This window comes from Trinickia camelliae (genome assembly GCF_053525655.1).
Genome location: NZ_JBCHAA010000009.1, coordinates 1 through 227,473, shown reverse-complemented (window position 1 = coordinate 227,473; position 227,473 = coordinate 1). Strand labels below are relative to the sequence as shown.

The window sequence follows — 227,473 nt, the reverse complement described above, 5'->3', positions numbered from 1 at the left end:
GCGCCGGTCTCGGCGGCGCGCTGAGTGCGCTCGAGCGTGCTGAGGTCTTCGAGCAGCACGTCGCGCAGCGCCACCTTCATGTATTCGAGGAAGAAGCGTCCGCCCGCGGTGGTCATCTCCGGGTAGTAGACGCGTGCTTCGAGCAGGGTCTTGTTGTGCGCGATGGGCCTGAAGTTGTAGGCCTGGCAGTAGTTGGGGCGCAGCGACAGGTAGAAATCCGGAAACACGACGTTGATGTCGAAGAGCCAATTCGGGCTCTTGGTCCAGTTGATGCCGGAGGGCAAGGCGTCGAGCGGAAAGTCGTGCTTTGCGCTGCCGATGCCGGCGCGCAGCGCGGCTGCCGAGATCGGGCGTGTCTTGGCGGCGGTGGCAAGCGCTTCCTCGGCTGCGGCGCCGCCCGAGGTGACCGCTTTCGGATTGCCGTAGACCGATTTCTGGTTGCCCGCGAGCGACAGGCGCCGGTGAAATTCACCGCACAGCGCGTCGAGCGGCGGCATGCTGCCGCCCGCGCTCTTGTCGATCGCGTCGGCGATCGAATGGCCGTGCACGTAGGCGACGTGGTACGCCTCCTGGAATGCGTCGAGCGCGAGCTTCCAGTTGCAATCGACCACGGTGCTCCATGCGAAGCCGGTGGTGAGCTTGTCGAACGGGTAGCCCTCGATGTCTCCGAACATCGGCCGCAGAAAGTCCGCGAGCGAGAGCCGCGGCTCGGTTTCCATGTTGACGAAGATGAAGCCCTGCCAGACGTCGCAGCTCACTTGCGTCAGCCCGTACTGCTCGCGGTCCAGGTCGAAGAAGCATTGCTCGTCCGGCACGCCCGTGAGCTTGCCGTCCAGATCATAGGCCCAGCCGTGGAACTTGCAGAAGAACTTGCGCGTGTGGCCGCACTTCTCGTGGGCGATCTGATTCAGCCTGTGCGCGCAGACGTTGTGCATCGCGCGGATCTGCCCTTGCTTGTTGCGCACAACGATGATCGACGTATCGCAGGCGGCGAGATCCTTGACGAAGTAGTCGCCGGCATTGGGGATTTCCTCGACGCGGCCTACGTGCAGCCAAGTCTTCTTGAAGATTTCCTGCTTCTCGCGCTCGTAGTACTCGCGGGAAATGTAGGGTTCGACCGGGATCGTGCCCGTCCCGAGTTCCGGGTAGCGCCCTGTGAGCGTCGTTGCCGGCATGTCTGTGCGATCCATGCTGTTCCTCTGACTAAAAGAGCGCGGGTGGCGCGCCGTCTAATAATGAATTGCATTCTGTTTTTGAAAAAAACGAATGTCAAGTGCTTTTGAGGCGGGCAAGTGAGGGTGCGGAACGGAGGCGGAAGGCTGGTGGAAACCCCTAAATTGAAATCTTTGACAATGGAAAAAGAGAGTGTGATTCTTTATTAACCGAGCGAATTCATTGGCCTTGAGGTTTGGCAGCCGGTTCGGCAACCACGCGGCAGCGCACGTTGCGCACCCGCCCTCGGCGTTGACTCAGATGCTGCTGCGCGAATCCTTTCATTGACCTATTGTTAGAAGCCTCTCCTGGAGAGTTGCATGCATATCGCTAGTGAAGACGCGCACGGGCGATCGCCTGTTCCCGCGCCGAGAACCACGTATCTCGTCTTGTTCCTCTGTTTCTGCGCGATCGTGGCGGAGGGGTACGACGTCGGCGTGATGGGCACGGTTGTGCCAGCCTTGATGACCGATCCGAACTGGCGCTTGACGCCTGTGCAGATCGGCGCAATGGGCAGCGCCGCGCTCTTCGGGACGCTCTTCGGGTCGTATTTCATCAGCGTCGTCAGCGATCTCACGGGCCGCAAGCGGCTCCTGATCGGCTGCGTAGCGCTGTTTTCTCTCTCGATGCTGGCGGCCGCTGCCGCGCCGACGCCCGTCATCTTTTCGGTGGCGAGATTCGTCGGCGGGCTGGGGCTGGGCGGCGTGATCTCGGTGGCGGCCGCATTGACGGTGGAGTACTCGCCCCCGCACCGGAAGAATCTCAACTTTGCGCTGATGTACTCGGGGTATTCGTTCGGGGCGCTGTTGTCGGCGCTCGTCGGTATCGCGTTCCTCAAGGGATTCGGCTGGCGGTTCGTGGTCGGCGTTGGCGCGGCGCCGTTGCTGGGGCTGCCGCTGCTCATGCGCTTACTGCCGGAATCGTTCGAATTCCTGGTGGCGAAAGGGCGGCTCGAGGACGCGAGCAAGCTGGCGCGCCGGCTTGGCATGGCGGGTGACATCGCGGCTGTCCGCGCGACGGAGACGCCCAAGGTGTCGGTCAAAGACGTGTTTGCCGAAGTGTTTTCGACACACAACCGATGGGCGACCCTGAGCCTGTGGCTGGCGCAGTTTGCCGCTGTGATGGTGATCTACGGACTCGGCACCTGGCTGCCGCAAATCATGCGCAAGCTCGGCTACGACCTCGGGTCGAGTCTGTCGTTCCTGGCGGTGTTCATGCTGTCATCGGCGATTGGCGGCATCCTGATCGGCCGGATCGCCGACCGTCGCGGCGCGCGTTTGACGATCGTCGCATGCTATGTGATTGGCGCAGCGTCGATCGCCGCGCTCGCTTTCAAGGGCTCCTTGTCGGTGAATTACGCGCTGGTGGCATGCGCGGGCTTCGGCAGCATCGGCGTCGCGATGGTGCAGCTCGGCTATATCGCGAACTACTACGCCGGGCATGCGCGTGCGAGCGCGACCGGCTGGGCGGTGGGAATCGGCCGTTTCGGCGCGATGAGCGGGCCATTGATCGGCGGCGTGCTTGCTGCGCAGCATGTCGACGTGGCGTGGAATTTCTATGTGTTCTCGGCTGCGGCGTTACTCGCTGCCTTTGCGATTTTCATCACGCCGGCGTCCGCGCGGCTCAGATTGCCCGGTAAGACGGAGAGCGAAGACGGCGTATGTCTTGCATCTAGCGCCGCGTCGCAAGGGCAATGATTTATTTCAGGCGATCTGTCCAACATGAGTTGTGGTTTCGGAACGCGCGCACGCATCGGGCAGCTCTACCCATCCGGTGGCCTGTGCGACTATGAGATGCAATTGATGGCGCCCGATGGGGTGCAGTTCCTCACGTCGCGATTGCCATTTCGACGCTCATCGCTAGTCGATGACGCCGCCTTGCTTGAAGACCTGGAGGTCCACGCATCGCTGCTTGCGGACGCGCGCGTCGACTTGATCGCGCTGAACTGCACCGCCGCCGGCGTGGTGGCGGGCGCAAAGCATATCAATCAGCGCATCGAGGCCGCGACGGGGATTCGCGCGGTGACGACCGTCGAGGCGGTGCTTGCTGCGCTCGATGCGGTGGGCGCAAAGCGGGTTGCGCTGCTGACGCCGTATCTGCCGGAAGTGGTGGACGCCGAAATGCGCTTCCTTGGGCTGCACGGCATTGAGGTCGTTACCGAATACGCGGAATCCCGGGCCACCCCCTTTGAGCAGGGCATGATTCCCCCTGAGCGTTGGCTGGAGTTATCCGAACGATTGCAGGTAGCCTCGGCGACAGCGGATGCGCTGTTGATCAGTTGCGCGGGCATTCAGTTGGCAACGCACATGGATGCCATCGAGAAACGCTTCGGGCGCCCCGTGGTGGCAAGCAATCAGGCATTGCTGTGGTATTGCCTGCGCGCGCTCGGCATCGCGGAGCAGCGCGCTGGTTATGGCGCACTGCTCGCTGGCGATTTCGACCGATAACCGTTAGGAAGGCATGTCGGAGCGCCGTTAGCGGGCCGCCACACTCTGCGAGCGCGGCCGTGCCGCCTTGGTGCCTTCCGTATCTGCGCCGCCAAGCAACATATCCGTCATGAGGTCGGCGATCTTCTCGATGTCCCTCAAGTCACCGATGCGCTGATTGATGACGAAACCGTCGAACGCCATCCAGACGACGTGCGAAAGCAATCCTTCACGGACCATCTCTGCCCGTTCCGGCGGCAGGATCTCGATCAGCAGCTCGTTGAGAAACTCCTCGACCTGGACCAGCAAATTGACGGGCTTGCCCATGCCCGATGGCGCACTTGAAAGCGCTTCGATCAAGGCATTCGCAAAGCAATGGTCGGCTGCCGGAATGTCAGACCAGATGCCGGTAAAGACACGATTCAGGCGCGTGCGGGGCGTACGCAGCTTGACCACCGATTCGCGCAGCGCCTGCAACTGATCGTTCAGCCAGGGCTGATAGATCTCATAGAGAATCAGCAGCTTCGAATCGAAATAGACGTACAGATTCGCGACGGTCATGCCCGCGGTGCGGGCGATCTCCGACATGGTCGTGGGCGTATAGCCTTTGCGGCAGAACAGGTCGAACGCGGCCGCGAGGATCGCTTCGCGCATTCCGGCTTTCTTGACTTGCGGCACCTTCGTTCTCTCTATGCGGGTACGGCGCAGCGGGCGGCTTTCAGCGCTGCGCCGTACCTGATTGATCAAGGAAACTTATTCTAACAAGCTCGCCGTCAATAAACGCATGACGCTCATTATTTTCGGCGGTGACGCGCGATACACGGCTGGCGTGCGGGCGAATGCGATCGCGCATTCCCTAGACGGCGCGAGCATCATCACGAACGCGGCCCTCAGAATTTCTTCCGGATCCCGACCAACGCCAGGAACTGGCTGTTGTTACTGGACATCGACGTTTCGTTGAGAATCCAGGCGTGGGCGCTGCCGGCGGCTCTTTGGTAGACGAGGTTGCTGTAAAGGTCGCAAGTTTTCGACAGGAAGTAATTGATGCCTACCGCGCCTTGGTTGTAGTGGGTGTTGCCATTGGCGGCAACGGTGCTCCTCTGGTTCGTGTAGAGATACTCAGCGGTCAATACCGTGGCCGGCGTGAGTTGATAGCGCACGCTGGTTTCGTAGTTGTTGAAGCGCAGGACTCCGCCGACCGTGGCGTCGAAGGCGGCATGGGTATAGACGAAATCCCAGAGCAGGGAGCCGAATGTGTACCCTGCGCCCACGCCCCATACCGTGTGCTTCGCGATGCCGCCGGCCGCAATCGTGGGCAGCGCGCCGTAGGTATTGTCGGAAGCTTCGGCGCCTACCGTATTGATGCCGGGTTGATTGACGGTGAAGAAACCCGCGTCGAGGTGCAGGTAAGCGTTCACGTAGTCGGCGCTGGCGCTCCACAAACGGTTTGTATTGATCTGGCCGGCGAGGTTCGAAAACGCGTACATGCCTTTTGCCGTGAGGCCGGCAATGGTCGGCGTCGTATATTTGATGGCATTGTTCGGACGGAACGTGGCGTTCATGTCGTCGCTGTCGTACGGATGGAACGTGTAGCCCGACATGTAGTAGGCAGCCATTTCGTTACCCACGTCTTCCTGGAACGGCATGTACTGGCGGCCGGCGGTCACCGTGCCCCAACTGTTGTTGCCGATACCCACATAGGCGCTGCGGCCGAACATCCGGCCACCTTGTCCGAGCGTGCCGTTTTGAATGTTGAAGCCGTTTTCCAACCGGAAGGTGACCTTCGTTCCGCCGCCGATGTCCTCGAAGCCGAGCAGCCCCCACCGGTTTGCCGACATCGCGCCGGGCAACGCCTGGACGCCGTGGTTGATGTGGCCATTGGTCGAGCCGAGGTTGGTGGTGTAGCCGATCGCCGAATCGACGAGGCCGTACAGCGTCACGCTGCTTTGCGCATGCGCGGCGCTTGCAACCGCGCCAAGCACAGTGGCGACGGCAAATGCTGTCTTTCGCATTTCAAGGATCCTTTCTAAGTGCCGCTTGAATCGCCCCAAAGAGGTACCGCTCGGAGTCCGGCGTATTGACGCGATTCGCTGACTGAATTGAGATTTCCAAACCACCTAATTAAATAATTAGGGATGCGTAATTATTGGTGTGTGATGTGGGACAGCGTGCGGAACGGGTTCAGATCATTTTTCTCCTTTTGGGTGGGTGGCCGCCCTATTTGAGCGGCCTGCAAGCTATATCGGGAAGGTGCTGGTGATCTGGCTTGGAGCGACTACCGTGGTCGACATCGGGTAGTGGCGGGCTCGTCCGGAAAACGCGGGAAACCGGGCATTGTCCTCGCGCATACGTGCGCGCACGGGTGAGGTCAGCGCTTCCGATAGCGATTGCGATGAAGGAAAAGTCAGCGTGTTCCGCTGCATGTAGTTCACGCGCGTCCACGGCATGGAGTCGCACCAGTCCACGCGCGTAAAAACGTTGACTTGGCGAACGTTCGGGTAGTCGAGCATGATTTGCGGGTGATGCGCGACGTAGTAGGCGAGCCATGCATTGAAGTCTTGGGCGGCGCCGGGGTAGTGCACGAGGTAGCTGCAGAACGAGGATTCGTCAGCGGCTTTCGTCAGCGGAAGGAAGGTCCGCGTGAGCATGGCTTGATGGGTGACGTCGGTCGCCTGGAGCGCCAGCCAGTCATCGGATTGCGCGAGCCGCCAGAGGTAACCGGCTTCGGCGACTTGGGCTTCGAGCGCCTCGATGCAAGCGAACTCGAGGCGCAGGGCCAGTAGTGGCGCAGGTCCGTCATCGTGATAGGTCGCGATGCCGGCGGGGGTGTACACCTCGGCTTTCAGCAATTCGGGCGTGGCTTGAAACATCTCCACAAGTCGCTCTTGATGCTCTGCGCTAACTCGCGCATCCGCATCGCGCTCGTTGAGCGCCGTGATGAAGTAGGAAAACGTCATGAGTGAAGTCCGATGATGTTCTTTAAGGGCGGCGAACTGCCGTCAAGTCAGATTTCTCTTTGACGCACGGTTGCGCAAAGGCGGTGCGAGCACCGCATCGGGAATCGGACATGTGTAGGGGCGTCCCCCTTTGCGCCGCGCATGTTCCGCTTTCGCTGCGTCGATCAACGAGGGTTCGGTCAAGAGGTCAACCGCCGTGGCGGCGAGCACCTTTGCCGCATGCAGCATCCCCTTGTGCGCGGCGGGCAGCTTGCCTTGCGATACGAGTTGCCAGGTGTGCATGTTGGTGCCCACGGCATAGCAAGCGCCCAGGTATTGGGTCGTCGGCACGATCTGGCTTACGTCCCCGACATCGCTGGACCCGGTCAGCGAGCCCTGTTCGTCGGCAAGCGGCAGTGGAATATCGGCAAGTCCGATGGTGTCGGCGGGGCCTCGGTAGGCATCGAGGCATTCATGCAGATCGCTCGGGCTGATGGACTCTGCGAGCCGGGCGGCGAATGCGCGATCGGGCCCGTCGAAGGGAGGAGGGCCAAGCCGTTCCAGGTTCGCCATCATCAAGGCTTCAATCGTCGCGTTGCGCAGGACCTCGGAGCATGCGCGATCGACTTCGACATCGACGGTCGTTTCGGTCATCAATGCGGCGCCGTCGCCAATGCGCCGTACGCGCTCGAATAGATCACGCGCTTGCTCGATGTCAGGCGCGCGAATCACATACAGGACTTCCGCCGCGGCCTGGACGACATTTGCCGCGGTGCCGCCGGCGTCCGTGATGGCGTAGTGGACGCGAGCCTCGGCGGGCATGTGCTCGCGCAGGAAATTCACGCCGACGTTCATCAACTCGACCGCATCGAGGGCGCTGCGCCCAAGATGGGGAGAGGCGGCAGCATGCGACGCGATGCCGGAAAAGCGAAAGTACGCCTGAATCACGGCAAGCGATTTGTATTTGAAGATTCCCGAAAACGGGCCGGGGTGCCAGGTCAAGGCAAAATCGACGTCGTCGAACACGCCTTCGCGGGCCATGTAGGTTTTGCCCGCGCCCCCTTCTTCCGCGGGACATCCGTAGTAGCGGACGATGCCGGGCAAGCCTTGCGAAGCGAGGTAGTCGCGCGTGGCGACGGCTGCGAGCATCGCGCCGACGCCGAGCAGATGGTGGCCGCATCCGTGGCCGCTGCCGCCGGCGCAAACCGGGCACGCTTGCGTCGCAGCGGCTTGCTGGCTCATGTTCGACAGCGCATCGTATTCGCCGAGGAAACCCGCGACAGGGCCTTCATCGCCCGCTTGCGCGACGAATGCCGTGGGCAGGCCGCCGAGGTTTCGCGTGATGCGAAACCCTTCGCGCTCGAGGACTTCGATTTGCGCATCGACTGAAAGGAATTCTTCCCACCGCGTTTCCGCGAGGTCCCAGATCCGATCCGAGAGACGGATGTATTCGTCGCGTTTGGCTTCGACCCGTTGATCGATGAGCGAGATTTGCTGAATGTTTTCGCGCTTCACGCATTGCTCCCCGCGTATTGAACCGGAAACGAACCTCGTACCGAGTTTGCCGGCGCCCGGTCTTGCTTCTTCGGGACCGGTGGCGGGACTTCGGCGGGAATAGGGCACACATAGGGCTCCACGGTTGACTGTTCGCGCAGTTCCGCCTTGGCGTCGTCGAGCAACGTGGGATTCATGTAGAGGGCCGCAGCCGTCGCGGCCATGACCTTGGCCGTTTGCTGCATGCCTTTGTGCGCGATCGTCGACTTGCCCTGGGCGACGAGCTGCCAGGAGTGGAACGGCGTGCCCAGCGCAAAGCACGCGCCGAGGCAGCGGGCGGTCGGGACAACCCAGCTGACGTCTCCTACATCGGTTGAAGCCGGCAAAAGCGATGGCATCCATTCCTCGGGCAACACGCTGTCGTGCAACGCTCCGGCGAGCCGTTGGGCGCCGAAAATCGACAAGCTGCCTCGTGCTTCCGCGGCTGAAATGGCGGCCTGCATGTTCGTTGCGAAACGGTGATCGTCGGCATCGAAGGGCGCCGGCCCAATCGCGAGCATGCGCTGGTACATCAGATCGGACAAAACCTTGTTGGGCCGCATGTTCGACATGGCCCTTTCCACCCGGCATTGCACGGTGGTGTCCGTCATCAATGCGGCGCCGTCCGCAATCTTGTTCAAGCGCTCCAGCAGCGAGTTGATCGTCGACAACTCGGGCGCCCGCAATTGATAGACGACTTCGGCGCGCGCCTGCACCACGTTCGGCGCGGAGCCCCCGGTGTCGTGGAGCGCGTAGTGAAGGCGAGCGTCGCTGGGCATGTGCTCGCGCAGATAGTTCGCTCCGACATTCATCAGCGTCACGGCGTCCAGCGCGCTGCGCCCCAGGTGAGGGGCGGCCGCGGCGTGAGCCGCGACGCCGGAAAACGTGAAGCGTGCGTGAAGCGTCGCGAGGGTCGTCATCGCGTCGATCGCCTGGATGCTTGCCGGATGCCAGGTCAACGCGGCGTCGAGATCTGCGAACACGCCGGCCCGCGTCATGAACGTCTTGCCGGCGCCGCCTTCCTCGGCGGGGCAGCCGTAGTACCGCACGCGTCCCGGAAGCCCGGAGGCCGCGAGCCAGTCCTTGATGGCGAACGCCGACAGTAACGTTGCGCCGCCCAGCAGGTTGTGGCCGCAACCATGTCCGCTACCCGCGTCAACCGCCGGTTGCCGCGTGGCGGTGTTGGCGACCTGGCTCAAGTGGGGGAGCGCGTCGTATTCGCCGAGAAACCCGATGACGGGGCCGCCGTCGCCGGCTTCGGCGACGAACGCCGTGGGGATGCCGGCCGCTTCGCGGGTCATGCGAAAACCGTGGCGCTCGAGTTCGCGTATTTGCAACTCCGCGGACTCGTGCTCCGCATAGGCAGTTTCGGCAAGGTCCCACAGCCGGTTGCTCAGGTGGACACACAGGTCGCGATAGGCTTCGATCCGAGCACCAATCTCTTGATCGATTTCACTGAGTTTCACGAGTTCTCCTGTTGCTTCAAGGCATGAGGGGGCCACCTGCCCTTGCAGGGGCAGTGATTCAATAGCGAATTGAAATAGCTTATGGAGGTGCTGGTCTGCGCTAGACCCCCGCTCGCGCGCGGAGCATGTCGTCGCGTCCCGCCGTCGAGCGATGCCGCGCAAAGAGCGCCAGGACGCCCAGCAGCGAAATCGCGTTCGCTGCCAGCAAATACCAAGCGGGCGACATCGGATCTTGCGTGACGGTAGCGAGCCAGGCGACGACGACTTGCGCGCTGCCGCCGAAGATCGTGGTCGGCACGCTGAAGCAGATGGAGACGCAGGTGCTGCGAATCGCGCTCGGAAAGATCTCGGGAATGAAGCACAGCTGAAACGGCGCCATCAGGACCCTCAGCAGCGTGAGGCCTCCGACCATCAGGAAGAAGACGCTCGAGGTCCCGTTTTGCGTCATCCAGGCGAAAGCGGGGATGATGGCCGCCACCGTCAGGACCTGCGGCAATACCATCCACTTCCGGTTGGGAAATCGGTCATAGATTAATCCGGCGGCCAACGATGCGACGATTCCCACGCCGCCGGTGATGAACCCCACGAGCATCGACGTCGAAGCCGGGAAATGCAGTACCCGCATACCGTAGGTCGTCATGTAGTAGCCGACGACATACACCGTGATCGTCGGCCCGATCAGCACGCTGCACGCGATCAGCAAATCGGAAAGATGATGCCGGACGATGGACGTCGCCAGTTCCGCCGTATCGTTGACGGCGGTTTCGGTATCGAGGGTCTCGTGCAGCCGGCGACGGATGTAGATCCCGATCGGCGCAATCAGAAGGCCGACCACGAACGGCACGCGCCACCCCCATGCGGCCAGCGCGGAAGCCGAGAGCGTCGACGAGACGACATAGCCGACCACGCCGCCGAAGAGCGAGGCGACGCCTTGCGTCGCAAGCTGCCAGCTCGTGTAGAAGCCGCGCCTGTTCGACGCTGCCATTTCGAGCATGTAGGTCGTCGCGGGTCCCATTTCTCCGCCGGCCGAGAAGCCTTGCAACAGGCGGCCGATGACGACCAGGACGGGCGCCGCCATCCCAATCGCCGCATAGGACGGTGTGAATGCCAGGATCGCGGTGCCGGCCGCCATCATCGCGATGGTGAGGGAGAGCGCTGCCTTGCGCCCCGCGCGGTCGGCGTAAGCGCCGATCACCACGCCGCCGATGGGACGGGCGACGAAGCCCACGCCGAATACGGCAACCGAAGCGATGACCTGGCTCGCCGCTGAAAAAGCCGGGAAGAAGGCCTTGCCGATGTACACCGCAAAGAACGCGTAGACGGTGAAGTCGAAGAACTCCAGTGCGTTGCCCAACACCACGGCGATGAAGTCTCCAATCGATGAAGCACCGCCATCGTTTGCTTGATTTGGCACACCCGTCTCCGAATTGGTTTTCCGCGGCACGATCGCCGCCGGTTGAAAAAATAATGACATTCGTTGTTTGTGAGGTCAACGTGTCAAAAATAAATTTTGGACTGCGTATGAATGAATTGATTAATACGCGGCGCATCAGGCCATGCCGCTGCATCACGCAGCAACGAAATGGCGCCCGTCGCGGCCGGCGTGGCGACCGCCTACAGCAAGCACTCGACAGAATGAAAGAGACGCCGCTTGCGTGGATCGTCGGAATTCATCGAGTCGCGAATCACGTTCTTCAGGCACTCGACGAAGCATTTCGCTGCCGCGCTGAGTGGCGCGGCGCGCCGGTATACCAGGCTGGTCTCGGATTCGGCGATGGAGTCGACGAGCGGAAGCACCGACAGTCCTTCCTTGCTGACGAGCTGTTCGGCGAGCGGCCAAGGCATCAGGGTCAACATATCGGTGCTGGCGACGAGTCCCAGCGCTATCGCGCTCGAATGCGAAATATGAATGCGCGGTTCGTGGGCGCGACAGTACTCACCGAAGGCATTGTCCCCGACGATTTCGTCGGCAAAGGAGTCGCGATTCAAGATCCACTCCGCATGCCCCAGTTCTTCCAATGACCGGCAGCCAGCCAGTCGATGTTCCGCTCGCGCGACGACCGCATAGCCGGTGCGAAATAGCGGAACATGAATGAACTCGTCGGATTGATTCATCGCGTTGACCCTGCCTATCGAAAGATCGAGCGTCCCGTCGCGCAACTTCGGCATCGATACGGTCGCCAATCCTTCGAAGAATTCAAGCTTGACCTCTGGCATCTGCGTTTGAAACGCGTTGATGACTTCTCCTAGCAGCGTCAGCCCGACCCACGACACGGCCGCTATCGAAAGCGTCCCGTGCCGGCTGCCCGAGAGCCGCTCCATCTCTTGCCGCGCGCGCGCCAGTTGCCCGACGGTCAGCCTTGCGTGGCCGAGCAGCGTCTGCCCGGCCTCGGTGAGGGTCACACCAGTCGCCTCGCGAACGATCAAGGTGACGTTCAGATCCTCCTCGAGCTCGCGTATCGCCTTCGTGATGGCGGCCGGCGAAAGCCCGCTTGCTCGCGCGGCGTTTCGAATGCTGCCCGTATCGGCAATCGCAACCAGTGCGCGCAATTGATGAAGTTTCATGTGCAATGTATGACATCAAATTTTTGCGGGAGGAGACAACCGGGAGTCAACGACAACACTTTCCTTCACCTGCAAGCGAACCGCTTGCCGACGTACTCTACGCCGACCGCCGTTTGGCAGGTGCGGGTCTGGTCGCAGCCCGCGCGTGTGCAAACGGACTGTCCATCTTGAACAATTGGAGGTGATGTGGAGCACGTCGCACGCGTGAAGGACCTCGTCGAGGCGAAGCAGGAGCGGTACATCGAACTCGCCAACGAAATTTGGGCGCTGGCCGAGATGCGTTATAGCGAGCACCGCTCGGCGGAGCTTCATGCGTCGATGATCGAAGACGCGGGCTTTCGCGTGACGCGGGGCGTAGCCGGGATGCCCACGGCGTTCGTCGCCGAAGCCGGCAGCGGCGGCCCGGTCATCGGGTTTCTTGGGGAATACGATGCTTTGGCGGGACTGAGCCAGGAAAGCGGCGCGCTGGTCTGCCGTCCGGCGGCCGGCGGAGCCACCTCGAACGGCCACGGCTGCGGCCATCATTTGCTCGGGACAGGCGCGCATCTCGCGGCGGTTGCGGCACGAGACTACTTTGCCGCGAACGGTATCGAGGCGACGGTCAGGTTTTACGGATGCCCCGCCGAGGAGGCCGCGGCGGGCAAGACGTTCATGGCGCGCGCCGGGTTGTTCGACGATCTCGATGTAGCGCTGAGCTGGCATCCGTCGGTTGCGAACTCCGTGTTCATGAACGCCACGCTCGCCAACGTGCAGGCTTACTTCCGCTTTCACGGGAAGGCCGCTCATGCGGCGCTGGCGCCGCACCTGGGGCGCAGCGCACTGGACGCGGCGGAGCTCATGAACGTCGGCGTCAACTATTTGCGCGAACACATGCCGGACCAGGCGCGCGTCCACTTTGCGTACATCAATTCCGGCGGCATTTCGACCAACGTCGTGCCTGTGTTCGCGGAGTTGTTGTACACGGTGCGTGCACCGCGCAGTGAAGACGCGCGCGAGCTATTCGAGCGAGTCAAGCAGATCGCCGCCGGCGCCGCATTGATGACCGGCACCCGGCTTGAAATCGTTTTCGACAAGGCCTGCTCGAACGTGTTGCACAACGACACGCTCGACGCGGTATTGGACAGGAATATGCGGGCGCTCGGCGGCTTTGACGTCAGCGACGACGATGTCGAACTCGCCAAGCGGATTCAGCAGACGATCGCGCCCGACGATTTCGAAAACAGCTCGCGTCACTTCGCGGCGGCGCTTCGGGACCCGCGGCCGATCGTCACCGAAATCCAGCCCTATCGGGCCGACATGGTGCGTCCGGTCACTGGCTCGACCGATGTCGGCGACGTCACCTGGGTGGTGCCGACGACACAATGCCTGACGGCATGCTTTGCTTGGGGAACGGGGTTTCATTCCTGGCAAATGGTTTCGCAAGGAAAGGCGACACTGGCGCATCGGGGCATGTTGATGGCCGCGCAGACGCTGGCCGCCACCGCAATCGACCTGGTCCGGCAGCCCGAGGTGCTGAGTGAAGCGAAAGCGGAACTGCACGAAAAGCGCGGGCGGCAACCTTATCGTTGTCCGATTCCGCCGGAGGTTTTGCCTCCGCCCGCACGCGCTCAGACGTTGAGCTAAACGAGGTAACGGGGGCCGTCCTTCAGAACGAAGATGTCTTGGACGCCCCGCTCGCTACTGCGCAGGTTCCGCCGATATCCCTTGCGCTGCACGTTTCGCAGCGAGACGCGTCTGTGCGGCGAGAACATCGTTCGGGTAGGTGTTGTACCGGGCCGAATTGGCTCGATATCCCGTCGCCACCCAATCGGCGAGTTCCTGCTTGACCTGTGCGCGACTGACTTGCTCGCCGGTCGATGCTTGGGCGAATGCGGCGCCAGGAAGCAACACGAGGGCTGCCGCGATCGTCGACATTGTTAGAGACATGTTCATGATCACACTCCCAGCGAGGCGTTGAAGGAGGACGGCTTGGCCTCGCCTCACGAAGTATAGGTGTCGATGTGTGGCATCGGAAAGGCCAAGCAAGCAACAGATTGAATCGCGCCAAACAATAGCGGTGGTGAGGTTGGGGCCCTCGAATCAAAGAATGCGCGTGAAAAATAAGTCCGATTCGTTCGATGCCTAAAAGAGGTGCTGGATCCCCACGGAGACGCCGGTCGTCGAGCGCCCGGATGCCACGCCCGCGCCCGTGAGTGAAGCGAGGGCGTTGGCGCCCGATGCGTGCTGGAAAGTCACCTGCTGGTAGACGGAAGTCTTCTTCGAAAAGAGGTAAGTGTTCGAGAGCGTGATGGTCTTCCAGTTTCCGCCGTCGAGGTTTTCCACCCATCCGCCGATCGCGATGACGTCGTCGGGCCTGACATTCCAGTTCGCGCCGGCGTCGATGGTGTTGGCGTTGCCCTGGCCCGTGGACAGCGTGATGCGCGACTGCGTGAAGGTGGCGTGGACCAGAACTTTCGTGAACTGATACGACGCGCCCAGCCCCCAATCGACGAGCTTGTTGGCCACTAAGCCTTCGGCCTGACGCAGCGGCGTGCCAAACAGGGCCGGCAGGCCAATGAAGCTCGAAAGCTCCAGAAAGCGGTTGTTCTCGTTCGCATAAGTTGCGGCCAGACTCAGGGGGCCGGACTTGTACTGAACGAAGAAGGAGTAATCCCTGCTCTGGGCGAAATTGCCGGCCACATTGCCGAACGCGAATTCCGCCCCCGTGGAGAACCCGCCGAAGGTCGGGCTCACATACTTCACTGCGTTGTTGAACTGGTAGAAGTTGGCGACTTCGTCGAGGTTGCCTTCGTGAAGCGAGAGAATATTGCCAAGCAGAAGCGGCGTTTGGTAATTGGCCAGAACGTCGTACATGAAGCTCGGCTGGTGACCGAGCGTCAATGTGCCGTAGCTGTCCGACTGCAATCCCACGTAGGATTTTCTGTTGAACAACGTGCCCGGGACCAGCGCCTGGCCGCTGTTCAGCAGGTACTCGTTCTGAAGATCGAAGATGGCATGCAGTCCGTTACCGAGATCCTCGGTTCCCCTCAGACCGAAGATATCGGGCGCGTGCGTATTCTCCTCTTGATAGAGGGCGTGTCCTCCGACGTTGCTGATGTACTGCACGGCGGTATCCGCAATGCCATACAAGGTCACGCTCGACTGCGCATTTGCAGCACTGCTTACGACAAGCGCGATACCTGCGCCTACCACTCTACGTCCAAGAATTGCCATTAGCTTGACTCCGATGCGGTCGCTATTCTTCTGGTTTAAACAAGTGGAAAAGATGAAAAGTAGTAGTACTGAAAAATCAACCGATAAAAAATCGAGATCGTCACAGGGTTGCTGGCATCGCCCGCGATTGTCTCCGTCTTGCCGGTCTTGCATTCAACAATAATGAATGACATAATTTCTGTTGAATACTATAGGGGCGCGCCGCTAGAGGTGTCAACGTGGCGGCCGTCCGTGAAAACCCGGTGCGGTGTTTATTGGTGACTTTCATAGGGCTAAAAAGATGACCAATGCGACTGCGAGGCGCGGCATTCAATCTGTCGAGATTGCATTCCGAATCCTTTCTTCGTTGCAGACGAGTGTGCGAGCGCTGCCTCTCAAGGAGATTGCTGCGTTGTCGGACCTGTCGCCGAGCGCGACAAGCAACTACATGATCAGCCTCGTGCGAACGGGGCTGGTTTCCGCGGACGAGAAACCCGGGTGCTACAAGCTCGGCCCCGCATCGCTCGCGCTGGGCATGAGCGCAATCAACCAGCTGGACGGATTCGATGTCGTCCGGCGCGAGGTGATCGCGCTGCGGGATGCAACGCTTAGCGGCGCGGCCGTGACCGCGTGGACCGAGGATGGGCCCGTTAGCCTCTTCAAGCAGGAAGGGACGACGCGCAGCATTCTCGAACTGAGAACAGGCCTGATCCCCCTCGTCACGACGGCAGCGGGCAAGCTGTTCATCGCGTGCCTGCAGGCTGCCCGCACAGACGATCTCATCGGCCGCGAGCTCTCCGAGGGACAGGGGGGAACGCCGGCTTCCTTGCGGGAAGAGGCGGTCGCTGAATTGCGCGAATGCGGCTTCACGACGGTTCATCGCGCGGACCTGGGTTACGTGTCGGTCGCCGCCCCTATCTGGGACAGGGACGGGGAGTTGCGTTTTGCCATCAGTCTCATCGGCACGCCCGCTACTCTGAACACGGATGTCGAGGGCAAGGAGGTCAAGGCGCTGCTGGAGAGCGCGGTTCGGGCCACGGTTGCGTTGGGCGGAAAGGCGCTGCGGCTGCCGTGAGCACAACGGAGTTGAATGTTCCGGGTGCTTCGATCTTCGGCATGTGGCCGATTGCGTCGAGCACGTGAAGCGCCGATTTGCGGGCTGCCTCGTGGATGGGCCGCGCGTGCTGCTCAAGCGGCGCGACGCGATCGAGGCTGCCCACCATGACGGAGACCGGCGCCTGCACTGAAGCCATCACCGAGGGCGTGTGCGTGGAGAAGAGCATGTCCACGGCCTGCTGCCAGCCTGTCGGTGTCACCGAGTCTCTGAGCCTCGCGACGAGCGCGCGAACGAGCGGGGCGGCATTCGGAGCGATGAGCGCATCGACCACGGCGGCGCGCGCCTCGGCCGACTGCGCCGCGCCGCTTCGCATCAGCGCTTCTCGTGCCGCGTCGCGTTCGCTGCCGGTGAGATGGCCTCGTGCAACATTGGGCGCGCTCAATACGAGGGCGTGCGTGGCTATCGGATACCGCGCTGCAAACGTCGTCGCGATGACGCTGCCCCACGAACTGCCTACGACGGTGGCGCGCGAGATGTCTAGCGCGGACATCAGCGCCATGAGTGCGTCGGCATAGTCCGACGCGGTTGGCGCGCCGATCGTGAACGGGCTGCTTTGACCGTAGCCGGGGGCATCCCAGGCAACGACCCGATGGTGTTGGCTCAGTGCGGCGAGTTGCGCGCGGTAGCCTGCGGAACTCGAGCCGATGCCGTGCAGCATCACGATTGCGCTTGCGTGCTTTTCGCCGGCAGTTCGGTAAGAGAGGACCCGGTTACCGCTCAGCGTGGGAAGGTCCACGTGCACCTGTTCGCGCTCGGGCAACGTCGATTCAAGAAGTTGGCTGTCTGCTTCAGTCATGATTGGAGTGTGGCCGGAGTGAAAAGCGCCTTGAGCGAATCCCGTTTCACGCTGCGCTCAAGGCAGCGGAGATTTCGTTCGCAGCGGCCTTGAGGGCTTCCGCACAAGGACCGTCTGGAGCGGCATCGAATTGCTCGGCGGGACCGATCGCCGTCAGCGCCAGCACGGCCATCCCGTTCGGCGAAAGAATCGGCACGCTGATGGCGTTGGCGAGCACGCGGTCGTCGTAGAACGGGCCGGGGCGCCGCGTCGCGACATGCGAGGTCTTGACGGTTTCCAATACGCTGGCGAGCGATTCCGCGGTGAGAGGCAGGTCGTCCGGTGCTCGGCGCTCGTTGTCGCGCAGCTCCGCCGTCACGAACCGGTCGATGGCTTCGGGCGGAAGAAAGGCCGCCAGCGCCAATCCCGAAGCCGACGACGTCACGGGCAGCACGAGCCCCAGCGGCAGATCGGCAGCCACGGGCGTCGCCGCGGCTTGCCAGGCGATGACCGTGGGACCGTGATTGCCCCAGGCGACGAGCGCAAGCGTCTTGTCGAGGGCTTGAGCCAGCCGCAGCATGGTGCGGCTCGCGAGCCGGACGGCATGGGGCTGCGATTTCATCGCTCCCGCAGTTCCGACCGGCGCGTGGCCGAGGTCGTGCGGGTCGGCGACCAGATACTGCCCGCCGCCGAAGACGAGGGGCCGCTTCGCGCTCTGGCGTATGCAATCCACCGATCCGACGAAGATCACATGATCGCCGCCCGGATAGCGCGAGACCACCTTGCACTCGAGCCAGGCGCTGCAGTGGCGCAATAGCGGCAGCCCGTCGACCCCCAAGTCGTAGTCGATGCCCGAGAACTTGTCAGGCGAGCGGGCTGCAAAGTGATTGGCGACGTCGTATTGATCTTCGGCCAGGATGTTGATGGTAAATCGCTCTGCATCCCTAAACGCCGGATGGCTTCCGGCGGAGGTTGCCTGGCTCCACAAGACGAGGGGCGGATCCAGCGAGACCGACGAGAACGAGTTGGCCGTGAGGCCGTGCATTTTCCCTTCGGCATCGCGCGTGGTGATCACGGTGACGCCGGTGACGAACGACCCCAGCACGTCCCTCAGTTGGCGTTTGTCGAACGTCGTAATGGCCGGGCGGTCGTGGTCCGACGGAGGTCTTGCGTTCATGCCAGGACCTTTTCCTTAAGCGACTCGCCGAAGGCCGGCATGACGTTCTCGTGGAAGAGGCCGATCGACGTCTTCGCTTCGGCAACGGACATGTCGCCGAACATGAACGATCCGATCAAGTAGTTGAACCCGCCGTTGTGCGCCTGCTCCAGAAGCTTTTCGCGCACGGTTTCGGGACGGCCCACGACCGCGAGGCCCGATTCGATGAGCGGCTCGAACGTCGACGGAAGTTTTTGATTGACCGGCTCCGTGCCGTGCTTCTTCCAGAGCTTGAAGAAGTTCGGATAGAAAACCGACCATGCGCGCTTGCCGATTTCCAAGGCTTCCTGATCCGTTTCCGCAACGACGATGTAGCGATTCACTCCCATCAGCGGCTCGGCGTCCGACGCATGCCGCTTGGCAAACTCCTCGCGATATCGATCGGTGATCGCCTTGACGCGCTGGATCGGGCCGCCGCACACGATGTTCATCTTTTCCTGCGCGGGCCACACCGTCGACTCCGGCGAAGCCAGTGCGTACCAGGTCGGAGGCGGAGTCTGCAGCGGCTTGAGTTCGATCGGCATGTCCTTGAATTGCCAGAACGCCCCTTGGTAGTCGAGGGTATCCGAGCTCAAGAACCGCTTGATGATTTCATAAGCCTCGATGTATCGGGCCTGAGCCGTAGCCGGATCGATGCCGAGCGCTTCGATCTCGTGGGGCGAGGCGCCCCGGCCGACGCCATATTCGAGGCGGCCGTTGCTGAGGTGATCGAGCATGCAGATCTCTTCGGCAAGGCGCACGGGGTGATGGATCGGAAGAATATAGACGAGCGGAGACAGGCGCAGTTTCTTGGTCCGCTGCGCGGCGGCGGCAAGAAACACGCTTTGCGACGGGCAGGCGCTCAGCGGTGTCGAATGGTGCTCCGACATGTGATAGCCGTGGAAACCGAGCTTGTCGTAAAGCTCGATGAGTTGCAGCCTGTCTTCGTACTGCTTATTGATAGGCAGGCCGTTGCGGTCGTTCTGATCAAAGATGCCGAACTTCATCGACGTTCCAATATAGAGAATTGAGCGGACTTCCGGCTTAGCGCGCGGAAGACTTGCTGAATACCTGAAAGACGTTTTCTTCAGGGTCCTTGTAAGTGGCGACGACGCCATGGCTTCCCATGTCCCGCTGTGCAAGCAGCTGGCCGCCGGCGGACAGGATCTTTTGCTGCAGTTCTTCCCGGGCTTCGCCCGCAACCTGGAAGACGGGCACGGCGCCGACGGCCCCCGTCGCCGCTTCCTCCGCGGAACTCAACGCGAACGCGCTGCGGTGCTGACGGAATTGAGTCCACTTGTTCTCGTCGCGAAACTGGACCGGCAAGCCGAGGGCCTGCGCGTAGAATGTTTCCAGCCGGCCGACATCCTTTGCGACCAAATACACGGTTTGCAGATCGACTTCTGCCATCGGAATACTCCGGAAAATAGGGGAATGGGATCAGTGCGGTTTCGCTATCGACGCGCGTCACGCAGTCTGTTGTTCCTTCAGATCGAGCGCCTCGCTCATGATTTGCCGGATCCGGAATTTCTGGATTTTTCCCGTCACCGTAGTCGGAAACGAGTCGACGAACCGGATGTACTTGGGGACCTTGTAATGCGCAATCCGTCCCTTGCAAAAGCCGCGCACAGTCGTTTCGTCCAGCGATGCCTCAGGCTTGGCGACGATCCATGCGCAGAGTTCCTCGCCAAAGTGCGGGTCCGGCACGCCGACCACTTGCACGTCGAGCACACCCGGGCAGGTGTAGAGAAACTCTTCGATTTCGCGGGGGTAGAGGTTCTCGCCGCCGCGAATGACCATGTCCTTGATTCTCCCGACGATGTTGACGTAGCCGTCCGCATCCATCGTGGCGAGATCGCCTGAGTGCATCCAGCCTTCGGCGTCGATGGCCTCGCGCGTCTTGTCCTCCTGGTTCCAGTAGCCGAGCATGACCGAGTAGCCGCGCGTGCAGAGTTCCCCGGGCTGGCCGCGCTCGACGGTCTCTCCGGTCGCCGGGTCGACGATCTTGATCTCCAGGTGAGGCAAGACCTGGCCGACCGTCGAGACGCGCTTGTCGATTGGTGTGTCCGTCATGCTTTGGCAACTGACGGGGCTCGTTTCCGTCATGCCATAAGCGATGGTGATCTCGGACAGATGCATGTCGTCGACCACCCGTTTCATGATCTCGATCGGGCAGGGCGAGCCGGCCATGATGCCGGTGCGCAGGCTGCTCATATCGAATTGCGCGAAGCGCGGGTGATTGAGCGCGGCGATGAACATGGTCGGAACCCCGTGCAGCGCCGTGCATCTTTCGGCCTGTACCGCTTCGAGAACGGCTTCGGCGTCGAACCGCTCCGACGGGTAGACGATCGTCGAGCCGTGGGTCAGGCAAGCCAGATTGCCCATGACCATGCCGAAGCAGTGGTACATCGGAACGGGCACGCAGACTTTGTCTACGTGTGTGAGCCGCATGCACTCGCCGACAAAGAAGCCGTTGTTCAGGATGTTGCGATGACTGAGCGCTGCGGCTTTTGGAAGCCCCGTCGTCCCACTCGTGAACTGAATGTTGACGGCGTCGCCCGGGCGCACGTTACGACGTACGTGCTCGAGCAAAGCGCGGTTCGCGCCGGGAAGCGCGAGCAGTTCCGAGAATCGTCGTGCGCCGGGTTCGTCGGCGCAGCCGTCTTCGTCGATCCACCAGATCGTTTCGAGGCTTGGCAGCCGGGCTTTGCCGAGTTCCCGCAGCATGTTCAGATACTCGCTCGACTTGTATCGAACCATCGTCACGATGGCCTTGCAGCCGACGAGGTTCAGGGCGTGCTCGAGTTCCGAAGTCTGGTAGGCGGGGTTGATGTTCACGAGGATCAAGCCGGCCTTCGCGGTGGCCAACTGCATCAGCAGCCAGGCGATATTCGTGTGCGACCAGATGCCGATCCGATCGCCCGGCTCGAGCCCAGACGCGAGAAGCGCAGCCGCGAGGCTGTCCGACTTGTCGCGCAGTTCGGCGTAGCTGAACTGGATCCCTTCATGCCGGCTGATGACCGCAACGTGGTCGCCCATCTTGATCGCGATGTCGTCGAACGCGTCGCCGATGGTCTTGTCGATTAGCTGCGGGGTGTGCGCTCCGCTCGCATAGGAAGGCGTCTTCATCAATCTCTCTGGCTGTTGACCCGAACCACGGCTTATTTGCCGAGAAAAACGACCGGGGCCGGTTCTACGCCGCGGGCAACGGCTTCCGCGCGGGCAGTGCGTCCTTTTCTGGCGTCTTCCGTCTTGTGCAGGCCCATGGTGAGGTCGAGGATCAGTGCATCGGCGGCCGGCACGCCACCGCCCGACCAGGCCTTGAGAAGCGAGCGAATAGCGCTGTACGAGCGCGTGGGGCCGTTGGAAAGCTTGTTGGCGAGATCCTCGGCGAAGCGCTCGACCTGATCCTCGCCGACGACGAAGGCGGCTACGCCGAGCTGGCCGGCGGTGACGCCCGACATCGGTTCGCTCAGCATCACGTAACGCGCGGCGTAAGCGCGTCCCGCGCGTTCGGCCAGACGCTGCACGCCACCGGCGACGGGCGCCGAGCCAACCGATGCCTCAATGTTCTGGAAGGTCGCGTTTTCGGCGGCGACGATGAAGTCGCAGGCGAGCGCCAGCTCGAACGCGCCGCCGAAGGCCGCGCCGCGCACGGCGGCGATGGTCGGAATCTGGAGTGCCTCGATCTGCCGGTAGGTGTGGTGCATCTGCGAGATGAACGTCCTCCAGTCATCGAATTCCTTGTCGATGAAGTCGAGAACGTCGCCGCCCTTACTGAAGTTGGGGCCCTCGGCGCGGATCAGGAGCGAGCGGATGTCGGTCTTGCTGGCTTCGCGGACGGCGCTTTCGAGGGCGTCGGCGAAATCTGCCGCGATCAGATTCAACGGAGGATTGGCCAATACGATGTGACCGACCTTTTCGCGACGCTCGAAGTAGATGCTGCTCATTGAAAGGAATCCTTAATAAATGATGGCGATCCGAAAAATCTTGACGTCTCATGCCTGCCGTACGTGAACTCCTAATTCAACAATATTGAATGCGTACAGCATGGTTGTATATTAGGATGCGGAGATGGGCATGTCAACCCGGTCATCCACGCCCCTTTTGTGTCGCAATGTATCCAGGGCCGGATGGGATACAAAACCATTCACAAGCACGGTTGGCTTGACACAAGCCAGATACGCCCGCACGGTCTAATGACTCCGACCCAACAAGGAGAACGACTCATGTCGAACGAGATCAACAACCGTCGCCGGCGCTTTTTTGGGGCGGCAGTCGTCAGCGTCGGTGCGATGGAATCCATCTTGAGCGGGCTCGTGCACGCGCAATCCGCGCAAGCGAGCGAGCCTTCCAGCAACGCGAATACATCAACATCGAACGCGGTGTTTACCGACATCAAGCAGATCAACGCCGGCGCTTTGAATATCGGCTATGCGGAAGTCGGGCCGAGTCATGGCCCGGTCGTCCTCCTGCTTCATGGCTGGCCGTACGACATTCAGAGCTACGCCGATGTCGCGCCTCGGCTTGCGGCGGCGGGGTATCGCGTGATCGTTCCGTACCTGCGCGGCTACGGGACGACGCGCTTTCTCTCCAGCGAAACGGTCCGCAACGGTCAGCAGTCGGTGGTCGCCGTCGACATCATCGCGTTCATGGATGCGCTGAAAATCCAGAAGGCCATCATCGGCGGTTACGACTGGGGCGCGCGCACGGCCAACATCATCGCGGCGTTGTGGCCGGAGCGTTGCAAGGCGATGGTGTCGGTGAGCGGTTATCTGATCGGCAGTCAGGCAGCCAATGCGGCGCCGCTGCCGCCGAAGGCGGAGCTGGCTTGGTGGTATCAGTTCTACTTCGCGACGGAGCGGGGCAAGCTCGGCTACGAAGCGAATCGGCACGACTTCGCAAAGCTGATCTGGCAACTGGCCTCGCCGAAATGGAACTTTAGCGACGCGACCTTCGACCGAAGCGCAAAGTCTTTCGACAATCCGGATCACGTCGCCGTCGTGATCCACAACTACCGCTGGCGGTTGGGTCTCGCGGAGGGCGAGCCGCAATACGACGAGCTGGAAAAGCGTCTCGCCACGGCGCCGGTGATTGCCGTGCCGACGATCACGCTCGAAGGCGACGCCAATGGCGCGCCTCATCCGCAGCCGGAGGCGTATGCGAAGAAGTTCTCGGGCAAATACACGCATCGGACCATCACGGGCGGCATCGGCCACAACTTGCCGCAGGAAGCGCCGAAGGCGTTTGCGGACGCCATCATCGAGGTCGCCAGTTATTGATTTCTTGCGCGAGGCGCGAGACAACCCATGAAAAAAGGCACGACGTCGTCGTGCCTTTTCGTCTTGGCGAGTCAACGCACTACAACGCGTTGACGAACCGCCGCTATCAGAACGCGACGTAAGGCCCAGTGCCGCCAGGCGTCGAATGGCCCTGAATCGCCGTGTACACCGTGCGGCCAAGGAAGAACGGCAGCCCCAGATCCATGAGCTGGCCGGTGCCGAACGTCGCAGTGAGCGGGGTCGCAGACGTCGAATCGGCGGCGAGCGAATTTTGCACCCAGTCTCCGGTCGCGTGCAGCGTCGCTTCGCTGACGATATCGAATTTCACCGCCGCGTTGGTGCCGTTCACCCCCTGCACCGTCCCCGACATCACCCACGTCGTCGCGGGACACAGCCAGTTCGTGCCGGTGCAAACCGGGAGCCCGGTGTTCGCCACGAAGTAGCCGTTCGAGCCGCTATCGACGATCGTAAACGGCGTCGACGTGCCGTTCAGAGTCGAGTTGAAGAAGTGCGTGTCGGTTTGTGTCGTGAAGACCTGCGCCGAACCCAACTGGTTATTCGACTGCGTGCCGATGCCGAAGGTCAGCGTGCCTGAGATGGATGGCGCGGTCGTCGCCACGGCCGGGAGCTGCAGCGCGACGCCGTTGTTGTCGGTCGCGAAGTGCGCCACGGGATTGACGACCAGCGAGCCGGCCGGCGTCAAGATGGGCGAGCAGGCTGTCGACGACGACGTGCACGAGTAGTACGACGGCGTGCCGGTCGTGCTCGTCGTGCAGCTCGGGCAGTCTGCGTCTTGCGTGCCGATGCCGAGAATGCCGTTGGCGCCCATGTTCGAGGGCGTGTCCATGGCCTGCACGCCGGTGCAGTTGCTGGCCGGCACGGGGCCGACCGAGTCGCCGGCGATCTGCACCGGGATGTTCGACGCCGTTTCGCTCGCGAGCTTCACGTCGAGCATGCGGACCGAACCCCACGTGTAGCCGCTGCCGAACTCGGCGCACTCGGCGAGCGAGCCGCCGCCGGTCGCCGTCGCGGGCGCGAGCGCCGCCATGGTCGAGTTCAGCACCGATGCTTGGAGGCGCAGTCCCGACGAGCCGGTATCGACGAGTACGTTGGGGATGATCTGGCAGTTCGTCGTGTTGGGAACGCAGATCGTCACGCTCGTCATCGGCACGTTGGGCGCGTTGGTGAACGGGTTCGCGCTGATGGTGATGGCTTGCTGGTTGCCCGCCAATACCGGCGTGGGCGTCGGAGCCGGCGTCGACGTGGTCGAGCTTGAATTGGCGGTCGTGCCGCCGCCGCCACCGCCGCCGCCGCATGCGGTCAGAGCGAGCGCCGCGATCAGCGCGGCAAAGGGCGCGAGAAGGCGAGTCATCTTCATGTCCGCGCCTCCTTATTGAATCGCGCCGGCAGCGACGCCAGCGGGCAGGGCGTTGGGCAGATAGGCGTGGCCGCTGAAGGCGCCGGGCCGGCCGCCGACCTGCGCGACCAACCCCGCTTGATTGACGATGACCACGCTCAAACCGCCGTTGGCTTTGCGGTAGTCGGCCGCGCCTTGTTGCAGCGGTCCGTAGTAGCTGCCGAACAGCTCGGTGAGGTTGGGCATCGACGGACCGCTCCAGCTCACCGCGAAAACGGCGCCGCTCGCGACGTACTCGCGCACGACGAGGCCATCGCTGAAGGTCGTGACATCGACCGTGTAGCCTGACGCGGCTTGTGTCGCGACGCTGGCCGAAGCGGTGGGGTGGAGGTTGGCGGGGGTGGAGGGGCTACCTCCAAGTGCGGCGTGCGCCGCGGACGAAAAGCAAAAGGAGGCCATCGCGGCGCAGGCCGCGAATTTTGTAATGCGCATGAAAACCCTCGTAAGCCATTTATTTTGTAAAGGTCCGCCCGGTGTCGAGCGGGGCCCAAGAGGGAATTACGGCGAAGATTTGGAAATATTTAGGGGTAGATGCCGAGGCGAGGTTCTATTGGCGGTCATCGATCGCAACTAACGGTCAGCCCCGCCAGCCCCCTCCGAATTGGGCGAAGGCTCGAGCGGATAACAACGTCGACGTCCTTATCCAGCGCGCTCAAGGCGAGCGCACAACTAGTTCACTCAACGGTTGCCGTCAAGCAGATCGCCGAGGATTTCGTCGAACGCCGCTTGCGCGTCTTCGAGCTCCTGCAAGGCGGCGTCGAACGTTTGCAGCGCGAATTGCGACGGGCTGCCTGCGCCTTGCGGCGGGAATTGCGATTGCAGCGACGCGAACGCCGTCTGGACTTGGCGCGTGGCGTTCAGGACGCGCTCCATCGCGCGGGTTTCTTCGGCTCGTGCCTGTTCGGGATTCATCGGTAAGACTCCATGGTTCATTAGCGTCGCCACTATGCCATGTGAAGCCCGGGTGGGTTAGGGGAAAGCTCCAAAATATCAAGATGACGCTCTGAAAATGGCCTGAAATCGCTCCGCCGTCGATTGCAAGATAGAGCCCTATTTAGAACCCTCTTCATCTGCGGTGCGCGTCATGGTTTCCAGTCATTTGCTGATCGTTTATATCGCTGCGTTGGTCGTCGTGTTTGCGGTGCCGGGGCCGGACATGGCCCTCGTGCTGCAAACCAGCATCGGACGCGGTGCGCGCTCGGGGCTCAAAGTGGCGGGCGGGCTGGCCGTTTCGCGGGCGACGCACGTGACGCTCTCGGCGTGCGGCGTGGCGGCGCTTCTGCAAAGCGCGCCGTGGCTCTATGAAGTGGTGCGCTATGGCGGCGCGGTGTATCTGGCCTACGTCGCGATTCAGATTTTCCGCTCGCCGGTGTTCGCGTTACCGGCCAGCGACGAAACCGATCGCTCGGCGAGCCCGTTGCGCGCCATGTTCTTCAAGGGCTTGCTGACGAACCTGCTCAATCCGAAGGCGCTGCTGTTCTGTTCCGTGCTGCTGCCGCAGTTCGTGCGCCCCGAGGCTGGCCCGGTCGCGCTGCAAGTGACCGAACTGGGCGTTCTGCTCGTGGTGACTGGCGCGTGTTTCGACATGATCTACGCGTTCGGCGCCGCGCGGATCTCGAGCTGGATGCGCTCGCATCCGCTGGCGCAGACCCTGCAACGCTGGACGTTCTCCGCCGCGCTGATCGGTTTTGCGTTGCGCTTGTCGTTGGACTGAACGCTGCTGGCCCCGCGGTTGGCCCCGCAGTTCGCCCCTAAGCCGCTCAGCGGATAATTCGGATCGATAGGGAATCCGAACTAACGGAGGTGTCTTGCGAAGCCGCGGACGTCTTCCCGCGCGGCTTGCGCGGCGCCCGCTTCGCTCGAGGGTTGCGGGCGCTCTCGGACGCCCGGCGCACGGCCGCCGCAAAACGTTCGAGCGCGGACACCGAGCCGCACACGCTTTGGTAGATCTCGCTGCCGATCCGGCCGTCGAGGATGACTTGCATGCCCGAAGCACGCGCCAAGTCGATGATGTCCATTTGCGCCCCCTCGTTTGAATTCCACAGTTCTTGATTGGATAACACGGCGTCGCGCGTGTTTATTCCGTTTTTTGCGAGGCTCGCCTTCGCGGTCCGGGCTTGCTTGCATCGCGGCCTTCATGCGGTCAAGACGAATGCGGCGGCCGGGCTTTTCAAGGGGGAGGGGGTGTGGATTACGCGGATAAGGTGCACGGATAAGCGGCGCCCCGCTGCCGGGGGCGCCGCTTTCGTGCTGGGTTCGGTGCTTAGTTCGACTTGCCCAGATAGTCGAGCTTGCCGATTTCGACGCCGTTGTGGCGCAGGATGTCGTACGCGGTCGTGGTGTGGAAGTAGAAGTTGGGCGTCACGAAGCCGAGCAGGTAGCTCGAACCGGTGAACTCGATCGGACCCGAGCGCATCTTGAGGACGATGGTGCGCTCCTCGCTGCCGTCGATCTGCGCGGGCGTGAATTCGTTCAGATACGCGATGGTCTTGTCGATGCGTTCACACAGCTCGTCGAACGTCACTTCGACGTCTTCGAATTTCGGCGCCTCGACGCCGGCGAGACGGGCCACGCAGCCCTTCGCCGTGTCGGTGGCGATGTGCACCTGACGGTTCAGCGGCAGCATGTCCGGGAAGAGGCGGGCGCTGACGAACGCCGCTTGGTCGATCTGCTTTTCGGCAGCGTGCGCCTGGGCCTTGCCGAGAATGGTTTTCAGGTTGGTCAGGCCGCGCACGAGCACGGGCACCGACGCTTGGTACATGGACAGGGTCATGGATTCTTCCTCGAGTTCTTCGATGGGCGCGCGCAACGCGCGCCTCAGGTACCGCATGTAACGGATGTAACGCGGCGGCGTCGGCCGACAAAAACCGCCGCCAGCATGATATGCCGAAAGCGGCACACCGCGCCGGCTTCCAAATCGGCTGCGGTGATTCGTCCAACGGATATCGAGGCCGCGCGACTCCGATCGTTCAGGCGGTGCGTTTTTCGCGCCGCGCAAGAACATGGGGCGCTGTGTCGTGTATCTAGGAACTGCGCACGAGCACTATTGTCGGAGCTTTGGCGTAGTCCTCGAATAGGAGCGTCAAACCATGGCAAAACATCCACTGGCCGGCAGTGAACGAGCGGTGGCGGAAGGTTCGAAGTGTTTGGGGCAGTGCGACCCAGGCGAAAAGATACGCGTGGTGGTAATGCTGCGCCGCCAATCGGAAGCAGCGTTAAACCAGTTACTGGGGGAAATCGGCAAAGGTTCAAACGTCGCGCCGCTCGCGCGCGACGCGTTCTCGCAACGCTTCGGCGCCGCAGCCGAAGACATCGCCAAGGTGCGCGGCTTTGCGGCGCAACATGGGCTCGCGGTCGTGCGCGCGAGTTCGGCGGAAAGCACGGTCGTGCTGTCGGGCACGATCGCCCAATTCGAAGCGGCGTTCGACGTCAAGCTCGAGCGCTACGAGCACCACACGATCGGCCAATATCGCGGCCGTAGCGGCACCATCAACCTGCCCGACGAGCTGCACGGCATCGTCACGGCCGTGCTCGGGCTCGACAACCGGCCGCAGGCGCGCACGCATTTCCGGATGCGTCCTCGCTTCCAGCCGGCGCAAGCGGCGGCGGAATCGTTTACACCGCTGCAAATCGCGTCGCTCTACAACTTCCCGGCCGGCGACGGCGGCGGCCAATGCATCGGCATCATCGAACTCGGCGGCGGCTATAACAGCAGCGACCTGCAATCGTATTTCTCGAGCCTTGGCGTGCCGCTGCCCAAGGTGGTGCCGGTGTCCGTCGACAGCGGCAGCAACGCGCCCAGCGGCGATCCGAACGGTCCTGACGGCGAAGTGACGCTCGACATCGAAATCGCCGGGGCGATCGCGCCGGCTGCGACGATCGCCGTCTATTTCTCGACCAACAGCGACGCCGGCTTTGTCGATGCGGTCAACCAGGCGGTGCACGATACGACGAACCGTCCGTCGGTCATCTCGATCAGCTGGGGCGGGCCGGAAGCGGGGTGGACGCAGCAGTCGGCGCAGGCCTTCAACAGCGTGCTGCAAGCAGCAGCGGCGCTCGGCGTGACGATCTGCGCCGCGTCGGGCGACAGCGGGTCGAGCGAAGGCGTCGGCGACGGCGCCGATCATGTGGATTTTCCCGCCTCGAGCCCGTACGTGCTCGCCTGCGGCGGCACGCGCATCAGCGCCTCGGGTAACACCATCAAGAGCGAAGTCGTGTGGAACGACGGCGCCTCCGGCGGCGCGTCGGGCGGCGGCGTGAGCACGCTGTTCGCGCTGCCGTCCTGGCAGGAAGGGCTCTCGGTGACGCGCACGAAGGGCGGCGCGTCGCAGCTTGCCAATCGCGGCGTGCCCGACGTCGCGGGCGACGCCTCGCCCGATTCCGGTTTCGTCGTGCTGGTCGACGGCAGCCAGTCGGTGGTCGGCGGCACGAGCGCGGTCGCGCCGCTCTGGGCGGCGCTCATTGCGCGCATCAACGCGGCGAAGGGCACGCCGGCCGGCTTCGTCAATCCGAAGCTCTATCAGGCGACAAGCGCGTTCAACGACATTACAAAGGGAAACAACGGCAGTTTCGTGGCATCGCCCGGCTGGGATGCCTGCACCGGCCTCGGGAGCCCCAACGGTCAGAAGGTGGCCGCGGCGCTGTAGTGAGAGACCGCAGTCAGCAATGACAGTCAGCAACGCAGTCCGCAGGAGCAGCAGTTCGTCAACGCAGTCCGCAAAACTAAACATTGAAACGACGCCAAACGTCGCTAACGAAATCGATGGAGCGGTCATGATGAATACCGATTCAGGTTCCGGCAGCACGCAATCGCATCACTCGCCTCATAACTCGCATGCCTCGCCCACGCCGGGGGTGGTTTCGATGGCGCAAGCACTCGGCAATGCCAACGGCGACCAGCCGTTCTTCGATCCGGTCGCCTACGGCAACGGCCCCAACGATTCGGTCACGGATACGAGCGAAGGCGCGGCCATCACGCATCACTCGGTCGTGATCGGCGGGCGCAAGATCGCCTACACGGCGACGGCGGGGCACCTCGTCACCGTCGACGAAAGCAGCTCGCAGCCGAACGCGAAGATGTTCTATGTCGCGTTCACCGAAGACAACCAGCAGGAAGAGACGCGGCCGGTCACGTTTTTCTATAACGGCGGGCCGGGCTCGTCGGCGGTGTTCGTGCTGCTCGGCTCGTTCGCGCCGCGCCGCATCAAGACCGCGATGCCGAGCTTCACGCCGCCCGCGCCGTACCAGATGGAGGACAACCCCGACAGCCTGCTCGACAAGAGCGATCTGGTGTTCATCAACCCGGTCGGCACGGGCTATTCGGCGGCGGTCGCGCCCAACAAGAACATCGACTTCTGGGGCACCGATCCGGACGCGGTCTCGATCAAGCAGTTCATCAAGCGGTTCCTGACGAAGAACAACCGCTGGAATTCGCCGAAGTTCCTGTTCGGCGAGTCATACGGCACGGCGCGCAGTTGCGTGCTCGCGTACATGCTGCATGAGGACGGTGTCGATTTGAACGGCGTCACGCTGCAATCGTCGATCCTCGACTACACGCAGGCGGGCAACCCGGTGGGCGCGCTGCCGACCGCCGCCGCCGATGCCTGGTATCACAAGAAGCTCGGCGTCTCGCCGACGCCGACCAACCTCGGCGATTTCGCCGAGGAAGTCGCGCAGTTCGCGCGCAGCGACTATCTGCAAGCGCTGCAGAAATTCCCGCAGACCGACGACGCCACCGTCGAAAAGCTCAGCGAATTCACGGGCATCGACAAGACGACGCTGATCGCGTGGAGCCTCGACATCGCCGGCTACGACAGCCGCGGCAACTCGCTGTTCCTGACGACGCTGCTCAAGTCGAAGGGCCAGGCGCTCGGCGAGTACGACGGCCGCGTGACCGGCATCGAGACGGGCATCGCGGGCAAGATCGATCCGAACTCGGGCGGCAACGACCCGACGATGACGGCGGTCACGGGCGTCTACACGGCGATGTGGAATTCGTACCTGAACGAGCAGTTGAAGTACACGTCGAACTCGGCGTTCACCGATCTGAACAACCAGGCGTTCGCGAACTGGAATTTCAGCCACATCGATCCGACCGGTGCGCAAAAGGGCGTCGACGCGCAGGGCAATGTGATTCTCTACACGGCAGGTGATTTGGCGGCGGTGATGGCGCTGAACGTCGACTTGAAGGTGCTGTCGGCGAACGGCTTCTACGATTTCGTCACGCCGTTCTATCAGACGGTGCTCGATCTGCAGCAGATGCCGCTGATCGAGCAGCAGGTGCGCGCGAACTTGTCGGCGCGGTTTTATCCGTCGGGGCATATGGTGTATCTCGACGGCAATTCGCGCACGGCGTTGAAGGGAGATCTCGCGAAGATGTACGAGGCGGCGACGGCCGATCAACCGGCGATGGGGCGGATTCGTGCGTTGCAGCAGCGGCATAAGGCCTGACGTCTAACGCTTCAAGGCCGCAGTGCAGTAAAAGGCGGGGCTGACCGAATCGATTTGGTCAGCCCCGTCGGCATTTGGAATTAGCAAGGCCGATCAAACTCGCGGCTCGCGTTGCGGATATAAAACAGTCATGCCCTCACCAGGAACCGTATGAACCCCGTCGGCCGCGCCCTGTGGTTTATCGAAAGTCACTTTTCCCGCGACATCTCGCTTGACGACATCGCCAGCGCCGGGTGCGTGTCGCGCTTTCATCTGTCGCGGGCCTTCGGCGTCGCGACGGGACATTCGATCATGCGCTACGTGCGCGCGCGCCGGCTGAGCGTCGCGGCGAAGTCGCTGTCGAGCGGCGCACCGGACATCCTCTCCGTCGCGCTCGAAGCGGGCTACGGTTCTCACGAGGCATTCACGCGCGCGTTTCGCGAGCAGTTCGGGCTCACGCCCGAGCAGGTTCGCGCACAGCGCCGCATCGATAACCTTGAACTCGTGGAGCCGATCAGAATGGACGACGACCTCATCACCCACCTGGAACCGCCGCGTTTCGAAGACGCGAAGGCATTGCTGATCGCGGGACTAGGCGAGCGCTACGCCTGCGAGACGACCGCCGGCATTCCTGCGCAGTGGCAGCGCTTTGGGCCGCATATCGGCACTTTGCCGGGCCAGGTCGGAAACATGGCTTACGGCGTGTGCTGCAACGGCGACGGCACCGGCAATTTCGATTACATCTGCGGCGTCGAAGTCTCGGACTTCGGGCGGCTGCCTGCCGAGTTTGCGCGGGTGCGGATTGCGGCGCAGCGCTATGCGGTGTTTTCTCATCGCGGACATATCACGACGATTCGGCGCACCTGGAACACGATTTTGAGCCAGTGGCTGCCGAATTCGGAATTCAAGGCCGCCGACGCGCCGGACTTCGAGCGCTACGACGAGCGGTTCGATCCGATGACGGGCAATGGGGTGGTGGAGATTTGGGTGCCGGTCAAAGGTTGATTTGAGGCAAGACCGCGCCGATTTGCCGAGCGGCGGTTTTCGGCGCCGAAGTGTGACGCGAATTGCGGTGGTGCCGATCAAAGTCAAAGAATCGAATTCATCATCTGGTTTACCCGCAGACGGCATCGTTCTCTTGGTAACATCGCGCCTGTCCGCCGGCCGAGGCGGACAACCCATGACAAAACAAAGGCGTGTTGCCGAATTACGTAATGAACGACAAGGATGCTTTCGGCCCGTCGGCAAGCCGTTGCCGGATTGGCGCGGCCGCTCGACAGCGGGGTAACGACGATGATGACCATCCAGCTGGACGTACCGGCTCCATGCACCGCATCAACGATGCGATCAGGACCGCTGGCGCTGCGTGTTGCGCGCTGATGTGCTGTGTGTCGCTCGCTTGGGGGGCGATTCAGCAGGCGCCGGTCTTTGCCGCGTCCGGCGTTGTTTCGGCTTCAGCCGACGAGAACGCGTCGCACGTCGTATATGGCGTGGTGACGCGAGTCGCGTCATCGGTCGCTGCGCCGGCTTCTATACCGGCTCCCGCATCGACACCGCCTTCGACACCCGCACCGGCATCCGCAGCCTCGCTGCCGGCGGCTTCCGCTGTTCCACCTGTCGCCGCGAGCGCCGCCGCTGGCCTCGACCCGCACGCCGCGCTTCTCCTGCGCGCCGACTTCGCCCGCGACGTCAAGCGGCGCCTGAACGTCTCTGCCGCCGACCAGCGCGCCTACGGCGAACGCCTGCAGGCCGCGCTCGAAGAAAAGGACCTTGGCAGCCTGTCGGGTGAATACATCGCGCTCGTTGACCGCAGCCAGAACGTCCAGGCGCTCTTCATCTACTTCCGAACCTCGCCGGAGGCAAGCTGGCAGATGATCGGCGCTTCGCCCGTCGCCACGGGCCGGCCCGGCCAGTTCGATCACTTCATCACGCCGCTCGGCGTGTTCGAGCACACGCCCGCCAACATGGATTTCCGCGCGGAAGGCACGGAGAACCAGAACGGCATTCGCGGCTATGGCAAGCGCGACATGCGGATCTTCGATCTCGGCTGGGCCCAGGGCGAACGCGGCTGGGGCAACGGCGGCGTCTCGCAGATGCGTTTCCAGATGCACGCCACCGATCCGGACAAGCTCGAACCCTTGCTTGGTATACGGCATTCAAAAGGCTGCATTCGAATTCCGGCGTCGCTCAACGTGTTTCTCGACCACTACGGTGTGTTGGATGCCGAATACGAAGCGCTCGTCAGGTCCGGCAGGTCGCTGTGGATTTTGCATTCGGACCGGCAGGTCACGCCGTGGGCGGGCCGCTATATCGTGGTCGTCGATTCCGAGGCGAAAGCGCGTCCGGCGTGGTCGCCGGCTCCCGGCAGCAAGGCTCGCGCTCGCGTGCCCGCGGCAACCGACACCGCCGATTGAGCATTCGCGCAAATCGATGAGCGGCGCGCGGGCCCGCCGCACGGCGCCGCCGACGCTTACGACCGCGCCAGCAACACACCCGCCAGCGCGACGCCAAACCCGGCGATCTGCACGATCGACAGCGTCTCGCCAAACCCTACATAGCCTTCGAGCGCCGCCAGCGGCGGCGCAAGAAAGAGCAGCGCGGTGGCGCGCGACGCGTCGCCGCGCCGCACCATCCACATCAACAGCGTCACGCTGACGCCCGACAACATCACGATCCCCCAGGCGACCGAGATCCAAAGTGTGGTCGACGGTATCCAATGTTTTTCATGCAATGCCAGGGCAAGCACGGCGGCAATGAGCGCCGCGCCGAAGTTCTGCACGGCGCTGGCGCTGCGGATATCGGCCTTCGCCAGCGACGTCTTTTGAAACAGCGTCCCCGCCGTGATCGCGACGACCGCCAGAATCGAAATCCCGACGACTAGCCACGCCGGCGCGTGACCTTGCTGCACGGGCGATGCGGCGGCGAGCTTCGGCGCCAGCACGAGCGCCACGCCCGCGAGCCCGAGCGCCATGCCGCTCCAGCCGCGCGCCGACAGGCGCTCGCCGAAAAGCGGCGCGGCCAGCGCGGCGGTCATGAGCGGCTGCAGCGCGCCGAGCAGCGCCATCACGCCGGCGCTCAAGCCTTGCGCGACGGCCCAATAGCCAGCCCCCAGATAGACGCCCTGCAGCAGCGCCCCGGCAAGCACATGCTTGCCGAGCGCGCGTCCGCGCGGCCACGCCACGCCTGCCGCCCAAGCGGCGAGCGCGAACAGCATCGCCGTTCCGCCGAAGCGGCACAGCAGAAACAGATTGGGATCGGCGTAAGGCTTGATCGCGCGGGCGACCACGAATCCGGTCGACCAGAGCACAACGAAAACAGCGGCTAGGAAGGTGGCGAGCATTGCGAATGGGCGACGGCATCAACGCAAAAAAGACGAGCCGCAGTATTGCGCGTGCGGCGCAACACGTCTTGTTCGAGACTGCAACGCAGTGACGACCGGGAAAACCCGCGTTTGTGCCGGGCACATTCGTGCGGCTTAATCACGAATGACGCACCGTGCCAAGGCGGTGCGCGCGGCGGCGCTCAGACACTTATCGAGCACTAAGTTGGTGCTTGATCCGTGCGTAAGCACCGGCGACAGTTAGAGCGGCAGGACGCCTCTTGGCGACTCGCAAGTGCATCGCACGCACGCGGCAGGTGCGCTCGGCGCGTTGTTGCGCTGCGCGATAGGCGAGGCGGGCGGAAGACCCTGTCTTCGGCATGGAAGTTGCGTCTGCCGCTATCGACGCCTGGTTGTCTCGGCGTCGCGACCTCAGCCGCACATGGCGATCTACGGCTTGATTGCGACGCAACGAGTGAGCGGTCCGGCAGCATCGGACTGCATGAGCGATGTTCCGATCGGGCGCGAACTACGCTGCGAGCCGCAGCGCATTTTCGCTGGATGTCCTCTTTGAGCCTGGCCACGCCGGCAGGCGCGAAGCGAAGACGCCGGCGGATCAGCGGTTCGATCGGAAGAACGCGAAGCGACGGATTGAGGTGCAACCGGGCGGCACATTGGGCACGCACAACAAACGGGTACCGCTTATGACGCAAGCATTCTTCAACGAGATGTTCGAGCGCTGCGAGATCGAGGCGCGCGGCGCGGCCGCCGCCGAGTTTCTGACGAGCGGCGAGCCTCGCGCGCATTACCGCCAACTGCTCAGCTGGATGCAAAGCCAGAGCGAGCAGCAGATCCGCGACAAGCGCGCCGAAGCCGACCTGATTTTCCGCCGCGTTGGCATTACGTTCGCGGTATACGGTGCACAAGATGAAAGCGGCGTCGGCACCGAGCGGACCATCCCGTTCGATGTGATCCCGCGCATCTTTCCCGCCGACGAGTGGGCCGGGCTCGAGCGCGGCTTGCGGCAGCGCGTCAATGCGCTGAACCAGTTCATCCACGACATCTATCACGAGCAGAACATCGTGCGCGCGGGCGTGGTGCCGGCGGACCAGATCGTCGGCAATGCGCAATATCGTCCGGAGATGCAGGGCGTGTCGGTCGCGCGCGATATCTATGCCCACATCGCCGGCATCGACATCGTGCGCGCGGGCGCCGGCGAGTTCTACGTGCTCGAAGACAACCTGCGCGTGCCGTCGGGTGTCTCCTACATGCTCGAAAACCGCAAGATGATGATGCGGCTCTTTCCGGACCTGTTCGCGCGCAACCGGGTGGCGCCCGTCGCGCACTACCCGGACCTGCTGCTCGACACGTTGCGCGCCGCGGCGCCGCAAGGCGTCGACAACCCGACCATCGTCGTGCTGACCCCCGGCATGTACAACTCCGCTTACTTCGAGCACGCGTTCCTCGCGCAGCAGATGGGCATCGAGCTGGTCGAAGGGCAGGACCTGTTCGTCGAAAACGATTACACCTACATGCGGACCACGCAGGGCCCGCAGCGCGTCGACGTGATTTACCGGCGCGTCGACGACGACTTTCTCGATCCCGACGTCTTCCGCCCCAATTCGACGCTCGGCGCAGCGGGCCTGATGTCCGCCTATCGCGCGGGCAACGTGACGTTGTGCAACGCGGTGGGCACGGGCGTCGCCGACGACAAGTCGATCTACCCGTACGTGCCCGACATGGTGCGCTTCTATCTCGGCGAGGAGCCGATCCTCAACAACGTGCCGACGTGGATGTGCCGCAAGCCCGACGACCTCAAGTACGTGCTCGACCATCTGCCGGAGCTGGTCGTGAAGGAGACGCACGGCGCGGGCGGCTACGGGATGCTCGTCGGCCCGGCGTCGACCCAGGCGCAGATCGAGGAGTTTCGCGCGGTGCTCGTCGCCCATCCCGAGAAGTACATCGCGCAGCCGACGCTCGCGCTCTCCACGTGCCCGACCTACGTCGAAGCGGGCATCGCGCCGCGCCACATCGATTTGCGTCCGTTCGTGCTGTCCGGGCACGACGTGAAGATGGTGCCGGGCGGTCTCACGCGCGTCGCGCTGCGCGAGGGCTCGCTCGTCGTGAATTCGTCGCAGGGCGGGGGCACGAAGGATACGTGGGTGCTGGAACGCTAATCGGAGCCAGTCAAACCTAATCAAATACGCCGAACAAGCCAAAGACGAAACACGCTTATTGGGAGCTGTCATGCTGAGCCGCACTGCCGACCACCTCTTCTGGATGGCGCGCTACATCGAGCGCGCCGAAAACACCGCGCGGATACTCGACGCGAACTACCAGCTCTCGCTCCTGCCGCAATCGGACGAGTTCGCGATGTCCGGCTGGCGCGCGATGCTCTCGATCTCCGAGTTGTCGGGCGCCTACGCCGCCGAGCACGCGAAGTTGACGAGCCGCGACGTGATCGCATTCATGGCGTGCGACAAAAACAATTTGTCGTCGATCGTGAGCTGCCTGCGCGCCGCTCGCGAAAACGCGCGCGCCGTGCGCGGCTCGATCACGACGGAGCTGTGGGAAAGCCTGAACACCACCTGGCTCGACTGCCAGAAGTTGCTCGCCGAAGGCATTCTCGAGCGCGATCCGGCCGAGTTCTTCGAATGGGTCAAGTTCCGTTCGCACTTGGCGCGCGGCGTGCAGACCGGCACGATGGTGCGCGACGAATCGTTCTATTTCATCCGCCTCGGCACGGTCATCGAGCGCGCCGACAACACGGCGCGCATCCTCGACGTGAAGTTCGAAATGCGTGAGCAGACGGGCACGCCCGGCGGCACGCAGTCGCTCGACTACTACCACTGGACGGCGTTGCTGCGCTCGGTGTCGGGCTTCGAGGTGTATCGCAAGGTCTATCGCGACGTGATCACGCCGGAGCGCGTGGCGGGTCTCTTGATCCTTTTCGCGGATTGGCCGCGCTCGCTCGCCGCGAGCCTCGACGAGGTGCGCGAGATCCTTGGCCGGGTGCGCAATGCGCGTTCCGCGCAGACCGAGCGGATGGCCGAGCAGCTGTTCGGCGACGTGCGGCGCGGGCGCATCGGCGAGATTCTCTCGAGCGGCCTGCACGCGTATCTCACCGAGTTTCTCGCGCGCGTCAACGACTTGGCGCTGTGCATCAGCCGCGATTTCCTGGTGCCGCTTGCGCCGGCGGAGCCCGAGAGCATCGCGGCGTGAGCGCGTGGTCCGGGCTGCAGTCAGGCCTTGCCTTGCTAACTCTTGGGAGCGGAAGTGAGGATCACGCGATGCACGAAGCGCAGCTTGTCGACGACGGGGGGCGGCAGCGTGAACGGGTAGCCGTCGGGCATGCCGAGGCTGCGGTTCAGGCTGTTCAGCACATAGGTGAGCGGAAACCAGCGCGCCATCAGGCTATCGAAGCCGGCGTCCTCGACGGGCGTCTGGTCGGTCAGCGTCGGTTCGTGCGGGCTGTCGGGCAAGAGTGCGAGTCCGCACGACACGGCGGTGTCGATCGTATCGACGATGTGCAGGTAGTGCGCCCACGTCTCCGCCCAGTCCTCCCACGGATGCATCGTCGCGTACGCGCTGATGTGCGACTGCGCCCAGTCCGCGGGCGGGCCGTTCTTGTAGTAGGCGTCGAGCGCCGCTGCGTAGTCGGCGGTTTCGTCGCCGAAGCGGCGGCGAAAGAGCGGCAGCCAGCGCGTTTGTCCCACCAGGCGGTCGAAGAAGTAGTGGCCGGTTTCGTGGCGGAAGTGGCCAAGGAGCGTGCGGTACGGCTCGCCGAGCGACGAGCGGGTGTGCTCGCGATAGGCGTCGTCGGCCTCCGCGACGTTCAGCGTGACGATGCCGCGATGGTGGCCCGTCATCACGGCGTCGTCGTCTCCGGTGCTTTGGAGGAAGTCGAATTGCAAACCGGTCTCGGGGTTTTCGGCACGCGATTCGAGCTTGAGACCGAGCGCCATCAGCGTGTAGAGCAGGCGCCGCTTCGCCGTTTCAAGCCGGTACCAATAGACGCGGTTGTCCGGAATGTCGAGGTTCGGAATCGTGCCGTTGAGCTGGCACGAGCGGCACAGCGTGTCGGGCGCCTCGGCGGGGATCATCCAGTTGCAGACGTTTTCGACCGCGTAGTTGTGGCACTGGCGGAACAGCGCAGCTTCGGCGCCGGGATGCAGGCTGCGCCAGAGGCCGTCGCCCGCGTCTTCGAACGCGCTGATCTCGCCGACTTCGGGGACGTAGCCGAGCAGCGCGTCGCAGCGCTCGCAGAGCACGTTCTCGAAGAACACTTGTTGTTGGCAGCGGTTGCAGTGGAAGGTTTTCATCGCGTTGGTTCTGGTTTCGTTGCATGCGCGTGAACGACATTGAAACGCGTCGCGCGGCGGCAACGCGTCCGCGCGTTGCATTGCGCCGTGCCGCAAACTTTATGCCGTGCGGTGCGGCCGTGTCACGCGTTTCACTTGGAGCGCGCGCAAGAATACCGCTTTGTTCGTCGGTTCATTCGGTTCTATCGATTCAACCCGTTCACGATCTAGTCAGGAGCCCTGTGTGTCTATTCGAGTCGCGCTGAATCACGTCACGCATTATCGCTATGACCGCCTGGCCGGGCTGTCGCCGCAAGTCGTCCGCCTGCGGCCCGCGCCGCACTGCCGCACGCCGATCGCCTCGTATTCGATGCGCGTGGAGCCCGCGGAGCACTTTATCAACTGGCAGCAAGACGCGTTCGCCAACTATCAGGCGCGGCTCGTGTTTCCCGAGAAGACGCGCGAGTTCAAGGTGACGGTCGACCTCGTCGCCGAGATGGCGGTCTACAACCCGTTCGATTTCTTCCTCGAACCGGACGCCGAGAAGTTTCCGTTCGTCTACTCGGACGATCTGGTTCACGAACTCGCGCCGTACCGCGTGAAGCGCGAGCCGACGCCGCGCTTCGCCAAGTTTCTCGCGAGCATCGACCTCACGCCGATGAAGACCATCGATTTCCTGGTCGAACTGAACCAGCGGCTGCAGCGCGAGATCAGCTATCTGATCCGGATGGAGCCCGGCGTGCAGACGCCGGAAAAGACGCTCGAACTGCGCTCGGGCTCGTGCCGCGACACCGGGTGGCTGCTGGTCGAGACGCTGCGCCATCTTGGGCTGGCGGCGCGCTTCGTGTCCGGCTATTTGCTGCAGCTCACGCCCGACACGAAGTCGATCGACGGCCCGAGCGGAACCGAAGTCGACTTCACCGATCTGCACGCGTGGTGCGAGGTCTATCTGCCGGGCGCGGGCTGGATCGGCTTCGATCCGACCTCCGGCCTGCTGGCGGGCGAGGGGCATATCCCCGTCGCGTGCACGCCGGAGCCGGGCAGCGCCGCGCCGATTTCGGGGGCGGTCGACGAATGCGAGGTGGAGTTCTCGCATGCGATGTCGATCGTGCGCGTGCTCGAAACGCCGCGCGTGACCAAGCCCTACACCGAGGAAGACTGGGCGGACGTCGTAAAGATGGGCGCGCACGTCGACTCGCAACTGGTCGAGCACGACGTGCGCCTGACGATGGGCGGCGAACCGACCTTCGTCTCGGTGCGCGACCGCGACGCGGCCGAGTGGAACACCGACGCGCTCGGCCCGACTAAGCGCGGCTACGCGGTCGCGCTGATGAGCAAGCTGCGCGAGCGTTACGGCACGAACGGGTTTTTGCATACCGGGCAGGGCAAGTGGTATCCCGGCGAGCAGTTGCCGCGCTGGGCGATGTCGCTCTATTGGCGAACCGATGGCGAGCCGTGCTGGCACGATCCCAAACTCTTTGCGGACGAGCGCGAGCCGGGCGTTTATACGTCGTCGGACGCCGAACGCTTCATCCGGCATGTCGCGGGCAAGTTGCAAGTCGACGCGAAGCATGTGCTGCCGGGCTATGAGGATGTCTGGTACTACCTGTGGCGCGAGCGCCGCCTGCCGGTGAACGTCGATCCGTTCGACTCGCGGCTCGACGACGAGATGGAGCGCGTGCGTCTGCGCCGCGTGTTCGGCGCGGGGCTCTCGGCGGTGACGGGCTACGTGCTGCCGCTCGACCGCGCGGACGATAGTCCTGCGTTGCAAGGCCCGCGCTGGGTCAGCGGGCAGTGGTTCTTCCGCGACGAGCGGATGTACCTGATTCCCGGCGATTCGCCGATGGGCTATCGGCTGCCGCTAGATGCTTTGCCGTGGGTGTCGGAGGCCGACTATCCGTATCGGCATGCGCAGGATCCGTTTGCGCCGCCGTCGCCGCTGCGCTCGGCGGCGGAATTGCGTATGCAATATGCGGTCGACGGTATACAAAATGCCGTACCTGGAGTGCGCGCAAACGGGCAGCCGTATGACGGCGAAAGCGGAGGCGGGCGTCCAGGCGACGGCGCTTCGGCAGGAGGCCGTGGTGAACCCGCGGACGCCGATGCGCAGCGCATCCCCGCGCGCGGCGAATCGGCCGCATGGGTCCGCCGCACGGCGCTATGCGTCGAAGCGCGCGACCCGGCGCGCGCCGCTGGGCCCAAAGTGGAAGCCGACGCCTTCGGTCGCGGCCGCCAATTGCTGCATGTCTTCATGCCGCCGCTCGCCGCGCTCGACGACTACCTCGACCTGCTCGCGGCCGTCGAAGCCACCGCGGCCGAGCTGAACGTGAAAGTCGTGATCGAGGGCTATCCGCCGCCGCGCGACCCGCGCCTCAAGGTGCTGCAGGTGACGCCCGATCCGGGCGTGATCGAAGTGAACATCCATCCGGCGTCGAACTGGGACGAACTCGTCGACCACACGGAATACCTGTACCAATCGGCCCACGAGTCGTATCTGTCGAGCGAGAAGTTCATGCTCGACGGCCGCCACTGTGGCACGGGCGGCGGCAATCACTTCGTGCTTGGCGGCGCGACGCCGGCCGACAGTCCGTTCCTGCGTCGGCCCGATTTGCTCGCGAGCCTGATTGCGTACTGGCACAACCATCCGTCGCTGTCGTATCTGTTCTCGGGGCTCTTCATCGGACCGACGAGCCAGGCGCCGCGCGTCGACGAGGCGCGCAACGACCAGGTCTACGAACTGGAAGTCGCGTTCCGCGAGCTGCAGCGCCAGATCGACCTGCTCGGCGGGATCGACGGAAGCGGCGAGAGGATTCCCCCGTGGCTCATCGACCGAGCGCTGCGCAACATCCTGATCGACGTGACCGGCAACACGCACCGCGCCGAGTTCTGTATCGACAAGCTCTATTCGCCCGACGGCCCCACAGGCCGTCTCGGTCTGCTCGAATTGCGCGGTTTCGAAATGCCGCCGCACGCGCGCATGAGCCTCGTGCAGCAACTGCTGTTGCGCGCGCTCGTCGCGCGTTTCTGGCGCGAGCCGTACACGACGCGACTCACGCGCTGGGGCACGGAACTGCACGACCGCTTCCTGCTGAGCACCTTCGTGCAGATGGATTTCGACGACGTGCTCGCCGACCTGAACAACGCCGGCTTCGCGTTCGAACGCAGTTGGTTCGCACCGCATTTCGAATTCCGCTTCCCGCTCGTCGGCGAGCTTCATACGGGCGGCATCTCGATGACCGTGCGCAACGCGCTGGAACCGTGGCACGTGATGGGCGAGGAGGGCGCGGCGGGCACCACGGTGCGCTTCGTCGATTCGTCGGTCGAGCGGCTCGAAGTTCGCGTGCTCGGCCTCAACGAGAATCGCCACGTCGTGACCGTCAACGGTGCGCCGTTGCCACTGCAGCCGACGGGGCGCGTCAGCGAATCGGTCGCCGGCGTGCGGTTCCGCGCGTGGTCGCAGCCGTCCGCGTTGCATCCGACGATCGGCGTGCACGCGCCGCTGACGTTCGACTTCGTCGATACCTGGACCGGCCGCTCGCTCGGCGGATGCCAGTATCATGTCGCACATCCTGGCGGCCGCAATTATCAGACCTTTCCCGTCAACGCTTACGAAGCCGAAAGCCGGCGGCGAGCGCGCTTCTTCACGACCGGCCATACGCCCGGCCCGCTCGACGTGAAAGTGCCCGATCGCACGCTGGAGTTCCCGTTCACGCTGGATTTGCGTCATCGTTGAGTGAAAGGCTGTGAAGCAGGCAGTGAAGCGGGCCGCCGTGCTTTTGAACGACTAGAACCGATACGACCTTGTCTTTTCAACCGACCTTGCCCTTCGACGCCACGACGCTCCATGCGGACGCCGTGGCGCGCCTTCGTGCTTTGCCGGTGCGCGAGGGTCATTGGGACGAACTGCGCGACGCGTCGGGCCTATTGCGCGAGCCGTGGCGGCATTTCTTCGAGCTGCTCGGCGAAGAAGGCGTGGCCGGGCTCGATCAGGCGTGCGCGTCGGTCGCGCAGCAAGTGCGCGACAACGACATCAGCTACAACGTTTATGCCGACAAGGGCGAGCCGCGTCCGTGGTCGCTCGATCTGCTGCCGTACCTGATCGATGACGCCGAGTGGGCGGTGATCGAGCGCGGTGTCGCGCAGCGCGCGCATCTGCTCAATGCGATCGTCGCCGACATCTACGGCCCGCAGACGCTGCTCTCGCATGGACTCTTGCCGCCCGCGCTGGTGTTCGGGCACGCGGGTTATCTGCGTGCGGTGAAGGGCTTCACGCCGCCGGGCGGCCGCTATTTGCAGATCGTCGCAGTCGACCTCGTGCGCGCGCCCGACGGCCAGTGGACGGTGATGTCCCATCGCACGGAGGCGCCGTCGGGCCTCGGCTACGCGCTCGAAAACCGGCTGATCGTGTCGAGCCTGTTTGCCGAGCCGTTTCGTGCGATGCGCGTGAGCCGGCTCGCGGCGACCTACTCGGAACTGATGGCGACCCTCGCGGACGCAGCCCGTACGACGATGCGCGGCGGCGATCCGGGCGATTCGCCCCACATCGTGCTGCTCACGCCGGGCCCGTTCAGCGAGACCTACTTCGAGCACGCGTTTCTCGCGCGTTATCTCGGCATCACGCTCGTCGAAGGCAAGGACCTGACGGTGCGCGACGACATGCTGTATCTCAAGACCTTCACCGGGCTCGAACGCGTGCACGCCGTGCTGCGGCGTCTCGACGATACGTTCTGCGATCCGGTTGAATTGCGTGCCGATTCGACGATCGGCGTGCCCGGTCTGCTGCAGGTGATGCGCGCCGGCAACGTGATGGTGTCGAACGTACCCGGCGCCGGCTTTGCCGAATCCGCGGCGCTGCACGGCTTCATGCCGGGCATCGCGCAAGTTTTCTTGAACGAGCCGCTCGCGCTGCCGAGCGTCGCGACCTGGTGGTGCGGCGAGGACGCCGCGCGCGAGGCCGCGTTCGACCAGCTCGACGAAGCGTTCCTGCTGCCGACCTGGCCGGCACCGCAACCGGGCGGCGCGCCCGGCATGGCGCAGGGGCCGCAGCGGCTCGAGGCCTGGCGCGAGCGCATCGAGCGCGCACCGGACGCCTACACGATCCAGGCGCCGTTGCCGTATTCATACACGCCGCGCTACGAGGAAAGCACGCTCGCGGGACGGCCCGCCGTGCTGCGCGTCTTTGCGATCGCCGATTCCATCGGCGGCTGGCACGTGATGCCCGGCGGCTTCACGCGCCTGGCCGCTGCGCGGCAGGCGAGCGCGTCGATGCAGTTCGGCGGCAGCAGCGTCGATACCTGGGTGCTGTCGAGCCAGCCCAGTTCGACATTCACGCTGTTGCCATCGCCGATCGCCCCTGGCGATCTCGCCCGCAAGCATCATCGGATCGTGTCGAGCCGCGCGGCAGAGAACCTCTTCTGGTCGGGCCGCTACGGCGAGCGCGCGGAAAACAGCGTGCGCCTGTGCCGCTTGATCCTCGGCTCGCTCGAAAGCACCGACGACGAATCGACGCTTGCCACGCTCACCGATCTCGCGACGCGCTTCGGCCTGCTGCCGAACGACGACGCGCCCGAAAAGCTCACGCCGAGCGCGTTCGAGCGCGCGCTCATCGCGGGCCTCAGCGAACACACGAGCGCGTCCGGCATCGGCTACAACCTCGCAAGCCAGGCGCGCGCGTGCGGCGAAGTGCGCGCAAGGCTGTCGACCGACCACTGGCGCACGACTCTCGCGTCGCGCAACGACTTTCGCGATGCGCTCGCGCGCTTCACGCATACGGGCAACGGTGCGCGCTACGATCGCGTTGCATTGACAGATGCGCTCGAACATCTCGCGACGCAGCTCTCGGCGATCAGCGGCGCGCAGGGCGACCGCATGACCCGCGACGAAGCGTGGCGCCTGCTCTTCGCCGGGCGGCACATCGAGCGCGTGTGGGCGATGTCAACGCTCCTGCGCGTCGTCGCCACGCACGGACGGCTCGCGCGCCCGGAAAGTTTCGATCTGCTGCTGCAGATGTTCGACAGCACGCTCACGTATCGATCGCTCTATCCCGGACGCTATGAGGTGCCCGCGCTGCTCGATCTATTGGTTGTGGACACAACCAATCCGCGCGGGCTCTATGGCGTCTACGCGCGGCTGTGCAAGAAGCTCGACGAGATCGCGGAAGCGGCGGGCAGTACATGGCGACTGCCGTTCGCCGAACTGATGCCGAGCGTCGACACCCTGCCGACGCTCGAACGCCTGTGCAAGTCCGATGACAACGGCGCCTACCCCGAGCTTTGCGACGTGTGCGATCAGCTTGGCATGTATGTCTCGGCGGCGTCCAACGAGATCAGCGCGCGCTACTTCAGCCACGCGAACACGTTTGTTGCGCAGGTGTCACCATGACGGCCGCCCGTACTGTGCTGTCGGTCTCGCACCGCACGACTTACCGCTACTCCACCTTCGTCGAGACGGCGCAGCATCTCGCGACGATCCGTCCGTTGTCGTGCGCGTGGCAGCACGTGATGTCGCACGAAGAGAAGATCGAACCGAAGCCGTCGTACCAGACGAGCCGCGTTGATGCATTCGGCAATGACGTCTTGTACTTTTCGCTCGATGCGCCGCACGACAGCCTGCATATGACGAGCGAAACGATGGTGCATCTGGTGCCGCGCTGGGCATCGCTCGACGCTCAGAAGACCCCGGCATGGGAGCAGGTCGCCGAAAGGCTGCGCTATCGCGCGGGCGCCGCGTTTCATCCGGAATCGGAGTTTTGCTTCGCGTCGCCGAACATTCTGCCGCGCGCCGAATGGCGGGCTTACGCGCTGCCGAGCTTTGCGCCGGGCACACCGGTGGTGGCCGGCGCCATCGACCTGATGCACCGCATCCACGCGGATTTTGAATACCAGCCCTCGGCGACCGCATTCGATACGCCGGCCTCGCGCGCGTTCGAGTTGCGTCGCGGCGTGTGCCAGGATTTTGCGCAGGTGATGATCGGATGCCTGCGTTCGCTTGGGCTTCCGGCGCGCTACGTGAGCGGCTATCTGCGCAACGATCCCGCGCCAGGGCAGCCGAAGCTGATCGGCGCGGATGCTTCGCATGCGTGGGTATCGGTGTTTTGCCCGGAGAGCGGCTGGGTCGATCTCGATCCGACCAACGACGTGCTCGCCGATCTCGATCACGTGACGCTTGCGACGGGGCGTGACTACAGCGACGTGTCGCTATTGCGCGGGATGATTCTGGGGGGCGGGCAGCATCAGGTGGAAGTGGCGGTGAGCGTGCTGGCGCTTTGAGCGTAAACCGGCGCTAGTGGGTAAGCCAAACCGCCCCGACCCCAAGCAATCCCCCGCACACCACACATGCCCACACGAGCACGCGAGTGCGCCGATACTCGCGCTGCAGTTCATGCGCCCACGCAACCGTATCGAATGACGACCGATGCCGATCGTGATGCTGCTGCAGCCGCCGCATCACGAGCTGCGGCAGCCGCGGCACGATATGCGCGAGGTGCGGCAGCTCTTGCGAGAGCCGCTTGATCCATCCGCGGTGATCGAGGTCCTTGCGTGCGATCTCGCCGAGCACCTCTTTAGCGATGTGCCACGTATCGATGCTCGGATGCAGCGTGCGCGCGAGCGCTTCGGCTTGCGCAAGCGAATATTGCGCGGCGACGAGCCGTGGCGACACTTCACCTTCGAATGCATGCGCCGCGCCCAACAAGTGCTGCAAGAGACCGCTTGCCGTGCGTTCGTGCGTATCCGCCGCGAAATGCGCCTCGCTGCGCCGGCGCAATTCCGCTTCGAGCTGTTCGGTGCGTGTCGTGTGTGGCACGTGGCCGGCTTCGCGATGCATATCGGCGATGCGTCCGTAGTCCTGCTCGAATAGCGCTGTCGCGCCATGCACGAAAAACTCGCGCTCGGGCGCCGACAGGCTCGACATGATCGAAAAATCCGACAGCACGAGGCGGCCGAGCGTGGCGGGCTCGATGCTCACGCGCACGCGCCGCGCGTCGAGCGCCGCGTGAAAGAAGCCGTGCTCGAACGCCTGCTGTGCGATGACCTCGACAATGTGCGCCGCGAGCCGCGCGACGTTCACATGGTGCGCATGCAGGCCGTCGATATCGGTGGCGGCTAGCGTATCGATGCGCTGCGTGACGAGCGTGCTCGGCGTGACGAGGTCCCAGATGATGTCCGGCACGACGAGCCGCGCATCGCCCTCGAAATGACGGCCCGATTGCGAGAGATTGGCGGCTTCGGCGCGCGTGTCGAAGCGGCGCAGGATGTCGGCCGCGAACGATTCGGCGAGCGCGTGCACGTTCAGTTTGCGCGCGGCCGGAGAAAACTTCTCGATCAAACGCGCGGCCCAGCGCAGCAGCGCGGCTTCGTCGGCGATTGTCTGAACTTGTTGCGTCCGCAACAGTTTGATCGCCACTTCCGTATGGCCGTTATCGGGCACCGCGAGCCGCGCGACGTGGATCTGTTCGGCAAAGCCGCTTTGCACGGGGACCAGGTTGATGTCGGCGAACAGGTCCGCAAGCGGCCGGCCGAAGGCGGCCTTCAATGCATGCTCGGATTGCTCGGGAGACAACGGCGCTTCGAGGCGGCTGACGGCGTCGATCGCGTCGTGCAGCGTGTGCGTGGCGAGTTCGGGATGCTCGCCGAGGCTTTCGGCGAACGCGCTTGCAAGCGGGCCCAATTGCGGCAGCGCGCGATGCAGGCTCGCGCGCGCGCCGCTGGCCTCGTGCATGTCTTTGATGAGGGTCGCGAACCAATGAAGCTTGTGGTCCTGCGGCGCCGCAAGCCAAATGAGGCGCGTGCCGTAACGCAGGATGCAAAAAAGCAGCGACAGCCGACGAAACAAAGTCCTCATGAACGGGGCGGGGTGAGGCAAGCGGGGCGGGCAGGTCGCTTAGGTTAGCAGGGATGCACGGCGATGGGGAGCGTCGCTTCGTTTTCGTGCCGGATGTAAGTTGCACCCACTTTGGCTGTAAGGATTGTCCTACAGGCTAAAACGTGCGTACGTAATACAATACGCGCGCTTACATTCGACTTTACGCGCCGTTTCAGGCGCTTTTAGGCCGCCATTCGCGATGCTTGCAGAACAACGACACCAATACATCCTGTCGCAATTGACGAAGACCGGCGCGCTGTCGGTGGCGGAACTTGTCCAGGCGCTCAACGTTTCGCGCGAAACGATCCGCAGAGATCTCAACGCGCTCGCCGAGCGCGGCCTCATCATGACGACCCATGGCGGCGCGCTCGCCGCGGACCGCCGCGAGCCGAGCCTCGAAGCACGCGAAGCGGCCAACGCCGCGGCCAAGCGCGCGATCGGCGTGCGCGCGGCCGAGCTGGTGCCGGACGGCGCGTCGCTGATCATCGATTCCGGCACGACGACGCACGCCGTGGCGCGCGCGCTCGCGGACCGCCATCAGCTCACCGTCTATACGAACGACTGGCGCATCGCGCAGGTGCTCGCGCGCCGCAACGGCAACCGCGTGAGCTTGCTCGGCGGCGAACTGTCGGAGGACGAAGACGCGACCTTCGGCCTCGACACCGTGCAGCAGCTTGCGCAGTATCACGTCGACTTCGCGTTCGTCGGCGCGGGCGGTATCTCGGCCGAGGCTTATCTAACGGATTACACGCGCATGGCCGCGGAAGTGCGCAGCCGCATGATCGCGTCGGCGAGCGTCGCGGTGGTCGTCGCCGATCATTCGAAGTTCGGCCGCGTGACGCCCGTGCGGATCAACGGTTTCGAAAACGCCCGCTATGTCGTGACGGAACTCGCGCCCGAGCGCGGGCTTCGCAAGGCGCTCGCCGCGCGCGGCCCGGAGCTGCTGGTCGCGTGAAGCGGCGTTAAACGCCGCATCGCGCGTGCGGCCATCGCATCATCAATGCGCGCCGCTCGCATCCCCGCCGCCGCCTTTGCCGGGCCGCGTAATCCAGATCAGCGGGATGATCACGAGGAAGATGATCGCGGAGATGTAGAAGATATCGTTGAGGCCCATCATCGCGGCTTGCGTGTTCACATTGAAATCGAACAATGCGCGGGCGGTCTGGTCGTTCACGTTCAAGAGCGATTGCGTCGAACTCATTTGCTGAGAGAACTGCGGATTGGTGGCCGTCGCCACCTCGGTCAGCCGCGCGTGATGCAGGATCGTGCGGTTGTTCCACTCGTTGCTGGCGATCGACGTCCCCACCGCCCCGCAGAACACCCGCACGAAGTTCGATAGGCCCGCCGCCGCGGGCACCTTGTGCGGAGGCTGTCCGGCGAGGATGATCGCCGTCAGCGGCACGAAGAAGAGCGCCATCGGAATGCCTTGCAACAGCGTGGGCAGCACCAGGTGCCAGGTGTCGATCTCGATCACGTAATTCGAGCGCATCCAGAACACGATGGCAAAGCCGATGAACGCGAGCGTCGCGATGATGCGGGCGTCCGAGCGCGGCAGCACGCGTCCCATCACCGGCGCGAGGATCACGGCGAACACGCCGAGCGGCGCGGTGACGAGCCCGGCGTCGACCGAGCGGTAGTTCAGATACTCCTGCATCCACTGCGGCAGCAGCACCAGATTGCCGAAGAACACGCCATAGGCCACCGAGATCGCAATCGTGCCGCCCATGAAATTGCGCTGCGAGAAGAGCCGCAGATCGACGATCGGATGCTCCTCGGTCAGCTCCCACACGAGAAAGAACGCAAAGCAGATGAGCGCCGTGATGCCGAGCCCGACGATGAATGGCGACGAGAACCAGTCGAGGTCCTTGCCCTTGTCGAGCATGATCTGCAGCGACGCGACCCACGCGATCAGAAGCCCGAGCCCGACGACGTCGATCGGCGGCTGCTTGGTCGGGGTTTCGCGCTTGCGGTAGATGGCCCAGGTCGTGAAGGCCGCGAACAGGCCGACCGGAATGTTGATATAGAAGATCCACGACCAGCTGTAGCTATCCGTGATCCAACCGCCGAGCGCGGGGCCCGCGATCGGGCCGACGGTGGCGGTCATCGCCCAAAGCGAGAGCGCGACCGACGATTTTTCCTTCGGATAAGAGCCGAGCAGGATCGCTTGCGAGAGCGGGATCAGCGGCCCGGCGACTACGCCTTGCAACACGCGCGACGCGAGCAGGAACGGCAGGTTCGGCGCGACGCCGCACATCCACGACGACAGCACGAACATCAGGATGGCGCCGACGAAGAGCTTCACCTGGCCGATGCGCTGCGTGAGCCAGCCGGTCAGCGGAATCGCGACGGCGTTGGCCGCGGCGAACACGGTGATGACCCAGGTGCCTTCGTCGACCGATACCCCCAAATCGCCCGAGATGGTCGGAATCGCGACGTTGGCGATTGACGTATCGAGCACGTTCATGAACGTCGCGAGCGCCACGGCGAAGGTGGCGAGCGCAAGCTGGGCGCCCTGCAGCGGCGGTGGCGGCGCCGGCGGCGCGGCAGGGGCATTGGGTGTGGCGGGTGTAGCGGAAGGAGAGTTATCCAATCGATGCTCCGCTTCGCAATGACGAGCCGGCGATGAGCTCCAAATGTGGCATTTGGTATGCAAGATACGGCATGCCAAATGCAGCGAAGCCACCGAGAATACGCGCTTTCCGCAACGCTTGCTGATGGCCGAAGGCGTGGCGGATGGGGACGGAAGCAGGAGCCGGCTGTGGCCGGTTCTACGCAGGACGGGTTCTGCCGGCGTTGCTAAGGGCGCTCGACTGGCAGCGCGCAAACGATTGCCCGTTAATGTCGGTGCGAAACGGCCCCTAAGAGCCTTCCGGCACACTCGCGCATGAGAAGCTGAAGGTCGAGAGGGCCGCGTCGCTCGTGGAGCCGATCGAGCGCAGATGCTTGCTGCGGATGCTCAGGTAGTCGCCCAGCGCATGCAGCGCCGAGGGCACGCGGCGCAGGTGCTCGTCCTCGAGCATGACCTGCGGGTCGGTCATGAGCGACGCGAGCAGTTCCAGCGTATCGGCAACGGCTTCGACGTCCTTCAAGCCGAGCGCGTACTCGGCGGTATCGACCAGCGTGTAGTCGCTGGGATAGGCGGCATTTCCCATGATCGCTTGCTCCGCTCAATGGATGGGCTGGACAAAAGGGGGCGGGCTTCCGGCACTCGGCGCGTGTGAAACGCGGGGTCACGCGTCGCTTCCGATGGCCCCCAGATTGTCGAGAGGTTCGTCCTGCGCGAGTTCGGGGTAGGGCTCGCCCGACATCCTCATCGCGACCGCCGTGGCGACGGTGCTTGCGTAGACGTTCAGCGCGGTGCGGCCCATGTCGAAGAAGGCGTCGATGCCGAGAATCAGCACGACGGCTTCGGCGGGCAAACCGATGGCCGACAGGATGACGGTGATCGCCACGATCGCGCCGGACGGCACGTTGGCGGCGCCGTCGATCGTGATGATCGTGAGGATGGCGATCGTGAAGAGGAGCGGCCAGCTCCAGGTCAGGTGATACGCGTCCGCGAGGTACCCGACCGCGAGCGCGGTATACAGCACCGCGCCGTCGCGGTTGAAGATGTACGAGAGCGGCAAGATCGTCGAAGCCACCGACTTCGGCACACCCATCTCCGTCAGCCGCTTCAGGTGAACCGGGAACGTGATTTCCGAGGACCGCGTCGTGAACGCGAGAATCAGCGGCTCGCTGACGCGCTTGATCACGGCGGACGGCGAGAGCCCGATCGACTTGACGATCAGCGTGAGCAGCAGCGCGAGGATCGCCATGCCGAGATACGCGACGCCGAGCAGCTTGAGCAACGGCAGGATCGCGGTCAGCCCCTTGGCGCCGAGCATCGATGCGAGCCCCGCGAAGATCGCGAGCGGCGAGAGCGCGATGATCCACTCGGTCATCTTGAAGAAGGCGCCGAGCAGCGACTCCACCACCGCGATGAACGGCGCCGCGCGCTCTTCGATCGTCGACAGCGCCGAGCCGAGCAGCACGCCGAACACGAGCACGGGCAGCGCATTGCCGGATGCCAGCGCGCCGACGATGTTGGTCGGCACCATGTCGACGAGGAAGTTGGTCCAGTCGAGGCTGCCCGCGAGGTTCTTCGGCATCGCGGCGGTTTGCGTCATGGCTGCGTTCAGACCCGGCCTAAAGAACAGGTTCAAGCCGAGGCCGAGCGCGCTGGCAATGAGCGTCATCAGCACGAAGAAGCCGATGCTGAGCAGCACGGTCTTGCCGAGACGGCCGCGCTGCACGCCGAGCCGGAACACGCCGACCGTCACCGACAGCAGGATCAGCGGCATGACGACCATCTTGATCGCGTGTCCGAACATCGTCGCGAGAAACGCGAGCTTGGTGCCGGCCGACGGCGCGAAGATGCCGAACAGAATGCCCAGCACCAGCCCGGCGAGCATTTGCACCGGCATGGAGATTCGCTTACGCGGTTGATTCATGTTCGCCTCGGATGATTTTGATTCGTGCGTCGGTGCCGTCGATGATGTGATTCCACATGTGGCGTCGCGCCGCTTCGGGGTCCTGGGCGCGGATCGCCGCGTAAATCTCGAGGTGCTCCAAGGTGCCCCGGCGCACCGTCGCCACATCGCTGCGCTGCAGCTCGTTGAGCGCGAGGCCGGTCTGTACGCGCAGCATTCTGTATGTGGTATACAACCGCTCGTTTTTTGAGGCTGCGAACATCTCTTGATGGAACACCCAGCCGACTCGCTGTTCGATCATCACGTCGGCCGCGTCGTCCTCGATCAGTTGCTGCAGTTGCTCGGCGGCCTGGGTCAGTCCCGGGGTCGCCCCGTTGACCGCGGCGAGGTAAGCGGCCGTGCTTTCCAGCGCTAGCCGGACTTCGAAGATTTCACGCAGGTCGTCGAACGTCGGGGCGGCGACATAGGTCCCTTTCCTCGGGACGACTTCGACCAATCCTTCGACCACCAGCCGCTGGATCGCGGAACGCACGGGCGTGTGGCCGAGCATCAGCTCGTCGGCCATGTTCCGCGGCGAAACCGGTCGGCCCGGCGCCAAACGGCCATCGAGGATGCGAGAGCGGATCTGGACATAGGCCGCCTGCGTATCGGACTGGTCATTCACGAGCATTTGAGATCTCAAGATTCTTAAATAACCAACTTGAAATTAAGACGAGTCCGAGAATACTCAGTCGTGTTGAGTTGCACACCTGTCAGGTTTATGAGGTATCAGGCCGAATAACGGCCACGCGATGCTCCGAGTGTTGCGTAGCGCACAAAGACTGGGTAGCGTGCACGCCTAGCGGTTCTAACGGTTCGACGTCGGCACGCGATGAGACCACAAGCAGTCGAATACAGAATCCGTCGATCCATTGCTACGGGAATAGCTCCGACTCATGTCCGACCATCACATGCTTTTCTCTGTCCGCTCCGTTTCCGCGGAGCAGGTGTTTCCGCTGCGAAGCGAAGTCTTGCTGGACGGCGACGCCGAATCGAGCCGCTTCCGCCACGACGAAAATGACTCGACCTTGCATCTGGCTGTCTATCGCGGTGAGAGGATCGTTGCGGTCGCAACCATCTGCCAGGAATCGTTGCCGGGCTCCGAGCGGCTCGATGAGTGGCGCTTGCGCGGGGTCGCCGTTGAAGCGCGATTGCGCGGCTACGGTTTGGGCCGGCTTTTGATCAAGCTGTGTCTCGACCACGTGCAGACAAAGGGCGGGCGGCTCGCTTGGTGCACGGCGAGAGAGTCCGCGCGCGGTTTCTACGAGACGCTGGGATTCGCCTGTTCCGCGCCGCCATTTCAGCTACCGTCGCGCGGGGACGTGCTGTTTCACGAGATGCACTACATCCTGCCCGTCGAGGCCGCATCGAAAACCGGCTGAGGCCCGCCTCATACCCTAGGGTCTGTTCACATTAGAAACAGGCTTGCGCTGGCCACCGGAAGAGCCGAGCGCGAGGAATGCGACGAAGCGAATACTCGACGTATTCGTGAGGAGCATGACGCGGCGATCGGCCCTTCCGGTGGCCAGCCCCGCTATGAAATTATTAACTTGGGGAACGTGCGTTTCCGGGCGCATTGCGGCGTCGTGCGTCGCTTGTTTGGCGCGGCCAAACGGCGCTCCTTACTCCTTGCACTGCGCCCGGAAACGCACGTTCGCAAGCCTGTTTCTAATGTGAACAGACCCTAGTCACGTACCGGTCACACACACGAATCGCCAACCCGGCGTATGCTCCCGGCTGTGCGCAACATCCCGCCGTCCGCGGGGTGACTTGTCTACCCCGAAAGGGCTGCCCGGGAGATTCCCATGGACTGGAACCGATTCGAACACGGCTGGCGCCGCGCTCCGCTCGAGGGCCCGGCGCAGTCGCTCGTTGTGCTGCTGCACGGTGTTGGCGGCAGCGCGCTCGATCTTCTGTCGCTCGCCGACTCCTGGCGCGAGGCCTTGCCCGACACGGCCTTCGCATCGCTCGACGGCAGCGAGGCGTTTGACGGCGGCGCGGGCGGCCGTCAATGGTTCAGCCGGCGCGAGATCGACGAGTTGCGCCGTCCGTTGCGCGTCGCCAATGCGTACCCGGCGCTGCATCGCATGCTGAGCGGCGAACTCGCGCGCTACGAGCTGGATTTCGATTGCCTTGCAATCGTCGGCTTTTCGCAAGGTTCGATCATGGCGCTGCATCACGCCGCGTCGAATTCCGCAGGCGCGGCGGCCGTGGTTGCCTATTCGGGCCGGCTCGCGTCGCCGATCGGGCAGCGGTGCCGCACGTCCATCACGCTCGTGCACGGTACCGACGACGACGTCGTCCCCGTGCTCGAACTCGAACGCGCCGCGCACGCGTTCAGCGACGCCGGCTGTGCGGTCGAGGCCTACGCGCTGCCGTCCGTCGGCCACACGATCTCCAGCGATGGCGCGCTGCTCGGACGCGATGCGCTGGTGCGCACGCTCGTCGAGCGCCCGCGCGTACTCGCTCACTTGCGCAGCAGAACCACCATCGGCGCCCATAAGACGCTTTGATGTGCGCGAGAAAATCGTTAGTCCTCGCAAATTGTTCTGAACATTGGGGTTTCCCTGACCTAAAGTAATGGCCAGGGATGCCGTAATTCGCTTATTAGCAGGGCAGATGTAGACCCTTCAGCCTGCGGCGGCGGGTAGCCTGCACGACTCAACAACAATCAGGCCGCTGGCGAGCGAGTTACTTCAGAGGCTACGATGTCGCACACACCATTCTTTGGACGATTGTTCCAACAAAGCGTCGCGGTCGACCTCGGCACCGCAAACACGCTGATTTACATGCGCGACAAGGGCATCGTGTTGAACGAGCCTTCCGTGGTGTGCTTCCAGAAGCACGGCATGCCGGGGCCCGGCTATGCGCGCGTCGCGGCCGTGGGCACTCAGGCCAAGCAATTGCTCGGGCGCTCGCCCGGCAACCTCGAAGCTGTGCGGCCGCTGCAGCACGGCGTGATCGCCAATTTCCCCGCAGCCGAGCAGATGTTCCGCGAATTCGTCGACATGGCGCGGCTGCGCTCGCTCTTCGGGCGGCGCGCCGAGTTCACGGTTTGCGTGCCGTCGAACGCGACTGACGTCGAGCGCCGCGCGATCCGCGAGGCGGCGATGGCGGCGGGCGCGTCGAAGGTCAACCTCATCAGCGAATCGCTCGCGGCCGCGGTCGGCGCAGGGCTGCCGGTCGGACAGGCGCGCGGTTCGATGGTCGTCGACATCGGCGGCGGCACGACCGAAGTCGGCGTGATCGCGCTCGGGGGCGTGGTCTACAAAGGCTCGGTTCGCGTCGGCGGCGACCAGTTCGACTCGGCCATCATCAGCCACGTGCGCAACCTGTATGGCGTCGTGCTCGGCGATCAGACTGCGGAGTACGTCAAGAAAACCATCGGCACGGCCAGCTACGATGTCCCACAGGAAACGATGCGCGCGACCGGGCGCAGTCTCGAAGACGGCCTGCCGCGCACGATCGAATTGTCCAATCACGACGTCGCCGATGCGCTCGCCGTGCCGCTCAAGCAAGTGATCGGCGCGGTGAAGGCGGCGCTCGAAAATGCGCCGCCCGAGCTCATCACCGATATCGCCGACACCGGCATCGTCCTGGCGGGCGGCGGGGCGCTGCTTGCGAATCTCGACCGGCGGCTCGTCGAGGAGACGGGGCTGGAGGTGCGCGTCGCGGACGAGCCGCTGACCTGCGCCGTGCGTGGGGCCGGCGCCGCGGCGGAGTGGGTCGACATGGGCGCGTTCGAGTAAGCGTCTGCGTTTTCTGGCGAAGCGGTGCTACCATCGCGGCTCTCGGCCGTTCCTTTGCGCATCCCCCGCGTCGCCCCATGCCTGCCATCAGCCAACTCATCGTCTATCCGATCAAGTCTTGCGCCGGAATCGCGTTCGATACCGTCCGTCTGCTGCCGTATGGCCTCGAATACGACCGCAACTGGATGCTCGTCGACGCGGCAGGCCAATTCATCACGCAGCGTACGTTTCCGCGGCTCGCGCTCGTCGCGGTCGAGATCGGCGCCTCCGAACTCGTCATCCGCGCGCCCGGCATGGACGCATTGCGTACGCCGCTCGCGGCTGACGATTTGCGTGGCGCTACGGTCGTCAAAGCAACGGTCTGGCGCGATAGGGTTGCCGCGCTCGATACGGGGTCCAATACGGCCCGCTGGTTTTCGGCGTTGCTCGGCACGCCGGTGCGGCTTGTGCGTTTCGATCCCCAAGCTCTGCGCCTTGCTAGCCGCACGTGGACCGGCGACATCGAGGTTCCGACCCGCTTCGCCGACGGCTACCCGCTGCTCGTGATCGGTCAGGCCTCGCTCGACGACTTGAACGAGCGGCTCACGCGCAAAGGCGCGAGCGCGATTCCGATGAACCGCTTTCGTCCGAACATCGTCGTGACGGGGCTGGAGGCGTACGAAGAGGACTACGTCGAGACGTTGCGCAGCATTGGCGGCGACGCCATCGAACTGCGCGTGGTGAAGCCATGCGCGCGCTGCCCGATGCCGACCATCGATCAAGCGACCGGCGCGCCCGATCCGCAATGGCCGAACGAGCCCACGGACACGATGAGCGCCTATCGCGCGAACAGCGTGCTCGACGGCGCGCTGACGTTCGGCCAGAACGCGATCGTCGTGACTGGCGCGGGGGCGCAGCTCGCGGTCGGGCAAAGTTTCGACGCCGAGCTGGGCTTCGGCGACTAGCGCGCTCCGTTCACCGCTTTAATCGAACCTCCACTTCCCCACGAAAATGGATTTACCCGACGAGCCCGATTCGAGTGCGGCGCCGCCGCAGGCGTCCCGCTTCACGGATGCCGTCGAGCCGTCGTTGCGCGAAATCGAATTGGCAAGCGGCTTGCGGATGCCGTATGTCGAACGCGGCGAGGGTCCGTTGCTGCTGTTCGTGCATGGCTCGCTGTGCGACTACCGCTACTGGCAGCCGCAGCTCGACGGACTGTCGCCGCGCTACCGCTGCGTGAGCGTGAGCCTCACGCACTATTGGCCGCACGCGCGCTTAGGCGAGGATGTGCCGTTCAGCTGGAGCCGCCACGCCGACGAACTGGCCGACTTTCTCGCACGATTGAATGAAGGACCGGCCCACGTGGTCGGACACTCGCGCGGCGGTTGCGTCGCGTATCACTTCGCGCGCCGTCACCCGCAGCACGTTCGCACGTTGACGCTCGCCGATCCGGGCGGTCCGCTGCAGATTCCCGGTCGGCCGCTCGCGCAAATGCCCGAAACCGTGAACGCGCTGCGCGCCCGCGCGGCGCAACTGATCGAGAGCGGCGAGATCGACGCGGGGCTGCAACTGTTCGTCGATTCCGTGAGCCGCCCCGGCTTCTGGGAAAAGAGCACGATAGCTTTCCGCACGATGGCGACCGACAACGCGGGCACGCTGCCGCGTCAGTTCCTGGACCCGCTGCCTGCCTACACCGCCGACGATGCCGCCGACGTGCGCTCTCCGGTGCTGCTGATCGACGGCGAAAAGAGCCCGCTGATGTTCAAGCGCACGGTCGCCGCGCTGCAGGAGTGGCTCGCGGATGCACGCCGGCAAACCGTGCGCGGCGCGTCGCACGGAATGAATCTCGCGCATCCGTCGGCATTCAATCGCTTTGTCGACGAATTCATTCGTAACTCGACGTGAAAGAAGCGGCGGATGCGAGTAACGTGTCCGCCGTGACGCGAGCGCAACGCATCGCCTCGTTGAACTTCCGGTTCGCGCATACCTCTCTACAATCGGAACGACCTCATTGTTTCTGCACGGAGGCAAGACGATGCTGGACCCAGAGTCACTCGGCGGTATTAGCCCAGGCGAACCCCCCGAGCACGAGCATGAACCGGACGGCGCATTCATCCCGACCGAAAACCCCAACATTGCAAGCGCAAGTCAGTACGTACTGAAATCGGGCGACACCTTCGTCGTCAACGATCCGCTCGGCGACATCATCGGCCACGACGATGGCCTGTTCGTCAACGACACGCGCGTGCTCTCCCAATTGCGCCTGACGTTCGGCGGCCGCGCGCCGTCGCTTCTGTCGGGCAACGTCAGCAGCGACAACACCGCATTCACCGCGCACCTGACCAATCGCCCGCTGCCGCCGCTCGGCGGCGCGGTGACGCCCGAAGGCGTGATCCACGTCGAGCGCTTGCGCGTGTTGAGCGGCACCATTCTTTACGAAGCGATTACGCTCACCAACTATGGCATGACCGATGCGGTCGTGCCGCTCTCCGTTTCGTTCGCGAGCGACTTCAAGGACATGTTCGAAGTCCGCGGCCTGAAGCGCGAGAAAAAGGGCGCTGTCGAGGCGCCGCGTGTCGAGAACGGCGAAGTGCTGCTCGGTTACGTGGGGCTCGATCGCGTCGAGCGCGACGTGCGCATCGCGTTCTCGCCCGAGCCCGACCAGCTCCTCTCAGGCCGCGCCGACTATTCGGTGCAATTGCCGGCGCAGGCATGCGTGTCGGTGTATTTGTCGGTGGCGGTGCAGGCGCGCGCGCAGCAAGGCGCCGCATCGAGCGCGGACGTGGCCAAGCCGCCGCATAGCGCAAGCCCCGCGCACCTGACGCAGATCGATGCCGCCCGGCCGCGTGTCGGCCGCGCCGCGGTGCGGGCCGCGCTCGTCGATGCGCACTTGGCGATGCGCGAGCGCCGCCGCGTAACGGCGCGCGTGAGGTCGAGCAATCCGCTGTTCAACGCCTGGCTCGACCGTTCGTTCGCGGACCTCGGTTTGCTGACGACCGATCTCGCGACCGGGCCATACCCGTACGCCGGCATTCCATGGTTCTCGACGCCGTTCGGACGCGACGCCATCATCACTTCGCTGCAGACGCTGTGGCTGCAGCCGCTGCTCGCGCGCGGCGTGCTGCGCTTTCTCGCCGAGCATCAGGCGCATGAGGACTCGGCGTTCCGCGATGCGTCCGTCGGCAAGATCATGCACGAGATGCGCAAGAGCGAAATGGCCGCCACGGGCGAGGTGCCGTTCGCGCTCTATTACGGCGGCGTCGATTCGACGCCGCTGTTCGTCGTGCTGGCGGGCGCCTACGCCGAACGCACCGGCGACATGGCGCTGATCGACGAACTGTGGCCCGCGCTCGAGCGCGCGGCGCAGTGGGTCGCGGGCGTGTGCGACAAGAACCCCCTCGGGCTGCTCGATTATCAGCGCGCCTCCGATGGCGGCCTCGCGAACCAGGGCTGGAAGGACAGCCACGATTCCGTCTTCCACGCGGACGGCCGCTTCCCCGAAGGGCCGATCGCGCTCGTCGAAGTGCAGGCTTACGCATGCGCCGCGTTCGACACGATGTCGCATTTCGCGTCGTTGCGCGGCCATCCCGCCGACGCGGTGCGCTACAAGGCGCGCGCGACGGCGTTGCGCGAGCGCGTCGAAGAAAAGTACTGGATGCCCGAGGAAGGGTTCTATGGCATCGCACTCGACGGCAAGGGGGATCTGTGCCGCGTGATGGCGTCGAACGCGGGGCATCTGCTCGCCTTCGGACTGCCGGCGCGCGAGCGCGGCGAATCGGTCGCGCGACATCTGGAGTCGACGATCTTCCATACCGGCTGGGGCGTGCGCACACTCGCGGCCAACCAATCGCGCTTCAACCCGATGGCGTATCACAACGGCTCGGTCTGGCCGCACGACAACGCGCTTTGCGCGCGCGGCCTCGCGCGCTATGGCGACAAAGGCGCGGCGGTGCGGCTGCTGCAAGCGCTCTTTCAAGCAGCGGTCAATTTCGACATGCGCTTGCCCGAACTGTTCTGCGGGTTCCCGCGCCGTCGCGGCGAGCCGCCGACGGCCTATCCGGTCGCGTGTCTGCCGCAAGCGTGGGCCGCGGGTTCGCCGTTCATGATGCTCGAAGCGTGTCTCGGCATGACGATCGACGCCGAGCGCCACGAAGTGCGGATCGAACAGCCGGCGCTGCCCGAGGGCATCGATTGGCTCGAGATCGGCGATTTGCGCGTCGGCGACAAGACGGTGTCGATCATGTTCAGCCGGGTCGGCGGCAAGGTCGTGGCGTCGGCGGAGCAGGGCGACGTGCGGGTGGTGGCGTTGCTGTAGGAGAGAGGCTGACGGTCGCTCCCCGACCGTCAGCCTGCGGCTACCGCGTCAGCCATTCATCAGGACTGCTCTTCGCACCGTCGACCTCGTGACCCGCTCAGCCTATCTTCTCCATGAACATGAAGCAGAATCTTGCATGGGCATTTGTCTATAACGCGCTGGGGGTGCCGCTGGCGGCCGGCGCGCTGTATCCGCTTACCGGCTGGTTGTTGTCGCCGATGATCGCGGCACTGGCGATGAGTCTGAGTTCGACCTCGGTGATTGCCAACGCACTGCGGTTAAGAAACGCGCGGATTTGAATAAAAAGCGCATGTACGGTGTTTACAGTGCCAATGTCCGATTGGCTGGTGGGATCGTGCAGTCTGTTCGGTCGCGCGGTCTACCGCAGGCTCGCGCGAAAGAAATCGCGAACGCTCTCTCGAAATTTGGGTAAACTGGCGGCGCCATATTTGCGGTCATGAAACTTCTCCGAACCTTCCTCCTCTTGCTGCTTTGTGCGGTGCTGCCCATCAGTGGGCTGGCAGCTAGCGGCTTGGTCGGTGAATGCCCGATGCAACAGTCGATGGGCACGGGCAACGGCGGTGAAATGTCCGCCACCATGCCCGACTGCGACTTGATGAAATCGTCGACTGCCGGCAAGGCCAAGGGCGTTTTCTGCAAGATGAGCGCCCAATGCCAAATCGGCTGCCAATATCTTCCGGTTGCCACCCTTGAGGTAACCCGTCCCGCTGGTCTCTCCACCTCTGTCGTCTTCAACTACGCGCAATCGCTCTCCGACCGCGAGCCGGCCGGGCTGTGGCGACCTCCGCGCGCCATCTAATCCCTTGCTGACAGGTTCACCGCGTTTGCGGTGAGGTCGTCCTGCGTCCAGGACGTGGATTCCCATTTTTCCGTTGGGATTCCGCCGTTGGGGTTAGAACATGCCTTTCACTTTCGGCACGCCACCACGCTGGCGTGCACCACTGCGCGCGCGTTCACTGCTCGCCGCGCTGGCCTTTCTAAGCGTTGCCGCGCACGCTCAGGAAGCCCCCGTCACACTTGATGCGGCGATACAGGCCGCTACCGATAACTCTGCCGCCATCGGCGCGGCGCAGGCGTCCGTGCGCGCCAGTTCGGAGGCTTCTGTCAAAGCAGGCCAACTGCCGGAGCCTGCGCTGTCGGCCGGCATCGACGATTTGCCGATCAACGGGCCACAAAGACTCACGATCGGCCAGAACATCTTGACGATGCGCCGCATTGGCATCGAGCAGGAATGGGTGTCCCGCGACAAGCGGCGACTGCGCTCCGCATTAGCAGACGAAACGGTGAGCCGCGAACGCGCTGGATACCTCGAACAGCTTGCGAACGTTCGCCAGCAAACGGCCGTCGCCTGGCTGAATGCGATTTACGCGAAAGAAGCCGTCTCGCTGCAGGAAGAACTGCTGGATCACATGAACCACGAACTCGCGGCGACGCAGGCCTCGTATAAAGGCGCCAAGGCGACGGCCGCCGACGTGGTGCAAGCGCAGTCGATGCTGGCCCAGACGCAAGACCAGCTGCTCAAAGCCCGACAGACCTTCCAAACCGCGCTGATCAGCCTGTCTCGCTGGACGACGGCGCCTGTTGCCGATGTGGCGGGCGAGCCTCCTGCACCCGAGTCCTATGTTTCCTCACTGCCGCCGGACACCCTGCGGCAAGTCCAGCCGACCCTCGTGGCAGCCGCCAAGGAGATCTCCGTGGCCGATGCCGATACGGCGGTTGCCGACAGCAACCGCACCCCGAACTGGACCTGGAACGTCTCTTACTTGCGGGGCGGCGACGCTTCGAATTTCGTCTCGGTCGGGGTACGCATTCCGCTTCCGCTCAACCGCAAAAACATCGAGGACCGTGACGTCGCCGAAAAAGGGGAGCTGGCCACCAAGGCCCGCTTGATGTACCAAGACGCGCTTCTGCAGGTGCAAGCGGATATCCGCGCGGAGTCGGCCACGCTCGCAAGCGGTCGCGAACGGATCTCGAATCTGACCCAGTCGTTGCTGCCGGCGGCGGACCAGCGCGTACATCTTGCGGCCGCCGCGTACAAGGCTGGCACCGGCTCGCTTGCCGACACGTTCGCGGCGCGTCGCGCGCAAATCGATGCAGAGCTGCAAGTGCTCGACCTCAAGCGCGAGGTATCGCAAACGTGGGCTCAACTTGAATACCAGGTCGTGCCGGCAACGATGACCGACACTCAGTGAAGGAAACACCAACACCATGACAAACAAACCACTGGTGCGCGCGGCTTCGACCGTATTTGCCGCAGCCGCGTTACTCGGCGCCGGCTATTTTGTCGGCACGCTTCACAGCCCCGGCAAATCGAATGTGAGTCCGACTGCGGCGCCAACGCTTTCGTCCGGCGACAAGATCGACCCGAAGACAGGTCGGAAGGTGCTGTTCTGGCACGATCCGATGGTGCCGAACCAGCACTTCGACAAGCCGGGCAAGTCGCCTTTCATGGACATGCAGCTTCAGCCGGTCTACGCGGATGAAGGCGGCGGCTCCGCCGGCGTCAAGATTGACCCGGGCCTCCAACAGAACCTCGGCATTCGCTACGCGACCGTGCGCCGGCAGGACTCGACGGAAGGATTCGACGCCGTCGGCACCACGCAATTCGACGAATCGCAGGCGTATGTCGTGCAATCGCGCGTCGCGGGGTACATCGACCGCCTGTACGCGAGCGCGCCGATGCAACACGTCGGCAAGGGCGCGCCGATTGCGTCCCTTTTCGTGCCCGATTGGCTCGCGCCTCAGGAAGAATATCTCGCGCTCAAGCGTGGCGGAATGGACGCCGATCTCCTCGCGGCGTCCCGCGCCCGCATGCGGGCACTGTCGATTCCTGACAGCGTCATCGCCAGTCTGGACCGGACTGGACAGGCGCAAACGCATGTGGTTCTGTCGTCGCCGGAGGCAGGGGTCGTGAGCGAGCTGAACGTCAGGGACGGCGCGCAGGTGTTGCCCGGACAGACGCTTGCCAAAGTCGCAGGTCTCTCGAAGCTATGGCTCATCGTCGAAATTCCCGAGGCACTGGCGCTAAGCGTCAAGCCCGGCATGAGTGTGGACGCAACGTTCTCGGGTGATTCAACCCGGCACTTCAAGGGGCAGATTCGCGAAATCCTGCCCGGTATCAGCACGACGAGCCGCACGCTGCAGGCACGTCTGGAAATCGACAACACGGCACAGCAACTGACGCCGGGCATGCTGATGCGCGTGCGCGTCGAAGGACAAAAGGCGGTCTCGCGTCTCTTGGTCCCCTCCGAAGCGGTCATCACGACCGGCAAGCGCTCCCTGGTCATCGTCAAGAACGCAAACGGCGGCCTGCAGCCCGTCGAGGTCACCGTCGGGAATGACGCCGGCAACGACACCGAGGTGCTGAGCGGCTTGAGCGACGGCGACACGGTGGTGGCATCCGGCCAGTTCCTGATCGACTCGGAAGCCAGCCTGAAAGCCGTCCTGCCGAGACTGGAAAGCGGCGGCGAAGCGGGAACGAGCACCCCCGCACCTGCCTCCTCATCTGCGGCAAGCCAAACGTATGAGACCACCGGCAAAGTCGAAAAGGTGACGGCTGGAGACATCACGTTTTCGCATCAACCGGTTCCCGCGCTCGGCTGGCCCGCGATGACGATGTCCTTCAATAAACCGGAACCCAACGCCTTCCCGGACGTGAAGCCCGGGCAGACCGCGCATTTCGTCTTCAAGCAATCCGATAGTGGCTATCAGCTGACCAAGGTCGAGCCGATGGGAGACGCAAAATGATCGCCCGCCTGATTCGCTGGTCCATCCACAACCGGTTTCTGGTGCTGCTCGCGACCGTGCTCGTCGCGGCGTGGGGCGTCTACTCGCTTCAGCAGACGCCGCTTGACGCGCTACCCGACCTGTCGGACACGCAGGTCATCATTAAGGCATCCTATCCAGGCAAGGCCGCGCAGGTCATCGAGGACCAGGTCACTTATCCGCTCACCACGACATTGCTTGGCGTGCCCGGCGCAAAAACCGTTCGTGGGTATTCGTCGTTTGGCGAAGCGTTCGTCTATGTCATCTTCGACGACAAGACCGACCAATACTGGGCTCGCTCCCGGGTGCTCGAATATCTGAACCAGGTGCAAAGCCGACTGCCACCCGGCGCGACCGTTTCGCTCGGACCGGACGCCACTGGCGTGGGCTGGGTGTACGAGTACGCGCTCGTCGACAAGACCGGCAAGCACGACCTCGGGCAATTGCGTGCGCTCAACGACTGGTTCCTGAAATTCGAGCTGAAGGCCGTGCCGGATGTATCGGAGGTTGCAAGCATCGGCGGCATGGTGCGGCAGTATCAAGTGGTGCTCGACCCGGACAAACTGCGCGCATACGGCATCACGGAGTCCATGGTGGCCGACGCGCTGAGTAAGTCCAATCAGGAGTCGGGCGGTTCGGTCGTCGAACTCGCCGAGTCCGAGTATGTGGTGCGCACATCGGGCTATCTCCACTCTCTCGATGACTTCCGTAATATCGTGCTGCGAACCAACGATGCCGGTACGCCGGTGCTGCTTGGCGATGTGGCGCGCATTCAGGTTGGTCCCGCGCCGCGTCGTGGCATTGCCGAGCTCAACGGCGAGGGGGAGGTTGCGGGCGGTGTTGTCGTCATGCGCTCCGGCAAGAATGCGCTGACGACCATCGAGGCGGTAAAGGCAAAGCTTGCCGATCTGAAACGTTCGCTGCCGCCGGGGGTGGAAATTGTCACGACGTACGACCGCTCGCAACTCATCGATAGCGCGGTGGATAACCTGAAGGACAAGCTCATCGAAGAGTTCATCGTCGTCGCGATCGTCTGCGCGGTGTTTCTCTTTCATCTGCGCAGCGCGCTCGTGGCGATCCTGTCGCTGCCTCTCGGTGTGTTGACGGCGTTCATCGTGATGCGCTACCAGGGGGTGAGCGCCAACATCATGTCGCTGGGCGGCATCGCGATTGCCATCGGCGCGATGATCGATGCGGCCATCGTGATGATTGAAAACGCGCACAAGCACCTGGAGGCGTTTGAGCAACAGCATCCCCGTGCGCCGATAACGGCTGCGCAACGCTGGGAGCTCATTGCCTCGTCAGCGGCGGAAGTCGGTCCGGCGCTCTTCTTCTCGCTGCTCATCATCACGCTGTCCTTTATCCCGGTCTTTTCGCTGGAAGGGCAGGAAGGCAAGCTCTTCTCGCCGCTCGCCTTCACGAAGACGTACACGATTGCCGCCGCGGCAGGGCTGTCGGTGACGCTGGTGCCGGTGCTGATGGGATATATGATTCGCGGGCGTATTCCGCATGAGGCATCGAATCCCATCAATCGTGTGCTCGTGCGCCTCTATCGCCCGCTGCTTGAAGCCACGCTGCGGCGTCCCTGGTTCGCCATCGGCCTCGCGGTCGTCGCGCTCGTTCTCACCGTGATTCCACTGACGCGATTGGGAGGAGAGTTCCTGCCGCCGCTCGATGAGGGCGACCTGCTCTATATGCCGACAGCACTGCCGAGCATTTCGACCGCGAAAGCGGCCGAGCTGCTGCAGCAAACCGATCGTCTCATCAAGACAGTACCCGAGGTCGCGACGGTGTTCGGCAAAGCGGGTCAGGCCGAAACGGCCACCGACCCGGCACCTGGGCTCGAGATGTTCGAAACCACGATTCAATTCAAACCGCGAAGCCAATGGCGCCCCTGCATGACGCCGGAGAAGCTCAAAGACGAGCTGGATCGGATCGTGAGGGTGCCAGGGTTGTCGAACCTTTGGGTTCCGCCCATTCGCAACCGGTTGGACATGCTGTCCACCGGTATCAAGTCGCCGGTTGGCGTGAAGGTTTCTGGTCCTGATCTGAACCAAATCGCCAAGGTCGCCGAGCAAGTCGAGGCGACGGTGAAGACCGTGCCCGGTGTGACGTCCGCATTGGCCGAGCGTGTGAACGGCGGGCGATATATCGATGTCGACATCAACCGGCAGGCGGCAGCGCGTTATGGCCTTTCGGTAGGCGACATTGAGTCGGTCGTGTCCTCGGCAGTGGGTGGTGACGACGTGGGCGAAGTGGTTGCGGGGCGTGAACGCTTCCCTATCAACATCCGCTATCCGCGTGAGATTCGCGACTCGCTCGAAAATCTTAGAAAGTTGCCGGTGCAGACTGATCGAGGCGCGCAAATCCAGCTGGGCGACGTGGCGGATCTCCGGATCGTCGATGGCCCTCCGTCCATTCGCAGCGAAGACGGCCGTCTTACCGGCTTCATCTATGTCGATATCCGGAACGTGGCCCTTCAGTCGGCAGTCGAGGCGATGCAGCGGGCCGTTGCACAGAAAGTGGTGTTGCCGCCCGGTTATTCGATCACGTGGTCAGGGCAGTTCGAGTACCTGGAACGCGCAGAGGCCAAACTGCGCACCGTCATCCCGGTGACGCTCGTGGTCATCTTCGTGTTGCTCTTCCTGACGTTCAATTCCGCAGCGGATGCGCTCTTGCTGATGTCGACCGTACCGTTCGCGCTGGTCGGCGGTTTTTGGCTGATCTGGATATTGGGGCATGCGGTATCGGTGGCGACGTCGGTCGGCTTCATTGCGCTGGCGGGCGTCGCGGCCGAATTCGGCGTGGTCATGCTGCTGTATCTGAAAGGTGCGCTGAACCGGCGGCTCGAACTTGGTGAGCCACTGACCGAAGAGACGCTGCTCGATGCGATACGCGAAGGCGCGGTACTGCGCGTGAGGCCGAAGGCGATGACGGTTGCCGTGGTGCTCGCGGGCCTGTTACCCATCATGTTCGGGCATGGCTCAGGTTCGGAAGTCACCCAGCGTATTGCGGCGCCGATGGTCGGCGGAATGATCACGGCGCCAGTTCTTTCGATGTTTGTGATTCCTGCCGCGTGGTTCTTGTTGCAGCGCCGTCGCGTGAGACGTGCGATGCGTGAGCGGTTTCCCCATGCAGTACTGTCCGGCGCAGAAGTGCCATCTACCCAAACTGGAGAAGTTCAATGAAGAAGTTGATGATTGCGTCTGTCGCTCTGATGGCCGTTGCGGCTGCGCCCGCGTTTGCGGGTGATGACATGGCCGGCATGAACATGTCCATGAAGACGTCGGCTGCAACGACGGCATCGAACGCCGCGCTCACCGATGCGGAAGTCAAGAAAGTGGACCCGGCCACGGGCATGGTCACGTTGAAGCACGGGGCGCTGGAGAACATCGGCATGGCGCCGATGACCATGGCGTACAAAGCGAAGGACGTCGCAATGGTCAAGCAGGTCAAGGAAGGCGACAAGGTCAAGGTTCGCGTCGAAAACCTCAACGGGACGCTGACCATCGTGAAGCTGGAAAAGCAGTCTTGATGCGGTATTGATGCTGTACTTGCAGGCTCACCGTGTACGGTGAGCCTGTAGTCCGGCTCCGCTTGCGGATTCACAACTTCTTCTTCGCGCAACACTCCAAAACATACCAGTCCCGGTGATAACATTTGTTGTCACAATCGTTTTGCGGTGCACCACATGCCCGATAGCTTCGATCAGCTAGCCTCCCTGATCCGCGCCCAGTTTTCCGAAATGAGCCCGCAGTTCCAGGCGGGCGCTGCCTTTTTGCTCGACCATCCCGACGAAATCGCCGTGTCGTCGATGCGCAAGATCGCCGAGCGCGCGCAGGTGCAACCGGCCGCGCTCGTGCGGCTGTCGCAGCAACTCGGGTTTCCCGGCTGGAACGAGTTGCGCGAGCTGTTCGTCGCGCGTGTTCGCACGCGGCCGGAGCCGTTGACCGACCGTGCGCGCTCACTCGTCAAATCCCCGGCGAAAGAAGCGCTCGCGCACGATCTGCTCGCCGCGCAGCACCAGAATCTCAACATCACCGGCGCGCACAACGCGAGCCTGATCGTCGATGCCGCGAAGCTCTTGCGCAAGGCGACGCACGTTCATGTCGCCGGATTCCGCTCGTGCTATCCAGTGGCGTTCGGGTTTGTCTACGGCTACCGGCTGTTTCGGTCGTCGGTATCGCTGCTGACGGGCGAAGGAGGCACCCTCGAAATGCAACTGCGCGGCATCGAGAAAAACAGTGCGACGATCGTCGTGGGCTTTGCGCCGTACTCAGTCGAATCGGCGCGCGTCGCGGCCGCTGCCGTCGAGCGCGGCAGCAAGCTCATCGCGATCACGGATAGCGCCGTCGCGCCGATCGCGCTCAATGCCGACAAAGTTCTGATCTTTTCGCACGAGAGTCCGTCGTTCTTTCCGTCGCTCGTGGCCGCGTCGGCGATCGCCGAATCGCTCGTCGCGCATTTGCTTGCGCTCGAAGGGGATGACGCTGTCGCCGCGCTGGAGAAGGCAGAAGCCGAGCTGCATGGCAAGGGCGCATACGTGGCTTGAAGGTTCACGGCTGCGCCACGCCAGGGGTTTATGTTTTGTTGTGTTTGATGTCGCGCATGACAACATTTGTTGTTGTAGAATGCCCACAAAGCTTCATTCGAAGCGAAGTGCGTGCATTGCTACTGCCGACTCGCGAAACAGCAAAGGAAACAGCATGACCACCGTCTTTCACCGCGCCCCCAAGCGGACGCTGCCGGTTGCCGTTGCGGGCGACGGCATCGAAATCATCGATTCCACCGGCAAGCGCTACATCGACGCCTCGGGCGGCGCGGCGGTTTCGTGTCTCGGTCACAGCAACCAGCGCGTGATCGATGCGATCAAACGGCAGGCGCAGCAGCTCGCGTACGCGCACACGTCGTTCTTCACGACGCAGCCGGCCGAGGAACTGGCCGACTGGCTCGTCGAGTGCGCGCCGCAGGGGCTCGAGCACGTGTATTTCGTATCGGGCGGGTCCGAGGCGGTCGAGGCGGCGCTCAAGCTCGCGCGCCAGTACTTCGTCGAAAAGGGCGAGCCGGAGCGGCGCCACTTCATCGCGCGGCGGCAGAGCTATCACGGCAATACGCTCGGCGCGCTCGCGATCGGCGGCAACGCGTGGCGCCGCGAGCCGTTCCTGCCGCTGCTGATCGAAGCGCATCACGTGAGCCCCTGCTACGCGTATCGCGAGCAGCGCGAGGGCGAATCCGACGACGCGTACACGCAGCGCCTGGCCGACGAGCTCGAAAGCAAGATTCTCGAACTCGGGCCGCACACGGTGGCGGCGTTCGTCGCGGAAACGGTGGTGGGCGCAACGGCCGGCGCGGTGCCGCCGGTGGGCGACTACTTCCGCAAGATCCGCGCGGTCTGCGACAAGTACGGCGTGCTCCTGATCCTCGATGAAATCATGTCGGGCATGGGACGCACCGGCTACCTGTACGCGTGCGAAGAAGAGGACATCGCTCCCGATCTGCTCACGATCGCCAAGGGCCTCGGCGCGGGCTATCAGCCGATCGGCGCGACGCTCGTCAGCGGCAAGATCTACGACACGATCGTCGGCGGCTCGGGGTTCTTTCAGCATGGGCACACGTATATCGGGCACGCCACCGCCTGCGCGGCGGCGCTCGAAGTGCAGCACGTGATCGCCGAAGAGCGCCTGCTGGACAACGTCAAGGCGCGCGGCGAGCAGTTGCGCGCGCGCTTGCGGGAACATTACGGACAGCACGAATTCATCGGCGATGTGCGCGGCCGGGGGCTCTTCGTCGGCGTCGAACTCGTGCAGGATCGCGCGAGCAAGGCGCCATTCGACAGCAAGCTCGCATTGAACGCAGCCATCAAGCGCGAAGCGATGCAGCGCGGGCTGATGGTGTATCCGATGGGCGGCACGGTCGACGGCGCGACGGGCGACCACGTGTTGCTCGCGCCGCCGTTCATCTGCACCGCGACCGACATCGACAACATCGTCAGCCGCTTGACCGATGCGATCGAAGGCGCGCTGCGCGGCGCCGGCGTGCGCTAAAGACGATAGCCACGGCGCCGTTTAGCGGCATTGATCGCAACACTTGCAACGAACTCCATTCACGACACCACCATGACCGATCGCTCATCCGCTGCGCGCCTGCCCGTGTTCGACAGAGCGCAAGCCACGCCGGAACAGGAAGCAGTGCTCGCCGACATCCTGTCGGGGCCGCGCGGTAATCTGAACGGCCCGTTCCTCGGCTGGATTCATAGTCCCGAACTCGCGCAGCACGCCCAGCGTCTCGGCGCGTTCTGCCGCTATCAGACCGGCTTGCCGCTGCGCTTGTCGGAGCTGGCGATTCTCGTCACGGCCGCGCGCTGGCAAGCGCAGGCCGAGTGGTACATCCACTATCCGATCGCGCTCCAAGCCGGCTTGCCGGCCGCGACGGCGGAGGCGATCCGCACGGGACAGCGTCCCGATTTCGAAGACGCCGACGACGCGCTGATCTTCGATTTCGCCACCGAGCTCTATGAGGCGAAGCGCGTGTCCGATGCGACGTTCCGCAAGACGGTCGAGCGCTTCGGGCATTCGGCGACGATCAACCTGGTCGGTCTGCTGGGTTATTACGCGCTGGTGGCGATGACGCTGAACGTGTTCGACATGCGCGCTGACGGGCAAACGGAGCTGCCGTTCCCCGAGTGACGCAGTGGCCTCGCGCGGTTCGAGCGCGACGCTTCGAGAAATGCACGACAATGACGGCCCGCCGGTTTCCTCAGAGAAATCGGCGGGCCGTTGCTGTTTGTATGGCCGGCATGGCGTGCATCGACATTTCAGCGCAAAGCGTAACGTCGATAGCGGAGCTTGGCTTATCGTGTAGTTGAAACGCGGCATGCGGCTGCCAGTTTTCGAACCCCCATCCTTGAAGGCGGAACAGGCTATGAACACGCAGAGCACTCAACAGCAGCAAATCGACAAAGCGCGCGCGTTTCGCGCGTATCACGAGGCGCCGGGCGCTTTCATCATTCCGAATCCGTGGGACATCGGCACGGCGCGGCTGCTCGCGCAAGCCGGCTTCAAGGCGCTAGCGACGAGCAGCGCCGCCTACGCGTTCTCGCTCGGCTTGCCCGACAGCGCGGTCGGACGCGAGCAGATGCTCGTGCACCTCGCGGAGATCGCCGGCGCGACCGATCTCCCGGTGAGCGCGGATCTCGAGAACGGCTTCGGCGATGCGCCCGAGGACTGCGCCGAAACGATCCGCCTCGCGGCGCGGGCGGGCGTGGTCGGCGGTTCGATCGAAGACGCGACGACGCGCGTCGACGATCCGATCTACGCGCACGACGCGGCCGTGGAGCGCTTGCGCGCCGCGGTGGAGGCGGCGCGTGCATTGCCGTTTCCGTTCACGCTGACGGCTCGCTGCGAGAACTACCTGTGGGGCCGTCCGGATCTCGACGATACGATTCGCCGCTTGCAGGCGTATCAAGAAGCGGGCGCCGATGTGCTCTATGCGCCGGGTCTCAAGACGCGCGAAGAGATCGCAACGCTCGTGCGTTCGGTCGACCGTCCGGTCAACGTCGTGATGGGTCTGCAGGGCGTGCGCATGAGTCTCGATGAACTGGCGGAGCTTGGCGTGAAGCGTGTGAGCGTCGGCGGTTCGCTTGCGCGCGCGGCGTTCGGCGCGTTCTTGCGCGCCGCGCGCGAAATGAGCGAGCACGGCACGTTCAGTTACGCGGACGAGGCGATTCCGAGCAAGGAGATCAACGAAATGTTTGCGCGCGCAGCGAGCGAGGCGCCGCTTCGCCGCTAACGAAAGTGAAAACGATCGCTCTCGAAGGGCTCGCCTTCGAGAGGCTTGCCTTTGCCATCGTGCAGCACGTTGTTGTCGTTCCACGTCGGATAGAACGCCGGCCCGTGGATGACGGGCCACATTTTCGTTCCCGGCATTTTCCCGTTGACGCGCAGCATGCCGCTATTGAGGCGTGTATGACTGGTTGCGACCGGAGGATCGAGCATCGCAAGCTTGGTGCCGCCTGCCTGCGCATGAACGGGAAAACTGACGAGTAGCGGCGCCGCGGCGGCGGCTGCGGCAATCAGTTTAGGCAACATGGTTTCCTCATCAACTTTGGCGTGAGTGAACCGCGGTGGATGTCACCGCGAGAACAATTTCACCAGGAGACCGAGCATGCCGATTGCGATGAACATCCCGGCAAACATGACAGGAAGCACCAGCACGATGACGGAATAGGGGCCGTGGCGCTTGGACGGTGCGCGCTCTCGCGCGGATGCCGATGGGGAATCGGCACGTGATCGCTCGTGAGGGACCTCTTCGCTGGATGGCATCAACCGATCTCCTTTCCATTCCTGGGCGTTCCGAGCATCACGCATTCGAAACTGTGGCGCCCGGCGCGCTCAGATCCGTGCGCTACGTCGCCCAGATGAACACTTCGTGCGCGCGCGTGGCGGACGCAATATTCACCGTACGGCGTTGCGTTTTACCGTCGTGACGCGCGGTGACCGTGTAGCGCCCGTCAGGCAGCGATAACAACATGAAGGGTCCGTGCGAGTCGGTCTTGAGGACCGTCGCGCCATGCGCGTTTTCGATTTGAATGGGGACGTCGGCCAGATATTCGTTGCCGCCGTTCGTCTTGCCCGCGAATTCCAAAGTCAGCGAATAGTTGTGCATCACGCTCTTGATCGCCGCGGATTGATCGCTGCCTATCCCGCCCGACAAATAGCTGATGCTGCCGCTGTGCAGAAGCGGCGGTAATGCCGGCGTTGCGGCCATGGCGATTTGAAACATACCGGCCGAGAGAATCGTGGCTGCACTAATGAACGAAAGCAGACGTAGCTTCATTTCTTTCTCCGTCGAACACGCTTGACGACACAAAAAGACCCCTGCGCTTCGCTTGGTGAAGCGATGTCGTTTTTGCCGAGCCTGAACGAGGACCGGTATGAGTTTTCCGGTCATCTTTGCTCGCCCTGTTCACGTCCGAGTCGAGGCGCAGACCTGAACGGGGATGCTTTTGAGCGTAAGAACGAAACCTTAAAAATGCCTTAATTCATAGGGGTTTTCGCGCTTCGACAATCGCCGGCCGTATGCGATCGGAAGCTGGGTGATCGCGCGCGGCTTTAGAGCTGCTTGAACGGCCGAAGCGACGCTAACGCGTCAGGCGTCCAGCGCAAGCAGCGCAAACGAAGCGAGCCAATGCTCGCCCATGTAGTCGCCTGCGACGTGTTCGAGCGCGGTGCGCAGGTGCAGCTCGGCCGCTTCGTTCAAAAGCGACACGCGGATATCGCCGGCAGGCAAGGCGCGCGCAATCGAGCGCTGACACCACGCGCGGCTGAGATTGAGACCGTCGAGGTGCGCGATCTTGCCGTCGGTGCGGTCGGTGACGGTAGCGGGGGCAAACAACGTTTCAGGCTTGCGTGCGGCCAAATCAGGGAGGAAACGATCGAACCAGGCGGCGAACGCGCCGGCTGGCAGCACGCGCCGCATCAATTCCGCTTCCATCAACGCGGGCGACAGGAACTCGTCGCCGCTCGGCTCCCACGCCTGGCAGCCCGCATCGTTCAGATACCAGCGCTCTGCCGTCAGGACGATCAGCGATTCGAGTGCGCCGTGCGAGGTGCGGCGCGCGAAGTCGAGCGCCAGCGACAGCGCGAACGCCGTGTTGAAATGCGTGCCGACGCGCAGCGGATACGTCGACTTTGGCAGGAACTCGGTGAAGCGTTCGACGAACGCTTCCGTGAGCGGCGCGAGCGTCTTGCTCCAGCGCCCGGCTTCGGGCAACGACGTCATCGAATAGAGCTGGTCCGCTAGGGCGAGGAGCCAGGCCCAGCCATAGGGCCGCTCGAAGCCGCGGTTGTGAGCCAGGTTCAAGTAAGCGAGTTCGCCCGCGACGTTTTCCTCCGTGAAATGCTCGTCGACGACGGCGGCAATGCGCGACGCTTCCGGCAGGTCGGGGTATCGGTCGATGAGGCGCAGCACCAGCCAATAGCCATGCACGCACGAATGCCAGTCGTAGCTGCCGTAGAAGATCGGATGCAGCGCGCGCGGGCTCTGCACGTCCTGCGGCCCGGCCAGCGAGTGGGTGAGCTTGTTCGGATATTCGCGAGTCAGGTGGGCGAGCGCCAGCGAGGCGAACTTCGACGCAATGGCGGGGGTGAGATGAGCGGTCATCGGCGTGTCGTCAGAAGTGGAGTGAGGCGGGCTGACGGGCGGTGCGCGGATGGTGCGCGCGTGATGCAATTCGCGGGTGGGACCGGGCGCTGTCCTGTCAGACGATTCGGCAACGCGAATCAATCTAACACGGGCTTTACGGCCGTGGGTGGCTGGTTCGCCCGCGTCGCCGCCTCGTAGCGGCGCTTCGCTTCGTCCAGATCGTTCTTCAACTGCACGAGCGCGGCCAGCTCCGTTTGCGGCGGCTGCAGCGCGGCCCACAGCACGTCGATCAGACGGTCGGCCGTCGCATCGATGTCGATGCGGCGGTTCGTGAGTGTCGCGTCCCACAGCACATGCTCCATCGGGCCGAACACCATCGAGCGCAGGAGGCGCAGCGGCACGTCGGTGCGGACTTGGCCGATTTCCTGGCCGTGCGCGAGCACGCGCATCAGCGGCGCGGTGTAGCGGCGCTGGAGTTCGGTCAGTTCGTCGCTGAGTTCGTGATGCTTCGTGCGTCCCTCGGACAGCACCAGCGCGCAAAGCCCCGTGCCGTTCAGCAGCATCAGACGCAAATGCGTGCGGACGATGAACGCGAATTGCTGGCGCGTGCCGCCGTCGCGCGGCAGGCCGGTTTCGAACGCGGCGATGATTTCGTCGTACCAATCCGCGATGACGCGCGCACACAGGTCGCGCTTGCCGCGGAAATAGCTGAACACGGTCGCTTCGGAAATACCCACGCGCTGCGCGATTTCGGCGGTGGTCGCGCTCTCGTACCCTTTCTCCGAGAACACGTCGCGCCCCGCCTGAAGGATGTCCTTCACGCGTTGCTGCGATTTGGGCCCTGCCGGCTGGCGGCGCGCGCCTGCGGGCTCGGCCTTGGTTTCCGCCGTCATATGAGTAGTGTTCAGGTTTTGTGGTTTATGCGGTGCGCTTGATGGTGATGTTAGCACGCATTTACAAGGCTTCAAGCCCGGTTACAGAAATCTGAGCGTTACTCATAAAAACCTATTGACGTTTACGTCAATGTAGCGTGAAATTCGCGGTGATCAAGCGCAAGATAGGCGGCGGGCCACGAGTCTGCCAATGCCGCAGTGCCACATCGCGCTTCCCAACTCTGATCGACAGGAGACATCAATGAGCAACTTGCCTGGACTGCAATTCCCGCTTGGCGAAGACATCGAAATGCTGCGCGACACGCTCGCGAACTTCGCCGCGAAGGAAATCGCGCCGCGCGCGGGCGAAATCGACCGCAACGACCAGTTCCCGATGGACCTGTGGCGCAAGTTCGGCGAGCTCGGCGTGCTCGGCATGACGGTCTCGGAGGAGTACGGCGGCGCGAACATGGGCTATACGGCTCACATGGTCGCGATGGAGGAGATCTCGCGCGCATCGGCGTCGGTCGGCCTTTCTTACGGCGCGCATTCGAACCTGTGCGTGAACCAGATCCACCGCAACGGCACCGAAGCGCAGAAGCGCAAGTACCTGCCGAAGCTCGTCTCCGGCGAGCACGTCGGCGCGCTCGCGATGAGCGAGCCGAACGCCGGTTCGGACGTCGTCAGCATGAAGCTGCGCGCCGAGAAGCGCGGCGACCGCTATGTGCTGAACGGCACCAAGATGTGGATCACGAACGGCCCGGATTGCGACACGCTCGTCGTCTACGCGAAGACCGATATCGAAGCCGGCCCCAAGGGCATCACGGCGTTCATCGTCGAAAAGGGCATGAAAGGTTTCTCCGTCGCGCAGAAGCTCGACAAGCTCGGCATGCGCGGCTCGCACACCGGCGAGCTCGTGTTCGAAAACGTCGAGGTGCCCGAAGAGAACATCCTCGGCCAGCTCAACGGCGGCGTGAAAGTGCTGATGAGCGGCCTCGACTACGAGCGCGCCGTGCTCGCGGGCGGCCCGACCGGCATCATGCTCGCGTGCATGGACTCGGTCGTGCCGTATATCCACGATCGCAAGCAGTTCGGCCAATCGATCGGCGAATTCCAGCTGATTCAAGGCAAGGTCGCCGATATGTACACGACGCTGCAAGCGTGCCGTGCGTATCTGTACGCAGTGGGCCGCCAGCTCGATACGCTCGGCAGCGATCACGTGCGCCAAGTCCGCAAGGATTGCGCAGGCGTGATTCTGTACACGGCCGAGAAGGCGACGTGGATGGCCGGCGAGGCGATTCAGATCCTCGGCGGCAATGGTTACATCAACGAGTACCCGGTGGGCCGTCTGTGGCGCGATGCGAAGCTCTATGAGATCGGCGCGGGCACGAGCGAAGTGCGCCGCATGCTGATCGGCCGCGAACTGTTTGCCGAAACGCTTTGATATTGCACGCCGCTGCCCGGAGCTGAATCCATGCCGATCATCGAAACCAAGCTGAACCCGCGCTCGGAAGACTTCCGGGCCAACGCCGCCGCGCTCGAAGCACTCGTCGCCGATCTGCGCGCGAAGATCGAGCACATCGCGCTTGGCGGCGGCGCAGCCGCGCGCGACAAGCACGTCTCGCGCGGCAAGCTGCTCCCGCGCGAGCGCATCGCGCAATTGCTCGACCCCGGCACGCCGTTCCTCGAGTTCTCGCAACTCGCCGCGTTCGGGATGTATCACGATGCCGCGCCGGGCGCGGGTGTGATCACGGGCATCGGGCGCATCGCGGGGCAGGAGTGCGTGATCGTCTGCAACGACGCGACGGTCAAGGGCGGCACCTACTATCCGGTCACGGTGAAGAAGCACGTGCGTGCGCAGGAGATTGCGCAGGAAAACCGGCTGCCGTGCGTGTATCTCGTCGATTCGGGCGGCGCGAATCTGCCGAACCAAGACGAAGTGTTTCCCGATCGCGACCACTTCGGGCGCATCTTCTACAACCAGGCGAATCTGTCTGCGCAAGGCATCGCGCAGATCGCCGTGGTGATGGGCTCGTGCACGGCAGGCGGCGCGTACGTGCCCGCGATGAGCGACGAGTCGATCATCGTCAAGAACCAAGGCACGATTTTCCTGGGCGGTCCGCCGCTCGTGAAGGCCGCAACGGGCGAGGAAGTGAGCGCCGAGGATCTCGGCGGCGGCGACGTGCATACGCGTTTGTCCGGTGTGGTCGACCACCTCGCGCAAAACGACGCTCACGCGCTCTCGATCGCGCGCAACATCGTCGGCAAGCTCAATCGCACGAAGCAGCCGCCCATCGCGCTGCAAGAGCCGAAGCCCCCGCGCTTTGACGCGCAAAGCCTCTACGGTGTGATTCCCGTCGATACGCGCAAGCCGTTCGACGTGCGCGAGGTGATCGCGCGCATCGTCGACGATTCCGCGTTCGACGAGTTCAAGGCGCGCTACGGCACGACGCTCGTCACGGGCTTCGCGCACATCTGGGGGCATCCGGTCGGCATCGTCGCGAACAACGGCATTCTGTTTTCCGAATCGGCATTGAAGGGCGCGCATTTCATCGAGCTGTGCTGCCAGCGCAAGATTCCGCTCGTGTTCCTGCAGAACATCACGGGCTTCATGGTCGGACGCAAGTACGAGAACGAAGGCATCGCGCGCAACGGCGCGAAGATGGTGACGGCAGTGGCCACGGCGAAGGTGCCGAAGTTCACGGTCATCATCGGCGGTTCGTTCGGCGCGGGCAACTACGGGATGTGCGGCCGTGCGTATTCACCGCGTTTTATGTGGATGTGGCCGAATGCGCGCATCTCGGTGATGGGCGGCGAGCAAGCTGCGTCGGTGCTCGCGACGGTCAAGCGCGACGGCATCGAAGCGAAGGGCGGCGCGTGGTCGGCCGAAGAGGAAGAAGCGTTCAAGAAGCCGATTCGCGATCAGTACGAGCACCAGGGGCATCCGTACTATGCGAGCGCTCGGTTGTGGGACGACGGCGTGATCGATCCGGCGCAGACGCGCGACGTGCTCGGGCTCGGCTTGTCGGCCGCGATGAACGCGCCGATCGAAGACACGCGCTTCGGCGTGTTCCGGATGTAACGAGCGGAGACACCACATGCCATACGAAATGCTGACCGTCGAATACGCCGGACGCGTCGCGACGGTGACGCTCAACCGTCCCGAAGTCCGCAATGCGTTCAACGAGGCGATGATCGCCGAGCTGACCGACGTGTTCACCTCGATCAACACGCGCGACGACATTCGCGCCGTGGTGCTAGCGGCGAACGGCGCCGCGTTCTGCGCGGGAGCGGATCTGAACTGGATGAAGAAGATGGCGACGTTCTCCGATGCGGAGAACCGCGCCGACGCGAAACGCCTTGCGAACATGCTGGCCGCGATCTACCGCTGCACGAAGCCGGTTATCGCGCGCGTCTCGGGCGATGTCTACGCGGGCGGCATGGGTCTGATCGCTGCAAGCGACATCGTCGTTTCTGTCGATACCGCGCGCTTCTGTCTTTCTGAGGCGAAGCTCGGCCTCATTCCCGCCACGATCGCGCCGTACGTGATTCGCGCACTCGGCGAACGCGCGTCGCGCCGCTACTTCACGACGGCCGAGCAGTTCGATTGCGCGACGGCGCTCCGTCTTGGCCTCGTCCATGAGGCCGTGAGCGCCGACGCACTCGATGCGACCGTGCAAAAGCTCGCGCAAACGCTGTGCTCGAACGGACCGAGCGCGGTGCGCGAATCGAAGCAGCTCGTGCAGGACGTCGCGGGCCGCGTGCTCGATGAAGCGTTGCTCGACGACACAGCGGAACGAATCGCACGCGTGCGTGCCGGTGTCGAAGGACGCGAAGGTGTCGCGTCGTTCCTCGAAAAGCGCTCCCCCGTGTGGCGCGATTGATCCCGGTATAGCCTTTCGCCCTTAGCCGAACTCCAGCCTCTTAGCGAGACCTTTCATGTTCAACAAGATTCTGATTGCGAACCGCGGTGAGATTGCCTGCCGCGTCGCCGCAACCTGCAAGCGGCTCGGCATCCTGAGCGTCGCCGTCTATTCGGATGCGGATGCGAACGCGAAGCACGTCGCCGCGTGCGATGAGGCCGTGCATATCGGTGGCTCGACGGCGGCGGAAAGCTATTTGCGGATCGAACGCATCATCGACGCGGCGAAGAAGACCGGCGCGCAAGCGGTGCATCCGGGCTACGGCTTCTTGTCGGAGAACGAGGATTTCGCGCACGCCTGCGAAGCCGCGGGCATCGTGTTCATCGGGCCGCCGGTCAGCGCGATTGCGGCGATGGGCTCGAAGGCGGCGGCGAAGGCGCTGATGCACGCGGCGGCGGTGCCGCTCGTGCCGGGCTACCACGGCGACGATCAAGATCCGCAACTGCTGCAGGGCGAGGCCGATACGATCGGCTACCCCGTGCTGCTGAAGGCGAGTGCGGGCGGCGGCGGCAAGGGCATGCGCGTCGTCGAGAAGAGCGCGGACTTCGCGGCCGCTCTCGCGTCGTGCAAGCGCGAGGCGGCGTCGAGCTTCGGCAACGACCGCGTGTTGATCGAGAAGTACCTGACGCGTCCGCGTCACGTCGAAGTGCAGGTGTTCGCCGACAAGCTCGGCGGTGCGGTCTATCTGTTCGACCGCGACTGCTCGGTGCAGCGCCGTCACCAGAAGGTGCTCGAGGAAGCGCCCGCGCCGGGGCTTTCGGCCGAACTGCGCCGCGAGATGGGCGAGGCGGCGGTGGCGGCGGCGCGCGCGGTCGAGTACGTCGGTGCGGGCACGGTCGAATTCATCATGACCGGCGACGCGTTCTACTTCATGGAGATGAACACGCGCCTGCAGGTCGAGCACCCGGTCACCGAGATGGTGACGGGACAGGATCTCGTCGAATGGCAATTGCGCGTTGCCGCTGGCGAACCGCTGCCGCTGACGCAGGATCAACTCAAGCTCGACGGCCACGCGATCGAAGCGCGCATCTACGCGGAAAACCCGGCGCGCGGTTTTCTGCCGTCGACGGGCGCTCTCAAGCATCTGCGCATGCCTGAGGGCGTCGAGTTCACGATTGGCGAGGGCACACGCGCGCCGGTCCGCATCGACAGCGGCGTACGCGAAGGCGACACGATCACGCCGTTCTACGACCCGATGATCGCCAAGCTGATCGTGCACGGTGCGGACCGGGACGAGGCGCTCGCGCGCATGAACCGCGCGCTACGCGCGTGCGAAGTTGTCGGGCCGCATACGAACGTCGAGTTCCTGCAGCGCATCGTCACGAGCGAGCCGTTCGCAACGGCGGATCTGGATACGGGCCTCATCGAGCGTCACCACGACGCGTTGTTCGCACCGGCGCAAAAGCCGGTCAAGGAAGCGCTCGCGCTCGCGTGCGGCGCGTTGATGACGCGCGAAGGCGGCGTCGCGCACGGTGCGTCGCCTTGGGATGGGCTGTCGCATTGGCGGCTGAACGGCAGCTATCGCCAGAAGATCGAATGGCGCGATGTGGAGACGGACACCGCAATCGCCGCGACGTACGTGCGCGACGGCGCATCGCGCACGCTCGAATACGCGGGTGCGAGCGAGCCATTCGAGTGGCAAGCGGGTGAGGGCGCGCACGAATTCAGAGCGACGATCGGCAACTCGCGCGTGAAAGGCCGCGTGTTCATCGACGGCGATGTTTTCCATGTGTTCTGCCAAGGCGCCGCGCTGGCGTTCGAATGGAAGAACCTGCTCGCGCATGCGGCCGACGCCGAGCACGGCGAAGGACGCTTGACCGCGCCGATGCCGGGCAAGGTGATCGCGGTGCTGGTCGAGCCGGGCGCGGTGGTCGAGAAGGGCGCGCCGCTGATCGTGATGGAAGCGATGAAGATGGAGCACACGATCGGCGCGCCGGCGGCGGGCAAGGTGGCCGAGGTGCTGTATGGGGTCGGCGATCAGGTCGCCGATGGTGCGCAGTTGCTCGTGATGGAAGTCGAGTGACGCCGGTTGTCGCTTGAAACAATAGCTTTGCAGGTTCGACGCACGCGTTCGCCGTGCGTCATCCGAGGCGCGGATAGCCAACGGCACGCGCCTCGTCTTCCAATTGCTCGATGCGTGCGTAATCGGCTAGTGAGAGCGTCGAAAAGCGTTTGAGGCGCAGGCGCTGCGCGAGCGGCGAATCCGCTTCGATAGCATCATTCAACGCCACGCGTATCCGCTCGATGAGCGAACTCGGAACCGAGCGCGATGCGATCAACGGCAAGCCGGGCGACGCCGCCGTGTAGCCGATTTCCCTGACAGACTGAGCCAATTCCGGCAGATGGTCGCGCACGAAGGCCATCGTGACGCAGTCGATCGATGCAATATCCGCATGCCCTTGCGCGAGCGCACGCAGCGACTCGATGTGTGAGCCTGTGCGCAAGACGTTGCCGAAGAACGCCCCATCGCGTGCAAATGGCGCCGCCGCGTGCCGCAGCACATTCATTCCGCTATTCGAATCGTCCTGGTTATACGCCGCGCGCAGACCGCGGCAGGCTTCGAGCGTCTGTGCGCTCGCATGGCGGCCTGCGATGAGCACGCTGCAGTAGTTGGCGCCGTTGCAGCCGGGCGCTTCGAAGTGCGGTGTCGCGATCAGTTGCACGTGTTCGCGCACGCCATGCATGAGCGGGTAGCCGCACGTCTGTGAAATGGCGACATCGGTGCGCCGCCAAAACGCATGCAGGTCGTCGCCGGGCTCGGTGATGCGAATGTCCGTTCCGTCTTCGCCCAGCGCCCGCAAGACGTGGCGCAGCAACATGCGCCAGTCCTCGGCGAGCGCAGGACTGACGTTGTACATGGGGAGGGCGGCGAGCCAGGTCATGGGCGTGATTGTCGCGTATTTCCATTTCCATGTCCGCTAACTAGACTCGAGGGGGGAGCGCGTCTCGAGCGCGTGCACTATCGTGGCGCGGGTGGCGTCGGCGGTGGGCGAAGGGGCGGCCGTGGTAGCGCAGATTCATCAGTCGCTGGCTCGTGGTGCGGCGACTGCGGTTGCCGGTGCGCGTCCAGCGAGTTCGTCCGGCTCTGTGTAATAAGTGTTTTGCTCGTCGATGAGTTCAACGTGGACATTGGCCTCAATACAATGACTTCACCTACTCAGAACAACAGTTCTCGGTAAATCCACACCATTGAGGTGAATCATGAACTCCGTTATCAAGGCTATTGGAATCGCTGCGGTTCTTGTCGCTCCTGTCGTCGCCTTCGCGCAATCGAACACGCCCGTTACGCGTGCGCAAGTCCGTAGTGAGCTCATTCAAGTCGAGAAGGCAGGCTATCACGTAGGCGATGGTGATCAAGCGCAGTACCCGACGCAGATCGAGGCGGCCGAGGCGCGTTTGGCTGCGCAAAACAAGGCAGAAAGCGGGTACGGTGGTGTCGCCGGAGGTTCGTCGGCTGCGGGCCGCCCGGCGGTCTCGGGTGCCGATTGGAATGCGATGTATGCTCGCCCGTAATCGCAGTGTCGAGAGGCCATAGTCGCAACCAAGCGCAGTGCGAACCGGCAGTCAGCGTAAGCGCGGGCTGCCGGTGAGCGCGTTAACGAAAGCTCAATGGGAGAGATGGAAATGAAATTCTCCGTGAAGCAAACCATTCGCTCAGACGATATATCGAGAATTGAGCATGCAATGAAATCCGTCGACGCTGACTCGAAGGTGTCTGTCGACATCGACGCCAATACGGTGAGTGTGGATTCGTGGTTGATGCCCGAAGAATTCTTCGTCGCCTTTGACGACGAAGAGTATCAAGTGAAGATTATCGAAGCATAGTTCGTGGGTGGGGCGGATTGGCTTTGCGCCGCCTTACTTGATCACAGGCATCGCGAACTCAGCACCTTTGTCGATGCTGTCGGGCCAACGCTGCATAACGCTCTTGTAGCGCGTGAAAAAGCGCACGGATTCCTGGCCGTACTGGTGATGATCGCCGAACAGCGATCGCTTCCAGCCGCCGAACGAATGCCATGCCGACGGCACGGGCGCCGCCACGTTGACGCCCACCATGCCAACGCGAATCTGCCGGGTGAACACGCGCGCCGAGCCGCCGTCCGTTGTGAACAGCGATACGCAATTCCCCAGTTCGTGCGCGTTGACGAGTGCAATCGCACTCGCGAGATCCGGCACGCGGACCACCGACAGGACCGGCCCGAAAATCTCTTCTCGATAGATGCTCATATCGGGCTTCACGTCGTCAAAGAGCGAGCCGCCGAGAAAGAAGCCCTTTTCGTGGCCGGACACGCTTTGGCCGCGGCCATCGACGACGAGCTTCGCGCCTGCCTCGACGCCCGCATCGATATAGCGCAACACCTTGGCGCGATGCGCGGCGGTGACGAGCGGCCCCATGTCCAGACCGGGCTCCAAGCTGCCGCCGAGCTTGAGCGCACGCACGCGCGGCACGAGGCGCCCGACGAGCTCATCGGCGATGCGTCCGACCGCCACCACCACCGACGTCGCCATGCAGCGCTCGCCAGCCGATCCATAGGCCGAGCCAATCAGCGCATCGATGGTTTGATCGAGATTGGCGTCGGGCATGACGATCGCGTGGTTCTTTGCGCTGCCCAACGCCTGCACGCGCTTGCCGTGTTTTGCGCCTTCGCCGTAGATGTATTCGGCGGTCGGCGTCGAGGCGACCACGGTGATCGCGGCCACATCAGGGTGCTGAATCAGCGCATCGACGGCGCTCTTGTCGCCATGCACGACGTTGAACACGCCTTTAGGAAAGCCTGCCTCGATGAACAGCTCGGCGAGCCGAATCGAAGGCGACGGCGTGCGCTCCGAAGGCTTGAGCACGAACGTGTTGCCGCACGCGGCCGCCATCACGAACATCCAGCACGGCACCATCATCGGGAAGTTGAACGGCGTGACACCCGCGGCCACGCCGAGCGGCTGACGCAGATTCCAGTTGTCGATGTCGCCGCCGATCTGATCGGTGAAATCGGTCTTCAGCAGATTCGGAATACCGCACGCGAATTCGACGACTTCGATTCCGCGCTCCACTTCGCCCTTCGCGTCCGCAAGCAGCTTGCCGTGATCGCGCGCGACGAGCGCGGCGAGTTCGTCCTGATGTTCGTCGAGCAGCTGCTTGAACTTGAACAGCAGCCGGGCGCGCTTGAGCGGTGCGGTTTCGCTCCAGGCCGGGAACGCGGCTTTCGCGGCGGCAACAGCCGTGGCGACATCAGTCGCGTTGGCGAACGGCACGCGAGCCGCGACTCGGCCTTGCACCGGATCGAATACATCGCCGAACTGTCCGCTCACGCCGGTGCTGTGTTCGCCGTTGATGAAATGCCTTAGCTCGCGCACCTGCGCGGCGCCTTGATTGGCTTCACTCATACTTAACTCCTAACAAAAATACCCTGAACGTTGGCGAGAAAAGTCTACGTTTCAGGAGTATTCGCAGGCGCTCTAGCTGTGACGGTTTGGGGACATTTACTGCTCATTTCTGGCCATCGCGTCAAAGCGCCGGATCGTGCCGAATGTCTGCCGACCATTAGGCAATGATCACGTCATAGTCGTTATCGAGGAGAGCGACAAGAAACGTTTCAAACGTTAGCTGAGAAGCAACGCTGGCGGATCCAGACGGGGGATTTAGACGGATTCGATCAAACGGCGTCAGACCGATCGACGCGCACCGGATGAGTCACCGGAGCGAACGCATACAACTTCGCCCATTCACTGTATCCCTTGACGAGAAAACCTCCGGAGCGCTCGATGTATTGCTGGCGCGACGTTTCATAGACTTTCCGAAGCGCAAACCAAGGGACGTAAGGCAAGTCGTGGTGAACCACGTGAAAGTTGTTGTTGAGAAACAGCAACCGCCAAGGCAGCGCAGCCTCGTTGATCACCGATCGGTGTTCGTATGCATCGGCCGCGCGGTGCTCATGAAACGAGCGGACTGATCCAAGCGCAAGCGCCCCATATCCAACGACACCGATAAAAAGCCAGGGCGTGATCCCGCAGCGGGTATCGAGCCAATACACGAGCGCAGCAAGCGTCACACCGTGGATGATCCAAACGGGAGCGTCGCTCAGATCGCCGCGCGTAACTTTATCGAAAGCGTCCGTTACCAGCGCGGCAATCGAAAACGCTGGCCCAATCACTATGCGCCCAACAAACGTATTGCGTACCGTCAAAAGCGCTCGCATCACGCGTCCGTTCTGCTGCCACGCATGCGGCGCCACGAAGAAGCTTTCCGGATCGAGGCCCGGATGCGTCAAGAGCGGATCGTCGTGATGCCGCAGGTGCGAATCGCGATAGATGCCATAGGGAAACCAGACCGCCAGCGGCGCGATACCGAACAGCGCGTTGAGCAGCGGCGAACGGGTAGGGTGGCCATGCAAAAGCTCATGCTGCAGCGACATGTACCACGCGCTTAGCACCGCCAGCACGCCAAGCGCGATCGGAAGTCCAAGTTGCCGGGCATGCAGCGCGACGCCAAACCATCCTCCATAAATCACGGCGATCAACAACCAGGTTGGCCATTCGCTGCGCCAGGTCCATGTGCGGCGCAGGCTCGCAAGCGCGTTGCGCTGATCGTCGTCGAGATAGTTCGCCATCGGCAGGTTCGGTCGGATTGAACTGAGCAATGCGGTCGATCGTAGAGCGGCGCCCGTGCCGACAGAACCAATTTGTTGCGAAATGCTTTTGCCTATTTGGACATTGCGGGCAAAGCGGACCATGGCGCGCAACCGCTCCTGTCCTGCGAGCCAATCGGCTAAGATGCTCGAATACGAACAACATATTCGAGTTCTGACTTTATGACGAAAGCCCCGCGAAAGCATGCCGTTGCGCCGGATGCCCCCGTGATCCCCGGTGTCGGCGAGGGAAAGCGCGGCGAGCAGGGCTACATCGGCTATCTGATGCGCCAGGCCGGCGCGGCGCTTCGGCTGCGGATGGAGCGCGCCCTGGCGGATTACGGCGTGACGCCTCCGCAATTCAACGTGCTGACGATGCTGGTCGCGTATCCGGGCATATCGAACGCGGATGTGGCGCGGCTCTCGATGCTGACGCCGCAGACGGTCAGCGTGATCGTCGCGAACCTGGAACGTTCGGGCGCCATCGAGCGCCGGCCGCACGCGATCCACGGCCGCATTCAGCACATCGATGTGACGCCCGCCGGCAAAGCGCTGCTCAAGTCATGTCGCGAGCGCGTGCGCGAAATCGAGCGGCAATTGCTGAGCGGCTTGAGCGCCGATGAGGAGCGCGTGATTCGACGTTGGCTCGTGAGTGTCGCGATGGAAGGCGGCGGGGCGGAAGCGATAGCGGAATAGCGCGCCGGCGGCCGCCTGTTTTCAGCGATGAGCGACCGCGCAAGCGTGGTCGAGCAGCGGCTCGGCCGAACCGGCGCCGCCCGTGACATCGGTGCCGCTGTTGAGGATCAGCCAGCCGTCGTTCGCGGCGGCGGGCCCGGCGCCGGTCACCAGTATCGTCTGCATGGCCATTTGGTCCGATCCTGTGCGGTCGCGTGCAACGATGTCGAACGGATCGACGTCGAATGCCGGGCCGGTGACGCGCATGATCCGATAGCGGTTGCCGCCGATCGTGTCCCATGTCCATTGGCCGGGCGGGTCGCTGCGATGACGTTCGAGCTCGGCGCTCGTGTCCGCATGCATGCAGTCGATGTGGATGTGCAGTTGCTCTTGCGAGCGCCGGTACTTCGAATTCACTTCGAGCCCGAGCAGATTGTCGGGCAGCGGTTTTTTCAGCGACGCTTCGACGAAACTGCGTGCGGTCCACGCGTCCGCCCAATAGTTCGGCGCGGCGGGGCCGAGCAGCAGCGGGCTTTCGATGCCGGTCACGCGCTCGGTCGGGATCAGCAGATGTTGCGCGACCCCGTTGCGGTCCTTCAGCAGCGCGTAGTGCTGCGTGAGATTGACGTTCGCGCACAGGCCCGTCTTGCCGGTGTTCTGCGCGGCAGGCACGCAGTCGAGATGGACGATGTCCCACAGCGCGTTGGGGTCGGCGGAGGCGATGGTTTCGCAGCCCGTGCTGGCCGCCGCGAAGACCACCGCGGCGAGCACGGTTTTGAGGAAAGGGTTCGAGCGCATCAGGGATGTGACCTTCTTCTTATTTCTTCAAGAAACGCAGCGCGAATTTCGCGAGGCGCGGAACCGTGGCCGGACGCAGCAGACGTTTATCGTAGCCGCTCATGCGAAGGTCGTTCTCGGCGAGGCAGAGCTCGATCAGCGCGCGCGGGCTGAGGGCCTCGCCGACGCTGGCCGCGCCCGTCGCCGCAAATTTCGCGTCGTGCATGACGCCATCGGAATCGATGCCTCTCGCAATGCCGACGCGCTCATAGATCAGGAACACCGACACCGCCCAGACCCGCAGCGTAAACCACGGGCGTTTCCACCACGGCAAGTTCTTGCGGTACCACGCGGCCCAGTTCACGAAGAACAAGATGTGGCGCGCTTCCTCTTGGATGACGGGCTCGAAGGTCTCGACGAGCTCTTCCGGAAAATAGCCCGACTTCTGCGCCGAGCGAAAGAGGCCGAACGCGAAGAAGCTGTCGATGCACTCGCTATAGCCCGTGACCAGCCACGCCCACTCGGGGTCTTTGGGAACGGGATAGTCGGGTTCCGGCGCGAGCTTGATGCCATACGCTTCGACGAGCTTCGACAACACGACTTTGTGGCGCGCTTCCTCGCCGCCGTCCATATCGAGCGCTCGGCGCAATAGCGGGTCGTGCACGGTGGAGGCGAAGGTCGCGACGCGGATCGACGCGCGGCCTTCCGTTTGTACGGCGATGTCCCAGATCGGCAGGGAGGTGATGCGATGCAGCTCGTCGGGCGCGAGCGGCGGCCAATCGATGACGGCGGGCTTGTACGGATTGTGCGTTTCTAGCAGCATCCGGCAGAACATTTGCTTGTGCTCGTCGGAACCGATCCGCACGGGCGTGCGGCCGGGGGCGTTCCAATGGCGCATTGCATGATCTGCCGCTGCTTGTTCTTGCAGCGTTTCGGACATAGCGTAGGCGTAGCTGATGTAGGGCAGGCGCAAAGTTCGGCCATTCTGGCACAGTTCGCGTGGCATTGCCGCGAACCATGCAGTGCCCGCGCAGTGCGCGCGCGGGTGCGGCTAGGCGGTCTACATCGGCACGGCGGGCGGGCGTTTCAGTTACGGCTGTCGATCCACATGCGGCCCCAACGGAACGCGTACGCGAGGGCGTGCTCTTCGTCGAAGAAATAGTCCAGTGCATCGAACGAATAGGCGCGACCTTGCGCGGTGCTGGCTTTCTCGATCGTGATGCCGGCCGCGAACAGCCCGTTCGGCAGGCGTTGCGCCATCGGCGCGACTTCGTAGCCTTTGTAGAGAATGTGTCGGGTCATGGCGTAGACGGCGAGTGCGTTAGAGCAGGACGCCCGCGGCGCGTGGTTCGCGCAAGACAGACTTGGCGGCGGGCACGATGGTCTCTAGCGTAGAAGGCATCGCGCCCCGAGTGAACCAATCATTCGTCGCAAGCTAATCACGGATGCGCGCTAGCTGCCGGCATGACATCGCCCGGCAAGCGCAGCCTGATAGGATGACGTGCCGCTTTAGCAGAAGCGCCCACGGGGCGAGGCCAACTTGCCTTGGTGAAGCGGCGGCGGAATACCAACGAGGGAAACAAGAATGCCGGAAATCAGAAAGGCAACGCGCGCCGACGCGCAGGCGGCGTGGGATATCCGAAAGCTGTCCGTGCTCGCGCAGTGCGAGGGGTTTTATCCCGGGCATCTGCTTGAAGCGTGGACATCCGGCGTGCCGTCGGAGAAATGGGCGGAGCTGGTCGAGCGCGGGTTCTACGTCGCGCACGACGATGCCACCGTGCTGGCTACCGGCATGGTCGCAATCGACACGGGAAGGATCGACGCCATCTTCGTCCATCCGGATCACATGGGCCGAGGCTTGGGCAAGCGCATGATGGATTTTCTGGAAGAACTCGCGCGCGCCCATGCTCTGCCCGAGTTGAGCCTCGATGCGACCTTGAACGCCGCGCCGTTTTATCGACGCTGCGGCTTCGTTGGGGAGACGCTGTCGTTCCATCACTCGCCGCGAGGTTTCTCGCTCGAATGCGTGCCGATGACGAAACGGCTGACCGCTTGCCATGCATGACCGGCGCGACACGGATATCAAAACATGCTGAACGATCTCGTCGAAACCATTTTGCTGATCGTCGCCGGGCTATTTCCGATCATCAATCCGCCGGCCGCGGGCTTCATCGTGCTGAGCATGGTGCCTCACGCGACTGATGCCGAGCGGGCCGAACTCGCTAGGCGCATTTCCCTCAACAGTCTCATCATCCTGCTCGTGTCGCTGTCGATCGGCGCTTACGTGCTGTCGTTCTTCGGGATTTCGATCCCGGTGTTGCGGGTGGCGGGCGGCCTGGTGATCGGCTTCGCCGGGTGGGATCTGCTGCACGCTTCGGCGGATGACGATCGCGAGGCCGAGCCGAACGTGGCGTCGAGCGCGGCTCGGATCGCGACGCTGCGCGCCAAGGCGTTTTATCCGCTCACGCTTCCCATCACCGTCGGCCCGGGCACGATCGCAGTGGCGATCGCACTCGGAACCGGCTCGCCGCGCCAGGGCCTCGAGCCGATTCACCTGGTGGGCGTGGCCATCGCGCTCGCGTTTCTGTGGGCCTGCATCTATGTCTGCGTGAGGTACGCGGCCTACGTCGAAAAGTGGCTCGGCCCGATCGGCACGCAGGTGGCCATGCGTTTGTTCGCGTTCGTGCTCTTTTGCATCGGCTTGCAGATCTTGTGGCTCGGGCTTGCCGAGCTGATCGGATCGGTGCATTTCAAGTAGGCGCTTGGCACCCGCTTAATACCCGCTTGACACCCGCAGCCTCAAGACGCGCGCTTCGAGCCTGACTTAGAAGCCGACTTCATCGCCTCCCTGACGAACGCGACGAAACGCGCGACCACCGCATCCTCGCGATCGGTCGGCCACGCGAGCCCGACGCGCCACTGCGCGGCCGCTTCCTTTAGCGGCAGCACCCACGCGTCGCGCAGCAGGTACTGCGCGCGCGAAGGCAGGAACGCCGCGCCCACGCCGGCCGCGACGGCGGCCAGCAGCGACTGGATGTCGTCGGTCTGCTGAATCACCCTGGGCACGAAGCCTTTCTCGCTGCACCAGCGGTCGATCTGGGCGGCGATCCCTGGGCCGCGGCTGCGCGCGAGCGCGATGAAGCCGAGTTCGTTCAAGTCGTTCAGATTCGACGGGATGCGTTTCCAGCGCGCGTGCTGCGGCAGGGCGAGCGCGAGGGCCTCGTCGATGACCGGAAACGCCGAGAGCGCGGCATCGGCCGGCAGGCGCATGAAGCCGACGTCGAGCTTGCCCGTGAGCATCAGCCGAGTTTGCTCCGATGAGGAAAGATCCTTGAGCGTGACGCTCACGTCCGGATAGAGCGTGCGGAATTCAGCGAGCAATTGCGGCGTCAGTGTCAGGGTCGATAGACATATGCCGACGCGCAGTGCGCCGCGCTTGCCGCTGCTTGCCTCGCGCGCTCGCGCGAGCACTTCATCCGCGTCTCGCACCAGCGCTTCGGCGTCGCCAAGAAAGCCCTCGCCGAACTTGGTCAGTTCGGCGCCGTGCCGGCCGCGCTCGAACAACTTCCCGCCGACGCTTGTTTCCAGCGCCGCGATCTGTTTGCTCAGCGCGGGCTGGCTCAGGTAGAGCGCATCGGCTGCGCGGCCGAAGTGGCGCAGTTCGGCAACCGTGACGAACGCGCGAAGCAGGCGAATTTCCATTCCAATTGGCGATCATATGCGTCAAAACATTCATTTTACTTATCGAATGTCGAGCGGTCCAATGGAGCCATGCAATCGATCAGGCCAATGAAATGTCTTCCTCGCTCACTCCGATGCTGCGCGTCGCTTCGATACCGCTCGTCTCGCGTTGCGGCGATACGGGGCACAACGTCTCACGGATCGTCGCATCGCTCGAGCGGGCCGCGCGCGACGGCGTCGGGCTCGCGGTGTTTCCGGAGACGTGCCTCACCGGATACAGCAGCGCACGCATTCGTTACGCCGAGCTCGAAGCGCTGGCCGAGCGGATTGACGGCGCGTCCGTCGACGCGGTGGCGGACGCCGCGGAAAGAACGCGCGTGGCCGCCGGCGTTGGTTTGATCGAGCGCGCGCCCGGCGGGCAGTTGTTCAATAGCTACGTGATCTGCTTGCCCGACGGTCAGCGTCACTGCCATCGCAAGCTGCATGCGTTCGAGCATCGGCGCCTCGCGAATGGCGAGCGGTTTACGGTCTTCGATACGCATTGGGGCGTACGCATCGGCATCCTGATCGGCAGCGACAACTATCTGGTCGAGAACGCGCGCATGACGGCGCTGATGGGCGCGACGCTGCTCGTCGCGCCTCATCGGCGCGATCGGGCCGATCGCGCGAACCGCGAAGTCGACTGCGCGTTGCATGCTGTCGCAACGACGCGCGGTGTCGCCTCGGACTGGATGCGCCGCTCGCTGCCGGCGCGTGCGTTCGACAACGGCATGTTCGTGGTGTGCAGCGAAGGAGCGGATGCCGGCGACGGCGAAGCGTCGCTCGGCGCCGCGCTGATCGTCGATCCCTGCGGCTGCATCGTTGCCGAGAGCGCCGGTGAGCGGCGCGATTTCATCGCCGCCGACATCGACCCCGGCCTGAGCGGCGCCAGCATCGGGCAGCATTGGCTCGCGACGCGCCGCCCGGAGTTGTACGGCCAATTGGCGCGAACCGAACGTCGTGCGCGTGTGGCGTTTGAACCGCAAAGTGCCTCGGCCAGAGGCTCGGTTCCGATCAGTTTCGCGGTGGTCCGGCGCACGCGATCGGACATGTAGCGCCAGGCGTGTTGCCTCACTGCGCCGTCTGCTGCCGCTGATACTCGTGATTCTTCATCTGCAGATAGTCCTGCCGATCCACTTCGTGAAGTTGCTCGGGATAGTGTTCGGTCGCGTCGAACCAAGTCGCGAGGCGCTGCGCAAGTTGCTTGTCAGGCGGGCTCGCCAGTGAGCCGAGATACGCGTCGATCGCGAGGTAGTAGCGCATCGTGTTGCGCTCGACGAGACCGCGCACGCCGCCGATATATTGCGGCTTTCCGCTCGACGGATCGCGCGTCGAAGTAAAGCCGACTTTGTCCGCGCCCAAGGTCGCGAGATAGGTTTTCATCGCGAGCCGCCCGGCAAGGCCGTAGCCGTACGAGTAGGTCAGATGCAGGAACGTGCGGTTGCCGCTGATCGAGACGGCTTCGAGCACGATCCGGTAGTCCTTGGTGCTGAGCGGGCCGCTATCGGCGCTAAGTTCCACCTTGAAGTAGTCCGCGCTGCTTTCGACCGGGTGGTAGTTGAATTGCACGCGGTAAGTGGACGAGAGCGCTTCTTCGACTTTCCTGCCGAGGTTCACGGTCAGCACGCTCGCGTTGCCGTTGCTCGACGCGTGGCAATACTTGATGTTCAAGTGCAGGATCAGCACATCGCACCAGTTGCCGGGGCCGTGAACGGGATCGTCGAGCGCGCCGTTGACGGTCGCGAACGGATAGTCCATCACCGCGTAGATGTCGCCCTTGAGCCTCGACGGCGATTCCTCGGAAACGAGGACCAGTTCGCGCTGAAACGGATTGTGCGCAAGCTGCTGTGTGAGGCTTTGGTAGGTGTCGCGCAGGCTCTGGGCGTCGTCGGCCGTGGCGGCAGTCGCGACGAGCACGTGCCCGCAAAGGCACCACACCAGCAGCGTGGTGAGCACCGCTGCCAGCTTTTTCCATTTGGCGCTTGTATTGCCTTCGCGAGCAAGCGCTCCCTCCGGGCCGGATCTCATCACGCCTCGCGATCGTCGGGCACGTCAGACTTGGCAAGCCGCCGCAGCGCCGCGTGCTGCAACAGCATGATCGTTTTGCCGTCGACGATATCGCCTTCACGGATCATCGCGAGCGCGTCGTCGAGCGGCAATTCGATGACCTCGATATCTTCGCCCTCCGATTCGACTCCTCCGCCCGGTCCGATTTTCGAGGTCGACTCGTAATCCGCGACGAAGAAGAACAGCTTTTCCGTGACCGAGCCCGGGCTCATGAACGCTTCGAAGACCTTCTCCACGTGCTGCACGTGATAGCCCGTTTCCTCCTCGACTTCGGCGCGGATGCGCTCTTCCGGCGACGCGTTGTCGAGCAGGCCGCCCGGCGCTTCGATCAGCATGCCGTCGTGGCCGTTGACGAAGGCGGGGAAGCGGAACTGCCGCGTCAACACGACGGTGTCGCGGCGGCGGTCGTGCAGGAGGACGGTCGCGCCGTTGCCGCGATCGTAGGTTTCGCGCGACAGCCGCTGCCAGACGTTGTCGCGGCGCAGGAAGTCGAACGTGGTTTTCTTGAGGAGGTACCAGTCGTCGGAGAGCACTTGGGTATCCAGGATGCGGACGCGGTCCGCGGTGGACTGCGCGGGTTCCTTCGCGTTTGCGTTCATGTGTCGGCTCCAGTTGCGGTGAGGCTGGCTCGATGATATCGTGCAATTTCGTGCAATAACAAGATTTTTCGTGCAAACACCTTCATGCTTACCAGTCAACGAAAAAGCGAAATCCTTGCCATCCTCAAGCGCGACGGGCAGGTGCTCGCCAAAGCGCTGAGCGAGTCGTTCGAGGTCTCGGAAGACACGATCCGCCGCGACCTGCGCGAACTCGCGAGCGAGGGGCTGTTGCAAAGAGTGCACGGCGGCGCGCTGCCCGCGTCGCCGGCGACGGCGGATTTCGCGCATCGCCAGCCCATCGAATCGGCGACCAAGCGCGCGGTCGCGAAGGCGGCCGCCGGCATGATCGGCGCTGGGCAGGTCGTGATCGTCGACGGCGGCACTACGGCGATCGAACTCGTGCGGCAGTTGCCGCGCGAGTTGTCGGCAACGGTGGTCACGCATAGTCCGAACGTCGCGGTGGAGCTGGTGGGGCATCCCGGGATCGAGGTGATCGTGATCGGCGGCAGGCTCTTCAAGCATTCGATCGTGACGGTCGGCGCGGCCGCGATCGAGGCGCTCTCGCACATTCGCGCCGATATGTTCTTCATGGGCGTGACGGGCGTGCATGCCACGGCGGGCTTGAGCACCGGCGATCTGGAGGAGGCGTACATGAAGCGCGCTTTGGCGGCGCATGCGGCGGAGACGGTCGTGCTGGCTTCGGCCGACAAGATCAACGCCGCGTCGCAGTACCGGATCGGCGAGCTGGCGATGGCGAGCGCGATCATTGTCGAGAAGTCGACGGACGCCGCGTTGACCGAGCCGCTGGAGGCGGCGGGGGTGACGGTGGTCAGGGCGTGAGCGTTAAAGAAGCGCGGGTAACGCTCCCGTGTTGGCACGCGGCATCGACGGGTTTAATCTCCAGCGAACCGCCCCCGATTCCGCCTTCGCCAACCGGAGCCGCCATGACCCCCGAACTGACGATCCTCGCCTGGACGCTCGTGCTCGCTCTCGTCCAAGTCCTGCTGCCCGCGCTGCTGCGCCTCGGCGAAACGGGCCTTCGCTATAACGCCAGCCCGCGCGACGACGCGGGCGCGCCCATCGGCAAAGTCACCGGGCGGATCATCCGCGCGCAGCGCAATCTGTTCGAGACGCTGCCCGTGTTCGCCGCCGCGATCCTGATCGCGCACGTGGCCGGACGCGAAGGCGCGCAGACGCTTTGGGGCGCGTGGCTCTACCTGATTGCGCGGATCGTCTACGTGCCGATCTATGCCTCTGGTATCCCGTTCGTTCGCACGGGCGTCTGGACCGTGTCGCTTGTCGGTATCCTGATGGTGTTGACCGCACTCATCTGAAGACACCTTTGACCCCCCAGGAGCCCTACGTCATGACCGATCAAACGTCGACCATCGAAATCGAAACCGCACCGAACCCCGAATACGCCGTGATCCTCATGCACGGTCTCGGCGCCGATGCCAACGACTTCGTCCCGCTCGTTCCCGAGCTTCGCATCGCGGGCGCGCCGGGCATGCGCTTCGTGTTTCCGAACGCGCCGGAGATTGCGGTCACCGCGAACGGCGGTTATGTGATGCGCGCGTGGTACGACATCTACGAATTCGGCGGCTCGAGCCGCAAAGTCGACGACGCCGGCATTGAGGCGTCCTGCGCGACGGTGCGCAAGCTGATCGACGAGCAGAACCAGCGCGGCATTCCGACTTCGAAGATCTTTCTCGCCGGTTTTTCGCAGGGCGGGGCGATGACCTATTCGGCGGGACTCACGCATCCGGAAGCGCTCGCCGGACTGATCGTCTTGTCGGGCTACGTGCCGTCGAGCGGTTTCATCGAAAGCCGCTTCGAGGCGGTGAATCGTGAAGTGCCGGTCTTCGCCGCTCATGGCACGCAAGACGACATCTTGTCGATCCAGCTGGGCGAAGCCGGTCGCGATTTCGCGCTCGCGCGCGGCTGCAAGGTCGAGTGGCACGCGTATCCGATGCCGCACTCGATGTGTCTCGAAGAGGTCGAAGCGCTGCGCGAGTGGCTCGCAGCGCGTCTCGCATGACGAATATGACGTGCGCGCCGTCAGCCAAACTGCTGCAGCACCAATGACGCATTCACGCCGCCAAAGCCGAAGCTATTGACCATCGCGAACTCCACGGCCATTTTGCGCGGCTCGCCGACGATGACATCGAGGCCGTCGGCGGCTTCGTCGATCGAATGCGTATTCAGCGTGTGCGGGAAAATGCCCGCGCCCATCGCCTGAACGGTGATCGTCGTGGCGACGGCGCCCGCGGAGCCTTGCGTGTGCCCCAACGCCCCTTTGACGGCCGATACCGGGAGCCGCCCGGACTTGCCGAATACGTCGGCGATCGCCAAGGCTTCCCGGCTGTCGCCAACCTTGGTGGACGTCGCATGGGCGCTCAGGAAGCCGATGTCCGCCGCGTCGAGTTCGGCGTGCCGCAGCGCCTGTTGCATCGCCCGGCGCACGCCGTTGCCGTCGGCCGGGCCCGACGTGATGTGGTAGGCGTCGGACGTCGTCGCGTAGCCGACCACCTCCATGAGCGGCGTCGCGCCCCTCGCGCGAGCATGCTCCAGCGTTTCCATGATCACCATCGCGGCGCCTTCGCTGAGCACGAATCCGTCGCGCTGCTTATCGAACGGCTTGGACGCGCATTCGGGCGGCTCGTCGCGGCCCTTGGTCAACGCGCCGGTGGCCGTAAAGCCACCGAACACGACCGGGTCCAGGCAAGCTTCGCTGCCGCCCGCGAGCACGACGTCGGCCTCGCCGCTTTGGAGCAGGCGAAATCCGTCGCCGACGCTTTGCAGACTCGCCGCGCATGCGGAGCCGGGTGTGCCGATGGGGCCTTTGAAGCCGTACTTGATCGCGATGAACCCGGCCGCGATGTTCATGAGGCTGAGCGGAATCGAGTAGGCGGAAATGGTCGCCATACCCTTGCCGGCATAGGCATAGCTGGCTTCGAGAAGCGATCCGCCACCGCCGATGCCGGAGCCGAGCACGATGGCGGTGCGTTCCAGCTGCGCGTCCTGCAGGTCGATCCAGCCTGCCTGGCGCAACGCTTCGTCGGCGGCGGCGAGGGCGAGAAGGGTATAGCGATTGGCCTTTTGCAGGTCGCGAGGCGACAGGTATTTCGACGCATCAAGACCGCCTTCTTTGTCGTTCTCGATAGAAGGGACGACACCCGCGATGGCGTCGTATTTATCCACGCCGGAAAGGCGATCGGGAAAGGGCAGTTTTACAACGCCGGATTGTCCGCGTAGCAAACGCTCCCAAGTCATCTTCGCATTTGCCGCAAGCGGCGTTACCGCGCCAATTCCGGTAATAACAACACGTGGCCAAGAACGGCGAGTCATATCGCTCTCCTTTAAGAAGACAACAGGCTGCTGATCAAGATGCTGACGTTTGCTGCGCTCAAAAGCGAAGTCGGATGTCGAATGGATCGAATCGTTGCCGAACGACAACGATTACAACCGCTAATCCGAATGGCGTGGAAATGGGAATCGGCCCCGCTATAAATAAATACAGTTCGTTCCGTTAAATACTTCGCTGGGCTGAGATTATGGTATCGCTATTCCGTCTTGTGCTAATGCTTATTTCATAACTTTAATTAAATACCAATACTTGATTTGCCAAGGAAATATGAAAATCAAATGAGTAGGTGGACTTAACGTTTCGCCTATTTTCCCTTTTCAATCATTAGAGTGACGGCTCGTGTTCATCTGCAGAGTCGGCAACTTGCAGGCGCTCCGAACTGCCGGTAGAATCGGCTTCCTTAACTGCCGTTTTTTCACTTTCCATTCACTCAACGTACAGGGAGGCGCAACATGATGTTCAACATGCGTTCGGCCATCCCTAACGTTCCTCCGCGACACCGTTAGGTCGTCGTCCGCGCAGGTTTCGCTCAGTTTCAGAAGCGCCTGCGTCGTTTTCCGAAAATCCGTTGTGTGTTCGCTGGCCATCGTGCCGGCGCATCGGCTATTTCTTTCGTTTCTCTTGCATGGAGCGTCTTGCGCGAATGACGTCGCAAGGCCGTCGACAAATGACTCGCAAAAAACTCGACTTCGGTGGAAGGGCGTTCCACGACGTCCTTGGCTTCACTTTCAGGCACTGGGGCAAGCAGCCCTGGCGCGTTTTCGTCGTCGCGGCGGCGGCGTTGCTCGCGGCGGTGGCCGATGTGCTGACCCCGCTGTACGCGGGGCAACTCGTCGACGCGCTCGCGGCCGGCATCAACAGCCGCGAACTGGCGTGGCACGCCGCCACCACGGCGTTCTGGCTGCTCGTCGCGCTCGGCTTGACGGGCACCTTGCTGCGGCAGGCCGTGTTCCACAGCATCATCGTGCTGACGCTCAAGATGATGAGCGAAGTGGCCGCGAGCGCCTTTCATCGCGTCCAGCGTTTTTCCACCGACTGGCACGCGAATAGCTTCGCTGGCTCGACGGTGCGCAAGATCACGCGCGGCATGTGGGCGATCGATCTGCTCAACGACACGCTGCTGATCGCGCTGATGCCGTCGCTCGTCATGCTGGTCGGCGCGACCGTTTTGCTCGGCGTGCATTGGCCGGTGATGGGGCTGGTGGTGGGCGTGGGCTCGGTGCTCTATACCGTCGTGACCGTCAGCATTTCGCTGGGTTTCGTGGCGCCCGCCGCGCGTCTCGGCAACCTGTGGGATACGCGCATGGGCGGCGCGCTCGCCGACGCGGTCAGCTGCAACCCCGTCGTCAAGGCGTTTGGCGCCGAGACGCGCGAGGAGGCGCGCATTGCGCGCGTCATCGGCAAATGGCGTCACCGCACGCGGCGCACGTGGGTGCGCGGCACGCTGAACGGCGGCGCGCAGGGCGTGATGCTGGTCGCGATGCAGGCGGCGATCGTCGGCGCTGCGCTGTTGCTGTGGATGCACGACCGCGCAAGCGTCGGCGACATCACGTTCGCGCTGACGATGTTCTTCATGTTGAAGGGCTATCTGCGTGACGTCGGCATGCACGTGCGCAACCTGCAGCGCTCGGTCAACGATATGGAAGAGCTCGTGGCGCTCGACAGCCAGCCGCTCGGCATCGACGACAAGCCCGGCGCCCGTCCGATCGTGATCGACAAGGGCGAGATCCGCTTCGAGAAGGTGACGTTCCGCTATGGCAAGCCGGCCGCGCCGCTGTACTCGGATCTGAGCGTGCGGATTGCGGCAGGCGAGCGCGTGGGGCTGGTCGGGCATTCCGGATCGGGCAAGACGTCGTTCATCAAGCTGATCCAGCGTCTCTACGACATCTCGGGCGGCCGCATCACGATCGACGGCCAGGATATCGCCGAGGTGCAGCAGGCGACGCTGCGCCAACAGATCGCGATCGTCCAGCAGGAACCGCTGCTGTTTCACCGTTCGCTCGCGGACAACATCGCCTACGCCCGCCCCGGCGCGACGCAGGCGGAGATCGAGCGGGCCGCGAAGCTCGCGAGCGCGCACGAGTTCATCATGTCGCTGCCCAAGGGCTACGACACGCTGGTGGGCGAGCGCGGCGTCAAGCTGTCGGGCGGCGAGCGGCAGCGCGTGGCGATCGCCCGCGCGTTCCTCGCGGATGCGCCGATCCTGATTCTCGACGAAGCGACGTCGAGCCTCGACAGCGAAAGCGAGGTGCTGATTCAGCAGGCGATGGAGCGGCTGATGGTCGGACGCACGACCTTGGTGGTGGCCCACCGGCTGTCGACGATCCGCAAGATGGACCGGCTGCTCGTGCTGGACCACGGCCGGATCATCGAGGAAGGCAGCCACGACGCGCTGATCCGGCTCGAGAACGGCTTGTACCGGAGGCTGTTCGAACGCCAGGCGCTGGAGTTGACGAAGGGGCTCGGCGATGTCGAGGTTGGTGGTGCGTCTCGCGTGCCGGGCAAGCAGAGGATCGATGATTCGACGCTGGTGGCGGGGAAGTGATGGGCGATGCTTGAGCGGCCGAAAATTGTGGTTCGCCGGACGAGTCACGCTGAAACGGCGTGATCCTCGTCCGGGCGCGTACGCTATGACGCGGACTTAGTTCGCGCTCTGTTGTGCAACCGCTTTTGCGTTCAGCGTGACGGTGATCGTCGCTGAGTACTGCGGCACGGTGATCAACGCGTCTTCCTCACCGTCACCACCTGCGTCGGTGCCGAACGCGAAACGCTTGGGTGTGATCTGCGTCGTGGATGCTTTGACCACACCCGTCGCCGTGTCGTATCCCGCCTTCGCGCACTCGATCTTCAGATCCGAATTGGAGCGGCGAACCGTCACCTTGTCGGGTGCGGTGACCGACCAGTCTCCCTTGTCATTGGACAGCGTGCACTTCGCATCGGCGACGGGGCCATTGGTGTCGACCACGGCGACCGACAACTCCTCGCGGTTCTTGTCTTGCGCGTTGTTTTGTCCGCTGTTCGCTTCCGTGACGGTCACGACGTTCTGAAGGTTGTTGAGCGAGCCACCAGAGCCTGCAAAGGCGCAAAGCGGGAGCATCGAAATAGCGACGGCAAATGCGGTTTTCATCTGGTTTTTTTCCTTTTTTGTTGTTGTGCAACTGACAAACCAACAGCGCTCAAGCGGTACGCCGCGCGAACGGCGTCTTCACTTTCCGCCGTCCCCACCACGCCCACATCAAAGCCACGACCACTAACAGCACGGGAATCACGAGCAAGCTACCCTCGGGTCCCGTGGCGCCACCGCTCCACAGGACGTTCCCAACCGGATGTGCCGTAAACAGCGAGCCTAGCGAAATCTCTCCGCTATCCGACGTCCCATAGAAGTACGATTCGCCCCAATCCCACGCCGCGTGAAAGCCGATCGCCCACCAGAGCGAGCCCGTGTACCAGAGCGACAGACAAAAAACGAGGCCGGCCAGCACCGCCGTCACGAGACCGACCGGTGTTTCCCCGGGATTCCAGCCATGCAGTCCGCCGAACAGCACCGACAGCAGGATCGCCGCCCACCAAAAGCCAACCTTGCGGGTGAGCGCGTATTGCAGATAGCCGCGCAGTACCGTCTCTTCGAAAAGGCCCGCCATCAGGAAGACACCCGCCCACATCGCGGCATATTTCCAGGCTTCGCCCGCCTGCAGCGTCGACGCATTCAACTGGAGCAGACCGGCCTTCATGAGGATCAGCACCAGCGCGGAAATCGCGACGAAGCCGCAAATCACGCCCGACACGAATCGCAGCCCCCGCGCCGTGCTTTGCAGGCCGAACGCGAAAAACGACTTGCGTTCTATCGCGGCAAGCACTCCGGTCGCGACGGCTGCGGCGAGGACTTGAACGCCCTCCATCAGCAATGCCGGACCTGCCGGAAGCGCATGGAAATCGACGGGCCCAAGCACGAAATGCCGCACGACGTACGAAAGGCCGAAGGCGACGCACCCGACGATCGCGATAAACAGCAACGCGAGCCAGCCAGTGCGAACGCCGTCGCGGCCGATAAAAATCCGGCGCAGCTTGCCGCCGCGCCGGATCGCGTTTGAGGTTGACGTGGGAGTTGATGCTGCGCCTGCGGATGCCGGCCGATGTTCGATGTCGTCCAAGTTGTCTCCTTACCTGGCTTGTTGTTCTTAAGCGTGGTCTCGGAGTGCATCGCGTTCGCGACACTCGGGTACCACGCGCGTGCGCAGTACCTTAGCGTTTTCAAAATCGTTCGTGCGCTGTTGCAGCGCGATTTAGTGCAATTCCTCTGATCAAAACGCGATGCTCGTTCTCACGCCGACGATCGCTTCGTTGCCGACGCGCTGCGTCGGGTTCTCCGGATTCGGAATGCCGCCTGCCGGACGGAACGCGTACTGGAAGTCGCCTTGCACTTGCCACCACGGCGTGATCTGAGCCAGATAGGTTGCTTCGAGAATCGTCTCGGCGCTGCGCGACGGGAAGCCCGGCGTGATCGTGCCTTGGGCGCTGGCGAGGTCCTGGGCGTGCGAGCCGATGTGCGCGTAGCCGATGGCGAGACCGGCGACGTCGTTGTCGCGCCCCTTGAACGGCGCCTTGAGGGTGACGCCCGCGTTCACGCCGAGGTCAATGAGATTGCGGTCGCCGGGCGCGCCCATGATGCGCGCGAATACGCCGACGGCTTGCGGGCTGTCAGCGCTCGGACGCCACACCATCTGATCGGCGACGGCGTAGATGCTGTAGTCGCCGCTGTGGCTCGCCGGGATGCCCGTGCTGTTCGGGTTCGCGAGCGACAGACCGGTATTGTCGTAGCCCGTATCCGCGAAGTGGTTGCTGTTGTACCAGAAGCCCAGCTTGTAGGTGCCCGGCAGGCCGCTCGGCTTCGGCGCGTTCGGGTCCGACGGCGGCTGGTTGATCGCGTACTGCACTTCGCCGATCACGAGCGCGCCGTTGTGCAAGTTGAAGTTCGTGCCGCTCGCGTTGAGCTTCTGCGAATCGCCGTTGCCGGGCGCCGGGTTGCCGTCGAAGATGCCGCCGAGCACGGTGATCGCGTCGGTCGGCTGGGCGCGCAGGCGAATGCCGAGCGACGACAGCGGATAGGCGGGGCCGCCTGCGGGCAGGTCGTTGGACGGCAGACCCGACCAGCCGAACGTCGCGTTCATGAACGTGCTCGCGTACTGGCTCACCATGAACTCCTGGTCGAGGCTCTGCAGACCCGCTTTGACGTCGACCTTGCCGCCCAGCAGCGCCTGCTGGTACCACAGCTCCCAGAGGCGCGTCGAAGCCTCGGCCTCGATGCCGGTCGTGGCCTGGAGCGTCTGCGTGTTGCGCAGCGTCAGGTCAGTGCCGTGAATCTGGAAGGCCGACACGTTGAAGGTGCCGCCCGGCAGGCCGAACGCCTTTTGCGTGTCGATGCCGATGCCCATCTGCGTCACGCCCTGATAGGCGCCGCCCGTATGGGTGCCGCCCGACAGGTTCGCCAGGTACTCGCTGGTTTCCTGCAGTCCGAACGTCACGCCGTAGTTGCCGAGCCACGGACGCAGGCCGCCCATGTCGCCGAGCAGGTTCGAGCGTTCCCAGAAGCCGGTGGGGGCGGGCGGCGTTTGACCTGCCGCCGCCGTTGCCGCGCTGCCGTTATCAGCGCCGGCGGCGGGCTGCGAGGTCGACGGCGCTTCCGTCGCAGCAGGCGCGGCGGGCGTCGACGATGGGTTCGCAGCGGGCGCGGCCTCGCCGCTCGTTTGAGCGTAGGCGTGCGGCACGAGACCGAGGGAGAGCAGCAGCGTGAGGCTGGCCGGTGCGCCGGACATCCGCAGAGCGGTTTTAAGGTTCTTTTTCATGGCAAGTGGGGCGGTTTTATTCTGGCGGGCGGGCCAGGGTGTTAATGGATTTGACACACGCACTATTGCGAAGCTGTGACCGTGGGGCGATATCAATGCCCCGCGAAGGGGCGGATACCGCTCAGGCGAAATACCCGTTCACGCGTAACGCACCCTCCAGTTCGCCGCCGGCGGACGACGTGACGAGCATCGCCACCATGGCGATGGCGCCGACCGTCAGCGCCAGCACCACATAGCCGGTTGGCGTGAGCGGGCTGCCAACGTAAGCAGCCCGAAGTGCTGCGCGAGCCGCAGACTTGGCGGCGCGGCGAAACTGGCCTGCGACCGAAGCGCGAATTTGCTGCGTGAAGCCGCGGTCCGAGCGGCCGGCGGCAAGTGCGGCGCGCGTGGCGTTGGCCGATGGCGTCACCAGGAAGTGCACGCGAGCGGGCACTTCGGCCAGCCGCAGCGCGACGGCTTGCGGACGCTGGGCGCGCGCTGCGCCCACGAAAGACATGACAAAGGTTTTGACGAACATGATTCCCCCCGTCCGGCCCGACGAAGTCGAGCGACGAATGAATACGCGACGGCGTCTCGCAAGCGTGATTGCGAGAGATGGTCGAATTTTTTTAAGGGAGCGTGCTGCTGTCGAACCGGCTGGCCCATTTTGGGCTGGCCCATATTGGGCTGGCCCGTATTGGGCATGGAGCCGATCGAAGATGAAGCGCGCTAACCCGACGAATGCGAGTTAGCGGCGAAAGGAGTGAACCTGCGGCGGCTATCTCGCGGTTGTGCCGGCTTGGGCCGGCAACGGACTTCCACTACTCGAAGATGCGTCCACCAGGGACTCCTTTTTATGAGACGGGCGGATTGTAGGCCGAGGTTGTGCAGTGCGGCAAGTAAAAAAGGTATAAAAACAACGGCTGTGTTTTCTTCCGACCAAACCGGTTGAAGCATCGCACTGCGTAGTATCGAACGCCGCTTATGAGTTTCGCCGATGACCTTTCGTTTTGGTTTCTATGAAAGGCCTATGTAGTGTTCCGGGTGCAATGAGTCATGGTGTAGTAAATGGGAATTACATTGGTTCTGCTTAGTGATCCGTGTTGACTTCGAGAGACGAGGCTGTCTAGAATTCGCCCGTTGTCACAAAGGGGCACATGCCTCGGACAGCCGCGGTAGCCGCCGTTTCGCTGCCTGATTGGATGAACGTCCCGCTTCGCGTTCTTGACCGCGCTCCCACCGCCGGGCAGGCGGCTTGCGCCTTCGCAGCATCCTCTGCGCTTTGACCAGCGCCCCATTAGCGCCGCAACAGCCTCTGTTTGCGTTACGTAATGTTCGGTCGATCTCTTGTCATATTTCGGTGCCATCCTCTACTGCTGCGGAGGTGTGCCCATTGAATTCGTCGTTAAAAAACCCGTGCCGGGGAGGCATTGAATGAATTTCAGCTTTGACCTGAATCGCACCGCCAACGCTTCGGCGTGGCGGCTGCTCCCCAATCGCTGGGACTTCGTTGCGTTCCCGCTGATCATCGGCCTGATCGCGATGGCGGCGATCGGCTTCCATCAGACGATGGCGCCGATCGCGACGCTCAAGACTCAGGTTATTTCGACCGATCCATCGAACCTGCCGGAATACGCGCTGCGCACGACGCTGCGCATGCTGGCGGCGATGATCGCGTCGCTGGTGTTCACGCTGATCTACGGCACGCTGGCAGCGAAAAGCCGCCGCGCCGAGAAGGTCTTGATCCCGATCCTCGACATCCTGCAATCGGTGCCGGTGCTCGGCTACATCTCGTTCACGGTCACGTTCTTCATCGCGCTGTTTCCGACGCGCGTGGCCGGCGCCGAATGCGCGGCGATCTTCGCGATTTTCACAAGCCAGGCTTGGAACATGACGTTCAGCTTCTATCAGTCGCTGACGACTGTGCCGAACGATCTTAACGAAGTCTCGCGCGGCTTCCATCTGACTGGCTGGCAGCGTTTCTGGAAGCTCGAAGTGCCGTTCTCGATGCCGGGGCTCATCTGGAACATGATGATGTCGATGTCGGGCGGGTGGTTCTTCGTGGTGGCGTCCGAGGCGATCACCGTCGGCAACAACACGATCACGTTGCCGGGCATCGGCGCGTATCTCGCGCAGGCGATTTCGGACAAGAATCTCACGGCGATCGGCTGGGTGATTCTGACGATGACGATCGTGATCCTCGCCTACGACCAATTGCTGTTCCGTCCGCTCGTCGCGTGGTCCGACAAGTTCCGCATGGAAACCACGAGTTCGGGCGTTGCGCCGGAATCGTGGTTGCTCGATCTGCTGCGCCGCACGCACCTGATTCACCGCGGGCTCGTACCGATGGGCGTACTGCTGGCAAAGGCGGCGCGCGTACCGATGCGTCTGCCGCTGCCTCGCACAGGGCGTTTCGGCCCGGTGGAGTTCACCGGCAAGCGCTCGAAGGTCGGCGACATCATCTGGGGGATTCTCGTTCTCCTTCTGACGGTGTACGTGGTTTATCGCGTGATCGCGTACGTGAGCACGGGCGTCACGATGAGCGAAGTCGAGCATGTGTTCGTGCTGGGCTTCATCACGCTGTTCCGAGTGGCGCTGCTGATCGCGATTTCGTCGGTGATCTGGGTGCCGCTCGGCGTGCTGATCGGGCTGCGTCCCGCGCTTGCCGAAAAGATTCAGCCGCTCGCGCAGTTCCTCGCGGCATTCCCGGCGAACCTGCTGTTTCCGGTGTTCGTGATCGTGATCGTGCGCTTTCACCTGAACCCGGATATCTGGCTGTCGCCGCTGATCGTGCTCGGCACGCAGTGGTACATCCTGTTCAACGTGATCGCGGGCGCGACTGCGTACCCGAACGATTACAAGGAAGCGGCGACCAATTTCCGCATTCGCGGCTGGCAATGGTGGCGTCAGGTCATGCTGCCCGGCATCTTCCCGTACTACGTGACCGGCGCGATCACCGCATCAGGCGGCGCATGGAACGCGAGCATCGTTTCCGAATTCGTGCAGTGGGGCGACACCAAGGTCCAGGCGCATGGGCTTGGCGCCTACATCGCGCAGACGACGGCGGCAGGCGACTTCCCGAAGATCATCCTGGGCATCGCGGTGATGTCGCTGTTTGTCACGCTGTTCAACCGCATGTTGTGGCGTCCGATGTTCCGACATGCCGAATCCAAGCTTCGGCTCGACTGAGAGAGAGATAGGCGATGCAAAATCCTAAAGCTGCAACTACCGAAGTGCTTCAGACGCCGTCGGGCGTGGCTACCCGGGACGCCGGCCGCGAGATCCTCAACGTCAAGGACGTGACCCGTGGCTTCAGCAAAGCCCAGGAAGATCTGCTGGTGCTCGACGGGGTGAATCTGACGCTGCGCGAAGGCGAGATCGTCGGGCTGCTGGGCCGCTCGGGCTCGGGCAAGTCGACGCTCCTGCGCATCATCGCGGGCTTGATTCAGCCGACCGACGGCCACGTCGACTACCTTGGCAAACCGCTCGACGGCCCGGCCGAAGGCGTCGCGATGGTGTTCCAGACGTTCGCGCTGTTTCCATGGCTGACCGTGCTGCAGAACGTGGAAGCGGGGCTCGAAGCGCTGGGCGTCGGCGCCAGCGATCGCCGCACACGGGCGCTCGCCGCAATTGACCTGATCGGTCTCGACGGCTTCGAAAACGCCTATCCGCGCGAGTTGTCGGGCGGCATGCGTCAGCGGGTGGGCTTTGCGCGCGCGCTCGTCGTCGATCCGACGCTGATGCTCATGGACGAGCCGTTCTCCGCGCTCGACGTGCTGACCGCCGAAACGCTGCGCACCGACTTGCTCGACTTGTGGACGCAAGGCCGTCTGCCGATCAAGTCCGTGCTGATCGTCACGCACAACATCGAGGAAGCTGTGTTCATGTGCGACCGCATCCTGGTGCTGTCGTCGAATCCGGGCAGGGTGATCGCCGAGATCAAAGTGCCGTTCAAGCATCCGCGCAACCGTCTGGACCCGGCGTTCCGCCGTCTCGTCGACGATATCTACGCGCGCATGACGGCGCGTCAGGTGAGCGAAGCGGCGACGGCGGGGCTCGAGCTTGGCAGCCGTCTGCCGGAAGTGTCGACCAACCTGATGGCAGGCCTGATTGAGACGCTGGCCGTGCCCCCGTATAACGGCCGCGCGGATATGCCGGAAATCGCGCGCTCGCTGCATCTGGAAGTGGACGATCTGTTCCCGATCGCCGAAGTGCTGCAGCACCTGGGTTTCGCGGAAATGCGCGAAGGCGACATTTTCCTTACGCCGCAAGCGCGCGCGTTCTACGAGTTCGGCACGCAGGAACGCAAGATGATGTTCGCCGAGCATCTGCTGCGCAACGTGCCGCTTGCCGCGCGGATCAAGAAGGTGCTCGACGAGCGGCCGGGACATCGCGCGCCGCGCGTGCGTTTCGAACAGGAGCTGGAAGATTCGCTGTCGGACCACGCGGCTCAGGAGACGCTCGACGCGGTCATCAACTGGGGCCGTTACGGCGAGGTCTTCTCGTACAACGACCAGTCGGAGATTTTCAGCCTGGCGGACGTCGAAGCCTGAGCGGCGGCAAGGCTCGCGGCGCGCTGCGAGCCGAACACCAGCGCGAATTCGGCCGCCTGCCGGCCGACCGTCGCGAGCTGCTCGGCGACCTTCGCGTCCGAGCACGTTTCCGGCGTCTCGAAGCGCGTCTCCAGCGTGTTGACGGCGGCGCCGAACGGCGTCGGCCAGCCGCGCAGCGCGTGCACGATCGAGCGCAGCGAAGTCAGCACCGTGCCCGTCGCCTGCCAGCCGTAGGCCGTCACGACGGTGCCGACGGCGCGTCCGTCCAGATACGGCCGCTCGTCGGCGCGCAGTTCTTCGAGCGTGTCGAGCGCGTTTTTCACCAGACCCGAGACGCCGCCGTGATAGCCGGGCGTCGCGATGATGATCGCGTCGGCGGCGCGCACGGCTTCGATCAGTTCGAGTTGCGCGTCGGTCCGCTCCGGGTCTTCCGGCGCGTAGTGAGGCAGGCTGTGCAGAAACCTGCCGCCGAAGAGGCGCGTGCGCGCGCCGGCGGCCTCGGCGCCGCGCAGCGCGAAGCCGAGTGCGCGTTCGGTCGACGACGCGTCGCGCGTGGTGCCGCCGATGCCCACGACGAGCGGCAAGGGAAGATGTTCGAAAGCAGTCAAGACAACACTCCGTCGGTCAGCGGCGCCGGAGCGCCGGGTCTACAACCTGGTCAAGCTGCCATGGTAGTGACTGCTTAACTGCGCCGGAAACGACTTTTTCTTCTATCGATATGCTGGAAAGCGCAGGTCAGAACACTTTCGTGAGCGTCGCTAACACTGTCGTCGCCAACGGATTCGACACGGCGATGTTGCCTGACGAATCGCGCGCGCCGGTCGTGTAGTTGTCGTAGACGTTAGTCGCGCCCCATCCCTTCGTGACCGCCCCGGTCAGCGTCCAGCCGCCGTCGAAGGTCTTCGACACCGCGACCTTGGCGTCCTGCCAGTTGTACGCCGAGAAGTTCTGCACGCGCTCCCAGCCGTAGTGCACGAGCAGCGAGAAGCCGTGCGTCAGGTCGATGTTCGTGTTCAGGTCGAGATAACCCGAGCCGCGGCTCCCTTGGCCGCTGCCGATGCCGAGCGATTGGCTGTCGTAGCCGAAGTAGTTCGGCGTGTACGTGAGCCAGTATTTCGCGGTGAACCACTTGTAGGTGAGCGCCGCGACGAACTCGCCGTAGTTGTAGCTCGTGTCGCTCGCGGCCATGCGCGCGCCCGGATATACGTAGTAGTACACAGTACCGGTGTACGACAGATCGCCGATCGATCCGCCGTAGCCGCCGTACAGATCCCATTCGACGGTGCCGTCTTCGACGAACTTGTTGCTCACGCTGGAGAGCCACGTGCCAACGAACAGGCCGCTCGGGTGCGCGTAGTCGATGCCGCCCTGGATCGCGGGCTTGCCCCAGCCTTGCCGGAAGCCGCGCGACACGTATTGCGAGGCGAGCGTCACGTTGGCCGTCAACGGCGAGGCGCCGGCCGGCGCCGGCGCTGCCGCTGCGGCGGGAGCGGGCGGATCGGCGGGATTCGAGGCGAGCGTGGGCGCCGCCGTGGCGTCCGATGCGGGAGCCGCGGCCTGAGCGAGCGTCGAGGTGTTGGCCGCGGCGGGCGCGGTCGCAGCGTCGGCGGCGCCGGTGCCGCTCGATGCCGCCGCTTGTGCCTCGGCTGCGGCTGCATGCAGCGTGCCGATCAGGAACGCGCCGCAAAGCGCGGCGGACGTGAGGCGTGACTTCGTCTTGCCGTCGTGCATGAAGAAGATCTCCGTCGTTGAAGGCGGGCCGCTTTACGTGCTTATGCGTGTGCTTGCGGCTTCACCGGGCAGTGCGATTGAGGGGGCGGGCGTCCCGCATCGATGCGTGCGGTGTCGAGAGGGCGTCCGGTCGAAATGACGGCCCGAGTATGTCCAGCCAAATCAGCCACTGCGCATAGCGTTTCGGACGCGAATTTGCACGGCGGCGACACGCCGGTTTGGCATGCAAAATTCTTCATGCGGTGCACCATCGGCCAAGCCGCGCGTGCGGCGGGCGTTTGCGCGCTTTCGGGACGTTCGTCCGTTTCTATGCGTGTCGCATTTGCGCAAGCGTCTGTCGGAATTCGTCGGCTGCTAGGTCTTTTTTCTGGCAACTATGTATTAACGCTGCGCAGGCTGGCGCCTGCGATCCTGCTCTTGGAGGAGATGGATTCGATGAATGCCAGAAAGGTGGTGGTCGAGGGGCTGTGCAAGGTGTTTGGCAACAACCCGAAGCAGGCTCTCGACATGCTCGCGGGCGGTGCGACGAAGGATGAAATCTTCGCGCGCACCGGTCAGGTAGTCGGCGTGCACAACGTGTCGTTCGACGTTCAGGAAGGCGAGATCTTCGTGCTGATGGGCCTCTCGGGCTCGGGCAAGTCGACGCTGATCCGCCTCATCAACCGGCTCGTGGAGCCGACCGCGGGCAAGGTGATCGTCGACGGCCGCGATATCGCGGCGGTCAAGCGCTCCGAGCTCACGGCGCTGCGCCGCACCGACATGAGCATGGTGTTCCAGTCGTTCGCGCTGATGCCGCAGCGCACGGTGCTCTCGAATGCGGCGTTCGGGCTCGAAGTGGCCGGCGTCGCGAAGAAGGAGCGCGAAAAGCGCGCGCTGGCGGTGCTCGAACAAGTCGGGCTCGCGGCCTTCGCGCAGAAGCTGCCATCGGAGCTGTCGGGCGGCATGCAGCAGCGCGTGGGGCTGGCGCGCGCGCTGACGGTGAACCCGTCGCTGATGATCATGGACGAGGCGTTCTCGGCGCTCGATCCTTTGAAGCGCAAGGAGATGCAGAACGTTCTGCTGCAACTGCAGAAGGACCAGCGGCGCACGATCATGTTCGTGTCGCACGATCTCGAAGAGGCGCTGCGCATCGGCAACCGCATCGCGATTATGGAAGGCGGCCGGCTCGTGCAGCTCGGCACGCCGCAGGAAATCATCAGCAAGCCCGCCGACGACTACGTGCGCGCGTTCTTCGAGGGCGTCGACACGAGCCGCTATCTGACCGCCGGCGACCTCATGCAGACCGACGCCGTGCCGCTCGTGCGCCACGCCGACACGGCCGCGGTCTCGGCCTCGCTCAACGGCAGTGCGGACTACGCGTTCGTGCTCGACGCCGAACACAAGATCCGCGGCTTCGTCACGCGCGAGGCGCTCGGCGCGGCAACGACCTCGGCGGCGCCGCGTATCGCTCACGTTGAAAGCATTTCGCGGGCGGCGACGCTCGAGCATGTCGTGTCGCGTGTCGTCGCGAGCGCGAGGGCGCTCCCGGTCGTGGACGACGACGGCTGTTATTGCGGCTCGGTCGATCGCGCCGCTGTTCTGAAAGTTCTCACGCGTTCGCGAGGCTCCCATGTCTGAACTCATTCCGCTCGGCAGTTGGGTCGATCAATCGGTCCACTTCCTGCTCGATCACGACAGCAACACGTTCGACGCGATCGGCAAGGTGATCGAGGGCATCGCGGCCTTCGTCGAACATAGTTTGCAGGCGGTGCCGATGTGGGCGCTGATGGCGTTCTTCATCGCCGTCGGGTTGTGGCGCGTCGGCTGGCGCTTTGCGATCTTCACGACGCTCGCGCTGCTGTTGATTTGGGCCACGGGCTTCTGGGATCAAACGGTCGTCACCTTGGGCCTCACGTTGTCGTCGACGATCATCAGCCTCGTCTTCGGCGTGCCGCTCGGCATCTGGACCGCGAAGAACAAGCATGTGGCCGCGATCGTCCGCCCGATACTCGACTTGATGCAGACGATGCCCGCGTTCGTCTACCTGATTCCGGCTGCGATGCTGTTCGGGCTTGGGCGCGTGCCGGGGATTCTGTCGACCGTGATCTTCGCGATGCCGCCCGCCGTGCGGCTGACGAGCCTCGGCATTCGCCACGTGAATCGCGAGATCGTCGAAGCGGGGCAGGCGTTCGGCTGCACGTCATGGCAGCTGCTCTACAAGGTGCAGTTCCCGAACGCGCTACCGTCGATCATGCAGGGCGTGAACCAGACCATCATGATGGCGCTGTCGATGGTGATCATCGCGTCGATGGTGGGGGCTGGCGGCCTCGGCAACGACGTGCTCGCGAGCATTCAGCGCCTCGATATCGGGCTCGGCTTCGAAAGCGGCCTTTCGGTGGTGCTGCTGGCGATCATTCTCGACCGCATTACCGAGAGCTTCGGCCGCACGCCGGGCACGGCGCCGGCGCCGCGTTTCGCAGGGCTGCGTAATGTGATGCGAGTGCGCCGCGAGCAACAACAGCCGCTGACGCAGAGCTGAGCCAACTCAACCCTGTGCCCTTGGAGAGCGACGTGACGCCTGCCATGACGGAATCGCCGTTGCCGTCCCCCGCGCATTTCGGTTTTCTGACGTTGCCCAACTTCTCGATGATCGCGTTCACGAGCGCCATCGAAGTGCTACGGATGACGAACTATGTGGCGCGGGAGACGCACTATCGCTGGTCGATCGTGTCGACCGACGGGGTGCCCGTGAGGGCGAGCAACGGCATCACCGTCAAGCCCACGCGCACGCTCGAAGAGGCCGGGGTGCCCGACGTGCTGATCGTCTGCGGCGGCACGCAGATTCGCAGCGCGGTCGATACGCCGGTCAAGACGCTGCTCGCGGACATGGCGGAGCGTCGCGTGCCGCTCGGCGGGATTTGCACCGGCGCCTATGCGCTGATGAGCACGGGCCTGCTCGACGACTACCGCTGCACCGTGCATTGGGAAGATATGTCGGTGCTGCACAAGGAATTTCCGCACGTGCGGTTTTCCGAGGAGCTGTTCGTCATCGATCGCGACCGGCTCACTTGCACGGGCGGCACCGCGCCGCTCGACCTGATGCTGCATCTGGTCGGCAGGCGTTTCGGCCAGAACCTCGCGGCTCAGGTTTCGGAACAGTTCATTCTCGAGCGCATTCGCAGCGCATCCGATCATCAACCGATTCCGGTGGACGCGCGCGTCGGCTTCTCGCGCGCCGAGCTGATCGAGGTGGTGCGCCTGATGGAAGCGAATATCGAAGAGCCGCTCTCGCTCGACGAGCTCGCACGGCTCGTGCAACTGTCGCAGCGCCATTTGCAGCGGATGTTCAAGGTGTATTTGAACGTCTCGCCGACGCACTACTACCTGTCGTTGCGCTTGCGCCGCGCGCGCGATCTGCTGCGCACAACGGATGCCTCGATTGCGCGCGTGACGACCGTCTGCGGTTTTCATTCGCCGTGCCATTTCAGCAAGGCGTATCGCGCGCAGTTCGGACATGCGCCGAGCCTGGAGCGGCGTCAGCCCGAATAACCGGCCGGCCCGGCGTAGGCCCACCCGAATCGAGCCAGTCCAATACGCGACCGCCCGAGCGAACGGATTTCCCTGTCGTTGATTTCACTGATCCACAAATCGAAACCCGAGGAGAACTGCAATGAAAAGAATCATGACGGCGGCGGTGTGTGCGCTTAGCATGGCAGCGGCCATCACGGCCACACCCGCGCAGGCGTCGGACCCCGGCGTGTGCCGCAACGTGCGCTTCGCCGACGTCGGCTGGACCGACATCGCGGCGACCACCGGCCTCGCGTCGACGATCTTCAGCGGCCTCGGCTACAACCCAACCAAGACGATCGCGTCGGTGCCGATCACGTTCGCCGGCATCAAGAGCAAGCAGATCGACGTATTCCTCGGCTACTGGGCGCCGACCATGGACCCGATCATCAACCCGTTCGTCAAGGCCGGCTCGATCAAAGTGCTGTCCACACCGAACTTGACCGGCGCGAAGTACACGCTGGCCGTGCCGGATTACGTCTATAACGGCGGCCTCAAATCGTTCGCCGATATTCAGAAGTACGCGGACAAACTCGACGGCAAGATCTACGGCATCGAGCCCGGCAACGACGGCAATGCGCTGATCAAGAAGATGATCGACGGCAATCAGTTCGGCCTCGGCAAGTTCAAGCTCGTCGAGTCGAGCGAGGCGGGGATGCTCGTCGAAGTGAACAAGGCGGTTCGCGAGAAGCAGTGGATCGTGTTTCTCGGCTGGGAACCGCATCCGATGAACGTGCAGATGAAGATCGATTACCTGACCGGCGGCGATGACGTGTTCGGTCCGAACTATGGCGAGGCGAAGGTGTTCACGGCCACGCCGCCCGACTACGCAGCGCGCTGCCCGAATGCGGCCAAGCTCGTGTCGAACCTGCAATTCACGACCGGCATCGAGAACCATGTGATGGTGCCGATCATGAACAAGCAAGATCCGAACAAGGCGGCGCTCGCCTGGCTGAAGGCGAATCCGCAGGTGTTGAACCAGTGGCTCGCGGGCGTGACGACGATCGATGGGAAGGATGGGCTGACGGCGGTGAAGGGGTATCTGGCGTCGCATTGAGCGGCTAGTAGTACAACAGCCGTGGTTTAGAGGAGGGGCTGCACGCCGATGGCGTGCAGCCCCTTCTTTCTTGGCAAGACCCGTCTCATCCACGATCAGCACCGCATCGCGGTTGCCAAACCGCTTCACCGGCGGATGGTTCAGGACAAACCCTGATTGTCCCGACAAATTTCCGGCTGCTATCTTGCGCGACAAGCGTGTGGAAGCGCTTCCACACATTCCGGCGCAGGCGGACTCCTGCGGCCCCTCCCCCTAGCGCAGGAGCTTCCGTGACTTCCGTCGCCACCGCTTCGCCGTCGTCCACCCCCAACGCCAGTCTGGAACAGGACCCCTTCACGCCGCCGCCCGCCTCGTCGTTGTGGCGCCGGGATTTCCTGCTTGGCGCGGCGACCGCGTCGTACCAGATCGAGGGCGCCATCGCTGAAGACGGCAGGCTTCCGTCGATCTGGGACACGTTCAGCGCGACGCCGGGCAAGGTGCTCGCGGGCGACACGGGCGCGGTGGCCTGCGACCATTACCACCGTTGGGAAAGCGATCTCGATCTGCTAACGAGCCTGGATTTCGAGGCTTATCGCTTTTCGATCGCGTGGCCGCGCGTGATGGACGTCGCGGGGCGCCCGAACCCCAAAGGCATCGCGTTCTACCGCAGGTTGCTGGAGCGCCTGAAAGAGAAGGGCGTTCGCACCTTCGCGACGCTCTACCACTGGGACCTGCCGCAGCATCTGGAAGACCGCGGCGGCTGGCTCAACCGCGACACCGCATACCGCTTCGCCGACTATGCCGATCTGATGAGCCGCGAACTGCGGGGACTCGTGGACGGCTGGATGACGCTCAACGAGCCGTGGTGCTCCGCGTATCTCGGCTACGGCAACGGCCATCACGCACCGGGGCTCGCCAACGGCCGCTACGCCACGCAGGCGATGCACCATCTGCTGCTTGCGCACGGCCTCGCGATTCCCGTGCTGCGGGCGAACGACCCCGGCTCGGCGAAGGGCATCGTCGCCAACGTGGGCCGCGGCACGCCCAATTCGCCCGCGACCGCCGATGTGCGCGCGGCTCACCTGTTCGAGGTGCAGCACAACGCGTGGATTCTCGATCCGCTCTTCAAGGGAACCTACCCGAAGGACTTGTTCGAATTGTGGCCGGGCACGGAGCCGCTCGTTCTCGAGGGCGATCTGCGTACGATCTCGGCGCCGCTCGATTTCCTCGGCATCAACTACTATTTCCGCACCAACGTGAAGAGCGACGGCGCGCAGGGTTTCGTGGAAGTGCCGCTGGAAGGCGTCGAGCGCACGCAGATGGGCTGGGAGGTGTATCCGGACGGCCTGCGCGACCTGCTCATCGGATTTCATCGCGACTACGGCAACCTGCCGCCCATCTACATCACCGAGAACGGCATGGCGTCGAACGACAGCGTGATCGACGGTCGCGTGGACGACGCGCAGCGCATCGCCTTTCTCAAACGGCACCTCGCCGCCGTCGATGCCGCCATCCAGGCCGGCGTGGACGTGCGCGGCTATTTCGTCTGGTCGCTGCTCGACAACTTCGAATGGGCGTTCGGCTATGAGCGGCGGTTCGGGGTCGTCCATGTCGATTACGCCACGCAAAAGCGCACGCCCAAGCGCAGCGCCGAACTGCTCGCCCGCTTCATCGCCGAACGGCGCGAGCGCAGCGGCGCGTAGAGGCGCTGCGCGCGACGCGCCTCACGGCGGTAACGTAGTGTCCGTTAGCTCATGCAAAACAACCCGGTACGACCGGAGGAGACGCAATGAAGCACAACGTACCCGTCCTGCGCGGCGTCGTGGCCGCGCTGGCGCTGGCCGGCGCCCTGGCGGCACATGCCGATGCACCGCTGAAGGCGAACGTGATTCACTGGTGGACCTCGGGCGGCGAATCGGCCGCGATCAAGCAGTTCGCGCTCGCTTATGACCAGGCCGGCGGGCAGTGGGTCGATAACGCCATCGCTGGCGCCGACCAGGCGCGCTCGACAGCGATCAACCGCATCGTCGGCGGCGATCCGCCGACCGCCGCGCAGTTCAACACGTCCAAGCAGTTCCACGATCTCATCGACCAGGGGCTCCTGAACAACGTCGATGCGGTCGCGGCGAAGGAGAACTGGAACGCGATCTTCCCCGAGTCGATTCTCGGCGCGATCAAGGCGAACGGGCATTTCTACGCGGCGCCCGTCGATATCCACATGCAGGACTGGTTCTTCTACTCGAAGCCGGCGTTCGCGAAGGCCGGCATCAAGGGCGAGCCGCAGAACTTCAACGAGCTGTTCGCCGACCTCGACAAGCTGAAGGCGGCCGGACTGATTCCGCTCGCGCTGGGCGGCCAGGCGTGGCAGGAGAAGATCACGTTCGACGCGATCTTCGCGGACATGGACCGCGACCTCTACATGAAGGTCTACCGCGACCGCGACGCGAATGCCGTCAACTCGCCGGCGTTCCGCAACGTGCTCGCGACGTTCAAGCGCCTGCACGACTACGTCGATCCCGGCTCGCCGAACCGCAATTGGAACGATGCGACGGCGCTCGTGATTTCGGGCAAGGCCGGCATGCAGATCATGGGCGACTGGGCGAAGGGCGAGTTCTCGGCGGCCAACCAGGTGGCCGGCAAGGACTTCGGCTGCTTCCCGGGGTTCGGGCCGAAGTCGCCCTACATGGTGGCAGGCGATGTGTTCGTGTTCCCGAAGACCGACAACGCGGAACAGATCAAGGCGCAGCAGCTGCTGGCGACGGTGATGACGTCGCCGCCCGCGCAGGCGTCCTTCAATCAGCGCAAGGGTTCGATTCCGATCCGCCCGGACGTCGATCCCTCGGGCTTCGACATCTGCGCGAAGGAGGGCATGGCGATCATGAAGGACAAGTCGCGGCAGTTGCCGAACCCGGAGATGCTGATTTCGCCTGACGTGCAGGGCGCGCTGCAGGACGTGATCACGAACTTCTGGAACAAGCCGCAATCCGTCGAGGACGTGCAGAAGGCCTTCGCGACGGCACTCAAGAGCTAGGGCTCACCGTGTACGCCCTGAAATTGCCCCACGCGCGACGGCAGGCGCGGGCGCTGCGGCCCGCGCGGCGGCGTCTGTCGCTCGCCGCGTGGATTGCGCTCGTGCCAATGGTGGCGACGGTTGTCTTCGCGTACCTGGGCACGATGCTGTGGACCTTGCGCGTCTCGATGAGCTATTCGCGCTCGCTGCCCACCAACACGTTCGCAGGCGCGACGCAGTACGTGCGGCTCTTCGAGAACGACCGCTGGATCGTTTCGCTGCAGCATCTCGCGATCTACGGCGTGTGCTTCATCGTCGCCTGCCTCGTGATCGGGCTGCTGCTCGCGATCTTCATCGATCAGCGCGTCGTGGCCGAGGGCGCGCTGCGCACGGTGTTCCTGTATCCGTATGCGATGTCGTTCGTCGCGACGGGGCTCGTCTGGCAGTGGATCCTCAATCCCGAACTCGGCGTGCAGTCCGTGCTCCATCATCTGGGCTTCACGCACGCGCGCTTCGACTGGATCGTCTCGCAGCGTTTCGCTATCTACACGCTCGTGATCGCGACGGTGTGGCAGGCCTCCGGCCTCGTGATGGCGCTGATGCTCGCGGGCCTGCGCGGCATCGACGACGAGATCTGGAAGGCCGCGCGTCTCGACGGCATTCCGCGCTGGCGCGTCTACGTGAGCATCGTCGTGCCGATGCTGCGGACGTCGGTCTCGACGGCATTCGTGCTGCTCTTCGTGATGGTCGTGAAGCTCTACGACGCCGTCGTCGCGATGACCCAGGGCGGTCCCGGCACCGCGAGCGAAGTGCCCGCGAAGTTCATCATGGACTACCTGTTCAATCGCGCCAACATCGGGCTCGCGTCGGCGGCATCGATCGTGCTGCTGGCCACGGTGCTCGCGATTCTCGCGCCGTTCTTCTACGCGCGCAGCCGCGCAGCCTTGAAGGAGGCCCGTCGATGAGCACGCTGTCTGGCGGTTCGCTCGAGCTCACGCCGCGCCCGAAGCGCGCGCCGAAGCGGCGCTCGCGCTTCACGCCGGCGCGTCTCGGCGTCTATGCGTTCCTCTTCACGGCCGCCTTGTTCTTCCTCTTGCCGCTCTATGTAATGCTCGTGACGTCGGTCAAGCCGATGGACGAGATCCGCCTCGGCAACCTGCTCGCGCTGCCGGCGCATGTCACGCTCGCGCCGTGGCGCGGCGCCTGGGCGTCGGCATGCACGGGGCTCGACTGCGGCGGCATTCGCGTGGGCTTCTGGAACTCGGTGCGCATCGTCGTGCCGAGCACGGTTTTCTCGATCGCCGTGGGCGCGGTGAACGGCTACGCGCTCTCGTTCTGGCGGCCGCGCGGCGCGGGCCTGCTGTTCGGCATCCTGCTGGCAGGCGCGTTTATCCCCGTGCAGGTGATGGTCTATCCGCTCGTGCGCATGCTGGCCTTCGCGCACCTGTTCAGCTCGCTGCCGGGCATCGTCCTGATTCATACGATCTTCGGCATGCCCGTGATGACGCTGCTGTTCCGCAACTACTATGCGTCGCTGCCCGAGGATCTGTTCAAGGCCGCGCGCATCGACGGCGGCGGCTTTTGGCGCATCTTCGCGCAACTGATGTTGCCGATGTCCGTGCCGATCATCGTCGTCGCGATCATCATGCAGGTGACGGGTATCTGGAACGACTTCATTCTCGGGCTCGTGTTCGCGGGCGCGAAGAATCTGCCGATGACGGTGCAGTTGAACAACATCATCAACACGACGACCGGCGAGCGCCTCTACAACGTGAACATGGCCGCGACCATCCTCACGTCGCTCGTGCCGCTCGCGATTTACTTCGTATCGGGACGCTGGTTCGTGCGCGGCATCGCGTCGGGCGCGGTAAAAGGCTAAGGGTTAGCAGGCTGCTAGGAGCAAGCGATGGCGAATCTGGCTAACGTGGCGGTGCGCAACCTGCGCATCGATTTGGGCGCGAACACGGTGATCGAGGATCTCGATCTCGATGTGCGCGGCGGGGAATTCGTGGTGCTGTTGGGCCCGTCGGGCTGCGGCAAGTCCACGCTGCTGCACAGCATCGCGGGGCTCATCGACGTGGCCGACGGCAGCATCGAGATCGGCGGCGAGGACATGACATGGGCCGATCCAAAGGATCGCGGCGTCGCGCTCGTGTTCCAGTCGTACGCGCTCTATCCGACCATGAGCGTGGAGCGCAACCTGTCGTTCGCCTTGCGCGTCAACGGCACGCCGAAGGCGGAGATCGAGCGCCGCGTGAAGCGCGCGGCCGACATGCTGCAACTCGGCCCGCTGCTCGCGCGCAAGCCTGCTCAGCTTTCGGGCGGCCAGCGCCAGCGCGTGGCGATCGGGCGCGCGCTCGTGCGCGAGGCCGACGTGTTTCTCTTCGACGAACCGCTTTCGAATCTCGATGCGAAACTGCGCACCGAACTACGCCGCGAGCTCAAGCAACTGCACCAGCGACTGGGCGCGACGATGATCTATGTGACGCACGACCAGGTGGAGGCGATGACGCTCGCCACGCGCATGGCCGTCATGAAGGGCGGGGTGATCCAGCAGTTCGGCACGCCGGCCGAGGTCTATGCGCATCCCGACAATTTGTTCGTGGCGACTTTCCTCGGCATGCCTTCGATGAACCTGCTGCGCGGCACGCTGCACGCTGACGAGGGCAAGCTGTGGTTCCGCACGCCGCATCTCGCCGTGGACGTCACGCACTATGCGTTCCGCGGCGCGCCGGACTTCAGCCGTCCGTGCGTGCTGGGCGCGCGCCCCGAGGACGTGCGTGTGGCGCTCGCCGTGCGAGCGGGTGAAACGGCATGGGAGGGACGCCTTGCGCTGATCGAGCCGATGGGCAATCACCGCGTCGTGTGGCTCGACTATCATGGCGCGCAGATCGCGTCGATCGATCAGGACAAGACGCCGCTCGCGAACGGCGCCGCGGTGCCGTTCAGCTTGGACGGCGCGCAGGTGTCCCTATTCGACGGCGAGACAGGCGCGCGGCTGTAAGCGCACGGGGCGATAGTGAAACAGGTGAGGAGCGGGACTTGGCAACCTTGAAGGACGTGGCGGCGCTTGCCGGCGTGGGCCTGTCGACAGCCTCGCGGGCGATCTCCGGAAAGGGACCGGTATCGGCCGAAGCGGCTGCGCGCGTGCAGGCGGCGATCGGGCAGCTCGGCTTTCGTCCGTCGTCGATCGGCCGCGCGATGGCCACGCAGTCGCTCGGCATCATCGGTATCTTTGTGCCGACGTTCTTCGGTTCGTACTACAGCACGATCCTCAGGGAGACCGATGCGCAACTGCGCGCCGTGCATCGCCACGTCGTGGTGGCGACCGGCTGCGAGCAGGCCTCGCCGCGCGAGCAGGCGATCGAGTCTGTGCGCTTCCTGATTGGCCGCGATTGCGACGGCGTCGTGGTGATCAGCCATGACCTGCATGACGAAGATCTCGTCATGCTGCACAGCCTTCATCCGCGCATGGCGTTCCTGAACCGCGTGTTCGACCGGATGCCGGAGGCATCGTTTTGCGCCGATCACGTCAAGGGCGGCGAGCTGGCGGCGCGCACGCTCGTCGAGCATGGGCATCGCGAGATCGCGGTGATTGGCGGGCCGGCTTCGTCGCCGGACAATGCAGCGCGCCTGAACGGGTTCTTTGCCGAGCTCGCGCGTCACGGCATTGCGCGCGAAACCGTGCTGCACATCGAGTCGGACTTTTCCCCCGAAGGCGGCTATGCCGCCGCGCAGACGCTGCTCGACACGAAGCGGCGCTTTACCGGCTTGTTCTGCGCGAACGACACGATGGCCATGAGTGCGCTCGCGCGGCTGCACCAGGCGGGTCTGTCCGTGCCGCGCGACGTGTCGGTGATCGGCTATGACGACGACTACTCGGCGGCGTACATGGCGCCCGCGCTGACGTCGGTGCACATTCCGACGGCCGAGCTCACTCGCAATGCGGTGCGCTGGCTCATCAACCAGTGCTACGGCACGAACTGGCCAATCGAGCGGACTTTTCCGGTGAGCGTCGTGATGCGCGAGTCGGTGGGACAGGCGAGGTCGCGAATCGACGCGTAATCGCGGCGCACGGCGAGCCAATCATTAACGACGTCGCTGCCGCCGTGCCGTTCAGTGAGGCATCAACCTTTTTCGTCTTCGATGTAAGCGCGGATCACGTCGGCAAAACTTTTGTCGCCCTTGAGTCCGAGCTTTTCAGCACGGGCCGTGTTCCAACTGCCCGGCCAACTGCCGACGATCTTCACGACGCGCTCGTCGGTCTCCCAGCGGATGCGCGCGACCGCTTCCTCGCCCGCGACTTCGCGCAGCGCTTCGACCATGTCATTCACGCTCACCGAAATGCCGGGGAGGTTCACGACGCGCCGGTTGCCGAGCGCCGTGCCGTCGAGCTCATAGCCTGCGATCAGCGCTTCGATCGCACCGCGCGGCGACAGCAGCCACAGCTTCGTCTCGCCCGGCACCGGACACACAGCAGCTTCGCCGTTCAGCGGCTCACGCACGATGCCGCTCGCAAACGACGATGCCGCCGCGTTCGGCTTGCCGGGACGCACGCTGATGGTCGGCAGGCGCAAGACGCGTCCGTCGACGAAGCCGCGCCGCGTGTAATCGGACAGCAGCAGCTCGGCGATGGCCTTTTGCGTGCCGTACGACGATTGCGGGTTCAGCGCGGTGTCGTCCTGAACGACGTCAGGCAGGTCGCCGCCATACACCGCGACTGAACTCGTGAATACGACGCGCGGACAATGGCCGCGAGCGCGGCACACGTCGAGCAGCAAGCGCGACGCATCGAGATTGATCCGCATGCCGAGATCGAAGTCGGCTTCGGCCTGACCGCTGACGATCGCGGCGAGATGGAAGATCGCGGCCGTATCGGTATCGATGGCGTTTTCAAGCACGCTGCGCTCAGCGATATCGCCGACGAGCGATGCGACGCGCGCGTCGCCGAGATCAGCGCCTTTTACGACATCGAGCAGCACGAGCTCGCTGATTGGCTCGCGCTTGCCATCGGCGCCGCCGATTTCGCCGCGCTTGAGCAATTCGCTCGCGAGGCGCTGGCCGAGAAACCCGGCGCCGCCGGTAATCAAGACTTTCATGTCGCATCCTTGGTTCTAAAGCGAATCACAGATACGGCTTGAGCCAGCCGAGGCCCGCCGACGTGCCCGCGCGCGGACGGTATTCGCAGCCGATCCAGCCGTCGTACCCGAGCGCATCGATCAACCCGAACAGGTACGGATAATTCAGCTCGCCGATATCCGGTTCGTGCCGCTCGGGCACGCCGGCAATCTGGATATGGCCGATGCCGTGCATATCGCGCTTGAGCTTCACGGCGAGGTCGCCCTCGACGATCTGGCAGTGGTAGCAATCGAATTGCACCTTCAGGTTCGCCTCGCCGACTTCCTGGCAGATCGCTTGCGCATCGTCTTGCCGGTTCAGGAAGAAGCCGGGAATGTCGCGCGTGTTGATCGGCTCGATCACGACCGTGATGCCGTGCGCACGCGCCGCCTGCGCGGCGTGCGCGAGATTGCGCAGATAGACGTCGCGATGCAGCTCGCGCGATTGCTCAGGGCGGATCAGGCCCGCCATCACGTGGATCTTGTCGTTGCCGAGCACGCTCGCGTAGTCGAGGGCGGTATCGATGCTGCGGCGGAACTCGTCTTCGCGGCCCGGCAGCGAGGCGATGCCGCGCTCGCCGTCCGCCCAGTCGCCGGGCGGTGCGTTGAAGAGCGCCTGCGTCAAGCCGTGCGCGTCGAGGCGGGCCTTCAGTTCGGCTGCGGGAAAGTCATAGGGGAACAGGTACTCGACGGCCTTGAAACCGTCCGCGGCTGCAGTGGCGAAGCGGTCGAGGAACGCGTGTTCGTTGTACATCATCGTCAGGTTGGAAGCGAAACGAGGCATGGTTGTCTCTCCAGGCGAGGTGAATCAGCGGTTCACGAGTTCACGAGCCGCGGCGTGCTGTTCGCGCGGCGCTGGCTACCAGCGCGCGTTAAACGCGCGCCGCAAGTCGTCGAGCGCGGCTTCGTCGAGCGGCGCGGGCTTCGGGTCGGACATCAGCCACAAGCGCGCCGTCTCCTCGAGTTCTTCGAGCGTGAACGACGCCTGCGAGACCGACGGCCCCCAGACCACCGGTCCGAGCCGCTCGAGCAGCACGCCGCGCACGTTCGGCGCGAGCGCCGCGACTTCCTCCGCGACCTGCGGATCGCCGGGACGCCGGTAGCGAATCAGCGGCACATGGCCGACTTTCATGACGTAGTAGGGCGTGATCGGCGGCAGCACGTCGGTGTCGCGCCAGACGCCGTGCAGCGTCAGTGCGACGAGATGCGTCGAATGCGTATGGACGATGCCGCGCGCCTCGGCGTTGTTCGCGTAGATGCCGCGATGCAGCGCGAGCGTTTTCGACGGCTTGCTGCCCGACACCGCGTTGCCCGCGAGATCGACTTTCGCGATCTCGGCGGGGTCGAGACGGCCGAGGCACGCGTCGGTTGGCGTGATCAGCCAGCCGTCGGCAAGCCGCGCGCTGATGTTGCCCGCGCTGCCGACTGCATGGCCGCGCGCATACAGGCTCGCCCCGACGGTGCAGATCTCTTCGCGCAGCTTGGCTTCGCTTCGGTCGACGGCTTGCATCATGCGGCTCCGCTAAGACGGCGTAGCGCCTTGTCGAAGAAATCGACGCCGCCGAAGTTGCCCGATTTGAGCGCGAAGGCGAGCGGCTCGTCGCCGATGGTGACCGTGGCCGGCACGCCCGGATCGATCTGCGCGCCGATCACGAGCGCCTTCACGCGCAGCGCCTGGACGACGGCGCCCGACGTCTCGCCGCCCGCGACGACGAACTTGCGCACCCCGAGTTCGTGCAGCCCGCGCGCGATCGAGGCGAGCGCGGCTTCCACGATTTCGCCTGCGTGCGAGATACCGAGCGCCTGTTGCACGCGCTTGACCTCTTCGGGTGTCGCGGTCGCGTAGACCAGCACCGGCTGCGGATTCGCGCCGTGCAAATACTCGCGTGCAAATGCGAGCGCGGCCTCGACTACCGGCTCGCCGCGCGCGACCGCGAGCGGATCGACGCGGAAGTGCGGCTTGCCCGAGCCTCGCCAGGCGGTGACCTGCGAGTTCGTGGCCGTCGACGCGCTGCCCGACAGCACGGCCGACAGCCCGTCGATCGCCTGCACCTTGGCCGCGTTGCCGTGTTTCGCCAAGAGGCCGGCGCGCCGGAAGTTGCCGGGCAGGCCAATCGCGATGCCCGAACCGCCGGTGATGAGCGGCAGGTCGGCGCATGCTTCGCCGAGCACGCGCAGATCGTCGTCGGTGAGCGCATCGGCGATCGCGATGCGCACGTCCTCGGCGCGCAGCGCGGCGATCCGCTCGCGCACGGCCGGGACGCCTTGCGCGACCGTGTCGAAGCGGATCAGCCCGACCTTCGAGTTCGTCTGCTTCTGCAGCACGCGCACGAGATTCGCGTCGGTCATCGGCGTGAGCGGGTGTTTCTCCATGCCCGATTCGTCGAGCAACGTATCGCCGACGAACAGGTGCCCGCGGTACAACGTGCGGCCGTTCTCCGGAAAGACCGGGCAGGCGATCGTGAAGCCGCGGTCGTCGCCGATCGCGAGCGCGTCGAGCAGCGCATCCGCGACGGGACCGACGTTGCCGGCATCCGTCGAGTCGAACGTCGAGCAGTACTTAAAGAAGAACTGACGGCAACCTTGCCTGCGCAGCCATGCCAGCGCCTGTTGCGACTGGGCGACCGCATCGGCGGCGGGGATCGTGCGCGATTTCAGCGCGACGACGAGCGCGTCGGCCTCGATGCGTTCGGACGACGCGGGCACGCCGATCGTCTGCACCGTGCGCATGCCGTTGCGTACGAGCATGTTGGCGAGATCGGTGGCGCCGGTGAAGTCGTCGGCGATGCAGCCGAGGAGCGGCCGTGGACTGCTGTAGGGAGTACTCATTGACAGAAAGCTCGCGAAATCAGTGACCGGCCGGCAGATCGATGCCGGGGAAAATTTTGATGACGGCGGAATCGTCCTCGCCGCCGTGGCCGGCGCTCGAGGCCATCATGAACATCTGATGCGCGGCGGCGGAAAGCGGCAAGGGGAATTTCGACGCGCGCGCCGTATCGAGCACCAGGCCGAGATCTTTCACGAAAATGTCGACGGCGGAAAGCGGCGTGTAGTCGCCGGACAGGATGTGCGGCACGCGGTTCTCGAACATCCACGAGTTGCCGGCGCTGTGCGTGATGACGTCATAGAGCGCATCCGCATCGACGCCTTCGCGCAGGCCGAGCGCCATCGCCTCGGCGGCCGCCGCGATGTGCACGCCGGCCAGCAGCTGGTTGATGATCTTCACCTTCGAGCCGACGCCGTGCGCGCCGCCGAGCCGGTACACCTTGCCCGCGATCGCGGCGAGCACGTCTTCGCAGGCGGCGTAGGCGGCGGCCGGGCCGGACGTCATCATCGTCATCTCGCCGGATGCGGCGCGCGCGGCGCCGCCCGAGACGGGCGCATCGAGCATCAGCAGGCCGGCCGCCTCCACGCGCTTGCCGAGCGCGACCGCGAAGTCGGGCGAGACGGTCGCGCTCGCGATTACCACGCCGCCTGGCTTCATGCGCGCGGCGGCGCCAAATTCGCCGAACAGCACGGCCTCGGTCTGAGCCGCATTGACGACGAGCGTGATGACGACTTCGCAGCGTGAGCCGAGCTCCGCGGGGCTGATGCACGGGATGCCGCCTTCGGCCGCGAACGACTCCACGACGTGGGCGCGCAGATCGCAGGCGTGGACGCGAAAGCCCGCGCGCAGCAGGGAACGCGCGACTCCGAGCCCCATGGCGCCCAGGCCGATGACTCCGATGTTTCTCGACATAGGGATGACCTCAGAAGTAGGGCGCTCCGGCTGGCTTTGCCTTGCCGCGAGCGCCACAGGTTGTCAGCAAATGCCGGCTTCCGCGAGACGGCGGGCGGCGTTGTACATATGGGTGCGGGCGGCGTTGCGGGCGGCCATCGGGTCGCCCGCGCGGATCGCCGCGACGATCGCTGCGTGTTCCTCGCGCACCTGGCGCGAGAAATCTTCGCGGCGCGCTTCGTTCGTGCGCGTGACGAGGACGCCCGCCTCCAGGTACTGATTGAGGAAGGCGAGCGTCTTCAGGAAATAGGGGTTGCCGGTGGCTTCGGCGATGGCGCGGTGGAACGCGACGTCTTCGGCGACACCGTCGCGGCCTTCGGCGACTGCGGTGTCGATTTGAGCGAGGGCGGCATCGATGACGGCCAGGTCGGCATCGGTGCGATGCGTTGCGGCCTCGGAGGCCACCTCCGCCTCGATCGCGCGGCGCAGCGCGAGGATCTGCAGCACGGCTTCGCCGTCGGCCGCCTCCGCGTAGTCGATGCGCAGCGGCCGCACGCCGCTCTTGCCGGCGATGAACACGCCGCTGCCTTGACGCGCCTCGACCACGCCTTCGTTCTTCAGGCGCGAGATGGCCTCGCGGATCACGGTGCGGCTGACGCCGAATTCCTGCGACAGCACCGCTTCGGACGGCAGCTTGCCAGTGTCGGCGAAGCTGCCTTTGTCGATCTGCGCGAGCAGTTGCTGCGCGACGGAGTCGCTCATCGCGCGGGCGGGGATTTTCTCGAACATGGGTCGGGCGTAACGGGTTGTGTGGTTATCATACAAGTTGAGAGTTCATGCTTAACCCAGGAGAAACCCGTAGGACGACGTCCGCCTGGATGAAAACGTTAAAGACATTCGCAATGTCCGCCATTCGATTAATCCACGTCTATTAAGTATCGATGACGCATTAAATAATCGCTCCGCAATTTATTTGGGTGCTGAGCGATTTGTTTGAAATTTGGTTTTGATACAGAACCGTCTTCTACGCTGCTATTCCGAAAGAGCCGGTAATAAATAAGATTCATTGCTGGGGCGCTTGATCTGCATGAAATGGGCTCCTAGATTTGTTAGACGATTTCTAGCGGAGCGTGATGTCGTAAATCCATTCCTGAAGCAGTAAATCTCAATTGCCGGAGGGTGCCCGTGATTACGTTATTGCGACAAATTTGCCGCGGGAATAGACGCGGCTTTATGAACTGGCTGACAGGATTGGTATTGGCATTGGGCGCGGCTCATGGCGCAAATGCCGCGGGTTTGGTTTATGTGCCGAATCTAAATTCCAATACGGTTCAGGTAATCAGCCAGGCTAATAACGCTGCCGGTCCCACTATCAATGTCGGCAGTGGCCCGCTTCGCCTTGCGGCTTCGTCGAACGGACAGTATGTCTACGTCGCAAATGCCTCGGACAATACCGTTTCCGTCATCAATACGGCGACGCAAACTGTCGCCAAGGTGATTAGCGTGCCGGGGGGAGCCAACGATATTACGGTGACCTCGGATGGCAAGCTTGTCTACGTTGGGGGCACTACCTTGACGACGTCTGGAGACGTTACCACGGTGAACTATACGATCTCCGTGATCAATGCCTCCACCTATGCCCTCACCAGCTATTCAACGAACAACGATGTTTCGAAGGGGCTTGTCATTACGCCGGACGGCAAGACGCTCTACGGCGGCGGCGGGTTCGTCGTAAGCGTGGTTGACACGGCCACGTTTACATCGCAGTTCCAGATATTTTCGACGGGTGAACCGGTTCAGGATATTCGTATCAGCCCGGACGGCACCAAGGTGTACGTCAGTACGGCCCAAAACTTGGTGACCATCGGCACGGCCACCAACGAGGTAACGTCCAATGTTTCGATCGGGCAATCGGTGTACGGGCTCGCGGTATCGAGTGACGGCTCCAAGGTGTACATCGCACAGGGAAATGGGGCGGTCAGCGTGTTCGATACCACAAGCAACACGGTGACTGCGACGATCAACACCGGCAGCGATTCGCTGCTCGGCATCGATTTGAGTCCGGACGGCACGGTGGGTTATGTCGGCGACGTCACCAAGAACCAGGTGTATGTCTTCAGCACGTCCACCAACGCGGTGACGGCCACCGTGGCTGTCGGCCAGTATCCCGGATTCCTGCGGACGGTGAACGTTCAAGGCACGCCGCATACGCTGCAGTTCTATCTCCACGGCAACGACGTTGCGCAGATCGACGGCAGCTATGCCGCCACGCAGACCGCGCCCGCCACCAGTTCGACGCTCTTCCTCGGCGTGCTGAGCAGCCTGAGCTGGCTGACCGATCCGGTCATGACGGGGTCTTCGCAAACGGGCGCCGCGTTCACGCTGACCATTCCCTGCACGGTGGGGATCGGGGTCGGCCTGAGCTACACGTTGCAGGAAACCGACTCGTCGGGCGGTTCGGCCACCACGCTCGCCACCGTCTCCGAGCCGCTCGCGGTTTGTGTCGGCGGCACGCATACGGTGACGTTCCCGGTCAGCACGTTGCCGGCCTTTAGCAGCCAACGGCTCAAGCTGACGATTTCCAACCTGCTGGCCTTGGGCTTCAATCTGCAAACGGGAGCGAGCACCTATCTGAAGACGACGCAGTTCAGCGGCACGCCTTGAGGCGAATTCGCCCTCAGGCGGAAGTGATGTGCCCCCGCGAGCAGAAGGATCGCGGGGGCGCTCGCTTTAGTAAAGCCCGCCGGTCAACGCGCAGCTTTCGTCTTGGGAACGCGCGTCGTCTTCGGTCTTGCCTTGTTGCTCCCGAAACATCACGGGCGGCACGCCGTACTGCTTGCGGAACTCGCGCCCCAGGTGCGACGCATCGGAGAACCCGCAACTCGATGCGATATCGGCGACGGTCCGATCGGAGCTAGTCAGAAGCCACGCCGCCGTGCGCAGCCGCACCTGCTTTGCAAACACCTGCGGGCTTTTCCCCGTCTCCGCCTTGAAGAGCCGCTCCAACTGACGCGCCGACAAATCGAGCTTGCACGCGAGTTCCTCGAGCGGCAGCGAGCGCCCCACATGCTGTTCCATCAGCAGAATCGCGCGTTTCACCTTCGGATGCGTCGCGGGCTCGAGCCCCGGCGGATGCGGCTGCGGCGCGTTGCCCTTCTGCATCTCGCCGACGAGCAGGATGCGCAGCGCCTTTTGCACCGTGGCGTGCTCGAAGTGGCGCAGCAGAATCGCCGCCGCGACGTCGATCGACGCGCGTCCTCCCGAGCACGTGATGCGCCGCCGGTCGATCACGAAGAGGCGGTCGGCGATCAGCGCATCGGTGCTGACCGCCGGAAATCGTTCGACGAAATCCCAGTAGTGAAACCAGCTCACGCAGATGCGGTGGCCATCGAGCACGCCCGCGCGCATCAGCGCGAACACGCCTGTGCAGATGCCGACCAGGTTCGTGTTGCCGCGCGCGGCGCGCTGGATGAAGCGCAGCGTCGCGTCGCTTGCCTGCGGGCCGGAGTGCAGCAGGCCGCCGACCACGACGACGTAGTCGAACGGCTCGGCGGCGCTATCGTACGTTTCGAACGTTTCCCAAGGCGTCACCTGAATCCCGCAGCTCGCGCGCACGGGCGCGAGCGTGTCGCCGATCACGCTCCATGAGCAGCGCACGGGCTTGCTGTAGTCGCCTTCGTCGGCGGACAGGCGCAGCATGTCGACGAAGCCCGAAAACGCCGTCAGCGTGAAGTTCGGCAACAGCACGATGCCGAAGCGGATGCGCGCTTTCGGCGCGGATTTGGCCGCGTCGGCGGTGGAGAGCGGTGGCGAGTCGGCGAGTTTCATGCGGATCGGTCGAGGGTGTCCTGTGGAGGCGCTGCGGGTGACTGCCACGCTTCGAGCGTCGCTGATCGCTTGCGTCCTGGCTTGTGCTTTTCCGCCTCAAACCATCGGCGAAACGCACTTCCGGGCCGTCTGCGAGCGGCTTTGGCGACGGCATCCCACGTCGATGCCGTTTTTGTTCTATCTGCGGATTTTACGGTTTGGTGTACTGGCGTCACGTTACGAACGATGAGGCAGCCAAGCATGAACGTCAGCGTCTTCGATCTGTTCAAGATCGGCATCGGACCGTCGAGCTCGCATACGGTCGGGCCGATGATCGCCGCCTGCCGGTTCGCGTCGCACGTCGAGGATACGAACCTGCTCGGCTTCGTGCGGCGCGTCAAAGTCGAGCTGTACGGCTCGCTCGGCGCGACCGGCAAGGGGCACGGCACCGACAAGGCGGTGCTGCTCGGGCTCGAAGGTCATCTGCCCGATGCGATCGACCCCGACCTGATCGAGCCGCGTCTTGCCGAGATTCGCCGCGGCAAGTCGCTGCGCCTCCTGAACCAGCACGCGATCCGCTTCGACGAGAAGGAAGACATCGCCTTCTATCGCAAGCTGATGACCGGCACGGCCGTCGTGCATCCGAACGGCATGCGCTTCCAGGCGTTCGACGAGCACGGCCAGTTGCTCGTCGAGAAAGAGTATTACTCGGTAGGCGGCGGCTTCGTCGTCAACCGCGAGGGCGATCGCGTGAATGGCGCGCGTCAGGGCGGCGAGGCGCCGTATCCGTTCCGTACCGGCGACGACCTGATGCGCCAATGCCAGGCGAGCGGCAAGTCGATTGCGCAGGTTGCGTTCGCGAACGAATGCGCGTCGCGCTCGCCCGAGGAAGTGCGCGAGGGGTTGCTTGCGATCTGGCGCACGATGGCCGCTTGCGTCGAGCGCGGCTGCAAGGCAGAGGGCAATCTGCCGGGCCCGATGGGCGTGAAGCGCCGCGCGGCCGAGCTGTCGAAGCACTTGCGCACGCGCTCCGAAGAATCGCTGCGCGATCCGCTGTCGATGCTCGACTGGGTCAATCTCTATGCGATGGCCGTCAACGAAGAAAACGCCGCGGGCGGGCGCGTCGTCACCGCGCCGACCAACGGCGCGGCCGGCGTGATTCCCGCCGTGCTGCACTACTACGTGAAGTTCGTGCCGGGCTCGAACGAGAACGGTATCGTCGACTTCCTGCTGACCGCCGCCGCGATCGGCATCATCTACAAGGAAACGGCGTCGATTTCGGGCGCGGAAGTGGGCTGCCAGGGCGAGGTGGGCGTCGCGTGCTCGATGGCCGCGGCCGCCTTGGCCGCCGTGATGGGCGGCACGGCGACCCAAGTCGAGAACGCCGCCGAGATCGGCATGGAGCACAACCTCGGCATGACCTGCGATCCGGTCGGCGGACTCGTGCAGATTCCCTGCATCGAGCGCAACGCGATGGGCGCGGTCAAGGCGCTCAACGCGTCGCGGATGGCGCTCAAGGGCGACGGCCACCACTACGTGTCGCTCGATTCCGTCATCAAGACGATGCGCGAGACCGGCGCCGACATGAAAACGAAATACAAGGAGACGTCGCGCGGCGGACTCGCCGTGAACGTCATCGAATGTTGATGAAGTTGAAGAACCACCACCACGCTTAACGCTTCAGGACTTACGCCATGAGCCGCTATTCGATATTCAGTTTGTTGCGCAACGGGTTGTCGTATCACGAGAACTGGGAGCGTCAATGGAGAAGCCCCGAGCCTAAGCGCGAGTACGACGTGGTGATCGTCGGCGGCGGCGGGCACGGCCTCGCCACCGCGTATTACCTCGCCAAGGAGCACGGCGTGCGCAACATCGCCGTGGTCGAGAAGGGCTGGATCGGCGGCGGCAATACCGCGCGCAACACGACGATCGTGCGCTCGAACTATCTGTGGGACGAATCGGCGGCGCTGTACGAGAAGGCGATGAAGCTCTGGGAAGGGCTCGCGCAGGATCTCAACTACAACGTGATGTTCAGCCAGCGCGGCGTGATGAATCTCGCCCACACGCTGCAGGACGTGCGCGACACCGAGCGGCGCGTGAACGCGAACCGCCTGAACGGCGTCGATGCGGAGTTCCTCACGCCCGAGCAGATCAAGGAAATCGAGCCGACCATCAATCTCAACAGCCGCTATCCGGTGCTGGGCGCATCGATCCAGCGCCGCGGCGGCGTCGCGCGGCACGATGCGGTGGCCTGGGGCTTCGCGCGCGGCGCGGATGCGCGCGGCGTCGACATCATCCAGAACTGCCAGGTCACCGGCATTCGTCGCGAAAACGGCGCGGTGACCGGCGTCGAAACCGTGAAGGGCTTCATCAAAGCGAAGAAAGTGGCCGTGGTCGCGGCAGGCAACACGTCGACGCTCGCCGACATGGCCGGCATCCGTCTGCCGCTCGAAAGCCATCCGCTGCAAGCGCTGGTGTCGGAGCCGATCAAGCCGGTCGTCAACACCGTCGTGATGTCGAACGCGGTGCACGCGTACATCAGCCAGTCCGACAAGGGCGACCTCGTGATCGGCGCGGGCATCGATCAATACACGGGCTTCGGCCAGCGCGGCAGCTTCAACATCATCGAAGGGACGCTGCAGGCGATCGTCGAAATGTTCCCGGTGTTCTCGCGCGTGCGGATGAACCGCCAGTGGGGCGGCATCGTCGACGTGTCGCCCGATGCGTGCCCGATCATCAGCAAGACCGACGTGAAGGGCCTGTACTTCAACTGCGGCTGGGGCACGGGCGGCTTCAAGGCGACGCCGGGCTCGGGCTGGGCGTTCGCGCACACGATCGCCAACGATGCGCCGCATCCGCTCAACGCGCCGTTCTCGCTGGACCGCTTCTACACCGGTCACCTGATCGACGAACACGGCGCGGCAGCCGTGGCCCATTAACGCTAAGCACACACGGAGAAACCTATGTTGCTGATCGAATGCCCGTGGTGCGGGCCGCGCGCCGAATCCGAATTCTCATGCGGAGGCGAGGCGGACATCGCGCGTCCGCTCGACACCGACAAGCTCACTGATCGCGAGTGGGGCGACTACCTCTTCATGCGCAAGAATCCGCGCGGCGTGCATCGCGAGCAATGGTTGCATACGCAAGGATGCCGCCGCTGGTTCATGGCCACGCGCGATACGGTGAGTTACGAAATCCAGGGATATCAACGATTCCCTACGCAAGCCGAGGCCGCCGCGAAGATCGCCGCCGGTTCTGCTGGCAACGCTGCACAAGAGGGCAAGCAAAAATGAGCCAAAAAGACCGCCTCGGTTCCGGTGGCCGGATCAATCGCGCGATCCCGCTGACCTTCACGTTCAACGGCAGGACCTATCAGGGCTATCAGGGAGATACGCTCGCGTCGGCGCTGCTCGCCAATGGCGTGCACTTCGTCGCGCGCAGCTTCAAGTACCACCGTCCGCGCGGCATCGTGACGGCGGGTGTCGAAGAGCCGAACGCCGTCGTGCAGTTGGAGCGCGGCGCGTACACGGTGCCGAATGCGCGCGCGACTGAAATCGAGCTGTATCAAGGGCTCGTCGCGACGAGCGTCAACGCCGAGCCGTCGCTCGAGCACGACCGCATGGCCGTCAACCAGAAGTTCGCGCGCTTCCTGCCCGCGGGCTTCTACTACAAGACGTTCATGTGGCCGCGCAAATGGTGGCCGAAGTATGAAGAGAAGATCCGCGAAGCGGCGGGCTTGGGCAAGGCGCCCGAGATGCTCGATGCCGATCGCTACGACAAGTGCTACGCGCATTGCGACGTGCTCGTCGTCGGCGGCGGGCCGACTGGGCTGGCCGCGGCGCATGCGGCCGGCGCTGCCGGTGCGCGCGTGATTCTCGTCAACGATCAGCGCGAACTGGGCGGCAGCCTGCTGTCGTGCAAAGCCGAGATCGACGGCAAGCCCGCGCTGCAATGGGTCGAGAAGATCGAAGCGGCGCTCTCGCAGATGCCCGACGTCAAGATCCTTTCGCGCAGCACGGCGTTCGGCTATCAGGACCACAACCTCGTCACCGTCGTGCAGCGCTTGACCGATCATCTGCCGGTGTCGATGCGCAAGGGCACGCGCGAGCTGATGTGGAAGGTGCGTGCGAAGCGCGTGATTCTCGCGACCGGCGCGCACGAACGTCCGCTCGTGTTCGGCAACAACGATTTGCCGGGCGTGATGCTGGCGTCGGCCGTGTCAACCTACGTGCATCGCTTCGGCGTGCTGCCGGGACGCGAAGCGGTCGTGTTCACGAACAACGACGACGGCTATCAATGCGCGCTCGATCTCAAGGCGTGCGGCGCGAAGGTGACCGTGGTCGATCCGCGTGCGCAAAGCAACGGCACTTTGCCGAACGCGGCGCGCAAACAAGGCGTGAAGGTGTTGAACGGCGCGGTGGTGACCGAAGCGCGCGGCAAGTTGCGCGTGGCGTCGGCGGAAGTGGCGTCGTTTGCGAACGGCAAGGTCGGCGCCAAGCAATCGAGCCTGCCGTGCGACCTGCTTGCGATGTCTGGCGGCTGGAGCCCCGTGCTGCACCTGTTTGCGCAATCGGGCGGCAAGGCCCACTGGAACGATCAGAAAGTGTGCTTCGTGCCGGGCAAGGCGATGCAGGCGGAAGCGAGCGTCGGTGCGGCGGCGGGCGAGTTCGGTCTCGCGCGCGGCTTGCGTTTCGCGGTCGATGCGGGCGCCGAGGCGGCGAAGGCGGTTGGCTGCAAGGTCGAGCGTCCGGTGGCGCCGCGCGTCGCCGAGATCAACGAGACGCCGTTGCTGCCGCTGTGGCTCGTCGGCAGCCGCGAGGCCGCGCCGCGCGGGCCGAAACAGTTCGTCGATTTCCAGAACGATGTCTCGGCGGCCGACATCCTGCTCGCCGCGCGTGAAGGCTTCGAATCGGTCGAGCACGTCAAGCGCTATACGGCGATGGGCTTCGGCACCGATCAAGGCAAGCTCGGCAACATCAACGGCATGGCGATTCTCGCGGAGGCGCTCGGCAAGACGATCCCCGAAACCGGCACGACGACGTTCCGACCGAACTACACGCCTGTGTCTTTCGGCGCGTTCGCGGGACGTGAAGTCGGCGACTTCCTCGATCCGATCCGCAAGACCTGCATCCACGAATGGCACGTCGAGAACGGCGCGATGTTCGAGGACGTCGGCAACTGGAAGCGGCCTTGGTATTACCCGAAAAAGGGCGAGGACCTGCACGCGGCGGTGGCGCGCGAATGTCTGGCGGTGCGCAACGGTGTCGGCATTCTCGATGCGTCGACGCTCGGCAAGATCGACATCCAGGGCCCCGATGCCGCGCAACTGCTGAACTGGGTCTACACGAACCCGTGGAGCAAGCTCGAAGTCGGCAAGTGCCGCTATGGGCTCATGCTCGACGAAAACGGCATGGTGTTCGACGACGGCGTGACGGTGCGCTTGGCCGACCACCACTACGTGATGACGACGACCACCGGCGGCGCGGCGCGTGTGCTCACGTGGCTCGAACGCTGGCTGCAGACCGAGTGGCCGAACCTGAAAGTGCGTCTCGGCTCGGTGACCGACCATTGGGCGACGTTCGCCGTGGTCGGCCCGAAGAGCCGCAAGGTGCTGCAGAAAGTGTGCGGCGATATCGACTTCGCGAACGAGGCGTTCCCGTTCATGACGTATCGCGAAGGGACCGTGGCGGGCGTCGCGGCGCGCGTGATGCGCATCAGCTTCTCGGGCGAACTGGCCTATGAGGTCAACGTGCCCGCGAACGTCGGACGCACCGTGTGGGAAGCGCTGATGGCCGCGGGCGGCGAGTTCGACATCACGCCCTACGGCACGGAAACGATGCACGTGCTGCGCGCGGAGAAGGGCTACATCATCGTCGGTCAGGACACCGACGGCTCGATCACGCCGTTCGATCTCGGTATGGGCGGGCTCGTTGCGAAGTCGAAGGACTTCCTCGGCAGGCGCTCGCTGACGCGCTCGGATACGACGAAGGAGGGCCGCAAGCAATTGGTCGGCCTGCTGACCGACGATGCTTCGTTCGTGCTGCCGGAAGGCGGTCAGATCGTCGCGAAGCCGCTCGTCAATCACCAGTTCGGCGATCTCGCGCCGATGATCGGCCACGTCACGTCGAGCTATTACAGCCCGATCCTCAAACGCTCGATCGCGCTTGCGGTGGTGAAGGGCGGTTTGGGCAAGATGGGCGAGACGGTCACGATTCCGCTCGCGAACGGCAAGCAGGTCGCCGCGAAGATTTCGAGCCCGGTTTTCTACGACACCGAAGGAGTGCGTCAACATGTGGAATGAAGGTAGGGGCCATGCTTCGGCCGTCGTGGAGCGCGGCGTGCGCCACGAATCGCCGCTCGTCGGTGTGCAGGATCTGATGCAGGCGCATCAAGCGGCGGCGTCGAAGCATTTCCGCTTGAGCGAGCGGCCGTTTCTCGAACTCGTCAATCTGCGCGGCGAGCTCACGGATGCCGCGTTCGTCGGCGCAGTGGAAAGCGTGCTCGGCTGCAAACCGCCCGCGAAGGCGAACACGGTCGTGCAGGGCAACGGCTGCGACGTGCTGTGGCTCGGCCCCGACGAGTGGCTCGTGCGCTCGCTCGAGGCGCGCGCCGCCACGCTCGAGACGAAGCTGCGCGTCGCTTTCGACGGCGCTTATGCGGCAGCCGTCGATGTCGGCAGCGGCTATACGGTGGTCGAAGTGAGCGGCGAGCGTGTGCGCGATGTGCTGGCGCGCGGGTGTCCGCTCGATTTGCATCCGCGTTTGTTTGCACGCGGGCAGTGCGCGCAAAGCCATTTCTTCAAGGCGTCGATCGTGCTGATCCCCACCGGAGACAACGCGTTCGATATCGTCGTGCGCCGCAGCTTCGCCGACTATTTCTGCCGCATCCTGCTCGACGCCGCCGCGCCGCTGATGTCGTGAAACCGCGCGAACCTTTTGTGCCGCTCGCCGAGCGGCCGCTCCTGGATCGGGTGTCGCCGCTCGCACGCTATGCACACGATGAACATGCGGCGCGCCGCGGACGCGGCTGGCGCGTGTTCATCGACGAACTGGTCGTGCCCACGCGCATCGGCATTCACTCGCATGAGCACGTGGCGCCGCAACCGATCGTGATCGATGCGAGCTTGACGTACCGTTGCGTTCCCTCGGAAACCGGCGGGTGGATCGACTACGAACGCTATTGCGAGCGCATCGCCGCGTTTCTCGCAACGAAGCCGCATACGCGCTTGCTGGAGATGCTGGCCGTAGAGATGGCGATGCTGTCGTTTCGCGAATGGCCGGCGCTCGATGCGCTGACGCTCGCGTTGCACAAGCCGAAGATTCGGCCGGGCACGAAGCGTATCGGTGTCGAGCTCGAATGGACGCGCGCCGACTATGATGCATGGTCCCGTGCCCAGGTGAGCGCCGACGCCATGGCGGCGACCTGACTTCGGCATGCATGTGTTGCGATGGCGCGCGCCCACATTTCTCACTTGCTGAAGCTCGCGTATGAATCACGCGATCCGGCGGCGGCGCTCGCGCTGCTTGATCGCAGCATCGAGCTTGGCCACCGGCGTATCGCGCTCATCCGCTATTTGCAGGCGCAGTTCGTCGAAGCGCCACTGGAAGCGCGGCATCACGCCTATGTTCGCGATGTCGCCGCAAGAATGAGCGCGGAAACGCTGGGCCGTGTGGCCGCCGAGGCGAGATCGCGATCGCTGTCGCGTCAGTCATCAGCTCACGCGGCGGGGCACAGCGGCGGTTCTGTCGCCGCCTTCCATCACGCGAGTGCGGAAGATCGGCCGGATCTTGACGACGCCGGTGGTCAGCGCCGTTCCGGCTAGCACGATCGCGCACGCGAGCACCATATCGCGGGTGATCGCTTCGCCGAGAAACAGCCCGCCCCACAGCATCCCGAACACGGGGATCATGAACAGCGCGGTCATCGCGCGCGAGGGGCCGATATTCTCGATCAATCGGAAGAACAGCACGTAGGCGAGCGCCGTACAGATCACCGCGAGCGCGCCCAGTGAACTCCAAGCGAGCGCGGTCGGCTGCGTGGCAGGCCACAGCACGGCCGTGGGAATGGCGAGCACCACGGCGGAGACGATCTGGCTGCCCGCCGCCACGGCGAGCGGCGGCACGCCGGCCAGCCGGGCCTTGCTGAAATTCGCCGAGAACCCATAGAGCAGCGTCGCGGCGAGGCACGCACCGACGGCGAGCGGCGTCGCCGTGGCATGAGCGCCCGCTTCGAAGCCCGTCTTGCTCGCCACGAGCCACATCACCCCCGCAAACCCAACCGCGAGACCGGCGACGCGCTGCGCGCCGAGCCGCTCTTTCAGCCACAGCCGCGCGATCAGCGCGGCGAAGAGCGGCGTCGCGGCCGTGAACATCGCCGACAAGCTCGCGGGAAGCGTCTTCGCCGCGAAGCTGAACAGCACGAAAGGCAGCGCGCAGTTCGTGATGCCGACGAGCGCAATCGGTCGCCAGTGCGCGCGCAGCTCGGCGAGGCCGCCGCGCCGTGCCAGGAGCGGAGCGAGAACTAGAGCCGCGAGCGCGGCGCGTACGCCCGCGAGCGGAATCGCACCGAACTGTCCGGCGCTCACTCGAATGAAGAGATAAGACGCGCCCCACAACGCGGCGAGCGATACGAGGCCCAGCGCGTCGGCTTGCTTGATCGTGCTTCCGGTCGGATTCATGGTTGGCTCCGGTGAGAGGTTGGGTGCAGAATAGGCGCTTCTCTGGCATGGAAAAAGCACCATAAATGGGAAAATTTAAGGAGCCAGATTTCGAGTTTTCGCTGGCGCTGCCGCCGCGCGGCTCGCGCAATCTGCTGCGCGCGCTGCACGGCCAGTTGCGCGCGGCGATCGTCGATGGCCGTCTCAAGCCGGGCCTGCGGCTGCCCGCCACGCGTGCGTTTGCCGACACGTACGGCATCTCGCGCAATACCGCGATGGCCGTGTACGACCTGCTGCTGAGCGAGGGTTATCTGGTGACGCGCCGCAAGGCGGGCACGTATGTCGCGGATGTGCGGCTCGACGCACGCGGTGTTGGGAATCAGCGGCTGGTGTCGCCAGCGGCCAAGACGGTTCCGCGCAAAGATCGCGGCCTCGTCGCGTATTGGCGTGATATCGCGGTTCCCGCGCCAGGCCCGATGCCGGTGGCGGCACGCGACTTTCAATTGGGCATCCCGGAAGTCAGTTTCTTTCGTGCCGATATCTGGCGCAGGCTCTATGGCCGCACGCTGCGCGCCGCATCGAAAGCGCCCGCCGGGTACGCGGACCCGCGCGGCAGCGACGCCTTGCGCGATGCCGCCGCGAAGCACGTCTCGTTCGCGCGCGCAGTCGCCTGCACGGCGGACGACCTTATCGTGACCGCCGGCGCGCAACAAGCGTTCGATTTGCTCGCGCGCATTCTCGTCACGCCGGGGCGGACGGTGGTGGCCGTCGAAGATCCGGGCTACCCGCCGCTGCGTTCGGCCTTCGCCGCCGCGGGCGCCACGCTCGCAGCCGTGCCGGTGGACAGCGAAGGGCTCGTCGTCGAGCGCCTGCCTGACGACGCGCGCGTGATCTGCGTGACCCCATCGCATCAGTTTCCGCTCGGCATGGCGATGTCGATGCGGCGTCGCGCCGAGCTGTTGGAGTTCGCGCGAACGCGCCATGCGGTGATTGTCGAAGACGATTACGACAGCGAGTTCCGCCTCGGCGACCGGCCGCTCGACGCGCTGCAAACGCTCGATCGCGCGGAGTCGGTGTTCTATGTCGGCACGTTCTCGAAGAGCCTTTTTCCCGCGATACGGCTCGGTTTCGTGGTGACGCCGCCCTGGGCGCGGAATGCGCTCGCGGCGGCCAAGCAAGCCGCCGACTGGCACTGCAACACGCTCGCGCAGGACACGCTCGCTGCATTTATCGGTGAAGGCCATCTCGCGCGTCATGTCCGTAAGATGCGCGACGTCTACGGCGCGCGGCGCAAGCTCGTACTCGATGTCCTTGAGCGCGATTTCGGCGATTGGCTCGAGCCCGTGTCGTCGGATGCGGGACTGCATCTCTCCGCACTGGCACGAAGGCCGGCTGACTACGATGCGATAACGAAGCGTGTCGCCGAGCAAGGCGTTCGGATCGAAACGCTCGGCGGTTACGCTTTAAGCCGCCGCTCGGACGCATCGGCACGCCGACGCATCGGCGCCTGGCACAAAGGGCTCGCTTTCGGCTACGGCGCACTCGACGAACGGGCGATCGTCGAAGGGCTCGACCTGTTGCGGCGCGCGTGGACCTGACCACTGAAAGCTACCGTGGCGACGTCCTGCGCAAGTCGCGCGCGAGCGCTATTCTGTGCCGTTGTCAGCAACGCCTCGCTTAGCCTCGCAACCCAGGAGCCTCCATGCAATACAGGAAATTCGGCCATACCGGCCTGACGGTGTCGAATTTGTGCCTCGGCACGATGACGTTCGGCTTACAGATCGACGAAGCCCTGTCGACGCAAATCCTCGACAAAGCCACCGAAGCCGGCGTGAACTTCATCGATACGGCCGACGTGTACCCGCTCGGCGGCGGCGAGCAGTTGGCGGGACGCACCGAGGAGATCGTCGGCCGCTGGCTGAAGGGCAAGCGTCAGAACTTCATCGTCGCGACGAAGGCGGTTGGCAAGGTCGGGCCGTCGCCATGGGACAAGGGCGCCTCGCGCAAGCATCTGCTCGATGCGATCGATGCGTCGCTCAAGCGACTCGGCACCGATTACGTCGATCTCTACCAACTGCACTCGGACGACCAGGACACCCCGCTCGACGAAACGCTCGACGCGCTCGATACAATCGTGCGCTCGGGGCGCGTGCGTTATATCGGCGTGTCGAACTTTCTGGCGTACCGGCTCGCGAAGGCGCTAGGCCGCGCCGACCTGCGCGGCCTCGCTCGCTTCGTTTCCGTGCAGCCGCGCTACAACCTGCTGTTCAGGCAAATCGAGCGCGAGCTGCTGCCGCTCGCGCGCGAAGAAGGGCTCGCTGTGATGCCGTACAACCCGCTCGCGGGCGGCCTTCTGAGCGGCAAGCACCGGCACGATGCACCGCCGCCCGAAGGGCGCTTCACGGTCGGCAACGCGGGCTCGATGTATCAGGAGCGCTATTGGCACGAACGCGAGTTCAATACGATCGAGGCTCTGAAGCAGACTGTCGAAGCGGCTGGCCTGTCGCTGCCCACGACTTCGGTGGCTTGGGTGCTGGCCAATCCCGCAGTGAGCTCGGCGATCATCGGCGCGAGCCGTCCGGAGCAATTGACCGCCACGCTTGCGGCCGCCGATATGACGCTCGACGCCGATTTGAAGGCGAAGCTCGACGAACTCACCCATGAATACCGTTGGGGCGACGCGGCGCGCTAGTCGGATGTCATGCTGACGACCGTGCACTGCAGCCCCTGCGCGGCGCCCGCGCTATCGATCGCAGCTTCGAGCCGCGCGAACGGATAGGTCGCGAGTTCGACGGCATCGAGCGACAACTGCCCCGACGCCACGAGCGAGACGAGCGCGAGGTAATCGGCGCGCGTGTACATGAAGTGACCGATCAGCTCCCAGTTGTTGAGCAGCATCTCGCGGTAGGTGATGGGCAGATCGACCTCCATGCTGCCCATCAGCACGAGCCGTCCGTTGCGGCGCAGGCTGCGCAGCGCCGCGAGCGTCGCGTTCGGTTCCTTGGCGTGGCCGACCATGTCGAACGCGAGATCGGCGCCGCCGCCCGCTGCTTCGCGGATCGCAGCGACGTCGCGTGCGCCGTCACCGGTCAACACGACCGGCACGACGCGGCCGCGGCCCAACTCGACGAGCTTCGCAAGCGGCTCGGCGCGACGGCCCAGCGCGACCACGCGGCGCGCCCCGAGCGCCAGCGCCGCGATGACGGCCGCCGAACCGAAATAGCCCGTCGCGCCATTCACGACCACGGTTTCGCCGGCCGCGAGCCTGCCGCGGCGCAAGCCGCCGAACGGCACCGAAAATTTGCCGAGGGCCGCGAGGCGCGCCGACGGCATGGCATCGAGGCCATCGAGCGCCAGCACGGCCGACGCCGGGAATTCCGCTAACTCGCGCAGCGTCCCATGCGGAAAATCGGCGAGCATCGCGGCACTGCCGGCGCTGATGCCGGTCAGGCCAATCAGAATCTGCTCAGGTTCAGCGACCGCTTCATCAGCCACCCAATACGGATGCACGACGACGCGCTGTCCGGGTCGCAAGCCGAACACGCCAACGCCCACGGCCTCGATCCTGCCGACCCCGTTCGTCCCCGGCGAAAACGGACCGGGCGGAAATGCGTACGGCAGCTTGCCTTCAATGTACGCACGCGTATAGCTGAGCAGCGGCACGGCCTCCATGCGCAGCAGCACGGCGCCGCGTCGCGGCTGCGGCGTCGGCTCATCGCGTAGGTTCAAGGGCTTGCCGGGTTCATCGAGCATCCAGGCTTTCATCGTTTTTCTCCAAAGGAAGGGACATCGGACGATTGAACTGTAGTCGTCGCCGACGTATTCTTGAAATCAATAGTCAAGATTGGACCTATCAACATGATTGATCTGCAGGGCGTCGATCTGAATCTGCTCGTGTCGCTCGATGCGTTGCTCGAGGAAGCCAACGTGACGCGCGCGGCCGAGCGGCTCCACCTGACCCAGCCGGCTGTCTCGACGCAGCTGGCGAGGCTGCGGCAGATCTTCGGCGATCCGCTCCTGATTCCGTCGCCGAGCGGCCGCGGCATGGCGAGAAGTGCGCGCGCCATCGAGCTGATGATGCCGCTGCACGATGTGCTCAAGCAGCTCGAAGCCGTCGTTCGCCAGCAGCCGGCGTTCGATCCGTTTGCCGACACGCGCCGTTTCACGATCGCGGCCAGCGATCAGGCGATCGCCGTGCTCGGTTTTGAGCTGATGCAGTCGTGGCCCGAACGGGCGGGGCCGGGCGTGCAGCTCGGGTTCGTCGTCGCTGAGCAATCGACGAGCGTCGAGCGCTTTGAGCGCGGCGAAATCGATCTGCTGATCGGTTCGGAGCGGATGGTCCCGGCGTGGACGAAGGCGCGCAAGCTTTACGACGAGCACTTCGTCTTCGTGCAGCGCAAAGGGCACCCGCGCGGGCTCGCGCCGCTGGATCTCGACAGCTACTGCGCGCTTGGCCATGTGCTGGTTTCGACGAGTGGCGGCAGCTTCTTCGGTTTCATGGACGAGCACTTGCAGACGCTCGGGCGCGCACGCCGCGTGGTGCTATCGGTTCAGCATTTCACGCTCGTGCCCGAGCTGCTCGCGCGAACGGATTATGTTTCGACGCTGCCGTCGCGACTCGTGGCGCGCTATCGTGATGTGCTAGACGTGTTCGAGCTGCCGTTCGAGGCGCGCGGATTTTCGCTGTCCGCCGCATGGCATCCGCGCAATCAGGCCGATCCGGGCAGCGTCTGGCTGCGGGAGATGCTGGTGCAGATCGCTGAGGATTGGACCGCTTGAGAATCTCTGAGCCGCCGGCACGACGAGTCAGCGCTCAGGGATACGCCTAAGGTGCACAATTTGAACGAGGTGGTTAAAATTGACGCCGCCGAAACCGCACCCGTACCCGCAAGACTTGCCTTTCCCTGGAGACTGAATGCCCGGCAATCCCACCCTTTCCAGCGAATCGACATCCGGCACGAATCCGCTCGGCATGGCCGGCCTGGAGTTCGTCGAATTCGCGGCGCCTGCGCCGGAAGCGGTCGCCAAGCGCTTTGAGCAGCTCGGCTTCAAAGCGATCGCGCGACACGTCAGCAAGGACGTCACGCTCTTCCGGCAAGGGCAGATGAACTTCCTCATCAACGCGGAGCGGGACTCGTTCGCGGGGCGTTACGCGGAAGAATATGGCATGGGGGTGTGCGCCATCGGCATCCGCGTGGACAACGCGCGGCGCGCATTCGAGCGCGCGCTCAAGCTGGGCGCATGGGCATTCGAAGGCGAGCGGGTCGGGGTTGGCGAGCTGCGGATTCCGGCTATCCAGGGAATCGGCGCTTCGCACCTGTACTTCGTCGATCGCTGGCGCGGACGCGGCGGTCAGCGCGGCGGCGTGGGCGACATCTCGATCTTCGACATCGATTTCCGGCCGCTCGACATCGCCACGGCCCATGCCGACCTCGAATACGCAGGCACGGGGCTGCAGCAGGTCGATCACTTCACGCAGACGGTCGGCCAGGGCCGCACCCAGGAATGGCTCGACTTTTACCATGGCCTGCTGCATTTCCGCGAGATTCATGAAATCGACCCGAATTGCCATCTCGCCGATGACTCGCGCGTCATGGTTTCGCCGTGCGGCGCGCTGCGCATTCCCATCTACGAAGAGGGGGCGCCGCGCACGGAGCTGATGCATGCCTACCTGCCGGGCCATCCAGGCGAGGGCGTGCAGCACATCGCGCTCGCGACCGACGACATCCTCGCTAGCGTCGATGCGCTGCGGGCCAACGGCGTCGAGCTGATCGAGCCGCCCGCGCGCTATTACGACGAAGTCGATGCGCGTTTGCCAGGGCATGGCGTGGACCTCGATGCATTGCGCCGCCGCGCTGTGCTGATCGACGGCGAGATCGGCGGCGATGGCGTGCCGAAGCTGTTCTTCCAGACCTTCGTGAAGCCGCGTCCCGATGAGATCGTCATCGAGATCGTGCAGCGGCAAGGGGATCAAGGTTTCGGCGCGGGCAATCTCGCCGCGCTCGCTCGCGCGCGTCAACAAGCTGGTTGACGCGCGTCGCCGCAAGGGACCAGCGGGCCGCCAAACGACGCAAAGAACAGCGAGCCCTCAACGCAACCGGAACACCGACGCCGCCGATTGCAGCCGTCCCGCCTGTTCGTCGAGCGACGCAGCAGCGGCGGCGGCTTGCTCGACGAGCGCGGCGTTTTGCTGCGTCACCTCGTCCATTTGCGCCACGGCCCGGCTGATCTGATCGATGCCAGTGCTTTGCTCGTCGGAGGCCACGCTGATTTCCTCCATGATGGTCGCGACCTGGCGGATGACGGACTCCATGTTCGTCATGCGTTCGCCCGCCACCTCCACGAGCCGGCTGCCGTTATCCACTTTGGACACGGACGCCTGAATCAACTCCTTGATGTCCTTTGCCGCAGTAGCGCTGCGCTGCGCGAGCGAGCGGACTTCGGACGCCACGACGGAAAATCCGCGGCCTTCCTCGCCAGCCCGGGCCGCCTCAACGGCGGCGTTCAACGCAAGAATGTTGGTCTGGAACGCGATGCCGCTGATGATCGACGTGATATCGGAGATTTTTCCCGATGCGTCGGTAATCTCACGCATCGTCACGATCACCTCTTGCACGGCTTCGCGGCCGAGTTCGGTGGCCTCGGTCGCCGACACCGCAAGATCGTTGGCTTGCCGCGCGTGTTGCGCATTGCGCTTCACCGTCGCCGTGATCTGCTCCATGCTCGCGGCGGTTTCCTGCAGCGATGCCGCTTGCTCTTCGGTGCGCTGCGAGAGGTCGAGATTGCCCTGAGCAATCTCCCCCGAGCCGTTTGCGATCGAATGGCTGGCCGACTGGATCTCGGCGATCATCGCGGCAAGCCGCGCCTTCATCTCGTCGAGCGCGGCGAGCAGGCTGCCGGGCTTGACGTCCGCGGCGTCGAGCTTCACGTTGAGGTTGCCGTCGGCGATCTCGGTGGCGATCCGCACGGCGTACGCGGGCTCGCCGCCTAGCTGGCGCTTGACGCCGCGCAGCACCGCCCAAGCGATCGCGGCGACGGCCGAGGCGATCGCGGCGGTGATGGCGCCAAGCATGATGGCGAGCCTGTGGAACGCCTCGTCGATATCGTCATAGAAAAAGCCTGTGCCGATCCACCAATCCCAATCCGGAATCGCGACGACGCCTTGCAGCTTCGGCTCAGGCATCGCCTCGGGGCTGCGCTTGATCAGGACATCGACCAGCGCGAAGTGGGATTGCGCCATCCCGGCGCGGTAGGCTTCGCTGTCGGTCAGGCCGCTCGTCGTGCGGTTTCCTTTTGCCTTGGTGCCGATGAACTTCGCGTTGGGATGCACGAGGTTGATGCCGTCGGAAGTCGTGACCCAGAAGTAGCTTTTTGTATTCGCGTTCAGCTGCGATAGCGCTGCCCTGGCCTGCTGCTGCGCTTGCTCGCGAGTGAGCGTTCCGCTTTCCTGCAGGGCGCGGTAAGCATTGACGAGGTGCTCGGCCTTGGTCAGAAGCGTGACGATCTGCTCGCGCCGGCTGTCGATCAGCGTGTCACGCAGGGTGTACAAGGACGTGGCCGCGAGCAGCAGGACGCCGAGGAGCGCCGCAATCACGAGCGCCAACAATTGTCTGGAAAGCTTCATGATAAGTCCGCAAAGTTAACTACTTGGTGCATATATCGACCCGTAGCAGCGGACTCTTGAGCCCGTTTTGTTGCCGACAGTCCACATGGTTCGTCGGTGCAAACCCCAAAAACGTGCGCTAATCGCGCAAAGTGTTCGATCATCGTTCAAGCCGGTTTTTGACTACATTGCCGCACCCGCTACGCATCCCTATCCTTGACTCACCGTTCGGTACATTGAGCGGGTCTTCCTAAGCGGCCCGTCGAGCAAGCTCGCAGCGCTGCGGTGGTTCCACGGTACTTCGCACAGCCAACCTGTTCGGGGCGCGATCGCCCCCGCGCAGTGGACGAGTTGCGCCCATTAAAACGATGAAGGATTGGAGATGGTGAAAAGGTCTTACTCTGGGAAAGCGGCCATAGCCGGCGCGGCGGCGATTCTCACTACGGCGCCTGCGTTCGCGCAGTCGACCGTCACGTTGTACGGCGTCGTCGACAACGGGATCGGATACCAAAGCAATGCGTCGACGCTGGGGTCGACTTCGGGCGGCAAATCGGCGGTAAAAATGGTGAGCGGCGTTTGGCTCGGCGACCGTATCGGGTTCAAGGGGAGTGAAGACCTCGGCGGCGGCACCAAGGCGATCTTCCAATTGGAAGAGGGATTCAGCGGCGCCACGGGTGCGATGTCGGTGTCGAACCTGATGTTCAGCCGGCAGGCCTATGTCGGCGTGACCAATCCCACCTACGGTACGTTCACGGCGGGGCGGCAGTATGCGTCGTACTACCAGTTCCTCACGGCGTATAGCCCGACCACCTGGCTGACCGGGTTCTATGGTGCGCACCCGGGCGACGTCGACGGTCTGGACAGCATCTATCGCGCCAATAACACGCTCGAGTACACGTCGCCCAACTACTACGGCTTCTCGGCTTCGGGCTCGTATTCGCTTGGCGGTGTCGCTGGAAGCGTCAACGCCGGATCGACATGGTCCGTGGCGCTGCAGTATTCGAATGGTCCGCTCGGCGGCGCGGTGGCCTTCTCGCGCATCAACAACTCGACCTCCGGCGGCGGCGCATTCGGCGCGGCCTCGACGACCTCGAACAATGGCGCGCAGATTGGCGTGTCGGCCGTCACGAACGGCTATCAGACCGCTCAGGCTCAGCAGCGGCTGGGCGTGGGGGCGCTCTACAAGTTCAACAGCAGCTGGGATGTCTCGGCGACTTACACGAACGTCCAATACCTTCCGGGCACAGGATCGGCGTTCACCAACACGGCGATCTTCAATACCGGCGGCGTCGTATTGCACTGGAAACCGGCCGCCGCATGGGACTTCGCGACGGGGTACAGCTATACGCGAGGGACGAAAGCCAACGGCATCACCAGCAGCGCGCAATATCAGCAGTTCAACCTGTCCGAGTACTACTCGCTCTCGAAGCGCACGGGCATCTACGCGCTGCAAGCGTATCAGCGCGCAAACGGTCAGACCTTGGGCACGGCCGGCGCGGGTCACATCATCGACGCCACCGCGACCATCGGCGACGGTTTTCAGACCACGCCGTCATCGTCGCGCAGCATGTTTGCGGCAGGCGTGGGGATCGTGCATCGGTTCTGATGCGCTAGCGCGGCTCGTCGAGCTTCGCCGCGTATGCCGTTGTCATGGCGGCTTGGTGCGCCTCTGCCGATCCGTCGGCGGAGGCCAGTGCTTCGAGCGCGAGCCCCTTCGTCTCGATGCCCATGATCCAGACCGCCAACGCTGCGACCGCAAACGACAACGCGCCCAGCGTGAAGACGCCGCCTTGACCGAACGCGGGCAACACCACGCCAACTGCATACGGCCCGATCAACGACCCGACGCGCCCGATCGCCGACGCAAAGCCCGAACCGGTTGCGCGCGCGCCCGTGCCGTACAGCTCCGGCGTGTACGTATAGAGCGCGGCCCACATGCCGAACAGGAAGAACTGCATCGCGAGCCCGGCGCAGATGATGAGCGTGACGTCGCCCGCGTGCAGCGCCGTCTGGCCGTACACGTAGGCCATGACGCCACCGCCGGCCAGCGATGCGATGCAAGTCGGCTTGCGTCCCCAGCGTTCGACGAGCCAAGCAGCGCACAGAAAGCCGGGAATACCGCCGAGCGAAATCAGTACGGTGTACAGCACCGAAGTCGCGACGGCGAAACCCGCTTGCTGCATCAGCGCGCCGAGCCACGTTGTGAGCCCATAGAACCCGAGCAGCGCGAAGAACCACAGCGTCCAGACCATGATCGTGCGGCGGCGGTAGGTTTCGCTCCAGAGTTCGCGGAAGGCGCCGCGCGTGCGCGCGGCCGCCTGCGCCACGAGCTGCGACGGCGCGGGCAGCGTCGCCAGTCCCGTCGCCTTCAACACCTTCGCTTCGATGCGCGCCATCACTTTGTCCGCTTCGGCGAGACGCCCGCGATGTTCGAGCCAGCGCGGCGATTCGGGCACGATGCGCCGCACGATCAGCACGAAGACGGCGGGCACGGCGAGCAGCGCGAACACGGTGCGCCAGCCGAAATGCGGCAGTACGAAGTACGAGACCACGCCGGCCGTGATGAAGCCGAGCGGCCAGAATCCGTCCATCAATGCGATCAGCCGCCCGCGCTGGGCGGCTGGCACGAATTCCGACAGCAGCGTTTGCGCAACCGGAAACTCCATCCCCATGCCGATGCCGAGCAGCACGCGATAGACGATCAGCGCATCGACGCTTTGCGCCGTCGAGCACAGATACGACGCGACGCCCCACAGCACCATGCTCCACTGAAACACCGGACGGCGCCCGAAGCGGTCGGCAAGGAGACCGGCGGCTGCCGCGCCCAAGACCATGCCGAAGAAGCTTGCGCTCGCAACCAATCCGGTGGTCGCGGTGGATAGTCCGAACTCCTTTTTGATCGACCCAAGCACGAATGTCATCGTGCCGAGATCGACCGAATCGAAGAAGAACGCCACCGCGATGATGAGGAAGATCGTGCGGTGATAGCTGGAAAACGGCAGACGTTCGAGACGCGCGGCAGTGCTGGCGCGCGCGGCGGTCGTGGTGGACTTGCGGAAGGCGGGGGGCATGACACCTCCGAGTGAAAGAGAAGGGCCTCGTGATGGTTCGAGGCCGGCCTTCACTCAGTAGATGCCGCCATTAATCGTCGCTATAGAAGGAATCCGGCATTGGCATGGAATGGGCGCGTCATCGTAAGTCGTCGGCGCATTGAGGTTGCGGGTGACGATGCGCGGCATGAACGCGCAGACCGCAGTCCACTTGGTTGCTCATGCGATCTCCCCACGATATTCTGTCGTCGCTATTTTTGTGGGGATGATTGGCATGCCGAATGAATATCGATATGGAATACATGATGGACTCAGTCGCGAGGAATTGTTTTTACTGGTCGCGATCGATGAGACGTGCAAGCAACTTGGTGTGGATGACGTAGTGGCAGTGGGCGCTATTTTGGCCGGACAGCGATTTATTCCAACCCGCGGAAAATTCAACGGCGCGGTCGAAGGTACATCGGTCGCCTCCGTCGTTTCTCGGAGACTGCTTCCCTATGAGCTGGAACACAAGATTCTGCCTACCGTGACGTCCTTCGAGAGCCTGTTTCTGCTCCGAATCAAATTCACGCGCAGCCTTGGCGTGTTCGTTGGCCGAGCAATACCAGGCGTTGGTTGGGTAATTCTGGCGGCCGATGTTTCGACTATCATTTACCGTTCAGTGAACGCATACAATAGTCTCGCCAAGCCGGAGGATCGTTTGTGATGGCAGATACAGCTTGGAAGAATCTCGAAGAATTTATCGCAGCGGATGTGGGGAAACCGACTATCGGTCAATTGGATCTGACACGAGACACTGATCTGTACCATGATTTGGATCTGAATCCAGGCCACATCGAGCGATTGATGACGGAGTGGGCCGCAAAGTTCAACGTGGATATGGCGGCATTCGATATCTACTACTACTACCCGTCGGCGAAGCTAGGCATTGGCTCCTTCCTTACCGCGGTAGTCAAGTCGCCGTTTAACGCAGCGGCACGCGAAACGCTCGGTGGCCGATTGCTCACACTCGGCATGTTGGAAGATGCGATGCAAACGGGGCGGTGGAGTATCTGATGACCTGTTACGGGCTATATGACTAGCGAATGCATCTCGGCATAGAACGGGTAAGCCATTATGGGATCACCCGTTCTACGCGAGGGTCACGTGGTCAAACTATTGGGGGCGAAGCCGACGGGCGAACGGCTCAAATGAGCATCCGCATTGCCCCGCGCGGGCTTCCCGTTCGCGACAAAATACGGCACATCCGCGCGCGCGAGCGCGTCGCGCCCACGAATCCGATCGACGATCTTCTCGGCGAGCATGATCGTCGGCGCGTTGAGGTTGCCGGTGGTGATGCGCGGCATGATCGACGCATCGACGACACGCAAGCCCTCGATCCCATGCACACGCCCTTCGCCATCGACGACGGCCATGTCGTCGTAGCCCATCGCACACGAGCAGGACGGGTGATACGCCGTTTCCGCGCGGTTGCGCACGAACGCGTCGAGTTCGGCGTCGGTCTTGAGATCGGCGCCGGGGTTCAGCTCGCGGCCGCGATAACGATCGAGCGCAGGCTGACGGATGATCTCGCGCGTGATCCGGATCGCGTCGCGGAACTCGCGCCAGTCGAGCGGCTCGGCCATGTAGTTGAAGAGGATGCTCGGATGTTCGTGCGGATCGCGCGAGCGCAGCTTCACACGACCGCGGCTCGGCGAGCGCATCGAGCCGACGTGCGCCTGGAAGCCGTGCATTTCGATCGCGTTCGAGCCGTTGTAGTTGATCGCGACGGGCAGGAAGTGATACTGGATGTTCGGCCAGAGGTCGTCGTCGCGCGTGCGGATGAAGCCGCCTGCCTCGAAGTGATTGCTCGCGCCGATGCCGGTGCCCTTCAGCATCCATTCGATACCGATCGCGGGCTGGTTGCGCTTCAGAAGCGCGGGGTAGAGCGAGACGGGCTCCTTGCACTCGTACTGCATGTACATCTCGAGATGGTCCTGCAGGTTCTGTCCGACGCCGGGCAAATCGAGCACCACCGGGATATCGAGTTCGCGCAGCCACGCGCCGGGGCCGACGCCCGAACGCTGCAGGATCTGCGGCGATGCGATCGCGCCGCTGCACAGCAGCACTTCGCGCCGTGCGTGCGCGGTCATGCGATCGTTGCGATGCAGATACTCCGCGCCGATCGCGCGCTTGCCCGAGAACAGGATGCGATCGGTGGTGGCGTGCGTGACGATCGTCAGATTCGGGCGCTGGCGGGCCTGGTCCAAGTAGCCGCGCGCCGTGCTCGCGCGCCGGCCTTTCGGCGTCACGGTGCGGTCCATCGGGCCGAAGCCTTCTTGCTGATAGCCGTTCAAGTCGTCGGTGCGTGGATAGCCGGCTTGCACGCCGGCCTCGACCATCGCGGCAAAGAGCGGGTTGTTGCCGGGCTTGCTGGTCGTCACGCTGACCGGACCGTTGCCGCCGTGATAATCGTTCGGGCCGATGTCGCGCGTTTCCGCTTTCTTGAAGTACGGCAGGCAGTCGAGATAGCTCCAGTTTTCGAGGCCTTTGTTGTCGGCCCAGCCGTCGTAATCGAGCGCGTTGCCGCGGATGTAGCACATGCCGTTGATCAGCGACGAGCCGCCGAGCCCCTTGCCGCGCCCGCATTCCATGCGGCGATTGTTCATGTGCGGCTCGGGGTCGGTCTCGTAGGCCCAGTTGTAGCGCCGTCCCTGCAACGGATAGGCGAGTGCGGCGGGCATCTGCGTGCGGAAGTCGAAGCGATAGTCGGGGCCGCCCGCTTCGAGCAGCAGCACGGTCACGCCGGCGTCTTCGGTCAGCCGAGTGGCGAGCACGTTGCCGGCCGAGCCGGCGCCGATGATGATGTAGTCGAATTCACGGATGGTCATGGACGGTCCCCTCAAAACACCGGGTTATAGCGGCCGAGTTCGACCTGCACGGATTTGATGCGCGTGTAGTGCTCGAGCGTCGTAATGCCGTTTTCGCGGCCGACGCCCGACTGCTTGTAGCCGCCTACCGGCATTTCGGCGGGCGACTCGCCCCAGGTGTTGATCCAGCAGATCCCGGCTTCGAGGCGATGGATCACGCGATGGGCACGTGCGAGATTTTCGGTGACGACACCTGCCGCGAGGCCATACGACGTGGCGTTCGCACGCGCGATGACTTCGTCTTCGTCGTCGAAAGCGAGCAGACACATGACCGGCCCGAAGATTTCCTCGCGCACGATCCGCATGTCGTCGCGGCAGTCGCCGAAGACGGTCGGCGCGACATACTGGCCGCGCGAGAATTCGCCGTCGACGAGACGCGCGCCGCCCGCGAGCAGATGCGCGCCTTCGCGCTTGCCGCTCTCGATGTAGCCGAGCACCTTGTCGAGCTGCGCGGCGCTGGCGAGCGGGCCGAAGTTAGTCTGCGGATCGGACGGCTTGCCGACGCGGATGCGCTTCACGCGCTCGAGCACGCGCGCCTTGAAGCCTTCCTTGATCGAGCGATGCACGAACACGCGCGTGCCGTTCGTGCACACCTGCCCGGCGCTGAAGAAATTCGCGGTGACGGCGATGTCGGCGGCGCGATCGATATCGGCGTCGCCGAACACGATCAGCGGCGACTTGCCGCCGAGCTCCATCGTCACTTCCTTCAACGACGATGCGCCGGCGAGCGACATCACCTTCTTGCCCGTTTCGACGCCGCCCGTAAACGACACCTTGGCGATCTCCGGATGCGCGGCGAGCCATGCGCCGACGCGCCCGTCGCCCTGCACGACGTTGAACACGCCCGGCGGCACGCCGGCTTCGATGTAGATCTCGGCGAGCTTCGAGGCGGACAGCGGCGTGACTTCACTCGGCTTGAAGATCATCGCGTTGCCGGCCGCAAGCGCGGGCGCGGACTTCCAGCAAGCGATCTGAATCGGATAGTTCCATGCACCGATGCCTGCACACACGCCGAGCGGTTCGCGCCGCGTATACACGAACGATTCGGCGCGCAGCGGAATCTGCTGGCCTTCGATCGCGGTGGCGAGACCCGCGTAGTACTCGATCACGTCGGCGCCGGTCACGATGTCGACGGCGAGCGTTTCCGCAATCGGCTTACCGGTGTCGCGCATTTCGAGTTCGGCGAGCTCGTCGTTGCGCGCGCGCAGCAATTCGACCGCGCGGCGCAGAATGCGCGAGCGCTGCATCGCGGTCATCGCCGCCCATTCACGCTGGCCTTCGCGTGCGGATTGCACGGCGCGATCGATGTCGGCTTCGCTCGCCTGCTGAACCGACGCGAGCGTTTCGCCGGTGGCGGGATCGAATGTGTCGAACGTGACGCCGCTGGTGGCATCGACATAAGCGCCGCCGATGTAAAGACGTTGCAGGCCGTAGGCGGTGGAAGAGGGCATCGAATATCTCCTTGGATGCGCAAATCGCGACTTGAGAGGCGACCGAGAGCGAATGAAATGGGACGTAGATGTGATTTGCCGCTATGCGTGCTGACCCAGCAGCAAATCGATGTAGTCGTTGGCGAGACGGATCGCGGCCTTCGTGTCGAACGGCTCGCCGCTTAGCGCGCCGCGCAGCCAGAGCCCGTCGATCATCGCGGCGAGACCGCTCGCCGAGCGCCGGGCGGCGGCACGCGGCAGCGCCTTGCCGAACTCCGCGCACAGGTTCGAATAGAGGCGCCGCGTGTTCACGTGCTGCAGGCGCTTCAACGATGGCTCATGCATGCTTTGCGACCAGAACGCGAGCCAGGTCTTCATCACCGGGGCGCTGATCTGGCTCACGTCGAAATTCGCGGCGACGACGGCGCGCAAGCGCGAGCGCGGATCGGACTTCGCCGCGGTGCGCCGCCGCGCGGTGGCGGCCCACAAGTCGCGCAGCACGTGGCGCATCGTCGCTTCGATGAGGCCGTTCTTGTCGCCGAAATAGTGACTGACGATGCCCGTCGAGATGTTCGCGCGCTGCGCGACGAGCGCGAGCGTCGTGCCGGACAGGCCGGCTTCGTCGATGGTGTGCAGCGTGGCGTCGATCAATTGCGCGCGGCGCACTTCGCGCATTCCGACTTTTGGCATGGTCGTTTCCAGTTTCGTTGTGCGTCAAAAGGCCTCAAGGATAGTCTTTTTATGTTGAACGTTCAATCAATAAAAAACGGACGGAGTATCGAGATGTCGGCGTTGGGCAAGCACGTGTCGGGTTTTGAACGATTGCCGCAGGGCCTTGCGGACTACGCTCGAACGAGTCGCGGCGGCTAGTGATTGATGGCGGTCTCGCAGCGGACGCCGCGCTTAACGGACGTTGAAAGGACGTGTAAACGAGCGTCGAAACGTAAAGGAGACAGAACGATGAGCAGCAATCGAGGTGTCGTTTATCTGGGGCAGGGCAAGGTCGAAGTGCAATCGATCGATTACCCGAAGATGGTCGATCCGAGCGGCCGCGCGATCGGGCACGGCGTGATTCTGAAAGTGGTGAGCACGAATATCTGCGGCTCCGATCAGCACATGGTGCGCGGGCGGACGACGGCGGAAGTCGGGCTCGTGCTGGGGCATGAGATCACGGGCGAAGTGATCGAAGTGGGGCGCGATGTCGAGACGCTGAAGATCGGCGATCTGGTGTCGGTGCCGTTCAACGTCGCGTGTGGACGATGTCCGATGTGCAAGGATCAGCACACGGGTGTGTGTCTCAACGTGAACCCGTCGCGTGCGGGCGGCGCGTATGGCTACGTCGATATGGGCGGATGGATCGGCGGGCAGGCCGAATATGTGCTCGTGCCCTACGCGGATTTCAATTTGCTCAAGTTCCCCGATCGCGATCAGGCGATGGCGAAGATCCGCGATCTCACTTGTCTCTCCGATATTTTGCCGACCGGTTATCACGGGGCTGTGACGGCGGGCGTGAAACCTGGGTCGACCGTTTATGTCGCTGGCGCGGGGCCGGTCGGGATGGCGGCGGCTGCGTCGGCGCGTTTGCTGGGGGCGGCTTGCACGATCGTCGGCGATATGAACGCCGAGCGTCTCGCGCATGCGAAGGCGATGGGATTCGAAGTGGTCGATCTTTCACTCGATGCGACGCTTGCGGAACAGATCGAGCAGATTCTGGGTAAGCCGGAGGTGGATTGCGCGGTCGATTGCGTGGGCTTCGAAGCCCATGGGCACGGTAGCGGCCACGCGGAAGAAGCGCCGGCTACGGTGCTCAATTCGCTGATGGAGATTACGCGGGCGGCGGGGGCGATCGGGATTCCCGGGCTCTATGTGACGGATGACCCGGGTGCTGTCGATGCCGCTGCGCGTCGCGGCAGTTTGAGCATTCGCTTCGGCCTCGGCTGGGCGAAGTCGCATTCGTTCCATACCGGGCAGACGCCGGTGATGAAGTACAACCGCAATCTGATGCAGGCGATTCTGTGGGATCGGTTGCCGATTGCAAAGATCGTCAATGTGTCGGTGATTTCGCTCGATCAAGCGCCGGAAGGCTATCGCAAGTTCGATGGTGGGGCGCCGCGGAAGTTTGTGATCGATCCGCATGGCTTGTTGAACGCGGCTTGAGGCAGTAAGCCGCGGTTGTATCGCTGTGCTTTGAAGATGATGCCCGGGGCGGTGATCCTTTTAAATGGATGTCCGCCCCGGGTCGCGCTCAATTCTTCACCGGGTAATACCAGAGGTTGCGGTCGCTATAGCCGAACTGCTTGATGATCGACGCCAGCGTTCCGTCGGCGCGAAGTTCGTCGAGCGCTCGCGACACCGCGCTGTTCAAGTCGACGTCGCCCTTGCGCAACGCGTAGCGCGCATACCCGTACTCCTGCGGCAGCGGTCTGTAGTCGGTCACCATTTCCATTGCCGCAGTCGGATGCTGTTTCAGGAATTGTCCGATCTTGATGTCGTCTTCCATCGCGACGTCGATTCGCCCCGCGATCAGATCGGCGAACTCCGCCTCGCTGTTCGTGTAGAGCTTGAGCTCCTTCAGGTCCTTGCGGCCTTCGAGCAGCTGGTGATTGATGCTCCCGCGCATCGTGCCGACGGTATGGCCGGCGAAGTCGTCCCACGCATGAATCTTCGACGGGTTGCCATGCTGTACAGCGATGCCCGATCCGTACCAGTAGGCTGGGCTCGTGAACGCCACCACGCGCAGCCGCTTCTCGTTCTCGTGCAGGTTGTCGACGATGACGTCGGCCCGGCCGGCGAGCAGCGCCGGAATCATCGCGTCGAACGGCACGATGTCCCATGTGACCTTGGTGATGCCGAGCCGCTTCATGATTTCGCGGAAGATGCGCACGTCGGCGCCGTCGTAGGTGTGCGTTTTGTCGTCCTGGTAGGTCGACGGCGGATCGGCGGCGATGACGAGTGTGATGCCGTTCTGGATCGCGCGCTTGTAGGAGCCGTCGCCGCCCTCGAAGCTCGCGCCGCTGATTCCGGCGCTATCCGCCGCATGGGCAGTGGACAGCGTCACAAGACCCGTCAATATCGAAGCAAACACCAGCGTAGCTTTGCGCATGAAACGCCCTCAAATGGTTGGTATTAGAGACGCGACGGGCCACGGAGAACTCGCCAGGCACGCGGCGAGCGCGACGCGGCGTTCCCCGTGCGGGGCGTGCCCATCTTGCGTTCGAGCCAGTGCACGACGAGCGCGCTCGGCCACGAAAACGCCAAATAGATCGCGCCGACTATCGTGAAGATGGTGACGTACTGGAAGTTCGTCGACGAGACGACCTGGCCGGTAAACATCAGCTCCTTGACCGTCACGATCGACACGAGCGAGGTGTCCTTGAAGAGCGAAATCGCGTAGTTGCCGAGCGGCGGCACGACAATGCGGATGGCCTGGGGCAGCACGATCAGGCGCATCGTTTGGCGGCCCGACAAGCCGAGCGCCTTCGCCGCTTCGATCTGGCTCTTCGGCACCGCCTCGATGCCGGCGCGATACACCTCGGCGAGATACGCCGAATAGTTGATCGACAACCCGATCACGCCTGCGGTGAACGGGGCGAAGCGAATCCCGAACGCGGGCAGCACGAAGTAGATGTAGAACAACTGCAGCAGCGCGGGAGTGCCGCGGATCACCTCGATATAGATCGACGCGAGCGCGCGCGGAAGCCGCGCTCGGCCGATCCTGGCGAGCGCAAGCAGCAGGCCGAACGGCAGGGCGAGCGCGAGGATGCTGAAGGTCAGCTCGACGCTCGTGAGCGCCCCTCTGAGCAGGTCGGGCAGATAGTTGCTCGCGTCGTGCAGATCGAACAGATTGAGAAAGGTGTTCAGCATGAGGTTCTTGCCTGTTGCGGGGCGCGGGTGTTCCGCTGAGCACAAGCGAGTCAGCTCGGCGCGCCGGGCTGCGGGTCCGACCGCGCGCCGAGCTTCCGGCTGATGCGCTCGGCATGCGCGCGCAGGGTGCGCCCCAGTGCATGCAGGTCGTCCTCACTCATTCCGTTCTTGAGCGTGGTGACGCTGATCGCGGCCACGCCCTCGCCATCGCGGTTCGTAATCGCCGCGCCGACGCAGACCACGCCAATGTTGTCTTCCTCGTCGTCGAATGCGTAGCCTTGTTCGGCGACCTGGATCAGATCCTTCATCAGCTCCGCGGGCGTCACGCGCGTGTATTCGGTGCGGCGCGGCATGCCGGTAATAGCCAGCAGTTTCACGACCCGCGCCGGCGGCAACAGTGCCATTAGCGATTTGCCGAGAGCCGAGCAGTGCGGGAGCTCGCGTTGGCCGAGGGCGGAGGCGATCCGCACGATGCCCGGCGCCTCGACACGGTTGATCGCCACGGCATAGCCGTTGTCGTCGAGCACGGCGAGCCGGGAGGTGAGCCCGGTCGTCTCCGTCAGCTCCTGCAGCACCGGCATCGCGACTTGGGATACGCCGATGTCGGCTGCCGCCCGGTCGCCGAGGTGGACGAGCGCAAACCCAAGCCGATAGCGCCGCGAGCCGCCGAGGCGCACATCGGTGATGAAGTCGCGGGCGAGCAAGGTCTGCAATAACGCAAAAGCAGTGCTCTTCGAAACGCCGATGGCCGTCGCGATCTCCGCGACCGTGAGCCCCTCGGCGCCGCTGGTCCCCAATGTCTCCAAAACGTCGAGTGCCCGGCTAACACTGCGAAGTGCGTTGCGTTCTCCAGTGGTTTCAGCTGTTTGTGTCATGTGTATTTCGTGTTCTAACCAATAGCGTGGCGGCCGAGCGTATTAGCTAGCTTCGCATAGACGATATTGACAGTCATTAGGGGTGGAACGTACCATGAATACCTCACCGAACAGCGTTCGGCAGAGCGGAACAATATAAATAAATCGAGAGGCGGCACACCGGATTCACGGTGCGCTTTATCCAGACAAATAGCTACGGGGGCCACGGATCGGTGGCGCGCTTGCTTGCGCGCCACCGAATTCCGACGGCAAAAAAACGATGGAAATAATTTCTGAACGGCATTTGAACGACGGCGGGCAACCGAAAAAATCGGGCGCCTATTCGCTGAAAGTCGCGCATGGCGATATTCAACACATCAAGTCCGTGATTCAGCGATTGTCTATACAAGACTTGAATGAATCGCGATTGCCGCCGGCATATTGGCGAAAGCGCTTGCAGGAAATTATTGAAAGCCATCAATTGTCGAAAAGCCAGTTCGAAGAAATCTCCCAGCTTCTCGCCACGTTGAAGGACTAGCGGCGCACGCTTGCCCGAGGCTTTGCCGCGCATAGGCGGCTCCCGCTTGCGAGCGGGACGACGTGGGCGATCGCACGCCCCTTGCCGTAGCCCGCTTGCCGCGACACATAGGCGGTTTGAGCGGGACCAGTTATTTGCCGGGGAACATCAGATGGAATGCTTTTCCGAAATTCAACGGAATGCCGTACTGCCGCCCGTTCCGCCTGACGCGCGCAGCGCGAGGCGTATTGGCGTGGTGTTGTTCAATGGCTTTGCACTTCCGGGTGCAGTTGCAATCACCGAGGTGTTTCACTCGGCGAACGCATCTTCCAATGCCGAAGATTGTGATGGCGCGCGCTACGAAGTCTGCTTGTTGTCGGCAGCCGGCGGCAGAATCGCAAGTTCGTCATCCGTGTTCGTTTGGACTGAGAGTTTCGAAACGCAGCGCGATACAGACGATTTCCATGCGCTCTTCATCGTCGGCGGCATTGGGGCGGCCAGTGCTTCGCGGGATGATCGCCTCGTTACTTGGTTGCGCCGCGCGTATCCTCGCACCGAACTGATATTCCCGATCGCCGAAGGGAGCTTGCTCCTCGAAGCCGCTGGCTTCGGGCGAACCGCCAACGGGCGGGTCGAAGGGGCAGGTGTCGCCAGGTCATGGCGGAGCGGGGCCAATGCCGCCTCCGCAGCGGAGTCAGGAGATCCGTTGCAAGTCGCGATGTCGGTGGTTCAAGGGGATCTCGGTTCGGAAGCCGCGCGTCATATCTCGAGCCGCGTCGCTCCGCCCGCGGAAACGAAGTTCACTTCGATCGTGCGCAAGAACACTCCGGTTTGCGTCAACGAAAAGATTCAGGAATCCGCCCGGTGGCTCGAGGCAAACGGCGACCGGCCCATCGCCATCGACGACGCCGCGCAAATCGCCGCCATGAGCGAGCGAAACTTCCTGCGGCGCTTCAAGATGGAGATGGGCGTCACGCCCTCTGATTACCTCACGAACGTGCGGCTGGACATGAGCCGCCGCCTGCTCGTCGAAACGGATCTGCCGGTCGACAAGATCGCCAGACGATGCGGCATCGGCAGTGGCGGGCGGTTATCGAAGCTGTTTCGTAAGCATTTCGAAACGACTCCGACCCAATACCGCGCAAGCAAACAGGTGGTGGGTAAATCGCTGTAGGAAGCTCGCTGGCCTAATCGCCAGCGACGCTTGCCGGACGTCCGGTTTCGTGCAACCTAAGCGTGCATCAGCACGCCGCCGGTCATGCCAGCGGTTGGCAGCAAAGGTGCCGCCACCGCAGGCGCAAGCGGGGCCACCTGCCTGCGTCGCTCCCTCGTCGGCGCTGTACCGAACGCATCGCGATAGCTCTTGCTGAAATGACAAGCCGACTGGAAACCACAGGCCATCGTGATGTGCATGATCGACATATCGGTTTGCAGCAGCAACTCCCGCGCGCGCCGCAACCGCAACGTGAGGTAGTAATGCGTCGGCGTCATCCCGAGATGCTCGCGGAAAAGCCGCTGCAATTGCCGTTGCGACATATTCGCGAGCCGCGCGAGTTCTTCGCGCGACAACGGCTCCTCGATATTGTTTTCCATCAGCGCGATCACTTCGAACAGCGACTTGTTCGCTGACCCAAGCCGCGCCACGAGCGGCATGCGCTGCTGAGCGCTCGTATCGCGCACATGCTCGACGATGAACTGTTCGGCGATCTGCGTCACGCGCGCCGTCCCAACGCGCGCAGCAATCAAGTTGAGCATCATGTCGAGCGGCGCAACGCCGCCCGTGCAAGTCACGCGATCACGGTCGACCACGAACAGTTCTTTCAGAAAACGCGTGCCGGGGAATTCTTCCTTGAGCGCCGACATGTTTTCCCAATGGATCGCGCACGCGTAGCCGTCGAGCAATCCCGATTTCGCGAGCGCATACGTGCCCGTGCAAAGACTGCCGAGCGCGACACCCTCGCGCGCGAAGCGGCGCAGTGCCGACAAATGAGCCGGGGTCGTTTCGCGCTGCACGTCGATGCCGCCGCAGACGAACACGATATCCGGCTTGCCGACGCATTCGACGGGACCCGATTCGACGGATAGACCATTACTCGCCGTCACAGGTCCGCCTTCCGGGCTCACGACCGACCAACGATAAAGCGGTTCGCCGCTCAAGTAGTTCGCCATGCGCAGCACTTCGATCGCATTCGTGAACGCGATCATCGTGAAGTTCGGCAACGGCATGAAGGCGAAGTGAGACAGCGACGCAGTTCGGTCGGGCGACATGGAGAGGCGTTCCTTCGAATCCGGATTATTGCTGCCGATGCGGGGACATGGGCTCATTCATTGTGGAATCGATGGCAACAAGCGTGCCATACGGCTTAACCCTTAGCCCACGGCGGCGCGCCGCAGCAGCGTTGCATTGCGATGCACTGTGCGCGTGCGGCGGCGGCACGGTTTCGCGCGCGATCCGCACTTGCGCAGTGCGAAGGCGTTGCGATGCAGCAATTCTTTGCGAAGCGCGGAATCGACAAATCCGCACGACCGGTCACTTGTCCAAAATGGACTTCGATGGCGGGAAATACCAAGAAAGCGTCTGAAATCCCAAATCGGCTCCAAAAGCGAACGACAAGAATAGAGCCGTCAAGTACGAGAGCCCGCAAGCCTTGCTGCAAGCGGGTGTGCTCCCCCCACTCTCCAGGGACTCACTATGTCGAACACGTCTCCATTCTTTGCGCAGACTCTTGCCGAGCGCGACGCGCCGGTGCGCGGCGCGGTATTGCGGGAACTCGAGCGGCAGCAGTCGCAGGTCGAGCTGATCGCGTCGGAAAACATCGTGTCGCGCGCCGTGCTCGAGGCGCAAGGCTCCGTGCTGACCAACAAGTACGCAGAGGGTTATCCGGGCAAGCGTTACTACGGCGGTTGCGAATTCGTCGATGAAGTCGAGACGCTCGCGATCGATCGCGTGAAGCAGATCTTCGGCGCGGGCTACGCGAACGTGCAGCCGCATTCGGGCGCGCAAGCCAATGGCGCGGTGATGCTCGCGCTGACGAAGCCGGGTGACACGGTGCTCGGCATGTCGCTCGATGCGGGAGGCCATCTCACGCATGGCGCGAAGCCGGCGTTGTCGGGCAAGTGGTTCAACGCGGTGCAGTACGGCGTCGATCGAGAGTCGATGTTGATCGACTACGCGCAAGTCGAGGCGCTCGCTCAGCAGCACAAGCCGAGCCTCATCATCGCGGGCTTCTCCGCGTATCCACGCCAGCTCGATTTCGCGCGCTTCCGGGCGATCGCCGACAGCGTCGGCGCGAAGCTGATGGTGGATATGGCGCACATCGCGGGCGTGATCGCCGCGGGTCGCCATGCGAACCCGGTCGAGCATGCGCACGTCGTCACGTCGACCACGCACAAGACGCTGCGCGGCCCGCGCGGCGGCTTCGTTCTGACCAACGACGAAGACATCGCGAAGAAGATCAACTCGGCGGTGTTCCCGGGGCTGCAGGGCGGTCCGCTGATGCACGTGATTGCGGGCAAGGCGGTCGCGTTCGGCGAAGTCCTGCAGCCGAGCTTCAAGACCTATATCGACAACGCGCTCGCCAACGCCAAGGCGCTGGGCGTCGTGCTCAAGGAAGGCGGCGTCGATCTCGTGACGGGCGGCACCGACAACCATCTGCTGCTCGTCGATCTGCGTCCGAAGGGCCTCAAGGGCACCCAAGTCGAGCAGGCGCTCGAACGCGCGGGCATCACGTGCAACAAGAACGGCATTCCGTTCGACACCGAGAAGCCGACCGTCACGTCGGGCATCCGTCTCGGCACGCCGGCTGGCACGACGCGCGGCTTCGGCGTCGACGAGTTCCGTCAGATCGGCCGCCTCATCCTCGAAGTGTTCGACGCGCTGCGCAAGCACCCGGATGGCGACGCCGAAACCGAGCAGCGCGTGCGCCGGGAAATCTTCGCGCTGTGCGAGCGGTTCCCGATCTACTGAACCGCACGCCAATACGCAAGCCAACCCAATCGCACGCTTGAAGTTCATTCGCAAGAACGCCTGGAGAATTCGATGAGCACCCTGCACGAGAACAGCATCATCATCGACGGTCTGAACATTTCCAAGTTCGACCGCTCGGTATTCGAAGACATGAGGAAGGGCGGCATCACGGCCGCGAACTGCACGGTGTCGGTCTGGGAGAACTTCACGAAGACGGTCGACAACATTGCGCTCATGAAGAAGCAGATTCGCGAGCACAGCGAGCTCCTGACGCTCGTGCGCACGACCGACGACATCCGGCGCGCGAAGCAGGAGGGCAAGACCGGCGTCATCTTCGGCTTCCAGAACGCGCACGCGTTCGAGGACAACCTCGGCTACATCGAGGCGTTCGCCGACATGGGCGTGCGGGTCGTTCAGCTTTGCTACAACACGCAGAACCTCGTGGGCACCGGTTGCTACGAGCGTGACGGCGGCTTGTCGGATTTCGGGCGCGAGGTCATCACTGAGATGAATCGCGTCGGCATCATGGTCGATCTCTCGCATGTCGGGGGCAACACGTCGTCGGAAGCGATCGCGTTCTCGAAGAAGCCGGTCTGCTATTCGCACTGCCTGCCGTCGGGGCTCAAGGAGCATCCGCGCAACAAGAGCGACGAGCAATTGAAAGAGATCGCCGACGCCGGCGGTTTTGTCGGCGTGACGATGTTCGCGCCGTTCCTCAAGCGCGGCATCGACGCCACCATCGACGACTACATCGAAGCGATCGGCTACGTGGTCAATCTGATCGGCGAAGACGCGGTCGGCATCGGCACGGATTTCACGCAGGGCTACAGCACCGAGTTCTTCGACATGCTCACGCACGACAAGGGCCGTTATCGCCGTCTCACGAACTTCGGCAAGGTCGTGAATCCCGAAGGCATTCGCACGATCGGCGAGTTTCCGAACCTGACGGCGGCGATGGAGCGCGCCGGCTGGAGCGAGACCCGCATCCGCAAGATCATGGGCGCAAACTGGGTGAGGGTCTTCAAGGACGTATGGGGCGCTTGAGCCTCGCTCAAGTATCAAACGCTTAGCCAGTTCCATTCACGGAGTCATTCGATGCAACCGCAACTGCCGATCGATGTCGATCCCAACACAGGCGTCTGGACCACCGACGCGCTGCCGATGCTGTACGTCCCGCGTCATTTCTTCACGAACAACCACACGGCAGTCGAGGAAGCGCTCGGCCGCGAGGCCTATGCCGAGATTCTCTACAAGGCCGGCTACAAGTCCGCATATCACTGGTGCGATAAAGAAGCGAAGCAGCATGGCATCAGCGGCATGGCGGTTTTCGAGCACTACTTGAAACGTCTGTCGCAACGCGGCTGGGGGCTCTTCACGATCGTCGAGGCGGATCCGGCAAGCGCGCGTGCGCGCATCGAGTTGCGCCATTCGTCGTTCGTGCTCCAGCAGCCGGGCAAGGAAGGCAAGCTTTGCTACATGTTCGCCGGCTGGTTCGCCGGCGCGATGGACTGGGTCAACGACACGCGCGATGGCGGCAAGCATGCGCCGCGTTCGCAATCGAAAGAGGTGCAATGCGCGGCCGAAGGCCACGACCATTGCGTATTCGAAGTTTCGCCGCTTGCTCAATAAAACGCGGTATCAGCACTACGTTCGAGGTCGCCTGAGATGCGCTATCCCCATCTGTTCAAACCCCTGACGCTGAACAAGCTCACGGTGCGCAACCGGATCGTCAGCACGGCGCACGCCGAGGTCTATGCGGAGCCGGGCGGGCTCCCTGGCGACCGCTATATCCGTTACTACGAGGAGAAGGCCAAGGGCGGTGTCGGCCTAGCCGTGTGCGGCGGATCGAGCCCGGTGTCGATCGATAGCCCGCAGGGATGGTGGAAGTCGGTGAATCTCGCGACCGACAAGATCGTCGATCCGCTCTCGCGCCTTGCAGAAGCGATGCACCGGCACGGCGCGAAGATCATGATCCAGGCGACGCACATGGGACGCCGCTCGGCGTTCCATGGCGAGCACTGGCCGCATTTGATGTCACCCTCGGGGGTGCGCGAGCCCGTGCATCGCGGCAACGCGAAAATCATCGAGGTCGAGGAAATCCGCCGCATCATCGGCGATTTCGCGGCGGCCGCGAAGCGCGTGAAGGATGCCGGAATGGACGGCATCGAGATCTCCGCCGCGCACCAGCACCTGATCGATCAGTTCTGGAGCCCGCGCACGAACTTCCGCACCGACGAATGGGGCGGCAGCCTCACGAACCGGCTGCGCTTCGGCGTCGAAGTCCTGAAGGCGGTGCGCGAGGCCGTCGGCCCCGACTTCTGCGTCGGCCTGCGCATGTGCGGTGACGAATTCCACGAAGACGGTCTCGATCACGAACAATTGAAGGAGATCGCGCAAGCGATGTCCGAGACCGGCTTGATCGACTATCTCGGCGTGATCGGCTCGGGCGCGGATACGCACAACACGCTCGCCAACTGCATGCCGCCGATGGCGCTGCCGCCCGAGCCGTTCGTGCATCTCGCGGCGGGCATCAAGTCGGTCGTCAAGCTGCCGGTGATGCACGCGCAGAGCATTCGCGATGCGGGCCAGGCCGAGCGCCTGCTCGCTAGCGGGATGGTCGATCTAGTCGGCATGACGCGCGCGCAGATCGCCGACCCGCACATGGTCATCAAGATTCGTGACGGACGCGAAGACGAAATCAAGCAATGCGTCGGTGCGAACTATTGCATCGACCGCCAGTACAACGGCCTGGACGTGCTGTGCGTGCAGAACGCTGCGACGTCGCGTGAAGCGACGATGCCGCACGTGATCGAGAAGTCCCGCGGACCGAAGCGCAAGGTCGTCGTGGTCGGCGCTGGTCCCGCGGGTCTGGAAGCCGCTCGCGTCGCGCGTCTGCGCGGGCACGAAGTGGTGCTGTTCGAAAAGCAGAATGAAGTCGGCGGACAGATCATGCTGGCCGCGAAGGCGCCGCAGCGCGAGCAGATGGCGGGCATCGTCCGTTGGTTCGATATGGAGACGAAGCGCATCGGCGTCGACCGGCGCCTCGGCGTGGCGGCTGACGACAAGACGATTCTCGCGGAGAAGCCCGACATCATCGTGCTTGCCACCGGCGGTTCGAGCTTCACGAATCAGGTGCCGGCGTGGGGCGTCGAGGAAGGGCTCGCGGTCAGCTCGTGGGACATTCTCTCGGGACGCGTCGAGCCGAAGCAGAACGTGCTCGTCTACGACGGCGTGAGCACGCATGCGGGCGCGGGTGTGGCCGATTTCATCTCGAGCCGTGGCTCGAAGGTCGAAATCGTCACGCCGGATGTCAAGGTGGCCGATGACTGCGGCGGCACGACGTTCCCGATTTTCTATCGCCGGCTCTACGCGCAGGGCGTGATTCACACGCCGAACTACTGGCTCGATCGCGTCTATGAAGAGGACGGCAAGAAAATCGCCGTGCTGCGCAACGAGTACACGGAAGAGCAAGAGGAACGCGCTGTCGATCAGGTCGTGATCGAAAACGGCATCACGCCCAACGATGCCCTTTACTGGCAGCTCAAGCCGGAATCGGTCAATCGCGGACAGGTGGACGTGCACAAGCTCTTCGCATCCGAGCCGCAGCCGTCGCTCGCGGAGAAACTCGGCGACGGCCGCTTCCTGCTGTTCCGTGTCGGCGACTGCATTTCGATGCACAACATCCACGGCGCGATTTACGACGCGCTGCGCCTTTGCAAGGACTTTTGACCATGAACCCGGCGTTGGTCATTACCGCGTTGCTGTGGGTATCGGTCGCCGGTCTGGCGTTTGCGGTCGCGAAACGCTCGTCGTACTGGCGGCTCGGGCGGGCCACCGCTCCTGGCGCGTTCGGCGTCGCGAACCTGTTCGCGATCCCGAAGCGCTATTTCGTCGATCTGCACCACGTGGTCGCGCGCGATCCGTACATCGCGAAGACGCACGTCGCCACGGCAGGCGGCGCGATTGCCGCGCTCGCGCTGGTGTTCGTCAACTATGGGCTTGCGATCTATTCGCCGTGGCTCGACAAGCTGATCTTTCTCGCGGCGCTAGCGATGCTGATCGGCGCGGTGTTCGTGTGGCGCCGTCGTGCTGCGAAGAACGTGCCGGCGCGGCTGTCGCGCGGCCCGTGGAATACGCTGCCGTGGCTGCTCGGCTCGTTCGCGCTCGGCCTCACGCTCTACGTGGTCGTGCCGGCTGGCGCAATGTCCGGCGCGTTTGCGGTGCTCTGTGCGGTGCTGATCGGTGTCGGCGCGTTCGCGATGACGTTCGGCGCAGCCAAGGGCGGACCGATGAAGCACGCGATCGCGGGCCTGCTGCATCTCGCGTTCCATCCGCGCCAGGAGCGTTTCGCAGCGAACCGTGAGGCGTTCACCGGCAACGGCAGCGCGACGCCGCCGACAGCGCTGAAGCTGCCCGACATCGAGCATCAGGAATACGGCGTCGCGAAGCCGGTCGAGTTCCGCTGGAACCAGCTCTTGAGCTTCGACGCGTGCGTGCAGTGCGGCAAGTGCGAAGCGGCGTGTCCCGCGTTCGCGTCGGGCCAGCCGTTGAACCCCAAGAAGCTGATCCAGGATCTCGTCGTCGGGATGGCGGGCGGCAGTGATGCGGCGTACGCGGGCAGCCCGACGCCGGGCATCTCAGTCGGCAAGCACAGTGGCGAGCCGAACGGTCCGATCGTGTCGGGCCTGATCGAAGCCGATACGCTGTGGTCGTGCACGACGTGCCGAGCGTGCGTTCAAGAGTGCCCGATGCTGATCGAGCACGTCGATGCGATCGTGGACATGCGCCGTAACCAGACGCTCGTGCACGGCGAAGTGCCGGGCAAGGGCGCTGAAGTGCTCGCGAATCTGCGCGAGACCGGCTCGGCGGGCGGCTACGACATCGCGGCGCGCTATGACTGGGCGGTCGATCTGAACGCGCCCACCGCGCAACCGGGCAAGCCCGTCGACGTGCTGCTGATTGCCGGCGAAGGCGCGTTCGACATGCGCTATCAGCGCACGCTGCGTGCGCTCGTCAAAGTGTTGAACCGCGCCGGCGTGGACTACGCGGTGCTCGGCGGCATCGAGACCGATACGGGCGACGTCGCCCGGCGTCTCGGCGACGAAGCCACATTCCAGCGTCTCGCGAAACGTTTGATCGGCACGCTCGACGGGCTGAGCTTCAAGCAGATCGTCACGGCTGATCCGCACGTGATGCACAGCCTGCGCAACGAATACCGCGCACTGGGCGGACGCTATCCAGTCCAGCATCACACGAGCTTCATCGCGGAGCTGGTCGCGCAGGGCAAGCTCTTGCCGAAGGCCGCGGCCGCGCTGCGCGACAAGCGCGTGACCTATCACGACCCGTGCTACCTGGGCCGCTACAACGGCGAGACCGAAGCGCCGCGCAAGCTGCTGAAATCGATCGGCATCCAGGTGGTCGAAATGGAAAGGCATGGCATGCGCGGACGCTGCTGCGGCGGTGGCGGCGGCGCGCCGCTGACCGATATTCCCGGCAAGCAGCGCATTCCCGATATCCGGATCGCGGATGCCCGATCGATCGGTGCGGATGTGGTCGCGGTCGGCTGCCCTAACTGCACGGCGATGCTCGAGGGCGTGGTCGGGCCGCGTCCGGAAGTGCTGGACGTGGCGGAACTCGTCGCTGGCGCGCTGGAGTGAAGCGATGAATACCATCAAACGAATCGATCCGCGCCGGCCGTTCACGGTCACGGCGGCTGGGCTCAAGCGTATTACGCTCGGAGCGGAAACGGTTGCGGGCGCAACCACCGATTATGTGGTGACGGCGGGCCATGGTCCGAGCGTCAAGCCGCGCCGCGCGCTGACTACCGTCGAACGCGTCGTGCTGGCGGTCGCCTACAGCGACCGGGGCGCGCTCGACGAGCACGCGCGGCAAGCCGTTGCGGCAGCCGCCCTGATTGCGGATTCGCGCACCGAGGTCGCGCTACTCGTCTTCGGCGAATTGAAAGACGATCCGGCTGCGCTCGGCGCGGACAAAGTCATCGAACTGCCCGCGCTCGAGCGCCGTGCTTTCGCCCCGGAACAGGCGCTTCGAGCGCTCGAAGCGTGCGTCGCCGTCATGAAGCCCGTGCACGTCGTCATGCCTGACAGCGTGGCGGGCGATGGCGACATCGGGCGCCGATACGCGGCGCAAACGGGTGCGAGCATCGCGGCTAACGTCGTGGAAATCGACCTCTCGCATGTCGGCGTCTACGCCAATGCGAAGCAGTCGTTCGCGACGCGGCCGCTTCCCGAGGTGATCTTGCTCGCACCGAATGCGGTCGACCCGAAGCTGCCGTTCGTCGGCGCGGGCGAACGCGTGAACTTGCGCAGCGATGCCAATCTCGCAGCCGAAAGCCCGGCTTACCGCGATCTCGGCATCGAGGAGATCGACGCCGCGCAGGTGGCGCTCGAAGAGGCCGACTTCATCGTCTCCGCAGGCAACGGCGTGAGTAACGTCGCGGCGTTCGAAACGCTCGCGGGCGTGTTCGGTGCGGCGATCGGCGCGAGCCGGGTGGCCGTCGACAACGGCAGTTTTACGCGCGACAAGCAGGTTGGGGCGACGGGCAAGACCGTCGACGCGAGCGTGTACATCGCATTCGGCATCTCGGGTGCGGTACAGCACCTGCAGGGCATCAAGGATTGCCGGCATGTGATCGCCGTGAATCTCGACGGCAGTGCGCCGATCGTGAAGCGCGCGAACCTCACGGTGATCGGCGACGCGCAAAGCACCATCGCCGCGCTGACGGACGAAGTCAAACGCGCTCGCACGGCGCATGCGGCGAAGTCGAGTGGATCGTCTGAAGCCTTAGCCGTATCCGCTCACGAAGGGGTGACAGCATGAACGGCACAGGAACGCTGAAACGAATCGCAGTGTTGGTTTCGGTGGGAATCCACCCGGTGAGCGGAGCGCCGCGCTATAGCCGCAACGATGCTGCCGCACTGGAAATCGCACGCAAGCTCGCCAAGACGCATCAAGCCGCTCTCGAGGTGGTGCACGCAGGCGATCCCTCGAATCCCGCGCTGACCGACTACCTCGCACTCGGCGCGCAACGTATCGACGTGCTCCCGTGCAGCGCTTCCGACGATGCGGCACCCGCTTTGGCGAAGCGCCTGCAAGGCTGCGATCTCGTGCTGACCGGCACGCGCGCCGAGGGTGCGTACGACACCGGCATGCTGCCGTACCGTGTCGCCGCCGCGCTTAGGCTTCCGCTGATCGGCTCGGCCGTCGACGTTTCGATCGACTACGGTCGCGTTGCGGTTCGGCAATTCTTGCCGAAGGCGTTGCGCCGGCGCGTCGACGCGGCGTTGCCTGCGGTCGTGGCCGTGCATCCGCTCGCGAACGCTGCGCCGCGCTACGCGTACGCGCGTTCGCAAGCGGGCTCGATCGTACCGAACCCATCCGCCATGCAAGCCGACGCGGAAGCCGCCCAGTGGATCGTCGCACGCGCCGAACGCAAGCCCGTGAAGCTCGCCGCCGCCGAAAAGCGTTCGGGCCACGCCCGCATGCTGTCCGCGACGACGACGGAAAGCCGCGGCGGCAGCGTCGTAATTGACGGGAGTTCGGTCGAAAAAGCACAAGTGATCCTCGCGTATTTGCGCGAGCATCAACTCATCGATTATTGACGCGTTGGGTTGTCATCTGACGCGTCAGCACTGAGACGTAACGAATCCGGAGCCAACGATATGAAGGTATCGGCAGACATTCGCGCGCTGGTGGACCGGCGCAAAAAGGGTTACAGCCTCGAAGCGCCGTTTTATACGAGCGACGAGATTTTCTCGCTCGACATGGAAGCGATATTTCGCAAGCATTGGATTCAAGTCGCGGTCGAGCCGGATGTTCCCGAGCCGGGCGACTACGTGACCGTCGAGCTCGGGCACGATTCGATCCTGATCGTGCGCGACGACGACATGCAGATCCGCGCGTTTCACAACGTCTGCCGCCATCGCGGCGCGCGCCTGTGCAACGAAGACAAAGGCTCGGTCGGCAACATCGTGTGCCCGTACCACAGCTGGACTTACAACCTCACGGGCCAGTTGATGTTCGCCGAACATATGGGCGAGCAATTCGACCGCTGCAAGCACAGCTTGAAGTCGGTTCATGTGGAAAATCTCGCGGGACTGATCTTCGTTTGCCTCGCCGATGAACCGCCTGTCGATTTCGGCGTCATGCGCGCGGCCATGGAACCGTATCTGCTGCCCCACGACCTGCCGAACTGCAAGATCGCGGCGCAGATCGACATCATCGAGAAAGGCAATTGGAAGCTCACGATGGAGAACAATCGCGAGTGCTATCACTGCGTCGCGAACCATCCCGAGCTGACCATCTCGCTCTATGAATACGGCTTTGGCTATCAACCGTCGCCGGCCAACGCGGACGGAATGGCCGCGTTCGAGCGCACGTGCGTCGAGCGCGCCGCGCAGTGGGAGTCGATGGATTTGCCGTCGGTGGAAGTCGAGCGCTTGACCGACGTGACGGGCTTCCGCACCCAGCGCTTGCCGCTCGATCGTTGCGGCGAGTCGCAGACGCTCGACGCGAAAGTCGCGTCGAAGAAGCTGCTCGGCGAATTCGAGCGCGCCGATCTCGGCGGCTTGTCGTTCTGGACGCAGCCGAATTCGTGGCACCACTTCATGAGCGACCACATCGTGACGTTCGCGGTGATTCCGCTGTCGGCGGGTGAGACGCTGGTTCGCACGAAGTGGCTTGTGCACAAGGATGCCGTGGAAGGCGTCGACTATGACGTCAAGAACCTCACGGCGGTCTGGAACGCAACCAACGACCAGGACCGCGCGCTTGTCGAATTCTCGCAGCGGGGCGCCACGAGCAGCGCCTACGAGCCGGGACCGTACTCGCCGTACACCGAAGGTCTCGTCGAGAAGTTCTGTGAGTGGTACATCGGTCGCGTGGCTGCGCAGATCGACGCTTAAGCGGATGCCGGAGTTCACGATGAAGCGAGACGGGGAGACCTTCGAGCCCGCAGGTAGCCGGCTTACGCGGCCCGGATTCTGGAACGCATTGCCCGAGCGTTGGACGAGCGACGTCGAAGAGACGCTGGTCTGCGCTCAGGTGCGCCAGGAGACGCACGACGTGAAGAGCTTTTTCTTCGCGTCGCCGGAAGGCCGTGCGTTTGCGTTCGAGCCGGGGCAGTTCATCACGCTCGAGCTCGAGATCGACGGCGAAACGGTCAACCGCTGCTATACGATTTCGTCCGCGCCCACGCGGCCTCATACGATATCGATCACCGTCAAGCGAGTGCCGGGCGGAAAGGTGTCGAACTGGCTGCACGACAATCTGCAAGCGGGCACCTCGGTGCGCGTGCTCGGGCCAGCGGGCGAGTTCACGTGCGCGCGGCATCCGGCGAGCAAGTATCTGTTTCTCTCGGCGGGATCGGGCATGACGCCGTTGATGTCGATGAGCCGCGCGCATCACGAATTGAACGAGGATCGCGACATCGTGTTCGTTCACAGCGCACGAACGCCCGATGACATCATCTTCGCGCGCGAGCTCGATCTGATGGCGGCCAATCAGGCCAATTTCCGCACGTCGTTCGTTTGCGAACGGGTAGGGGCGCGCACGAATTGGCCTGGAATCACGGGGTTTCTGACCCTGCCGCTGCTCAAGCTGATTGCGCCCGACTTCATGGAGCGCGAGATCTTCACGTGCGGCCCGGCGCCGTATATGAAGGCGGTGCGCGATCTGCTCGATGAAGCGGGTTTTGACCGTAGCCGCTATCACGAAGAGAGTTTTTCATTCGAGACGCTGGCTGAATCCGCGGCGCAGGTCGTGAGAGAGGCGGCGCACGATACCGCTCAAACGACGCTTGACGCCACTCCGCAAACTACCGCCCGTTTCGCCGTGACGTTCGCCAAGAGCCGGCGCGACATCGAATGCGGCAGCGACCAGCACGTGCTCGAAGCGGCACGGCAGGCCGGCGTGCGTCTGCCGGCATCGTGCACGCAGGGCATGTGCGGCACGTGCAAGGTGAAGCTCATATCGGGCCAGGTCGACATGAAGCACAACGGCGGCATTCGTCAACGCGAGATCGATCAAGGCATGGTGCTGCTTTGCTGCAGCAAACCGCTCAGCGATCTGATCATCGACAAATAAGCAAGGGAACGATCGGGTCGCGGATGAACAAGACCTTGTCGTAATCCGAACTTACCGGCGATTTCTGGCTGTTCATCCTTAAGTCACCGGCACTCAACCGGCACCGTCTACGTCAAGGAGATCGACCATGAAATTGCTGAAGAAACTGCTGCTGTTCGGTGCGCTTAGTGCCGGGTTGGTCACGGTGCTGCCCGTGGCCGCCGATACCAAGCCGACGATCAAGATCGGCTATGTCGAAGGATGGGATGACAGCGTGGCGACCACCAACGTGGCCGCGCGCATCATCGAAAAACGCCTCGGCTACCCTGTGCAGGTCGTTCCCGTGGCGGCGGGCATGATGTGGGAGGGCGTCGCGCGCGGCGACCTCGACGCGACGCTTTCCGCCTGGTTGCCCGTGACACACGCCGCGTATTGGGACAAGTACAAGACCAAGGTCGTCGATCTCGGCGCCAATTTTACGGATGCTAGAATCGGTTTGATCGTGCCCGCCGACGTGAAGGCAAACAGCATCGCCGATCTCGAATCTCAGAAGTCCGAATTTGGTGGACGTATCGTGGGAATCGACGCAGGCGCGGGCGTGATGGCAAAAACATCGGATGCGATCAAGGCATACAACCTCGACTATCAACTGATGCCGAGCTCGGGAACCGCGATGACCGCGGAACTCGCGCGCTCGATGCATGCCAATAAACCCGTGATCGTCACGGGCTGGGCGCCGCACTGGATGTTCGCGAAGTGGAAGCTCAAGTTTCTTGACGATCCGAAGAAGGTCTACGGCGGAGCAGAGCATGTAGACAGTGTCATCAATCCGGATTTGGAGACGAAGGCCAAGCCGGTCGTGGCATTCTTGAAGCAGTTTCAATGGAAGCCGGGTGAAATCGACAGTGTGATGCTGTCGGCTCAAAACGGCACGAAGCCTGATGCCGCTGCGGATGCATGGATCGCAGCGCACCCCGACCGGGTCAATAGCTGGTTGGCGGGAACGCAGTGACGCTTGATGCGTAGCAAACGTCGGGCGCACGGAGCAGTCAGCCGTGCGCTTTGCGTTTGATACGGCGCATACAGTGCGGAAGCAGCGGTCCAGGCCTCATAGCGGAGGTGCAGGATGGATCAAAGCGGACTGCGTGCGCGCAGCGATAGCAACATCGATGACGGTGCGGCGCATGACGGAGGCCACACGCTGCAACGCGGCCTTACATGGAAGGACGCTTTCTGGGTGACGAGCGGCGTGCCCGCGGGCGTGCTGTTCACGATAGGCGGGGTGTGCGCGACGATCGGGCAGCCTGCCTGGGCCATCTGGATCGGTGCGATCACGATGGGCCTGATACAGAGCGCGACTTATGCGGAAATTTCGGGGCTGTTTCCCCATAAGTCGGGCGGCGCGTCGGTGTACGGCGCGATAGGGTGGGTGCGGTACAGCAAGATGATCGCCCCGGTCTCGGTGTGGTGCAACTGGCTCGCGTGGTCGCCGATGCTCGCGCTCGGAACCGGCCTCGCCGCCAACTACGCGCTCACCAGCCTCTTTCCCGCTGACGCGGCGATCAATACCTGGCATTGGACGCTCGCCGATCTCGGCTTCGTCAAACCCGGGCTCACGCTGCGCATCAACGCGACATTTCTGATCGCGGTCGTGTTTCTCCTCATCACGTTCAGGCTGCAGCACAGCGGCGCATCGAAGGCTGCGAAGACGCAGCGCATTCTCGGCATCGCCTCGCTCTCGCCGCTTTTGATCGTCGGTATCGTGCCGTTCGTGACCGGCGATGTGCCGATGTCCAATCTCATTCCTCTCTTGCCGCTTGGTCACGACGCACAGGGCAATCTCACGGCGGCGACATTCGGTTCATGGAACGGCGCCGGCATCACGATGGCGATGGGCGCGATGTTCATGGCGGGGTGGGCGTCGTACGGGTTCGAGACGTCGGTGTGTTACACGCGCGAGTTTCGCGATCCGCGCCGCGATACGGCCAAGGCGATCTTCTGGTCCGGCGCGCTGTGTCTCGTCGTGATGACGCTCGTGCCGCTCGCGTTTCAGGGCGTGCTCGGCACGAAGGGCATGCTCGATCCGAAGATCGTCGACGGCACTGGCGTGGGCGCGGCGATGGCGCATATGGTAGGCGGCGGCGCGTGGGTGGCGAACGCGATCGTCGTGATGCTGATGCTGTCGATCCTCTTGATCGTGATGACGTCGATGATGGGCTCGTCGCGCACGCTGTATCAAGCCTCGGTGGACGGCTGGCTGCCGCGCTATCTCTCGCACGTGAACGAGCACGGCTCGCCCACGCGCGCGATGTGGACCGACCTCGGTTTCAACCTCATCTTGCTGATGATGTCGGACTACATGACGGTGCTGTCGATCTCGAACGTGTGCTACATGATCTTCGTGTTCCTGAATCTGCAATCGGGCTGGATACACAGGCTCGATCGCGCGAAGTGGGATCGTCCGTTCCGTTGCCCGACCTGGCTCCTGGCGCTGGGCGCGCTGTGCGGCTACGTCAATCTCGCGTTCGTCGGGGCGGGGGCGGATCTGCAAGGCGCAGGCACGATGAGAAATGGCCTCATTGCGATGCTGCTGATCGTGCCGGTATTTCTGTATCGCCATTACTGGCAGGATCGCGGGCGTTTTCCGGCGCGCATGGCGCAGGACATGGAGCTCAATGATGCCGACCTAGCGCGCGGCTCGATTCGGAAGGTCTTGCCGTATGGCGCGCTGATGCTGGCCGCGCTCGTCATGTGGGGTGCGCACCACTTGGCTCACGGATAGTCCGAGTCAATATAGCCGAACCACGAGTCGCAATATCGGATCAGTCTTATGTTCGGCGTTAGGCAGCGCGCACCATAATGCGCGCTTCTCCTAATTTCAGCGCTGTCCGGCTTATCCATAGACATGATCCATCTGCGGCTTGTGGTGCCACGCGAGCAAATTGAGTCCGTCACGACGGCCTTGCTGGAACGAGGGGACGTGACCAACCTGATGCATCTGCGCGGCGCCGCGCTGCGGCCGGCCGGAGATGTGATCTTGTGCGACGTTGCGCGCGAATCGACCGACGAGTTGCTCGCGGAGCTGCATGCGCTCGGCGTCGACGTGAGCGGATCGATTGCCGTCGAAACCATGGACACGCTCGTGTCCCAGCATCCCGATTCCCCGACTGGCTTCGACTATGAAGAGTGCGCGGAATCGGTCGTTTGGGAAACGGTCGAGGCGTCCGCTGAACACGAAGTGCGCGGCGGCTGGACCTTCCATGTGTTCCTGACGCTCGCCGTTGCACTCGCAGCCATTGCGGTGAAGCTCGATTCGGCGATCGTCGTGATTGCGGCGATGGTCGTCAGCCCCGATTTCAGCCCCGTTGCCGCAGCGTGCGTGGGCGCCGTGCGCAAGAAGCGCCGTCATCTGATCGGCAAGGGCTTGAAGCTGCTGATATCGGGGTTTGCGATTTCCACCGTCGCAGTCACGGTGATCGCGTTCTTTGGCGTGTCGGCAGGGTGGATCGGTCTCGGCGATTTGCTCGCCCCGCGTCCGCAGACGGACTTCATCTGGACGCCCGACCGCTGGTCGTTCGTTGTTGCGCTGCTCGCGGGCGCGGCCGGCACCTTGTCGCTCACGTCGTCGCGCTCGAACGCGCTGGTGGGGGTGTTCATCGCGGTGACAACGGTGCCGGCGGCGGGCAATCTCGCCTTCGCGACGGCGGTCGGCCTGCACAGTTGGCTTTTTAGCAGCGACGCCGCGACGACGATCGCAACCGGCGACACCGTCACGCGCGAAATTCTCGGTTCGATCGCGCAATGGAACGTGAACGTCGCCGGCATGTTCCTGTCTGGCATCGCCGCGTTGCTGATCGCGCAACTGCTCGACCGGCGCGATGCGCGGCGGCGCAAACTCGAGCGCGCCGCGCCTCCGGGCGCGCAGCCTATTGCAGCACGACAGTCCGGTCGCCGTTGATAAACACGCGCCGCTCGATAAACGCCTTGACCGCGCGTGCGAGCGTAATGCATTCGACATCGCGGCCCGCCGCAAGCAGCTGCTCGGGACGATACGAATGATCGACGCGCTCGACGACCTGCTCGATGATCGGCCCTTCGTCGAGGTCATCGGTGACGAAGTGGGCCGTCGCGCCGATCAGCTTGACCCCGCGTGCATGCGCCTGATGATAGGGCTTCGCGCCCTTGAAGCCCGGCAGGAACGAGTGATGGATGTTGATCGCGCGGCCCGCCAGCTTGCGGCTGGTTTCTTCCGACAGAATTTGCATGTAGCGCGCGAGAATCATGAGTTCGGCGCCGCTCGATTCGAACAAGTCCAGAACCTTCCCTTCTTGCTGCGCCTTCGTTTCAGCCGAGATCGGCAGATGATGAAACGGCAATCCATGCTGGGCCGCCATCGGTTCGAAGTCCGCGTGATTCGAGGCGATGCCTACGATATCCATCTTCAACTCGCCCATGCGCCAGCGGAACAGCAGGTCCGCGAGGCAATGCTCGAGTTTCGACACCATGATGAGCACCTTGGGGCGCGCGTTCACGTCGTGAATCGCCCACGTCATATCGAAGCGTGATGCGATGGGCGCGAATTCGGTTCGAAGCGACTCGATGCGCAATGGCGCCTCGCTCTCGTTCGTCGCATGAAAGACGCAGCGTACGAAGAAGCGCGAGCTGAGTTCGTCGTCGAACACGGTGAGTTCGTCGATATAGCCGTGATGGCGGTCGAGAAAGCCGACTACGGCGGCGACTTGTCCGGCGGCGCTCGGGCAGGCGAGCGTCAGGACGAATTGGCGAAGGCGATCGGATGCGAGCATGCGGGTCCCCGGAGTGTCGATGGAGCGTGCCGCGCGGTTAGGGTGAAACGTGAAGCGACTTGCGCGGCGTCCCGCTAGTAAAACAACACAAAAGGCCCACGCATAGAATCGACGCGCCGTGATGATGGAACGCTCACGTCAGAACCGGACGTGGCGCCCGGTTATTCACATGCCGCAAAGAGCCACCGCCTGAACGCCGGGACAGCCGGCGCTTCAGGCCGCGCGAGCGGACACACCAGAAAGTAGCCGCGCGCCGTCCTGACCGGCTCGTCGATGAGCCGCACGAGTTGTCCGGTTTCGATCAATTCGTCGACGAGCGGTGTCCAGCCGAGCGCTACGCCTTGATCCATCAGCGCGGCATGGACGACGAGCGCATAGCTGTTGAAGGTCATGCCGCGAATGTCGGAGGGCGCGTCGAGCCCATACGCCGCGAACCAGCCGGTCCATGCGAGCCAGCGCTCGGGTTCGGTCGGCTGGACGTGCAGCAGCGGCAGGTCGAGCAGATCCGCGGCTTGCCGCACTGCGGGATGCGCCGCGCGAAACGCCGGCGAGCAGACAGGTGTGACTTCCTCGGGGAAAAGACGCGTCGACGTGCACGGCGACCAGTTCCCATCGCCGAACGCAATGGCGATATCCGCGTGGTCGCGCTGCGGATCGAAGCCCTCCTGCGATGTGACGATTCTGACGTTGACGTCCGGCATCACGCGCTTGAGCTCGGCAAGCCGCGGCATCAGCCAGTAAGTCGCGAATCCGAAATCGGTGAGGATCGTCAGGGCGCCGGTTGCGCTGCGCGTGCGGATGTCGGCGGTGGCGGTTCGTATGACGTCAAGGCTTTGCCGAACCACCTCGTAGAGTCGCACGCCGTCGGCGGTGAGCGTCACGCCGCGATGGCCGCGCTCGAACAGCGGCGTGCCCAGATCCATTTCCAATTGCACGATGCGCTGACTGACGGCGGGCTGCGTCGAGCCGAGTTCGCGCGCCGCCGCCGTAAAGCTCGCGAGACGGGCCGCCGACTCGAATACGGCCAGCGTCTGCATCGGCGGCAGGCGATCTTGTCTTGGCATAAAACTCCCTTATGGGCCCATAAGATTTCGACGCCTTCACGGCTTGTTATTGCAGGGCGATAGTGAATCCCGGCACGACACAGCGCAAAGCCGCGCAAAGCGATTGCCCATGTGCCGCCATCCCGACGATTCTATTCCGACAGTTCGCCATGCTTAGCACAAAGCCGAATATCCTAATCCTGATGGCCGATCAGATGACGCCGTTTGCACTAAGCGCATACGGGCACCGCATCACGCGGACACCGAACCTCGACGCCCTCGCGCGCGAAGGCGTGGTGTTCGAGTCGGCTTACTGCGCAAGCCCGCTCTGCGCGCCTTCGCGATTTTCGCTGCTGGCGGGCAAGTTGCCGTCCGCGATTGGCGCTTACGATAACGCCGCCGAATTTCCCGCGCAAACACTGACGTTTTCGCACTATCTGCGCGCTGCCGGCTATCGCACGATTCTCTCGGGCAAGATGCATTTCTGCGGGCCCGATCAATTGCATGGCTTCGAAGAGCGCCTGACCACCGACATCTACCCCGCCGATTTCGGCTGGGTGCCGGACTGGGACAAGCCGGCCGAGCGTCCGAGCTGGTACCACAACATGAGTTCGGTGATCGAAGCCGGGCCCTGCGTGCGCACGAATCAGCTCGATTTCGACGACGAAGTGACGTTTTCCACCCGTCAGAAGCTTTACGACATCGTGCGCGAGCGGCAAGCGGGGCGCGATGGCCGGCCGTTCTGCATGGTGGCCTCGCTCACGCATCCGCACGACCCCTACGCGATCCCCCGCGAATACTGGGACCTGTACCGCGACGAGGACATCGACATGCCCGCGGTGTCGCTGTCGTTGAGCGATAGCGACCCGCACTCGCAGCGCCTGCGTGCTGTCTGCGAGACGGATCGCACGCCGCCTTCGGCTCAGCAGGTGCGCAACGCGCGGCGCGCGTACTACGGCGCGATTTCCTACGTCGACGCGCAATTCGGCGCGATTCTCGCGGCGCTGAAGCAGACCGGGCTCGCCGAGGACACCATCGTGATCGTCACCTCGGACCACGGCGACATGCTCGGCGAGCGCGGGCTCTGGTACAAGATGACGTTCTTCGAAGGCGGCTGCCGCGTGCCGCTGATCGTGCATGCGCCATCGAAGTTCACCGCTGGCCGCGTGAGCGCAGCGGTATCGCACCTCGATCTGTTGCCGACGCTGGTCGAACTCGCGACCGGCGAGTGTCGCGCGGACTGGCCCGACCCGCTCGACGGCCGCAGCCTCGTGCCCCATCTGCGCGGTGACGGCGGGCATGACGAGGCGATCGGCGAGTATCTGGCCGAAGGGGCGATCGCGCCGATCGTGATGATCCGGCGCGGGGCGGTCAAATACATTCACACGCCGGCCGATCCCGACCAGCTATACGACCTCGACGCCGATCCGCGCGAACTCCACAACCTCGCGAATGATCCGCGTGCGGCCGAGCGGCTCGCGGCGTTGCGCGCCGAAGTGGCGAGCCGGTGGAATCTGCCGTTGCTGCAGGCACAAGTCGTCGCGAGCCAGCGCCGCCGGCGTTTTCACTTCGAGGCCACCACGCAGGGAAAGACTCAGCCGTGGGACTGGCAGCCCTTCGCGGATGCGAGCCAGCGCTACATGCGTAACCACATCGAACTCGACACGCTCGAGGCGATGGCGCGCTTTCCCCGCGTTCAATCGTAACGACATCGAGATCGATCACCGGAGACTGGAGATGAAGATGCTTTGGACTTTCGCAGGCTGGCGGGGAATGGGCTTGCGTATCGCCGCGACGCTTTGCCTGGCAGGGGCCGCCGCCGCCGTGCTCGTGCCCGCGCACGCCGCCGAACCGCAAACGTGCACGGAAGTGAGAATGGCCGACCCAGGCTGGACCGACATCGACGCGACCAATGCGATGGCCGGTGTCGTGCTGAAGGCGCTCGGCTATCGGCAGAGCGTGGCGAACCTGTCGGTGCCGATCACGTATCAGGGCCTCAAGAAAGGGCAGATCGACGTCTTCCTCGGCAACTGGATGCCCGCGCAGGCGCCGCTCGTGAAGCCGTTTGTCGACGAGCGATCGATCGACGTCGTTCACGCGAACCTGAACGACGCGAAATTCACGCTCGCGGTGCCCGACTACGTGGCGGCCGCCGGCGTCCATTCGTTCGCGGATCTCGCGAAGTACGCCGAGCGCTTCGACGACAAGATCTACGGCATCGAACCTGGCGCGCCCGCGAATCAGAACATCAAGAAGATGCTTGCCGACAAGGCGTTCGGACTCGGCAACTGGTCGCTGGTCGAATCGAGCGAGACCGGCATGCTCACGCAGGTGCAGCGCGCGGTGAGGGACAAGAAGTGGATCGTGTTTCTGGCTTGGGAGCCGCATCTGATGAACACGAAGTTTCACCTGACTTATTTGTCGGGCGGCGACGCTTATTTCGGCCCTAACTACGGCGGTGCGACGGTCAACACGGTCACGCGGGCCGGTTTCTCGGCGCAATGCGCGAATCTCGCCAAGCTGTTTCGTCAGATGACGTTCGACGTCGATATCGAGAATCGGATCATCGCGGACGTGCTGCAGGACAAGGTGAATATCGATACCGCCGCGCAGCGTGCACTGCAAGACCATCCGGCGCTGTTGACGAACTGGCTCGCGGGCGTGACCACTGCGACGGGCGGAGATGGGCTGCAGGCGGTGAAGGCATCGCTCGGCAGTCGTTGAACGTGGCGCCCCGCAACGGGGCGTCCGGAGCCAGCGGCCCTCCGCAGCCGGCTCTCAGCATTTTCCCCAGCCGTCGCAAGCGGGCTATTAAGCGTCGCTAACGGTCGATTTCTTCGAAATATGGATTTGTACCGTGCCTCATCGCTCCGCGCTTTGCGTGCGGGGCGAGCGGCACGCGGATAGTCGCGTCGCCTCACGTCGTTACAGCAGTCAGGCCGACTTCGCGCCATCACGCGGAGTCCTTCATTTATCGATCAGGCAAGAGAGACTTCAACCATGACAACAAAGAATTCGGCGGCGCTGGGCGCGGTGGCGCTCGCGTTTGCCGGCATGCCGGCCGCGAGTCACGCGCAAAGCAGCGTGACGCTGTACGGCATTCTGGATGCAGGCATTACCTACGTCAGCAATAGCGGCGGCGCGCATGTCGTCAAATTTGACGACGGCGTGTCGTATGGAAACCGCTTTGGACTCAAGGGCGTGGAAGATCTCGGCGGCGGCCTGGCTGCCGTGTTCACGCTCGAAAGCGGATTTCATTTAGGCAACGGGAAGCTGGCGTTCGGCGGCTCGGAGTTCGGTCGCCAGGCGTATGTCGGGTTGCAGAACCAGTGGGGCACACTGTCGTTCGGCAACCAACTCGATATGACCGAAGAGATGGTGTACCTGTACAACATCTCAGCTTGGGGCAGCGGCTACGCAATCCATCAGGGCGACTTCGACCGGCTCAACGGTGATCGTCTGCCGAACTCGGTGAAGTTCCTCTCGAACGAATTTTCGGGCTTCAAGTTCGGCGCCATGTATTCGTTCGGCAACGTGGCCGGCAATTTTCACGAGAACAGCGCGTACAGCTTGGGCGCGCACTACGCGAACGGGCCGTTCTCGATCGGTGCCGCCTACACGCAGTTGAACAATCCTTTCGGCATCTACGCGTTCGACCCGTACGCGATGATCGGCGTGAGCACGTTCCTCGGCAAGCCGACCATCAGCGTCGACCCGGCGACCGGCGCGATCACGGACCTCTATTCGAGCACGCCGTTCCCGGTCGACAAGCAAGGCACCTTCGGGATCGGTACGAGCTACAAGATCGGCGCGGTTACGCTGAACGGCAACTACACATACACGACGATCAAGGCGTTGGGTGCTTCATCGCATATGCAAGTCGGCGAGGGCGGCGCGATCTGGCAGGTCACGCCCGCGTTCAGCGCGATCGGCGGCTACCAGTACACGTCGTTCGAAGGGCATCACTGGAATCAGGGCACGCTGGGGTTCCACTATTTACTGTCGAAGCGCACGGATGTGTATATCTCGGGCGACTACTTGAAAGCCTCGAATGGCGTGAATGCGGTGATCGGCTACAGCTTCACGCCATCCACGACGAGCACGCAGGCCGACGTGCGGATCGGGATGCGGCATTCGTTCTAAGGGGATCGCAGGCAATCCCCTTGCCGGCCGATTGGCATGCGCGTTACTTCACCGGCGCCATCGGCCCTCGGTCGCTACGCGGGCTCGCGCCGAATCGCGCGCGATACGTGCGCGAGAAATGCGAAGGCGACTCGAACCCGCACGCGACGCAGATCGAGGTAATCGACATGTCGGTCTGCTGCAGCAGTTCGCGCGCGCGATTGAGCCGCAGGCGCAGATAGAAGTGCGTTGGCGTGTCTTTCAGCGCCGAGCAGAACAGACGCTCGAGCTGTCGGCGCGTCACGCCGATTTCGCGCGCGAGTTCGTCGGGCGCGAGCGGCTCCTCCATGTGCTGCTCCATCGCGCCGATCACCTGAATCAGCTTCGGGTTGTGCACGCCGTAGCGCGCGGCGATCTGCATGCGCTGATGGTCGGAGCGCTGCCGGATGCGGCTCAGCACGAACTGCTCGGAGATCGATGCGGCCAGCTCCGCGCCATGACGGCGGCCGATCAGGTCGAGCATCATGTCGATCGATGCCGTGCCTCCCGCGCACGTAATGCGCTTTTCGGCGATCTCGAACAACTCCTGGCTGACCTTCAACGCCGGATAGCGCTCATTGAACGCGGACAGCGCCTCCCAATGCAGCGTCAGCGTTTGCCGTGGCTCGAAAAGACCGGCCTCCGCGAGAATGAAGCTGCCCGTATCGATGCCACCGAGCGTCGTGCTTGCGCGCGAGAGGCGCTTGAGCCAGTCGCCGAGCGCCCGCTCATAGCGCGCAAGCGGCTCGAAGCCCGCGATGACGAACACGGTATCGGCGCTTTCGAGCGCATCGAAGCGCGCTTCCGCATTGATTGAGATGCCGTTGCTCGCGACGACAGGCGCGCCATCCAACGAAAGAATGTGCCAGCGATAAAGATCGTCGTGAAAGCGATTCGCGACGCGCAGCGGCTCGATGGCCGACATGAATCCGATTGCGGAATAACCCGGCAGCAGCAGGAAGTGGATGTGTTCAGGCATCGGTCGAGTGTGATGGTTTTCCCTTGTGGTCGCAAGCGGTCAAGAATGGGTCGCTGACAGTCGCTTTGGCGGAAATTCGGGCCGGTACTTTTATGCCAACGATGTCCGGGTGGCCGCGCCTGCGAGCGGGCCGATCAAAGCCGAAAATTCCGCAAGAGGTCGTCATGAAACTCCATCGCATTAAAGCCTTGTTGGCCTGTGCCGCGACAGCATCCGCGCTCGCGCATACGCCGCCCGCATCAGCGCAAGACCCGCAAACGTGTCGCACGGTGCGCTTTGCCGACATCGGCTGGACCGACATCACGTCGACCACCGCGCTCGCCTCGACCGTCTTCGAAGCGCTCGGTTATCAGCCGGTGACGAGCAACGTATCGGTGCCGATCTCGTTCGCGGGCCTGAAAACGAAGCAACTGGATGTGTCGCTCGGCTATTGGTGGCCAGTGCAGGAGAAGGCGATCACGCCATTCGTGGAAGCCAAGACGATCGACGTCCTGCAGCCGCCGAACTTGAGCGGCGCGAAAGCGACCTTCGCGGTGCCGGCCTACGCCTACGACGCGGGCCTCAAGACCTTCGCCGACATAGCGAAACACCGCGCGGAGCTGGACGGCAAGATCTACGGCATCGAGCCGGGCAGCAGCGCGAACGCGGCGATCCTGAAGATGATCGCGACGAACCAGTTTGGGCTCGGCGGCTTCAAGCTCGTCGAGTCGAGCGAGGCGGGGATGCTGGTGACGGTCAATCGTGCGGCGCGCGAGAAGAAGTGGGTGGTCTTCTTCGGCTGGGAACCGCATCCGATGAACATCCAGATCGACATGAAGTACTTGAGCGGCAGCGACGGCGTGTTCGGCCCGAACGACGGCGAAGCTCGCGTCTACACGCTGACGTCGCCCGATTACCTGACGCGCTGCCCCAACGCGGGCAAGCTCGTGAGCAACCTGCGCTTCACGACGCAGCTCGAAAACGTGGTGATGCAATCGGTGATGAACAAAGCGCGGCCCGCCGATGCGGCGAAGGACTACCTGAAGAAGAACCCGCAGGTGCTCGACGCGTGGCTCGCGGGCGTGAAGACCTTCGACGGCAAGGACGGGTTGCCCGCAGTGAAGGCGCATCTCGGGCTTTAAGCGCTTGTTTATCCGCGAACGGGCGGCGGCCAGTCGGCTTCGCCGCTGCATGACACGACAGTCAACCCCTGCAAGGACCATCGAGAATGAACCACGAAGTCATCGTGACCTGCGCGGTCACGGGCGCCGGCGACACCGTCGGCAAGCATCCGGCGATCCCCGTCACGCCGAAGCAAATCGCCGAGGCCGCGATCGAAGCGGCGAAGGCGGGCGCAACCGTCGCTCATTGCCATGTGCGCGATCCGAAAACGGGGCGCGGCAGCCGCGATCCGAATCTCTACCGTGAAGTGTTCGACCGCATTCGCTCGGCCGATGTCGACGTCATCATCAATTTGACCGCCGGCATGGGCGGCGATCTGGAGATCGGGCCCGGCGAAGATCCGATGCGCTTCGGCGCGAACACGGATCTGGTCGGCGGCTTGACGAGGCTCGCGCACGTCGAGGAACTGCTGCCGGAGATCTGCACGCTCGACTGCGGCACGCTCAATTTCGGCGACGGCGACTACATCTACGTATCGACACCGGCGCAATTGCGCGCGGGCGCGAAACGCATTCAAGAGCTTGGCGTCAAGCCGGAGCTGGAAATTTTCGATACCGGACATCTGTGGTTCGCGAAGCAGTTGCTCAAAGAAGGCCTGCTCGACGCGCCGCCGCTTTTTCAACTGTGTCTCGGCATTCCGTGGGGCGCGCCCGCGGATACGGCGACGATGAAGGCGATGGTGGACAACCTGCCGCCCGGCGCGCAGTGGGCGGGCTTCGGCATCGGCCGGATGCAGATGCCGATGGTCGCGCAGGCGATGCTGCTCGGCGGGCACGTGCGCGTGGGCCTCGAAGACAACCTCTGGCTCGATAAAGGTGTGCACGCAACCAATGGTTCGCTGGTGGCGCGCGCAATCGAAATCATCGAGCGGCTCGGCGGCCGCGCGCTGACGCCCGCCGAAGGGCGCCGCAAGCTCGGCTTGCCGGCGCGCGGCGAACGACCGCTCGAACGCCGTGCGCTCGCGGATATCGCTTAGGGATGTCGCTTAGCCGCCTCCATCACGATCAATCGAATCATCGAACCGAGGAGTTTCAACCAATGGCAGTCATCGTCGATATCAAGACCTTTGCGGCAATCGGCGCCGGCGTGATCGGCAGCGGCTGGGTTGCGCGCGCGCTCGCGAACGGGCTCGATGTGCTCGCGTGGGACCCGGCGCCCGGCGCTGAAAAGCAGTTGCGCGACAACGTCGCGAATGCGTGGCCGGCGCTCGAGCGCGTGGGGTTGAAGGCGGGCGCGTCGCCGGCGCGACTGCGCTTCGTGTCGACCATCGAAGCCTGCGTGGAAACCGCCGACTTCATTCAAGAGAGCGCGCCCGAGCGCGAAGAATTGAAGCTCACATTGCATGAGCGGATCAGCCTCGCCGCGAAGCCTGATGCGATCATCGGCTCGTCGACATCGGGGCTCCTGCCTACCGACTTCTACGCGCGTGCCGTGAACCCGGAGCGCTGCGTCGTCGGACACCCGTTCAATCCGGTGTATCTGCTGCCGCTCGTCGAAGTGCTTGGCGGCGAGCGTACCGCGAGCGAAACTGTCGATGCTGCGATGCATGTCTACGCCTCTCTCGGCATGCGTCCGCTGCGGGTGCGCAAGGAAGTGCCCGGCTTTATCGCGGATCGTCTGCTCGAAGCGCTGTGGCGCGAGGCATTGCATCTCGTCAATGAAGGCGTGGCGACGACCGGCGAGATCGACGACGCCATCCGCTTCGGCGCCGGCATCCGCTGGTCGTTCATGGGCACGTTCCTTACGTACACGCTGGCGGGCGGTGACGCCGGAATGCGCCATTTCATGCAGCAGTTCGGGCCTGCACTCGAATTGCCGTGGACGAAGCTCGTGGCACCGAAGCTGACTGACGAGCTGATCGATCGCGTGGTCGCGGGCACGGCCGAGCAGGTGGGGCCGCGCAGCATCAAGGCGCTCGAGCGTTATCGCGACGAGTGCATCACCAACGTGCTCGCCGCGATCGGCGAGACGAAAGCGCGGCATGGGATGCGCTTCGAGGATTGAGATGACGGAATTGACACGAACCACGCCTTTGCGGATCTACCGCGATTGCGTTCGCGGGGAATGGGTCGACTACAACGGCCATCTGCGCGACGCGTTCTATATGCTGATTTTCAGCTTCGCGACGGATGCGCTGCTCGACCACATCGGTCTCGACGACGCCACGCGTAAGGCGCGCAGACGCTCCGTGTACACGCTCGAAGCGCACATCAACTACCTTCACGAAATCAAGGAGGGGACGCAGGTTCGTGTCGATGCGCGTTTCATTGCGCACGATGCCAAGCGTCTGCATCTGTATCTGGAGATGTTTGCCGCGGATGCTGGCGTACCGGGGGGCGGCGCACCGGTGGCGGCGAGCGAGCAGATGCTGCTGCATGTCGATACGAACGGGCCTAAATCGATCGCGTTCGATCCTGACGTCAAAGCGCGTATCGAAGCGATTGCCGCCGCGCATGCCGCGCTTCCGGCGGCGCGTTACAGTGGCCGCGCGATCGGATTACCCGGTAAATCGAAACAATGAGTCAGTGGTCAGGGGTAAGGGCATTGCGTCGATTGATTGACGCAAACGCGCCGACGCAAATGAGTCGACGCAATGCCTCGCCATCATTCGTCGGCCGATTGGCCGAAGACTTCAACCGAAATCATGGCTTTTGCATTCGACGGCGCGGGCCGTTCAGCCGGCCTGAATACCGCGTCGCCGCGATGGATCGCGCGCCGCGACAGCACGCAGGTTCCCGAGGAGCTGGCCGAGCGGCGGCGCCACCGCTGCTCGCCGTAATGGCATCGGCCAGGTTCGACCCATCGGACGATCAAGGTGGTATCGGAGCGCTCGAGAATTTCAACTTGAACGCGGGTCACGTCTGGGGCCGGAGACTGTTTTGTCGTCATTTGCTTCTTCCTTTAAGCAAGCCCTGTAAATGTATTCGCGCGCCGGAAGAATAACCATTCATAAGCCGGTAGAAACACTATTCTGTAAACGGCAACAATCAAATCTTATTATTGAGAAACTCCGGCTGACGCGGCTGAGAGAGTGCCGTTCGAGATAATAGGGTGTTTTTGCAACAGAGCGTTGACTAAATACGAGTCAGACAGATCATTCTTCTGCGGAAATGATCAGCGTTAATATTGAGAAAACGCCAATAAAAAACGCGGCGCGCAAAGCGTGCCGCGTTGGGGTCGGAAACGGAATCGGTTGGGTCGACGCGCTGATGTATAGCGGCGTCGGCGGCGCTTAGCGCGAAAGCTGTTCGAGCTGCAGACCGCTCGTGCGCGGACCAAAGCCGCCGATCGTCGCGACGACGATCGCCATCGAGCCCGCGATCAGCACGAATACGCCGGGCACGCCGAAATCGCGCATGAAGAACGCGATCATGAAACCGGACAGCATCGCGCTCACCCGGCTCACCGAATACACCAAGCCGATTGCGCGCGCCCTCACGCGCGTGGGGAACAGCTCAGCCTGATACGTGCGATATGAAAACGTCATGCAGTTGCTGAGCAGCGTGAGCAATACGCCAAGACAAACCAATATCGTGGTTTCGCGCTGCTGAGAAAACAAAATGCCGACCACGGCAATCGATGCAGCGGAAGCGGACACGAGCCATTTGCGCTCGATGCGATCGGCAAACAACATCGAGATCAACGGGCCAATCGGATTGGCAATCGCGATGACGAACGAATACATGAGGCTGTGCGTGACCGTGATGCCTTTGGCGACGAGCAGCGTCGGCACCCAGCTCGCGAAGCCGTAATACCCGATCGACTGGAAGAAGTTGAACACCATGAGCATGATCGTGCGAGACCGGTACGGCGGCTTCCAGATTTCGCCGAAGCCGGCTTTGACGGCAGGCGCGGCGCTCGCGATGGGCGCAGGCGCGGGCAGTGCTGCGCCAAGCGAACGTTCCACTTTTTGCTCGAGCTTTGTCACGATCGCGTCCGCTTCGGCGAGCCGGCCTCGTTGCACGAGCCAGCGCGGGCTTTCCGGGAGGCCGAGCCGGATGAACCAGACCACGGCCGCGCCCATGCAGCCGGCCAAGACGACCCAGCGCCAGCCGTCGAGCCCTAGCGGCGCGACCGGCACGAGCTTCCAGGCGAGAAACGCCAGACATGGCACCGACGTGTACTGCACGGCCTGCATGAACGCATACGCGCGTCCGCGCACGCTGGCCGGCACGAGTTCGGAGACGTAGGAATCGATCGTCACGAGCTCGGCGCCCACGCCGATTCCCGCCATCACGCGCCAGAACACGACGGCATAGGCGTTCGTCTGAAACGCCATGACGGCCGCGGCGACCGTGTACCAGAGCAAGGCAAACACGAAGACCTTGCGACGGCCGTACGTGTCGGCGGCGAACGCGACGCCGAACGTGCCGATGAAGAGCCCGAGAAAGAGCGCGCCGACGAAAGCGCCCAAGCCCGTCAAGTCGAAGAACGACTCGGTGGTCTGCGTGAAGATGCCGGCTTTCACGAGCCCCGGGCTCACGTACGCGGTGAGGAACATGTCGTAGATCTCGAACCAGGCGCCGAGCGCGAGCAGCAGCACCATGGCCCATACGGGGCGGCTCGCAGGTATCCGGTCGAGACGCGCGCTGATACTTGCCGCGCTCAGCGCGTCTGCGCGCCGGCCGTCGACGACGGCCTCGATGGGAAGGGCGTGCGGCGGTTTCGAGTGTGCCGCGGAGGATCGCAGGGCTCCGAGGCCGACGGGCTCATTCATTGGGATGTCTCCTGAGGTAATTCTGTTGGACAGAACGATGGTGCGTTATATAGAATGGTAGAGTGACTCGTCGGGATGAGTAAACGTAGTGGATTTCCCGATGCGAAAGCGTCGCACATCGACTATTATTGGAACGTCGTTCTGTGGAATAGAACGAATGCGGCAAGCGAAGCTGCGTGAAAAGCGAACATCAAGGAGTGGGAAATGGGATTGCCCTTGCACGGGATACGCGTGCTGGATCTTTCGAACGTACTGGCCGGGCCGTTCTGCGGCTATCAGCTCGCGCTGATGGGGGCTGAAGTCATCAAGATCGAGGTGCCGGGGCAGGGCGATCTCGCGCGGCGTCTCGGCGCGGACCCGAAGGCGTCGGCGCGGCAGATGGGGGCGTCGTTCGTCGCGGTCAATGCAGGCAAGCAGTCGGTCACGCTCAATCTGAAGGATCCGCGCGGCCGCGAGATTCTGCTGCAGATGGTGCGCGAGTCCGACGTGCTGATCGAGAACTTCCGCCCCGGGGTGATGGATCGCCTCGGGCTCGGCTACGACGTGTTGCGCGACGCCAATCCGCGCATCGTCTACTGCGCGATTTCCGGTTTCGGCAAAGAGGGGCCGCTCGCCAACCGGCCGGCCTACGATCAGATCATCCAAGGCATGTCGGGCGTGATGAGCGTGACCGGCGACGCCGAATCGGCCCCGCTGCGCACGGGCTTTCCGATCAGCGACACGATCGGCGGCATCACGTCCGCGTTCGCGGTTGCGTCGGCGCTCGTCGATGCGGTGCGGACGGGCGCGGGCCGCATGATCGACGTCTCGATGCTCGAAGCCACGCTCGCGACCATGGGCTGGGTCGTATCGAACTACTTGAACGCAGGCGTGAAGCCCACGCCGATGGGCAACCAGAATTTCACCGCAGCGCCCTCGGGCACGTTCCGAACCGGCGACGGGCTCATCAATATCGCAGCCAACGAAGACAAGCAGTTCGCTTCGCTGTGCCGGATCGTCGGGCGTCCCGAGTGGCTCGACGATCCGCGCTTCAACGAGCGCAACGCGCGCAAGGCGAATCGCGCGGCGCTGACTCAGGCGCTCGAAGCGGCGTTGGCGAGTGCGCCGGCGGTGCTTTGGGAGAGCGAGTTCACCGCAGCCGGGGTGCCGGCCGGGCTCGTGCTCGACGTGCCCGGCATTCTCGCGCATCCGCAAATCGCGGAGCGCGGCTTCGTCGCGTCGTTCGACGAGGCTGGCCAGCACGTGACGCGCGCGGGCTTTCGCATGTCCGACGCCGACCCGGTGCCGCGCGCACCCGCACCGCAACTCTCGCAGCACACACAGGCGTGGCTCGCCAAGCTCGGTTACGACGAAGCCGCGATCGAAGCCCTGCGCGACGAAGGAGTGATCTGATGAGCGCGAACGGCAGCACCCACGACAGCGTCGACTACCGGCAACTCGGCGCCGACTACTGGCGCACCGACATCATCGATATCGAGCCCGGCAAGATTCATGTGCGCGGGTATCCGATCCAAGAACTGATCGGGCGCTTGAGCTTTCCCGACATGATTTGGCTGATGCTGCGCGGCGAGGTGCCGGGCAAGACGCAATCGCGCCTGCTCGAAGCGGCGCTCGTGGCGTCGGTCGATCACGGGCCGCATGCGCCGTCGATTGCGATTTCGCGCATGGCGGTGAGCTGCGGGCTGCCGTTGAACGGTGCGATGGCGTCGGCGCTCAACACGCTCGACGATGTGCACGGCGGCGCGGGGCAGCAGTCGGTCGAGCTTTACCAGCGGATTCGCGATCGTGTCGCGCAAGGCATGCCGCTCGCTGACGCGGCCAGGCTGTGCGTCGATGCGTTCGTGGCCGAGCATGGCAAGTATCTGCCGGGCTTCGGTCATCGGTTTCATCCGGTCGATCCGCGTGCGGGCAGATTGCTCGGCATGGTCGACGAGGCGGCGGCGCAAGGGGCGGTCACGGGCGAATACGCGCGCATTGCCCGCGCAATCGAAGCGCTGCTCGCGTCGGGGCGCAGCAAACCGGTGCCGATGAATATCGACGGCGCAACCGCTGTGATCTACGCGGAACTCGGCTTCGCGCCGGAGCTGGCGCGCGGCATTTTCTGCTTGTCGCGCGCGGTCGGCATCTTGTCGCATGCGTGGGAGCAGAGCGGACGCGGCGAGCGCAACAAGGGGCCCATGCCGCGGCAAATGCCGTATCGCTACACGGGTCCTTCAACACGGCATCTCGAGGATGACGCGCAATGAACTGGTATCCCGTGCCCCGCAGTGTGGCAACCGAAATCCATACCGAGATGCCAGGCGCCGTGCGCCGACGGGAAGTGTCGGAATGGTCGAAGGCGAACAAGGGCGGGGCGGTCGTCGATTCGTTTCTCGAAGGGCCGTGCTTCGATCCCGAAGGCAATCTGTATGTCGTCGATATTCCGCACGGCCGCATCTTCCGGATCACGCCCGGCCTCGAGTGGCAGCGCGTTGCCGAATACGACGGCGAGCCTAACGGCCTCGCGTGGCATCCCGGCGGACGCATCCTGATCGCCGACTACAAGAACGGCATCCTCGCGCTCGATCCGGCGAGCGGCGAGATCGCGCCCGTCATCACGCGGCGCAACAGCGAGCGCTTCAAAGGGCCGAACGACCTGATCGTCGCGACGAACGGCGACATCTATTTCACCGATCAAGGCCAGACCGGGCTACACGATCCGAGCGGGCGCGTCTATCGGCTACGCACGGACGGCCGGCTCGATTGCCTGCTCGCGAACGGGCCGAGTCCGAACGGCCTCGTGTTGAACGCGGAAGAAACCGTGCTGTTCGTCGCGATGACGCGCGACAACTCGGTCTGGCGTTTGCCGCTGCTGGCTGATGGCAGCACGAGCAAGGTGGGCCGCTTCGCGCAGTTCTACGGCGTGAGCGGACCGGATGGCATGACGATGGATCGCGACGGCAATCTGTTCGTCGCGCACGCGTCGCTTGGGTGCGTGTTCGTGCTGAATCCGCATGGCGAAGGGATAGCGAAAATCGAATCGTGCCGCGGGCGCACAATCACGAACGTGACGTTTGGCGGCGCGGACAACAGCACGTTGTTCATTACCGATTCGTCCGGCGGCAACGTGTTGCGTGCCGCTTGGCATGTGCCCGGCGCGACACAGCCGAAGCGCTCGGACCGCTGAGGCGTGCGCGAAAGCGGTGCGGGGTGCGCAAGACATCGCATAAAATGGCGTTCTGTTAGGCATAACGCCGCCGCTTTGACGTGATTCAAGCGATATGCAACGCGGCCGCGATTCTATCCACACTCACCGCCAAACCACCGCTTATGGTTGCCGCAAAACGTCTTGCCTCCGTTGCGCCGGCGCCGCCGGTTTCTTCGCCCGACGGCGTGGCCGCGCTCGACCGCGCGTTCTCGATTCTGTTCGCGTTCCGTCCTGACGACCGCGGCTTGTCGCTTGCCGAACTGGCCGCCCGCACGGGTCTCTACAAGAGCACGATCCTGCGGCTCGTGGCGTCGTTGATCCATCATCGGCTGTTGGTGCGCCTCGACGACGGCCGCTACCAGATCGGCCCCGCGACGCTGCAGCTGAGCGCGATCTACCAGCGTGGATTGCAGCTCGCCGACATCATCCTGCCGGTCATGCGCCGTCTGCGCGACGAGAGCGGCGAAAGCGTGTCGTTCTACGTGCGGCAGAAGAACCTGCGGGTGTGCTTGCATCGCGTGGATTCGACGCATGCGATACGCGACCACGTGCGTGAAGGCGACGTGTTGCCGCTCGACAAGGGCTCGGGCGGCCGCGTGCTGAGCGCGTTCGGCGGCGCGCGCGGCGCGTTGCACGAGCGCATTCGCCGCGATGGCTACTACGCGTCGACGGGAGAGCGCGATGCCGAGACGGCCGGCATCTCGACACCGGTCTTTTCGGCCGAGCAGCCACTTGCCGGCGCATTGACGCTCGCCGGTCCGCGCTCGCGCGTCGACGAAGCGCTGATGATGCGGATGCGCCGCCCGCTGCTGGAGGCGTCGATCGAGGCGAGCGAGATGCTCGGCGGCGATGTCGCGCCGCTGCGCGCGGCGCTCGCGCTTCTCAAGCCGGGGCGGGCGCGCTAAATAAGATGCGAAACAGGCGCTAAGCGAGGCGCCGGCGGGCAGCGAGCTTAACCCGTGACTTCGGCCTCCCGCTTTTGTCTTTCGCGCGAGGCGGCGAGCGGAATGCGCGCGTCATCCCAATCGGCCAGCCAGGCGATCTCCTTCGCCGTGAAAATATGTCCGTAATTGCGCAGGGAATATTGCAGCGAATCGATGATGTGGTTGCGAATGATTTCCGGCGTGCGGGCGTCGTCGAGTACGGCGCGAAATGCTTCCAGCGTTGCCATCGGATTGCTCCGTTAATTGGGCGATGGCAAGCGTTATCACACGCCATAAATGGCGCGCCAACTGAACAAAAATGGCTATCGGATTAACTGTGCTTAACGCGGCGTATCGAAACGAGGCACGCATTCGTTAAATGCGTGCGTGATAAGCGTGCGTTAAATATGCGGCAGATCGTCGATGGATTTTTCGACACTGCCGTCGGGTACTTCGGTATCGATGCCGTCGGCTCCATTGGGGTGCGGAACGGTTTTGATTTTCGGCCCGAGGAATCGCATTCCGCCGAGCGTAAAAAGGGAATAAACAATGGTTCCCGACCGGATGCCGTTTGCGACATCCGATACCTCTGCGATTTGCGGGGGAGAGAGCCAGTCGTGGGTTCTGGGGTCGATTGGCGCCCAGCGCACATGCGTTACGCGGTCCGTAGAAGAACTGATGCGTACGCCGTCGATCGCATACGTGGCCATGGCTGTCCCCCACTTAACTGATTTGAAAATGTTAGTCCGATCAGCAGCCGGAGGGAAGTACCGGTAATTATCTGGAGAAACGTATTTTCAATGGCGCGCGATTTTCCATAGTATGGAGAAGGTGGAGCCGCCCTCGGTGACGTAGCCCGCCGATTTACAGTTATCCGCAAGCGGATCGCATGAAATGCTTAACGTCTGTTTATCACCAAAAGTAATATCGACGGTGGGGCCCGTGCCGGCAGGTTGTTTATCCGGCACGTCATAGACAAACGCAACCGACTTCTGCGGGGTTTTGGACCGATCGCCGAGGATGACGAGGGTTCCGGTATGGGAGGGGGCCGCATTGAACCGCAGCTCGGTGGTGTCGCCCATTTGGTCTTCGCCTGTCATCACGACAGGTTTCGAATACAGGCCAGCAAAGGCGCTCCCCGCCAATGTAAATAAAATGAAAGCGGAAGTGGCTTTCGCAAACATGTTTCCGACTCCGTTGAATAGCGCCGAATCCTAGCATGCGAGGTCCGACCTTCGCAGGGCGCGCGGGCAACGTGGGGAGCAGGCGGCGGCACGAAGCGCGCAGCCGAAGGCAGGCCGATACCCGCCATCAACAATAGTCCCGGGAAGGGGTTTTCTCTAGGCAATCTCCGACGCCTCGGGGACTTCGATCACGAGGTCCGATTCGGCGATGGCCACGCACGGCAAGATCAAGCCCTCGGCCTTTTCCTCGCGGCTCAAGCCGGGCCACTCGATCCGGTAGGAGACGGTGCCGCTGACGAGCCGGCACAGGCAGGTGCGGCAGGTGCCGTTGCGGCACGATCTTGGGAGATGCACGTTCGCGAAGCCGGCGGCTTCGACGAGCGACAGTGAATCGGGCGCTTCGAACGAGCGCCCGAGGGGTTCGACGCGGACAACGCAGGGACGATCGGCAGACGGCATAAACGCGGAGAGACAAAAACTAGGAGATGGACACGCCGAGCAACTTGCCGGCGCCGAACGTGAAGCCGGCGGCAAGCAGTCCGATCAGGATTTGCCGCAACGCGGAGAAGGTCGCGCCGCGTCCGTTGAAAAGTGACGTGAAGACGCCGACGGCGGCGAGCCCGAACGCGGCGAGCGCGATGCATTGAAGGATGGCCGCGAGACCGTGAGCCCAGAGAAACGGCGCAGCAGGAAAGATCGCGCCGAGCGAGAAGAGTCCGAATGAAATGGCTGCCGCCGACCACGGGTTGCCGCCAAGCTCCGCCGGGTCGAGGCCGAGCTCCTCGCGCGTGAGCGTGTCGAGGGCTTTGTCCTTGTCGCGCATGATCTGGCTTGCGATGCGGCGCGCTTCGTCCGCCTCGATGCCCTTGGCTTGATAGATCAGCGCGAGTTCGTGACGCTCGGCGTCGGGTGTGTGCTCGATCTCGTCGGCTTCCTTGGCGATTTGCGTGCGCGCCAGCTCGCGTGCGTTCGTGACCGAAAGCCATTCGCCGAGCGCCATCGAGCACGCGCCCGCGATCAGGCCCGCAAGCCCGGTCAGGAGAATCGTCTTGTTGGCCGCGCCGGCGCCCGCCACGCCCATGATCAGGCAGAAGTTCGAGACGAGCCCGTCGTTCGCGCCGAGCACCGCCGCGCGCAAATCGTTGCCCGACGTGACGCCTTTGTGCCACGCCTCGGCGTTCGCGATTTGCGCGCCCTTGGACGTGCTTGCCGTTGTCCCGTTGGCGACCTCTTGCACGATCGCGGCGTGATGCTGTTCGTCGGCGGAAAGGTGCTGGGCGTCGGGTTGATTCGCGTACTTGTTGCGGTCGGCGTATTCGGCGGCGGCGATCGTCGGCAGGACGAACGAAGGGCCGAACACGTGGATGAGGCCGCGCATCAGATGCGTCTTCAGGCTTTTGCGGGTCGTGCGCGTGTGCACGCCGTTCGCGTGCAATTTGTCGATCCAGACTTGCGCGTGCCCGCGCTCGGATGCGGCGAGTTCGCTGAACACGGCGGCGCGCTTCTTGTCCGCTTCGACGTGAGCGAGCGTTTCGTAGAGTGCGGCGCTATCGAGTTCGTCGGCGAGATTCGTCTTGTAGCGCTTGAGTTCGCGTTTCGATGCCATGTGCAGGATGCCCCGGGTGTCGGGTGAAAGCATACCCGAAGCAGCGCACGCGCACCGAGGCGGCCGGGCCGCCGTTCAGTGGCTTTCGCGGCGGCGCAAATGCCGGTACACGGTGTTGCGCGCGAGCCCGAGTTCGCGCGCCACCGCCGAAACGTTGCCGCCGTGGCGCGCGAGCGCGGACTCGATCAGCGACGCTTGCCAATCCTGCATGCGCGGCGGCTTGGCGTCGAGGTTCGCTGCTGCGTCTTGAGACTCGCTGTTCGTTGCCGTATCGGGCTTGTTCGCGCCAACAGCCTCGGAAGCATCGCGTTCGCGGATGACGTCATCGTGCGCCGCGCAATCGTGCAGGAAATCGTCCGGCAAATGCTCGAGTTCGATCTGCGCTTCGCCCTCGGCCATGATTCCCGCCGTGCGCAGCACGTTCGCCAACTGACGCAGATTGCCTGGCCAGCGGCAACGCTCGAAGCGTTCAAACACGGCGGCGGATAGGCCGAGCGGCGTCGCCTCCATCGTGTCCGTGCGGCGCTGCCTCTCGAGGATGCGCGCGACCAGCGCGGCCAGATCGGTGCGATCGCAAAGCGCGGGCAGCGTCACGACGAGGCTGTTGATCCGGTAATAGAGGTCCTCTCGGAAGGTGCCGGCCGCGATCATCTCGCGCAGGTTGCGGTGCGTCGCGCAGATCACGCGCAGGTCCACGGGAATCGCGCGCGTGCCGCCAAGCGGCACTACCACGCGCTCTTGAAGCACGCGCATCAGGCGCACTTGCTGAGCGAGCGGCATGTCGCCGATTTCGTCGAGAAAAAGCGTGCCGCCGTCGGCTTGCACGATTTTGCCCGCGGCCCCGCGCTTCTTCGCGCCGGTGAACGCGCCGTCTTCATAGCCGAAGAGTTCGGCTTCGATGAGCGTGTCGGGCAGCGACGCGCAATTGACCGCGACGAAGGGCGCCGCGCGCCGCGGTGAATCTTCGTGGATGGCGCGCGCGAGCCACTCCTTGCCCGTGCCGGTCTTGCCAAGGACGAGGATCGGGATGTCCCGTCCGCGCACTTTCTCGACACGGCGCAGCACGGCCGCCATGTGCGCGTCGCCGGTGTCGAGCGAGGCCAGGGTGATCGTGTCGGCATCGCGCACAGCCGGCGCCGGCGCGAACGAAGCGGCGCTTCTGGCGGGCGCGGCCGGCAACGTCGACGGCCGCGCGCCGGCAAATTCGCCGCGCGCGACGACCTTGACGCCACTCGGCAGCGTCAGCGTCAGGCATTCGCTCGGTGCGTGCGCGACGTGCTGCAGCAGCGCGGCAAAGGGGATGCCGAAGAGTGCGGCGAACGGCTGCCGCTGCAGCGACGGAAGCATTCCGCCAAGCTGAAACAGCGCGCTGCGGTTCGCGGACAGCAGCATGCCATCCGGCGTGAACGCCGCGAGCCCTTCGAACAAGGTGCCGACGAATTCGGCGCGTGCATGAAAGCGGATGCGCACGGCGTCGGCGAATTGGTTCGCGAACAGATGGTTCTCGATCATCTGCGCGGACATCCGCACGAGCGCGAGCGTGTGCTTGTGAAAGCCGCGCGCGTCGCCGCTCACGTCGAGCGCCCCGATCGTGCGGCCGAACGGATCGGCGATCGGCGCGCACGAGCACGTGAGGATGCGGTTGGCGCGCAGGAAATGTTCGTCGGCATGGACGACGGTCGGAACGCCATCGATGAGGGCCGTGCCGATCGCGTTCGTGCCCCGATCCGACTCCGCCCACGACACGCCGGCGCAGAGCGCGACACGGTTCGCTTTCTCGATGAAGTCGCTGTCGCCGAGGCTGTGCAGAATGACGCCGTGCTGGTCGGTGAGCAGCACCATGCTCTGCGTATCCACGATCTGCGCGTGCAGCGTCTCCATCACTGGCAGCGCATGCGTGTAAAGGGACTGATTGCGTTCGATCAGCCCGCGCAGCATCGCGCTTTGCAGCGGATGAAAATCGGGCGTTTCCGAGGCGCGTAAGCCGACTTGAAGCGAGCGGGCGTGGGCCTGCCCGATGACGTCGACATGGCTTCCCGCCGGCGTCATGGCGCGAGATTGGGTCACATCTGTCTCCGATTTTTGTCGTGGCGTTTGCCGGAAATCATACAAGATGCGGCGGGAAAGCCGAACCTTTCTACGCGGCGGCGGCTCGGGAGAGTCCGTCTTGCGTTCCGCGCGAAAGGTGCAATCATGAGAGCAAGAAACGCGCACGCGCCGCGTTTCTTAGGCCTGCAGCGATGCATAGGAGGCCGTCATGGTTCACACGGAATTCAGAATCGTATTGGCCGTCATCGCGGCGTTCGTCGCGATCGCTGGCATTGCCGTGGCCATCCACGGCATGCTCTTCGATCAGGACAATTCGCTGCTGTACGGCAGCATCGCGATCGGAGTCGGTGTCTTCGGGTGTGCGCTGCTGCTCAACGTCTGGCCGAAAGACCTGAAAGACGATGCCGAGCACCCCGAGAATCAGCACGCACCCTGAAATGGTTGCGTACAGGTTGCCGGAGTTTCGTCGGTGGATTGGCGACGTCAGCCTGACGTTGCGGGAAAACTTGCTCCTCTCGCGAAACCGTCTAAAGTGAATGAAATTGGTGTGACAGCCATGTTTCGCCAATTTGATCGCGCACCGATAACAATTGGAGGCAAATTGAAGCGGCGCGCGGTACCCGTTTTTTCATCCGTCACGGCAAAGGCGATTCCCATGCAGATCAATTTCCCGAACGAAACCCCTGAGTACTCGGGGCGCGAGCTGACTTTAGCGTTCCCGGCGTTGGTCGATGGGGAACGTGTGCAATGCAGCATCACCGCTGAAGCAATGGAAGATCACTTCGGCGCAGCCTCTTATCGCTTCGAAGACATGATCGGTGCGTTCGATACGCACCGTGATCGCATCGAGGCGGCGGCTCGCCGTCTGCTTTCCGAAACCAGGGCGCAATGCCTGGTGTTGCGCAGCGGCTATGTGAGGTTCTACGAGGCGAACTGGCGCGCTTAGCTTCGCCATCGCGTTTCCGAGTCTGCCAAGTAAAACGCCACCCGTGGAGCGGGTGGCGCGGATTATCGCGTGCTACCTTTGCGCTGCCTACGCGTGTCACTCGGACCCGAGATAGAAATAGCGGAACAGGAAGATCGCGGCGATGATCCAGACGATCACCTTCACTTCGCGCGCGCGGCCCGTGAAGAGCTTGAGTCCGGCATACGTGATGAACCCGAACGCCACGCCGTTTGCGATCGAATAGGTGAACGGCATCAATAGCGCGGTCAACGCGGCCGGCACCACTTCGGTCGCATCGTCCCACGGCAATTGCGCGAACTCGCGCAACATCAGACAGGACACATAGAGCAGCGCGGGCGCGGTCGCGTAGGGCGGCACGACGCCCGCGAGCGGCGCGATGAACAGGCACGCGAGGAACAGGATCGCGACCGTGATCGCCGTCACGCCCGTGCGCCCGCCCGACTGCACGCCGGACGCGCTCTCGATATACGCCGTCGTCGACGACGTGCCCAGCAAAGAACCCGCGACGATCGCCGTGCTGTCGGCGAGCAGCGCCTTGTTCAGCCGATGCATCTTGCCTTCGACCAGCAGCCCCGCGCGATTGGCGACGCCCATCAGCGTGCCGGTGGCGTCGAACAGCTCGACGAGGAAGAACACGAGCACGACATTGATGATGCCGGTCGACAGCGCCGCGCGAATGTCGAGATGAAAGAGCGTGGCATCGATTGACGGCGGCGCCGACACGACGCCATGGAACGCATTGCCGCCGAAGAAGAAAGACAAGACCGTCACGGCCAGGATGCCGATCAGGATCGCGCCGCGAACGCGCAACACGTCGAGCGTGACGATGACGAAGAAGCCGATGGTCGCGAGCACGACCGGCGGCTTGTGCAGATCGCCGAGCGTGACGAAGGTGGCCGGATTGGCGACGACGATGTCGGCCGACTTGAGCGAAATGATCGCGAGAAAGAGCCCGATGCCGCCAGTGATCGCGACGCGAATCGAATGCGGTATGCCGTTGACGATCATCTCCCGCACACGGAACAGCGTGACGAGCAGGAACAGGCACCCGGAGATGAACACGGCGCCAAGCGCTGCCTGCCAGGTGAACCCCATGCCCTTGACGACGGTATACGCGAAGTACGCATTGAGCCCCATGCCCGGCGCGCAGGCGATCGGGTAGTTGGCGTAGAGGCCCATGATCAGCGAGGCGAGCGCCGCCACGAGACAGGTCGCGACGAACACGGAGTCTTTCGGCATGCCGGCGTCGCCGAGGATCGACGGGTTGACGAAGATGATGTAGGCCATCGTCAGAAACGTGGTCACGCCGGCCAGCACTTCCGTGCGCAGGTTCGTCCCCGCTTCTTCGAACCCAAAGTAGCGCCTTGCCGATTCCGTGAACGAATATCCTCGCGCTTCTGCCATGAGCTGTTTCTCCTGTTTGTCTTAGGGCGGGCCGATACGAAAAGGCGTGATGGTACTGCAGTGGAAGGGGGCGGCTCCAGTTTAGAAGCCTGGCGACAAAAAACAAACGATAAAAACAAACCGTACGTACGGTTTACATCCGGCTTTGGCGATGCTACGCTGCGTCCTCGCATGAAACGCGAGTCGGACCTGTCCGAACCACAGTCAGCCTGGGATCTTCAACGGAGAAGCAAATGGTCAAACCAGATAACGCGCGGCACCTCGTGCTCGCAGCCGCCTGTGCGGCGCTAGTGGGCTGCTCGAGCGTGCAGCCGGTTCCCTATTCGGGTATCGATTCGGCCTCGTATCTCAAGCCGAATTCGCAAGGGGATGCGCAGCGCGTGCCGTATCGCTATGCGACCCAGGCCGCCTGGGCAACCTATAAGAAGCTGATCATCGCCCCGGTGGCCGTCTATCGCGGCTCGGACAATCAGTTCGGCGACATGCGCGAGGCCGACAAGACGGCGCTCGCGGACTACATGCAAGCCAAGTTCGCGGAGAAACTGGGCGGCCGCTTCGAGCTGACCAGCCAGGCCGGCTCGGACACGCTGCGTTTGAAACTGACGCTCACGGGCGCGGACACGACCACGTCCGTCATCGGCCCGTTTACTCACTTCGACCTCGGCGGCAACGTCTACAACGGCGTGCAGGCTATTCGCGGCAAGGAGGGGGCGTTCTCGGGCTACGTCATCTATTCGGTCGAGCTCTACGATGCTTCGACCAACCGCCTGCTCGATGCCTACGTGACCAAGCAATATCCGAACGCGATGAACCTCGGCGCGAGCTTCGGGTCGCTGAGCGCGGCGAAGACCGGCATCGACAAAGGCGCCGACGCGCTCGTGGCGAAGCTCAAGTAAGCCTGCGTCGTCGTGAGTGGCTGCCGTGTCGAGAAGACGATTGATGCCGTCGCTGGTTTGGCTCGTGCCGCTCGCCGCGGCGCTGATCTGCATCGCGCTGGTCGTGCGATACGTCAGCGATCGCGGGCCGGCCGTCACGATCAGCTTCTCGAGCGCCGAGGGGCTCGAGGCGGGCAAGACGAAGATCCGCTACAAGAGCGTCGATATCGGCATGGTGACGGGCGTGCGCCTCTCGCACGATCGAGCACGCGTGCTCGTCAAAGCGCAGCTCACGAAGGCGGCGCGGCAGTTCGCAGTGGACGATACGCGCTTTTGGGTCGTGCGCCCGCGCATCGGGGCGAGCGGCATTTCGGGTTTGGGCACCGTCATCTCGGGCGCGTATATCGGCGCGGATCTGGGACGCTCGCGCGATGCGCGCTCGGAATTCGCCGGTCTCGAGGCGCCGCCCGCCGTCGCGAACGATGAGAAAGGGCGCCGCTTCGTGCTGCATGGCGAGTCGCTCGGCTCCATCGATATCGGCCTGCCGGTCTACTACCGCCACGTGCAGGTCGGGCAAGTAACCGGCTATGCGCTCGACAAGGACGGGGCAGGGGTGACGATCGATGTCTTCGTCGAAGCGCCGTACGACCGGTACGTCGGCGCCGAGGCGCGCTGGTGGCATGCGAGCGGCGTCGATCTGCGGATCGATTCGAGCGGCATGACGCTCAACACGCAATCGCTCGCAACGATCGCGATGGGCGGTCTGGCGTTCCAGTCGCCGCCTGGGCAATCCGCGGGAGCAGAAGCCCCCGACGGCACGGCATTCCCGCTCGCCGCCGACGCAGCCGCGGCGATGCGCGAGCCCGATGGGCCGTCGGCGCCGGTCGTGATGAAGTTCACGCAATCGTTGCGCGGGCTGTCGGTGGGGGCGCCGGTGGACTTTCGCGGCATCGAGCTGGGCTATGTGACCGCGATCGACGTCGAATACGATGCGCGGCGGCGCGAGTTCACGATGCCGGTGACGATGAATCTGTTCGCGGATCGCCTCGGGCAGCGCTACCGCGAATCGCTTGGCGGCGGCGATTCGGCGGCCGGCAAAGCGCTGATACTCAAGCTCGTCGCGCGCGGCTTGCGGGGCCAGTTGCGCACGGGCAATCTGCTGACGAACCAGCGCTACATCGCGCTCGATATGTTCCCGAACGCGCCGCCCGTCACGCTTGACTTCAGCCGCGTGCCGCTCGAGCTGCCCACCGTGCCGAACACGCTCGAAGAGCTGCAGGTGCAGATCGCCGACATCGTGTCGAAGCTCGACAAGGTGCCGTTCGACAGCATCGGCACGCGCTTGAACAGCACGCTCGCGCACGCGGATAGCCTGTTCCGGCAACTCGACACCGAGCTTGCGCCGCAGGCAAGCGACACGCTGGTCGCGGCAAAAGAGGCGTTCACCGCCGCGCAGTCGACCTTGGAGCAGGATTCGCCGCTGCAGTCCGACTTGCACGCGGCGCTCACGCAGCTCACACGAACATTGCAATCGCTGAACCAGCTCGCGGATTACCTGGAGCGGCATCCCGAGTCGCTTTTGATTGGCAAGGCCAGGGACGCGCAACGATGAAACCCGCGCAACGCCCGCCATCGAGGCGCCGACGCGAAGCGGCATTCGAATGCCCTGCCATGAGCGTCTGCCTGGCCTTGCTGACCGTCTGCATCGCGTTGCCGCTGAACCGTCTATCTACGTTCGTCGACGGACAGCGGCGCGCGATCTGCGCCCGCTTACTGGCGCAGCGAATCGATATCGATGACGAAGCGATATCGCACGTCGCTCTTGAGCATCCGCTCGTACGCGTCGTTGATCTTTTGCATCGGAATGATCTCGATGTCCGACGTGATGCCGTGTTCGGCGCAGAAGTCGAGCATCTCCTGCGTCTCCGCGATGCCGCCGATCATCGAGCCGGCAAGGCGCCGCCGCTTGAAGATCAGATTGAAGACCTGCGGCGACGGGTGATCGTGCTCGGGTGCGCCGACGAGCACGAGCGTGCCGTCGCGTTTGAGCAGGTTGATGAACGGATTCAGGTCATGCTGCGCGGCCACCGTGTTGACGATGAGGTCGAAGCTGTTCGCGTGCGCCTCCATCTCCGACGGGTTGCGTGACACGACGACTTCGTCCGCGCCGAGGCGCTTGCCGTCTTCGATCTTCGACGCCGAGGTCGTGAACAGCACGACGTGCGCGCCCATTGCGTGCGCGAGCTTGACGCCCATATGGCCGAGGCCGCCGAGACCGACCACGCCCACTTTCTTGCCTGGGCCCGCGCCCCAGGTGCGCAGCGGCGAGTACGTGGTGATGCCCGCGCACAAGAGCGGCGCGACGCCGGCCGGGTCGAGATTGCCGGGCACGCGCAGCACGAAGGCTTCGTCGACGACCATATTCGTCGAGTAGCCGCCGTAGGTGTTGTCGCCCGTCTGACGGTCCTGTCCGTTATAGGTGAGGACAAAGCCGTTTTCGCAGTACTGCTCGAGACCTTCTTCGCAGCTCGCGCACGTGCGGCACGAATCGACGAGACAGCCGACACCGACGAGATCACCAACCTTGTGCTGCGTGACCTGCGGACCGACGGCCGTCACGCGCCCGACGATCTCATGACCCGGAACGACCGGATACAACGTGTTCTTCCACTCGTTGCGAGCCATGTGAAGATCCGAATGGCAGACGCCGCAGAACAGGATGTCCATCTGCACGTCGTGGTCGCGCAGATCGCGGCGCTGGAATTCGAATGGCGCGAGCTTCGAGCGTTCGTCGGAAGCTGCGTAGGCATAGGCGGTAGTCATGAGAGCTCCAGTAAGTGGGAATCGGATGCTGCGCTCAATCAAGCGGTCTTACGTCCTTCGACGGGATAGCCCGGATCGGTGTAGCCCGGTGTCGAAGCATGCCCCGGTGGGACCAGATCGTCGACGAACTTTTCATCTTCGGCTCCGAGCTCGAGCGTGAGCGCGTCGACGTAGCTGTCCCAGTGCGCTTCGGTGCGCGGCCCAGCGATCGCCGAGCTGACGAGGCGGTTCTTGAGCACCCAGGCGAGCGCAAACGCGATCGACGTCGTGCCGCGCGCCGCTGCGTGAGCGGCCACCTTTTGCGCGATCGCGAGCGACTCGGGCCGCCATTCGGTTTGATGAATGCGACGGTCGCCGCGGCCGGCGCGCGAATCGGCGGGCGGCGCGGTGTCGGTGGCGTACTTGCCGGTGAGCACGCCGCGAGCAAGCGGGCTGTACGGCACGACACCCAAGCCGTAATGGGCCGCTGCCGGCAGCTGCTCGACTTCGGCGGTGCGGTCGACCAGGTTGTAAAGCGGCTCGCTCGCGACCGGGCGTTCGATGCCGAGCTGATCGGCAAGCCGCACGATCTCGGCGATGCGCCAGCCGCGGAAATTCGATAGGCCGAAATAGCGCACCTTGCCCTGACGGATCAAATCGCCGATCGCACGCACCCCCTCTTCGAGCGGGGCATCCGTGAGCGCGCGATGAAAATAGAGGATGTCGATGTAGTCGGTGCCGAGGCGCTTGAGGCTCGCTTCGACGGATTGAAAGATCCATTTGCGCGATTGGCCCTGTGCATTGGGGCGCTGCGTCGACTGCGACGACGGGTAGCCGAACTTCGTCGCGATGACCCAGCTGTCGCGATGCTCCGCGATCGCGCGGCCAACGATCTCTTCCGAGCGGCCGGCGTTATAGACGTCTGCCGTGTCGATGAAGTTGATGCCCTGATCGAACGCCTTGTCGACGATCCGGCGCGAGGTGGCTTCATCGGTCTCGCCGCCGAACATCATCGCGCCGAGACACAACGGCGACACTTTGAGGGCGCTGCGTCCCAGATACCGGTAATCCATGGTGTTGAGTTCCAAAGTCGTTCGAATCGCGGAAGGTCGTCAATGTAACCAGCGCAGCGTCGCGCGACTAGGCGGTCAAAGGCGCAAGCGCCTATGAGCGAGATTCATGAATGGCGCGGGAACTCATGCGCAAAGCTGAAACGAAAAAAAGCCCGGTATCGCGAGATACCGGGCTCCGAGGTTTGAGATTTTGTTGCCAATACCGTACTGCTCAATTGCCGTTGCTTACCCCTTACCTTACTACGCCTGCTAACTACACCTGCGACTCCATCGTAGAGCCACGGCGCGTGCGGAGATGTCAGGCCAGACGGAAAATGCGGCGTGCGCGGTCTGAATCGCGTGTCAGGAAAGCCTGACGTGCCGCGCTGGAAATCATGCGGTGCGCGCTCACGGCAAAACCGGCTCGTCGTTGCGAATCAGCACGCGAATCACGGACCCGGCGTTCTGCGTGCTTTCGATGCGCAGCTCGGCGTCGGCCATGCGGGCGCGCTCGGTCATGCCGAGTAGCCCGTACGAGTAGCCCTGGCGCGCCGCGCGGACATCGAAGCCGCGCCCGTCGTCGCGCACGATCAGCTCGATATCGGTATCGAGGTTGTTCAGCGTGACATCGACGTGCGACGCTCCCGCATGGCGCGCGACGTTCGTCAGCGCTTCCTGCGCGATGCGGAAGATCGCCGTCGCGCGGGTTTCCGACAGCACCGGTTCGGCGCCCAGCATTTGAAACTGGCAATCGATCGGACTGTGGCGGTTGAAGTCGTCGGCGAGCCATTCGAGCGCCGACGCGAGGCCGTAGTTCAGCGCCGCCGGCCGCAGGTGGCTCGCGACATTGCGCACGATCTGGATCGTGCGCTCGACGAGCTCGCCGATCTCGTCGGCTTTTTCCCGGCCGGGCGCGCCGGGCCCGAGCGTGAGCTTCATGAGCGACACGTCCATTTTCACGGCGGTCAGCAATTGGCCGAGTTCGTCGTGAATCGCCATCGCGATGTGCTTGCGCTCCTCTTCGCGAATCGCCTCCTGATGCGCCGCGCGCGAAAGCAGCCGCTCGGCCATCACGTTCACGCGCGCGGCGAGCCGGCCGAGTTCGTCGCCCGATTCGACCGTGCAGCGCGCATCGAGATCGCCGCCCGCAATCCGGTCGACCATTTCCTCGAGACGCGCGATCGGCTTGCGCACGACGTGCCGCACCAGCAGGAACGTCGCGCCGTACAGCACGACGAGCGCAAGCACCATCGTTTCGAGCACCGTGCGGCGCGCGTTGTCGATGTCGCGCAAGGCGACGGCGCGCGTCAGCACGATGCGGACCTCGCCGATCTTTTCGCGCGGCGCGTCGCCGGGCGGATCGTATTCGATCGGCCGCACGCGCACGACGCCGTCTTTGGGCGTCACGTCGGCGTGCTTCTTGATCGACGACACGACACCGTAGTTGGCCGCCGTCACCGTGAACTGCACGACTTCGGGGTTCGGCGCGAGCACGGCGAGCTGCTCGTCGATCGCGGCGCGGTCGACGTTCCAGAGCGGCTGCGCGAGCGAGCGGCTCAACAAGTCGGCGATGCGCGTCGCCCGCTCTTCGAGCACGTTCATGCGCCGCTCGCGCTCGCGATCCATCAGGCGGTATGAGGACGTGCCGGCGACGACCGTGATCAGCACGAGCAGCGACAGCATCAGCTTGGTGTGCAGGCCCGGCGGCCACAGCATCGACGGGAAGGGCAAGCGCATCAGGACACCTTTGGGCGTGCGTTCAGCAGGCGCTGGAGATCGAAGTCGTAGTGCGACGCCTGCGCGTGGCGGTATCGCGAGAACTGGGCGAAGTCGGGCCGCGTCCTGCGCACGAAAACGGTTTCATCGTATTGCGCCGCGTTGCCGCGGTCGATCACGCTCAGGAAGTCGAGCGTCTGCCGCGGGCCGCCCGCCGCGGCGAAATCGGCGCCGTGGTGGTAGTCGTAGAGCAGCACCATCGCGATGGCGCCGATGAAGTAGTCGCCCGCGATCATCGCCGTGAGTCCGCCGTCGCGCACGCTCGCCACCGCTTCCTGCAACGCGCCCATGCCGCCCACGACAACCTGCGCGCCGCGCTCGGCCACGGCCTGCAGCGCGCCGAGCGTCATCGAATCGTTGGCCGCCCACAGGATGTTCGCGCCGGGATAGCGCGCGAGCAGCACGCGGGCTTTATCGAAGGCGTCGGCGTAGCTCCAGTCGCCGTTGACGACTTGGAGCGTGCGGCCTCGTTCCGAATCCGCGAGCCACGCCTCGACGCCCGCGGCGCGGTCGAGCGACACCGGCGTATTCGGATCGCCGGTAATGCCGATCACGCGCGCCTCGCCGGCGCCGTGCGCCGTGCACAGGTATTGCATGAGGCGGTAGCCGCCGCGCCTGGCGTTCGCGGTCACCGTGCCGATCCAGTTCGCGATCCGTTCGCGTTCATTGCCGATTTCGCTGCGCTGCGCGCTCGTCAGGTCGTTGTGGATCAGGAGGACGCGCGCGGGCGAGGCGGCGAGGATCGGCAGCATGCGCGCCGCCGCCATTTTTTCGTTGACGATCACAACGTAGTCGGGCGGATCGCGGCGCTGCGCGACTTGCTGGGCCTGGCGCTGCATGAGCAGATGGTCGCGCTCGGCGTACAGCACTTCGAGCTGCATGCCGAACGTCAGCGCCGCCTCGGTCATGAAGCGCGACACCAACTGCCAATGTTGCCCGGTGCCGCGCTCGACCGCTTCGCCCGGATTCAAAAAGACGACGCGCGCCGGCCGCTCGTTCGCCGGCGCCGGCGGCGCGACGGCCGACAAGCCGGCGCATGCCAGGCGCAGCAAGGCGTTTCTACGATTCATCAGAGGGTTCGCGGCCGCTGGAGCGGCCAGGACCCGGCCGCGGGGATGTGGCGGCAGGATAGCCGCGACGAAAGTCGATGACAACAGGCGGCGCTTTTTGCGTCCGGCGCTCGCCCCGGCGCGACGCGCCGATGACGCTCAATTTCCCGAATTACTACCGTTAAAACAGGCTATTCCGAAGATCGAAGCGCGCTCGGGTACCGGACAATCTGGCCTTGCACGATGTCGGCGGCGAGCGCCGGCCACGCCAAACCACTGGATCGAATTCAACCCCAACTCCCGCTTTGTCGAGGTAGAGACATGTCAAGCAGCGTCACCATCACGGAAGAAATGATCGCCGAGATTGCCAATCGGATGGCCGATGAAGGCCAGAAAGTTTCTCCGCTGGCGATCTGGTCCGAAGTGCATACCGGTTCGGTGGTCGCTGTTGCCGCGGCGTTGCGCAAGTGGCGCGAAACGCGTGCTTTGCGCGCCACCCCGGTGGCCGAGCGCCCGGCGCTGCCGGAAGTCGTTACCGACACGATGCGCGACGCGCTCGACCGGCTGTGGACGTCGGCGCAGGACGAGGCGGAGCGCGCCGTGTCGCGGCGCCTCAATGCGATGACGCAGCGCGTCGAGGATGCGAGCAACGAGCGCGACGACGCGCTGGCGGAACTGCAAAACACGGTGGAGGAACTCGAGTCGGGGCGCCGGCAGCTCGTCGAGATGACCGATGCCTATCACGCGAAGACCGACGAAGCCGGCCGCCTGACGGAGGACATCGCCCAGGCTATGCAGCGCGCGGATGCCGCCGAGCTGCGCGTACACGAACTCGAGGCGCGCATTGCGGCGCTCGAGGCGGAGGTGGAACGCCTGACGGCCGAACTCGCGGCGCAGCGTGAAGCGCATTCGCAGCGGGAGGCCGAGCTTGCCAGCGCCGGCAGCGTGACGACGGATGCCGGCGAGCTGCTGCAGACTGCCACCGATGCTGCGGATACGGCGAATTCGGAGCAGATCGCCCAACTGGAAAGCGAGCTGGAATCCATCCGCGCTTTGCTCGAAGCCGAGCAGCAGGCGCACGCAATACAGTCGCAAGAGGCGGCCCGCGCGCGCGACGAGCTGGATTCCGTCTCGCACGATCTGTACGAAACGAAAGCGAAGCTCGCCACGCTGACTGAGGAGCGCAGCGGCGACGTGGCCGAAATCGCGCGGTTGACGGCGACGTTGTCGGCTGCTGAAGAGCGGGCCGAAGTGCTGCAGCAGCTTGCCGCGAGCGCGAGTGCGCCGAGTGCCTTCGTCGAAGCGCCGAGCGCCGCCGCACCCGAAGCCGGCGCGGGTGCCGAGGAGATCGAGGCGCTCAAGCTTCAGATCTCGCGCGATGCCGAGGCTCACGCCGCCGCGCTTGCCGAAGCCCGCGAGAACATGAAGAAGTGGTCGGACTACGCCAATGGGCTCAAGCAGCAATTGCTCCAGGCCAACGAAAAGATGATCGTCATCAACGCGCGCGGTGTGGGCGAAGCCTCGTTGAGCCGCAAGCTCGCCGAGGAATTGAGCCAGCTTCAGCCGGAGCACCACCTGGCGCGCCGCGAGAATCAGCAGCAGCTGATCGTGGAATCGGTCAGCGCCCACCTCGAGCAGCAGGGCTACCAGTACGATCCGAAGACGGGGGCCGTGACCAAGCAGATGCAGACGGCGGAGTGACCTCCGAATGATCTCCGCGTGACCTGTAACGCGGCGCCTTCCTTGCCGCGAGCGAAAGCCGATCGGGCGTTCATATAAGACGCCCGGTCGGCTTTTGTCATATATCGTCAGAAAATAATCAAGTTGGCGCGCGCCGTGCCGTTAATGCAAGCGTTGCCTTAACGGCTCCAGGTTTACTTCCCAGAATGTCAACGCGAAATTCCAAGCGAACGGCGAAACAACGCCCGACCATCCAGCTCTTCGACGGCGCGAGCCGTTTGCGGCCGATGCCTCGCGACGAGTCGGGGCGTCTCTTGATCAGCTATTACTGGCAGCTCGACGAGCTCAAAGCCGGACGCGGAAACGCCGCGATGATCGGCACGATGGCGAGCGTGATCGTCGCCACTTGCCTCCTCGTGAACGCAGGGTGGGGCGAGGCGCAGGCCGAGGGCATGGACGAAGTGCAGGCGCGCCTTGTCGAATGCAACGCGCACGCGGCGCGCACCGGCATCTGGCGCGTCGACCCGCAGACTTACGAGCTGCTTTGCGAAGTCCTCGACCTGCACGGCGAACAGCTTCAAGCCGCGCCGCTGCATGAGGTCATCAAGGTCAGCCGGCATCTCGACCGCATGCGGGACGCGGCAGCGCCGCGCGCCGGGGATCGCATGCTGGCGGCCGCTTAGCGACGCAGCCGCGCAAACGTTTCACGCCGAAGCCATCGCTTGCGCCGGGATGGTTTCGATCAAGCCCTCGGGCAACCGCGCGGTCATTCGGCCTGCTGCAGAAAGCGGTGCACGAACGCGATCGCCATACTGCCTTCGCCGACAGCCGACGCCACGCGTTTGACCGGACTCAGCCTCACGTCGCCGCACGCGAAGATGCCGGGCACGCTGGATTCGAGCAGATACGGGTCGCGGCTCAGGGACCAGCGCCCGGCTTTGACGACGTCGTCGCCGGTCAGCACGTAGCCGCGCTGATCGAGCGCGATGTCCGCCGGCAGCCAGCCGGTTTCCGCATCGGCGCCGATGAAGACGAAGAGGCCGCCGCACTCGTGCCGGCTGACCGTCGCGCTCGCGCCATCGCGGATGTCGATCGCCGTCAGATGCGTATCGCCGAATGCGCCGACCACTTCGGCGCGCAACCTGACGGACACATTCGACTTCGCGGCAATCTGCTCGACCAGATAGCGCGACATGCTTTTCTCGAGCGCATCGCCGCGCAGGACCAGCGTGACCTCGCGCGCGTGATTCGAAAAGTACAGCGCGGCCTGCCCGGCCGAATTGCCGCCGCCGATCAAGTAGACGTCGAGCCCGTGCGTCGCGCTCGCTTCGCTGCGCGCCGCGCCGTAGTAGATGCCTTTGCCGATGAAGCGGTCGAAGCCCTCGACGGCCAGGCGGCGCCACGCCACGCCCGTCGCCAGGATCAGCGTGCGGGCCCGGACGACATCGCCGCCGTCGAGATGGATCTCGCGCGAGGCTGCATCGATGCGCTCGACCGAGCGCGTCACCAGAATCTCCGCGCCGAGCCGCTTGGCCTGCTGCAACGCCCGGCGCCTCGCGTTCGACGACCACCGTGCATAGCCCCTCGGACGCGCCGTAGACCGCAGCGGCGAGCCCGGCTGGCCCGCCGCCGACGATCATCGTGTCGTATTCGGCGCGCCGCGGTTGGGTCTGAAGACCCAGGCGCTCGGCGAGTTCGCGTGCCGCCGGCCGCAACAGCTGGGTGCCGTCGACGAGACGCAGCGCCGGGCAATCCGCGTCCGACGGGCAGGTCCCGGGCCATTTCGAGGGGAGTTCGGGCGCATCGGGCGTCAGCCAGTCGAAGCTGATCTGGTTGCGCGCAAGGAACTGGCGCAGCCGCGTGCAATCGGTGTCCCAGCGATTGCCGACCATGGTCACGCGGGCCTTGGGCGGCTCGGCGGAGAGTCCTTGCAGTCCGCCGATGCGCTCGCGCGCGAGCGCGCCCATCTTGGTCGCGACATCCGGCGAGGCGGCGGCGAGCTTGTAATAGCGCACCGCATCGACACGCATCACGCGCGACGGCTCGGCGGCCCGATACGCGCCGGGGAACGGCGAACTGAGGGCAAGCGGCACTTCGCCGAAGATGGTCCCGGGCACGCGCCATCCCAGCGTGCGCTCGATGCCGTCGAACGTCTTGATCACTTCCATCTTGCCGGAGAGCACGGCATAGAGCGCACGCTCGCCGCCTTCGTGGACGGCGAATTCGCCCGCGCACAGACGCATATCGGCGGACGTGTGAGCGAGATCCTCGAGTTCGGAGTCGGGAAGGGTGGAGAACAGGGGGATGGCCCGGATGTCGTCGACTGTCAGCATGGCTTCGGGTAAAGCAGGCGAGGGAGAGCGACAGATGCCGCCAGGACCGCGCGGACGAAGCCAGTATAGGACTTGATATCGCGAAAGTTGATCTGAGGGATGTGCTGAAGGTGGGCTCGCGCGCAATGAGGAGGGCTGCGCGATTGATGGGGGGTGGAGCCCGCGGTCCGAATGTCCCGCGGGCTGCGACTAAGACTGCGAACCCCCTTCGAGCCGATGGATTAACGCATTGAGCAATTCGATAGGCACCGGAAAGATAATCGTGGAGTTCTTGTCGGCGGCGATCGTGGTCAGCGTCTGCAGATAGCGCAGTTGTATCGCTTGCGGCTGCTGCGCGATGACTTGCGCGGCCTGCAGCAGCTTTTCCGACGCCTGCAATTCGCCTTCCGCATGAATGATCTTCGCGCGCCGTTCGCGTTCGGCTTCGGCTTGCCGCGCGATCGCGCGGATCATCGTCTCGTTGATATCGACGTGCTTGATCTCGACGTTCGACACCTTGATGCCCCACGCGTCGGTCTGCGCATCGAGCACTTTCTGGATATCGGCGTTCAATTGCTCGCGCTCGGCCAGGAGCTCGTCGAGTTCGTGCTTGCCGAGCACGGCGCGTAGCGTCGTCTGCGAGAGCTGGCTCGTCGCCTCGAAAAACTTCGCGACCTGGATTACGGCCTTCTCCGGATCGACGACGCGGAAATAGACCACCGCGTTGACCTTGACCGAGACGTTGTCGCGCGTGATGACATCCTGCGGCGGCACGTCGAACACGACCGTGCGCAGGTCGATGCGCACCACTTGCTGCACGACCGGGATGATCAGCACGAGGCCCGGCCCTTTGACCTTCCAGAAACGCCCGAGCATGAACACGACGCCGCGTTCGTACTCGCGAAAAATGCGGATCGACGACGCGACCAGGATGACCAGAAACAGAAAAAGGATGCTGGAAAAGCCGAACGTGAAGCCGATCATGAGTGTTCTCCTTGTTGTTCGACCACAGGCACGACCGTTAGCGTGAGGCCCCGCCGGCTCGTCACGCGCACGCGGCGGCCCGCCGCGAGCGGTTCGCTCCCCGACACCCGCCAGCGCTCGCCATGCACGCGCGCCCAGCCGAAGTTTTCACCGGCGCCGGCGCTATCGCTACTCTCGCCGCCGTCCGGCAGCAAACCTTCGTCGATGATCTCGCCGACACTGCCGACGATCGCCTCGGATCCCGTCACGACCGGCCGCCGCCGCGCCCGCAACGCCACGCTCGACACCGCGAAGATGAAGAGCGCGCTCGCCGCGGTGAGAGCGGCGACCATCGGCAGCGGCACGCCGTAGCCGGGCACGTCGGTGTCGATCAGCATCAGCGCGCCGACCGCGAACGCGATGATCCCGCCGAAGCCGAGCGTCCCGAAGGTCGGCAGGAACGACTCCGCGATCAGGAACGCGATGCCGAGAAAGATCAGCGCGAGCCCCGTGTAGTTGATCGGCAGCAGTTGTAGCGCGAAGAGGCCGATCAAGAGCGCGATGGCGCCCGCCACGCCGGGCAGCACGAAACCGGGATTCGCGAATTCGAAGAAGAGCCCGTACATGCCGATCGTAAGCAGGATCAGCGCCACGTTCGGATCGGTGACGACGGCGAGGAAGTGGCTGCGCCAGTCGGGCTCGAGCGTGACGACCGGCGCGTCCGCCGTGGCGAGGCGGTGGACGCCGGTCGACGTTTCGACGGTGCGTCCGTCGAGTTTCGCGAGCAGGTCGGGCACGTCGCGTGCGAGGAGATCGACAACGTGCTGGTCGAGCGCGTCGTTCGCCGACAGGCTGACGGCCTCGCGAACGGCTTTCGCGGCCCAGTCGACGTTGCGTCCGCGCAGTTGGGCGAGGCCGCGGATGTACGCCTCGGCGTCGTGGATCTGCTTGCGGATTTCGGTCGATTGCGAGTCGGTGCCGGTCGGTAGCGACGCGGCCTTGTCCTTCTGATCGTTCTGCGCGCCCTTGTCTTTGCTGGCGTTTGGTCCGCCGGTCACGGGCGGCGGCGGCGTTTCCGGTCCGCCGCCGCCGACGCCGAGCTGCACCGGCGTCGCCGCGCCGAGGTTGGTGCCGGGCGCCATCGCCGCGATGTGGCTCGAATAGACGATGTAGGTGCCGGCGCTCGCCGCCCGCGCGCCGCTCGGGCTGATGAACGCGGCCACGGGCACCGGCGACGCCAGAATCGCCTTGATGATCTGGCGCATCGACGTGTCGAGTCCGCCGGGGGTGTCGAGCTGGATGACCGCGAGCTGTGCGCCGTCGCGCTGGGCGCGCGCGAGGCCGCGCGTGATGAAGTCGGCGCTTGCCGGGCCGATCGCGCCCGCAACCGGCAGCACCAGCACCTCCGCCGGGCGGGCCTCGGCGACGGCGCACACAAGGGACAGGCAGAGGGTTGCTGCGAAGACCGACACGGTTCGGAGCAAGAGGGGCGTTTTCATCGTTTTCGGCGGCGCCTGGGCGCGCCGTCGCCGGCTCGACAATGCGGGGAAGGCTTAAATAGCGGCCTGATGCTTACAGATTAGGCGATTCCCGCCGCGGCGTGAGTGCTCGGAAACGCGAGGCGGCTTGGCGGTGGCCAGGGGCTTAAGGTTTCGTTCAGTGGCTGGTCTTTATCATCTCGATGCGCGGCTCATTGGACGTGTCCACGGCGTCTCTTCGGGAGGCGGCCCGCGCATGCCAAGTTCGGTGAACCGTTCATTTCCCACCCCTGCGAATGCGAGGAGTACCGCGATCTTGAAACCTTCCATCACCCGCTACGGAATGGTCGCTCAGTTTTTTCATTGGGCTACGGCTGTTCTGGTACTGATTGCTTTCACGTTGGGTCCTGGTGGACCGGAGTCGCGCGTTTACTCCGACGCCGCGGACTTCGGCAGGCGGCTCCATGAAACCCTCGGATTGTGCGTGTTCGCGCTCGCCATTTTGCGTTTGCTATGGCGGGCAATCGACCGGCGCCCGGCCGTTGAACTGGATTCGCCCTGGATGGGGCTCGCCGCGACGGTTGTCCAATGGATCCTCATCGTGCTCTTGCTGGCGCTTCCGATCACTGCGATCACGGGAGCGTGGCTGGAAGGACATCCGCTAACGCTCGTCGCCGGTATCGATGTCGCACCGATGTTTCAAACTGCACGGGCAACAGGCGCAACCGTCGCAGGGATACACGGGTGGCTCGGCGACGCCATCATGTGGGTCGCAGGGCTTCATGCACTCGCAGCCCTTTTCCATCACTTCGTGCTGAAAGATCACGTGCTGGCGTCGATGCTGCCCGGTTGGCTGATCGCAAACCGATCGAAAACCGGACGCTGAGCACCGCGGTGGTCCATCCATGCGCGGATAGAAGACTCGCGCAGGCCGCCGCGTGACGCGGCTTACCTTGCTCGCGTGCCGTTCGTGAAGTAGATTTTTCTGATGAGGTTCGTCACGCGGGAGGGACTGCGATGGAACTGAGCGTGGAACGTGTCGATGTGTGGGCAGCCACCATCGACGACAAACCGGGCGGCCTTGCGAAGGTACTCGGCGTCTTACGGGATGCAGGTGTCGACTTGCAGTTCATTGTGGCGCGCCGCACGCCTGAGTCATCGGGCAAGGGGGTCGTGTTTGTCGCGCCGCTGCAAGATGACACGGCGATCCGTGCCGCCACCCAGGCGGGGTTCAGCGTCACCCCGAGCCTTTGCTCCGTCCGTGTAATGGGTTTGGACCAATTGGGCATCATCGCGCAATTGACCCAGATGTTGGCGGACGGCGGGATCAACCTGCGCGGCATCTCGACCGCTGTGCTTGGAACGCAGTTCATTTCCTATCTGGCGCTCGACTCGTCGGAGGATGCCGATAAGGCGATCGACATTCTTCAAAGGGCCTGAAGCGCCCGGACTCGACTGCGAATCCCGGCGCCGGGAGGAGGTCGAGCGCGATGAAAACAGCGACGACCGGAAGGCGGGTAGTGTGGGCGCTCGCGCTCTGCATGGTTGTGACGTGCGCGGCGGTTGGCGGTGCGTTGCTGTTCGAGCTGTCGGTGATCCGGCATGCCGTGAGCGATTTCCGCCGGGACGAGGCATTGGCGCAAGCCGGCATCGCGCGTGGCGAGCCGGCCACGCCCGCGGAGCGGTTCAATCCGCCCTATCTGAAGCAGTACGGGTTGGACCGCAACCTGTACCAGGACATTCACGGAAACTCTTCGCCAACGGGTGCCGATTGGCGGCGATGGGGCTTGCGAACCAAGGCCGCAGCCACGGTGATGTGGCTGGGCCACGATCCGCCGGGAACCTGGTGGACCTTCGTTCAGATCAAGTGCGTCGACCGGTTTCCTCAAGCTCACGCCGACAGCGAGCCGATCGTCGATGTTGCCGACGCTTGCCTTGGTGAACCGCATTGATCGACGCACAGCCAGGCGGGGCAGTGCCGCCTTCGCCGCTGGCGCGCAATCAAAAAATCGACTGCCCCGTCAGCGTGGTCAACCATTCCAATGACTTGACGCCCGCCAGCGAATTGCCGTTCGCGTCGAGCCCGGGCGACCAGACGCACACCGCCATCTCCCCCGGCAGCACGGCGACGATCCCGCCGCCGACGCCGCTTTTCGCCGGCAGCCCGACGCGATAGACGAAGTCGCCTGCCGCATCGTAGGTGCCGCAGGTCAGCATCAGCGCGGAGAGGCGTTTGGCCGAGCTGGCGTCGAGGACGCGCTCGCCCGTGACCGGCGCGACGCCGCCGTTGGCGAGGAATAGGGCGGCTGTCGCCAGTTCGACGCAATTCATTTCGATCGCGCACTGGCGGCAATAGGCGTCGATGACGATTTCGGGCGGCATCTGCAAGTTGCCGAAGCTGGCGATGAAGTGCGCCATCGCGCGGTTGCGTTCGGCGTTCGCGAGTTCGGAGTTGGCGACGCGCAGATCGTAGTCGAGGTCGGCCACGCCGGTCAGGCGCCGCATGAACTGGACGAGCGCGGTTTCGGCGCCGACGAAGCGGCGGCACAACACGTCGGTGACGACGAGCGCGCCCGCGTTGATGAACGGATTGCGCGGTTTGCCGCGCTCGCTTTCGAGCTGCACGAGCGAGTTGAACGCGGTGCCCGATGGTTCGCGGCCGACGCGTTCCCAAAGCTCGTCGCCGAGCATCTTGAACGCGAGCGTGCAAGCGAAGAGCTTCGAAATGCTCTGGATGGAGAAGCGTTGCTTGGCATCGCCGATCGAAAACACGCGGCCGTCGAGCGTGACGACCGCCATGCCGAAGCGCTCGGCGGGCACCTTGGCGAGTTCGGGAATGTAATCGGCGACGCGCCCGGCGGTGCGCCACGGCGTGATGTCGCGATAAATCTGTTCGAGGATCGCGGAGTAGTTCTGGTCGGTCATTGACGGGTGCGTCCGAAGGCCCATGAGCGCGGGCCGCGATGATACCGCAGCCCGCTTTCACCGTCCCTATCGCTGCCCCTATCTCAGTCCCTCAGCGCACCTGCACGCCCAGCGCCGTCAGCGTCCGCCCGATCGCGGCGACCACGTTGTGCATCTCGTTCGCATCGATCGCGCCGATGCAGCCGACCCGGAACGTCTCCATCTTGGTCAGCTTGCCCGGGTAGAGCACATAGCCCGCATCCCGCACCGCCGCATAGAACGTCTTGAAGTCGTACGCGGGGTCGCGCGGCGCATGGAACGTGACGATCACCGGCGCTTGCACCTCCGGTTTCAGGAACGGCTCGAAGCCGAGCGCGCGCATGCCTTCGACGAGCACTTCGCAATTCTTCGCATAGCGCGCGCCGCGAGCCGGCATGCCGCCAACGGCTAAGAACTGGTCGAGGGCGGCGCGCAGCGCGGCGATGACGTGCGTCGGCGGCGTGAAGCGCCACTGCGTCGTCTTGCGCATATAGACGTATTGATCGTGCAAATCGAGCGCGAGCGACGGCGAGCGGCCCTCGCTCGCTTCGAGCACCTCGCGCCGCACGATCACGAAGCCCATGCCCGGCACGCCTTCGAGGCACTTGCCGGAGGCCGAGATCAGCGCATCGATGCCGCCGCGCGAGAGGTCGATCGGCAGCGCGCCGAACGAGCTCATCGCGTCGACGATCAGGCTCTTGCCGTGGCGCTTGCAGAGCGCGGCGATCTCGTCGAGCGGATTCAGGAGGCCCGCGCTCGTCTCCAGATGCACCTGCGCGACGTGCGTGATGCGCGAGTTCTGGTTGAACGCGTCTTCCATGGCGGCCACGCTGACGGGCTCGTCGTCGTCGAGTGAAAGCTCGATGTAATCGATGGCGAGCCGCTGCAGGATGCGGATGATGCGCGCGCAATACGCGCCGTTGTTCGGCACGAGCACGCAACCCTGGCGCGGCACGAGCGTGCCGAGCGCCGCCTCCACCGAGAACGTGCCGCTGCCCTGGAGCGGCACGCACACGTACTCCTGGCCGCCGTTCGCGATGGCAATCAGATCGGCGCAGACGCTTTGCGTCATCTGGTTGAAGGCGGCGTCCCACGAGCCCCAGTCGCGCAGCATCGCTTGCCGCGTCGCAGGCGAAGTTGTCAGCGGTCCTGGCGTAAGCAGGATCGGTTCGTTACCTAAAATCACAGTGGCTCCTAGTGGAAAGTGGCTCGAGAAAGGACGATGAGCACCGGATCGGCACATCGATCGTCATGTATTTTATTGGCGAATTGTGTCATTTTTTGGTTTTTGTGAGAATCGTCATAGCGCTGTCACGGAAGCCTGTGATTCTTGCCGTGCCCGCACAGGCCAAGGTGAGAGCGCTGGAAGCATTATTTGGCTCGAAATCCCGTCGTGCAAGCAGCTCTCGGGTTGTCGACAATCTGCAAAATGCGTCGCCCGACTGTGGCAATGTGTGCAGCGCCGCCGCGCTGCCGTTCAATCACAACAGGGATCGGGGTTATCCCCGACCAATAGTCTTTCCTCCCTTCGGAGAAAACGAGATGAAGACGACGAAACACCACGCGACTGCCCGTATCGTCCGCAAGCTGCTGCCGGCGCTCGCCGCGGCAGCGCTGTTCGAGGGCATGGCGATGTCTGCGCACGCCGCCGATGCGGTGGTGCTGTACACGGCCGACGGCCTCGAGAATCTCTACAAGGACGTGCTGCCGGCGTTCGAAAAACAGGAAGGCGTCAAGGTCAACATCGTGACGGCCGGAAGTGGCGAAGTTGTGAACCGCGCGACGGTGGAGAAGGATTCGCCGAAGGCCGACGTGATCGTGACGCTGCCGCCGTTCATCCAGCAGGCCGCGCAAACCGGCCTGCTGCAGCCGTACCAGAGCGTGAACTACAAGAACGTGCCGGCGATCGCGAAGGCGCCGGACGGCGCCTGGGCGACGTTCGTCAACAACTACTTCTCGTTCGCGATCAACCCGGACGTCGTGAAGACCCAGCCGAAGACGTTCGCCGACCTGCTGCACCCCGACTACAGCGGCAAAGTCGCGTACTCGAACCCGGCGACGGCCGGCGACGGCATGGCGGTCATCATCCTGACGACGTCGCTGATGGGTGAAGACAAGGCGTTCGACTACCTGAAGAAGCTCGAGCAAAGCGCCAAGTTCCACACCAAGGGCACGGGCTACCTCGACGTGCTGCTGTCGCGCAACGAAATCTCGGTCGCGAACGGCGATCTGCAGATGGACCTCGACGACGCAGCCAACGGCGGCCTGTCGCTCAAGCCGATTTTCCTCGCGGCAACGGCGGGCGGCCAGCCGACCACGTTCCAGCTGCCGTACGCGATCGGCCTGATCAAGAACGGCCCGAACCAGGCTGAAGGCAAGAAGCTGATCGACTACCTGATGTCGACCGAGGTGCAGTCGAAGGTGCCGGACATCTTCGGCATCCCGGGCCGCACCGACGTGCCGCTCACGGGCAAGAACGGCGAAGCGGTCAAGCAGGCGATCGCCGGCGTGAAGCTCGTTCCGGTGGACTGGAACCACGTGATGGCGAAGAAGGCCGACTGGACGGCACGCTGGAAGAACGAAGTGATCGGCAATTCGGGCAAGCAGATCGAAGTCGTGAAGCCGGCGCAGTAAGCCGCGCGGCTGAGCCGATGTAGTTGAGGGCCTGTTCTCGGCGAGAACAGGCCCTGGTGCAATCAAGAAAGAGGATGAAGCCGGTGACAACTGCCAGCCTTGCTCACCCCGGCGCGCTGGGCGCCGCACGTGACGCGCGGGAAGACGCGCTGACGGGCACGCCCGACGGCGTGCATATCGAACATCTGACCGTGCGCTTCGGCGCGCGCACCGTGCTCGACGATTTATCGCTGACGATCGAGCGCGGCGAGCTCTTGACGGTGCTCGGCAAGAGCGGCTGCGGCAAGACCACGTTGTTGCGGTTCATCGCCGGCTTTGTCGAAACCGAAGGTCTGGCCGGCACGCTGACGGTGGCGGGCCGCGACCTCACGCATGTGCCGCCGCACAAGCGCAATCTCGGCTTGCTGTTCCAGAGCTACGCGCTGTTTCCGCACCTGTCGGTGTTCGAGAACGTCGCGTTCGGGCTGCGCGCGCGGCGCGTGTCCTCGGGCGAGGTGTCGCGGCGCGTGGCCGATGCGCTCAAGCTCGTGCAGCTCGGCGACGCGGGTCACGTCATGCCGGCGCAGCTCTCGGGCGGCATGCAGCAGCGCGTCGCGCTCGCGCGCGCGCTCGTGATCGAGCCCGACGTCTTGCTGCTCGACGAGCCGCTTTCCGCACTCGACGCCAATCTGCGCGCATCGGTGCGTTCCGAATTGAAATCGCTGCATGAACGCCTGCCGAACCTGACGATCGTCTGCGTCACGCACGACCAGGACGACGCGCTCGTGCTGTCCGACCGCACGCTGCTGATGCGCGAAGGCCGCATCGCGCAGCTCGGCACACCGCAGCAGCTGTATGACACGCCGAACGACGGCTTCGTCGCGCGCTATCTCGGCGCGGCCAACCTGCTGCCGCCTCACGTCGCGTTCCCGCTCGGCGATTCGCGCTACGAGGTGCGCGACCGCGTCGCGTGCATCCGCCCGGAGCGCCTGCGCATCGTGCCGCTCGGCGAGGCGGCGTTGCACGGCGTGATTACGTCGGTCGAGTGGTATGGCTCGGCGCTCTCGGTCCAGGTCGCGCTCGATGCGATGCCGAACGAGCCCGTGCTGATCGCGACCCAACGCGGCCTCGGCATGACGCCTGAAAAGGGCGCCCGGATTTCCTTGCACTATGAGGCGGATGATGTCGTCCTTATCCAGCCCTGAGGCGCTTGCCGCACTCGATGCGCGCCGCGCGGCGACGGCGGCCGCGCATGCCGCCCACGCTCGCCGCCGCGAGCGCGCCGCGCAATGGCATCTCGTGTTCTTGACGGTGGTGGTGCTCGGGCCGCTCGTCATTTACCCGCTGATTCGTCTCGTGCTGTTGAGCCTGACCGGGGCGCACGGCGGTTTGAGCTTTCAGGCCTACGCGTCGTTTTTTCAGAACCCCGAGACGCGCGGCGTCGTCGGCACCACGCTGTGGGTGTTGTTCGCTAGCGCCGGGCTCGCTTCGGTGCTCGGCGTCGCGCTCGCGTCGATGCTGTTCTTCAAGCCGTTTCCGGGCGCGAAGCTCGTCACGCGCTTTCTCGAACTGTTCGTGGCGTTTCCGTCGTTTCTCGTCGCGTTCACGCTGATCTTCCTGTACGGCTCGCAGGGCTCGGTCAGCATCGGCCTGCAGCGCCTCTTTCACCTCGACCAGCCGCCGCTCAATTTCCTGTTCGGAATCGGCGGCGTGATTCTCGCGGAAGTCGTGTTCTACGCGCCGTTCGTCGTGCGGCCGACGCTCGCTTCCTTCGCCACGCTCGACATGCGTCTTGTCGAAGCCGCGAAGAGCCTTGGCGCAAACGGCTGGATGGTGGCGTTTCGCGTGATTCTGCCGATCGCGTGGCCCGGCATCGCGGCGGGCACGATCCTGTGCTTCCTGCTGACGTTGAACGAGTTCGGCATTCTGCTCGTGCTCGGCAGCGCGCACCTGATCACGCTGCCGGTGGCGATCTATAGCTCGGCGACCGTCGATCTCGACTTGCCGACCGCCGCCGCGGGCGCGGTCGTGATGCTGGCGATGTCGTTGTCTTTGTATGCGTTGTATCGCCGGGTCAACCGGCGCAAGACGGGGAGCGCTGGAAATGGCCGCTGATCTGAATCCTGGCGCCGCGCCGCGCCTGCCCAGGGTGAAGCCTGTGCCGCATCCGGCACGCCGCACGCTCCTCGCCCGTATCGGCAGCGGGGCGTTCCTCGTGTTCGCCGCGTTGCTGTGCTTCTGGCTCTTCGTGCTGCCGGTGCTGGTCGTCGCGCTCTCCAGCGTCGCCGCGCACTGGTCCGGCACGATCCTGCCCGACGGCTTGAGCATGCGCTGGTTCGAGCGTCTCGGCTCCAGCGATTTCGACGCGCTCACGACGAGCCTCGAAATCGGCTTCGGCGTCGCCGTGCTCGGCACGGCGCTCGGCCTGTGGCTCGCGCTGGCGCTCGAAGGCCGCGACCGGCGCGGCCTCGGCGCGTTCGTCGACATGATCGCGATGATGCCCAACGGCGTGCCGAGCGTCGTGCTCGGGCTTGCCGTGCTGATCGCGTATCACAAGCGGCCGCTCGATCTGTCGAGTTCGGCGGCGATCGTCGTGTTCGTGCAATTGGCGCTCGTGATGCCGTTCTGCTACCGCTGCGCGGCCGCCGCGCTGCGCCCCGAGCTGACGATCTTGCGCGAAGCCGCCGCGAGCCTTGGCGCACCGCCGTCGATGGTCCTGCGACGGGTCGTGCTGCCGCAACTGGTGCCCGCGATCCGCGCGAGTCTCGCGCTCGGGTTCGCACTCTCGCTCGGCGAGCTGGGCGCGACGCTGACGGTGTATCCGCCGGGCTTCGCGACCGTGCCGATCGTCGTCGTCGGACAGGTCGAGCGCGGCTATTACTTGCCGGCGTCGGCGTTGTCGCTGGTCCTGTTGCTGGCGTCGCTCGCCGCGCTGCTGCTGATCGCCGCGCGCGTGCCGCGCAAGCGCATCGATTGAGGCGATGGCGCGAAGGCGTCGGCACGGACGGGCAAGCGTGCCGGCCGCCAGCGGCATACACGCATCGATGTGGCAAAGAATGTTGAAATGACCGAAAATATGGAAATTCAAACGCTCGATCCGATCGAGGTTCTGCGCAGCCATTCGCTGCCGGCGCTGGTGCGCGACGAGATTGAGCGCAACATCATCGGCGGCGCGCTCGAGCCGGGCGAGAAGCTCAACGAAGCCGATTGGGCGGCGCGTCTGAAGGTGTCGCGCGGGCCGGTGCGCGAGGCGTTCCGCGCGCTCGAACAGGCGGGCCTCTTGCGTACCGAGAAGAACCGCGGCGTGTTCGTGCGCACCGTGTCGCTCGAAGAGGCCGACGAGATTTACGCTGTGCGCGGGGCGCTCGAAGAAGCCGCGTGCCGGATGCTCGCCGCGCGCATCGACGCGAAGCAGGTCGCGTTGCTGCGCGAGCACCTCGACGCGATGGGCGAGGCGCTCGCCGCGCACGACCCCGACGCCTACGCGCGCATCAACGTCGCGTTCCATGACGCGATCGTCGCGGCGTCGGGCAACGGCAAGCTGCACGAAACGTATCGGCGGCTCGTCGGCGAGTTGAGCCTGTTCCGGCGAGCGGCGTTGAGCGTGCACGCCGACGCGATGCAACAGTCGCTCGCCGAGCACCGGGCGATCGTGACGGCGCTGGCCTCGCGCGATCCCGCGCGCGCCGAAGCGCTGATGCGCGCGCACGTGGAGGGCGGCCGGCGGCGCGCGCATGCCGCTTACGAAGAATCGTCGGCATGAAAGACGTCGACAAACTTAACGAATCCGATGTACGAACGCGCGCGACCGACGCGCATGGAACCAAAGATGTCAGCGAATCTTGAACGCACTATCGAAGTAAACGGCCGCGCCTACCGGATGCCGGCCGTGCCGACCGTGGTCGTCTGCGTCGACGGCTGCGAATACGACTACCTGGAAGCGGCGGTCGCCGCCGGCGTCGCGCCGTTCATCGGCAAGATGCTGCGCGACGGCGCGGCGTTCAAGGGCGATTGCGTGATCCCGTCGTTCACCAACCCGAACAACTTGTCGATCGTCTGCGGCGTGCCGCCTTCGGTGCACGGCATCTGCGGCAACTACTTCTGGGACCCGGACGCGGACGGCGGCAAGGGCGCCGAAGTGATGATGAACGACCCAGCGTATCTGCGCGCCGGGACGATTTTGGCGTCGGCGGCGAACGCGGGCGCGTCGGTGGCCGTGGTCACCGCGAAAGACAAACTGCGCCGCCTCCTCGGCTGGCAATTGAACGGCATCTGCTTCTCGGCCGAAAAGGCCGACAAAGCGACGCGCGAAGAAAACGGTATCGACAACGTGCTCGAACTCGTCGGGCTGCCGGTGCCAGACGTGTACAGCGCGGGTTTGTCGGAATTCGTGTTCGCGGCGGGCGTGCGGTTGGCGCAAACGCGCAAGATCGACCTCATGTACCTGTCGACGACCGACTACGTGCAGCACAAGGCGGCGCCGGGCAGCGCCGACGCCAATGCGTTCTACGCGATGATGGACCGCTACCTCGCGCAGCTCGACGAACTCGGCTGGGCAATCGGCCTCACCGCCGACCACGGCATGAACGCCAAGCACGATCCGGAAACGGGCGAACCGAACGTCATCTACTTGCAGGACGTGATGGACGAGTGGCTCGGTGCGCGGGCTGCGCGCGTGATTCTGCCGATCACGGATCCGTACGTCGTGCATCACGGCGCGCTCGGGTCGTTCGCGACGATCTACCTGCCGCGTGATGCCGACGCATCGCAAATCATCGGACGCATCGCGGCGATGGACGGCGTCGACATCGCGCTCGACAACCGCACCGCGTGCGAGCGATTCGAACTGCCGCGCGATCGCGTCGGCGATGTGGTGGTCGTGAGCAAGCAGAACGTCGTCCTCGGCACGCGCCGCGATGAGCACGACCTGTCGGGGCTGACGGTGCCGCTGCGTTCGCACGGCGGTTTGTCGGAGCAAACGGTGCCGCTCGTCTTCAACCGCAAGACCGACGGCTTGCCGGGCCGCGCCCGCATGCGCAATTTCGACATCTTCGATGTCGCGCTGAACCACTTGGCGATGCAATCATGAACACACTCAGTCTTCAACATCCAGTCGATCACCCCGCGTTTCGCGCAGAAGCGCTGCGCATCAAGGGCGAACGTGCTGTGCGCGAGCGCACGCTCGATGTCTTCGATCCTTATACGGGGCAGCGTGTCGGAACCGTCCCGCTTGCAAGCGTCGAAGACGTGCGGGAAGCGCTGGCGTATGCGGCTAACTACCAGGCGAAGCTGTCGCGCTATGAGCGAGCGCAGATTCTCGAGCGCGCGGGTGCGCTGTTGCGCGAGCGAACGGAAGCCGCCTCCGATCTGATCTCGTTCGAATCGGGTTTGTCGAAACAGGATTCGCGCTACGAGATCGGTCGCGTCGCCGACGTGCTCAAGTTTGCGGCGATCGAAGCGCTGCGCGATGACGGACAAAGTTTCTCGTGCGATCTGACGCCGCATGGCAAGTCGCGGCGCGTGTTCACGCAGCGCGAGCCGCTCGCGGGCGTGATCGTCGCGATTACGCCGTTCAACCATCCGATGAACCAGGTCGCGCACAAGCTCGCGCCGGCGATCGCGACGAATAATCGCGTGGTGCTGAAGCCGTCTGAGAAAGTGCCGCTGTCGGCGTATTTTCTGGCGGACATCCTGTATGAAGCCGGACTGCCCGCGCCGATGCTGCAGGTCCTGACCGGCGACCCGCGCGAGATCGCCGACGAGCTCATCACGAACCCGGCGGTGGATCTGGTGACGTTCACCGGCGGCGTGGCGATCGGCAAGTACATCGCTTCGAAAGCGGGCTACCGGCGCGTCGTGCTGGAACTCGGCGGGAACGATCCGCTGATCGTGCTCCAGGATGCCGACATCGAACGCGCCGCATCGCTCGCGGTGCAGGGCTCCTATAAGAACTCGGGCCAACGCTGTACCGCCGTCAAGCGCATGCTGGTGCAAAAGAGCATCGCGGAGCGATTCACTGAGTTGGTCGTCGAAAAGACGCGTGCATGGTCGTACGGCGACCCATTCGACGAGTCCAGTCAAATGGGCACCGTCATCGACGAGCCCGCAGCTCAGCTATTCGAGGCGCGCGTGAACGAAGCCGTCGCTCAAGGCGCGCGGCTGCTCGCCGGCAACAAGCGTGCAGGCGCGCTGTATTCGCCGACGGTCGTCGACCGCGTGGACCCATCGATGACGCTCGTGCGCGAAGAAACCTTCGGCCCCGTCTCGCCGATCATCACGTTCGACACGATCGACGACGCCATCCGCATCAGCAACGGCACGGCGTTCGGATTGTCGTCGGGCTTGTGCACGAATCGCTCCGACGTGATCGCGCGCTTCGTCAACGAACTGCGGGTGGGCACGGTCAACGTATGGGAGGTGCCGGGATATCGGATCGAGCTGACGCCATTCGGCGGCATCAAGGATTCGGGCCTTGGCTATAAGGAAGGGGTTCAGGAAGCGATGAAGAGCTTTACGAACCTCAAGACGTTTTCGTTGCCTTGGGAGTGAGTGAATGGCACTGAGTCTCGACGATATCCGTTCGCTGTTTGCGCAGCATGGCGCCATCTCTTACAGCGGGGAGCCCGTCAGCCAGCTTGAACATGCGTTGCAAAGCGGCAAGCTTGCTGAAGACGAGGGCGCGAGCGAGGAACTGGTCGCAGCGGCATTCCTCCATGACCTGGGGCATTTATTGAACCTGCACGGCGAGACACCGACGGAGCGCGGCATCGACGATCTCCACCAGTACTTCGCGCTGCCGTTCTTGCGGCCGGTCTTGCCGCCCGCGGTGCTCGAACCGATTCGTTTGCACGTGGATGCCAAACGCTGCTTGTGCGCAATCGACAAGACGTACTTCGACAAGCTCTCTGAGGATTCGGTGCGCAGCCTGAAATTGCAAGGCGGTGTATTTAGCGAAGAGGAAGCGCAGGCATTCCTGCAATTGCCGTATGCGCAAGACGCACTGCGTTTGCGGCAATGGGACGATCGCGCTAAGACGGCAGGTAAGGACACGCCGGATATCGAGCACTTCTTGGGCGTAGTTGAGCGGGTGATGTGCTAGCGGTTTTGCCGTGCTTATCTAGGCTACGTGCACTCGTGGCCTAGGTGGCTTGCCGAGTCGCTAACGACTGCTTCTATATAGAGCGACGCATGCGTGCATGCGTCGCTCTAAATTCTTCAAAATACCGCTTGCCAGGTGGGGAGAGGGTGGCTAGAATCTCGGTCTTTCGCGCTTCGGAGTGAAGCGCGAGGGAAGCGAGGCAGGTGGGGCGCGAGTAGTGCGCAGCCCGATCTGGCAAGGCT

201 protein-coding genes and 4 pseudogenes (1 of these 205 cut by a window edge) are annotated in these 227,473 nt (G+C 63.9%); 115 read left to right on the top strand and 90 right to left on the bottom strand.

Features of this window, described 5'->3' with window-relative positions; translation table 11 throughout:
• Window positions 1–1,190, bottom strand: the 5' portion of a protein-coding gene (locus AAHK20_RS17190) for an aromatic ring-hydroxylating oxygenase subunit alpha (RefSeq protein ID WP_449182689.1). The gene continues 91 nt to the left of window position 1, outside the view; only the first 1,190 of its 1,281 coding nucleotides appear in the window; its start codon is at window positions 1,188–1,190; the stop codon falls past the left edge of the window.
• Window positions 1,191–1,532: 342 nt separating this feature from the next.
• On the opposite strand from AAHK20_RS17190, the gene AAHK20_RS17185 reads away from it, so the two are divergent.
• Together AAHK20_RS17185 and AAHK20_RS17180 are read left to right on the top strand one after the other, a co-directional pair.
• Entirely contained in the window at window positions 1,533–2,909 is a 1,377-nt protein-coding gene (locus tag AAHK20_RS17185; protein WP_449182688.1) for an MFS transporter, read from the top strand.
• Window positions 2,910–2,933: 24 nt separating this feature from the next.
• Window positions 2,934–3,659, top strand: coding sequence for a maleate cis-trans isomerase family protein (locus tag AAHK20_RS17180; protein ID WP_449182687.1), 726 nt, complete (start codon window positions 2,934–2,936; stop codon window positions 3,657–3,659).
• A gap of 27 nt (window positions 3,660–3,686) precedes the next feature.
• Here AAHK20_RS17180 and AAHK20_RS17175 read toward each other — a convergent pair whose 3' ends face one another.
• The 7 genes from AAHK20_RS17175 to AAHK20_RS17145 form a co-directional block, all read right to left on the bottom strand.
• A complete protein-coding gene (locus AAHK20_RS17175) occupies window positions 3,687–4,292 on the bottom strand; it encodes a TetR/AcrR family transcriptional regulator (protein ID WP_449182686.1) in 606 nt (201 codons plus the stop codon).
• 236 nt (window positions 4,293–4,528) lie between these two features.
• On the bottom strand, window positions 4,529–5,689 hold the full coding sequence (locus AAHK20_RS17170) for a porin (RefSeq protein WP_449182685.1): 1,161 nt from the start codon (window positions 5,687–5,689) through the stop codon (window positions 4,529–4,531).
• A gap of 186 nt (window positions 5,690–5,875) precedes the next feature.
• Window positions 5,876–6,595: an ethyl tert-butyl ether degradation protein EthD gene (locus AAHK20_RS17165; RefSeq protein WP_449182684.1), complete on the bottom strand. Its 720-nt coding sequence runs from the start codon at window positions 6,593–6,595 to the stop codon at window positions 5,876–5,878.
• Between the two features lie 42 nt (window positions 6,596–6,637).
• Window positions 6,638–8,089: an amidohydrolase gene (locus AAHK20_RS17160; protein ID WP_449182683.1), complete on the bottom strand. Its 1,452-nt coding sequence runs from the start codon at window positions 8,087–8,089 to the stop codon at window positions 6,638–6,640.
• Window positions 8,086–9,573 (bottom strand): amidohydrolase, encoded by a 1,488-nt coding sequence (locus tag AAHK20_RS17155; protein ID WP_449182682.1) that lies wholly within the window; start codon window positions 9,571–9,573, stop codon window positions 8,086–8,088. Before AAHK20_RS17155 ends, AAHK20_RS17160 begins: the two co-directional genes overlap by 4 nt.
• Window positions 9,574–9,673: 100 nt before the next feature.
• Window positions 9,674–10,987: an MFS transporter gene (locus AAHK20_RS17150; RefSeq protein WP_449182681.1), complete on the bottom strand. Its 1,314-nt coding sequence runs from the start codon at window positions 10,985–10,987 to the stop codon at window positions 9,674–9,676.
• 200 nt (window positions 10,988–11,187) lie between these two features.
• Window positions 11,188–12,138 (bottom strand): LysR family transcriptional regulator, encoded by a 951-nt coding sequence (locus AAHK20_RS17145; protein WP_449182680.1) that lies wholly within the window; start codon window positions 12,136–12,138, stop codon window positions 11,188–11,190.
• A gap of 186 nt (window positions 12,139–12,324) precedes the next feature.
• On the opposite strand from AAHK20_RS17145, the gene AAHK20_RS17140 reads away from it, so the two are divergent.
• A complete protein-coding gene (locus tag AAHK20_RS17140) occupies window positions 12,325–13,761 on the top strand; it encodes an amidohydrolase (RefSeq protein ID WP_449182679.1) in 1,437 nt (478 codons plus the stop codon).
• Window positions 13,762–13,815: 54 nt separating this feature from the next.
• Here the strand turns inward: AAHK20_RS17140 and AAHK20_RS17135 are convergent, their stop codons facing one another.
• Complete coding sequence (locus AAHK20_RS17135) at window positions 13,816–14,070, bottom strand: DUF4148 domain-containing protein (protein ID WP_449182678.1); 255 nt, start codon at window positions 14,068–14,070, stop codon at window positions 13,816–13,818.
• A 189-nt stretch (window positions 14,071–14,259) separates the two neighbouring features.
• Complete coding sequence (locus AAHK20_RS17130) at window positions 14,260–15,351, bottom strand: porin (RefSeq protein WP_449182677.1); 1,092 nt, start codon at window positions 15,349–15,351, stop codon at window positions 14,260–14,262.
• A gap of 280 nt (window positions 15,352–15,631) precedes the next feature.
• Here AAHK20_RS17130 and AAHK20_RS17125 point away from each other — a divergent pair, with 280 nt between their 5' ends.
• Window positions 15,632–16,405 carry an IclR family transcriptional regulator gene (locus AAHK20_RS17125; protein WP_449182676.1) on the top strand — a complete coding sequence of 258 codons (774 nt, stop codon included), beginning with the start codon at window positions 15,632–15,634 and terminating at the stop codon, window positions 16,403–16,405.
• On the opposite strand, the gene AAHK20_RS17120 is transcribed toward AAHK20_RS17125, so the two are convergent.
• Genes AAHK20_RS17120 through AAHK20_RS17095 form a run of 6 tightly spaced genes read right to left on the bottom strand, consistent with a single transcriptional unit; the run spans window position 16,335 to window position 22,367 of the window.
• The gene (locus tag AAHK20_RS17120; protein WP_449182675.1) at window positions 16,335–17,243 is read right to left on the bottom strand and encodes an alpha/beta fold hydrolase; all 909 of its coding nucleotides are present in this window, start codon (window positions 17,241–17,243) and stop codon (window positions 16,335–16,337) included. The genes AAHK20_RS17125 and AAHK20_RS17120 overlap by 71 nt on opposite strands.
• Window positions 17,244–17,289: 46 nt before the next feature.
• Window positions 17,290–18,399, bottom strand: a complete 1,110-nt coding sequence (locus AAHK20_RS17115; protein WP_449182674.1) for a flavin reductase — start codon at window positions 18,397–18,399, stop codon at window positions 17,290–17,292.
• On the bottom strand, window positions 18,396–19,424 hold the full coding sequence (locus tag AAHK20_RS17110) for an LLM class flavin-dependent oxidoreductase (protein WP_449182673.1): 1,029 nt from the start codon (window positions 19,422–19,424) through the stop codon (window positions 18,396–18,398). Before AAHK20_RS17110 ends, AAHK20_RS17115 begins: the two co-directional genes overlap by 4 nt.
• A 37-nt stretch (window positions 19,425–19,461) precedes the next feature.
• The gene (locus tag AAHK20_RS17105) at window positions 19,462–19,827 is read right to left on the bottom strand and encodes a VOC family protein (RefSeq protein ID WP_449182672.1); all 366 of its coding nucleotides are present in this window, start codon (window positions 19,825–19,827) and stop codon (window positions 19,462–19,464) included.
• Window positions 19,828–19,884: 57 nt separating this feature from the next.
• Complete coding sequence (locus AAHK20_RS17100) at window positions 19,885–21,546, bottom strand: AMP-binding protein (protein WP_449182671.1); 1,662 nt, start codon at window positions 21,544–21,546, stop codon at window positions 19,885–19,887.
• Window positions 21,547–21,578: 32 nt separating this feature from the next.
• Window positions 21,579–22,367 (bottom strand): enoyl-CoA hydratase/isomerase family protein, encoded by a 789-nt coding sequence (locus AAHK20_RS17095; RefSeq protein ID WP_449182670.1) that lies wholly within the window; start codon window positions 22,365–22,367, stop codon window positions 21,579–21,581.
• 279 nt (window positions 22,368–22,646) lie between these two features.
• Between AAHK20_RS17095 and AAHK20_RS17090 the strand changes: the two genes are divergently transcribed.
• Window positions 22,647–23,699: an alpha/beta fold hydrolase gene (locus AAHK20_RS17090; RefSeq protein ID WP_449182669.1), complete on the top strand. Its 1,053-nt coding sequence runs from the start codon at window positions 22,647–22,649 to the stop codon at window positions 23,697–23,699.
• A gap of 106 nt (window positions 23,700–23,805) precedes the next feature.
• Here the strand turns inward: AAHK20_RS17090 and AAHK20_RS17085 are convergent, their stop codons facing one another.
• The 3 genes from AAHK20_RS17085 to AAHK20_RS17075 form a co-directional block, all read right to left on the bottom strand.
• On the bottom strand, window positions 23,806–25,077 hold the full coding sequence (locus AAHK20_RS17085) for a DUF3443 family protein (protein WP_449182668.1): 1,272 nt from the start codon (window positions 25,075–25,077) through the stop codon (window positions 23,806–23,808).
• Between the two features lie 12 nt (window positions 25,078–25,089).
• Complete coding sequence (locus tag AAHK20_RS17080) at window positions 25,090–25,548, bottom strand: DUF2844 domain-containing protein (protein ID WP_449182667.1); 459 nt, start codon at window positions 25,546–25,548, stop codon at window positions 25,090–25,092.
• Window positions 25,549–25,794: 246 nt separating this feature from the next.
• The gene (locus tag AAHK20_RS17075) at window positions 25,795–26,028 is read right to left on the bottom strand and encodes a hypothetical protein (RefSeq protein WP_449182666.1); all 234 of its coding nucleotides are present in this window, start codon (window positions 26,026–26,028) and stop codon (window positions 25,795–25,797) included.
• A 172-nt stretch (window positions 26,029–26,200) separates the two neighbouring features.
• Between AAHK20_RS17075 and AAHK20_RS17070 the strand changes: the two genes are divergently transcribed.
• A complete protein-coding gene (locus tag AAHK20_RS17070; protein WP_449182665.1) occupies window positions 26,201–26,830 on the top strand; it encodes a LysE family translocator in 630 nt (209 codons plus the stop codon).
• 46 nt (window positions 26,831–26,876) lie between these two features.
• Here the strand turns inward: AAHK20_RS17070 and AAHK20_RS17065 are convergent, their stop codons facing one another.
• On the bottom strand, window positions 26,877–27,134 hold the full coding sequence (locus tag AAHK20_RS17065) for a hypothetical protein (protein ID WP_449182664.1): 258 nt from the start codon (window positions 27,132–27,134) through the stop codon (window positions 26,877–26,879).
• Between the two features lie 245 nt (window positions 27,135–27,379).
• Window positions 27,380–27,889, bottom strand: a complete 510-nt coding sequence (locus AAHK20_RS17060; RefSeq protein WP_449182663.1) for a DUF1993 domain-containing protein — start codon at window positions 27,887–27,889, stop codon at window positions 27,380–27,382.
• 316 nt (window positions 27,890–28,205) lie between these two features.
• Between AAHK20_RS17060 and AAHK20_RS17055 the strand changes: the two genes are divergently transcribed.
• The 4 genes from AAHK20_RS17055 to AAHK20_RS17040 all read left to right on the top strand — a co-directional run bounded on the left by AAHK20_RS17055 (window position 28,206) and on the right by AAHK20_RS17040 (window position 33,959).
• Entirely contained in the window at window positions 28,206–29,762 is a 1,557-nt protein-coding gene (locus AAHK20_RS17055) for a S53 family peptidase (protein WP_449182662.1), read from the top strand.
• Window positions 29,763–29,889: 127 nt separating this feature from the next.
• Entirely contained in the window at window positions 29,890–31,566 is a 1,677-nt protein-coding gene (locus AAHK20_RS17050; RefSeq protein ID WP_449182661.1) for a S10 family peptidase, read from the top strand.
• 150 nt (window positions 31,567–31,716) lie between these two features.
• Window positions 31,717–32,550: a GyrI-like domain-containing protein gene (locus AAHK20_RS17045; protein ID WP_449182660.1), complete on the top strand. Its 834-nt coding sequence runs from the start codon at window positions 31,717–31,719 to the stop codon at window positions 32,548–32,550.
• A 320-nt stretch (window positions 32,551–32,870) separates the two neighbouring features.
• Window positions 32,871–33,959, top strand: coding sequence for a L,D-transpeptidase (locus AAHK20_RS17040; protein WP_449182659.1), 1,089 nt, complete (start codon window positions 32,871–32,873; stop codon window positions 33,957–33,959).
• A gap of 56 nt (window positions 33,960–34,015) precedes the next feature.
• Here AAHK20_RS17040 and AAHK20_RS17035 read toward each other — a convergent pair whose 3' ends face one another.
• Window positions 34,016–34,885 (bottom strand): DMT family transporter, encoded by an 870-nt coding sequence (locus tag AAHK20_RS17035; RefSeq protein ID WP_449182658.1) that lies wholly within the window; start codon window positions 34,883–34,885, stop codon window positions 34,016–34,018.
• Between the two features lie 683 nt (window positions 34,886–35,568).
• Between AAHK20_RS17035 and AAHK20_RS17030 the strand changes: the two genes are divergently transcribed.
• Window positions 35,569–37,041 (top strand): circularly permuted type 2 ATP-grasp protein, encoded by a 1,473-nt coding sequence (locus AAHK20_RS17030; RefSeq protein ID WP_449182657.1) that lies wholly within the window; start codon window positions 35,569–35,571, stop codon window positions 37,039–37,041.
• A gap of 70 nt (window positions 37,042–37,111) precedes the next feature.
• Window positions 37,112–38,086: an alpha-E domain-containing protein gene (locus AAHK20_RS17025; protein ID WP_449182656.1), complete on the top strand. Its 975-nt coding sequence runs from the start codon at window positions 37,112–37,114 to the stop codon at window positions 38,084–38,086.
• Between the two features lie 35 nt (window positions 38,087–38,121).
• Here the strand turns inward: AAHK20_RS17025 and AAHK20_RS17020 are convergent, their stop codons facing one another.
• Window positions 38,122–39,186, bottom strand: coding sequence for a zinc-binding metallopeptidase family protein (locus AAHK20_RS17020; RefSeq protein ID WP_449182655.1), 1,065 nt, complete (start codon window positions 39,184–39,186; stop codon window positions 38,122–38,124).
• Between the two features lie 223 nt (window positions 39,187–39,409).
• Here AAHK20_RS17020 and AAHK20_RS17015 point away from each other — a divergent pair, with 223 nt between their 5' ends.
• The 3 genes from AAHK20_RS17015 to AAHK20_RS17005 all read left to right on the top strand — a co-directional run bounded on the left by AAHK20_RS17015 (window position 39,410) and on the right by AAHK20_RS17005 (window position 46,433).
• Window positions 39,410–42,898, top strand: coding sequence for a transglutaminase family protein (locus AAHK20_RS17015; RefSeq protein ID WP_449182654.1), 3,489 nt, complete (start codon window positions 39,410–39,412; stop codon window positions 42,896–42,898).
• 68 nt (window positions 42,899–42,966) lie between these two features.
• Complete coding sequence (locus AAHK20_RS17010; RefSeq protein ID WP_449182653.1) at window positions 42,967–45,546, top strand: circularly permuted type 2 ATP-grasp protein; 2,580 nt, start codon at window positions 42,967–42,969, stop codon at window positions 45,544–45,546.
• Window positions 45,543–46,433 carry a transglutaminase family protein gene (locus AAHK20_RS17005; RefSeq protein ID WP_449182652.1) on the top strand — a complete coding sequence of 297 codons (891 nt, stop codon included), beginning with the start codon at window positions 45,543–45,545 and terminating at the stop codon, window positions 46,431–46,433. Before AAHK20_RS17010 ends, AAHK20_RS17005 begins: the two co-directional genes overlap by 4 nt.
• A gap of 13 nt (window positions 46,434–46,446) precedes the next feature.
• Here AAHK20_RS17005 and AAHK20_RS17000 read toward each other — a convergent pair whose 3' ends face one another.
• Window positions 46,447–48,006: an ABC1 kinase family protein gene (locus tag AAHK20_RS17000; protein ID WP_449182651.1), complete on the bottom strand. Its 1,560-nt coding sequence runs from the start codon at window positions 48,004–48,006 to the stop codon at window positions 46,447–46,449.
• A gap of 220 nt (window positions 48,007–48,226) precedes the next feature.
• On the opposite strand from AAHK20_RS17000, the gene AAHK20_RS16995 reads away from it, so the two are divergent.
• Window positions 48,227–48,982, top strand: coding sequence for a DeoR/GlpR family DNA-binding transcription regulator (locus tag AAHK20_RS16995; protein ID WP_449182650.1), 756 nt, complete (start codon window positions 48,227–48,229; stop codon window positions 48,980–48,982).
• A 42-nt stretch (window positions 48,983–49,024) separates the two neighbouring features.
• On the opposite strand, the gene AAHK20_RS16990 is transcribed toward AAHK20_RS16995, so the two are convergent.
• The 4 genes from AAHK20_RS16990 to AAHK20_RS16975 form a co-directional block, all read right to left on the bottom strand.
• Window positions 49,025–50,617, bottom strand: a complete 1,593-nt coding sequence (locus AAHK20_RS16990; protein WP_449182649.1) for a DHA2 family efflux MFS transporter permease subunit — start codon at window positions 50,615–50,617, stop codon at window positions 49,025–49,027.
• Between the two features lie 268 nt (window positions 50,618–50,885).
• Window positions 50,886–51,179 carry a hypothetical protein gene (locus tag AAHK20_RS16985; RefSeq protein ID WP_449182648.1) on the bottom strand — a complete coding sequence of 98 codons (294 nt, stop codon included), beginning with the start codon at window positions 51,177–51,179 and terminating at the stop codon, window positions 50,886–50,888.
• A gap of 78 nt (window positions 51,180–51,257) precedes the next feature.
• Complete coding sequence (locus AAHK20_RS16980) at window positions 51,258–52,517, bottom strand: dicarboxylate/amino acid:cation symporter (protein ID WP_449182647.1); 1,260 nt, start codon at window positions 52,515–52,517, stop codon at window positions 51,258–51,260.
• Window positions 52,501–53,166 (bottom strand): GntR family transcriptional regulator, encoded by a 666-nt coding sequence (locus AAHK20_RS16975; RefSeq protein WP_449182646.1) that lies wholly within the window; start codon window positions 53,164–53,166, stop codon window positions 52,501–52,503. The genes AAHK20_RS16980 and AAHK20_RS16975 overlap by 17 nt, the downstream gene beginning before the upstream one ends.
• Window positions 53,167–53,446: 280 nt before the next feature.
• On the opposite strand from AAHK20_RS16975, the gene AAHK20_RS16970 reads away from it, so the two are divergent.
• The 16 genes and pseudogenes from AAHK20_RS16970 (at window position 53,447) to AAHK20_RS16895 (ending at window position 72,152) form a co-directional block, all read left to right on the top strand.
• Window positions 53,447–53,917, top strand: coding sequence for a GNAT family N-acetyltransferase (locus AAHK20_RS16970; protein ID WP_449182645.1), 471 nt, complete (start codon window positions 53,447–53,449; stop codon window positions 53,915–53,917).
• A 423-nt stretch (window positions 53,918–54,340) separates the two neighbouring features.
• Window positions 54,341–55,048 (top strand): alpha/beta hydrolase, encoded by a 708-nt coding sequence (locus tag AAHK20_RS16965; protein ID WP_449182644.1) that lies wholly within the window; start codon window positions 54,341–54,343, stop codon window positions 55,046–55,048.
• Window positions 55,049–55,243: 195 nt separating this feature from the next.
• Entirely contained in the window at window positions 55,244–56,284 is a 1,041-nt protein-coding gene (locus AAHK20_RS16960) for a rod shape-determining protein (RefSeq protein ID WP_449182643.1), read from the top strand.
• Between the two features lie 77 nt (window positions 56,285–56,361).
• The gene (locus tag AAHK20_RS16955) at window positions 56,362–57,228 is read left to right on the top strand and encodes an MOSC domain-containing protein (protein WP_449182642.1); all 867 of its coding nucleotides are present in this window, start codon (window positions 56,362–56,364) and stop codon (window positions 57,226–57,228) included.
• 157 nt (window positions 57,229–57,385) lie between these two features.
• A complete protein-coding gene (locus AAHK20_RS16950; protein ID WP_449182733.1) occupies window positions 57,386–58,168 on the top strand; it encodes an alpha/beta fold hydrolase in 783 nt (260 codons plus the stop codon).
• A gap of 130 nt (window positions 58,169–58,298) precedes the next feature.
• Complete coding sequence (locus AAHK20_RS16945; RefSeq protein WP_449182641.1) at window positions 58,299–60,578, top strand: amylo-alpha-1,6-glucosidase; 2,280 nt, start codon at window positions 58,299–58,301, stop codon at window positions 60,576–60,578.
• Between the two features lie 116 nt (window positions 60,579–60,694).
• A pseudogene (locus AAHK20_RS16940) lies at window positions 60,695–60,877 on the top strand (hypothetical protein); the annotation flags it as partial.
• Window positions 60,878–61,035: 158 nt separating this feature from the next.
• On the top strand, window positions 61,036–61,398 hold the full coding sequence (locus tag AAHK20_RS16935; RefSeq protein WP_449182640.1) for a hypothetical protein: 363 nt from the start codon (window positions 61,036–61,038) through the stop codon (window positions 61,396–61,398).
• Between the two features lie 100 nt (window positions 61,399–61,498).
• On the top strand, window positions 61,499–62,791 hold the full coding sequence (locus AAHK20_RS16930) for a TolC family protein (RefSeq protein ID WP_449182639.1): 1,293 nt from the start codon (window positions 61,499–61,501) through the stop codon (window positions 62,789–62,791).
• Between the two features lie 16 nt (window positions 62,792–62,807).
• Window positions 62,808–64,346, top strand: coding sequence for an efflux RND transporter periplasmic adaptor subunit (locus tag AAHK20_RS16925; RefSeq protein WP_449182638.1), 1,539 nt, complete (start codon window positions 62,808–62,810; stop codon window positions 64,344–64,346).
• Window positions 64,343–67,552 (top strand): efflux RND transporter permease subunit, encoded by a 3,210-nt coding sequence (locus AAHK20_RS16920; protein ID WP_449182637.1) that lies wholly within the window; start codon window positions 64,343–64,345, stop codon window positions 67,550–67,552. Before AAHK20_RS16925 ends, AAHK20_RS16920 begins: the two co-directional genes overlap by 4 nt.
• Window positions 67,549–67,899 carry a copper-binding protein gene (locus tag AAHK20_RS16915; protein ID WP_449182636.1) on the top strand — a complete coding sequence of 117 codons (351 nt, stop codon included), beginning with the start codon at window positions 67,549–67,551 and terminating at the stop codon, window positions 67,897–67,899. The genes AAHK20_RS16920 and AAHK20_RS16915 overlap by 4 nt, the downstream gene beginning before the upstream one ends.
• A 156-nt stretch (window positions 67,900–68,055) precedes the next feature.
• Window positions 68,056–68,916, top strand: coding sequence for a MurR/RpiR family transcriptional regulator (locus AAHK20_RS16910; RefSeq protein ID WP_449182635.1), 861 nt, complete (start codon window positions 68,056–68,058; stop codon window positions 68,914–68,916).
• A gap of 154 nt (window positions 68,917–69,070) precedes the next feature.
• Complete coding sequence (locus AAHK20_RS16905; RefSeq protein WP_449182634.1) at window positions 69,071–70,408, top strand: aspartate aminotransferase family protein; 1,338 nt, start codon at window positions 69,071–69,073, stop codon at window positions 70,406–70,408.
• A gap of 72 nt (window positions 70,409–70,480) precedes the next feature.
• The gene (locus AAHK20_RS16900) at window positions 70,481–71,050 is read left to right on the top strand and encodes a carboxymuconolactone decarboxylase family protein (RefSeq protein WP_449182633.1); all 570 of its coding nucleotides are present in this window, start codon (window positions 70,481–70,483) and stop codon (window positions 71,048–71,050) included.
• Window positions 71,051–71,285: 235 nt separating this feature from the next.
• Window positions 71,286–72,152: an isocitrate lyase/PEP mutase family protein gene (locus AAHK20_RS16895; RefSeq protein ID WP_449182632.1), complete on the top strand. Its 867-nt coding sequence runs from the start codon at window positions 71,286–71,288 to the stop codon at window positions 72,150–72,152.
• On the opposite strand, the gene AAHK20_RS16890 is transcribed toward AAHK20_RS16895, so the two are convergent.
• The 5 genes from AAHK20_RS16890 to AAHK20_RS16870 all read right to left on the bottom strand — a co-directional run bounded on the left by AAHK20_RS16890 (window position 72,149) and on the right by AAHK20_RS16870 (window position 75,400).
• A complete protein-coding gene (locus tag AAHK20_RS16890) occupies window positions 72,149–72,451 on the bottom strand; it encodes a hypothetical protein (RefSeq protein ID WP_449182631.1) in 303 nt (100 codons plus the stop codon). The genes AAHK20_RS16895 and AAHK20_RS16890 overlap by 4 nt on opposite strands.
• Before the next feature lie 42 nt (window positions 72,452–72,493).
• Window positions 72,494–72,685, bottom strand: a complete 192-nt coding sequence (locus AAHK20_RS16885; RefSeq protein ID WP_449182630.1) for a hypothetical protein — start codon at window positions 72,683–72,685, stop codon at window positions 72,494–72,496.
• An 82-nt stretch (window positions 72,686–72,767) separates the two neighbouring features.
• On the bottom strand, window positions 72,768–73,313 hold the full coding sequence (locus AAHK20_RS16880) for an RgsD C-terminal domain-containing protein (protein ID WP_449182629.1): 546 nt from the start codon (window positions 73,311–73,313) through the stop codon (window positions 72,768–72,770).
• A gap of 198 nt (window positions 73,314–73,511) precedes the next feature.
• Window positions 73,512–74,525 (bottom strand): DUF2891 domain-containing protein, encoded by a 1,014-nt coding sequence (locus tag AAHK20_RS16875; RefSeq protein WP_449182628.1) that lies wholly within the window; start codon window positions 74,523–74,525, stop codon window positions 73,512–73,514.
• A 119-nt stretch (window positions 74,526–74,644) separates the two neighbouring features.
• Complete coding sequence (locus AAHK20_RS16870) at window positions 74,645–75,400, bottom strand: TetR/AcrR family transcriptional regulator (RefSeq protein WP_449182627.1); 756 nt, start codon at window positions 75,398–75,400, stop codon at window positions 74,645–74,647.
• Window positions 75,401–75,641: 241 nt separating this feature from the next.
• Here AAHK20_RS16870 and AAHK20_RS16865 point away from each other — a divergent pair, with 241 nt between their 5' ends.
• The 4 genes from AAHK20_RS16865 to AAHK20_RS16850 are packed head-to-tail and all read left to right on the top strand — an operon-like array spanning window position 75,642 to window position 81,325.
• Window positions 75,642–76,823, top strand: a complete 1,182-nt coding sequence (locus AAHK20_RS16865; protein ID WP_449182626.1) for an isovaleryl-CoA dehydrogenase — start codon at window positions 75,642–75,644, stop codon at window positions 76,821–76,823.
• Between the two features lie 30 nt (window positions 76,824–76,853).
• Window positions 76,854–78,461, top strand: coding sequence for a carboxyl transferase domain-containing protein (locus AAHK20_RS16860; protein ID WP_449182625.1), 1,608 nt, complete (start codon window positions 76,854–76,856; stop codon window positions 78,459–78,461).
• A gap of 16 nt (window positions 78,462–78,477) precedes the next feature.
• Window positions 78,478–79,263, top strand: coding sequence for an enoyl-CoA hydratase/isomerase family protein (locus AAHK20_RS16855; protein ID WP_449182624.1), 786 nt, complete (start codon window positions 78,478–78,480; stop codon window positions 79,261–79,263).
• A gap of 55 nt (window positions 79,264–79,318) precedes the next feature.
• Entirely contained in the window at window positions 79,319–81,325 is a 2,007-nt protein-coding gene (locus AAHK20_RS16850; RefSeq protein WP_449182623.1) for an acetyl/propionyl/methylcrotonyl-CoA carboxylase subunit alpha, read from the top strand.
• A 58-nt stretch (window positions 81,326–81,383) separates the two neighbouring features.
• Here the strand turns inward: AAHK20_RS16850 and AAHK20_RS16845 are convergent, their stop codons facing one another.
• Window positions 81,384–82,184 carry a phosphate/phosphite/phosphonate ABC transporter substrate-binding protein gene (locus AAHK20_RS16845; protein WP_449182622.1) on the bottom strand — a complete coding sequence of 267 codons (801 nt, stop codon included), beginning with the start codon at window positions 82,182–82,184 and terminating at the stop codon, window positions 81,384–81,386.
• A 319-nt stretch (window positions 82,185–82,503) separates the two neighbouring features.
• On the opposite strand from AAHK20_RS16845, the gene AAHK20_RS16840 reads away from it, so the two are divergent.
• Together AAHK20_RS16840 and AAHK20_RS16835 are read left to right on the top strand one after the other, a co-directional pair.
• Window positions 82,504–82,815, top strand: a complete 312-nt coding sequence (locus tag AAHK20_RS16840; protein WP_449182621.1) for a DUF4148 domain-containing protein — start codon at window positions 82,504–82,506, stop codon at window positions 82,813–82,815.
• 111 nt (window positions 82,816–82,926) lie between these two features.
• The gene (locus AAHK20_RS16835) at window positions 82,927–83,127 is read left to right on the top strand and encodes a copper chaperone (protein WP_449182620.1); all 201 of its coding nucleotides are present in this window, start codon (window positions 82,927–82,929) and stop codon (window positions 83,125–83,127) included.
• Window positions 83,128–83,160: 33 nt separating this feature from the next.
• Here the strand turns inward: AAHK20_RS16835 and AAHK20_RS16830 are convergent, their stop codons facing one another.
• Window positions 83,161–84,684 carry a CoA-acylating methylmalonate-semialdehyde dehydrogenase gene (locus tag AAHK20_RS16830; RefSeq protein WP_449182619.1) on the bottom strand — a complete coding sequence of 508 codons (1,524 nt, stop codon included), beginning with the start codon at window positions 84,682–84,684 and terminating at the stop codon, window positions 83,161–83,163.
• Between the two features lie 269 nt (window positions 84,685–84,953).
• Window positions 84,954–85,907 (bottom strand): fatty acid desaturase, encoded by a 954-nt coding sequence (locus AAHK20_RS16825; protein WP_449182732.1) that lies wholly within the window; start codon window positions 85,905–85,907, stop codon window positions 84,954–84,956.
• A 201-nt stretch (window positions 85,908–86,108) separates the two neighbouring features.
• Here AAHK20_RS16825 and AAHK20_RS16820 point away from each other — a divergent pair, with 201 nt between their 5' ends.
• Window positions 86,109–86,621 (top strand): MarR family winged helix-turn-helix transcriptional regulator, encoded by a 513-nt coding sequence (locus AAHK20_RS16820; protein WP_449182618.1) that lies wholly within the window; start codon window positions 86,109–86,111, stop codon window positions 86,619–86,621.
• A gap of 21 nt (window positions 86,622–86,642) precedes the next feature.
• Here AAHK20_RS16820 and AAHK20_RS16815 read toward each other — a convergent pair whose 3' ends face one another.
• From AAHK20_RS16815 to AAHK20_RS16805, 3 genes are all read right to left on the bottom strand, one after another.
• Window positions 86,643–87,398 carry a CDP-diacylglycerol diphosphatase gene (locus AAHK20_RS16815; protein WP_449182617.1) on the bottom strand — a complete coding sequence of 252 codons (756 nt, stop codon included), beginning with the start codon at window positions 87,396–87,398 and terminating at the stop codon, window positions 86,643–86,645.
• A gap of 19 nt (window positions 87,399–87,417) precedes the next feature.
• A complete protein-coding gene (locus AAHK20_RS16810; RefSeq protein ID WP_449182616.1) occupies window positions 87,418–88,317 on the bottom strand; it encodes a ferritin-like domain-containing protein in 900 nt (299 codons plus the stop codon).
• A 146-nt stretch (window positions 88,318–88,463) separates the two neighbouring features.
• Window positions 88,464–88,679: a DUF6566 family protein gene (locus AAHK20_RS16805; protein WP_449182615.1), complete on the bottom strand. Its 216-nt coding sequence runs from the start codon at window positions 88,677–88,679 to the stop codon at window positions 88,464–88,466.
• Between the two features lie 283 nt (window positions 88,680–88,962).
• On the opposite strand from AAHK20_RS16805, the gene AAHK20_RS16800 reads away from it, so the two are divergent.
• Window positions 88,963–89,442: a GNAT family N-acetyltransferase gene (locus AAHK20_RS16800; protein ID WP_449182614.1), complete on the top strand. Its 480-nt coding sequence runs from the start codon at window positions 88,963–88,965 to the stop codon at window positions 89,440–89,442.
• Between the two features lie 24 nt (window positions 89,443–89,466).
• Window positions 89,467–90,135, top strand: coding sequence for a MarC family protein (locus tag AAHK20_RS16795; RefSeq protein ID WP_449182613.1), 669 nt, complete (start codon window positions 89,467–89,469; stop codon window positions 90,133–90,135).
• A 41-nt stretch (window positions 90,136–90,176) separates the two neighbouring features.
• Here the strand turns inward: AAHK20_RS16795 and AAHK20_RS16790 are convergent, their stop codons facing one another.
• Window positions 90,177–91,079, bottom strand: a complete 903-nt coding sequence (locus tag AAHK20_RS16790; RefSeq protein ID WP_449182612.1) for a LysR family transcriptional regulator — start codon at window positions 91,077–91,079, stop codon at window positions 90,177–90,179.
• A 92-nt stretch (window positions 91,080–91,171) separates the two neighbouring features.
• On the opposite strand from AAHK20_RS16790, the gene AAHK20_RS16785 reads away from it, so the two are divergent.
• Entirely contained in the window at window positions 91,172–92,152 is a 981-nt protein-coding gene (locus tag AAHK20_RS16785; RefSeq protein ID WP_449182611.1) for a nitrilase-related carbon-nitrogen hydrolase, read from the top strand.
• A 16-nt stretch (window positions 92,153–92,168) separates the two neighbouring features.
• On the opposite strand, the gene AAHK20_RS16780 is transcribed toward AAHK20_RS16785, so the two are convergent.
• Entirely contained in the window at window positions 92,169–93,125 is a 957-nt protein-coding gene (locus tag AAHK20_RS16780) for a hypothetical protein (RefSeq protein ID WP_449182610.1), read from the bottom strand.
• Window positions 93,125–93,763, bottom strand: a complete 639-nt coding sequence (locus tag AAHK20_RS16775) for an NUDIX domain-containing protein (protein ID WP_449182609.1) — start codon at window positions 93,761–93,763, stop codon at window positions 93,125–93,127. The genes AAHK20_RS16780 and AAHK20_RS16775 overlap by 1 nt, the downstream gene beginning before the upstream one ends.
• Before the next feature lie 84 nt (window positions 93,764–93,847).
• Here AAHK20_RS16775 and AAHK20_RS16770 point away from each other — a divergent pair, with 84 nt between their 5' ends.
• The 3 genes from AAHK20_RS16770 to AAHK20_RS16760 all read left to right on the top strand — a co-directional run bounded on the left by AAHK20_RS16770 (window position 93,848) and on the right by AAHK20_RS16760 (window position 95,801).
• Entirely contained in the window at window positions 93,848–94,603 is a 756-nt protein-coding gene (locus AAHK20_RS16770; RefSeq protein ID WP_449182608.1) for a DeoR/GlpR family DNA-binding transcription regulator, read from the top strand.
• A 104-nt stretch (window positions 94,604–94,707) separates the two neighbouring features.
• Window positions 94,708–95,097, top strand: a complete 390-nt coding sequence (locus AAHK20_RS16765) for an MAPEG family protein (RefSeq protein WP_449182607.1) — start codon at window positions 94,708–94,710, stop codon at window positions 95,095–95,097.
• 32 nt (window positions 95,098–95,129) lie between these two features.
• Window positions 95,130–95,801: an alpha/beta hydrolase gene (locus AAHK20_RS16760; protein WP_449182606.1), complete on the top strand. Its 672-nt coding sequence runs from the start codon at window positions 95,130–95,132 to the stop codon at window positions 95,799–95,801.
• A gap of 20 nt (window positions 95,802–95,821) precedes the next feature.
• Here the strand turns inward: AAHK20_RS16760 and AAHK20_RS16755 are convergent, their stop codons facing one another.
• Window positions 95,822–97,219: a beta-ketoacyl-[acyl-carrier-protein] synthase family protein gene (locus AAHK20_RS16755; RefSeq protein ID WP_449182605.1), complete on the bottom strand. Its 1,398-nt coding sequence runs from the start codon at window positions 97,217–97,219 to the stop codon at window positions 95,822–95,824.
• Window positions 97,220–97,797: 578 nt separating this feature from the next.
• Here AAHK20_RS16755 and AAHK20_RS16750 point away from each other — a divergent pair.
• The gene (locus tag AAHK20_RS16750) at window positions 97,798–99,675 is read left to right on the top strand and encodes an ABC transporter ATP-binding protein (RefSeq protein WP_449182604.1); all 1,878 of its coding nucleotides are present in this window, start codon (window positions 97,798–97,800) and stop codon (window positions 99,673–99,675) included.
• Between the two features lie 96 nt (window positions 99,676–99,771).
• On the opposite strand, the gene AAHK20_RS16745 is transcribed toward AAHK20_RS16750, so the two are convergent.
• From AAHK20_RS16745 to AAHK20_RS16730, 4 genes are all read right to left on the bottom strand, one after another.
• Window positions 99,772–100,257: a hypothetical protein gene (locus AAHK20_RS16745; RefSeq protein WP_449182603.1), complete on the bottom strand. Its 486-nt coding sequence runs from the start codon at window positions 100,255–100,257 to the stop codon at window positions 99,772–99,774.
• A 49-nt stretch (window positions 100,258–100,306) separates the two neighbouring features.
• On the bottom strand, window positions 100,307–101,281 hold the full coding sequence (locus AAHK20_RS16740; protein WP_449182602.1) for a CPBP family intramembrane glutamic endopeptidase: 975 nt from the start codon (window positions 101,279–101,281) through the stop codon (window positions 100,307–100,309).
• A gap of 150 nt (window positions 101,282–101,431) precedes the next feature.
• Window positions 101,432–102,973 carry a carbohydrate porin gene (locus tag AAHK20_RS16735; protein ID WP_449182601.1) on the bottom strand — a complete coding sequence of 514 codons (1,542 nt, stop codon included), beginning with the start codon at window positions 102,971–102,973 and terminating at the stop codon, window positions 101,432–101,434.
• A gap of 121 nt (window positions 102,974–103,094) precedes the next feature.
• A complete protein-coding gene (locus tag AAHK20_RS16730; protein WP_449182600.1) occupies window positions 103,095–103,490 on the bottom strand; it encodes a hypothetical protein in 396 nt (131 codons plus the stop codon).
• Between the two features lie 896 nt (window positions 103,491–104,386).
• On the opposite strand from AAHK20_RS16730, the gene AAHK20_RS16725 reads away from it, so the two are divergent.
• Together AAHK20_RS16725 and AAHK20_RS16720 are read left to right on the top strand one after the other, a co-directional pair.
• Window positions 104,387–106,141, top strand: coding sequence for an ABC transporter permease (locus tag AAHK20_RS16725; protein WP_449182599.1), 1,755 nt, complete (start codon window positions 104,387–104,389; stop codon window positions 106,139–106,141).
• 14 nt (window positions 106,142–106,155) lie between these two features.
• A complete protein-coding gene (locus AAHK20_RS16720) occupies window positions 106,156–107,505 on the top strand; it encodes an ABC transporter ATP-binding protein (protein WP_449182598.1) in 1,350 nt (449 codons plus the stop codon).
• Here the strand turns inward: AAHK20_RS16720 and AAHK20_RS16715 are convergent.
• Together AAHK20_RS16715 and AAHK20_RS16710 are read right to left on the bottom strand one after the other, a co-directional pair.
• A complete protein-coding gene (locus tag AAHK20_RS16715; RefSeq protein ID WP_449182597.1) occupies window positions 107,439–108,113 on the bottom strand; it encodes an NADPH-dependent FMN reductase in 675 nt (224 codons plus the stop codon). The genes AAHK20_RS16720 and AAHK20_RS16715 overlap by 67 nt on opposite strands.
• A gap of 127 nt (window positions 108,114–108,240) precedes the next feature.
• Complete coding sequence (locus AAHK20_RS16710) at window positions 108,241–109,236, bottom strand: TorF family putative porin (protein WP_449182596.1); 996 nt, start codon at window positions 109,234–109,236, stop codon at window positions 108,241–108,243.
• Between the two features lie 311 nt (window positions 109,237–109,547).
• Here AAHK20_RS16710 and AAHK20_RS16705 point away from each other — a divergent pair.
• The 10 genes and pseudogenes from AAHK20_RS16705 to AAHK20_RS16660 all read left to right on the top strand — a co-directional run.
• Window positions 109,548–110,853: pseudogene (locus AAHK20_RS16705) on the top strand (quaternary amine ABC transporter ATP-binding protein); the annotation flags it as partial.
• Window positions 110,846–111,754, top strand: coding sequence for a choline ABC transporter permease subunit (choW, locus tag AAHK20_RS16700; RefSeq protein WP_449182595.1), 909 nt, complete (start codon window positions 110,846–110,848; stop codon window positions 111,752–111,754). The pseudogene AAHK20_RS16705 and the gene choW, both read left to right, overlap by 8 nt.
• A 44-nt stretch (window positions 111,755–111,798) precedes the next feature.
• Window positions 111,799–112,764 (top strand): GlxA family transcriptional regulator, encoded by a 966-nt coding sequence (locus tag AAHK20_RS16695; RefSeq protein ID WP_449182731.1) that lies wholly within the window; start codon window positions 111,799–111,801, stop codon window positions 112,762–112,764.
• Window positions 112,765–112,885: 121 nt separating this feature from the next.
• Window positions 112,886–113,839, top strand: coding sequence for a choline ABC transporter substrate-binding protein (locus AAHK20_RS16690; RefSeq protein WP_449182594.1), 954 nt, complete (start codon window positions 112,886–112,888; stop codon window positions 113,837–113,839).
• A 269-nt stretch (window positions 113,840–114,108) separates the two neighbouring features.
• Entirely contained in the window at window positions 114,109–115,521 is a 1,413-nt protein-coding gene (locus AAHK20_RS16685; protein WP_449182593.1) for a GH1 family beta-glucosidase, read from the top strand.
• An 86-nt stretch (window positions 115,522–115,607) separates the two neighbouring features.
• Window positions 115,608–116,849 carry an ABC transporter substrate-binding protein gene (locus AAHK20_RS16680; protein WP_449182592.1) on the top strand — a complete coding sequence of 414 codons (1,242 nt, stop codon included), beginning with the start codon at window positions 115,608–115,610 and terminating at the stop codon, window positions 116,847–116,849.
• Window positions 116,850–116,857: 8 nt separating this feature from the next.
• Window positions 116,858–117,793, top strand: coding sequence for a carbohydrate ABC transporter permease (locus AAHK20_RS16675; RefSeq protein ID WP_449182591.1), 936 nt, complete (start codon window positions 116,858–116,860; stop codon window positions 117,791–117,793).
• The gene (locus AAHK20_RS16670; protein ID WP_449182590.1) at window positions 117,790–118,707 is read left to right on the top strand and encodes a carbohydrate ABC transporter permease; all 918 of its coding nucleotides are present in this window, start codon (window positions 117,790–117,792) and stop codon (window positions 118,705–118,707) included. Before AAHK20_RS16675 ends, AAHK20_RS16670 begins: the two co-directional genes overlap by 4 nt.
• A 27-nt stretch (window positions 118,708–118,734) precedes the next feature.
• A complete protein-coding gene (locus AAHK20_RS16665) occupies window positions 118,735–119,832 on the top strand; it encodes an ABC transporter ATP-binding protein (RefSeq protein WP_449182589.1) in 1,098 nt (365 codons plus the stop codon).
• A 38-nt stretch (window positions 119,833–119,870) separates the two neighbouring features.
• Window positions 119,871–120,893: a LacI family DNA-binding transcriptional regulator gene (locus tag AAHK20_RS16660; protein WP_449182588.1), complete on the top strand. Its 1,023-nt coding sequence runs from the start codon at window positions 119,871–119,873 to the stop codon at window positions 120,891–120,893.
• 62 nt (window positions 120,894–120,955) lie between these two features.
• Here AAHK20_RS16660 and denD read toward each other — a convergent pair whose 3' ends face one another.
• The 6 genes from denD to AAHK20_RS16630 all read right to left on the bottom strand — a co-directional run bounded on the left by denD (window position 120,956) and on the right by AAHK20_RS16630 (window position 126,452).
• A complete protein-coding gene (gene denD / locus AAHK20_RS16655) occupies window positions 120,956–121,927 on the bottom strand; it encodes a D-erythronate dehydrogenase (RefSeq protein ID WP_449182587.1) in 972 nt (323 codons plus the stop codon).
• Window positions 121,928–121,952: 25 nt separating this feature from the next.
• Window positions 121,953–122,729, bottom strand: coding sequence for a 2-oxo-tetronate isomerase (gene otnI / locus AAHK20_RS16650; RefSeq protein ID WP_449182586.1), 777 nt, complete (start codon window positions 122,727–122,729; stop codon window positions 121,953–121,955).
• A 75-nt stretch (window positions 122,730–122,804) separates the two neighbouring features.
• Window positions 122,805–123,455 (bottom strand): 3-oxo-tetronate 4-phosphate decarboxylase, encoded by a 651-nt coding sequence (gene otnC, locus AAHK20_RS16645; protein WP_449182585.1) that lies wholly within the window; start codon window positions 123,453–123,455, stop codon window positions 122,805–122,807.
• Window positions 123,455–124,774 (bottom strand): 3-oxo-tetronate kinase, encoded by a 1,320-nt coding sequence (gene otnK / locus AAHK20_RS16640; RefSeq protein ID WP_449182584.1) that lies wholly within the window; start codon window positions 124,772–124,774, stop codon window positions 123,455–123,457. Before otnK ends, otnC begins: the two co-directional genes overlap by 1 nt.
• 19 nt (window positions 124,775–124,793) lie before the next feature.
• Window positions 124,794–125,684: an L-threonate dehydrogenase gene (gene ltnD, locus AAHK20_RS16635; protein WP_449182583.1), complete on the bottom strand. Its 891-nt coding sequence runs from the start codon at window positions 125,682–125,684 to the stop codon at window positions 124,794–124,796.
• A gap of 63 nt (window positions 125,685–125,747) precedes the next feature.
• On the bottom strand, window positions 125,748–126,452 hold the full coding sequence (locus AAHK20_RS16630; RefSeq protein WP_449182582.1) for a FadR/GntR family transcriptional regulator: 705 nt from the start codon (window positions 126,450–126,452) through the stop codon (window positions 125,748–125,750).
• Between the two features lie 444 nt (window positions 126,453–126,896).
• Between AAHK20_RS16630 and AAHK20_RS16625 the strand changes: the two genes are divergently transcribed.
• Window positions 126,897–128,327 carry a YncE family protein gene (locus AAHK20_RS16625; protein ID WP_449182581.1) on the top strand — a complete coding sequence of 477 codons (1,431 nt, stop codon included), beginning with the start codon at window positions 126,897–126,899 and terminating at the stop codon, window positions 128,325–128,327.
• Between the two features lie 66 nt (window positions 128,328–128,393).
• Here the strand turns inward: AAHK20_RS16625 and AAHK20_RS16620 are convergent, their stop codons facing one another.
• Entirely contained in the window at window positions 128,394–129,491 is a 1,098-nt protein-coding gene (locus AAHK20_RS16620; protein ID WP_449182580.1) for a GlxA family transcriptional regulator, read from the bottom strand.
• 240 nt (window positions 129,492–129,731) lie between these two features.
• Here AAHK20_RS16620 and AAHK20_RS16615 point away from each other — a divergent pair, with 240 nt between their 5' ends.
• The 7 genes and pseudogenes from AAHK20_RS16615 to AAHK20_RS16585 form a co-directional block, all read left to right on the top strand.
• Window positions 129,732–131,117, top strand: coding sequence for an L-serine ammonia-lyase (locus AAHK20_RS16615; protein WP_449182579.1), 1,386 nt, complete (start codon window positions 129,732–129,734; stop codon window positions 131,115–131,117).
• Window positions 131,118–131,164: 47 nt separating this feature from the next.
• Window positions 131,165–132,409 (top strand): sarcosine oxidase subunit beta family protein, encoded by a 1,245-nt coding sequence (locus tag AAHK20_RS16610; RefSeq protein ID WP_449182578.1) that lies wholly within the window; start codon window positions 131,165–131,167, stop codon window positions 132,407–132,409.
• A gap of 24 nt (window positions 132,410–132,433) precedes the next feature.
• The gene (locus AAHK20_RS16605; protein ID WP_449182577.1) at window positions 132,434–132,763 is read left to right on the top strand and encodes a sarcosine oxidase subunit delta; all 330 of its coding nucleotides are present in this window, start codon (window positions 132,434–132,436) and stop codon (window positions 132,761–132,763) included.
• The gene (locus AAHK20_RS16600; RefSeq protein ID WP_449182576.1) at window positions 132,760–135,771 is read left to right on the top strand and encodes a sarcosine oxidase subunit alpha family protein; all 3,012 of its coding nucleotides are present in this window, start codon (window positions 132,760–132,762) and stop codon (window positions 135,769–135,771) included. Before AAHK20_RS16605 ends, AAHK20_RS16600 begins: the two co-directional genes overlap by 4 nt.
• On the top strand, window positions 135,761–136,390 hold the full coding sequence (locus AAHK20_RS16595) for a sarcosine oxidase subunit gamma (protein WP_449182575.1): 630 nt from the start codon (window positions 135,761–135,763) through the stop codon (window positions 136,388–136,390). The genes AAHK20_RS16600 and AAHK20_RS16595 overlap by 11 nt, the downstream gene beginning before the upstream one ends.
• A 50-nt stretch (window positions 136,391–136,440) precedes the next feature.
• The gene (locus AAHK20_RS16590; protein WP_449182730.1) at window positions 136,441–136,896 is read left to right on the top strand and encodes a dihydroneopterin aldolase; all 456 of its coding nucleotides are present in this window, start codon (window positions 136,441–136,443) and stop codon (window positions 136,894–136,896) included.
• Window positions 136,897–136,917: 21 nt separating this feature from the next.
• Window positions 136,918–137,163: pseudogene (locus AAHK20_RS16585) on the top strand (hypothetical protein); the annotation flags it as partial.
• Between the two features lie 18 nt (window positions 137,164–137,181).
• Here AAHK20_RS16585 and AAHK20_RS16580 read toward each other — a convergent pair.
• A complete protein-coding gene (locus AAHK20_RS16580; protein ID WP_449182574.1) occupies window positions 137,182–138,147 on the bottom strand; it encodes a DMT family transporter in 966 nt (321 codons plus the stop codon).
• Between the two features lie 65 nt (window positions 138,148–138,212).
• Between AAHK20_RS16580 and pdxR the strand changes: the two genes are divergently transcribed.
• Window positions 138,213–139,724, top strand: coding sequence for a MocR-like pyridoxine biosynthesis transcription factor PdxR (gene pdxR, locus AAHK20_RS16575; protein WP_449182573.1), 1,512 nt, complete (start codon window positions 138,213–138,215; stop codon window positions 139,722–139,724).
• A gap of 104 nt (window positions 139,725–139,828) precedes the next feature.
• Window positions 139,829–140,818, top strand: a complete 990-nt coding sequence (locus AAHK20_RS16570; RefSeq protein WP_449182572.1) for an aldo/keto reductase — start codon at window positions 139,829–139,831, stop codon at window positions 140,816–140,818.
• Here the strand turns inward: AAHK20_RS16570 and AAHK20_RS16565 are convergent.
• Window positions 140,815–141,891, bottom strand: a complete 1,077-nt coding sequence (locus AAHK20_RS16565; protein ID WP_449182571.1) for a zinc-binding dehydrogenase — start codon at window positions 141,889–141,891, stop codon at window positions 140,815–140,817. The two genes, AAHK20_RS16570 and AAHK20_RS16565, sit on opposite strands and share 4 nt — an antisense overlap.
• A gap of 93 nt (window positions 141,892–141,984) precedes the next feature.
• Here AAHK20_RS16565 and AAHK20_RS16560 point away from each other — a divergent pair, with 93 nt between their 5' ends.
• Together AAHK20_RS16560 and AAHK20_RS16555 are read left to right on the top strand one after the other, a co-directional pair.
• A complete protein-coding gene (locus AAHK20_RS16560; protein WP_449182570.1) occupies window positions 141,985–142,905 on the top strand; it encodes a LysR family transcriptional regulator in 921 nt (306 codons plus the stop codon).
• A gap of 136 nt (window positions 142,906–143,041) precedes the next feature.
• Window positions 143,042–144,157: a 4-hydroxyphenylpyruvate dioxygenase family protein gene (locus AAHK20_RS16555; RefSeq protein WP_449182569.1), complete on the top strand. Its 1,116-nt coding sequence runs from the start codon at window positions 143,042–143,044 to the stop codon at window positions 144,155–144,157.
• A 57-nt stretch (window positions 144,158–144,214) separates the two neighbouring features.
• Here AAHK20_RS16555 and AAHK20_RS16550 read toward each other — a convergent pair whose 3' ends face one another.
• A complete protein-coding gene (locus AAHK20_RS16550; RefSeq protein WP_449182568.1) occupies window positions 144,215–145,750 on the bottom strand; it encodes a methyl-accepting chemotaxis protein in 1,536 nt (511 codons plus the stop codon).
• Between the two features lie 361 nt (window positions 145,751–146,111).
• On the opposite strand from AAHK20_RS16550, the gene AAHK20_RS16545 reads away from it, so the two are divergent.
• A complete protein-coding gene (locus AAHK20_RS16545) occupies window positions 146,112–147,335 on the top strand; it encodes a porin (protein WP_449182567.1) in 1,224 nt (407 codons plus the stop codon).
• 4 nt (window positions 147,336–147,339) lie between these two features.
• On the opposite strand, the gene AAHK20_RS16540 is transcribed toward AAHK20_RS16545, so the two are convergent.
• The gene (locus AAHK20_RS16540; RefSeq protein ID WP_449182566.1) at window positions 147,340–148,800 is read right to left on the bottom strand and encodes an MFS transporter; all 1,461 of its coding nucleotides are present in this window, start codon (window positions 148,798–148,800) and stop codon (window positions 147,340–147,342) included.
• Between the two features lie 253 nt (window positions 148,801–149,053).
• Between AAHK20_RS16540 and AAHK20_RS16535 the strand changes: the two genes are divergently transcribed.
• Both AAHK20_RS16535 and AAHK20_RS16530 read left to right on the top strand, forming a co-directional pair.
• On the top strand, window positions 149,054–149,485 hold the full coding sequence (locus AAHK20_RS16535; RefSeq protein ID WP_449182729.1) for an STM2901 family protein: 432 nt from the start codon (window positions 149,054–149,056) through the stop codon (window positions 149,483–149,485).
• On the top strand, window positions 149,485–149,835 hold the full coding sequence (locus AAHK20_RS16530) for a DUF1493 family protein (protein ID WP_449182565.1): 351 nt from the start codon (window positions 149,485–149,487) through the stop codon (window positions 149,833–149,835). Before AAHK20_RS16535 ends, AAHK20_RS16530 begins: the two co-directional genes overlap by 1 nt.
• 86 nt (window positions 149,836–149,921) lie before the next feature.
• Here AAHK20_RS16530 and betA read toward each other — a convergent pair whose 3' ends face one another.
• From betA to betI, 3 genes are all read right to left on the bottom strand, one after another.
• Complete coding sequence (betA, locus tag AAHK20_RS16525) at window positions 149,922–151,649, bottom strand: choline dehydrogenase (protein WP_449182564.1); 1,728 nt, start codon at window positions 151,647–151,649, stop codon at window positions 149,922–149,924.
• An 11-nt stretch (window positions 151,650–151,660) separates the two neighbouring features.
• On the bottom strand, window positions 151,661–153,139 hold the full coding sequence (betB, locus tag AAHK20_RS16520) for a betaine-aldehyde dehydrogenase (RefSeq protein WP_449182563.1): 1,479 nt from the start codon (window positions 153,137–153,139) through the stop codon (window positions 151,661–151,663).
• 81 nt (window positions 153,140–153,220) lie between these two features.
• Window positions 153,221–153,808 carry a transcriptional regulator BetI gene (betI, locus tag AAHK20_RS16515; protein ID WP_449182562.1) on the bottom strand — a complete coding sequence of 196 codons (588 nt, stop codon included), beginning with the start codon at window positions 153,806–153,808 and terminating at the stop codon, window positions 153,221–153,223.
• A gap of 270 nt (window positions 153,809–154,078) precedes the next feature.
• Here betI and fdhA point away from each other — a divergent pair, with 270 nt between their 5' ends.
• Complete coding sequence (gene fdhA, locus AAHK20_RS16510; protein ID WP_449182561.1) at window positions 154,079–155,275, top strand: formaldehyde dehydrogenase, glutathione-independent; 1,197 nt, start codon at window positions 154,079–154,081, stop codon at window positions 155,273–155,275.
• Between the two features lie 88 nt (window positions 155,276–155,363).
• Here the strand turns inward: fdhA and AAHK20_RS16505 are convergent, their stop codons facing one another.
• The 4 genes from AAHK20_RS16505 to AAHK20_RS16490 all read right to left on the bottom strand — a co-directional run bounded on the left by AAHK20_RS16505 (window position 155,364) and on the right by AAHK20_RS16490 (window position 158,407).
• Window positions 155,364–156,221, bottom strand: a complete 858-nt coding sequence (locus tag AAHK20_RS16505) for a substrate-binding periplasmic protein (RefSeq protein ID WP_449182560.1) — start codon at window positions 156,219–156,221, stop codon at window positions 155,364–155,366.
• Between the two features lie 23 nt (window positions 156,222–156,244).
• Window positions 156,245–156,982: an amino acid ABC transporter permease gene (locus AAHK20_RS16500; RefSeq protein WP_449182559.1), complete on the bottom strand. Its 738-nt coding sequence runs from the start codon at window positions 156,980–156,982 to the stop codon at window positions 156,245–156,247.
• A 50-nt stretch (window positions 156,983–157,032) separates the two neighbouring features.
• A complete protein-coding gene (locus AAHK20_RS16495; RefSeq protein ID WP_449182558.1) occupies window positions 157,033–157,857 on the bottom strand; it encodes an IclR family transcriptional regulator in 825 nt (274 codons plus the stop codon).
• A gap of 193 nt (window positions 157,858–158,050) precedes the next feature.
• Window positions 158,051–158,407 (bottom strand): hypothetical protein, encoded by a 357-nt coding sequence (locus tag AAHK20_RS16490; RefSeq protein WP_449182557.1) that lies wholly within the window; start codon window positions 158,405–158,407, stop codon window positions 158,051–158,053.
• A 202-nt stretch (window positions 158,408–158,609) separates the two neighbouring features.
• Between AAHK20_RS16490 and AAHK20_RS16485 the strand changes: the two genes are divergently transcribed.
• The gene (locus AAHK20_RS16485) at window positions 158,610–159,527 is read left to right on the top strand and encodes a helix-turn-helix domain-containing protein (RefSeq protein ID WP_449182556.1); all 918 of its coding nucleotides are present in this window, start codon (window positions 158,610–158,612) and stop codon (window positions 159,525–159,527) included.
• Window positions 159,528–159,583: 56 nt separating this feature from the next.
• Here the strand turns inward: AAHK20_RS16485 and AAHK20_RS16480 are convergent, their stop codons facing one another.
• Window positions 159,584–160,621: a GlxA family transcriptional regulator gene (locus AAHK20_RS16480; protein ID WP_449182555.1), complete on the bottom strand. Its 1,038-nt coding sequence runs from the start codon at window positions 160,619–160,621 to the stop codon at window positions 159,584–159,586.
• Window positions 160,622–161,045: 424 nt separating this feature from the next.
• On the opposite strand from AAHK20_RS16480, the gene AAHK20_RS16475 reads away from it, so the two are divergent.
• The 12 genes from AAHK20_RS16475 to AAHK20_RS16420 all read left to right on the top strand — a co-directional run bounded on the left by AAHK20_RS16475 (window position 161,046) and on the right by AAHK20_RS16420 (window position 176,361).
• Entirely contained in the window at window positions 161,046–162,320 is a 1,275-nt protein-coding gene (locus AAHK20_RS16475; protein WP_449182554.1) for a serine hydroxymethyltransferase, read from the top strand.
• 72 nt (window positions 162,321–162,392) lie between these two features.
• Window positions 162,393–163,364 carry a dipeptidase gene (locus AAHK20_RS16470; RefSeq protein ID WP_449182553.1) on the top strand — a complete coding sequence of 324 codons (972 nt, stop codon included), beginning with the start codon at window positions 162,393–162,395 and terminating at the stop codon, window positions 163,362–163,364.
• 51 nt (window positions 163,365–163,415) lie between these two features.
• The gene (locus AAHK20_RS16465; protein ID WP_449182552.1) at window positions 163,416–163,949 is read left to right on the top strand and encodes a DUF5943 domain-containing protein; all 534 of its coding nucleotides are present in this window, start codon (window positions 163,416–163,418) and stop codon (window positions 163,947–163,949) included.
• A 36-nt stretch (window positions 163,950–163,985) separates the two neighbouring features.
• Window positions 163,986–166,049, top strand: a complete 2,064-nt coding sequence (locus AAHK20_RS16460) for an oxidoreductase (RefSeq protein WP_449182551.1) — start codon at window positions 163,986–163,988, stop codon at window positions 166,047–166,049.
• A 2-nt stretch (window positions 166,050–166,051) separates the two neighbouring features.
• Complete coding sequence (locus AAHK20_RS16455; protein ID WP_449182550.1) at window positions 166,052–167,977, top strand: (Fe-S)-binding protein; 1,926 nt, start codon at window positions 166,052–166,054, stop codon at window positions 167,975–167,977.
• A gap of 4 nt (window positions 167,978–167,981) precedes the next feature.
• Window positions 167,982–169,160 carry an electron transfer flavoprotein subunit alpha/FixB family protein gene (locus AAHK20_RS16450; RefSeq protein ID WP_449182549.1) on the top strand — a complete coding sequence of 393 codons (1,179 nt, stop codon included), beginning with the start codon at window positions 167,982–167,984 and terminating at the stop codon, window positions 169,158–169,160.
• Window positions 169,157–169,942 carry an electron transfer flavoprotein subunit beta/FixA family protein gene (locus tag AAHK20_RS16445; RefSeq protein WP_449182548.1) on the top strand — a complete coding sequence of 262 codons (786 nt, stop codon included), beginning with the start codon at window positions 169,157–169,159 and terminating at the stop codon, window positions 169,940–169,942. Before AAHK20_RS16450 ends, AAHK20_RS16445 begins: the two co-directional genes overlap by 4 nt.
• 60 nt (window positions 169,943–170,002) lie before the next feature.
• Complete coding sequence (locus AAHK20_RS16440; protein ID WP_449182547.1) at window positions 170,003–171,244, top strand: aromatic ring-hydroxylating oxygenase subunit alpha; 1,242 nt, start codon at window positions 170,003–170,005, stop codon at window positions 171,242–171,244.
• Between the two features lie 19 nt (window positions 171,245–171,263).
• Window positions 171,264–172,424 carry an FAD-binding oxidoreductase gene (locus AAHK20_RS16435; RefSeq protein WP_449182546.1) on the top strand — a complete coding sequence of 387 codons (1,161 nt, stop codon included), beginning with the start codon at window positions 171,264–171,266 and terminating at the stop codon, window positions 172,422–172,424.
• Window positions 172,425–172,551: 127 nt separating this feature from the next.
• Window positions 172,552–173,415, top strand: coding sequence for a glycine betaine ABC transporter substrate-binding protein (locus AAHK20_RS16430; protein ID WP_449182545.1), 864 nt, complete (start codon window positions 172,552–172,554; stop codon window positions 173,413–173,415).
• A 114-nt stretch (window positions 173,416–173,529) separates the two neighbouring features.
• Window positions 173,530–175,185, top strand: coding sequence for a trimethylamine N-oxide permease (locus AAHK20_RS16425; RefSeq protein WP_449182544.1), 1,656 nt, complete (start codon window positions 173,530–173,532; stop codon window positions 175,183–175,185).
• A 198-nt stretch (window positions 175,186–175,383) separates the two neighbouring features.
• Window positions 175,384–176,361: a DUF389 domain-containing protein gene (locus AAHK20_RS16420; protein WP_449182543.1), complete on the top strand. Its 978-nt coding sequence runs from the start codon at window positions 175,384–175,386 to the stop codon at window positions 176,359–176,361.
• Here the strand turns inward: AAHK20_RS16420 and purU are convergent.
• Window positions 176,330–177,208 carry a formyltetrahydrofolate deformylase gene (gene purU, locus AAHK20_RS16415; protein WP_449182542.1) on the bottom strand — a complete coding sequence of 293 codons (879 nt, stop codon included), beginning with the start codon at window positions 177,206–177,208 and terminating at the stop codon, window positions 176,330–176,332. The genes AAHK20_RS16420 and purU overlap by 32 nt on opposite strands.
• 161 nt (window positions 177,209–177,369) lie before the next feature.
• Window positions 177,370–178,272 (bottom strand): choline sulfate utilization transcriptional regulator, encoded by a 903-nt coding sequence (locus tag AAHK20_RS16410; RefSeq protein WP_449182541.1) that lies wholly within the window; start codon window positions 178,270–178,272, stop codon window positions 177,370–177,372.
• 149 nt (window positions 178,273–178,421) lie between these two features.
• On the opposite strand from AAHK20_RS16410, the gene betC reads away from it, so the two are divergent.
• From betC to AAHK20_RS16395, 3 genes are all read left to right on the top strand, one after another.
• Window positions 178,422–179,957 carry a choline-sulfatase gene (gene betC / locus AAHK20_RS16405; protein ID WP_449182540.1) on the top strand — a complete coding sequence of 512 codons (1,536 nt, stop codon included), beginning with the start codon at window positions 178,422–178,424 and terminating at the stop codon, window positions 179,955–179,957.
• A gap of 67 nt (window positions 179,958–180,024) precedes the next feature.
• Complete coding sequence (gene choX / locus AAHK20_RS16400) at window positions 180,025–180,975, top strand: choline ABC transporter substrate-binding protein (protein WP_449182728.1); 951 nt, start codon at window positions 180,025–180,027, stop codon at window positions 180,973–180,975.
• A gap of 276 nt (window positions 180,976–181,251) precedes the next feature.
• Window positions 181,252–182,394: a porin gene (locus tag AAHK20_RS16395; RefSeq protein WP_449182539.1), complete on the top strand. Its 1,143-nt coding sequence runs from the start codon at window positions 181,252–181,254 to the stop codon at window positions 182,392–182,394.
• A 43-nt stretch (window positions 182,395–182,437) separates the two neighbouring features.
• Here AAHK20_RS16395 and AAHK20_RS16390 read toward each other — a convergent pair whose 3' ends face one another.
• On the bottom strand, window positions 182,438–183,391 hold the full coding sequence (locus AAHK20_RS16390) for a GlxA family transcriptional regulator (protein ID WP_449182538.1): 954 nt from the start codon (window positions 183,389–183,391) through the stop codon (window positions 182,438–182,440).
• A 164-nt stretch (window positions 183,392–183,555) separates the two neighbouring features.
• Here AAHK20_RS16390 and AAHK20_RS16385 point away from each other — a divergent pair, with 164 nt between their 5' ends.
• From AAHK20_RS16385 to AAHK20_RS16370, 4 genes are all read left to right on the top strand, one after another.
• On the top strand, window positions 183,556–184,512 hold the full coding sequence (locus AAHK20_RS16385) for a choline ABC transporter substrate-binding protein (protein ID WP_449182537.1): 957 nt from the start codon (window positions 183,556–183,558) through the stop codon (window positions 184,510–184,512).
• Between the two features lie 86 nt (window positions 184,513–184,598).
• Window positions 184,599–185,528 (top strand): 3-dehydrocarnitine:acetyl-CoA trimethylamine transferase CdhC, encoded by a 930-nt coding sequence (gene cdhC / locus AAHK20_RS16380; RefSeq protein ID WP_449182536.1) that lies wholly within the window; start codon window positions 184,599–184,601, stop codon window positions 185,526–185,528.
• A 62-nt stretch (window positions 185,529–185,590) separates the two neighbouring features.
• Window positions 185,591–186,556 (top strand): L-carnitine dehydrogenase, encoded by a 966-nt coding sequence (locus tag AAHK20_RS16375; protein WP_449182535.1) that lies wholly within the window; start codon window positions 185,591–185,593, stop codon window positions 186,554–186,556.
• A gap of 1 nt (window position 186,557) precedes the next feature.
• Entirely contained in the window at window positions 186,558–187,073 is a 516-nt protein-coding gene (locus AAHK20_RS16370; RefSeq protein WP_449182534.1) for a thioesterase family protein, read from the top strand.
• A gap of 83 nt (window positions 187,074–187,156) precedes the next feature.
• Here AAHK20_RS16370 and AAHK20_RS16365 read toward each other — a convergent pair whose 3' ends face one another.
• Window positions 187,157–187,441 (bottom strand): DUF3331 domain-containing protein, encoded by a 285-nt coding sequence (locus AAHK20_RS16365; RefSeq protein ID WP_449182533.1) that lies wholly within the window; start codon window positions 187,439–187,441, stop codon window positions 187,157–187,159.
• A 343-nt stretch (window positions 187,442–187,784) separates the two neighbouring features.
• Window positions 187,785–189,269, bottom strand: coding sequence for an MFS transporter (locus AAHK20_RS16360; protein WP_449182532.1), 1,485 nt, complete (start codon window positions 189,267–189,269; stop codon window positions 187,785–187,787).
• 204 nt (window positions 189,270–189,473) lie between these two features.
• On the opposite strand from AAHK20_RS16360, the gene AAHK20_RS16355 reads away from it, so the two are divergent.
• The 4 genes from AAHK20_RS16355 (at window position 189,474) to AAHK20_RS16340 (ending at window position 193,361) form a co-directional block, all read left to right on the top strand.
• Window positions 189,474–190,661: a CaiB/BaiF CoA transferase family protein gene (locus AAHK20_RS16355; RefSeq protein WP_449182531.1), complete on the top strand. Its 1,188-nt coding sequence runs from the start codon at window positions 189,474–189,476 to the stop codon at window positions 190,659–190,661.
• The gene (locus tag AAHK20_RS16350; RefSeq protein ID WP_449182530.1) at window positions 190,661–191,515 is read left to right on the top strand and encodes a citryl-CoA lyase; all 855 of its coding nucleotides are present in this window, start codon (window positions 190,661–190,663) and stop codon (window positions 191,513–191,515) included. Before AAHK20_RS16355 ends, AAHK20_RS16350 begins: the two co-directional genes overlap by 1 nt.
• Window positions 191,512–192,435, top strand: a complete 924-nt coding sequence (locus AAHK20_RS16345; protein ID WP_449182529.1) for an SMP-30/gluconolactonase/LRE family protein — start codon at window positions 191,512–191,514, stop codon at window positions 192,433–192,435. Before AAHK20_RS16350 ends, AAHK20_RS16345 begins: the two co-directional genes overlap by 4 nt.
• A gap of 143 nt (window positions 192,436–192,578) precedes the next feature.
• Window positions 192,579–193,361, top strand: coding sequence for an IclR family transcriptional regulator (locus AAHK20_RS16340; protein WP_449182528.1), 783 nt, complete (start codon window positions 192,579–192,581; stop codon window positions 193,359–193,361).
• Between the two features lie 47 nt (window positions 193,362–193,408).
• Here AAHK20_RS16340 and AAHK20_RS16335 read toward each other — a convergent pair whose 3' ends face one another.
• The 6 genes from AAHK20_RS16335 to AAHK20_RS16310 form a co-directional block, all read right to left on the bottom strand.
• Window positions 193,409–193,627 carry a hypothetical protein gene (locus AAHK20_RS16335; RefSeq protein ID WP_449182527.1) on the bottom strand — a complete coding sequence of 73 codons (219 nt, stop codon included), beginning with the start codon at window positions 193,625–193,627 and terminating at the stop codon, window positions 193,409–193,411.
• 153 nt (window positions 193,628–193,780) lie between these two features.
• Window positions 193,781–194,089: a hypothetical protein gene (locus AAHK20_RS16330; RefSeq protein WP_449182526.1), complete on the bottom strand. Its 309-nt coding sequence runs from the start codon at window positions 194,087–194,089 to the stop codon at window positions 193,781–193,783.
• A gap of 87 nt (window positions 194,090–194,176) precedes the next feature.
• Entirely contained in the window at window positions 194,177–194,563 is a 387-nt protein-coding gene (locus tag AAHK20_RS16325) for a hypothetical protein (RefSeq protein WP_449182525.1), read from the bottom strand.
• A gap of 156 nt (window positions 194,564–194,719) precedes the next feature.
• A complete protein-coding gene (locus tag AAHK20_RS16320; protein ID WP_449182524.1) occupies window positions 194,720–195,022 on the bottom strand; it encodes a 2Fe-2S iron-sulfur cluster-binding protein in 303 nt (100 codons plus the stop codon).
• A gap of 19 nt (window positions 195,023–195,041) precedes the next feature.
• Window positions 195,042–196,169: a VIT1/CCC1 transporter family protein gene (locus AAHK20_RS16315; protein WP_449182523.1), complete on the bottom strand. Its 1,128-nt coding sequence runs from the start codon at window positions 196,167–196,169 to the stop codon at window positions 195,042–195,044.
• Between the two features lie 75 nt (window positions 196,170–196,244).
• Entirely contained in the window at window positions 196,245–198,218 is a 1,974-nt protein-coding gene (locus AAHK20_RS16310) for a sigma-54-dependent Fis family transcriptional regulator (RefSeq protein ID WP_449182727.1), read from the bottom strand.
• Window positions 198,219–198,426: 208 nt separating this feature from the next.
• On the opposite strand from AAHK20_RS16310, the gene AAHK20_RS16305 reads away from it, so the two are divergent.
• Complete coding sequence (locus AAHK20_RS16305; protein WP_449182522.1) at window positions 198,427–198,654, top strand: DUF2964 family protein; 228 nt, start codon at window positions 198,427–198,429, stop codon at window positions 198,652–198,654.
• A 219-nt stretch (window positions 198,655–198,873) separates the two neighbouring features.
• On the top strand, window positions 198,874–199,164 hold the full coding sequence (locus AAHK20_RS16300) for a DUF1488 family protein (RefSeq protein WP_449182726.1): 291 nt from the start codon (window positions 198,874–198,876) through the stop codon (window positions 199,162–199,164).
• A gap of 96 nt (window positions 199,165–199,260) precedes the next feature.
• Here the strand turns inward: AAHK20_RS16300 and AAHK20_RS16295 are convergent, their stop codons facing one another.
• A complete protein-coding gene (locus AAHK20_RS16295) occupies window positions 199,261–200,589 on the bottom strand; it encodes an NCS2 family permease (RefSeq protein WP_449182521.1) in 1,329 nt (442 codons plus the stop codon).
• A gap of 233 nt (window positions 200,590–200,822) precedes the next feature.
• Between AAHK20_RS16295 and AAHK20_RS16290 the strand changes: the two genes are divergently transcribed.
• Together AAHK20_RS16290 and AAHK20_RS16285 are read left to right on the top strand one after the other, a co-directional pair.
• On the top strand, window positions 200,823–201,485 hold the full coding sequence (locus AAHK20_RS16290; RefSeq protein ID WP_449182520.1) for a DUF3313 domain-containing protein: 663 nt from the start codon (window positions 200,823–200,825) through the stop codon (window positions 201,483–201,485).
• A 43-nt stretch (window positions 201,486–201,528) separates the two neighbouring features.
• Complete coding sequence (locus AAHK20_RS16285; protein WP_449182519.1) at window positions 201,529–203,076, top strand: PqiB family protein; 1,548 nt, start codon at window positions 201,529–201,531, stop codon at window positions 203,074–203,076.
• Between the two features lie 158 nt (window positions 203,077–203,234).
• Here the strand turns inward: AAHK20_RS16285 and AAHK20_RS16280 are convergent, their stop codons facing one another.
• The 4 genes from AAHK20_RS16280 to AAHK20_RS16265 form a co-directional block, all read right to left on the bottom strand.
• Window positions 203,235–204,287: an NAD(P)-dependent alcohol dehydrogenase gene (locus tag AAHK20_RS16280; RefSeq protein WP_449182518.1), complete on the bottom strand. Its 1,053-nt coding sequence runs from the start codon at window positions 204,285–204,287 to the stop codon at window positions 203,235–203,237.
• A 38-nt stretch (window positions 204,288–204,325) separates the two neighbouring features.
• Window positions 204,326–205,339, bottom strand: a complete 1,014-nt coding sequence (locus AAHK20_RS16275; RefSeq protein WP_449182725.1) for an aldo/keto reductase — start codon at window positions 205,337–205,339, stop codon at window positions 204,326–204,328.
• 387 nt (window positions 205,340–205,726) lie between these two features.
• Window positions 205,727–207,055: a HAMP domain-containing sensor histidine kinase gene (locus tag AAHK20_RS16270; RefSeq protein ID WP_449182517.1), complete on the bottom strand. Its 1,329-nt coding sequence runs from the start codon at window positions 207,053–207,055 to the stop codon at window positions 205,727–205,729.
• Window positions 207,055–208,164, bottom strand: coding sequence for an ABC transporter substrate-binding protein (locus tag AAHK20_RS16265; protein WP_449182516.1), 1,110 nt, complete (start codon window positions 208,162–208,164; stop codon window positions 207,055–207,057). The genes AAHK20_RS16270 and AAHK20_RS16265 overlap by 1 nt, the downstream gene beginning before the upstream one ends.
• Window positions 208,165–208,464: 300 nt before the next feature.
• Between AAHK20_RS16265 and AAHK20_RS16260 the strand changes: the two genes are divergently transcribed.
• Together AAHK20_RS16260 and AAHK20_RS16255 are read left to right on the top strand one after the other, a co-directional pair.
• The gene (locus AAHK20_RS16260; RefSeq protein ID WP_449182515.1) at window positions 208,465–209,844 is read left to right on the top strand and encodes a DNA-binding protein; all 1,380 of its coding nucleotides are present in this window, start codon (window positions 208,465–208,467) and stop codon (window positions 209,842–209,844) included.
• 185 nt (window positions 209,845–210,029) lie between these two features.
• A complete protein-coding gene (locus AAHK20_RS16255) occupies window positions 210,030–210,506 on the top strand; it encodes a hypothetical protein (protein ID WP_449182514.1) in 477 nt (158 codons plus the stop codon).
• A gap of 83 nt (window positions 210,507–210,589) precedes the next feature.
• On the opposite strand, the gene AAHK20_RS16250 is transcribed toward AAHK20_RS16255, so the two are convergent.
• The 4 genes and pseudogenes from AAHK20_RS16250 to AAHK20_RS16235 all read right to left on the bottom strand — a co-directional run bounded on the left by AAHK20_RS16250 (window position 210,590) and on the right by AAHK20_RS16235 (window position 214,597).
• Window positions 210,590–211,366: an NAD(P)/FAD-dependent oxidoreductase gene (locus tag AAHK20_RS16250; RefSeq protein ID WP_449182513.1), complete on the bottom strand. Its 777-nt coding sequence runs from the start codon at window positions 211,364–211,366 to the stop codon at window positions 210,590–210,592.
• 511 nt (window positions 211,367–211,877) lie between these two features.
• Window positions 211,878–212,066, bottom strand: a pseudogene (locus AAHK20_RS16245) (cyclic nucleotide-binding domain-containing protein); the annotation flags it as partial.
• Window positions 212,067–212,345: 279 nt separating this feature from the next.
• Entirely contained in the window at window positions 212,346–213,119 is a 774-nt protein-coding gene (locus AAHK20_RS16240; RefSeq protein WP_449182512.1) for a slipin family protein, read from the bottom strand.
• Entirely contained in the window at window positions 213,116–214,597 is a 1,482-nt protein-coding gene (locus tag AAHK20_RS16235) for an NfeD family protein (protein ID WP_449182511.1), read from the bottom strand. Before AAHK20_RS16235 ends, AAHK20_RS16240 begins: the two co-directional genes overlap by 4 nt.
• Window positions 214,598–214,892: 295 nt before the next feature.
• On the opposite strand from AAHK20_RS16235, the gene AAHK20_RS16230 reads away from it, so the two are divergent.
• From AAHK20_RS16230 to AAHK20_RS16220, 3 genes are all read left to right on the top strand, one after another.
• On the top strand, window positions 214,893–215,462 hold the full coding sequence (locus AAHK20_RS16230) for a cytochrome b (protein ID WP_449182510.1): 570 nt from the start codon (window positions 214,893–214,895) through the stop codon (window positions 215,460–215,462).
• Window positions 215,463–215,593: 131 nt separating this feature from the next.
• Window positions 215,594–216,016: an ACT domain-containing protein gene (locus tag AAHK20_RS16225; protein WP_449182509.1), complete on the top strand. Its 423-nt coding sequence runs from the start codon at window positions 215,594–215,596 to the stop codon at window positions 216,014–216,016.
• 50 nt (window positions 216,017–216,066) lie between these two features.
• Window positions 216,067–216,528, top strand: a complete 462-nt coding sequence (locus AAHK20_RS16220; protein ID WP_449182508.1) for a hypothetical protein — start codon at window positions 216,067–216,069, stop codon at window positions 216,526–216,528.
• Between the two features lie 49 nt (window positions 216,529–216,577).
• Here AAHK20_RS16220 and AAHK20_RS16215 read toward each other — a convergent pair whose 3' ends face one another.
• Both AAHK20_RS16215 and AAHK20_RS16210 read right to left on the bottom strand, forming a co-directional pair.
• Window positions 216,578–217,501, bottom strand: coding sequence for a glutaminase (locus AAHK20_RS16215; protein ID WP_449182507.1), 924 nt, complete (start codon window positions 217,499–217,501; stop codon window positions 216,578–216,580).
• A 91-nt stretch (window positions 217,502–217,592) separates the two neighbouring features.
• The gene (locus AAHK20_RS16210; protein ID WP_449182506.1) at window positions 217,593–218,762 is read right to left on the bottom strand and encodes a 2-aminoethylphosphonate--pyruvate transaminase; all 1,170 of its coding nucleotides are present in this window, start codon (window positions 218,760–218,762) and stop codon (window positions 217,593–217,595) included.
• Between the two features lie 299 nt (window positions 218,763–219,061).
• Between AAHK20_RS16210 and phnS the strand changes: the two genes are divergently transcribed.
• The 8 genes from phnS to AAHK20_RS16170 all read left to right on the top strand — a co-directional run bounded on the left by phnS (window position 219,062) and on the right by AAHK20_RS16170 (window position 227,231).
• On the top strand, window positions 219,062–220,153 hold the full coding sequence (gene phnS / locus AAHK20_RS16205) for a 2-aminoethylphosphonate ABC transporter substrate-binding protein (RefSeq protein WP_449182505.1): 1,092 nt from the start codon (window positions 219,062–219,064) through the stop codon (window positions 220,151–220,153).
• Between the two features lie 83 nt (window positions 220,154–220,236).
• Window positions 220,237–221,337, top strand: coding sequence for a 2-aminoethylphosphonate ABC transport system ATP-binding subunit PhnT (phnT, locus tag AAHK20_RS16200; protein WP_449182504.1), 1,101 nt, complete (start codon window positions 220,237–220,239; stop codon window positions 221,335–221,337).
• Complete coding sequence (locus tag AAHK20_RS16195) at window positions 221,315–222,247, top strand: 2-aminoethylphosphonate ABC transporter permease subunit (RefSeq protein WP_449182503.1); 933 nt, start codon at window positions 221,315–221,317, stop codon at window positions 222,245–222,247. Before phnT ends, AAHK20_RS16195 begins: the two co-directional genes overlap by 23 nt.
• On the top strand, window positions 222,237–223,109 hold the full coding sequence (gene phnV / locus AAHK20_RS16190) for a 2-aminoethylphosphonate ABC transport system, membrane component PhnV (RefSeq protein ID WP_449182502.1): 873 nt from the start codon (window positions 222,237–222,239) through the stop codon (window positions 223,107–223,109). The genes AAHK20_RS16195 and phnV overlap by 11 nt, the downstream gene beginning before the upstream one ends.
• Before the next feature lie 87 nt (window positions 223,110–223,196).
• Window positions 223,197–223,895: a phosphonate utilization associated transcriptional regulator gene (locus AAHK20_RS16185; protein ID WP_449182501.1), complete on the top strand. Its 699-nt coding sequence runs from the start codon at window positions 223,197–223,199 to the stop codon at window positions 223,893–223,895.
• Window positions 223,896–223,961: 66 nt separating this feature from the next.
• Complete coding sequence (phnA, locus tag AAHK20_RS16180) at window positions 223,962–225,221, top strand: phosphonoacetate hydrolase (protein ID WP_449182500.1); 1,260 nt, start codon at window positions 223,962–223,964, stop codon at window positions 225,219–225,221.
• Window positions 225,218–226,681: a phosphonoacetaldehyde dehydrogenase gene (gene phnY / locus AAHK20_RS16175; protein ID WP_449182499.1), complete on the top strand. Its 1,464-nt coding sequence runs from the start codon at window positions 225,218–225,220 to the stop codon at window positions 226,679–226,681. Before phnA ends, phnY begins: the two co-directional genes overlap by 4 nt.
• A gap of 4 nt (window positions 226,682–226,685) precedes the next feature.
• Window positions 226,686–227,231: a phosphonate degradation HD-domain oxygenase gene (locus tag AAHK20_RS16170; RefSeq protein WP_449182498.1), complete on the top strand. Its 546-nt coding sequence runs from the start codon at window positions 226,686–226,688 to the stop codon at window positions 227,229–227,231.
• The last annotated feature ends 242 nt before the right edge of the window (window positions 227,232–227,473 follow it).

What these genes read in the sequence shown, in the direction of transcription:
- AAHK20_RS17185 (WP_449182688.1), top strand. Translation starts at nt 1,533, where the DNA reads ATGCATATCGCTAGTGAAGACGCGCACGGGCGATCGCCTGTTCCCGCG.
- AAHK20_RS17180 (WP_449182687.1), top strand. Translation starts at nt 2,934, where the DNA reads ATGAGTTGTGGTTTCGGAACGCGCGCACGCATCGGGCAGCTCTACCCA.
- AAHK20_RS17175 (WP_449182686.1), bottom strand. Translation starts at nt 4,292, where the DNA reads ATGCGCGAAGCGATCCTCGCGGCCGCGTTCGACCTGTTCTGCCGCAAA.
- AAHK20_RS17165 (WP_449182684.1), bottom strand. Translation starts at nt 6,595, where the DNA reads ATGACGTTTTCCTACTTCATCACGGCGCTCAACGAGCGCGATGCGGAT.
- AAHK20_RS17145 (WP_449182680.1), bottom strand. Translation starts at nt 12,138, where the DNA reads ATGAAACTTCATCAATTGCGCGCACTGGTTGCGATTGCCGATACGGGC.
- AAHK20_RS17135 (WP_449182678.1), bottom strand. Translation starts at nt 14,070, where the DNA reads ATGAACATGTCTCTAACAATGTCGACGATCGCGGCAGCCCTCGTGTTG.
- AAHK20_RS17130 (WP_449182677.1), bottom strand. Translation starts at nt 15,351, where the DNA reads ATGGCAATTCTTGGACGTAGAGTGGTAGGCGCAGGTATCGCGCTTGTC.
- AAHK20_RS17125 (WP_449182676.1), top strand. Translation starts at nt 15,632, where the DNA reads ATGACCAATGCGACTGCGAGGCGCGGCATTCAATCTGTCGAGATTGCA.
- AAHK20_RS17120 (WP_449182675.1), bottom strand. Translation starts at nt 17,243, where the DNA reads ATGACTGAAGCAGACAGCCAACTTCTTGAATCGACGTTGCCCGAGCGC.
- AAHK20_RS17115 (WP_449182674.1), bottom strand. Translation starts at nt 18,399, where the DNA reads ATGAACGCAAGACCTCCGTCGGACCACGACCGCCCGGCCATTACGACG.
- AAHK20_RS17110 (WP_449182673.1), bottom strand. Translation starts at nt 19,424, where the DNA reads ATGAAGTTCGGCATCTTTGATCAGAACGACCGCAACGGCCTGCCTATC.
- AAHK20_RS17105 (WP_449182672.1), bottom strand. Translation starts at nt 19,827, where the DNA reads ATGGCAGAAGTCGATCTGCAAACCGTGTATTTGGTCGCAAAGGATGTC.
- AAHK20_RS17100 (WP_449182671.1), bottom strand. Translation starts at nt 21,546, where the DNA reads ATGAAGACGCCTTCCTATGCGAGCGGAGCGCACACCCCGCAGCTAATC.
- AAHK20_RS17095 (WP_449182670.1), bottom strand. Translation starts at nt 22,367, where the DNA reads ATGAGCAGCATCTACTTCGAGCGTCGCGAAAAGGTCGGTCACATCGTA.
- AAHK20_RS17090 (WP_449182669.1), top strand. Translation starts at nt 22,647, where the DNA reads ATGTCGAACGAGATCAACAACCGTCGCCGGCGCTTTTTTGGGGCGGCA.
- AAHK20_RS17085 (WP_449182668.1), bottom strand. Translation starts at nt 25,077, where the DNA reads ATGAAGATGACTCGCCTTCTCGCGCCCTTTGCCGCGCTGATCGCGGCG.
- AAHK20_RS17080 (WP_449182667.1), bottom strand. Translation starts at nt 25,548, where the DNA reads ATGCGCATTACAAAATTCGCGGCCTGCGCCGCGATGGCCTCCTTTTGC.
- AAHK20_RS17075 (WP_449182666.1), bottom strand. Translation starts at nt 26,028, where the DNA reads ATGAATCCCGAACAGGCACGAGCCGAAGAAACCCGCGCGATGGAGCGC.
- AAHK20_RS17070 (WP_449182665.1), top strand. Translation starts at nt 26,201, where the DNA reads ATGGTTTCCAGTCATTTGCTGATCGTTTATATCGCTGCGTTGGTCGTC.
- AAHK20_RS17065 (WP_449182664.1), bottom strand. Translation starts at nt 27,134, where the DNA reads ATGGACATCATCGACTTGGCGCGTGCTTCGGGCATGCAAGTCATCCTC.
- AAHK20_RS17060 (WP_449182663.1), bottom strand. Translation starts at nt 27,889, where the DNA reads ATGACCCTGTCCATGTACCAAGCGTCGGTGCCCGTGCTCGTGCGCGGC.
- AAHK20_RS17055 (WP_449182662.1), top strand. Translation starts at nt 28,206, where the DNA reads ATGGCAAAACATCCACTGGCCGGCAGTGAACGAGCGGTGGCGGAAGGT.
- AAHK20_RS17050 (WP_449182661.1), top strand. Translation starts at nt 29,890, where the DNA reads ATGATGAATACCGATTCAGGTTCCGGCAGCACGCAATCGCATCACTCG.
- AAHK20_RS17045 (WP_449182660.1), top strand. Translation starts at nt 31,717, where the DNA reads ATGAACCCCGTCGGCCGCGCCCTGTGGTTTATCGAAAGTCACTTTTCC.
- AAHK20_RS17040 (WP_449182659.1), top strand. Translation starts at nt 32,871, where the DNA reads ATGCACCGCATCAACGATGCGATCAGGACCGCTGGCGCTGCGTGTTGC.
- AAHK20_RS17035 (WP_449182658.1), bottom strand. Translation starts at nt 34,885, where the DNA reads ATGCTCGCCACCTTCCTAGCCGCTGTTTTCGTTGTGCTCTGGTCGACC.
- AAHK20_RS17030 (WP_449182657.1), top strand. Translation starts at nt 35,569, where the DNA reads ATGACGCAAGCATTCTTCAACGAGATGTTCGAGCGCTGCGAGATCGAG.
- AAHK20_RS17025 (WP_449182656.1), top strand. Translation starts at nt 37,112, where the DNA reads ATGCTGAGCCGCACTGCCGACCACCTCTTCTGGATGGCGCGCTACATC.
- AAHK20_RS17020 (WP_449182655.1), bottom strand. Translation starts at nt 39,186, where the DNA reads ATGAAAACCTTCCACTGCAACCGCTGCCAACAACAAGTGTTCTTCGAG.
- AAHK20_RS17005 (WP_449182652.1), top strand. Translation starts at nt 45,543, where the DNA reads ATGACGGCCGCCCGTACTGTGCTGTCGGTCTCGCACCGCACGACTTAC.
- AAHK20_RS17000 (WP_449182651.1), bottom strand. Translation starts at nt 48,006, where the DNA reads ATGAGGACTTTGTTTCGTCGGCTGTCGCTGCTTTTTTGCATCCTGCGT.
- AAHK20_RS16995 (WP_449182650.1), top strand. Translation starts at nt 48,227, where the DNA reads ATGCTTGCAGAACAACGACACCAATACATCCTGTCGCAATTGACGAAG.
- AAHK20_RS16985 (WP_449182648.1), bottom strand. Translation starts at nt 51,179, where the DNA reads ATGGGAAATGCCGCCTATCCCAGCGACTACACGCTGGTCGATACCGCC.
- AAHK20_RS16980 (WP_449182647.1), bottom strand. Translation starts at nt 52,517, where the DNA reads ATGAATCAACCGCGTAAGCGAATCTCCATGCCGGTGCAAATGCTCGCC.
- AAHK20_RS16975 (WP_449182646.1), bottom strand. Translation starts at nt 53,166, where the DNA reads ATGCTCGTGAATGACCAGTCCGATACGCAGGCGGCCTATGTCCAGATC.
- AAHK20_RS16970 (WP_449182645.1), top strand. Translation starts at nt 53,447, where the DNA reads ATGCTTTTCTCTGTCCGCTCCGTTTCCGCGGAGCAGGTGTTTCCGCTG.
- AAHK20_RS16965 (WP_449182644.1), top strand. Translation starts at nt 54,341, where the DNA reads ATGGACTGGAACCGATTCGAACACGGCTGGCGCCGCGCTCCGCTCGAG.
- AAHK20_RS16960 (WP_449182643.1), top strand. Translation starts at nt 55,244, where the DNA reads ATGTCGCACACACCATTCTTTGGACGATTGTTCCAACAAAGCGTCGCG.
- AAHK20_RS16955 (WP_449182642.1), top strand. Translation starts at nt 56,362, where the DNA reads ATGCCTGCCATCAGCCAACTCATCGTCTATCCGATCAAGTCTTGCGCC.
- AAHK20_RS16950 (WP_449182733.1), top strand. Translation starts at nt 57,386, where the DNA reads ATGCCGTATGTCGAACGCGGCGAGGGTCCGTTGCTGCTGTTCGTGCAT.
- AAHK20_RS16945 (WP_449182641.1), top strand. Translation starts at nt 58,299, where the DNA reads ATGCTGGACCCAGAGTCACTCGGCGGTATTAGCCCAGGCGAACCCCCC.
- AAHK20_RS16935 (WP_449182640.1), top strand. Translation starts at nt 61,036, where the DNA reads ATGAAACTTCTCCGAACCTTCCTCCTCTTGCTGCTTTGTGCGGTGCTG.
- AAHK20_RS16930 (WP_449182639.1), top strand. Translation starts at nt 61,499, where the DNA reads ATGCCTTTCACTTTCGGCACGCCACCACGCTGGCGTGCACCACTGCGC.
- AAHK20_RS16925 (WP_449182638.1), top strand. Translation starts at nt 62,808, where the DNA reads ATGACAAACAAACCACTGGTGCGCGCGGCTTCGACCGTATTTGCCGCA.
- AAHK20_RS16920 (WP_449182637.1), top strand. Translation starts at nt 64,343, where the DNA reads ATGATCGCCCGCCTGATTCGCTGGTCCATCCACAACCGGTTTCTGGTG.
- AAHK20_RS16915 (WP_449182636.1), top strand. Translation starts at nt 67,549, where the DNA reads ATGAAGAAGTTGATGATTGCGTCTGTCGCTCTGATGGCCGTTGCGGCT.
- AAHK20_RS16910 (WP_449182635.1), top strand. Translation starts at nt 68,056, where the DNA reads ATGCCCGATAGCTTCGATCAGCTAGCCTCCCTGATCCGCGCCCAGTTT.
- AAHK20_RS16905 (WP_449182634.1), top strand. Translation starts at nt 69,071, where the DNA reads ATGACCACCGTCTTTCACCGCGCCCCCAAGCGGACGCTGCCGGTTGCC.
- AAHK20_RS16900 (WP_449182633.1), top strand. Translation starts at nt 70,481, where the DNA reads ATGACCGATCGCTCATCCGCTGCGCGCCTGCCCGTGTTCGACAGAGCG.
- AAHK20_RS16895 (WP_449182632.1), top strand. Translation starts at nt 71,286, where the DNA reads ATGAACACGCAGAGCACTCAACAGCAGCAAATCGACAAAGCGCGCGCG.
- AAHK20_RS16890 (WP_449182631.1), bottom strand. Translation starts at nt 72,451, where the DNA reads ATGTTGCCTAAACTGATTGCCGCAGCCGCCGCCGCGGCGCCGCTACTC.
- AAHK20_RS16885 (WP_449182630.1), bottom strand. Translation starts at nt 72,685, where the DNA reads ATGCCATCCAGCGAAGAGGTCCCTCACGAGCGATCACGTGCCGATTCC.
- AAHK20_RS16880 (WP_449182629.1), bottom strand. Translation starts at nt 73,313, where the DNA reads ATGACCGGAAAACTCATACCGGTCCTCGTTCAGGCTCGGCAAAAACGA.
- AAHK20_RS16875 (WP_449182628.1), bottom strand. Translation starts at nt 74,525, where the DNA reads ATGACCGCTCATCTCACCCCCGCCATTGCGTCGAAGTTCGCCTCGCTG.
- AAHK20_RS16870 (WP_449182627.1), bottom strand. Translation starts at nt 75,400, where the DNA reads ATGACGGCGGAAACCAAGGCCGAGCCCGCAGGCGCGCGCCGCCAGCCG.
- AAHK20_RS16865 (WP_449182626.1), top strand. Translation starts at nt 75,642, where the DNA reads ATGAGCAACTTGCCTGGACTGCAATTCCCGCTTGGCGAAGACATCGAA.
- AAHK20_RS16860 (WP_449182625.1), top strand. Translation starts at nt 76,854, where the DNA reads ATGCCGATCATCGAAACCAAGCTGAACCCGCGCTCGGAAGACTTCCGG.
- AAHK20_RS16855 (WP_449182624.1), top strand. Translation starts at nt 78,478, where the DNA reads ATGCCATACGAAATGCTGACCGTCGAATACGCCGGACGCGTCGCGACG.
- AAHK20_RS16850 (WP_449182623.1), top strand. Translation starts at nt 79,319, where the DNA reads ATGTTCAACAAGATTCTGATTGCGAACCGCGGTGAGATTGCCTGCCGC.
- AAHK20_RS16845 (WP_449182622.1), bottom strand. Translation starts at nt 82,184, where the DNA reads ATGACCTGGCTCGCCGCCCTCCCCATGTACAACGTCAGTCCTGCGCTC.
- AAHK20_RS16840 (WP_449182621.1), top strand. Translation starts at nt 82,504, where the DNA reads ATGAACTCCGTTATCAAGGCTATTGGAATCGCTGCGGTTCTTGTCGCT.
- AAHK20_RS16835 (WP_449182620.1), top strand. Translation starts at nt 82,927, where the DNA reads ATGAAATTCTCCGTGAAGCAAACCATTCGCTCAGACGATATATCGAGA.
- AAHK20_RS16830 (WP_449182619.1), bottom strand. Translation starts at nt 84,684, where the DNA reads ATGAGTGAAGCCAATCAAGGCGCCGCGCAGGTGCGCGAGCTAAGGCAT.
- AAHK20_RS16825 (WP_449182732.1), bottom strand. Translation starts at nt 85,907, where the DNA reads ATGGCGAACTATCTCGACGACGATCAGCGCAACGCGCTTGCGAGCCTG.
- AAHK20_RS16820 (WP_449182618.1), top strand. Translation starts at nt 86,109, where the DNA reads ATGACGAAAGCCCCGCGAAAGCATGCCGTTGCGCCGGATGCCCCCGTG.
- AAHK20_RS16815 (WP_449182617.1), bottom strand. Translation starts at nt 87,398, where the DNA reads ATGCGCTCGAACCCTTTCCTCAAAACCGTGCTCGCCGCGGTGGTCTTC.
- AAHK20_RS16810 (WP_449182616.1), bottom strand. Translation starts at nt 88,317, where the DNA reads ATGTCCGAAACGCTGCAAGAACAAGCAGCGGCAGATCATGCAATGCGC.
- AAHK20_RS16805 (WP_449182615.1), bottom strand. Translation starts at nt 88,679, where the DNA reads ATGACCCGACACATTCTCTACAAAGGCTACGAAGTCGCGCCGATGGCG.
- AAHK20_RS16800 (WP_449182614.1), top strand. Translation starts at nt 88,963, where the DNA reads ATGCCGGAAATCAGAAAGGCAACGCGCGCCGACGCGCAGGCGGCGTGG.
- AAHK20_RS16795 (WP_449182613.1), top strand. Translation starts at nt 89,467, where the DNA reads ATGCTGAACGATCTCGTCGAAACCATTTTGCTGATCGTCGCCGGGCTA.
- AAHK20_RS16790 (WP_449182612.1), bottom strand. Translation starts at nt 91,079, where the DNA reads ATGGAAATTCGCCTGCTTCGCGCGTTCGTCACGGTTGCCGAACTGCGC.
- AAHK20_RS16785 (WP_449182611.1), top strand. Translation starts at nt 91,172, where the DNA reads ATGTCTTCCTCGCTCACTCCGATGCTGCGCGTCGCTTCGATACCGCTC.
- AAHK20_RS16780 (WP_449182610.1), bottom strand. Translation starts at nt 93,125, where the DNA reads ATGAGATCCGGCCCGGAGGGAGCGCTTGCTCGCGAAGGCAATACAAGC.
- AAHK20_RS16775 (WP_449182609.1), bottom strand. Translation starts at nt 93,763, where the DNA reads ATGAACGCAAACGCGAAGGAACCCGCGCAGTCCACCGCGGACCGCGTC.
- AAHK20_RS16770 (WP_449182608.1), top strand. Translation starts at nt 93,848, where the DNA reads ATGCTTACCAGTCAACGAAAAAGCGAAATCCTTGCCATCCTCAAGCGC.
- AAHK20_RS16765 (WP_449182607.1), top strand. Translation starts at nt 94,708, where the DNA reads ATGACCCCCGAACTGACGATCCTCGCCTGGACGCTCGTGCTCGCTCTC.
- AAHK20_RS16760 (WP_449182606.1), top strand. Translation starts at nt 95,130, where the DNA reads ATGACCGATCAAACGTCGACCATCGAAATCGAAACCGCACCGAACCCC.
- AAHK20_RS16750 (WP_449182604.1), top strand. Translation starts at nt 97,798, where the DNA reads ATGACTCGCAAAAAACTCGACTTCGGTGGAAGGGCGTTCCACGACGTC.
- AAHK20_RS16745 (WP_449182603.1), bottom strand. Translation starts at nt 100,257, where the DNA reads ATGAAAACCGCATTTGCCGTCGCTATTTCGATGCTCCCGCTTTGCGCC.
- AAHK20_RS16735 (WP_449182601.1), bottom strand. Translation starts at nt 102,973, where the DNA reads ATGAAAAAGAACCTTAAAACCGCTCTGCGGATGTCCGGCGCACCGGCC.
- AAHK20_RS16730 (WP_449182600.1), bottom strand. Translation starts at nt 103,490, where the DNA reads ATGTTCGTCAAAACCTTTGTCATGTCTTTCGTGGGCGCAGCGCGCGCC.
- AAHK20_RS16725 (WP_449182599.1), top strand. Translation starts at nt 104,387, where the DNA reads ATGAATTTCAGCTTTGACCTGAATCGCACCGCCAACGCTTCGGCGTGG.
- AAHK20_RS16720 (WP_449182598.1), top strand. Translation starts at nt 106,156, where the DNA reads ATGCAAAATCCTAAAGCTGCAACTACCGAAGTGCTTCAGACGCCGTCG.
- AAHK20_RS16710 (WP_449182596.1), bottom strand. Translation starts at nt 109,236, where the DNA reads ATGCACGACGGCAAGACGAAGTCACGCCTCACGTCCGCCGCGCTTTGC.
- choW (WP_449182595.1), top strand. Translation starts at nt 110,846, where the DNA reads ATGTCTGAACTCATTCCGCTCGGCAGTTGGGTCGATCAATCGGTCCAC.
- AAHK20_RS16695 (WP_449182731.1), top strand. Translation starts at nt 111,799, where the DNA reads ATGACGGAATCGCCGTTGCCGTCCCCCGCGCATTTCGGTTTTCTGACG.
- AAHK20_RS16690 (WP_449182594.1), top strand. Translation starts at nt 112,886, where the DNA reads ATGAAAAGAATCATGACGGCGGCGGTGTGTGCGCTTAGCATGGCAGCG.
- AAHK20_RS16680 (WP_449182592.1), top strand. Translation starts at nt 115,608, where the DNA reads ATGAAGCACAACGTACCCGTCCTGCGCGGCGTCGTGGCCGCGCTGGCG.
- AAHK20_RS16670 (WP_449182590.1), top strand. Translation starts at nt 117,790, where the DNA reads ATGAGCACGCTGTCTGGCGGTTCGCTCGAGCTCACGCCGCGCCCGAAG.
- AAHK20_RS16665 (WP_449182589.1), top strand. Translation starts at nt 118,735, where the DNA reads ATGGCGAATCTGGCTAACGTGGCGGTGCGCAACCTGCGCATCGATTTG.
- denD (WP_449182587.1), bottom strand. Translation starts at nt 121,927, where the DNA reads ATGAAAGTCTTGATTACCGGCGGCGCCGGGTTTCTCGGCCAGCGCCTC.
- otnI (WP_449182586.1), bottom strand. Translation starts at nt 122,729, where the DNA reads ATGCCTCGTTTCGCTTCCAACCTGACGATGATGTACAACGAACACGCG.
- otnC (WP_449182585.1), bottom strand. Translation starts at nt 123,455, where the DNA reads ATGCAAGCCGTCGACCGAAGCGAAGCCAAGCTGCGCGAAGAGATCTGC.
- otnK (WP_449182584.1), bottom strand. Translation starts at nt 124,774, where the DNA reads ATGAGTACTCCCTACAGCAGTCCACGGCCGCTCCTCGGCTGCATCGCC.
- ltnD (WP_449182583.1), bottom strand. Translation starts at nt 125,684, where the DNA reads ATGTCGAGAAACATCGGAGTCATCGGCCTGGGCGCCATGGGGCTCGGA.
- AAHK20_RS16630 (WP_449182582.1), bottom strand. Translation starts at nt 126,452, where the DNA reads ATGTTCGAGAAAATCCCCGCCCGCGCGATGAGCGACTCCGTCGCGCAG.
- AAHK20_RS16625 (WP_449182581.1), top strand. Translation starts at nt 126,897, where the DNA reads ATGAACTGGCTGACAGGATTGGTATTGGCATTGGGCGCGGCTCATGGC.
- AAHK20_RS16620 (WP_449182580.1), bottom strand. Translation starts at nt 129,491, where the DNA reads ATGAAACTCGCCGACTCGCCACCGCTCTCCACCGCCGACGCGGCCAAA.
- AAHK20_RS16615 (WP_449182579.1), top strand. Translation starts at nt 129,732, where the DNA reads ATGAACGTCAGCGTCTTCGATCTGTTCAAGATCGGCATCGGACCGTCG.
- AAHK20_RS16610 (WP_449182578.1), top strand. Translation starts at nt 131,165, where the DNA reads ATGAGCCGCTATTCGATATTCAGTTTGTTGCGCAACGGGTTGTCGTAT.
- AAHK20_RS16605 (WP_449182577.1), top strand. Translation starts at nt 132,434, where the DNA reads ATGTTGCTGATCGAATGCCCGTGGTGCGGGCCGCGCGCCGAATCCGAA.
- AAHK20_RS16600 (WP_449182576.1), top strand. Translation starts at nt 132,760, where the DNA reads ATGAGCCAAAAAGACCGCCTCGGTTCCGGTGGCCGGATCAATCGCGCG.
- AAHK20_RS16595 (WP_449182575.1), top strand. Translation starts at nt 135,761, where the DNA reads ATGTGGAATGAAGGTAGGGGCCATGCTTCGGCCGTCGTGGAGCGCGGC.
- AAHK20_RS16580 (WP_449182574.1), bottom strand. Translation starts at nt 138,147, where the DNA reads ATGAATCCGACCGGAAGCACGATCAAGCAAGCCGACGCGCTGGGCCTC.
- pdxR (WP_449182573.1), top strand. Translation starts at nt 138,213, where the DNA reads ATGGGAAAATTTAAGGAGCCAGATTTCGAGTTTTCGCTGGCGCTGCCG.
- AAHK20_RS16570 (WP_449182572.1), top strand. Translation starts at nt 139,829, where the DNA reads ATGCAATACAGGAAATTCGGCCATACCGGCCTGACGGTGTCGAATTTG.
- AAHK20_RS16565 (WP_449182571.1), bottom strand. Translation starts at nt 141,891, where the DNA reads ATGAAAGCCTGGATGCTCGATGAACCCGGCAAGCCCTTGAACCTACGC.
- AAHK20_RS16560 (WP_449182570.1), top strand. Translation starts at nt 141,985, where the DNA reads ATGATTGATCTGCAGGGCGTCGATCTGAATCTGCTCGTGTCGCTCGAT.
- AAHK20_RS16555 (WP_449182569.1), top strand. Translation starts at nt 143,042, where the DNA reads ATGCCCGGCAATCCCACCCTTTCCAGCGAATCGACATCCGGCACGAAT.
- AAHK20_RS16550 (WP_449182568.1), bottom strand. Translation starts at nt 145,750, where the DNA reads ATGAAGCTTTCCAGACAATTGTTGGCGCTCGTGATTGCGGCGCTCCTC.
- AAHK20_RS16545 (WP_449182567.1), top strand. Translation starts at nt 146,112, where the DNA reads ATGGTGAAAAGGTCTTACTCTGGGAAAGCGGCCATAGCCGGCGCGGCG.
- AAHK20_RS16540 (WP_449182566.1), bottom strand. Translation starts at nt 148,800, where the DNA reads ATGCCCCCCGCCTTCCGCAAGTCCACCACGACCGCCGCGCGCGCCAGC.
- AAHK20_RS16535 (WP_449182729.1), top strand. Translation starts at nt 149,054, where the DNA reads ATGCCGAATGAATATCGATATGGAATACATGATGGACTCAGTCGCGAG.
- AAHK20_RS16530 (WP_449182565.1), top strand. Translation starts at nt 149,485, where the DNA reads ATGGCAGATACAGCTTGGAAGAATCTCGAAGAATTTATCGCAGCGGAT.
- betA (WP_449182564.1), bottom strand. Translation starts at nt 151,649, where the DNA reads ATGACCATCCGTGAATTCGACTACATCATCATCGGCGCCGGCTCGGCC.
- betB (WP_449182563.1), bottom strand. Translation starts at nt 153,139, where the DNA reads ATGCCCTCTTCCACCGCCTACGGCCTGCAACGTCTTTACATCGGCGGC.
- betI (WP_449182562.1), bottom strand. Translation starts at nt 153,808, where the DNA reads ATGCCAAAAGTCGGAATGCGCGAAGTGCGCCGCGCGCAATTGATCGAC.
- fdhA (WP_449182561.1), top strand. Translation starts at nt 154,079, where the DNA reads ATGAGCAGCAATCGAGGTGTCGTTTATCTGGGGCAGGGCAAGGTCGAA.
- AAHK20_RS16505 (WP_449182560.1), bottom strand. Translation starts at nt 156,221, where the DNA reads ATGCGCAAAGCTACGCTGGTGTTTGCTTCGATATTGACGGGTCTTGTG.
- AAHK20_RS16500 (WP_449182559.1), bottom strand. Translation starts at nt 156,982, where the DNA reads ATGCTGAACACCTTTCTCAATCTGTTCGATCTGCACGACGCGAGCAAC.
- AAHK20_RS16495 (WP_449182558.1), bottom strand. Translation starts at nt 157,857, where the DNA reads ATGACACAAACAGCTGAAACCACTGGAGAACGCAACGCACTTCGCAGT.
- AAHK20_RS16490 (WP_449182557.1), bottom strand. Translation starts at nt 158,407, where the DNA reads ATGCGCGGCAAAGCCTCGGGCAAGCGTGCGCCGCTAGTCCTTCAACGT.
- AAHK20_RS16480 (WP_449182555.1), bottom strand. Translation starts at nt 160,621, where the DNA reads ATGTCGCCCGACCGAACTGCGTCGCTGTCTCACTTCGCCTTCATGCCG.
- AAHK20_RS16475 (WP_449182554.1), top strand. Translation starts at nt 161,046, where the DNA reads ATGTCGAACACGTCTCCATTCTTTGCGCAGACTCTTGCCGAGCGCGAC.
- AAHK20_RS16470 (WP_449182553.1), top strand. Translation starts at nt 162,393, where the DNA reads ATGAGCACCCTGCACGAGAACAGCATCATCATCGACGGTCTGAACATT.
- AAHK20_RS16465 (WP_449182552.1), top strand. Translation starts at nt 163,416, where the DNA reads ATGCAACCGCAACTGCCGATCGATGTCGATCCCAACACAGGCGTCTGG.
- AAHK20_RS16460 (WP_449182551.1), top strand. Translation starts at nt 163,986, where the DNA reads ATGCGCTATCCCCATCTGTTCAAACCCCTGACGCTGAACAAGCTCACG.
- AAHK20_RS16455 (WP_449182550.1), top strand. Translation starts at nt 166,052, where the DNA reads ATGAACCCGGCGTTGGTCATTACCGCGTTGCTGTGGGTATCGGTCGCC.
- AAHK20_RS16450 (WP_449182549.1), top strand. Translation starts at nt 167,982, where the DNA reads ATGAATACCATCAAACGAATCGATCCGCGCCGGCCGTTCACGGTCACG.
- AAHK20_RS16445 (WP_449182548.1), top strand. Translation starts at nt 169,157, where the DNA reads ATGAACGGCACAGGAACGCTGAAACGAATCGCAGTGTTGGTTTCGGTG.
- AAHK20_RS16440 (WP_449182547.1), top strand. Translation starts at nt 170,003, where the DNA reads ATGAAGGTATCGGCAGACATTCGCGCGCTGGTGGACCGGCGCAAAAAG.
- AAHK20_RS16435 (WP_449182546.1), top strand. Translation starts at nt 171,264, where the DNA reads ATGAAGCGAGACGGGGAGACCTTCGAGCCCGCAGGTAGCCGGCTTACG.
- AAHK20_RS16430 (WP_449182545.1), top strand. Translation starts at nt 172,552, where the DNA reads ATGAAATTGCTGAAGAAACTGCTGCTGTTCGGTGCGCTTAGTGCCGGG.
- AAHK20_RS16425 (WP_449182544.1), top strand. Translation starts at nt 173,530, where the DNA reads ATGGATCAAAGCGGACTGCGTGCGCGCAGCGATAGCAACATCGATGAC.
- purU (WP_449182542.1), bottom strand. Translation starts at nt 177,208, where the DNA reads ATGCTCGCATCCGATCGCCTTCGCCAATTCGTCCTGACGCTCGCCTGC.
- AAHK20_RS16410 (WP_449182541.1), bottom strand. Translation starts at nt 178,272, where the DNA reads ATGCCAAGACAAGATCGCCTGCCGCCGATGCAGACGCTGGCCGTATTC.
- betC (WP_449182540.1), top strand. Translation starts at nt 178,422, where the DNA reads ATGCTTAGCACAAAGCCGAATATCCTAATCCTGATGGCCGATCAGATG.
- choX (WP_449182728.1), top strand. Translation starts at nt 180,025, where the DNA reads ATGGGCTTGCGTATCGCCGCGACGCTTTGCCTGGCAGGGGCCGCCGCC.
- AAHK20_RS16395 (WP_449182539.1), top strand. Translation starts at nt 181,252, where the DNA reads ATGACAACAAAGAATTCGGCGGCGCTGGGCGCGGTGGCGCTCGCGTTT.
- AAHK20_RS16390 (WP_449182538.1), bottom strand. Translation starts at nt 183,391, where the DNA reads ATGCCTGAACACATCCACTTCCTGCTGCTGCCGGGTTATTCCGCAATC.
- AAHK20_RS16385 (WP_449182537.1), top strand. Translation starts at nt 183,556, where the DNA reads ATGAAACTCCATCGCATTAAAGCCTTGTTGGCCTGTGCCGCGACAGCA.
- cdhC (WP_449182536.1), top strand. Translation starts at nt 184,599, where the DNA reads ATGAACCACGAAGTCATCGTGACCTGCGCGGTCACGGGCGCCGGCGAC.
- AAHK20_RS16375 (WP_449182535.1), top strand. Translation starts at nt 185,591, where the DNA reads ATGGCAGTCATCGTCGATATCAAGACCTTTGCGGCAATCGGCGCCGGC.
- AAHK20_RS16370 (WP_449182534.1), top strand. Translation starts at nt 186,558, where the DNA reads ATGACGGAATTGACACGAACCACGCCTTTGCGGATCTACCGCGATTGC.
- AAHK20_RS16365 (WP_449182533.1), bottom strand. Translation starts at nt 187,441, where the DNA reads ATGACGACAAAACAGTCTCCGGCCCCAGACGTGACCCGCGTTCAAGTT.
- AAHK20_RS16360 (WP_449182532.1), bottom strand. Translation starts at nt 189,269, where the DNA reads ATGAATGAGCCCGTCGGCCTCGGAGCCCTGCGATCCTCCGCGGCACAC.
- AAHK20_RS16355 (WP_449182531.1), top strand. Translation starts at nt 189,474, where the DNA reads ATGGGATTGCCCTTGCACGGGATACGCGTGCTGGATCTTTCGAACGTA.
- AAHK20_RS16350 (WP_449182530.1), top strand. Translation starts at nt 190,661, where the DNA reads ATGAGCGCGAACGGCAGCACCCACGACAGCGTCGACTACCGGCAACTC.
- AAHK20_RS16345 (WP_449182529.1), top strand. Translation starts at nt 191,512, where the DNA reads ATGAACTGGTATCCCGTGCCCCGCAGTGTGGCAACCGAAATCCATACC.
- AAHK20_RS16340 (WP_449182528.1), top strand. Translation starts at nt 192,579, where the DNA reads ATGGTTGCCGCAAAACGTCTTGCCTCCGTTGCGCCGGCGCCGCCGGTT.
- AAHK20_RS16335 (WP_449182527.1), bottom strand. Translation starts at nt 193,627, where the DNA reads ATGGCAACGCTGGAAGCATTTCGCGCCGTACTCGACGACGCCCGCACG.
- AAHK20_RS16330 (WP_449182526.1), bottom strand. Translation starts at nt 194,089, where the DNA reads ATGGCCACGTATGCGATCGACGGCGTACGCATCAGTTCTTCTACGGAC.
- AAHK20_RS16325 (WP_449182525.1), bottom strand. Translation starts at nt 194,563, where the DNA reads ATGTTTGCGAAAGCCACTTCCGCTTTCATTTTATTTACATTGGCGGGG.
- AAHK20_RS16320 (WP_449182524.1), bottom strand. Translation starts at nt 195,022, where the DNA reads ATGCCGTCTGCCGATCGTCCCTGCGTTGTCCGCGTCGAACCCCTCGGG.
- AAHK20_RS16315 (WP_449182523.1), bottom strand. Translation starts at nt 196,169, where the DNA reads ATGGCATCGAAACGCGAACTCAAGCGCTACAAGACGAATCTCGCCGAC.
- AAHK20_RS16310 (WP_449182727.1), bottom strand. Translation starts at nt 198,218, where the DNA reads ATGACGCCGGCGGGAAGCCATGTCGACGTCATCGGGCAGGCCCACGCC.
- AAHK20_RS16305 (WP_449182522.1), top strand. Translation starts at nt 198,427, where the DNA reads ATGGTTCACACGGAATTCAGAATCGTATTGGCCGTCATCGCGGCGTTC.
- AAHK20_RS16300 (WP_449182726.1), top strand. Translation starts at nt 198,874, where the DNA reads ATGCAGATCAATTTCCCGAACGAAACCCCTGAGTACTCGGGGCGCGAG.
- AAHK20_RS16295 (WP_449182521.1), bottom strand. Translation starts at nt 200,589, where the DNA reads ATGGCAGAAGCGCGAGGATATTCGTTCACGGAATCGGCAAGGCGCTAC.
- AAHK20_RS16290 (WP_449182520.1), top strand. Translation starts at nt 200,823, where the DNA reads ATGGTCAAACCAGATAACGCGCGGCACCTCGTGCTCGCAGCCGCCTGT.
- AAHK20_RS16285 (WP_449182519.1), top strand. Translation starts at nt 201,529, where the DNA reads ATGCCGTCGCTGGTTTGGCTCGTGCCGCTCGCCGCGGCGCTGATCTGC.
- AAHK20_RS16280 (WP_449182518.1), bottom strand. Translation starts at nt 204,287, where the DNA reads ATGACTACCGCCTATGCCTACGCAGCTTCCGACGAACGCTCGAAGCTC.
- AAHK20_RS16275 (WP_449182725.1), bottom strand. Translation starts at nt 205,339, where the DNA reads ATGGATTACCGGTATCTGGGACGCAGCGCCCTCAAAGTGTCGCCGTTG.
- AAHK20_RS16270 (WP_449182517.1), bottom strand. Translation starts at nt 207,055, where the DNA reads ATGCGCTTGCCCTTCCCGTCGATGCTGTGGCCGCCGGGCCTGCACACC.
- AAHK20_RS16265 (WP_449182516.1), bottom strand. Translation starts at nt 208,164, where the DNA reads ATGAATCGTAGAAACGCCTTGCTGCGCCTGGCATGCGCCGGCTTGTCG.
- AAHK20_RS16260 (WP_449182515.1), top strand. Translation starts at nt 208,465, where the DNA reads ATGTCAAGCAGCGTCACCATCACGGAAGAAATGATCGCCGAGATTGCC.
- AAHK20_RS16255 (WP_449182514.1), top strand. Translation starts at nt 210,030, where the DNA reads ATGTCAACGCGAAATTCCAAGCGAACGGCGAAACAACGCCCGACCATC.
- AAHK20_RS16240 (WP_449182512.1), bottom strand. Translation starts at nt 213,119, where the DNA reads ATGATCGGCTTCACGTTCGGCTTTTCCAGCATCCTTTTTCTGTTTCTG.
- AAHK20_RS16235 (WP_449182511.1), bottom strand. Translation starts at nt 214,597, where the DNA reads ATGAAAACGCCCCTCTTGCTCCGAACCGTGTCGGTCTTCGCAGCAACC.
- AAHK20_RS16225 (WP_449182509.1), top strand. Translation starts at nt 215,594, where the DNA reads ATGGAACTGAGCGTGGAACGTGTCGATGTGTGGGCAGCCACCATCGAC.
- AAHK20_RS16220 (WP_449182508.1), top strand. Translation starts at nt 216,067, where the DNA reads ATGAAAACAGCGACGACCGGAAGGCGGGTAGTGTGGGCGCTCGCGCTC.
- AAHK20_RS16215 (WP_449182507.1), bottom strand. Translation starts at nt 217,501, where the DNA reads ATGACCGACCAGAACTACTCCGCGATCCTCGAACAGATTTATCGCGAC.
- AAHK20_RS16210 (WP_449182506.1), bottom strand. Translation starts at nt 218,762, where the DNA reads ATGTGCCGATCCGGTGCTCATCGTCCTTTCTCGAGCCACTTTCCACTA.
- phnS (WP_449182505.1), top strand. Translation starts at nt 219,062, where the DNA reads ATGAAGACGACGAAACACCACGCGACTGCCCGTATCGTCCGCAAGCTG.
- AAHK20_RS16195 (WP_449182503.1), top strand. Translation starts at nt 221,315, where the DNA reads ATGTCGTCCTTATCCAGCCCTGAGGCGCTTGCCGCACTCGATGCGCGC.
- phnV (WP_449182502.1), top strand. Translation starts at nt 222,237, where the DNA reads ATGGCCGCTGATCTGAATCCTGGCGCCGCGCCGCGCCTGCCCAGGGTG.
- AAHK20_RS16185 (WP_449182501.1), top strand. Translation starts at nt 223,197, where the DNA reads ATGACCGAAAATATGGAAATTCAAACGCTCGATCCGATCGAGGTTCTG.
- phnA (WP_449182500.1), top strand. Translation starts at nt 223,962, where the DNA reads ATGTCAGCGAATCTTGAACGCACTATCGAAGTAAACGGCCGCGCCTAC.
- phnY (WP_449182499.1), top strand. Translation starts at nt 225,218, where the DNA reads ATGAACACACTCAGTCTTCAACATCCAGTCGATCACCCCGCGTTTCGC.
- AAHK20_RS16170 (WP_449182498.1), top strand. Translation starts at nt 226,686, where the DNA reads ATGGCACTGAGTCTCGACGATATCCGTTCGCTGTTTGCGCAGCATGGC.